Origin of the sequence: Pararhizobium gei (genome assembly GCF_029223885.1) — a bacterium.
Classification (GTDB): domain Bacteria; phylum Pseudomonadota; class Alphaproteobacteria; order Rhizobiales; family Rhizobiaceae; genus Pararhizobium; species Pararhizobium gei.
The window spans coordinates 1917112-2141470 of record NZ_CP119409.1; the positions used below are offsets into that span (position 1 = coordinate 1917112).

The window sequence follows — 224359 nt, forward strand, 5'->3', positions numbered from 1 at the left end:
AGATGCAGGACGACGGGCATTCCGGAGTGATCGAAGGATGGTCACCGGATGACCAGGCCGTGAAGGAATACGCCGCTTTCCGCTTTCTTCGAGGGGGTGAAACCGTCATGGCCGCGCGGCTGTCCGGCCGGCAGCCGATCGTCGTCACCGTCTACGACAATGCGCAGACGCGCCAGATCGATGAGACCTGGCGGATGCGCAATGCCCGGAACGGCGGCTTTGACGGGGATGGAAACTGGACCGGAACCGAGTTCAATATCAGGGCCATCGTCCCAACCGATGATCAGCAGTTTCTTGAGATAACCGTTGAAGGGGGCGTTGCCGTATGAGCGTTTCTCTCGCGCTCCATGACTTCGTCGGCGTGCTTCTCAAGGGTAGCGCGAAGGTGACCTCCATCGTCGGGCAGGCGATCTATGACGGCGTTCCAAAAACAGCACCGAAAAAATACATTTCGTTCGGACCTTCCGACAGCATTCGCGCCGACGCGGATTGCATACCGGGGCGAGTGGAAACGCTTCAGATTGATTGCTGGGTGGAAGATCAGGGAAAGCTCTGGCCCTGCAAGCGTCTGGTCGATGCGGTGATTGACGCTGTCCACGAGAAAGAGGGCAACCTGTCCGTTGGCGCATTGGTTTCGCTGGGGGTAACGCTCACACAGACATTCATCGACCGCGACGGCATCACGGCCCACGGTGTCGTGCAGGTCACCGCCGAACTGGAAGATCCTCGCCCCTGAAAGGAATGGTCATGGCGCATGTCCGCTTTACCGGTGATTTCGATTATCGACCGACAAAAAACACCGTTATTGGCTATCTGGAAGGCATGGCATTGAATGTGCGGCGCGAATGCGCAGAGCAGGCAATTGCGGCTGGAAAGGCCGTCGAGACCAAGCCGAAGGGCAGGGCCTCCACCTCTGCCGACAGCGATACGCCGCCGATCGAATGACCAAGCTCCTTAATCTGGCGCGTCTCGACCGAAAGCTCAAGCGACTGCCAGAAGCTGCAAAGCAGCGGATCCGGCCGGCCATGGAACGCGCCGCCGCCGAGATCGTCGCGATGATGAAAAGTCTCGTGAGGGTCGATGATGGTGACCTGAAGGACAGCATCGGCTGGACATGGGGCAAGGCTCCGAGGGGGTCCATGGTCATCGCCACCGTTCGGGCCAGTCTGGGCGGGGATATGACGCTGACGATCTATGCCGGCAACTCGGACGCCTACTATGCCCGATGGGTTGAGTTCGGAACAAAGCCCCACATCAACCAGGGCTTGTTCCCTGGCACGAAACATCCGGGAACTGAAGCCAAGCCGTTTTTCTACGTGAGCTACCGCGCTAACCGGAAGGGCGCCAAGGCTCAAATCCGTCAAGCAGTCCGCCAGTCGGCACGACAGGTCGCGTCAGGCGGCTGAAACCCAGCCTAAACCGCATCCACCAAACCCCGCAGACCTGCGGGCGATTTTCGCTGCCATCAAAGGAGATACCACTATGGCCGAACCGACAACCACCAAGGGCGGGAAAATCAAAATCCTGCTGGGCAACGATGCCACGCCGATCGTCTACGGCGCCCCCTGCGGCCTTACGCAGCGATCCATGACGATCAGCAAAGGGCTCGAAGAATTCCAGCTTCCCGATTGCGACGATCCGGATGCAATATCGTGGCTCGGCCGTGACGCCACGTCGCTCTCCATGAGTGTCGAAGGCGAAACGCTGCTGGCGGAAGAAAGCGTCGAGACTTGGGTTGATGCTGCGGAAGCGGAAGACTCTATCCCGGCCAAGGTTATCTGGGAATTCCCGGCCAAGACGCTGACATGGACCGGGAACATGCACGTCGAGAACTTCAATGCGACCGGCATTAATAATCGCCGGGCTACCGCGACCGTCAGCATGCAGAGCGACGGCAAGATGACGCGGGTGGTCACGCCGTAATGCGGGACGCGCAGGTAAGTTTCGCCTGGGCGGATGGCGATTACACCTTCCGCCTCGGCTGGGGCGAGTTGGAATTGCTGCAGGAGGCCTGCGATGCCGGCCCTTACGCGATCCTCAACCGCCTGCATGATGAGACGTGGCGGATCAGGGACATTTCACACGTCATCCGCCTTGGCCTGATCGGCGGCGGAATGGTGCCAACGGCGGCGCTGAAAAAGGTTCGCGACTACGTCGAAGCGCGCGTGCCCAATGAAAATCTGCTGTTTGCCCAGATCATCCTTTCCGCCGGCATCGTGGGGGCGCCGGAGGAAAAATTGGGGGAGGGCGACGCGCCAAATCCGGGGGGAAGCAACTCGACGACCTCCCCAATGGAAAACTGAGGTTTGGCGCGATCTACGGAAATGGTGCGGCTATGGGCTTTTCGCCGCAACAGGTCAGGGCAATGTCGATGTTCCAGTTCTTCGCTGCTCTGGACGGTTTCGAAGCGTTCCACAATCCCGACGACAAGGGGCTGACGGCGAAAGAGGCCGATGAGCTTTGGGAGTTCATCCATCAGGATTGACGGGCCGTTTCAAGTTTCGATAATCGCCTTCAAACGACCGTACCAAGGCATCAGGTCCTTACTGAGCTGCTTATACACAATGCCATCTTTTGGCGTTGGCGCGCTTTCGAAGACTTTGACCGTTACATACGGATTGTCTCGGTCGGCGGTGACAAGATTGATGGTTGAAAGTGATACGGTTTGCTGGTTCTGAGAAGAGCCCGACAGTCCGCCGATCACCGCGCCGACGCCGCCAAACGTTGCCGCTCCTAAAGCGGCTCCGAGCGCCTGGCTACCCCTGTTGGTCTTGGAGACAGTGGTGCCGTTTTCGGAATATTCAACGGATACGACATCGTCGAACTTCAGTATCTTGTTGAGCCCTGCAGAAGAGATGGCGACCAGACGACGGTCATAATCGACGCCCAGCGCATCGCCAGTGTCGAAGATGACCGAATAGGTTTTGAATTGGTTTTCGTCCAGCCAGTCTCGAGCGGATGTCCGCAGCGATTTCCGAGCGCCTGCGCCAGCCAACGTGATGAACAACGTAATAGCTACCGTGATGCCGGCGCTCCATAAAATAATTGTGAAGAAATCCATTACATTCTCGTGAGGCTAAATGGCAACTGATCTTGAAAAGCTGCTCGTGCAGCTGTCCATGGACATCAAGCAATATCAGCGGGAATCCCTGAAAGCGCAAGGTGTCACCAATGGCACAGCGCGTGCGATCGAGGCCCGCTATCGGCAGATGGACAGCCGGCTGGGCTCGATCGGAAAGAGTGCGGCCCGAAGCCTTGTCGTCCCCTTGACTGGCGTTGCTGCGGCGTTGTCCGTGCAGGATGTTGCGAAATATGCCGATGCCTGGACCGGTGCGAAAAACAGCCTGGCGGTGGCTGGTGTCGTCGGCGCCAATCAGGCCGATGTGCTGGACCGGATTTATAAGTCGGCACAACGCAACGCGGCTCCAATCGGCGCATTGGCCGGGCTTTTCGGCAAGGCAGCGCAGGCGAACGACAATCTGAATGCCTCGCAGGAAAGGCTGCTTCAGTTTACCGATGGCGTCGGGACGGCGCTGCGGATCGAAGGCAAGTCTGCGGCAGAAGCTTCGGGCGCACTGACCCAGCTCGGTCAGCTTCTCGGGTCTACCCGTGTGCAGGCGGAAGAGTTCAATTCCGTCAATGAGGGCGCGCGGCCGATCCTGATTGCTGTCGCGGCCGGGCTCGATGCGGCGGGCGGTTCGGTCAACAAGTTGAAGAAACTGGTGAATGACGGCGAGGTTTCCGGCAAGCAGTTCTTCGATGCGTTCCTCAAAGGCCTGCCGAAGATCGAAGCCATGGCAGCCAATTCGACGCAGACGATCGAACAGGGCGTCACGAAGGTCACGAACGCCTTCACCAAGTATATCGGTGAGACGGACTCAAGCCTTGGTGCCAGCCAGCGGTTGACGCAGGGCCTGAATGCGCTTGCGGATAATTTCGACGAGACGGCGGATGTCGCGCTGCAGCTGGCGTCTGTTCTCGCGGGCGCCCTTGTCGGGCGGGCTTTGTCAGGTGTCATCGTCAAGGGCGCTCTCGCCACGAAGGTTCTAAAACAGTTCTTCATCGCCTTGCGCGGTACGGCGACGGTTGGTCAGGTTGCGACGGCGATCGGCGGACTATCGGCTGCGGCCGGGCCGTTGGGCGTGATCCTGGGAGCGGTGGCAACCGGAACATTCGTTCATTTTTCGGCCAATGCGGCAGAGGCATCGGAACGTTCGAAGCGCCTGGCGGAAGAGATGCGGTCGCTCGGCCTGCTTGGGCCGGAGGCAGCCACCGGCGTCGATAGTGTTGCCAAGGCTGTGGACAGTCTTGCCGATGAAAAACGCGTCAAGAAATTGCGCGACATCAATGCCGAACTCGACCGAATGCGCGGCGGCGGAGATCCGTTCGGCGGCGGCAACGAGGTGGCTGTTCCATTGGGTGCCATTCAGAGCCGTGCCTATATCACCCAATCACAGTACGCGACGCCGGCAGATGCCGATGCGCTTAATCAGATCGCAGAGATTGCAGGCGAAGCGCAAGAGGTCGATTTCAGTGTCAGCGCGGCGCTGGAAAAACTTAAAAAGATCGCGCTACTCGATGTCAGCAAGGGCGTTATTGATCTCAATAATCAGCTGGAAAATTCGATCAGGCATTTCAGAAAAACCGAACTTTTTGGCGCCGTGAACGGCAATACCAAGCCGATTGACGATGCTGTCGCGGCAGTGCGCGAACTCGATAGCGAACTTGATAACCTGCAATCCGGCGGTGCCATTTCCGCCGATCTACGAAAACAGGTTGATGTGATCGTGGGGAAGCTGGAACAAGGCGCTGCCACGGCAGATCAGACGAGCGAAGCTCTTGAACGGGTGGCGTCGGTGGAGCCGAACGTTCAGGGGTATGTCTCACGCCTACAGCCGTTGCTTTTCGCTTTCGAGAAGATCCGGAAGGCGGCAAAGGACACCGCCGAAGAGGTTGCCCGTGTCACGGGCAAGGGCACATATGCGGAGGGCTATCGCTCGCAGGGTTACACTTTCAAATCCGAAAGCGAAAAAAGCCTGAAGGCAACCGGCGCGTTTCTGGATCAGCGCACGATTGACGCGCAGCGTTCGGAACTCGAAAAGCAGGTCAACGACCGGACGGATGCCATTCTTGAAGCCGCAAAGAAAATCAGTGTGGCTCTCGACAAAAGCGCGGCGGAAATACAGGCGCGGAAAGAGATTGCTGCGGAAGCCGCGGTCCGCTCCAGTGAACGTTCGGTGTCCTCAGCTGCAGAACTGATCAAGGGCTACGAAGGATTCCGTACAAAGCCCTATTGGGACGTCAATGCAATGCGCGCCGGCTTCGGTTCGGACACAGTCACACTCGACGATGGTTCCGTGCGCAAAGTCACGGATGGGATCACGGTATCGCTCGAAAGTGCCAACCGTGACCTCGACCGCCGCATTGGTGAGTTTCAGAAGGGCATCGAAGGCAAGATCGGCCGCGATACGTTCCGGTCCATGGATGACGGGCAGCAAGCCGCGCTGACATCGATCGCCTATAACTACGGTAGCCTGCCGGATCGGATCGTTGCCGCCATCAAGTCGGGCGACGCCGGGACCGTCTACAACGCCATAAAGGGGCTTGGCGAGGATAATGGCGGCATCAATCGAGGGCGCCGGAACAGCGAGGCGGACCTCTATCTGAAGGGTGCGCCGGCTGGCGTGCAAGACCGTGTTCAGGTCGTCAACGATTTCCAGCAAACGCTGAAAGAACAGCATGCCTATATTGACGGGCTGAAAGCTGAAGCTGGCATCCGGACAACGCTTAATCCGCTCGTCAATGACTATGGACTGAAGCTTTCTACTCTACAGGCCGCGCAACAGCTTTTGACCGAAGCGCAGCGCCAGGGGACAGAGGCCGGCCGTGAACTGAAGGACGTCCAGCAGCTGTTGAACGGCGATCTGTCCGGTCTGTCGCCTGTCGCGCGTGACCAGGCTATGGCAATGCGGACGCTTGCCGAGGAGACCGGCAAGGCGGAAGCCGCCGGCGAACAGCTCACCGAAAGTCAGGACCAGCTACGCGAGCGGCTTTCTGAGTCTGCGGCCCTCGGCAAGGACGTGTTAGGCGGCTTCATCAGCGATCTACGTAAAGGCAAGTCCGCAACGGAAGCGCTCGGCAGTGCGCTGGAGAAACTTGGCGAGAAGATGCTCGACAATGCTTTGAACATGCTGTTCGACGGATCGGTGGCCGGCTCCGGTGGCGGATTGCTGGGCGGCCTCTTCTCGATGTTCACCGGCGGGCCGCTGCGGCTTGCTGGCGGCGGACATGCGACGCGAGGCCGTGTGCGCGGGCCGGGCGGTCCCAAGGGCGACAAAATCCCGGCTTTCCTTTCGGATGGAGAGCATGTGACACGTGCGGCGATGGCAAAGAAATACGGGCCGTTGCTCGATGCCATCAATGCCGATCGTGTCTCTCTTCTCGCAAACGGCACGCCGATGCGGGCGCCGACCATGCCGAACCTGTCGAGGGGCGCGCGCAGCCGGGACGGCATGACCTATGCGCCCGTCCATCACATCGATGCGCGCGGGGCCGACCAGGCGGCGATTGCCCGGCTGGAACGCGCCATGGCCGAAAACAACCGGACGGAAGCCAAGCGCTTTGCATCCTTCAGCAGAAATTCGCGTCTTCGTGGGATTTACCCCTGATGGCGCGCCTGTTGCAATGGCCGCTGGGCGTGCGCTGGAACCGATGGAAAGCCCTGAACGGGCCGCAAAGCATCGGCTCCTCTGCCTCGACGTCCATCGGTGACGTGACGCAGTCGATTGCATCGCCATTTGGCGCGCGGCATCTGCAGTTCTCGTTTCCGCCGATGCGGGGCGTCAAGGCGCGCCGGATGCGCGGCACGCTAACGGCGCTGCACATGGGCGCCAATGCGGTTCGGGTCAGTATCTGCGACTTCGACGGTATGAGCCGTGCAGACGCCGGGATGGCCTTGACGGCAGACCAGCAGAACAACGGCCTTCCGTTCGGAAACGGACTGTCCTGGTCGAATGGGCAGAACTGGAACCTCACCAAACCCCATGTCAAGGTTTCGGAATTCGCGGCGTTCGACAGCACGATCATCCGCCTTTCCGATACGTTCTGGGGGCGACAGCTCGGCATGGGCGATATGCTGGGTTTCTTCCCTTTTCACTTCGGGCTTTACGAGGTCACTAAGGTGTTCGGGAACGGGCGCTATCGGATCTGGCCGCCGCTGCGCAAGGCTGTCACCAATACGGACTATGCCACCCTCCGGCCAGTGCTCGCCATGCGTCTGCTGTCGTCCAACCTTCCGGATGCGGATCGGGGACCGGTATTTCTGGAAGGGCTGACGGTCTCGCTCTTCGAGGTCTTCGATTACGACCTTCGCGACTATTTCAAGGATTGATGATGGCGCTCCTGTTTTCGGATGCGGAGCGCAAATTCCTGCGCCGGCCGCATATTGCACGCGCCTGGTTCTTCGACCTCGACCTGCCCGATGGCCGCTGGCAACTGCACAACGGCGTGGGCAAGAAAGTCGTCGGCGGTATCGAATGGCGGGGAATTTCCGACCCGGCCGGGCGGCAGATCGTGTCGATCAGCTCCGTTGAAGATCCACGCTTCGGACAGGCGGCGAGCGTCGCTGTTGCGATTTCAGGCGTGAACGTCGCCTTTCTGCGGCAAGTCAAGGATAAGGGCCGGGAGATAGAGGGACGGCAGGCGGATGTCTATTGGTGCGCCTTCGATCAAGAAACGCAGGAGGTCTGGCCTTACGGGCTGAAGGCTCTCTTTCCCGGCTATCTCTCAGCCGCGTCCATCCAATGGGAAGGCGTCGGCTCGCGTGTCGTTTCCGTCACCATAGAAAGCCTCTGGCATACGCAGAATTTTCCGTTTGGCGGCAAGTGGACGCCGGCCGGGCAGCGCCGCCGTTTTCCCGGCGACAAGGGCTTCGACTTCGTCGGGGTCAAGGTGCAGGAGGTCATCAAGCCATGACGATCGAAGAGCAGCTGAAAGCCCATATCGAGGGCGCCTATGCCGTTGATGCGGAGTGGGGCAAGAGCGACTGCACGCCCTGGGCCGGGGAGTGGCTGGAATTGCGCACCGGCCGAAAAATCGAGTGGCCGGTTCAATGGTCAACGCAGGATGAGGCGATGTCGATCATCGGCAGGGCGGGTTCTCTCGTCAGTCTCTGGGACGACTACCTTTTCGGGTTCGGCCTATCGCAGACCGGCTTTCCGGCTCTGGGCGATATCGGCGTGGTCGATACAGGGCGCATCGGTCAAGTCGGCGGCATCTTTCTTGCCGGCGGCTACTTCGTGTGGCGGATCAAGCGCGGGGTCATGATGATCCAGCCGCGCGAGATCGCTGGGGCTTGGTCGATCCCACGATGAAATTCTATCGAATCCTGTTTTTGAGCGGCGCATCCTATGTTGTCGCAACGCCGGCCCATGCCGGAATTGAGACCTTGATCGCCGGCGCGATCCAAGGGTTTCTGCTGTCCAGCACGGCGATTGCTGCCACGGCGACCGGGGCGATCGCCACCATTGCTGCCAATGTGATCGTCGGCGGAGCGTTGCTTGGCCTGTCGATGCTGGCACAACCGAAAATGCCGGGTGCCGTCAAGCCGGCAGAAGCGAAATCGACCTTCGAAACGGGCGAAAGCTCTGTCATCGAAGGATTGGGCCGGGTCCGCGTCGGCGGGCTTAAGGTTTTCGGCAATACCGATGGCGACACGCGTTGGCGACTGGTCGTGCGGCTGCATGGCCCGATAGACGCGGTCGAACAGTATTTCGTCGGCGGGCGCGAGGTCACGCTCGATCCGAATGGCGATGTCGTGACACCGCCCTGGTCGCGCAAGGGAAGCAGCTGGCTCAACTGGCAAGACAAGCGGGGCTTTGGCGATGAAACGGCATGGCCCGATCTGATTGAAGCGTTCCCTTCCTTGTGGACTGCAGATCATCAGGTTCGAGGCGTGGCACAGTCGCTTCTGACCTACCGCAACCCCGGCATGGCGAAACCCAAATATCTCTCCCTGTACCAAGGCGGTGTTCCCGATACAGAGCAGATCCAGCGCGCATCTGTGATTTACGATCCTCGTATCGGCATGGCGGCATGGACCGAGAACGGAATTCTGTGTGCAGCGCATGTTCTTCGCCGCGACCCGGCCTTTACTTTCGAGCGGTTCGACTGGGACAAAATCGCCGCACAGGCGGACAAGGCCGACGTTCTGGTCGCGACCCTGACCGGCACGGAAAAGCGGGCGCGCATCGGCGGCATGTGGGCATGGGAAGGCGCACGCGCAGAAACCATGAAAAGCATGCTCGACAGCATCGGCGTAGAAATCCGTCTGAGCGATGCTGGTAAAATCTGGTTCGAACTGATCGATGACGAGCCGGAACCGGAAATCGCCTTCCATGTCGAGGATGGCTACAAGATTGCCTGGGCGAGCGGGCCGGAGGCTGTCGAGCGGCCGAATGTCTGCCGGCTGAAATATTATTCGTCGGAACGCAATTACGATATTGCCGAGATCGACCTGACGGGTATCGCCTGGGCCAACATCGAAAGCGAAATCGACCGATATGGCGAAAAGGTGCTCGACCTTGAGCTACCTTTCTGCCCGTCCGCAAGTCAGGCACAGCGCATCGCGCGTCGGCTCTTTGCCAAGGCGCGTGGTGAAACCGGGTCTCTGGTCACCAACATGGTAGGTCTGGCCGCATGGGGCGCCCTGTACGGCACGGTAGAGCTTCCTGACCTTGGGGATATCGAGCTGGTTCGGCTCTCATCACCGCGCTGTGACGACGCCAATGGTTCAGTTGAAATTCCGTTCGCTGTCTGCCCGGTCCTCGATCCGTGGAACCCGGCAACCGACGAGGCGCCAGCACCGGACGCCATCCCTGATCTCGACTACGAGACGGACCTCGATGCGCCGGCCGCGCCGTCTTCTGCGGTGCAGCTGACCAATGAAGACGGCTCGAAAACATTCCGGGTCAACTATGTCATCACCGGCGACGACCACGACGATATCGAGGCGAATTATCGGGTCTACTATGACGGCAATCCATCGGCATGGTTTCCGATGTCCGAAGAAGAAGACCACGCGCGGGCGTCGGTCGATCTCTCCGGCGCGATCTACGACGCGCGGGTACGCATCTTCGATGAAGATGACGAAGCCAGCCTGTTTTCTGATCTGCTGCATGGAGCAATCGCCGCCTCGACCGATCCGTGCCGCGCGCCGGAGCTGGACGAAGATACAATCGTGAACGGTGCGTTCGCGGCCGGGACGCCAGCGACGATCATCATCAGTGCCGTACCGCGTGAGTATCGCGTCCACAGCATGCGGTTCCAGCGGCGCATTCAACCTGCCGGTGGCGCCTGGTCTGCCTGGTCAACGCTCGCAACGAATACGGCGGCGATGAACGAAATCAATCTGTTTGCCGATAGCGTTCCTGCGGCGACCGGCGTCGGGGCGTTGATCGAATGGCAGCTGCAATCACTGCTTCTCGACGGGACACCCGGAACCGCTCTCGTTTCGACGGCCACTATCCTCGCTTAAAATATGGAGACCTCAATGGCTTATACACAGACAGCCGTGGACGTATTTGCGCCCACGGATGCCAGCGGCGTTGCCCGCCGGGTTGATAATGACGAGGTCCAGATTTGGGGTACCGAAATCGAGGCGGCGATCAGTGAGATCGTTCACACGGTCATCAACGGCATTGTGGTCGGAAATTCCGTCGTTTATTCCCTGAAGTCAGGCCTTCTTGCGAACACGACACGGCCGGATGGTTCGCTTGGCATCGTATTCGCCGACCCTGTGCCCGACAATAACGGGGTCTTTGTCGAAAGCGGCGCGGGTATCTGGACGAAAACGAACCTCGCTCTCCCATCGACGTTTGCGGCCGACCTGGCTACTGCAATCGCGGGGATCGATGATCTGGAGAGCAGCAAGCTCAATGCGACGCTGTCCGCCGTGTCCACACTGTTTGGGACCGCCCTGGGGAAGGCATCGCCTGCCGATACGGATAAAATCGCTTTGTTTGACAGCGACGCTTCTGGCGCGCTGAAACTGCCGACATGGGCGGATTTCAAAGCTGCACTCAAGACACATTTCGACACTTTTTACCCCAGCGGTTCGGACGTTGAAACTGCCATCTCGGATGCGATTGCCTCCCTCGTCACAAGTTCCCAGGTGTCGGACGCAATCGAAGATGCATTCGGCTCAATTTCGGAGGCTGCATCTGCTGCTGCCGCCCAGGCGACTGTTCTGATCGGGCAGGCATACGAGCGGCCGGGTGACGCAAAGTTGCTCTACAGCTCGACATTGACCGGTGCTGCAGCGACGCGACCGCCTCTTAGCATCGGGACGATCGTCAACGATACCGAGTTGGGTTCGGTGCTGCAGATTTCCAGCGCCGACGTAACTGGAGCCTCTGTCGATATTGCTCCGAGAATTGATTTCGCAATCAACCCTGATCGGAGCTACCTGGTCCTGTGCGTTCTGAAGCGCACCACGGACGCCCTCGACCCCCTCGGCAACGGCGTGGAAACTCGCTGGCAGAGCCTAAATTACAACAAAAACCACGTCGGCAATGGTGTCCTCGGAACACCATTGAACCCGACGATCGCCGCCGGCACGATCAGGGTCTCTTACCTGATCGGACAAGCCGGAGCGCCTGGCGATCTTGACTATGTCATTCCGCCATCGGCGGTTTACGGGCTGCCGCTTCTGCGCATATTTGGCTCAGACCACGTCACCGTTGTGGCGACAATCGACATCCGGGATGTCACCGATCAGATCAACGGCGGTGCGGACATCACTCAAATCACGGATGATCTCGCGGCTGAAATAGCGGCACGGGAGGCGCTGGACGCCGGACTGGCCGCAGAGGTTGAGGCGCGGGAAAGCCTCGAAGAGGTCGTCACCATCGGCTTTGAGCAAACGACGCTGGCGATCGACAACATCGAGGACGCACTCGACGAGCGTGCCTTGGGCGCAACGATTGATAGCCAGCCTGCAAACATCCCTCTGATTGTCAGTAACGATAGGGTTGTAGCTTGGCTTGACGGTGGAAATTTTGCTGCGAAGGGCTTGTCAGAGTTTCTACAGATGTCAATTGTCGATCGCATGACAACCACATCGAATTCCGACATCGCAATACCTCTCATCACAGCTGATGGACAGGTCATCCTTTGGCTGACGCCGGAGGGGGATCTGGCTTCAAAGGGGCTGTCAAGGCCGCTCGCAAAGAGTGCCGTCGATCTAGTCACGACCGAGGTGAAAGCCGCCACGTATGTGCCGCTCATCACGGCTAACGGAAAGGTCATCCTTTGGCTGACGCCGAACGGAAGCCTATCGGGGCCAGGGCTTTCCGCAAACGAGCCTAGGCCTTCGCGTTTAGCCAGCGACGGAAGAACGTTGCACCGCGCAAAGGCAAAAACCGCACTGATAAAAACAAATCCTGGCGGGTCAGACCGGCTGCGGATTGCCTTGATGGGCGATAGCTGGTCGGACCTGAGGACCATACCCAACGCGCTACGCGATCTCATGACTGGAACGATTGGTCTGGCCGGCCACGGATGGCAGGATGTAGAGGGCATTACGCAGATTGGCGGAGTAACCTTTGCGAAAAACGGGTGGACGTTTGTCGATGCAACCACCAACGTCCCGATTTGGCCAAACGGCGTCGGTATTGATGGAAAACTCATCACGGCAACATCGACAACCGCGACAATCTCTATTGGCAACCTCGTTGCGACCGAGGTGCGGATCTACAGTTTTGCACACGGTGGCACCTGGCGCTATCAGGTCGATGGCGGCGCTTGGACGACGGTCAATGAGGCGTCAGACGGCGCCTTGCGGGTGACGACCATTTCAGGTCTCGTGAACAACGCACACGCACTCGCAATCGACACGACAGGCAATACCGGGACCGTCTCTATCGGAGGGTTCTACTCGACGGGTTCTGGCGCCGGGGCGGAAATACTTAAAGCGGGCAATGCCTCAATCGACGGCTCCCAGATGCTGACCTATCTCGGCCAGATCGGCCCGCAGTTGGCAGACCTCGCTCCTGATGTCCTCATCTGCATCCTCGGCACAAACGATAGTCACCGGCCACTTTCTCCACCGGATGTTTTTATCGAGGCGATTGCCGCGCTTGCTGCTGCTGCCCGATCAGCTGTCTCGGATATCGGGCTGATCATGATTGCGCCCTCCTTGTCGTCACCTATCGGGCTCATCACGCCGATTGAGGAATATTCCGATGCTCTAGACACATGGTGCGCGGCCAACGATGTCGAATTTTTAAGCCTCACCCGACAAATGGGGACCTGGGCGGAAACTCAACCGCTGGGGATGTGGAACGATTTGGCACATCACAGCGCGGTCGGAGCGAGAGCGATCACAGACATCATCAACGAAAACTTCTTCAAGCTGAGGTAAAAATTATGGCTATACGCGCACTGAATATCGGCTCAATCGCACTCCCAGGAACCGGGTATCCGCCGATCGAGGCATTCGACATTCCCGTGACCGCTAATTTGACAGGGGCGTTTTTTTTCGGGGATGGCCCAGATGTAGCGACCATCAATTTTGCAGGCGGCGACCGAACCGCGACTGTGGTCGGCAACCCTGTATGGGAGGACGGTTACGCCTCTCTCGGGCCAAATGGTCGGATAGATACTAACATCCCCGAGACATTGGCGATGAGCATGGTGGTTATTGCCCGGCGCACGGACTCTGCGGTAAATACCGGGCTCCTCGGGAATTTCATCGCGGCGACCGATTTTGGCGTCTCGCTTTACGCCCAAACCGGGGCGACATCCATCATCGGTGGCGCTGGTCGCGTTGGCGATCCTGCGGGCACGACTGCTCAGGGCACGGGTAGTATCGGCACTTGGACGCTGGGCATCCTCAGCGTCCCAACGATTGGCGTGCTCACGATCTACAACAAGACCAGTGGGATAACCGCCTCGTCCCTTGCAACGGCAAACCGAGAAATAAATGGCGGCGGCCCGATGCGGATCGGCGCTGACTATAACCGGTCGGGCGCGAACGATATTGCCCTTGCGATGTTTTACGACCGGGCGATTACATTGAGCGAGGCCAGCACAATCACGACATGGGCACGTGCCTATGCCACCCGACGCGGCATCACCGTTTAGTCTCGACGCGGCATCGCCGCATTGGCCCGGCGCAATGGCGCGATAGGCTCATTCTTCAAAGGACATCGTTGTGAAAACTACCTTGGATATCCAATCCGAGTTGCATCGCCGTGGCTATTACAAAGGAAAGCTGGACGGCATTGCCGGGCCGCAGACGCGCTATGCCATCGAACAGTTCCAGTCTGCGAACGATCTGGTGCGTGATGGAAAAGTCGGGCCAAAGACTTTGGCGAAGCTGTTCCCGGCAGTGGCGGTTCCTTCGGACGAAGGCTTGACGACAAGCGCAGCGGGGCGGGCGGCAATCACACTTCGCGAGGATAACAGGCTGACAGCCTATCGCGATAGCGTCGGCGTCCTCACGATCGGCGTCGGTCACACCAGCGAGGCCGGGCCACCAACCGTCACGCCGGGCATGGTCATCACGGCGGCAGAGTCCGATGCCATCCTGTCACGGGATCTGAAGACATTCGAGAAGGCAGTGCTCGACGCGGTGAAAGTGCCGCTCTCCCAGCATGAATTCGACGCCCTCGTTTCGCTGGCATTCAATATCGGCGGCGGTGCCTTTTCGAAATCCACGCTCGTCAAAAAGCTGAATGCAGGCGACCGGGTAGGGGCGGCAGACGCGTTCATGTCTTGGGTAAAAGCCGGAGGCAAGACGGTGAAAGGCCTCGGTAATCGCCGCAAGTCGGAACGCCTGCAGTTCCTGGGCGACTGACCATGCCCACCATCCAAATCATCATCCTCTCTGTCCTCGGCATCATCATCGCCGGGGCAGGGTTCACAATTCTGTTTTCCTGAAAGGATCGACCATGAACAGCAATCTCTTTCACAACATCCTCAACCTGGTGGCCGGCATCATCGGCGTCCTGATCCTGACCGATTGGACCGCCCTTGGTTTCAGCACCACGACGGCGGCACAGATCGCCGCGGGAACGCTGATCGCTCAGAATGTCATCAAGCTGACGATCAATGTCACGCGCGACGGGCTGACGGGGCTCATCAAGGCCCAACCGCCTGTCAAGGAATGACATCGGACCAACCGATAAAGACGCATAGCATCGCATCGATATGAGAGACCGACAATGAGCAACAGGAGTACCGACATGGCCAACGGAACCTTCGATCCGGAAGCGAAGTATGCCCAGCTTGGGGAACGGGTCGATAATCAGGGCTCCCGCATTAGCAACCTCGAGACGGTCGTTTCGCGTGGCTTTGCCGAGGTAGGCTCTCAAATCCGGGGCCTCTCCGATGAATTTCGGGGGGGCCAGAAAACCCAGTGGCCTGTCATCTGGTCGGCGCTTGGCGTCTGCTTTGCCGTGTTTCTTGGTATTGGTGGCGCACTCTATTACCCTGTCAGGGAAACGATGGCGGAAACCAAGGCCGATATTCGCCTGATTACGGAGCGAGCTTTGTCTGTTGCTGCATTTCAGGACTTCAAATCGACCTATGAGAATAACCGGGTCGTCTCGCGAAACGAGTACATCGATAAGTTCGGTGCGGTGAATATCGCTATCGGCAAAATCAATGAACAGATGGTGCCACGCGCCGAACTGGAGCGCGCATGGACGTCTGAAGATCAACAGCGCGCCCAGATGCAAAAGCAGATCGATGAACTCAAGCAGGGGCAGGCATCCACCTACAGCGCTCGGGACGTGATTTTGGATCTGAGGGAAAGGCTTGATCGCGTCGAGCGACAGCGATTCGATGGCCCTCAACGATCGCAATGACCAATGTATATTCCACAGATTGCTACCGCAATTGCTTCATTAGTAGACAACCCTGAAGCCCACACCGACCACGTTTTGTTTATCATAAGATTAGTGAAATAGTTGAAACTCAATATCTCCTTGTATTCTGTCATTAATTTTGCACTCTTGAGTTGTTGTTAATTAGAGGAAAAATTTATGACTGATTTTGCGGATATTACAGGTGATATTGGTGTGGTTTCGTTTACTCCGACGGGTGGCGTTGCGACAACGGTGCAGGTTGGATTGGATAGAGCCGTTGGTGCCGTACAGCGCGTGCCATCTTTTGCTAACGCTAACACGACCTTCATTCCAGCAGATGTTCACCGTGTATTTGTTGAATATTATAGTCCGGTGTATAACGACGCTTCGACCCTAATAGGCGGAGCGCACTACAAAGAAGTCCCGACCGAGCCCACTCACGCCATGAAATTCCTGAATGGGGCCCGCTGGTTCGAAATTGACGAGGCGGAAATCTCGGTTGAAATGGCCGGCGCGAAGGCCAACGCGACAAGCGGTACTAACGCGACCCTGTGCGCTGACCGCATCCAAATCGCTTATGACGCTGCGGCAGTGATTGGCTCTAGGCTTTACATTCCGCCAAAGACCTTCGTAGTGCATTTGCTGCTTGCTAATCGCTCCGAAAACCCTGCCACGTATCGCATGTACGCTCTAATGTTCGGGCTTCCGAATGTTGAAGTATTTGGAGTGCAGGGGCGATCAACAATCAAGTGTTTCGAAACCCTAGGGCGTTATGGAACGGTGCAGCATTTTCGCCCACCATTGACGAACGGCACGGTTGAGTATTCTGGAGGATCTTGCCGGGGCATCACATTTGACGCCAATTGCGCGGACACTCTCACCTTCGTCGGCCATATGTCAAACAGCGGTTGGGAGGGCGCGAGGGACTACATTGTTGACTCATGCACCTTCCTGAACAGCGGTCACTATCACTGCGGATTCCAGAGCGGGGCCTATCAAAGCATCGTCATAAGCCGGTGCTTTTTCGAGAACTCTGCGAAAGACGCCATCGATTTCAAGAATAACATTCCCGCTGCGCTGCCGCCCGGCAATACTGAGCCTGAGCCGTTGCCCGGCTCAATATTCGGCATTTTCGTGTCGGAATGCACTTTCCGCAATTGCTGCCGCTCCGAAGATACCATCGCTAGCGCTATTGTGGACTTAATGGGTTTTGGCTGCATCGCGGAAAATTTATTCTTTGATGAGTTGCCCTCCGACCCCACATCTGAGTGGGCCTCAGTCGTGCGCTTTAAAGAAGGTCTAGATTCATCCCTAGGGCTGCACGGCGTAGGCGCTCAAGGTGGCCGCGCAACGAACATCATGGTGAAATTCACCGGAGGTGAAAAAGCACCGGCAGTCGCGCTTATCGAAGTCCGTGCGCCTTATTGCACGGTGACTGACTTGATGGTGTACGGCACTTGCCCCGCCGGAACGGTCGGTATCGAGTTCAGTCAGCCATTTGGTTTAGTTCGCGGCGGCAGGATAAAGGGGGCCGAAATAGGTGTTTATACCCGCCTCATCCGCAACGACGATGATTTGAACCCTTTTCCCGGTGGCGACGACGTAACAATTATGGACTTTGTTTTTGAAGGGTGCGCAACAGCGATTCTGGCAAATTTTTCGGCCGCGAAAATTCTCGCCAACCGATTTGTTGATTGCACGATAGGCATCGCGGGTACCGCAACGACTGCCAAGAATCACTTAATCATGGGAAACTCATATGACAGAGTGTTGACACCCTACAATCTCTCTTTTTTGTCGGGACACATGATCTTGAACGAAAAGGGGGTCCCGGGGCTTGCTACGTACTCTCTCAGCTTCGCACCAGATGGTGGGGTACAGACCGCCGCCCTTCTGGCAGCCCGGGACAGCGTGCGGCTGGGTATCGGTAATAACGGTGATCCGGCTAACGTAAGAGAAGTACTGCGTCTGCAAAGTGCTGCGTCCGCCGCATCGACTGTGAACTATCTCACGATTTTAGCAGGCGGTGCGAATGTCGGCCCGCATTTCCAAGCAGCCGGAGCAGACACGAACATTGATATTCAATTCTCACCAAAAGGAGCTGGATTGATGCGATTTGGCACTCTCTCCGCCAATGCTGACGCTCCCATCAACGGATACATCACCGTCAAAACTGCGGCGGGAACAACGATTAAACTCGCCACTATCGCTTGACGACTTTTTAAGTTCAATTCTGAGTTAGTGCAAAGTGCTATCAGCTGGCCTTGGCGTCCACCCACACAGTAGGACACAAGGCCAGCGCTTCTACTCATTCCGTTCGATGTACCCGTGTCTTAGCATCAAGTTCGACCCTGAGAGTGCGGATCATATCGGCAGCCACAAGCAGCCCGTGCGATACGACCTGATCGGGAACACCTGCCACTTCCTTTGCCAGCAATGCGATTTCCGAAAGCAGGCCTTTGTCACTCGGGCCGTCTGTCTTGCCTGATTGCTCTCGCAAATCCCGCACCGTCGCCACAGCCCGCTCAATCAACCGACGGCGTTCGAAGGGCGTGAGCTTCCTGACCTCATTGGCCGCACGGTAAAGTTCCGCAACGAAGTCTGTCGTGGCGCTCATTCCCTCTCCGGACATACTAATACCAACCGTCAGTGAGCATGACTCTGAAGGGGATTCCCAGCAGCCAACGAATCTGAATCTGTGATGCAAACTGGAGGTTTGTGATGGGTTCAGCGATTTCTTTGCGATCGGACTTCGACGGAGCCAGGTTGCGGCTTCTGGCTCGGCAGACACGCGATGCCGATCAGGCACGGCGGCTTCTGGCACTTGCATCGATCTATGATGGCGGCTCACGCGCCGATGCCGCCCGGCTTGGCAGTGTGACGGTTCAGATCGTGCGCGACTGGGTGGTGCGCTTCAATGAACGCGGTCCCGCCGGCCTTATCAACGGCAAGGCCCCGGGCAAACCTTCTCTCCTGAACGATGAACAGCGAACGGCTTTGGCGCAAGCCATAGAGCGCGGACCGACCCCGTATCTGGATGGAGTCGTTCGCTGGCGTCTGTGTGATCTGGCGCAATGGATTTGGGAAGAGTTCCGCATCTCGGTGAGCGAGGAGACCCTGGGCCGCGAAGTGCGTGCCATGGGCTATCGCAAGCTCTCGGCTCGCCCAAGACATCATGCGCAGGATGCCGAGGCGGCCGAGGCATTTAAAAAAACTTCCCCGCCGCTGTGGCAGAAATCGCCGCAGGTCCCGCCAAGGGCAAAGTAATCGAAATCTGGTTCCAGGACGAAGCCCGGATAGGCCAGAAGAACAAGATCACGCGTCGTTGGGCCAAGCGGGGCTCAAGGCCGTCCGCGCCGCACGACCAGCGAACCCGATCGGCCTATATCTTCGGTGCCATCTGTCCCAAGCACGGCAAGGCCGCCGCTCTCGTCATGCCGTGGTGCGACACCCATGCCATGAACCAGCACCTGATCGAGATATCCCGCAACGTCGCCGTTCATGCACACGCCGTCCTCATCATGGATCAGGCCGGATGGCACATGTCCAACAATCTCGTCGTTCCAGAAAACATCACCATCCTGCCACTGCCGCCCAAATCGCCCGAGTTGAACCCGGTCGAAAACATCTGGCAGTTCATGAGGGACAACTGGCTCTCAAACCGAGTCTTCAAATCCTACGAGGATATCGTCGACCACTGCTGCTACGCTTGGAGAACCCTCCAGCAACGACCATGGAAGATCATGTCAATCGGCCGACGCAAATGGGCGCAAGGGTTCTAATCAGTGACGGTTGGTATAAATCGTCTGCCCAAGTCTACCCAAACCGCGCTGCGGTTCAACTCCTCAGGCGCCGCCAGCTTCCGAATTGTCCGCTGGCAGGAACGAAGAACATTCTTCTCACTTTCGGTGCCAGCGGGGGTCGGAGCGCCGCTGTTCTCGACTACAATGCGGGTGACCGTCAGTGTTGGGCACCTGAAAATAGGCGTCTAACGCAAACGAAAAGAATCCTTCCTAAGGTTCATAATATTGATGTAGGCTTCCCGGATATTGGGAGGCTTATTGGACAATATTTCAGCAGACAGGTTTCAAAACGTAATAAGCCGCCGATGAACCCCGGCGGCTTTTTTCGTTTTGGTCACCCGACGGGCAATTTTGAAACGAAGAAGTCCCGCCATTTAATGATCCCGGCGTTCTTTATCCTGCCCGAGCCGCATAGCCCTGAGAACATCGGTTTTCCGTTTACGCTCCTTTTCGCGTGCTTCTTCGTGTTTAAGCGTTGCCGCTTTAGACGCTTCGAAATCACCTCTTGGGGACGATCCTCTAGGCCTGCGCTTTGCGTGTTCCTGATCGCTCATACCGCTTTCTCCATACTGTCGTAGAATTCCCGTTCCAACATCAACTCGTTGACCAACTCGCACAACCGCCGTTCATCAAATGGCTTGTTCAGCCACGCAACGCCGCCGAAGGATGCCGAAACACTTTCCTGAGAAGAGGCGGTGCAGATAATAATTGGAACACCTCGGGCCCGTAGAACCGCCATAACGTCGGAACAGTCGCCATCTTTCAACTGGAAGTCCAAAACAGCCAGGGACGGAATGTTGGACGTGAGCCACTTGATTGCGTCGCCCCGCGAGTGACAAGCCTCGACCTTGAACCCCGCTGTCTGGAGACTCTGCTCCACGTCGAGCGCGATAAACGGCTCGTCTTCCAGCACCAGTATCCTTCCCACACAAACAGGCACGGCATTCACCGCCATTTCCCGGGTGAGCGCGATGAAAAGATCTGGTCCACCGTAATCGGCCGACTTCGCCAGTCTGACCGCAATGCCAATGGCCATTTTTCCGTCATCGCCTGAAATCGCGCGTTGATGCTCCGCGCACCATCGGTGGACGGCGGCAACTACGGCGTCAGCTCGGGGCTCTTCAAGGTAAAGTAAATCTAAGAGAGACACTGTGCTCTGCTCCACTAATTGGGCAAGAGCGGATCGTCTCTCAAACAGTCACGGCCGGGGTCGAATGGGCGTAGTGGGACTGGTGTCGTTATAATACACCTCTGCAGGCATCTGACCATCAATTAATTTAATATCGATGTTGCTAAGTGCGGGGTGGGGCTTGGCAGGGGACCATCATTCCATCTCCGGCACTTCGCCATGCCGGCCTCAGCTTCAGATCCGGTCATCGGCGGCGCCAGGCAGTTCTCGCCCGATTTGCTCTATCAATGCCGTTACAACCTGATGTTTGGTGGAGATGCCCGCCTTATCTCTCGACATCAATAGCGCGGCATATCGCGTCTGCACCTCTTTGATGGTGATATTGCCAGCAATCCATTCCTCGATCCAACTCAAAAACGCCGGGTCGGTCTCTACGTGAAAGCCGTGCGCAATTTTGTGGTCAGCGGACCTTTGCCATCGTTCCCGTCGCGCATCCGGTGTCGTCATTTCAATTCCCAACCAAAAGACAGATATATCCTGCCTAAAGTCCGAATACGGGCGACGGTGCCAATAGGTTCCCCTCGTCGTCCTTGTCGAATGCTGCCAGAACGATCAGTTTTCCTTTAGCGCTCATCGTCCTCTTTGCCTCCTTTTACGATTGAGAAAGCCGGGGCAGTCGGTGTCTTCACGACTGTAAAAATCGACTGTAAGCATTCCTTGGCCCCATTAACAAAACGATCATCTTCTGCCAGAGGCGGTTCTCTCGATGTGCGAAACTCTTCAATCTTCTCCAGAGCCATTCCAAGGAATTTTATTTTGGTCTCGTCGTTAATCAGATCGGAAAGCATGCTGCAGGCGATCCGCTGTGCCAACACTTCACCCTCCAGCCGTTGCATGCGCTTTTGAAAATCGTCAATTAAGAAATTCACTGCGTCGATGGGATCAGTAAAGGACGGCATCTGCATCTTCCTTATCGCAATCGCGCTTGTGTCTTTTAGGTCCTGACGGCACAGTCTCATCTCTTGGAGTAGTTTCTCATTTCCCCGATCAAAGTCGAGACTTGCTGGAAGGTCATGTGATCCGCCGACCATACAACTTTGGAAGATTGGCGGGCAGATAAGGGCTTGTGAGTTTTCCCACTGAAAGTTTCCCATCCAGTCGTCTCGCCTGTATCCAGATCCATTACAGCGTCAATTGTGTAGTGCGGAGGTTCGATATCGGCATTGAGGCAAACGCGCACTTGGGCGTCACCAAGTGACCTTTCGCAGTCGTGGACTTGCGCCAGGACCAAGCGAACGTACTCCACTGGCAAAGTGTCCTTTAGGGTGCGCAACGTCGTGCCATTTGGGCGCCAGGCCATTTCCGTTTCCTGATTTCCCGCAAGCTTATAGGAAAGGTCGGTGCCGCGCGACAGGCAGGCTGTCAAAATTCAAACTGAGACAACACCCAAATCCGGGAGACAGGGTGAGGGAACCGTTTCGGGTTACTCAATATAATCAAGGGTGGTTTGGGGAGGCTAGGTGAGGGGTTTTCGAGATCGTCAAAAACGGCTGAAAGCCTTATGGCGCAAGGCATTGCGGCGAGTTTAGAAAGGGAGTATTTGGTGGGCGATGACGGACTCGAACCGCCGACATCCTCGGTGTAAACGAGGCGCTCTACCAACTGAGCTAATCGCCCTTCGCAAAGCAGGACGTAATGTCTGCCGCGTCGGTGGCCGTGATCTATGCGTATCGGTGAAAAACCGCAAGGGTGTTTCGCAAGTTTTTTTGCTTTTTTGCGCCGCGCTGGTCCGGCGCGTGGGGCGGGCGGAGACAGTGTCCTGTGGAAAAACAAGTGCCGGCGGAAAGTTGCACGGTGCCTTGCCCATGACGTGACGGGAGGCGAAGACCCGCTGGAAGGCGCGGTCTCCTGTTCCTGTGGAAACAATTCCACAGCTGTCATTGTTTTGTCTCCAAACCTGCTTGACACTAAAAGACGAACCCCGTAGTTAGCCGCTCATCGAAGCGGCAACACCGGTTCGATGAGGATGCGAAAGCATCCGGATCACTTGAAATGACTGCGGGTGTAGCTCAGTTGGTTAGAGTGCCGGCCTGTCACGCCGGAGGTCGCGGGTTCGAGCCCCGTCACTCGCGCCATTTCAAGACAGCAGATTTGCTTGGTCCGGATTTTTCCATGAAAATGCGCGGGTGTAGCTCAGTTGGTTAGAGTGCCGGCCTGTCACGCCGGAGGTCGCGGGTTCGAGCCCCGTCACTCGCGCCATTTTCACCAGGAACGACCTTCAAACGCTCAGGCGCCGATGGATTGTGACCGCACATAAATATGTGCCTCGATCGCTGCGGCGATGAGATCCAGGCGGGCCAGTTCGGCCGGCTGGCGTCCACGGAAACTTTCCAGGCAGGTCATGACCGCAAGCTTGTAGCAGGGCCCGCGTTTCTGCGGCCATTGATTGAGAAGCAGGTCCGCCGCTTCCCGGCTGCTGGAAATGCTCAGCACATCATATCGGCCATTCAGTTCGAGTTGAACGGTTTCAGGCCAGACAATATCGTCCATGGGTTCCTCCATACTGACGCAGATTGTAAATTTTCAAACTTGCGCGGCGATGATGCGCGAACTGACATCCGTGCAGATGCGACAGAAAGTGATCCATGCAAATCAGCGATAGCCGCTATGCATCCTGCGTGGGTCGGTGCTGCGAAAGGCCGGCCGGGATTGGTCGAGGATGCCTCGCGCCTGCCGGTCGGTTCGCGGCAGGCCTTGTAGCGCAGGGCTTTCGAGCAGTTCTCCCCTGGTACGGCTCTCACTTCCTGTGGGGTTTGACGGCTTTCCGTGAAGATGGTGGCCAGGCCGGGTGTCGCGGCAGGCAGCCTGTCCGGTGAAGTCGCGAGTGAAAACCGCTTTGAAGGCTTGCACCGCGGCGCTGGCTGCGCTAACCACGGTGGCGTTGCAACATATATTCGGCCTGTGATCCTTTGTTTTTCGCGCCCATCCAGCGCGCTCACAGGCAGGGACGGATACCATGACAGACCTTCTCGGCTCCTATATTCCGATCGCCATCTTCATCGGCATTTCGCTGGTCATCGGCCTCGCGCTGCTGATCGCGCCCTTTGCCGTGGCGTTCAAAGCGCCTGACGATGAAAAGCTTTCGGCCTATGAGTGCGGCTTCAATGCGTTCGACGATGCCCGCATGAAGTTCGACATCCGATTCTACCTTGTGTCGATCCTCTTCATCATCTTCGACCTTGAAGTGGCATTTCTGTTTCCCTGGGCTGTTTCATTCCGTGAAATGGGATGGTTCGGTTTCTGGTCGATGATGGCGTTTCTCGGCGTGCTCACCATCGGCTTTATCTATGAATGGAAAAAGGGAGCGCTGGAATGGAACTGACATCCGGCACGACTATGGTTGCTCAGAAGCCGAAGGGCATCATCGATCCTTCCACAGGCAAGCCGATCGGTAGCAACGACAAATATTTCGGCGAAATCAACAACGAGCTCGCCGACAAGGGTTTTCTGGTTACTTCCACGGACGAGCTGATCAACTGGGCCCGCACGGGCTCGCTGATGTGGATGACCTTCGGCTTGGCTTGTTGCGCTGTGGAGATGATGCAGATGTCCATGCCGCGCTATGATGCCGAACGATTCGGCTTTGCGCCCCGTGCGTCACCGCGCCAGTCCGACGTCATGATCGTCGCCGGTACGCTGACCAACAAGATGGCGCCTGCCTTGCGCAAGGTCTATGACCAGATGCCCGAGCCGCGCTACGTCATCTCGATGGGTTCCTGCGCCAATGGCGGCGGTTACTATCATTATTCCTATTCGGTGGTGCGTGGCTGCGACCGCGTCGTGCCTGTGGATATCTATGTGCCGGGCTGTCCTCCCACGGCAGAGGCTCTCCTTTACGGGGTGCTCCTGCTGCAGAAGAAGATCCGCCGCACAGGCACGATCGAACGGTAAGGGCAGGGGATCTGAACATGAGTGAAGCCCTGAACGGACTGGCGGCCTATATCCGCGAAACGCGTGGCGCGCTGATTTCCGACGCGACGATCGCATTCGGTGATCTGACGCTGAACGCCACGCCTGCCAATCTGATCGAACTGCTGACCTTTTTGCGCGATGATGCGCGCTGCGGTTTCATCAGCTTTATCGACATCTGTGGTGTCGACTGGCCGCAGCGCCCGGAACGGTTCGACGTTGTCTACCATCTCCTGTCGCCCAAGCAGAACCTGCGAATCCGGGTGAAGATTGTCATCGGCGAAGACCAGCCCGTGCCATCAGCATGCGACGTCTATCCGGGAGCCGACTGGTTCGAGCGGGAAGCCTACGACATGTACGGCATCCTCTTCACCGGCCATCCGGATTTGCGCCGCATTTTGACCGACTACGGTTTTGAAGGCTATCCTTTGCGCAAGGACTTCCCGACAACCGGTTATGTCGAGGTTCGCTATAACGACGAGGCCAAGCGGGTTGTCTATGAGCCGGTGGCGCTGAAACAGGAATTCCGCAACTTTGATTTTATGTCACCCTGGGAGGGAACGGATTACGTTCTGCCAGGGGATGAGAAAGCAAACGCGAAGTGACATGGAAGGCCACGGGCTTGCATCGATGCGAGTTTGCCAGGCTTGGAGCAGGCGCCAATGAACGAACATAACGTCCGGAATTTTAATATCAATTTCGGTCCACAGCATCCGGCAGCGCACGGCGTGCTGCGTCTCGTACTGGAACTCGACGGTGAAATCGTCGAACGGGTGGACCCTCATATCGGACTGTTGCATCGCGGCACAGAGAAGCTGATAGAGACAAAGACGTATCTGCAGGCGGTGCCTTATTTCGATCGGCTGGATTATGTCGCGCCGATGAATCAGGAGCATGCCTTCGCACTGGCAGTTGAAAAATTGACCGGAACCGAGGTTCCGATCCGCGGCCAGCTGATCCGCGTGCTCTATTCCGAAATCGGGCGCATCCTGTCGCATCTGCTCAACGTGACGACCCAGGCCATGGATGTGGGCGCGCTCACGCCGCCGCTTTGGGGGTTCGAAGAGCGCGAGAAGTTGATGGTGTTCTACGAACGCGCATCCGGCTCGCGTATGCATGCCGCCTATTTCCGGCCGGGCGGCGTTCACCAGGATCTGCCGAGCGAACTGGTCGAGGATATCGGCAAATGGATCGATCCGTTTCTCAAGACCGTCGATGACATCGATGAGCTTCTGACGGAAAATCGCATCTTCAAGCAGCGCAATGTCGATATCGGCGTGGTGACGCTGGCCGATGCCTGGGCATGGGGTTTCTCCGGCGTCATGGTGCGCGGCTCCGGCGCTGCCTGGGATCTGCGTAAATCGCAGCCTTATGAATGTTACGCCGACATGGATTTCGATATTCCGATCGGCAAGAACGGCGATTGTTACGACCGTTACGTGATCCGCATGATCGAAATGCGCGAATCGGCAAAGATCATGCGCCAATGCGTCGATCGCCTGCTGGACGACGCCAAGATCGGGCCGCACTCGTCGCTCGACGGCAAGGTGGTTCCGCCGAAGCGTGGCGAGATGAAGCGCTCGATGGAGGCGCTGATTCACCACTTCAAGCTCTACACTGAAGGCTATCATGTGCCGGAGGGCGAGGTTTACGCCGCTGTGGAAGCACCCAAAGGTGAATTCGGCGTCTATGTCGTGTCCGACGGAACCAACAAGCCTTACCGGTGCAAGATCAGGGCGCCGGGTTACGCCCATCTGCAGGCCATGGATTATATCTGTCGCGGGCACCAGCTGGCCGATGTTTCAGCCATTCTCGGTTCGCTGGACATCGTCTTCGGCGAGGTGGATCGCTGATGCTCGAACGCTCCGTCGCTGCCCGTCGTTTCGTTATCCAGACGCTGGACCGCCTGATGGCGCAGTCGTCGTCCGGCGCCTCGTTTTCCGCCGCGGCCGATCGCCGCGATCTACATTCCTCCGGTGTCGACCTGCTGTTCAGCAGCATGCGAACCGGCTCGAAAAACTGAATAAGGTGCGGGAAGAATGTCCGTTCGTCGACTAGCCGAGGAAAATGTCCAGCCGCAGCGCTTTGCCTTTAACGAGGGCAATGCCAGTTGGGCGCAGGCAACGATCAATAAATATCCCAAAGGCCGCGAGCAGTCCGCGGTTATTCCGCTGTTGATGCGGGCGCAGGAGCAGGACGGCTGGGTCACCAAGGCGGCGATCGAAAGCATTGCCGACATGCTGAGCATGCCGTATATCCGCGTGCTGGAGGTTGCGACCTTCTACACGCAGTTCCAGCTGAAACCGGTTGGCACCCGCGCCCATGTGCAGGTCTGCGGAACCACGCCTTGCATGCTGCGCGGCTCCGAGGAACTGATCAGCCTCTGCAAGCAGCGCATCCATTCACAGCCGCTGACGCCCAATGCGGCAGGCACGCTGTCCTGGGAAGAGGTCGAGTGTCAGGGCGCCTGCGTCAATGCACCGATGGTCATGATCTTCAAGGATACGTTCGAGGATCTGACGGTAGAGCGGCTCGAACAGATTATCGACAGCTTCGAAGCAGGCAAGGGTGTGGACATCGTGCCAGGCCCGCAGATCGAGCGTGTGTTTTCGGCGCCAATCGGCGGCTTGACGACATTGACGGAAGAGCCGAAGCCGCAGCGCAACCAGGTGACGGAAGCGCCGGTACCGGTTGCAGAGGCAGATGGCGCAAGCGTTCCGCCGACCAATGCCGGTCGTGCGAAACCGGATGCGCCCGAAGCCGATCCGACCGTCAAAACGCCTGTGACGGCCAAGGGCGAGGCGGCAGCCAACACGAAGAAGACCGGCGCGGAAACCAAGGATGCAGGACCGGTCGATACGCCGGAGGGCGGCCCGAAGACGGACCTGACGGCGGGCGCGAAGACGCCGTCACCGGAGACGAAATAAAGACGAAGGTCGGAGCTTCGGGGAGCGGTTCCCTGTGCAGATGCTCTGGCCAGTGGCTGTGAAGCCGGGTACATCATGGTCTTTGGGCGCGAAGCGCGCGAAGGCTGACGGACTGATACAGGACTGACCCGTTCAAGATCGGGTTTACATTCTCGAAGAACCGGCGGAATAAGCCATGCTAGACGATAAAGATCGCATTTTTACCAACATCTACGGCATCCATGACAAGTCGCTGAAAGGCGCCATGGGCCGTGGCCATTGGGACGGGACGAAGCAGATCCTGGAAAAGGGACGCGACTGGATCATCAACGAGATGAAGGCGTCCGGTCTGCGCGGTCGCGGCGGCGCCGGCTTCCCGACAGGCCTCAAATGGTCCTTCATGCCGAAGGAAAGCGACGGTCGGCCGCATTATCTGGTGGTCAATGCCGACGAGTCCGAGCCCGGCACCTGCAAGGACCGCGACATTATGCGCCACGATCCGCATACGCTGATCGAAGGCTGTGTGATTGCAAGCTTTGCGATGGGCGCACATGCCGCCTATATTTACGTTCGCGGCGAATATATCCGCGAGCGCGAAGCGCTGCAGGCCGCGATCGACGAATGCTATGATGCAGGCCTTCTTGGGGTCGGCAACAAGCTTGGCTGGGACATGGATATTTACGTCCACCACGGCGCCGGCGCATATATCTGCGGCGAGGAAACAGCGCTGCTCGAAAGCCTCGAAGGCAAGAAGGGCCAGCCGCGTCTGAAGCCGCCATTCCCGGCGAATATGGGCCTCTACGGTTGCCCGACGACGGTCAACAATGTCGAGTCGATTGCGGTGGCCCCGACGATCCTCCGGCGTGGCGCAGGCTGGTTTTCGGCTATCGGCCGGCCAAACAACGTCGGGACCAAGCTCTTCATGGTCTCCGGCCATGTCAACAAGCCTTGCACGGTCGAGGAAGCCATGGGAATCCCGTTCCGCGAATTGATCGAGCGCCACTGCGGCGGTGTGCGCGGCGGCTGGGATAATCTGCTGGCGGTCATTCCGGGCGGATCCTCCTGTCCTGTGGTCAAGGGCGAGCACATCCTCGATGCGCCGATGGATTTCGACGGCATGCGGGACGTGAAATCATCCTTCGGAACGGCGGCTGTCATCGTCATGGATCGCTCGACCGATATCATCAAGGCGATCTGGCGTCTGGCGGCCTTCTACAAACATGAGAGCTGCGGCCAGTGCACACCATGCCGCGAGGGCACGGGCTGGATGATGCGCGTCATGGAGCGCATGGTGCAGGGCAGGGCGCAGAAGCGCGAGATCGACATGTTGTTCGACGTGAGCAAGCAGGTCGAGGGGCATACGATCTGCGCGCTCGGCGATGCGGCGGCCTGGCCCATACAGGGCCTCATCCGCAACTTCCGTCCGGAAATGGAAAAGCGTATCGACGATTATACGCGCAACGCGACAACGCATGGGGCAGTCCTGCAAGCAGCGGAGTGAGAGACATGGCAACGCCGGAAAAGGAAGCGGGCAAAGGAGCAGGGGCAGGTCATGCCGATCCTTTGGCTGACGCCCCGGCCGGTGGAGGCGCGTCGGGAACGAATCCTTTCGGGATGTCGGAGTGGCTGAGAACCATGCCGAACGGGCAAATCCATCCGCTGATGCAACATCCGGTGGCGGCCATGGCGGCGGCGACCGCGATCGGTCTGGACATTACCGGCCGGATCGCCGGCTTCATGCTCGAGGCTATGCAGGGTTTGTCGCGGCCGCAGCAAAAGGCCGATGAGGCCGAGGACGGACATCTATCCGGCGAAGTTTCTGAAACCGTTGAGGAAACAAAGCCTGTTCAGGTTTTAGAGGCTGAAAAGGCTTCCGAACCCGCGGCGGAACTGGTCGAAGCTGCTCCTGTGCCGGCTTATGTTGTAAAGACCGAAAAGCCGGTGCGCGGTAAGGCGACAACGAGAACGGCGGGCTCGAAGAAACCGAAAGTCGACGATTTGAAAAAGATCGGCGGCATCGGCCCCAAGCTCGAGCAGGTGCTGAATGGCAAGGGGGTAAGGTCCTACCGGGACATCGCAGCCTGGACTGAAGCTGATGTTCAGCGGTTTGACGGCGAACTCGGTTTCGGCGGGCGGATCGTCCGGGACAACTGGGTCGAGCAGGCGAAAGTCCTGCTGAAGGGCTGAAAGTGAGTTTCGAGCGGGGACCCGGCGGTTCTCGTTCAACAGGTGAGCGTGCCTTTATAATATCTGTTTGCCGCTTTGGCTGGCGAATGAACGACAGGATTGAGTACGAAGATGGCAAAGCTGAAAGTCGACGGAAAAGAGATCGAGGTCCCGGACCATTTCACGCTGCTGCAGGCATGCGAGGAAGCCGGCGCCGAGGTTCCGCGCTTCTGTTTCCACGAGCGGCTTTCGGTCGCGGGAAACTGCCGCATGTGTCTGATCGAGGTGAAGGGCGGGCCGCCGAAGCCGGCAGCGTCCTGCGCCATGGGCGTGCGCGACCTGCGTCCCGGCCCGAACGGCGAGACCCCTGAAGTCTTCACGACAACGCCGATGGTCAAGAAGGCGCGCGAAGGCGTCATGGAGTTCCTTCTGATCAACCATCCGCTCGATTGTCCGATCTGCGACCAGGGCGGCGAATGCGACCTGCAGGACCAGGCCATGGCCTTCGGTGTCGATTCGACCCGCTATAACGAGAACAAGCGCGCCGTCGAGGACAAATATATCGGCCCGCTGGTCAAGACGGTGATGAACCGCTGCATCCACTGCACGCGCTGCGTTCGCTTTACCACCGAGGTCGCCGGCATCGCCGAACTCGGCCTGATCGGTCGCGGAGAAGACGCCGAGATTACGACCTATCTCGAACAGGCCATGACCTCAGAGCTTCAGGGCAATGTCGTCGATCTCTGCCCCGTTGGCGCCTTGACCTCCAAGCCCTACGCCTTCCATGCCCGTCCCTGGGAACTTGGCAAGACCGAATCGATCGATGTGATGGACGCTGTGGGATCGGCGATCCGCGTCGATACGCGCGGTCGCGAAGTCATGCGCGTCATGCCGCGCGTCAATGAGGAAATCAACGAAGAGTGGATCTCCGACAAGACCCGCTTTATCTGGGATGGCCTGAAGACCCAGCGGCTCGATCGTCCCTATGTCAAGAAGGACGGCCGGCTGCAGCCGGCCAGTTGGAACGAAGCCTTCGCGGCCATCAAGGCTGCGGTTTCGCGGACGAGCGGCGACCGGATCGGCGCTATTGCCGGCGATCTCGCTTCTGTCGAGGAAATCTACGCGCTGAAGGAATTGATGCTGTCGCTCGGTTCGGCGAACATCGATTGCCGTCAGGATGGTGCAGCGCTCGATCCCGCCCTCGGCCGTTCCAGCTACATTTTCAACCCGACGATCCAGGGCATCGAAAATGCCGATGCGCTGTTAATCATCGGCTCGAACCCGCGCTTCGAGGCATCTGTTCTCAACGCCCGCATCCGCAAGCGTTTCCGGATGGCCAAATTCCCGATCGGCGTCATCGGGGAGCAGACGGAACTGCGTTACACCTATGACTATATCGGGGCGGGCACCGACTCGCTCGCCGAACTGGTTGCGGGCCGCGGCGCGTTCCTGGATGTGCTCACCAAGGCCGAACGTCCGATGATCATCATCGGGCAGGGGGCCATCTCCGGCGGGACCGGCGCCTCCGTGCTCGCCGCCGCTGCAAAGCTTGCCGACGCTGTTGGTGCCGTAACTGCAGACTGGAACGGCTTTGCCGTTCTGCACACGGCGGCCTCGCGCGTCGGCGGCCTCGATCTCGGCTTCGTGCCGGGCGAGGGGGGCAGAACCGCGGCGGAAATGCTGACTGCGATGGATGTGCTTTTCCTGCTCGGTGCCGACGAGATGGATTTCTCAGTCAAGACCGCAGGCTTCACCGTCTATATCGGCTCGCATGGCGACGAAGGCGCGCATGGCGCGGACGTCATCCTGCCGGCTGCGACCTACACGGAAAAGTCGGGCACCTGGGTCAATACCGAAGGCCGGGTTCAGATGGGCAACCGGGCCGGCTTCGCTCCAGGCGATGCGCGGGAGGACTGGGCGATCCTGCGGGCGCTTTCGGATGTGCTTGGCAAGCGCCTGCCGTTCGATTCGCTGACGCAATTGCGCGCCAAACTCTACGCAGCCTATCCGCATTTCGCGGAAATCGACGCCATTGCGCCGGGCGTAAGCGGTGAAATTGCCGCACTTGCACAAAAAGCCGGTGAGATGGGCAAATCGGTATTTGCGTCGCCGGTCAAAGACTTCTATTTGACGAACCCGATAGCACGCGCATCTGCGGTCATGGCCGAATGTTCAGCCTTGGCACGCAACAACTTCAAAGCTGCGGCGGAATGAGCGCGAAGGAATAAGACGACAATGGACGCTTTCGTTTCGACCTATGTCTGGCCAACAGCCATCATGATCGGCCAGTCGCTGCTGCTGCTGGTCGCGCTCCTGATATTCATCGCATATATCCTGCTGGCCGACCGCAAGGTCTGGGCGGCGGTGCAACTGCGGCGTGGACCGAATGTGGTAGGCCCCTGGGGACTTTTCCAGTCCTTCGCCGATCTGTTGAAATTCGTGTTCAAGGAGCCTGTCATTCCGGCTGGCGCCAACAAGGGCCTGTTCCTGCTGGCGCCGCTGGTGTCCGTCACGCTGGCTCTGGCTGCATGGGCCGTCATCCCGCTGAATGCAAACTGGGTCATGGCGAACATCAATGTCGGCATCCTCTATGTCTTTGCCATATCTTCACTCGAAGTTTATGGCGTCATCATGGGCGGCTGGGCGTCGAACTCGAAATACCCCTTTCTGAGCGCCCTTCGCTCGGCCGCCCAGATGGTGTCCTACGAAGTCTCGATCGGTTTCGTTATCGTCACCGTGCTGCTCTGTGCCGGGTCGCTGAACCTGACCGATATCGTCAACTCGCAGCGCGACGGTCTCGGCACAATGGTGGGTCTGCCTGGTTCCTTCCTAGACTGGTACTGGCTGCCGCTGTTTCCGATGTTCATCATCTTCTTCATCTCGGCGCTGGCGGAGACCAACCGTCCGCCCTTCGATCTGGTCGAAGCGGAATCGGAACTGGTTGCCGGCTTCATGGTCGAGTATGGCTCTACCCCCTATATGATGTTCATGCTCGGGGAATATGCGGCCATCTGCCTGATGTGCGCGCTGACGACGATCCTGTTTCTCGGCGGCTGGCTGCCGCCGGTCGATGTCTGGTTCCTGAACTGGGTTCCCGGCATCATATGGTTCGTTCTGAAAGCATCGATGGTGTTCTTCATGTTCGCCATGGTAAAGGCCTTCGTGCCGCGCTACCGCTACGACCAGTTGATGCGACTTGGGTGGAAGGTTTTTCTGCCGCTGTCGCTCGCCATGGTCTTCATTGTTGCAGTCACGTTGAAGCTGGTTGTATGGGCCTGATGTCCGTACGCCGTTTCACAAAATTCGCCGGCGCCTTCCAGGCCGGCATGTTTGGAGGTTGATGATGGCCAGTCTGTCGCAAGCCGTCAGTTCACTGTTCCTCAAGGAATTCTTTGGCGCGTTTCTTCTATCGATGCGCTATTTCTTCGCGCCCAAGGCGACACTGAACTATCCCTTTGAGAAGGGGCCGATCAGCCCGCGTTTTCGCGGCGAGCATGCGCTGCGCCGTTACCCGAACGGCGAAGAACGTTGCATCGCCTGCAAGCTGTGCGAGGCGATCTGTCCTGCCCAGGCGATCACCATCGAGGCAGGCCCGCGCCGCAACGACGGCACCCGCCGCACGGTCCGCTACGACATCGATATGGTAAAGTGCATCTATTGCGGGTTTTGCCAGGAAGCCTGTCCGGTGGACGCGATTGTCGAGGGGCCCAACTTCGAATTCGCCACGGAAACGCGTGAAGAGCTCTACTACGACAAGGACCGGCTGCTTTCGAACGGCGACCGCTGGGAGCGGGAAATTGCCCGCAACATCGCAATCGACTCGCCGTATCGCTAAGGCGTTGGAAAGACTGCGCCAGCCGTGATGGGCCGGGGCAAACACTGATTAAGGCGCGACCGGCACCCCGGGGCGCCGACGGCAGGAATGGCGCAACGCTCTCCTTGCCGGGGGATGACGAAAAGGCACCGATCATGGGTCTGCAGGCTCTTTTTTTCTATCTGTTTTCATTCGTCGCGATCGCGTCGGCGTTTATGGTCATTTCGGCGCGCAACCCGGTGTATTCCGTGCTGTTCCTGATCCTGACCTTCTTCAATGCCGCCGGCTTGTTTCTTCTCACCGGCGCCGAATTTCTGGCGATGATCCTTCTCGTCGTCTATATCGGCGCGGTGGCAGTTCTCTTCCTGTTCGTCGTCATGATGCTCGACATCGATTTCACCCAGTTGCGCTCCGGCGTGCTGGAATATGCGCCTGTCGGAGCCTTGATCGGTCTGATCCTCGCGGCGGAACTGATCGTCGTCGTCGGCGGATCGACGCTGTCGCCGGAAATCGCCAAAACGATCTCGATGCCAATTCCCGCGATTGCCGACCGGACCAACACCGCGGCACTCGGGGATGTGCTCTACACGCACTATGTATACTTCTTCCAGATCGCCGGCCTCGTCCTGCTGGTCGCCATGATCGGCGCCATCGTGCTGACGCTGCGGCATCGTGAAAATATCAAGCGCCAGGATATCAGCCAACAGGTTGCCCGTTCGCCGAAGACCGCTGTCGAAGTGGTCAAGGTGAAGTCGGGGCAGGGCCTTTAAGACGGACGGGTTCAAGGAACAATCATCATGGAAATCGGTATTTCCCACTATCTGACCGTCAGCGCCATCCTGTTTACGCTCGGCGTCTTCGGCATCTTCCTCAACCGGAAGAACGTCATCATCATCCTGATGTCGGTCGAGCTTATCCTGCTTGCTGTGAACATCAACATGGTCGCCTTCTCGTCGTTCCTTGGCGACATCACCGGTCAGGTGTTTGCGCTTTTCATTCTGACTGTCGCCGCTGCGGAAGCCGCCATCGGTCTTGCAATTCTCGTTGTCTTCTACCGAAACCGCGGCTCGATCGCGGTTGAAGACATCAACATGATGAAGGGCTGAGCGGGCAATGAACACGCTTATTCAAGCCATTGTTTTCCTGCCGCTGATCGGCTTCCTGATCGTCGGCCTGTTCGGCACCTCGATCGGCGCCAAGGCGTCGGAATATGTCACCACCGGCTTCATGATCATCGTCGCCATCCTGTCCTGGATTGTCTTCTTCAATATTGCGCTCGGCGAGACGGAGATGGTCAAGGTCACCGTCATGCGCTGGATCCAGTCCGGCAGCTTCGATGCGGAATGGGCCTTCAGGGTCGATACGCTGACAGCTGTGATGTTCGTGGTCGTCAATACGGTATCCTGCCTCGTTCACCTCTACTCGATCGGCTACATGCACCACGATCCGCATCGGCCGCGCTTCTTTGCCTATCTCTCGCTCTTCACCTTCGCCATGCTGATGCTGGTGACGTCGGATAACCTGCTGCAGATGTTCTTCGGCTGGGAAGGCGTCGGTCTCGCCTCCTATCTGCTGATCGGCTTCTGGTACAAGAAGCCGTCGGCCTCGGCTGCCGCGATGAAAGCGTTCATCGTCAACCGCGTCGGCGACTTCGGCTTCGCGCTCGGCATCTTTGGCGTTTTCGTGCTGTTCGGTTCCATCAGCTTCGAGACGATCTTTGCTGCCGCGGCAAGCTATCTGCCGGCTGAGGGCGCTGCCGAAGGCGGGGAAGCGGTCATCAATCTGTTCGGCATGCATCTCGACAAGGCGGACGCGATTACCGGCATCTGCCTGCTGCTCTTCATGGGCGCCATGGGCAAGTCGGCGCAGTTTCTGCTGCACACCTGGCTGCCGGACGCCATGGAAGGCCCGACGCCCGTGTCGGCGCTGATCCATGCCGCGACAATGGTCACCGCCGGCGTGTTCCTCGTCGCCCGCATGTCGCCGCTGTTCGAATTGTCGCCGACCGCCTTGACCGTCGTTACCCTGGTCGGCGCCATCACGGCCTTCTTTGCAGCCACCGTCGGTCTCGTCCAGAACGACATCAAGCGCGTCATCGCCTATTCGACTTGCTCCCAGCTCGGCTACATGTTCGTGGCGCTCGGCGTCGGTGCCTACGGCGCTGCCATTTTCCACCTCTTCACGCATGCCTTCTTCAAGGCGCTGCTGTTCCTATGCGCCGGCTCGGTCATCCACGCCGTCGATGGCGAGCAGGACATGCGCCACATGGGCGGTCTGCGGCCGCACATCAAGGTGACGTACTGGATGATGATGATTGGAACGCTCGCCATCACCGGCGTCGGCATTCCCTTCAGCGGCATCGGTTTTGCCGGCTTCATCTCCAAGGACGTGATCATCGAAGCGGCCTATGCGTCGCACTCGCCACTGTCCGGCTTTGCCTTCACCATGCTGGTTGTTGGCGCCTGCTTCACGAGCTTCTATTCGTGGCGCCTCATCTTCATGACGTTCTACGGCAAGCCGCGGGCCTCCCACGAGGTCATGCACCATGTGCATGAATCGCCGCAGGTCATGCTTGTGCCGCTCTACATCCTCGCCTTTGGCGCAGTCGTTGCCGGCATGGTATTCGAAGGCTATTTCTATGGCCACCACTATGCCGAATTCTGGCAGGGGGCGCTCTTCACTTCTGCAGAGAACGAACTGCTGGAGGAATTCCATCACGTTCCGGTCATGGTGGCGTTGAGCCCGTTCATCGCTATGGTTCTGGGTTTTGCCACAGCCTGGTATATGTATATCCGCTCGCCAGAGACCCCGAAATATCTGGCTGAGCAGCATCGCGGCCTCTACCAGTTCCTGCTGAACAAATGGTACTTCGACGAGCTGTACGACTTCCTGTTCGTCCGTCCGGCCAAACGCATCGGCACTTTCCTCTGGAAGGAAGGCGACGGCCGCGTCATTGACGGCTATGGCCCCAACGGCATCGCCGCCCGCGTCATGGATGTGACCGACCGCGTCGTTCGCCTGCAGACCGGCTACCTCTACCACTACGCCTTCGTCATGCTGATCGGCATCGCGGCGCTTATTACCTGGATGATGCTCGGGAGTTCCTTCTGATGACCGATTGGCCCATTCTTTCCGCGGTCACCTTCCTGCCGCTGGCCGGTGTCGTCCTCCTGCTTTTGACGCGGGAAGACAGCGCTGCCGGCCGCCGCAACATCCTCAATATCTCCCTTCTGACAACGATCGTCACCTTCATCGTGTCGCTCTGGGTCTGGTGGAATTTCGACTACGCCAATCCGGGCTTCCAGATGGTGGAAAAACACGCCTGGCTCGGAACAGGGATCTCCTATCATCTCGGTGTGGACGGTATCTCCATCCTCTTCGTCGTGCTGTCGGCTTTCCTGATGCCGTTCTGCATCGCCGCAAGCTGGTTGACGATCGAGAAGCGCCTGAAACAGTACATGATCTGTTTCCTGCTTCTGGAAATCTTCATGATCGGCGTCTTCGTGTCGCTCGATATCGTGCTGTTCTATGTCTTTTTCGAAGCCGGCCTCATTCCGATGTTCATCATCATCGGCGTCTGGGGCGGCAAGGACCGGGTCTACGCATCCTACAAGTTCTTCCTCTACACGCTTCTCGGCTCGGTCCTGATGCTGCTCGCCATCATGGCGATGTACTGGCAGGCCGGTACGACGGACATTCCGGAACTTCTGGCCTATAATTTCCCGCACCAGATGCAGACCTGGCTGTGGCTAGCCTTCTTCGCCTCTTTTGCGGTGAAGATGCCCATGTGGCCGGTCCACACCTGGCTTCCGGACGCACACGTGCAGGCGCCGACGGCTGGTTCCGTCATTCTGGCGGGTGTTCTGCTGAAGCTCGGCGGCTACGGCTTCCTGCGTTTCTCGCTCGCCATGTTCCCGCTCGCGTCGGACTATTTCGCGCCCTTCGTCTTCACACTGTCGGTGGTCGCCATCATCTACACATCGCTGGTGGCGATGATGCAGACCGACATCAAGAAGCTGATCGCCTATTCATCGGTGGCCCATATGGGCTATGTCACGATGGGGATCTTTGCCGCCAATACGCAAGGCGTGCAGGGGGCGATCTTCCAGATGCTGTCGCACGGCATCGTCTCCGGCGCGCTGTTCCTTTGCGTCGGCGTTGTCTACGACCGGACCCATACCCGCGAGATCAGCGCCTATGGCGGCCTTGTGAGCAACATGCCGAAATATGCGGTCATCTTCATGGTGCTGACCATGGCCAATGTCGGACTGCCCGGAACGTCTGGTTTCGTTGGTGAAATCACCACGCTGCTGGGCGCCTTCCGCGCCAATACCTGGGTCGCCTTCTTTGCGACAACCGGTGTGATCCTGTCGGCCTGCTATGCGCTCTGGCTCTATCGCCGGGTCATTTTCGGCACGCTCGACAAGGAAAACCTGAAATCTCTTCTTGACCTCTCCGGCCGGGAAAAGGCGCTTCTTTATCCGCTTGTCGTGCTGACTATCTTCTTCGGCGTGTATCCGGCGCCGGTGTTCGATGTGACGGCAGCCTCGGTGGATGTGCTTGTGAACAATTATACTGCTGCTCTGCAGGCCGCGCAGAACGTTGCGCTTTTGCCGAAATGACGACGGGACGGAATTGAGATGACCACTGAAACATTCCTTCTGAGCCTGCACCTGTCGATGCCGGAGCTGATTCTTGCGATCGGCGCCATGGCTCTCCTGATGGTCGGCGTCTTCACAGGCGAAAAGTCCTTCGGGCTGGTCACCGGTCTTGCCGTGGCGGTGCTCGTAATTTCCGGCGGCTGGCTTGTCTTGCAGACTGGCGACGGGCAGGCCTATGGCGGCGTTTTCGTCTCGGACCCTTTTGCAAAATTCATGAAAGTGCTGACGCTTGCGGGCTCCGGCGTCGCTTTGGCCATGTCGTTCGGCGAAGCGCGGGCGTCGGGTATCGACCGGTTCGAATTTCCGGTGCTGGTGCTTCTGGCGACGCTCGGCATGCTGCTGATGATCTCGGCAAACGATCTCATCTCGGTCTATCTCGCGCTTGAGCTTCAGTCTCTCGCACTTTACGTCGTTGCCGCCATGAACCGCGACAATGTCCGCTCGACCGAGGCAGGGCTTAAATATTTCGTTCTCGGCGCCCTGTCGTCCGGCATGCTGCTCTACGGTATGTCGCTGGTCTACGGCTTTACCGGCCATACCGGCTTCCAGGCCATCGCAACCGCCTTGTCGGCGGAAGGCCGCTCACTGGGACTGGTCTTCGGCCTGGTCTTCATCCTTGCCGGCGTTGCCTTCAAAATCTCGGCGGTTCCCTTTCACATGTGGACGCCAGACGTTTACGAAGGCGCCCCGACTCCTGTGACGGCATTCTTTGCCGCTGCGCCGAAAATTGCGGCCATGGCAATGCTCATTCGCGTCGTCATCACGCCTTTCGAGCCGATCGTTGCGGATTGGCGCCAGATCGTCGTCTTCGTGTCGATAGCGTCCATGCTTCTCGGCTCCTTTGCGGCCATCGGCCAGCGCAACATCAAACGGCTGATGGCCTATTCGTCGATCGGTCACATGGGCTATGCGCTGGTCGGTCTCGCCAGCGGTTCGATGGCCGGCGTACGCGGCGTGCTGATCTACATGCTTGTCTACATGGTGATGACGCTTGGCACCTTTGCCTGCATTATGGCGATGAAGCGCAAGGACGGCGAACATGTTGAAAGTGTCGACGATCTGGCCGGCCTGTCCCAGACCAACCCTTTCATGGCGACGGTGCTCACGGTCCTGATGTTCTCACTTGCCGGCATCCCGCCACTCGCCGGTTTCTTCGCCAAGTATTTCGTGTTCATGGCCGCCATCGAGGCGCAACTCTATGCGCTCGCCATCATCGGTGTCCTCTCCTCGGTCGTGGGCGCCTATTACTATCTGCGTGTCATCAAGCTGATGTGGTTCGACGAAGCCAAAAGCGATTTCGCCCGGCCGTCCGGCATGTTGCGGCTGGTTTACGGTCTTTCCGGCCTGTTCATTACTGCCTACGTGCTGATCGGTGGACCAATCGGAACCGCGGCCGAAGTTGCCGCGCGGACCTTCTTTTGATCAGCCGGGCACGGCGTGGTGGAATTTCGCTCGATGATTTCCGCCACACGGCTCTCGGCGACGTCGGCTCGACAAACACCGAATGTCTGCTTCGGGCAAGAGCCGGTGACGAGGGACTGCACTGGATAACAGCCTTGCGGCAGATCGAGGGGCGCGGTCGCCGCGGTCGTGCCTGGACTTCCGAGCCGGGCAATCTCTACGCATCCTTGCTTTTGATCGATCCCGCTCCGCTTGCCAAGCTGCATTCGCTGCCCTTGGCCGTCGCTGTCGCGCTTCATCAGGCCGTTCAGGAGGTCATGCCGCTGGCATCGAACCCGGTCACGATCAAATGGCCTAACGATATTCTGATCGGCGGCAAGAAATGCTCTGGGATTCTGCTGGAGGGCGAAACATTGCCGGGCGGCCAGCAAGCGCTGGTGATCGGTTGCGGCGTCAACATTGCGCATGCGCCCGACCACGCGCTATACCCCGTTACCTGCCTTCACGCAGAAGGCGCCAGCGTTTCGACGGACGAGTTTTTTGCCCGCTTCTTTAAGACGATGGGCGAGGCATTAAATGACTGGGACAGGGGTGAAGGTGTGAGCAGCATCATCGCCCAATGGCGTGCCGCGGCGGGTGGCATCGGCCAGAAAATCACGGTCAACCTGCAGGACCGCTCGCTTTCCGGGCGGTTCGAGGGCATAGATGAAGACGGCCGGCTGGTCCTCGATACGGGGTCAGACACTGTACACCGCATTGCCGCCGGCGATGTGTTTTTTGGATGAGACAAGGCGCAAGCAACGAATGAGCAAAAAAGACGAACTCGTCTTCCTGCCCCTGGGCGGGGTTGGAGAAATCGGCATGAACCTGGCCTTGTACGGCTATGGCGAGCCGGCCAACCGCCAATGGATCATGGTCGATTGCGGCGTGACTTTTCCGGGGCTCGATCTGCCCGGTGTCGATCTCGTGCTGCCGGATATCCGCTTCCTTGCAAAAGAGCGCAAGAACCTGAAAGGCATCATCATCACGCATGCCCATGAGGATCATTACGGCGCGCTTGCCGATCTTTGGCCGGGTCTCAATGTTCCGGTCTACGCTTCACCCTTTACCGCAGGCATGCTCGAAGCCAAGCGCAGCTATGAGCGCAGCCGCGCGGAAGTGCCGATCACGATCTTCAAGGAAGGCGACCGCATCACTGTCGGGCCTTTTGAAATTGAGGCCATCGGCGTCAACCATTCGATCCCCGAGCCAATGTCTCTGGTAATCCGCACGCCGCTTGGCAATCTTGTCCATACCGGCGACTGGAAGATCGATCACGCGCCGTCGCTTGGGCCGTTTACCGATGAGGCCCGTTTCCGTGCCGTCGGCGACGAAGGCGTGCTGGCGCTGATGTGCGACAGCACCAATGCTGTGCGAGACGGCGTATCTCCTTCGGAAGAGGAAGTCTCCGCGAGCCTCACGAAAATCATCCAGAGCGCCCAGGGCCGGGTTGCGATCACCACCTTTTCCTCCAATGTCGGGCGCATTCGCTCCATCGCCAAGGCGTCTGCCGCCGCCGGGCGCGAAGTGCTTCTGCTTGGAAGTTCGATGAAGCGCGTGGTGCAGGTTGCCCGCGATGTCGGCCTGATGGAAGGGCTCAATCCCTTCATCGCCGAGGACGAGTTCGGCTATATCCCGCGCGACAAGGTGGTCGTCATCCTGACGGGAAGCCAGGGCGAATCCCGCGCGGCGCTTGCCAAGATCGCCCGCGACGAGATGCGAAATGTTGCTTTCACGGCCGGCGACACGGTGGTGTTTTCGTCGCGCGCCATTCCCGGAAACGAGAAGGCGATCAACGACATCAAGAACGGCCTCGTCGAGCAGGGCATTTATATCGTCACGGATAACGAAGCGTTGGTGCATGTTTCCGGCCACCCGCGCCGCAACGAATTGCAGCAGATGTACCAGTGGACGCGGCCACAGATTCTTGTGCCGGTTCACGGCGAGGCAGTGCATCTGTCCGCGCAGACGGAACTAGGCCTGCAGGCGGGCATCAAGACCGTGCCGCGGGTGCGAAACGGTGATATCCTGCGCCTTGCGCCAGGTCCGGCAACGGTCATTGGCACGGCGCCGCATGGCCGCATCTACAAGGATGGCAGCCTGATCGGCGATTTCGAGGAGATGGGGATCGGCGAACGCCGCAAGCTTTCCTTTGCCGGACATGTCTGCGTCAATGTCGTGCTGGACGAGCGTTACGACTTCAATGCCGATCCGGATGTCGTGACCATCGGCCTGCCGGAGTTCGACGACGAAGGCGAGGACATGAACGACACGCTCTATGATGCCGTGCTCGGCGCTGTCGAGAGCATACCCCGCGGCAAACGCAAGGATCTCGCCATGGTGCAGGAAGCTGTGCGTCGTGCCGTTCGCGGGACGACCAACGAGATATGGGGCAAGAAGCCGGTCGTAACCGTTTTCATCAACAAGCTGTAACCACGGCGGGGCGGCGATAGCTATGCTGGGACGGGTCAACCACATTGCTCTTGCCGTGCCGAACCTGGCCGAGGCAATCGAAACCTATACCTCTACACTCGGCGCATCCGTTTCCGAGCCTGAACTGTTGCCTGAGCATGGCGTCCGTGTGGTGTTCGTGACGCTGGAAAACACCAAGGTGGAACTGCTGGAGCCGCTCGGCGAGACTTCACCGATCGCGGCTTTCCTCGCAAGGAACCCGGGTGGCGGCATGCATCACATCTGTTATGAGGTCGATGACATCATATCGGCTCGCGACCGGCTCGTCGCTGCCGGCTGCAGAGTGTTGGGCGATGGCGAGCCGAAGTTCGGCGCCCACGGCAAGCCCGTCCTTTTTCTGCATCCCAAGGATTTCTTCGGGACGCTGATCGAGCTGGAGCAGGTGTGACAGAAAGGCGCGAACTACCGGTTTGTCCATCGCCGCACATCGCGGTATAAGCAGACGATAATCATACGAAGCCGGTCATGGGCTTCGTGCCGGGCAGCGAGAGACCGACATGCCGTTGTTTTCGACATTTGCGATTTACTTCATTATCTGGTGGCTGACGCTTTTCATGGTTCTGCCAATCGGCTTGAGAACGCAGGCGGAAGAAAAGAGCGTCGTGCCGGGAAGCGTCGAGAGCGCACCGTTGCGGTTTCGGGGATGGCGGGTCTTCGTCATGACCTCGGTGCTGGCAGCAGTCATTCATTTGACCTGGTACATCCTGTCCGTTCGCCTTGGTTATGGACTTGACGCCATCCCGCAATTTGCACCGAAGTTCTACTGACGATGACGCTCCGCAAAGAGTGGGCGTCCAAGCGATAGCAGAGCCTTACCGGCTGGCTCCGCAAATGAAATGATTTGCTGACTGAAAAATGCCATGATCGTGGCGACGGGATGAATTCGAATTGTTTGCAGGTTGGGATAAAGTCAAAAAAAAACAAGGCTAAAAGCCTTGTTCTTAAAGTATCGCGTGATCTATAATCCGTTTCCGGTGGCTGCGTATAACCGCGCCTAAGATCTTATCCTCCCAAGACTTGACCGCGAAATCGACAAGAATTTAATCTCCCTGCCTCTTTTCTGAGCCGAAACTAGCTCAAACATTATGCGTTGTCATCATATTTTTTTGCATTTTTGTTACACTTGAGCAAAATTTTCCGATTGACATCGACCATCACTTTCCGGTTATTAGTCCGCTTTTTTCCCGTCTTTAGATCCCGGCATATATCCTGCCGTCCATTGCCGGATTACCTTGCAACATGACGGGTTTTCTTCCTTCCGCGAAGCGTTTATGAACGCGGGGCACGGTTCTGAAGTTGCCCGCCGCCAGCCGGATCGACGATGTTCCCTGCAGTCCAGATTGACGATCCCGATGCGCTCAACGCGCGACGGGCTTTGCAAGTTCAACCTTATTTCGCCCGAATCCATCGATAGTGCGAAGTGCATCAAGTCCCGGAACCCGTCCATGCGCCTGTCCCGCTTTTTCATGCCTATCTTAAAAGAAAATCCGAAGGAAGCGGAGATCGTTTCCCATCGGCTGATGCTGCGCGCGGGCATGATCCGCCAGCAGTCCGCGGGGATTTATAGCTGGCTGCCGCTCGGCAAGCGGGTTCTCGACAAGGTGAACGGCATCATTCGGGAAGAACAGAACCGGGCCGGTGCCGTCGAGCTTCTGATGCCGACCCTGCAGTCGGCCGAGCTATGGCAGGAAAGCGGTCGCTATGACGCTTACGGCAAGGAAATGTTGCGCATCAAGGACCGGCAGGACCGGCCAATGCTCTATGGACCTACCAATGAGGAAATGATCACAGACGTGTTCCGTTCGACGATCAAGTCCTACAAGGATCTGCCGCTCAATCTCTATCATATCCAGCTGAAATTCCGTGACGAGATCAGGCCGCGTTTCGGCACCATGCGCTCGCGCGAGTTCCTGATGAAGGATGCCTATTCCTTCGATCTCGACCGGGAAGGGGCCGTCCAGTCCTACAACCGGATGTTCGCCGCCTATCTCAGGACCTTCTCGCGGCTTGGCCTGCGCGCCATTCCGATGCGCGCCGACACCGGCCCCATCGGCGGTGATCTCAGCCATGAGTTCATCATTCTCGCCGATACCGGCGAATCGGAAGTCTTCTGCCACAAAAACTTCCTCGATTTCGATATCCCGGCTGAAGATACAGATTTCTGGGATGCCGATGCGATGAAGGCGGTTTTCGACCGGTGGACTTCGGTTTATGCCGCGACATCCGAGATGCACGACGAAGCAGCCTTCGGCGCGATCGATGAGCAGTCGAAGATCTCTGCCCGGGGCATAGAAGTGGGCCACATCTTCTATTTCGGAACGAAATATTCCGAGGCCATGGGCGCCAAGGTGCAGGGCCCCGATGGCAAGGAACACACGGTCCATATGGGCTCCTACGGCATCGGCCCGACCCGCCTCGTACCGGCCATCATCGAAGCGTCCCATGACGAGAACGGCATCATCTGGCCGGCCTCCGTCGCGCCCTTTGGTGCTGTCGTCATCAATATGAAGTCCGGCGACGCGGCCTGTGACGCAGCGTGCGAAACACTCTACAGCGCTTTGAACACGGCGGGTCTCGATCCGCTTTACGACGACAAGGAAGATCGCGCCGGCACGAAGTTCGCGACCGCCGATCTGATCGGCATTCCCGTGCAGATCATCGCGGGCCCACGCTCCGTCGCAAGCGGCGAGGTCGAGCTCAAGGATCGCAAGACAGGCGCACGCGAAACATTGACCGTCGAGGCGGCGATCAACAAACTGACCGCTTCGAATTAAGGGGCACGGCATGAGCGCGACCACGCTAGACGAGGACAAGCCGGCGGTAGCGGCCAAGCCGCCCGGCCGGGCCTTTTCGACCTTCGAGCGCATGGTGGCGTGGCGGTACCTGCGCTCGCGGCGCAAGGAAGCCTTCATCTCGGTGATCGCCGGATTTTCCTTCATCGGCATCATGCTCGGCGTTGCGACGCTGATCATCGTAATGGCCGTGATGAACGGATTTCGCACGGAGCTGATCTCGCGCATCCTCGGTATCAACGGCCACATGATCGTGCAGCCGCTTGATGGGCCGCTCAACAACTACGCTGAGCTTGCGACGAAATTTTCCGGCGTCACGGGCGTGACCATGGCGATCCCGATGATCGAGGGGCAGACGCTGGCGTCAGGCCCCGGCGGCGCCGGCACGGGCGCGCTGGTGCGGGGCGTGCGTGCCGACGATCTTGCAAAGATGAGGTCGATCTCGGACCATCTCGTCTCCGGCGATCTCGTCGGGTTTGCGGCGGGCACCGGCGTTGCCATCGGATCGCGCATGGCCGAGCAGCTCGGCATTACCGCCGGGGGCACGATCACGCTTGTCGCGCCAGAGGGCGACATCACGCCAATGGGCGTCAATCCGCGCGTCAAGTCCTATACGGTTTCGGCCATCTTCGAGATCGGCATGTCGGAATATGATGCGTCGATCATCTTCATGCCGCTCGAAGAAGCGCAACTCTATTTCAATGCCGAAGGGATCGTGCAGTCGATCGAACTCTTCGTCACCAATCCCGACCTCGTCGATGATCTCCGCCAGCCCATTGAAGACGCCGCCGGCCGCCAGGTGCTGATCAGCGACTGGCGCGACCGCAACAAGACATTCTTTTCAGCACTTCAGGTGGAGCGCAATGTCATGTTCATGATCCTGACGCTGATCGTTCTGGTGGCGGCGCTGAATATCGTGTCGGGGCTGATCATGCTGGTCAAGGACAAGGGCAGCGACATCGCCATCCTGCGCACCATGGGCGCGTCCTCCGGGTCGATTATGCGCATCTTTTTCATGACGGGGGCCGCCATCGGCATTGTCGGAACTTTCGCCGGCGTGCTTCTCGGCGTGGTGGTCTGCCTGAATGTCGAATCGATCCGCCAGTTCTTTTCCTGGATCTCCGGAACGACATTGTTCAATCCGGAGCTTTATTTCCTCAGCCAGCTTCCGGCCGACATGAATCCGGGGGAGACGATTTCGGTCGTCCTCATGGCCGTCGGGCTGTCCTTCCTTGCCACGATCTTTCCGGCCTGGCGCGCCTCGCGCCTCGATCCGGTTCAAGCTCTGCGCTACGAATAACAAGGGTAAAAAGAAAATGACTGCGCGCGTGGCACTGCAGCTTACCGGCGTCGAGCGCCATTATTCTCAGGGTGAAGAGAGGCTTTCGATCCTGAAGGGCGCTGATTTCTCGCTTCATGGCGGCCAGACTGTGGCGCTTGTCGCGCCATCCGGCACGGGCAAGTCGACGCTTCTGCACCTCGCCGGGCTGCTGGAGCGCCCGGACGCCGGCGAGGTCCTGATCAACGGTCAATCCTGTGGTGCGCTCGGCGACGAGCAGCGCACGGCCATACGCCGCAACGATATCGGCTTCGTCTACCAGTTTCATCATCTGTTGCCGGAATTCACGGCAATCGAAAACATCATGATGCCGCAGCTGATCGCCGGCCTCAACAAGGCCGAGGCCCGAGAGCGCGCTGCCGCCCTGCTGGACTATATGCGCATCGGTCACCGCGCCGAGCATCGGCCTTCGGAGCTCTCGGGCGGCGAGCAGCAGCGCGTCGCAATCGCGCGTGCCGTGGCCAACGCGCCTCTGGTGCTGCTGGCCGACGAACCGACGGGCAATCTCGATCCGGAAACGGCGGGCTATGTCTTCGAAGCGCTGGAGGCTCTGGTGCGCCAGTCGGGCCTGGCGGCGATGATCGCGACCCACAACTACGATCTTGCCTCTCGCATGGACCGGCGGGTCACGATCGAGGACGGCAAGGTGGTCGAGCTTTAGAGCCGTCCGGATTTACGGACGACCGCAGGCGGACTGGCCCCGCTCGTCCGACCAGTCCGTAAGGAGCACGATCTCGCCGGTGGTGGCGACAGGGTTGCCGTTGCTTTCGCCCTTGCCGGTCAACACGTTCAGATCGCAGTCAAAGCTATTGTCCGGATCCAGTGTATCGTAGGACGTATAGGTATAGCCCGCGACGACGAAATCGAAGTTGCGGTAGGCGATGGTGAGTTTCTGCTCCCATCGATCCCGGCCGATCGCGTCATTGTGAGAGGTGATCAGGATCGAGCCGTTCGGCAAGGCGGCGATGGACGGTTCCTGGCCAAATGTTTCCAGATTGCCCCAGATCTTGTTCGGAGCGACTGTCTTCACGTGCAGCCGGTTTGTCTCGCCTTTCAAGAAAATATAGACCGCATGGTCTTCCTCGTTGTTGCTGGCTGCCGGTTCGACCAGCATTGCAAGGTCCGGGCTTCCATCCTTGTCCCAGTCACCTGTTGCCGCCGAAATGATCCTGCCGGGATCGAGTGTCTCCGCCTGCACACTGAACGCAGTCAGGCAAAATAAGATAGTCGCGGCGGTCTTCGGCAGCGTCATGATCGATCCCTTTGGCTTCATTGCTGCCAAACTAATCGGCGGAACGCTTGACGTCCAGAGATCCGGATATACCCATCGATGTTTTAGAGCGGCACCCGATCTGACTGAATCGCGCCGGCTATTCAAATCGTGATTTGTCTGATTCAAAAGGAGCCGCCGGATGGAGGCGGCGGATATGTCGAAGGCTTTATCGATGGATTTGCGGGTGCGTGCTCTTGCTGCGGTTTCGCAGGGCCTGTCGCATCGGGCGGCGGCTGAACGTTTTGAGGGGAGCGCCGCCAGCATCAGCCGCTGGCGCAAGCTTGAGCGTGACCAAGGCGATGCCCGGCCTCGTGCCCTGGGCGGAGATCGGCGCTCCGCCCGCATCGATGCGCATATGAATGCCATCCTCGAAGCCTTGGGGCCGCACAAGGATGCGACCATCGAAGAGGTGCGGCGTAGCCTTGCCGAACAAGGACTGTTCTTCGGCTTCGGCACGATCCAGCGTTTCTTTGCCCGTCACACCATCACGCGTAAAAAAAGAGCGCGCACGCCTCGGAGCAAGACCGTCCCGACATCCTGAAGCGGCGGCAGGAATGGTTCGATGGCCAGATCGACCTCGACCCCGCGCGCCTCGTCTTCATCGGAGAGACCTGGGCTTCGACAAACATGGCGCGACGCCATGGCCGATGTGCAAGAGGCGAGCGCCTGCGCATCAGCGTTCCTCATGGTCATTGGAAAACCACAACCTTCATCGGAGCGCTGACGTTACGCGGCTTCATTGCGCCTTTCGTCATCGACAGACCGGTTAACCGCATCATTTTCGAAACATATGTCGAGAAGGTATTGCTGCCCGAGCTTCGGCCCGGTGACATCATCGTCATGGACAACCTGTCCAGCCACAAGGGGCCAAGGGTGCGGGAAATGATCGAGAGCGTCGGCGCGAGGCTCGAATACCTCCCGCCATACAGTCCGGATTTCAATCCCATCGAAAACGCGTTCTCAAAACTCAAGGCTCTGCTACGCAAGGCAGCCAAGCGATCCATCGGCGGCCTCTGGACAACCATCGGCCAATTGCTCAACCTTTTCACCCCAAACGAATGCCAGAACTATTTCGCCGCCGCTGGATACGATGCAACATGATCGGATTCCGCTCTAGCGAGACGGCCTCTGAATATCACATAAAATTGCTTGACGATGGAACAAATATAGAACATAAAAAGAACATTACGGAACAGGAGACATGCAATGACCGATTTTATTCGTGACCTCGCCGCGTTTGCCTCGATCGCCATGTTCGTCGCCAGTTTCTCCATCATTGTGATGGGAATGTAATGCCTTCGGCTTGTTCACGACGGTGGCTGTGGACAAGCCGCCGTTTACCGTCAGAAATTTCGGTTTTGGCCGGATGAGATGACACTCAGACGAGAAAACCGGTTATTCTGGAGCCCGGCTGGAATCGGGGTGTGGAATGGCGGATCTGGGAAACGGCAAGCGGCAGGATCATTTGGTCGCTGATGGCGGATCGCCGCAATTCGTGCATCTCCGTGTCCACTCTGCCTTCTCGCTGCTCGAAGGCGCATTGCCGATCAAGAAGATCATTGGCAAGGCAGTTGCGGACAGTCAGCCGGCGATCGGAATTGCGGATACCAACAATCTGTTTGCCGCACTCGAATTTTCGCAGAAATGCATGGACGACGGCCTTCAGCCCCTGATCGGCTGCCAATTGTCGATCGATATGGAGGACGAGGCCGAGGGTGAGAAGCGCGGCCATGCGCAACATCTGGCCAAGCTTCCTGCGGTCGTGCTGATCGCGGCAACGGATGCTGGCTATGTCCGCCTGGTCGATATCGTCAGCCGCGCCTATCTGGGCGGCGAAGCAAACCAGTCGGTCCGTATCGCGCTGTCATGGCTGACCGAGGGCGGGACGGATGGCCTGATCGCGCTCACGGGTGCTGTTGGCGGACCCGTCGATATGGCTTTGAAGGCTGGCCATGTAGGATTGGCCGAGGCGCGTCTGAAGACGCTCGCATCCCTGTTCGGCGACCGGCTTTATGTCGAGCTGCAGCGTCATGGAAAGTTCGACCGTCGCCATGAGGGACGGATCATCGATCTCGCCTACAAGCTTGAGCTGCCGCTGGTGGCGACGAACGAACCGTTCTTTCCGTCACCGGCCGAATTCGATGCCCATGATGCGCTGATGGCCGTCGCCCACAATGCCATGGTCTCGGACGACAGCCGCTTCCGCCTGACGCCGGATCATCACATGAAGAGCCGCAGGGAGATGGCGGCCTTGTTTGCCGACCTTCCGGAAGCGCTCGAAAACACGATCGAGATCGCCCGGCGTTGCTCGTTCGTTTTGAAAACACGGGCGCCGATCCTGCCACGTTTTACAGGCGGATCGGACGATCCGGCCGAGGCCGAGCGGGAGGAAGCGCTGGAATTGCGCCGGCAGGCCATCGAGGGACTGGACGAAAGGCTGGTGAAGCTTGGCATGTCGCCGGGCTATACCGAGGCAGAGTATCGCGAGCGTCTGGACTTCGAACTCAGCGTCATCGAGAAGATGAAGTTTCCCGGCTACTTCCTGATTGTCGCCGACTTCATCAAATGGGCCAAGAATCAGGATATTCCTGTCGGTCCCGGTCGCGGGTCGGGTGCCGGCTCGCTGGTTGCCTATGCGCTGACCATCACCGATGTCGATCCCTTGCGCTTCTCCCTGCTGTTCGAACGTTTCCTCAACCCCGACCGCGTTTCGATGCCCGACTTCGACATCGACTTCTGCCAGGACCGGCGCGAAGAGGTGATCCGTTACGTGCAGCGCAAATACGGGCGCGAACAGGTGGCGCAGATCATCACCTTCGGCTCGCTGCAGGCGCGCGCGGCACTTCGCGACGTCGGCCGCGTTCTTGAAATGCCCTATGGTCAGGTCGACAAGATCTGCAAGATGGTACCCAACAATCCCGCCAATCCGACGACGCTGGCCAAGGCGATCGAGGAGGAGCCGCGCTTCCAGGAAGAGGTCGACAAGGAGCCGGTCATCGGCCGTCTGCTCGATATCGCCCAGAAGATCGAAGGGCTTTACCGCCATGCCTCGACTCACGCCGCCGGCATCGTCATCGGCGACCGGCCGCTGTCGCAGCTTGTGCCGATGTACCGAGATCCGCGCTCCGACATGCCGGTCACCCAGTTCAACATGAAATGGGTGGAGCAGGCGGGTCTGGTCAAGTTCGACTTCCTGGGTCTGAAGACGCTGACGGTGCTGAAGGTCGCAGTCGATTTCATCAGGAAACGCAATATTTCCGTGGCGCTTGAAGCGCTGCCGCTCGATGATCAGCCGACCTATGACATGCTCTCGAAGGGCGATACCGTCGGCGTGTTCCAAGTCGAAAGTGCGGGCATGCGCAAGGCCCTGATCGGCATGCGGCCGGACTGCATCGAGGACATCATCGCGCTGGTGGCGCTGTATCGTCCGGGGCCGATGGAAAACATCCCGGTTTACAACGCCCGCAAACATGGCGACGAGGAAATCGAATCGATCCATCCGAAGATCGATTACCTGCTCAAGGAGACCCAGGGCGTCATTGTTTATCAGGAGCAGGTGATGCAGATCGCCCAGGTCCTGTCGGGCTATTCGCTCGGCGAAGCCGATCTTCTGCGCCGCGCCATGGGCAAGAAGATCAAGGCGGAAATGGACATGCAGCGTGCCCGTTTCGTCACCGGCGCCGTGGCAAACGGCGTTTCCAAACCGCAGTCGGACATGATCTTCGATCTTCTGGCCAAGTTCGCCAATTATGGCTTCAACAAGTCACATGCTGCAGCCTACGCCATCGTTTCCTACCAGACGGCCTATCTCAAGGCCCATTTCCCGGTCGAGTTCCTCGCCGCGTCGATGACGCTCGACATGTCGAACACCGACAAGATCAATGATTTCCGTCAGGACGCGATGCGCCTGGGCATTGCTGTCATCCCGCCGTCCGTCCAGACATCGTTCCGTCGTTTCGAGCCCGGCGACCAGCGCATCTACTATTCGCTTTCGGCAATCAAGGGCGTCGGCGAAGCGGCTGTGGATCATATCGTCGAGGTCCGGGGCGATGTGCCCTTCGCCAATCTGGAGGACTTCTGCCTCCGGATCGATCCGAAGCTGCTCAACCGCCGTGTTTTCGAAAGCCTGATCTGCGCCGGTGCCTTCGATTGTTTCGGTTACGACCGGGCCGAGTTGGCCGGCGGCCTGGACCGCATTCTGGGCTTTGCGCAGATCGCCCAGGCCAACAAGGTGAGCGGCCAGAGCGACATGTTCGGGGCAGGGGCTGCCACGGGGCCGGAAAAGATCAGCCTGCCTGCCTATTCCCCCTGGCTGGCATCGGAAAAGCTGCACCGCGAGTTTCAGGTGCTGGGCTTCTATCTCTCCGCCCACCCGCTCGACACCTACAACGATCTTCTTGCCAAGATCCGCGTACAGACCTTCGCCGATTTTTCGGCTGCGGTGAAGAAGGGGGCGACCGCCGGCCGCCTTGCCGGCACCGTCACGTCGAAGCAGGAGCGCAAGACCCGTACCGGCAACAAGATGGGCATTGTTGCCTTTTCAGATTCGACCGGCCAGTTTGAAGCGGTGCTGTTTTCGGAAGCGCTCAACCAGTATCGCGACCTGCTGGAGCCCGGCAAGTCTCTGGTCATGACGGTCCAGGCGGAGGAGCGGCCGGAGGGAATCGGGCTGCGCATCCAAACCCTACAGTCGCTGGAGGAGCGCTCCTTGCAGATGCAGAAGGCCTTGCGCGTCTATGTCCGTGATTCCGGGCCGTTGCGCTCTGTCGCGACGCATCTCAACACGCGCGGCGATGGCCTTGTTTCTTTCATCGTCATCAAGGACAACGGACAGCGCGAGATCGAGGTCGAACTCAACGAGAAATACAGGATTTCTCCCGAGATCGCCGCGGCTCTCCGTTCGGCACCCGGCGTTATCGATGTCGAGCTTGTCTGAACGGGGCCGGAGACCTTTCAGCTCTTGGATTTTGCGCGGGTAATGGTCACGAAGTCGGTGCCATCGCCGGTTTCCTGACCAAGGCCCATGTCGGAGATGGTCAGCGACGAACCTTCGGTGAGCAGTTCGCCGATCCGTTGGCGTGCATCGTCGGCAATCGAAATGCGTGCCAGGGTTCGCTGGAGAACATTGAAGGCCGTCGCATCTTCTTCCACCGTGATGCCAAGCCTCTTCTTCATCGGCCCGGGAAGATGATTATCCATCGTTGTGGCGAACCATTCGCCCTTGCCGGTCGCGGGATTTATATCCTGGAACTGGAGAAAGTGTGTGCCGAGTGCGATCTCCGGCTGGGTGATTGTGACGGGGATTTCAAACAAGGGTTCGAAGTTCCGGCGGACCAGAAGCTGGCCGTTCGGCGGTTTGCCCTTGCCGGCCTTTGCATAAAGAGCGTCCACCAAAGCGTCCGTTACCCGGCCGTCGATGGCAATGTTTTCGGCAGTTTGAAACGCCTTGATCGCTTCGAAGGTCAGAGCCCCGGCATAGCCGTCCGGGACGCCTGCGGCATAGCCCAACTGATTGAGCAATGCCTGGATGTCCAGCATCTGTTCGCGCTGGCCGCGATGGGTGATCAGCATCCGAAGCGGCGGTTCGTCCTTCTTCTCGGCCACGGGAGCGGCCAGCGGATTTGGATCGATGGTTGCGACCTCGATGCTGCCCTGATGGATCTGCGAGACGCTCGGCCGAAGCATTGCGTCCGAGAGCAGCGCCGGTTGGGCCGCCACGGGCTGGAAGAGAAAGGCATTGGCGATCGGTGACGGGGCCACCTGCCTGTCGGAGATGAGCACATGCAAACCCCGGTCCGTCATCTTGAACAATTGCTTGGCAAAGCTGTTCGGCAGTCGGACGCAGCCATGCGAGGCGGGATAGCCAGGTACATGCCCCGAGGCATGCAGGGCAATGCCGGACCAGGTCAGGCGCTGCATGAAGGGCATCGGCGCATTCGAGTAGATGTTGGATTTGTGATGCCGCCGCTTTTCCAGAATGGAGAAGACCCCGGTGGGCGTAGCATGCCCCTTCTTTCCCGTCGAGACATTGGAAGTCGCGATCACCGTGTCGCCATCGTAGACGACCAGCGTTTGCTGATCCTTCGACACGACGATCTGCAGCGGTGGCTGGCCGCCGGCAAGAGCGGTGCTGGCACCGAGAACGAAAGCGAAACCGAAGCCAAATGCGAAACGCAGAACCATGGACACACCCGGACGAGAAGAACGACGATGAGTTTAGACTGAGAGATTTAAGGAAGATTTGCTGTTCCACCCGGAACAGTGGCGGCGCCATCACGATTTCGTGCGGCGCCCCTTGCCAAAGGTGTAGCCCGTCTCGACCGTGTCCTTGCCGAATTTGTCGCGCAAAGCGTTCATCGCAGCCTCGGCGGCTGCCCGACGGCTTGCCTGTGCATCGACAAGGTCGGGCGGGTCGGCAAGACCGGGCTCTGAAAGATCGGAAACGCCAATGCCGATCAAACGGAATTTGGTACCATCGGTTTCGCGGTCGAGCAGTTGCATGCCGGTTCGGAAAATCCTGTCGGCAAGCTGCGTCGGGCTATCCAGCCGACGGTTGCGGGTTCTGATCTTGAAGTCGGCGGTCTTCAGCTTGAGCACGACGGTCTGGCCGGCGGTTTCCGACTTGCGCAGCCGGTGTGCCACCTTTTCGCTGAGCCGCCGCAGATGCGACACGAGGTCGCCGTAGTCGCAGAGATCGTCATTGAAGGTCGTCTCGGAAGAAACGCTCTTTGCCTCGCCGTTGATTTCGACGGCGCGCTCGTCCTGTCCGCGCGACAGCCGGTAGAGCCGCTGCCCCATCGTGCCGTAGCGCTTCATCAGATCGGTTTCATCCATCCGCTGCAATTGGCCGATGGTCCTGATGCCGTCGCGCTCGAGCGTCGAGGCAAACGCCTTTCCGACACCCCAGATCAGCGTTACCGGCTTGTCCTTGAGAAAACCCAGGGCATCGGCCGCGCCGATGACGGAAAAGCCGCGGGGTTTTTGCAGATCGGATGCGACTTTTGCCAAGAATTTGCAGTAGGACAGACCGACCGATACGGTAATGCCGATCTCCTGTTCAATGCGCCTGGCAAGTTTCGCAAGCGTGCGGGCAGGCGGGTCGTGATGCAGCCGTTCCGTTCCATCAAGCTCCAGAAAGGCTTCGTCGATCGACAGCGGCTGGACCAGCGGCGTCAGATCCTGCATCAGCATCCGAACTTCACGGCCGACCCGGACATATTTCTCCATGTCCGGCTTGATGACGACGGCCTGCGGGCAGGCTTCCAGCGCCTTGAACATCGGCATGGCCGAGCGCACGCCGTGAATACGCGCAATGTAGCAGGCCGTGGAGACGACACCGCGTTTTCCGCCGCCGATGATCACCGGTTTGTCGGCCAGTTCCGGATTGTCCCGTTTCTCGACGGAGGCGTAAAAGGCGTCGCAGTCGATATGGGCGAGCGTGAGCGTATAGAGTTCCGCATGATAGACCAGACGTGGGCTGCCGCAGGCGCGACAGCGACGCAAGCCTCCAGGCTCTTCCGTCATGCAATCGCGGCAAAAGCCGGGAACTTGTAACTTATCTGCCATTGCCCGGAACAAACATTGAACGTTTCCACGATACGCTCTAAGCTCCCGACTCTCAAGAGACGGGGCAGGCAATCAGATGACGATTCTGCGCAGGGACCATCCAGCAAAATCGCCAAACAGCCGGCGTCTTTCTCCTGGAAATCTATGTGGCGAGGTGGCGTCTGATGATGGCAGCCGCTTCCGGCCAGCTGGCGGCCTTTATAATGCCTTTGCCGGGTTCGGGGGCGAGCGCCCGGAAATCGGCATTCGCCATCATATTGATCAGCAGACATCCGGGAGCATGGTCGCGTGCCGAATGCAGATTGCGAAGAATGTCGTCGATGAAGACAAGCCGGTGGCATCGCCCGTCATGCAGACATCGAATGATCGGCCCCTTGTGGTCTGTGCTCGCCAGCAAAGGGTAGCAGAGCCCGTGACGGTCGAGCAGCGACCTGCGGACGGCGCTGTGCCGTGGAGCCATTTTTGTGAGAAAGACGATATCGGCATCCGCGGAGAGGGCCGCCAATGTCTCTACGACCTGATCCGCCGGCGTCTGCCATTCGTCCTGCTGGGCATAGAACGCATCGAGCAGTTCCGTCACCAGAGTGTCGGCTATCTCGATGCCGCTGGCAAGATCGATGATGTTGCCATGCAGCCGGAACGAGCGAGGCAGCAGTTCGCGACCCGAGGCAAGCAGGAAATTGCGGAACGGGGTCAGGAACTCCAGCACCACCTCGTCAATATCGCAGACGACAAGAGGCCGCTCGGACAGGTGCACATGGTCCAACGACACTATTTCGGACAAAGTCAGAAATCCCCGGCTTCCGGACCGGACAGCGCGGTATGGGCACGCACCACCATGTCCGGGCTGATGCCGCTGGCGGCAGAAAAGGCGAGCAGCGTCGGTTCGTGGCCCATCAGGAAATCGATGACGCCTGCCAGGAAGCCTGGATCGGCCGCGGCATGACGCAGGTTCGACGGATCGGTGCCGGTGAGAGCGAGGAAACGACCGAGCAGTTCTGGTTCATTTGCCAGCCAGGCAAGAGCGACGATTGCGGTTTCTTCTGCCGGTGTCAAAATAATGCGTCCTCGTTAGCTTCAGGTGATTTCTCCGGGAAATATTACCTGTTTTTCAACCAAATAGCTTTACCGTGCAGTTTCCGGGAACTGGGCAGGACACTGGTGTGTACCTTATAGGCGCGCATAGGGCTTGCAAGCCGGAGCTTCAGAACAAGGGACCGAAATGCCCAAGCAGGTGATGATTGTTGAAGACAACGAGCTGAATATGAAGCTCTTTCGCGACCTGATCGAGGCATCCGGTTATACGACCATCCAAACCCGCAACGGAATGGAAGCTCTTGATCTGGCGCGCAAACATCGGCCGGATCTGATTCTCATGGACATCCAACTTCCTGAAGTGTCGGGGCTCGAGGTGACAAAATGGCTGAAGGAGGACGACGAATTGCACGTCATCCCGGTCATCGCCGTCACGGCTTTCGCCATGAAGGGGGACGAGGAGCGAATCAGGCAAGGGGGCTGCGAGGCCTATGTCTCAAAGCCGATTTCGGTGCCGAAATTCATCGAGACGATCAAAACATATTTGGGCGATGCGTAAACTATCATACGGCGCCGCACTGGGCGCAATGGATGCCCGGCATAATAGCGGGCGCATATTGACGGGAAAAATTGCATGACAGCACGTATTCTTGTCGTCGATGATATACCGGCAAATGTCAAACTTCTGGAAGCACGGCTCGTGGCCGAGTATTTCGATGTCCTCACCGCTGCCGATGGTTACGAGGCGCTGGCGATTTGCGAGCGGCAGCCGCTGGATCTCATTCTGCTCGATATCATGATGCCGGGGATAGACGGGTTTGAAGTTTGCGAGCGTCTGAAGGCTAATCCCCGCACGGCGCATATTCCGGTCGTCATGGTAACCGCTCTCGATCAGCCTTCCGACCGCGTCCGCGGCCTGAAGGCCGGTGCCGACGACTTTCTCACCAAGCCGGTCAACGATCTGCAACTGATGTCGCGTGTCAAAAGCCTGGTACGGCTGAAGAATGTCAGCGACGAACTGCGTCTTCGTGCGGAAACGGCACACAGCGTCGGGCTGCAAGATCTCTCCTCGAGCGATCGCCCGGACGAATTCGGCAACATCCTCCTGGTAGACGGCCGTGGCAGCTCTCAGGAGCGCATTGCGCGGGCTTTGAAGCCTGTAGGGGCCGTCACCGCAATGTCGGATCCCCAGGGGGCTTTGTTCGAGGCGGCGGAAAATAGTTTCGACCTGGTTATCGTCAATTCAAATTTCGAAGATTATGACCCCTTGAGGCTCTGCTCGCAGCTTCGTTCGCTGGAGCGCACGCGCTTTATACCCGTGCTTCTGATTGCCGAGCAGGGCGACGACGACATGATCGTGCGCGCGCTCGATCTCGGTGTCACGGACTATCTGATGCGGCCGGTCGATCCGAACGAACTGGTAGCCCGCAGCCTGACGCAGATCCGCAGGAAGCATTGCAACGACCGTCTGCGCGCCAGTGTCAAACACACGATCGAACTCGCCGTCACCGATGGCCTGACGGGTCTGCATAATCGCCGCTATCTCGACAATCATCTGAGAATCCTGATCGACCGTGCTGCCGCCCGCGGCAGGCCTTTGTCGATCTGCATGACGGATATCGACCGGTTCAAGAGCGTCAACGACACGTACGGACATGATGCCGGCGATGAGATCCTGCGGCAGTTCGCCCAGCGCGTTCGGTCCACCGTGCGCGGTGCGGATCTGGCCTGCCGGTTCGGCGGAGAAGAGTTTGTCGTGGTGATGCCGGACACGCCGGCCGATGCGGCCGTGGTCATTGCGGAGCGGCTTCGGCGTATCATCGAAGACAGGCCGTTCTCGCTCCAGAACGGGGAGAAGATTCTGTCCATAACCGCGTCCCTTGGCATAGCCACACTCAACACGGGCGGCGACTCGCCGGAGGCCTTGGTGAAGCGGGCCGATACGGCTTTGTATCAGGCAAAGAACAATGGCCGTAACCGGGTGGTCGCCGCCGCGGCGTAAGTGCCGTAACGCGAGGCAGTCGTCCACAGGAAAGCGAAAAAGCGAATAGGAGTTCTCGAAACTCGCTTCCCGTGGCCTGCTAGGTTAGATGCGAATCATAAATATAAAATAAAATCAATGGATTGTCAAGTAATCTGAAAGTCATGAACTCGATCGCTCTTTGCTGTCAGGTGTTTTTTTGTCGAGAAAATAACGATACCTCTGCTTGAGCACGTGCGGTGTCTGCGTCCCGTCTTCGCAAGAAGATGTTAAAATTAACCATTCCTAAGATAAGTCACGGCTTGTGGTTAAGAATTCATTGATTTTTTTCCGTTTTTAGACAATTCTGTCGTCAAGGAAGATAAACTTCCGCCCAGTTACCCCATGATGTCAGGTCCGCCGCATCTCCTGGGTCGTGGGGTTTGCCGGCTGGTTGGTTCCAATGCGGTTCCTCGTGCCGCGGTTTTGATCAGCCGGCAGCCATTCGAGCGCCGTCCCTTTCGGGGCGGCGTTTTTGATTCGAGGCGCCGGCTGCTCATGACAATCCAGTCAAAAGAAAAGGCGCCTAACTCCTGAGAGTTGGCGCCTTTTGAAGGGGATAACCCGATCTTACTTGATCTTGGTTTCCTTGAATTCGACGTGCTTGCGTACGACCGGATCATATTTGGTCATGGACATTTTGTCCGTCTTGGTGCGGCTGTTCTTGGAGGTCACGTAGAAGAAACCCGTGTCGGCCGTCGACAGAAGCTTGATCTTGATTTTTGCAGCTTTCGCCATGGTCGTCCTGCCTTTATAAAAAACGAAGCCGCAAACACCAAAAAGGGTTCCGGCAAACTTGGCGCGAAACTACAAATCGCGCCCGAAAAGTCAAGTCCGTTTTGGGTAGAAACCAATCCGGACCACGGAAAGTATCACGTAAAGGCCGAAAAATCCGGCAATCGCCCATGCAAAGCCGTCATTGCCGGCAACGTCCATCGTTGCGCCGATGACCTGGGGCCCGGCCACTGTACCCACTGCATAGGAGAAGATGAAAGCGGCATTGGCGGCGGCCAGGTCCGCTCCATGAAGCCGCGATCCCAGATGGCTGAGGCCTACGGTATAAAGCCCGGAAACACTGCCGCCCCAGAACAGCAGCACGACCGCCATCAACATCCAGTTGCCCTGCAGCAACGGCAGACACAGCGCGCCGACGAGGCCGACGACGGTCATAAGCGCAAGCAGGTTTCTCCGGTCCTTGATCCGATCGGACAGCATGCCCAGTGGAATCTGAAAAATCACATTGCCGATGCCCATGACCGTCAAAAGCAGCGCTGCCTGCGATTCGGTGAAGCCGCTGCGCGTCCCGTAGATCGGAAACAGCGATAGACCACCCGATTCCACCGCGCCGAAGATGAAGACCGCAGCCGTCGCCGTCGGCACGAGGAACACATAGCGCATGAAATGGAGTTCGGGCTTCTCGTTGAGGTCCGGGCTTTCATTGCGCGCCAGAAAGATGGGAATGGCCGCGAGCAGGATGACACCGGCACCGACAGCGAAGGGAAGGATGCCGTCGCTGCCGAGAATCGAGAAGAGCAGGGGACCGGTGGCAAAACCGAGCGACAGCACGGTGCCGTAGATGCCAAGAACGAGTCCGCGGCGGCTCGGAGGTGCCGTTGCATTGATCCAGAATTCCGACAGCACGAACAGGACGGTAATTGCGCCGTGAAAGACGACCCGAAGGGGAAACCAGAGCCAGAAATTCTCGATGTAGTAAAAACCGAGAGCACTCATAGCAGCCATGCCGACCGCCATCAGCATGGTATTGGCAACGCCGTAGGCATGGGCGATCTTTGCCGTCACCACTGCCGCGGCCATGGAGGCAAGCCCCGCCATGGCCGAGTTCAGGCCGATCAGGGTCGAGGAGATACCGCGCTTTTCCATGATGATGCTGAGCAGGGGCAGGCCAAGGCCGATCGCGATGCCGACCGCGCTGATCGCGGCGATTGCGGCGATCAGCGATGGCCAGTGTATCTCCTCAACCGGCGCAGACGTGCCGGACGGCGGCTGTGACATCGGATGAAATTCCTTACAGAAGGTCGCGGATCAGACGTCCATGACGTGTATGGTAGAAAGGTACGGGCCTTCCAAAGGGCAGGGAAGCGTCGAATTCAAGGCTCGTTCTCAACTCGGATAAAATAAGTGCTGTGATATCTGGCATTTGCACCGCCGATATGTCGTTGACGTCTATCCATGTCAAATCCTCGAGTTCCCGGCTGTCACGGATATCCGCGGGATCGACACCGACCTCATCGGCAAAGAGCGCGAAGAAATGCGTGTCGAACCGGCGCGGATAGCCCGGAGGTGTAATGGCTCGCGCTATATAGCGCAGGTTTGTCAGGTCGGGAAGGAAGGGAAGCGTGCGCGTGTCCGCGCTGGGGACGCCAACGGCGATACTGGCTTCTTCGTGGAGTTCGCGCAAAGCCGCAAGCAGAAGGGCCCGCAAGCGGCTTTCAGGGGCACGACGACGGTAAGCCACAAGCAGACTTTCGCGAACTGTCGGATGTATGTTCCCCGCCCACTGCGCCCGATTGTCCGCGCTGTCCCTGCGACCGCCGGGAAAGACATAGAGATCCGGCATGAAGACATGAGCCTTGCTGCGCTTGCCCATGAGAACGCGCACAGCGCCCCGGGATCTGTCGAGCAGCATCACGGAAGCCGCATCGCGTGGCCTGATGGCTTTCGATTTGACACTTCCCGAAGCCATGCCCAAGCCGGAATGCTTGGCACCCCCCATCGTCACGCGGACCGGTCCACCACAGGCAGACTGTCGGCAGGAAGGTCGGGACGATCGCCGAAACCATGCATTCTCAGGGCCCATTGCAACCCGACGACGGCGCCCTTGACGGGTTGCAGGAGGGCAAGCGAGCCGAGGATGGTCACGGGCACCCAGATCGCCAGGTGCCCCCAACTGGAAAGCGGCAGCAAAAGTTCGGTGGCCATATAGCCCGCCAGCACGATATGGCCCATGATCGTAACAACGATATAGGGCGGGAAGTCGTCGGCGCTGTGCGTGTCCAGCCGTTCGCCGCAGGCGGCACAGGCATGGACCGTCTTCAGGTAGCCGCCGAACAGTTTGCCGCTGCCGCAGGAGGGGCAACTGTTGAGAAGCCCGCGTTTGATCGAGCGCCAGACGGGGCGATCTGTCTTCGGCGTCTGTGCGAAGCGCACGGTTTCCGTTGATCCGGCGGCAGGCATGTCCATATCCTCAAGTTGTGGATGCGGCTTTGACCTCGCATCCCTTATCGTTTGCCGCGGGGCGGTCTCGTTCCCGGCATGGTCCGTGCACCGCCGCGGTCCCGGCGGCCGGATTTGTGGAACGAGCGCGTTGCCGTCGGCATCTTGCGTCCGTCGCTGATCATCTCGAAGCGAAGAGCGCCGGCAAGCGGCACGGCTTCCACCAGTTTGACACGCACGGGATCGCCGAGCCGATAGCCGAGCCCGGTTTTTTCGCCGGACAGAGCCTGATGCGCCTCGTCATAAATGAAATAGTCGCGTCCAAGCGTTGATATAGGTACGAACCCATCTGCGCCATAGGCCGGAAGGGTGACAAATAGTCCCGATTTCGTCACGCCAGATATGCGTCCATCGAATTCCTCGTTGACGCGGCCGCTCAAATGATGGGCGATCAGGCGATCGACGGTGTCCCGCTCGGCCGCCATGGCACGTCGTTCGAAGGTCGAGATTTCAGCCGCGATGTCGGCCAGCGCCGCTTCCTCGGCAGGCGTTATGCCGCCATCGCCCAGCCCCAGTGTTCCCACAAGGGCGCGATGCACGATGAGGTCGGCGTAACGCCGGATCGGCGACGTGAAATGCGCGTACTTCATGAGGTTCAGGCCGAAGTGGCCAATATTTTCAGGGCTGTAGATGGCTTGGCTCTGGGAGCGCAGCACCATTTCGTTGACCATGGTTTCGTAGGGCTGCCCCTCCGCCTTCGACAGGATGCCGTTGAAGTGATTGGACCGGAGATTGCCGCCCTTGACCAGCGAAAGGTCGAGTGTCGCCAGGAATGTGCGCAGGCTTTCCTGTTTGGCGAGTGAGGGCGCGTCGTGAATGCGGTAGACAAGCGGCTGACGCTTGATCTCGAGTGTTTCGGCCGCCGCGACATTGGCCTGGATCATCATCTCCTCGATCAGCTTATGCGCATCGAGGCGGTCCGGCACCAGGACGCGATCCACCGTCCCGTCGGATTTCAGGATGATCTTGCGCTCGGGCATGTTGAGTTCGAGCGGTTGGCGCCGCTCGCGGCCCGTGGTGAGGATACGGTAAGCGTCCCATAGCGGCTTCAGGATGGGCTCAAGCAAGGGGCCTGTCCGATCGTCCGGATTGCCGTCGATTGCCGCCTGGGCTTGGCTGTAGGAGAGCTTGGCTGCACTTTTCATCATGATGCGATGGAAGGTATGGCCGGCCTTGCGGCCTTCCTTTGAAAACCGCATGCGCACGGCGAGCGCCGGACGATCGACCCCCTGTTTCAAAGAGCAAAGCTCGTTTGAAATCCGCTCCGGCAGCATAGGCACGACGCGGTCCGGGAAATAGACCGAGTTTCCGCGCTTCAAAGCCTCGTGATCGAGTGCGGATTTCGGCCGGACATACCAGGAGACATCTGCGATCGCCACCGTCACCACCACACCGCCCGGATTGTCGGGAGATGGATCCGGCTCGGCATGCACTGCGTCGTCGTGGTCCTTGGCATCGGCGGGGTCGATGGTGATCAATGGCAGCGAACGCCAGTCCTCGCGGTGCGACATGCTCGCGGGGCCAGCTGCGTCGGCCTCTTTGACGACGCTGTCCGGGAAGATATAGGGAATGCCATGCGCGTGAATTGCGATCATCGAGATCGCCTTCTCGGTCGCCACCGAGCCGATGACGGACTTCACCTGCGCCCGCGGCAGGCCGAAGCGGCCAAGGCGCGCGATTTCGACTTCGACCAGATCCCCGTCCTTGGCGTCACCTTCCTGGCCGGCATCGACCTGCAGCTCCTCGCCGCGTCTTTCGATCGGCAGGATGCGACCGCCGCCATCGGGCGAGGCCCGGAACACGCCCATGGCTGCATTGTTGTTGCGCTTGCGGTCGAGAACCTTGACGATCCGTGCGGTATAGGCCGGTCCTCCGCGATCCTTCGACGGAAAGATCTTGGCCAGAACCCTGTCCCCCAGACCGCCGACAGGCATCTTGCCCTTAGCTTTGCTGACGGTGGATTGCCGGATGGAAACGGCAGGTGCGACCCCCGCGTCCTCGGGCCATTCGGCAGGCCGGCCGATAAGATCGCCGTCCTTGTCGCGGGTGGTTATGTCAAGCACCGCCACAGGAGGCAGCGCGCCGGGACGAACCAGCGACTTGCGCTTTTTCTCCAGCATGCCTTCCTCTTCGAGGTCGCGAAGAAGCGCCTTAAGCTCGATGCGTGTCTCGCCTTTGAGGCCGAATGCCTTGGATATCTCGCGCTTCGACGCCTTGTCCGGATTGTCGGTGATGAACCGCATCAGGATATCGCGTGGCGGCACGGCACCATGAATGATAACAGGGTCGTCGGCCGGCGCAAGCGGCTTTTTGGCACCCCGCCCGAGCCGGATTGAGGGCTTTGCAGGCCGTTCGGTTCGTTCGCGCGGGGGCTTGCTCACATTCAGGCCTTCTTGGATTTCGCTATCGCTTTGGGCTTGGCGGCCGCCTTCGGTTTGGCAGCGGCCGTCGTCTTCGTCGCGGCTTTGGGTTTCGCCGATCGGGCAGTGGAGGCACCCTTGGCTTTCGCGGCCGGCTTGGCCGCTTTCGTCGCTTTGCCCTTGGCGGGTTTGATGCCGCCCTTGGCAATGCGCTCTGCAATCAGAAGCAGCGATTCGTCCAGCGTCACCGATGCGGGATCTTTCCCTTTCGGCAGCGTCGCATTGACCTTGCCCCAGTTGACGTAGGGACCGTATTTGCCGTCCTTGACGGTGATCGCGCCACCATCAGGATGGTCGCCGATTTCCTTCAGCGGCGCGGCGGACGCACCGCGACCGCCGGGACCCTTCGACGCCTTGTCGGCAAGGACAGAGACCGCGCGGTTGAGACCTATGGAAAACACATCCTCGATGCTCTCGACATTGGCATATTTCCCGTCATGCAGGATGAACGGGCCATAGCGGCCAAGACCGGACGAGATCATCTTGCCCGTTTCCGGATGGGCACCGATATCGCGCGGCAGGGAGAGAAGCGCCAAGGCCTTTTCGTGATCGATGATGGCCGGCGTCCAGCCTTTCGGAAGGCTCGAACGCTTGGCTTCCTTGCCATCGCCGCGCTGGACATAGGGACCAAACCGGCCGGAGCGCAGCGTGATCTCCTCGCCGGTATGCGGATCCTTGCCGAGCGACTGTGGCTCGTTCGAAACCGATGCTTCGTCGCCACCATTGCTGTCCGATGAGAGCTGGCGGGTAAAATTGCACTCCGGATAATTCGAGCAACCGACGAAGGCGCCGTATTTGCCGAGCTTCAGCGACAGCTTGCCGGTGCCGCAGACCTGGCAGATGCGCGGATCGCTGCCGTCCTCGCGCTTGGGGAAAACCAGCGGCGCCAGTTCTTCATTCAGTGCGTCGAGCACATTGGTGACGCGAAGTTCCTTGGTGTCTTCGATCTGGGCGAAAAAGTCCTTCCAGAAATCGCGAAGCACGTCCTTCCAGTTCAGTTCGCCAGCGGAAATCCGGTCAAGCTTTTCTTCCAGCGATGCCGTGAAATCATATTCGACATAACGGGTGAAAAAGCTTTCGAGGAAGGCGGTGACCAGACGGCCCTTCGCCTCGGGAATCAGCTTGCGCTTGTCGATGACGACATATTCCCGGTCGCTGAGCGTCTTCAGCGTCGCAGCATAGGTCGAGGGACGGCCGATGCCGAGCTCTTCCATTTTCTTGATCAGCGTCGCTTCCGAATAACGCGGCGGCGGTTCGGTGAAATGCTGAGTGGAATTGACCTTCTGTTTGGCCAGAGCCTCGCGCGCATTGATCTCCGGCAGACGGCCGTCGTCGTCACCGTCGTCGCTTTGCTCGCCGTCTTCCTTGGCGTCGGTGTACGCGGCGATGAAGCCGTCGAAACGGATGACGGAGCCAACGGCGCGCAGGCCAGCTTTCTGGCCATTGTTGTCCGCGATGATTTCAGCCGTGGTGCGCTCGATCTCGGCCGAGGCCATCTGGCTGGCGATGCCGCGCTTCCAGACAAGATCGTACAGCCGCAGCTGGTCCGCGTCGAGAAAGCGCTTTACCTGCTCGGGCGTCCGGGTGAAGTCCGTGGGACGGATAGCCTCATGGGCCTCCTGCGCATTCTTCGCCTTTGTCGAATAGAGTCTGGCCTTGTCGGGAACGTAGCGGCTGCCGAACTGATCGCCGATGGCGCTGCGCGCGGCGTCGATCGCTTCTGCAGCCATCTGGACACCGTCGGTACGCATATAGGTGATCAGACCCACCGTCTCGCCGCCGAGATCGACGCCCTCGTAGAGCTTCTGGGCCACCTGCATCGTGCGCGATGCCGAGAAACCCAGCTTGGAAGAGGCCGCCTGCTGCAGAGTCGACGTCGTGAAGGGCGGCGACGGGTGGCGCTTGACCGGCTTGGCCTCGATGCTGTCGACAACATAGGTGGCGCCCTCGAGAAGGGATTTCAGCCTGCCGGCATCTTCGCCATTGGAGACGGAACGCGGGGAAAGGCGCTTGCCGTCCGACGATACGAGACGCGCCTCGAATTCGTCGCCGCGCGGCGTTTTCAACAGTGCGGAGATATTCCAGTATTCCTCGGAGACAAAGCGCTCGATCTCGCTTTCGCGGTCGCAGACGAGGCGCAAGGCAACCGATTGAACCCGGCCGGCGGAACGGGCGCCCGGCAGCTTGCGCCACAGCACCGGCGACAGGTTGAACCCGACCAGATAATCCAGCGCGCGGCGTGCCAGATAGGCATCCACGAGCGGCACGTCGATATCGCGCGGATTGGCCATTGCATCAAGCACGGCCTTTTTGGTGATCGCATTGAAAACAACGCGGCTGACCGGCTTGTCGCCAATCAGCTTCTTCTTTTTCAGCAGGTCCAGCACATGCCAGGATATCGCTTCGCCCTCGCGATCCGGGTCGGTTGCTAGAATGAGCCCGTCTGCGGATTTCAGAGCGTCGCCAATATCCTTGACGCGCTTGGCCGAGGCGCTGTCCACTTCCCAGAGCATGGCAAAATCGTCGTCGGGGAGGACGGAGCCGTCCTTGGCCGGCAGGTCGCGAACATGGCCGAAAGAGGCAAGCACCTTGTAGCCTGGACCGAGATACTTGTTGATGGTCTTCGCCTTTGCAGGCGATTCCACGACGACGACATTCGTAGCCATATTCTTAAAGCAACCGTTCAAACCTGCGCCAAGCCGGGAAGAGGCGGCACAATGGGAATTATCGAAGCCCCGACATGGACAGGGATTCGCCTGCGGTCAAGTGCCGGGCCAAAAATAAGGGATACAACGTTATGCAACCTAAGAGAGATTACGTTTATATTGCAATTATAGATAAATGCGCTATCGTCTTCGAATTGCAACGCCAGCGCAGGCGGCGACAGAAATAAACAGGACGATGCGATGATTCCCAATTCCACCGGCGCAAGCAGAAAAGACGTTAAAGAACAGGAAAATATTGCCTATATCCGGCAGATGCTGGGCGAGTTGCGCGGCGTGGCCAGCCATCAGGGAGCAGATATGTTGTGCTACCTTCTGGAAATGGCGTTTGTTGAGGCAGGCGATATCCTGTCGGGAAAGCGCGAGCTGTCATTCGCCGATGCTGAGCGAAACAAGGCCGCCGGGATGGCGATGAAGCCGTCCGGCAAGATCCAGTTCTAGCAGAACGAGATAAACGGCCGAGGCTGAAAACCCGGTATGGCGGATGATGTCGTCAATCTCCACCGGTGACGGGCCAAGCGCATCGGTGATCGTTGCACGGTCGTCTTTGTTCGGCGGCGCGGCCATGGGTCCAACCTCCCGGTGGTCGGGTTCTTCGGCTTGCGTCAGGGTGAACAGATCGACCCGGCTGATCGGCGCGAGCGCCTGCAATATGTCCTGCGCCTCCGTTGTGACGATTGCTCCGTCCTTCAGAAGGGCATCGGTGCCCTGGCAGCGCGGGTCGAGCGGCGATCCCGGCACGGCGAAAACCAGCCGTCCGAAATCGGCGGCGTAGCGTGCGGTGATTAGGGAACCGGATCGTGTTGCCGCCTCCACCACGGCAAGTCCCAGACTGACGCCGGCGATCAGCCGGTTGCGGCGAGGGAAGTCCCGCGCCCGGGGCTCCCATCCGAAGGGCATTTCACTGATCGCCAGCCCGTTGCCGTCGGTGATCTCCTCCAGAAGGCCGATATTCTCCGGCGGGTAGGGCTGGTCGAGACCTCCGGCCAGTGCCGCGATCGTGCCGGTGTCGAGGCTGGCGCGATGGGCGGCTGTATCGATACCACGGGCAAGGCCGGAAATAATGGAATAGCCGGCGCGTCCGACATCGCGAGAAATCATGGCGGCGAATTTTGCGCCGCTGATCGACGCATTGCGCGAGCCGACGACGCCCAGCGACGGAAGTGTCGCGACGGAAAGCTTGCCCTTGACGGCCAGCAGCGGCGGGGCGCCGTCGATCTGGCGCAGGGCAGGGGGATAGTCCGGTTCGCCAATGCCGAGAAACCGGGCGCCGAAGCGGTGGGCGGCGGCAAGTTCCTTTTCCGCTTCTGCAAGAGATGCGACGCGGATCGCCCGGGTGGAACCACCGCGGCGAGACAATTCCGGCAGCATTTCCAAAGCGGTTTCTGCCGAACCGAAATGGTTGATGAGATCGCGGAAGGTGACGGGACCCACATTGTCGCTGCGGATCAGCCGGAGCCACGCGATCCTTTGTCTTTCCGTCAGCGCAATCCCGTTCCGTCCTGCGCCGCCGTTCGACATTGCCTTATCCTTTTTCCCCGATCCGGCCTTCAGTCCCGCTCAGCAAGCGTTGAATATTGGCCCTGTGCTTGATCCATGTAATAATACTCATCACCACGAACAGCACGCCGATTTTTCCATATCCCGTGGCCAAGAGTACAACTGGAACGACAAGCGTTGCAACCAGCGCCGAAAGGGATGAATACTTGGTGAGCTTGGCCATGCCGAGCCAGATTGCGGCAAACAGCAGAACCATGGCGGGCGCGAGCCCGAGCAGTACGCCGATATAGGTCGCAATGCCCTTGCCGCCTTTGAAACCCAGCCAGACGGGATAGAGATGGCCGAGGAAAGCTGCAAAACCGGCAGCGATTCCCGCCTCTATCCCCCAGCGTGAGGCAATTGCCGCGGCGGCCGCTCCCTTCAACGCGTCGAGCAGCAGGGTGGCTGCGGCGAGTTTCTTGTTTCCGGTGCGCAGCACGTTGGTGGCGCCGATATTGCCGGATCCGATCTTGCGGACATCGCCAAGCCCGGCCATGCGGGTGAGGATCAGGCCGAAGGGGATGGAGCCGAGCAGATAGCCGAAGATGATGCTTATGGCCGCCGGTGCCGGTCCGAGCGACCAGGAAAATATGTCGGGCACTTTTGTCTCCCCCTCAATCCGTCCCGCCGGACGCTTGTCCTTATCTTGACCCTCTTCCCGCAGGCGGGGAGAGGTTAGCCACCTTTTGCCTTCTGCCGTGTAAGGAAGAAGGCGACCGCCCTTTGGTACAGCTGGCTGACGCGGGGCAAATTATGCCGTCAATCAGAGCGAATGAACCAGTTTTCCCGCAACATAGGTACGAACTGCACGGCCGGTAAAGCGGGCATTTTCGAAGGGCGTGTTTTTCGATCGCGAAACGATGGCCTCCTTCGAGCAAAGCCACGGCTCATCGAGATCGATCAGGGTGATGTCGGCCCGGGCACCGGGCTTCAGCGTGCCGGCTTCGAGCCCGAAAATCTGCGCCGGGCGCGTCGAGAGCGCATCGATCAGCCGCATCAGCGGCACCTGGCCGCTGTGATGGAGGCGCAGGGCCGCTGCGAGCATTGTCTCCAGGCCAATCGCGCCGTCGGCGGCATCGGCAAAGGGCAGGCGCTTGGTATCGACATCCTGCGGATCATGCGAGGACACGATGATGTCGATTGCGCCGTCTGCCAGAGCCTGGACCATGGCGACCCGGTCGTCCTCGCCACGCAGCGGCGGCGAGAGCTTGAAGAAGGTGCGGTATTCGCCGATATCGTTTTCGTTCAGTGCCAGATGGTTGATGGAAATACCGCAGGTCACGTTGGCGCCGCGTCTGCGGGCGGTCGCGACGGCTTCGACGGATTCCGGCAGGGAAATCTTGGCAGCATGGTATGCGGCCCCGGTCAGGCCGGCGATCCTAAGGTCCCGTTCGAGCGGAATGATCTCCGCCTCTCTTGGTACGCCGGACAGGCCAAGCCAGCTAGCAAGCAGCCCTTCGTTCATGACGCCGCCCGCGCCCAGATATTTATCGCGGGTTTCGAGTGAAATGACGGTCCCGAATTCGCGGGCATAGGTCATGGCGCGACGCAGAACGAGCGTATCGTGCACGGGCTGGCGGCCATTGGTGAAGCACACGGAGCCCGCTTCCCGCAAAAGGCCGAACTCGGTCATTTCCTCGCCACCCAGATGCTTGGTCAGAGCCGCTGCCGGATAGACGTGGACAAGCGCCTTGTCCCGCGCAGTCTTCTGGACGAATTGAACAAGCGCGATGTCATCGATGACAGGATCGGTATCCGGCATGGTGATGATCGACGTCACGCCACCGGCCGCGGCGGCACGGGATGCCGATTCGATGGTTTCGCGATACTCGCCGCCAGGCTCGCCGACAAAGACGCGAGCATCGACGAGACCGGGCACGGCGACGAGGCCATTGCAGTCGCGGACCTCGGCCCCCTCGGGATTGCCCTGATTTCGAGCACTGCTGCCCGCTGCCAGAATCACGCCGTTCTCGACGATGATCGTGCCTGTTTCATCGAGATTGCGGGACGGGTCGATGATGCGCAGGTTTTTCAGAACGAGGCTGGTGGTCATGCCTGTGCTCCCTCACGGTTGGAAAGCAGCAGCGTTTCCATCACAGCCATGCGCACAGCGACCCCCATTTCCACCTGTTGCTCGATGACGCTCTGCGGCCCGTCGGCAATTTCAGAGGCGATCTCCACACCGCGGTTCATCGGACCGGGATGCATGACGAGCGCGTCCTCCCTGGCGACTTTCAGCTTCTCGGCGTCGAGCCCGTAATAGCGGAAATATTCCCGCACGGAGGGAACGAAGGAGCCCGCCATGCGCTCGCGCTGCAGACGCAGCATCATCACCACGTCGGCATCTTTCAGGCCCTCTTCCATCGAATGATAGACTTCGGCACCCATCGAGGCGATGCCGGACGGCAGAAGCGTGGCCGGGGCGACGACGCGGACGCGGGCGCCCATCTGGTTGAGAAGCAGGATATTGGAGCGCGCAACCCGCGAATGCAGCACATCGCCGCAGATGGCGACGATGATTCGCGACAGCTTGCCCTTGGCGCGGCGGATGGTGAGGGCATCGAGCAGCGCCTGTGTCGGATGCTCATGCTGGCCGTCGCCTGCATTGACGACCGAGCAGGAGACTTTCTGCGCCAGAAGAGCGGCGGCACCGGCTGATGAATGGCGAACCACGAGGACATCGGGGTGCATGGCATTCAGCGTCATCGCTGTGTCGATCAGCGTCTCGCCCTTCTTGACGGAGGAGTTGCTCACCGACATGTTCATCACGTCCGCCCCGAGCCGCTTTCCGGCCAGTTCGAACGACGATTGCGTCCGCGTCGATGCTTCGAAGAACAGATTGATCTGCGTCAGGCCGCGAAGCGTCGAGGTTTTCTTTTCCCTCTGGCGGGAAATCTTCACCGCCTCATCCGCCCGGTCCAGCAGGAGCGTGATGTCCTGTTCCGTCAGCCCCTTGATGCCGAGCAGGTGGCGATGCGGAAAGAAATCCATGGGAAGCCGCCTCATGATGTGAAGTTTGGTGGTCTATAATGACTGATGCGCGGGCGAGCAAGGCAGCGACACCGGAACGGAACGTCTGAGCGCCGGTTTTCCGGTGTTTTTCGCGGGGGCGCATAAATTGTTCCGGACGCCGCCTTTATACGCCGCACGTCCTGTTCCTATGCACCCGGACTTGGGCTAGAAACGCCCGATGACGATAAGCCGACATGAACAGAAACTCGCCGAACTCAACCAGCCCAAACCCTGGTCGGGGATCAATGCTTTCAGCTCCGATCCCTTGGTGGTCGATATCGCGGCGTCGATGCCGCGGCCGTTGCGCGATGAGTTCGAGACACTCGGCCGCTATGTCACCTCGCCTGAGGCGCAGGATCTCGCGCGCATGGCCAATGAGGGCGTGCCGAAGCTGAGGACCCATGGTCCCCGCGGCGAGCGCCTCGACATGGTCGAATTCCACCCCGCCTGGCATGCGCTCATGCGCCGCTCCATGACGTCGGGGCTGCATGCCTCCGCCTGGGAAAACATTGCCGACGAGCGTGGCCGCTCGCACAAGGTGCGCGCCATCCGCTTTTACCTGACGGCCCAGCTCGAATGCGGCCATCTTTGCCCGCTGACGATGACGAGCGCGTCCGTTGCTGCCATTTCCGCATCATCCGCCGTCCAGAAGGAATGGGCCCCGAAAATCCTGTCGCGCAAATATGATTCGTCGAATCGCGCCTGGATGCAGAAGTCGTCGGTCACAATTGGTATGGGCATGACGGAAAAGCAGGGTGGAACGGACCTGCGTGCCAACACCTCGACGGCGGAGCGTGTCGGCGAGGGCATTTACCGGCTGTCCGGCCACAAATGGTTCATGTCGGCACCGATGAGCGATGCCTTCGTCATGCTGGCCCAGACCCGCGAGGGGCTTGGATGTTTTCTGGTGCCGCGCCTGCTGGAGGATGGATCGGCCAACGGGCTGCGGTTCCAGCGGCTGAAGGACAAGCTCGGCAATCGCTCCAACGCATCGGCCGAGGTCGAGTTTTCCGACACGTTCGGCTTTCTCCTGGGCACGCCGGACGGAGGGCTGCGCACGACCCTCGACATGGTGACGCTGACGCGCCTCGACTGCGCGCTCGCATCCGCCGGCATGATGCGGGCTTCGCTGGCCGAGGCCGTTCACCACGTGCGTGGCCGCCAGATGTCCGGGCAGGCGCTCATCGACCAGCCGATGATGACGCGGGTGATCGCCGACATGGCACTGGATGTCGCTGCCGCCAGTGCGCTCTCCTTCCGGGTGGCCGAGGCTTTCGACAAAGCCCGCGACAGCGCGGAAGATGCGGCCTATGCCCGGATCATGACCCCGGTCGTCAAGTACTGGGCCTGCAAGATTGCCCCTGCGCTGATCTCCGAGGCGATGGAATGCATCGGCGGCAGCGGCTATGTGGAGGAACGGCCCATCGCCAGGCACTATCGGGAAGCGCCCGTTAATGCCATATGGGAAGGCTCGGGCAATGTCATGGCGCTCGATGTGCTCAGGGTGTTGAGGCGCGGCAAGGATCTGTTCGAGCTGCTTTTCCAGGTGATCAGCCGAGATCTCGGCCCCTCTGCCAAAAAGACCGTCGATGTGCTGAGGGCGGCCATGCTGCTCTGCGAGCGCGACGAAGGGGCGGCGCGCATGCTGGTCGAGCAACTGGCGCTGGCTGCCGCTGCCGCGGAACTCTACAGGATCGGGGCCGGGCGTGTTGCAGATGCCTTCCTGGAATCACGGCTCGCCGCGGGCTGGCGCTCGACTTACGGCATGCTCGATTCGCGCTTCGACGCCGCCTACATCGTGGATCTTCTCTATCCTGCCGCGACATAGGCGGTGACGATCAGGACCAGGGGAATGGTGAAGAACGAAGCCGCCGTCTGCACTGTCGCGACCGCTGCATAAAGCGGGGCGTCGCCGCCCATCTGTTTGGCAAGCAGGTAACCGTTCATGGCAGTCGGTACGCTGGCCCCGAGCGCGATGACCAGCAGGCTGTCGCCGCGGATGCCGAGCAGGTAGGCCGCACCCACCATGAAGAGCGGCATGACGATGAGCTTCAGACCAACAGCGAGAAGGACGACGCGGCTTGGCCGCAAGGCATCCACAACCTTTAACCCTGCGCCGACCATGACAAGGCCGAGGCTGAGAGATGCGGCGGCCAGCATATCAACAGCGCTCATGATTGGCCCGTAAACCGTAAGCCCAAGGAGGTTGAGCACGATGCCGAGTGCCGATGCAACAATCAAAGGGTTGGTTGTGATCTTGTAGGCGAAGAAGCGCAGTCCCTTTTTACCGCCGTTGAAGGTAATGAGCACCCCGATATTGTAGAAATTAATCGGGATGATGACGAGCGCCATGATCAGAGCTGTCAAGCTGAGGCCGAGCGGGCCATAAAGTTTCTGCGCAATTGCAAGTGCCATGAAACCGTTCCAGCGGGTGGCCGTCTGGAAGATCGAGGTGAAGGCGGCCGCGGAAACGTGCCGGTTTCGAAGGAAGGGCCAAAGCATCAGCATCGCCGCAGACATGAGGGTGATGCTGCCGATTGTCGCCAAAGCGGTGACACTGCTTTTCATTCCGGCGAAGTCCGCCCTCGCCAGCGTCGAGAAGAGCAGGGCGGGAAACAGGACGAAGTAACCGAGTTGCTCGAGGCCTTCCCAGAGGCTGAGGTCGATCAGGGGCGAGCGTTTCAGCCATATGCCCAGCGACACGAGCAAAAAGACCGGAAGGATGTTTTCGAATATGACAATCATGGGACCCGCATGAAACAACGCCTTTGATAGACACGGGCGCATCCAGCGGCAACCGCGCATGTGGAAATTAACCTTAACTAATGGTTTACGTTGCGGCCGTCGCGTTAACGGACGATTGTCGAACCGGAAGAGTTAACGACATGCAATGGAGCGGTTCGATGAGAGCTGGCTTGACGATTATCATGATGCTGTTTTTTTCAGGCCTGACACTCGATCTGTCGGTTCCGGCGGCTATCTTACTGGGTATGGTTGCTCTCGACCGGGCGGCTCTGCACATTAAGAGTGGCTGGACGATGGAGGTAGAACGGGCATGAAATGGTTCCTCATCCTATGGGCTTTCCCTGTCATTCTGCTGGCCAGCTGGTACGGCCTCTCCTATTATGACATGAGCTTCGGCTTTTTCATGCTGACCCGGCAGACGCATGATCTCGTCTTTTCGATTTATGGAAACGTGCTCGGCCTGCCGCCGGAAGCCATACCCCCGCTCGTTGCCCGTGCCATCGCCTTCGACAGCCTGATCGTCTTTGCAATCGTCGCCTATCGAAAGCGTCGCGAGTTGCGCGCCTGGTACAAAAGGCGCTTCGGCGGCATCGCTCCGACTCAGTCTCAGGAGGCACCCTTTGCCAAAGACGCCAACCTGTCCAGCGCCCCCTGAAGGATAAAGGAGGCAGCGGCCGAATCGATCCGGCCGGCCCGCTTCTTGCGCGACACGTCCATCTCGATCAGAATCCGTTCCGCTGCGACTGTCGAAAGCCGTTCATCCCAGAAGACGAAAGGGATGCCTGTCTTTGCTTCCATGTTGCGCACGAAGGCGCGCGTCGCCTGCACACGCGGTCCCTCCGAACCATCCATATTAATGGGCAGACCGATGACAAACGCGGCAATTTTTTCTTTTGCCGCCATGGCAAGCAAGGCTTCGGCATCCAGACCGAATTTCACGCGCCTGATCACCTCACGAGGCGTCGCAAAGCGCCGGCCGAGATCGGACACCGAAACGCCGATCGTCTTTGTGCCGAGGTCCAGTCCTCCGATGGCCTGGCCGGGGAGGAGGGATGACGCAAGTTCATCTATGGTGAAGACAGTCATGATTGCCGATTCGCCTTTTCAGGGTTGACCGGCTGATCCATAACCGCATCCAACCGACAAATCATCACGGAGTCCGTTCATGAAAATCAAATGGCTTGGTCATTCCGCCTTTCATCTCGAAACCGCTCAGGCGAAAATTCTCATCGATCCGTTTTTCACCGGAAATCCGTCCTTCGACGAATCGACACGCAAGGATGCCGCTGCGGGTCTGACGCACATTCTTTTGACGCACGGACATGGAGACCATGTCGGTGATACGATCGCGCTGGCGAAGGAAACGGGCGCCACCGTGGTTGCCAATGCCGATCTCGCCGCGTGGCTCGGGTCGCGCGGTGTCGCAAACGTCGAAATGGGCAATACCGGCGGCACGATCCATCTCGGCGGCTTCTCCACGACTTTCGTCAATGCCCTGCATTCATCGGCGCAGATCACGGAAGACGGCGTTTCCCATTCGCTCGGCAGCGCCAACGGGCTGGTGCTGCATTTCGAAGACGAACCGACGCTCTATCATATGGGCGACACCGACATCTTTTCCGACATGGCGCTGGTGCAGGAACTGCATCAGCCGGAAATCGGCCTCGTGCCGATCGGCGATCGTTTCACCATGGGCGGCGCGGTGGCGGCGCTTGCCTGCCAGCGCTTCTTCACGTTCGGCACGGTGCTGCCCTGTCATTACGGCTCCTTCGGCATCATCGACCAGACTGCCGATACATTTGTTGCGGCAATGGATGGCGGCAAGGCGAAGGTCGCGGTTCCTGCCGTCGGCGGCGTCGTTGCGATTTAGGGCCTGATGCGCTCGTGAATCCAACGGAGCCGGCCGCGCAAATGATTCCACCGTTGCGCGGTCGGTGCTGGGTGATTATAGCGATAGGAAAATTCCTACCGGAGATATCCATGTCAGTCGATCTCGCCACCGTGAAGCGCGTTGCGCGTCTTGCCCGCATTGCCGTTACCGAAGAGGATGCGCAGCGCATGACCGGCGAGTTGAACGGTATCCTCGGCTTCGTCGAGCAACTGTCCGAGGTCAATGTCGATGGCGTCGAGCCGATGACCTCGGTGATGCCGATGGCGATGAAGCAGCGGGCGGACGTCGTCACCGACGGCGACAAGGCCGACGATATCGTCGCCAATGCGCCCAACGAGGACCGTAATTTTTTCCTCGTTCCGAAGGTTGTCGAATAAGCCTTCTTTGCCGCCGCCCGAACGCATCCGATTGTTGAAAGCCTGCCATGACCGACCTGACCCGCCTGACCATTGCCGAAGCGCGCACGAAGCTGAGCGCCAGGGAAATCTCCGCCGTCGAACTGACGGAAGCTTATATTGGCGCGATCGATGCGGCCAATGGCGCGCTGAATGCCTATGTCGTTACCACGCCGGACAAGGCGCGCGACATGGCGAAGGCGTCAGACGCCCGCATCGCTGCCGGAAAGGCCGGTGCGCTTGAAGGCATTCCGCTCGGGATCAAGGATCTGTTCGGGACCGAGGGTGTCCATACCCAGGCGGCAAGCCATATTCTCGACGGCTTCAAGCCGAAGTACGAATCCACCGTCACCCAGAACCTGTGGAACGATGGCGCCGTCATGCTCGGCAAGCTCAACATGGATGAGTTCGCCATGGGTTCGTCTAACGAGTCGTCTTACTACGGTCCGGTGATCAACCCGTGGAAAGCAACCGGATCGAACCTCGATCTCGTGCCGGGCGGCTCTTCCGGCGGTTCGGCCGCCGCCGTCGCGGCCTTTCTCTGCGCCGGTGCGACCGCAACCGACACGGGCGGCTCGATTCGCCAGCCGGCCGCCTTTACGGGCACCGTCGGTTTCAAGCCGACCTACGGCCGCTGCTCGCGCTGGGGCATCGTCGCCTTTGCCTCCTCGCTCGACCAGGCCGGGCCAATTGCCCGCGACGTGCGCGACGCTGCAATCCTGCTGAAATCCATGGCGAGCGTCGATGCCAAGGATACGACCTCCGTCGATCTGCCGGTTCCGGATTACGAGGCCTCGCTCGGCCAGTCGCTGAAGGGAATGAAGATCGGCATCCCGAAGGAATACCGCGTCGAGGGCATGCCGGACGAAATAGAGACGCTCTGGACTCAGGGCATCGCCTGGCTGAAGGATGCCGGCGCCGAGATCGTTGATATCAGCCTGCCGCACACGAAATATGCGCTGCCGGCCTATTATATCGTCGCGCCGGCCGAGGCCTCGTCCAATCTTGCCCGCTATGACGGCGTTCGCTACGGCCTGCGCATCGACGGCAAGGACATCGCCGACATGTATGAAAAGACCCGCGCCGCCGGCTTCGGCACCGAGGTCAAGCGCCGCATCATGATCGGCACCTACGTGCTGTCGGCCGGGTATTACGACGCCTATTATTTGCAGGCCCAGAAGGTCCGCACCTTGATCAAGCGGGACTTCGAACTGGCCTTCCATGCCGGTGTCGACGCCATCCTGACGCCAGCCACCCCATCTTCGGCCTTCGGCATCGCCGACGAGGATCTGGCCTCCGATCCGGTGAAAATGTATCTCAACGACATCTTCACGGTGACGGTCAACATGGCGGGCCTGCCCGGCATCGCCGTTCCCGCCGGTCTCGACCACAAGGGTCTGCCGCTTGGTCTCCAATTGATCGGCAAGCCTTTCGAGGAAGAAACGCTGTTCAGGACGGCGCATGTCATCGAGCAGGCAGCCGGAAAGTTCTCGCCGCAGAAGTGGTGGTAATCCCGTTGGTGCTGCTGGCCAAAAGGCGGCGCTGATGCTTAACTGAGGCTGAAAGGATCCGCCGTATGGTCAGCGTTCGCCTTGCGCATGAAGAGGAGATTGTCTGTCTGGCGGCCATCGGCCTCGCGGCCTGGGAAAGGGCGGTGTCTGGTCTTGCCGACGCTCAGGGTATGCGCCGCGTCGCGGAATTGTCGTTCCTGTCCTTTCTAAGATCGAACTGGTTTTCCGTCAGCGTCATCGGGACTGATGGCACCGTTGCCGGATGGGCGGCACGCGAAGACCGCGATGGCAATATCTCCGATCTCTGGATAGAGCCCGCGGTCCAGCGAAGCGGTCTCGGCTCTGCACTGCTTGCAGATCTCGAAAGCAGGATACTGGCCGAGGGTTTTGGCGCCGCCATCGTCAAGACGCATGCGCAGAACGCGCAGGCGATCGGCTTCTTTCGCAAACATGGATATTCGGTCAGTTCGCTCTCAACGGCCTATGCGCCCAAACTCGACAGGGACGTGGAATCGATCGGCATGACAAAAATGCTGGAAGAGCCGGTCGCCCAGCAGAATCTGCAGTGGTTCTAAGCGGAACGGCAGGCCCCCGACGAACATGTGCCGAAATTCGGGCGAGCGCGTTCATCCGCTGGGCAAGCGGCATCTCTGCCGTGTTGGCACGACCTCAAGCGCGACAAGCCTTGCACCTCCCGCCCAATTGTTCTACCGAGAAGTCATCATCCGAGCCTGCAGAAGAGCATTCCATGACCCTTGTCGATGTCCGCATTTCCGAACCGAAACGCTATATTCCCGGCGCGACCGGCGACTGGGAAGTGATCGTCGGGATGGAAGTGCACGCTCAGGTAACAAGCAATTCGAAGCTGTTTTCCGGTGCGTCCACGACCTTTGGCAATGCGCCGAATTCCAACGTGTCGCTTGTCGATGCGGCAATGCCCGGCATGCTGCCCGTGATCAACGAGGAATGTGTGAAGCAGGCAGTCCGCACCGGCCTCGGCCTGAAGGCCCAGATCAACAAGCGGTCGATCTTCGATCGTAAAAACTATTTCTATCCCGATCTGCCGCAAGGCTACCAGATCTCGCAGTTCAAGGATCCGATCGTCGGAGAGGGCCAGATCGTCATCTCCGTCGGTCCGGATCGTCAGGGGCAGTTCGAGGATGTGGAGATCGGCATCGAGCGGCTGCATCTGGAGCAGGATGCCGGCAAGTCGATGCACGACCAGAGCCCAACCCTGTCCTATGTCGATCTCAACCGGTCCGGTGTCGCGCTGATGGAGATCGTTTCCAAGCCCGACATGCGCTCGTCGGATGAAGCCAAGGCCTATATGACCAAGCTGCGCTCGATCGTGCGCTATCTCGGCACCTGCGACGGCAATATGGACGAAGGCTCGATGCGTGCCGACGTCAACGTCTCCGTGCGCCGTCCGGGCGAGGGTTTCGGCACGCGCTGCGAAATCAAGAACGTCAACTCGATCCGGTTCATCGGTCAGGCGATCGAATACGAGGCCCGCCGCCAGATCGCCATTCTCGAGGATGGCGGCTCGATCGATCAGGAAACCCGGTTGTTCGATCCGGGCAAGGGCGAGACCCGGTCGATGCGCTCGAAGGAAGATGCGCATGACTATCGCTACTTCCCCGATCCGGACCTTCTGCCGCTTGAATTCGACGATGCCTTCATCGAGGCTCTGAAGGCGGATCTGCCGGAACTTCCCGACGACAAGAAGGAGCGCTTCGTGCGCGATCTCGGCCTGTCGATCTACGACGCCTCCGTGCTCGTATCGGAAAAGGCGATCGCCGACTATTTCGAGGCCGTCGCAGCCGGTCGTGACGGCAAGATTGCCGCAAACTGGGTTATCAACGACTTGCTGGGCGCCTTGAACAAGGCCGGCAAAGGCATTGAAGAGACTCCCGTTTCGCCCGTTCAGCTGGGTGGCATTCTTGACCTCATCAAATCGGAAGTCATTTCCGGCAAGATCGCCAAGGACCTTTTCGAGATCGTCTGGAACGAAGGCGGAGACCCTGCGGAAATCGTTGAAGCCCGCGGTATGAAGCAGGTCACCGATACCGGCGCCATCGAAAAAGCCGTGGACGAAATCATCGCCGCCAACCCTGATCAGGTCGAGAAGGTCAAGGCCAAGCCGTCGCTTGCCGGCTGGTTCGTGGGACAGGTGATGAAGGCGACCGGAGGCAAGGCCAATCCGCAGGCCGTGCAGGCGCTGGTCAAGGCCAAGCTCGGGATCGAGGACTGATGTTCTTCGTCCGCACCGCCTCCGAACGCGATCTTGCCAAGGTGAGCGCGCTGCTCGGTGAAACCTGGCACGCGACCTACGACGTGCTCTATGGTGTCGACAAGGTCACGGAGTTGACCGAAAAATGGCATTCCCTGCCTGCGCTGAAGGCCCGGCTTGCCCGGAAGAACGCCGAATTCGTGGTGGCGGATAGCGGCAAGGACATCGGCGGCATGGGTTATGCCGCCATGTCGGAAACACGGACAAAAACTGCCGTGCTGCACCAGCTCTACGTGTTGCCGAAATTCCAGCGCCAGGGCATCGGGCGTGAGATGTTCGCGGAACTTGAAACCTGCTTTCCGGACGCAGAGATCATGCAGTTGGAAGTCGAGCCGCAGAACCGGCAGGCGATCGATTTCTATCAAGCCCACGGCTTTGTGAAAACCGGAGAGACGGCCAGTTGCGGGGATGCGCAATCGGGCATTCCGGCAATCGTGATGGAGAAGCCGCTGAACAGATGAGCAGCGGGATTTACCGGCATCGCCTGCCATGGCAGGTCTGGAATCGCTGGACAAGCGACGGGCTGCGCGGCATAAGCAGGGTTATATTTGTGTAACCGGTTGCCCTTCCGGGCGCGGTCAAGGACGGACATGATGAAGTCTCTGCTGCAGATCTTTACCTGGTGGAACGGACAGACGATGGGCACCCGTTTCCACACCTGGCGTTTTGGCACGCGCGTCGGTTCGGACGAGGCGGGCAACGTCTACTATCAGGGCGGCAAGGATTCCGAAGGCCGCACGCGCCGCTGGGTGATCTACAACGGCTATGCCGACGCCTCGGCGATTCCGCCGGGCTGGCATGGCTGGATGCACCATCGCACGGATGTGTCGCCGGCCGATGAAGCCTATGAGGCGCGCGAATGGCAGAAGCCGCATCGCCCGAACGGTACCGGCACCGCCGAGGCCTACCGTCCCCCGGGCTCGATGAACGCTGCCGGCGAACGTCCGCGGGTCACTGGTGACTACGACGCCTGGACGCCGCGTTCCTGAACCGTCATAGGCGGGGTAGCGATGGTCGTGTCTGCAGGACATCACGCCTCGGCCACATTTCATGTTTAGCGCGTGATCGCTGAGTTTTATCGGTATCATGCGGGAGACCGGCTTTTATGGTAGTTTCACATCAGCGAACTGAAACGCGCGGGCGCCTTGCAGCGACAGCGCTGTTCGCGGTTGCGGGCTGTGTGTTTCTCTGCACTGCCGGTGCAACGAAGGCCGCCCGCATCGACAACCCGGTCGCTGTCTTCTCCGGAATCGACAAGATCACCGGCCGCATCACCACCTTCGACGTCTATATCGGCGAAACCGTGCAGTTCGGCGCGTTGCAGGTGACGCCGCGTGTCTGCTACAGCCGTGACGATACAGAGGCGCCAAAGACAGACACCTTCGTCGAGGTGGACGAGATCACCCTCGACCGCAAGATCCGACGCATCTTTACAGGCTGGATGTTTGCCGACAGTCCGGGCCTCAACGCCGTCGAACATCCCGTCTACGATGTCTGGCTTACGAGTTGCAAGGCGAAGTCCGATCTTCCGCCGCCGGACGCTGCAGCATCGCAACAGTGAGGGATCTCGGTCTCAAAACGAGATATGAGGCCCCGCCACTGCCTGCTCCAGCAGCCGTGCATATCTGGCCTTTGGAATATCGATGGCGCCGAAATTTTTCAAGTGATCCGTGGTGAACTGAGTGTCGAGCAGGGTGAAACCCCGCTTGCGCAGGCGCTCAACGAGATAGACGAGGCATATCTTCGAAGCATCCGTGCGGCGCGAAAACATGCTTTCGCCAAAAAAGGCCGCGCCGAGCGACACACCGTAGAGCCCACCCGCCAATTCACCGCCATCCCAGGCTTCGACGGAGTGCGCATGCCCCATCCTATGCAGGGTTGTGTAGAGGGAGCGGATTTTCCGGTTGATCCAGGTGGTCGGGCGATCCGGGGCAGGGGCGGCGCAGCCTTCCATGACCTGCTCGAAAGCAGTGTCGTATCGAATATCGAAGGGTGCGCGCCGGATGGTCTTCGCCAGGCTTTTCGGGACGTGGAAATCATCGAGCGGGATGACGCCCCGCAGTTCAGGCTCGACCCAGAAAAGGTCGGGGTCGTCGGCACTGTCGGCCATTGGAAAAAGACCGATGGAATAGGCCCGCAACAGCAAATCCGGTGTGATCTCCGGCTGCCTGCTGCGGGTCCCCTTCATTCAAAACCTCATTCGGCCGGTTGGGCCAGATAGTTTTCCAGCCAAAGGATGTCGTAGTCGCCATTGGCGATATCCTGATTGTTGATCAGGTCCTGGAACAGCGGCAAGGTCGTCTTGATGCCATCGATCACGAACTCATCGAGCACGCGGCGCAGACGCATCATACATTCGACCCGGGTACGGCCATGGACGATCAGCTTGCCGATCAGGCTGTCGTAATAGGGCGGGATCTTGTAGCCCTGATAGGCGCCAGAATCGACGCGAACGCCAAGACCGCCAGGGGCGTGAAAATGCGTGATCGTACCGGGCGACGGCACGAAGGTGCGCGGATCCTCGGCATTGATGCGGCATTCGATGGCGTGGCCGGAAAACACGATCTCGTCCTGCGTCACGGAAAGTCCGCCGCCGGAGGCGACACGGATTTGTTCGTGCACGAGGTCGATGCCGGTGATCGCTTCGGTGATCGGGTGTTCGACCTGCAGGCGCGTGTTCATTTCGATGAAAAAGAACTCGCCGTTTTCGTAGAGGAACTCGATCGTCCCGGCGCCGCGATATTTCAGCTTGCGCATGGCATCGGCGCAGATTTCGCCGATCTTCATTCGCTGCTCGACATTCAAGGCGGGCGAATTCGCCTCCTCCCAAACCTTCTGGTGACGACGCTGAAGCGAGCAGTCGCGTTCCCCGAGATGGATGGCATTGCCTTCGCCGTCGCCGACGACCTGGATTTCAATGTGGCGCGGTTTGGAGAGGTATTTTTCCATGTAGACGGCGTCGTTGCCGAAGGCGGCAAGCGCCTCGGAACGCGCAGTAGAAACTGCTTCCGAGAGTTCTTCCTCGTTCTTTGCCACCTTCATGCCGCGGCCGCCGCCGCCGGCCGTTGCCTTGATCAGCACCGGGAAGCCGATCTCGCGGGCAATTTCCAGCGCGTTCTCAGGCTTGACCTCGCCGGCGGAGCCCGGAACGACCGGAATGCCGAGCGACTTGGCGGTTTCCTTGGCGGTGATCTTGTCGCCCATGATACGGATGTGATCGGCGGTCGGCCCAATAAAGGTGATGCCGTGCGCGTCGAGAATATCGGCGAACTTGGCGTTCTCCGACAAAAACCCGTAGCCGGGATGCACCGCATCGGCGCCGGTGATTTCACAGGCGGCGACGATCTGGTGAATGTTCAGATAACTGTCGCGTGAGGGCGGCGGGCCGATGCAGACGCTTTCGTCGGCAAGCCGCACATGCATGGCATTGGCGTCCGCCGTGGAGTGAACGGCAACTGTCGCAATGCCGAGTTCCTTACAGGCGCGCAGCACACGAAGGGCGATTTCGCCGCGATTGGCGATGAGGATCTTGGAAATCATGTGCTGTGGCCTATTCGATGATGACAAGCGCTTCGCCGTACTCGACAGGTGCGCCGTCTTCAACGAGAATTTCTGTCACCTTGCCGGCGCGGGGCGCCGGAATCTGGTTCATCGTCTTCATGGCTTCGATGATCAGGATGGTCTGGCCTTCCTTGACCGTGGCGCCGACTTCAACGAAGGCACGCGAACCCGGGGCCGGGGACAGATAGGCCGTGCCGACCATCGGTGCGGTCAGCGCGTTCTTGGATGTCTTGGCAGCCTCCGCCGCCGAGACGCCTGCCGCTACGGCCTGTACCGGCGCTGCTGCCGGAACCGGTGCGGTCACATATTGCGGCGTGCCGGCTCTGGAAACGCGGATGCGCAGGTCTTCCTGCTCCACTTCGATCTCGGTCAGATCGGTTTCATTCAGGATATTGGCGAGATCGCGGATAAGAGCCTGGTCGATCGCGGGTTTCTTGTCAGCCATGGATATGAGCCTCTTGTTCTTTTTATTTCGTGTGTTGTGTGAGTGTCTTTAGCGCATTGAGCGCCAGAATGTAACTGTCGGCGCCAAAGCCGCAGATGACGCCCTTTGCAGCCGGCGCAAGCATCGATCTGTGCCGGAATTCCTCGCGGGCATGGACGTTGGACAGATGCACCTCGATCACCGGAATCCCGATCGCCTTGGCAGCGTCATGGAGCGCGATCGATGTATGCGTATAGGCACCGGCATTGACGGCAATACCTTTGGCGACAGCGCCGGCTTCATGGAACCAGTCGATGAGATCGCCCTCGTGGTTGCTCTGGCGGCACACGACATCGAGATCGAGCGATTTTCCGTGTTCGACACACATGGCTTCCAAGTCGGCCAAAGTCTGCCCGCCATAAATTCCCGGCTCGCGTTTGCCGAGCGCATTGAGGTTGGGGCCGTTCAGCACGAAAATTGTCGATGGCATAAGGGATCGGTCCGATAATCGAGGAATACCTATAGCCGGATGGCCTACCGAGGAAAAGCCCTATGCTTCCTCGAAATGTCCTCTCCGCGGCCCACCGCTTGAGCAAGGATGATACTTAGCAGATCGTCTTGCCACAGGAGCGGACATTGGCAACTTTTTGCGCGAGTTCGTCAGCGCCGACGGCACCAAACAGGGTTTCCTGACCGATCACGTAGGATGGAGTGCCGGTAACACCCAGACTGTTTGCCAGCGTATAGGCCTCCTTGACGCCTTCGTCGCTTCCGTTTTCTTCCATTTTTTTCCGAAGGTCCGCCTCTTTTACATCAAGGCGCACGGCAACGGCGATGGCTGTTTCTTCCGTGGCGCGATCTTCTCCACCGAGAAGGGCCCGGTGGAATTCGCCGTATTTTTCCGGTGCGATCTCTCGGAATGCAGCACTCACCTTGTGGGCGGCCAGCGAATCGGGACCGAGTATCGGCAATTCCTTCAGCACGAAACGGACATTCTTGTCCGTTTCGAGAATGGCATCCATGTCGGACAGCGCACGTTTGCAGTAACCGCAATTGTAGTCGTAGAATTCCACAATCGTGACGTCGCCCTGTGGGTTGCCAAGAGTTACATCGAATTTCGACTGAAAAATCGCCTTTTCATTGTCCTTTATGGCGGACTGAGCCTGCTTCAACTGTTCGTCAGCCTGCTTTTTCTTCAAGGCCTGCTGGGCCTCCAGAAGAATTTCAGGATTGGCGACAAGGTATTCGCGGATGAACTCGCCCATTTCCTGCTTTTGCTTGTCATCGAGCGCATGGGCGGTCTGTGGTACGATGGCGGTTGCCGTCAAAAGTGCGAAGGTCGAAGCGAAAGCGGTGCGGACGTTCAATCTCATATCTTCCTCATAGCCTTTAGGAGCAACTGCCGGTCAACTGCAAAGACCCTGGGCCTGCTGAAAGACAACGCATTGCTGCCGTAACCATAGGGGGCCGGCACGTCAAACGAAACCGTAAAGTCGGCGGAAATGCGGCATTCGCGCACTTGTGAAGGTTCTTGCGATCTGGCACATCGCCATGTACCAGAAGCCTATCGAGGATGTGCCGTTGACGCCGCTTTCCAGCCGCAGTTCCGTTGAGCCTTTCCACGCGATGGACGTTCTTGCCGAAGCGACGAAGCGGCGGGAGGCTGGGCATCCGGTAATCTCCATGGCGGTGGGTCAACCGAGCCATCCAGCGCCGAAGGCAGCACTTGATGCAGCCCGTGCGGCGCTTGCTCATGGACGCTTCGGCTATACCGATGCCCTGGGCATGTCGTCGCTGAGATCGGCGATCGCAAGCCATTATGCCGCTCGCTATGGAATCGAGATAGACCCGCAACGCGTAGCCGTCACGACCGGATCGTCGGCGGCTTTCAATCTTGCCTTTCTGGCGCTTTTCGATCCGGGTGACAGCGTTGCAATCGCGCGCCCGGGCTATCCCGCCTATCGCAACATTCTGACTGCCCTGGGTTTGACCGTGGTGGAAGTCGAAGCGGACGCCGAAAACGGTTTTACGCTGACGCCCGCCAATCTGGCAGCCGCGGAAGCAAAATCAGGCAAACGGCTGAAGGGCGTCCTTCTCGCCAGCCCGGCCAATCCCACAGGCACAGTGACCGGAAAGGCCGGTCTTGCGGCATTGGCCGGCTATTGCCGCGAGCGCGACATCGCCTTCATTTCGGATGAAATCTACCATGGCCTGACATTTGCAGGCGAGGAAACGACGGCGCTCAGCGTCACTGACGACGCCGTCATTATCAACTCCTTCTCCAAATATTACTGCATGACCGGCTGGCGCATCGGCTGGATGATCCTGCCCGGATCCCTCGTGCGGGCCTTCGAGCGGATCGCGCAAAGCCTCTATATTTCGCCGCCGGAACTATCCCAGATTGCAGCGGAAGCCGCACTCGGGGCGGCAGCGGAACTCGATCTCCACAGGGCCTCCTATGCCGCAAACCGCGCTTTATTGCTTAAACGTCTACCGGAAATAGGACTAGGCATTGCATCGCCCATGGATGGCGCCTTCTACGCCTATGCGGATGTCAGCCGGTTCACCAATGACAGCATGGATTTTGCGAAAAAGATGCTTGCAGAAATTAACGTCGCTGCCACGCCCGGCCTGGATTTCGATCCGCTCGAAGGTCACCGGACCATGCGTTTTTCCTATGCTGGGGACGGCAAGGATATGGCCGAAGCCATGGATCGCATCGGCCGGTGGTTGGCGTAAAAATAAGGTAAATCAACTGACTAGGCTTGATTTCGGAATCACCCTGCGAGGGCGATGATTCAGAAGATGAGCCTGCTGTTTCCCGATTTTGCCGTGCCGAAACGACTAGGGCTTAATATTGCAGTCAAAAAGAGAGAGTAGATGTCGAGCACGGCAGAGCCGGAATTTTCATCGCCTCCTCGGAAATGTGCCTATTTATTTTGCATAACGTTATCGGCCTAAAAATGGGGCACGAAGCTATTGAATTTTCGATGTTTCGCGATAAACTATAAATTCAATGATCTATATTTTAGAGGTGTCGATAATGCTTGACTTATTTCAGGGAAAGAGAAAGTCGGAAACTGGAGGCGCCTCCGGATTGAGTGGCATCGTCCGGGCCTTCATACTGTTTGACGAAAAAGAATATCTGGATGCAAACCCGGATGTTCGAGGTGCCGTGAGAGCGGGCTTGTTCCCGTCAGGGTTGGCCCACTTTCAGGCGAACGGGCATAAGGAAGGCCGTTTTCCGGGATATGCGGGGTTCAACTGGGACGATTATATTCGTGCCAATGCTGATTTGGCCCCGCTGCGAAACTCAACGGATCCCGAAGCTGCTGCGCGGACCCATTTCCGCGAGGCTGGCTACCGGGAAGGGCGACAGACTACGCCTTAAATTTTCCGTCGTTAAATTTTTGTATCATCAAGGGGATAAACAGGTCTTGAGGCTGAAGTCACAGTCTCCAGCGCCACGAGCAGTGAACCGGCTCAGCGGCAAACACGGACTTTCTTCACAGTTACCGTTCCATCGGCATTTTTCATGCGGATATTGCGATCAATGCAAACGGGCTGGAAAGCTGTGTCATAGCTTGCGTAGTAGTAGTCATTGTGCCGCTGACGACCGCCATCGATCGTTTCGGCAAGGGTAGCACTGGAAGCCGCCGACGTGGCGGCAATGACTGCGGCGGCTAAGAAACCTTGCATGATTGTCTCCTCGGATTGGCGTGAACAGCCATTTCGTTCATTGGCGGATAATGCCATCTGAGGCCGTGCTTCGCTGTTCCGGATGGAACAACGAAAAAGGGCGGCCTAAAAAGACCGCCCTCCCAAAAACATCAAATCCGACAAGGCTTAAAAGAAGCCACGCTTCTGCCACCAGCCGCCCTTCTTGGGCTTTGACGCATCATCTCCCTGCGACGATGTGGACGATTTGACCACTGGCTCGCTGGCGACCATATCAATATTCCGATTGGTGCGCTCGGGTTTTGCTTCGTCCAGATCGGCCGCAGCCTCTTCGATAGCGGCATCCTCAACGGTTGGTTCTTCGACGTCAACAACCGCGTTCGGCTCCTCCTGTGACTCTACGGCGGAACGGGCGTCCGCATCAGCCGTCGATGTGTCAGCCGACACCGCCGCCTGATCGACATCGATGGCAGCGACTTTCTTGCCGCGGCCCCGCTTCGGTTTGGCAGGTTTGGCGTCCTCGTCGATTGCCACGTTCAGGTCCGGCAGATCCTCGTTTACCGCCTCCGGCTCAGCGGCTTCGGCAGGAACCTCGACAGGTGCGTCGTCCACGAACTCAACAGTGTCGCCTACGACCGTTTCGAATGATTCTTCTGCACCCTCAGCGAGGATTTCGCCTTCAGCCTCATCCGGACGGTTGCGGCGGCCACCGCGCTTGCCGCGGCGGCGGCGGCGGCGCTTCTGGCGCTCTTCCTCGGTCAGTCCGGCATTTTGAAGGTCATCGGATGCCGCTTGTACAGCGTCGTCACCCTCGTCCTCATCGCCGTCTTCCTCGGATGTGCCTTCGATAGTGTCGGCAGCGAGCAATTCGCCATTCGAATCGCCGCCCCGTCCGCCCCGCCGGCGCCGGCGGCGCTTGCGCTTGCGGTTGGCCTGATCGTCGCCATTTGCGGCGGGCTCGCGTTCGCCGCGCTCGATCTTTTCAACGCGCTCCGCCTTGGCCTCGACGGCCACCTCCAGTTCGTCCTCTTCCTCGATATCCTCTTCGATGACGATATCGTCTTCTTCGTCGATTTCGGGCTCGAATTGAATGATCTGGTCGATTTTGACAGGGTTCTCGACTGCTTCGCCGCGGTCGATGGCAAAATGTTGCACGCCGACATGGGCATCGGCTTCGATGATGATCTGAACGCCGAAACGTTCCTCATAATCGATAATCGTTCCGCGCTTGTGGTTGAGGAGGTAGAGCGCGATATCCGGCGTCGTGCGTACGGTGATGTTGTGCGTCGTGTTCTTCAAAAGATATTCTTCGATCCCACGCAACACATGCAGTGCGACAGAGGACTGCGAACGGACGTGACCCGTGCCGTTGCAGTGCGAGCATATCTGCATGGTCGATTCCAGCACGGACGCCCGAATACGCTGGCGCGACATTTCAAGCAGGCCGAAATGCGAGATCCGGCCGACCTGAATACGGGCACGGTCGTTTTTCAGATGGTCCTTGAGGCGTTTCTCGACGGCGCGGTTGTTGCGCTTTTCCTCCATGTCGATGAAGTCGACGACCACGAGACCGGCAAGGTCACGCAGGCGCAACTGGCGCGCGACTTCCTCGGCGGCTTCCAGGTTCGTCTGGAGCGCCGTGTCTTCGATCGAATGCTCGCGCGTGGAGCGGCCCGAGTTGACGTCGATCGCCACCAGAGCTTCGGTCTGGTTGATGATGATGTAGCCGCCGGACTTCAGCGTCACCTGCGGCACGAGCATACGGTCCAGCTGGGCTTCGATGCCCGAGCGCGAGAAGATCGGATGAACGTCGCGATACGGCTGAACCACCTTGGCATGGCTGGGCATCAGCATTTTCATGAAAGCTTTCGCTTCCTTGTAGCCTTCCTCTCCGGCCACGATGATCTCGTTGATATCCTTGTTGTAGAGATCGCGGATCGAGCGCTTGATCAGCGATCCTTCCTCGTAAACGAGGCAGGGAGCTGTAGAAGCCAACGTAAGCGTGCGGACGTTTTCCCACAGGCGCATCAAATATTCGAAGTCGCGCTTGACCTCCACCTTTGTCCGGTTTGCGCCGGCGGTGCGCAGGATGACACCCATGCCCTGCGGCACGTCGAGCATTCTTGCGATTTCCTTCAGGCGCTTGCGATCCTGCAGATTGGTGATCTTGCGGGAAATACCGCCCCCGCGGGCAGTGTTGGGCATCAGCACCGAATAGCGCCCGGCCAGCGAAAGATAGGTGGTCAGCGCCGCGCCTTTGTTGCCGCGCTCTTCCTTGGCAACCTGCACCAGGAGAATCTGCCGACGCTTGATGACTTCCTGGATGCGATATTGCTTGCGCGGACGGCGGCTTGCCTGACGATCCGGAACTTCCTCCATGGCGTCTTCGGCGCCGACGGATTCGATGATTTCCTTTTCTTCAGGATGATCGTCATCGTCTTCGTCGTCGGCATTACGGCGGCCGCGGGTATCTTCCGAGATGCTGTCGGTATCGACCATGGCGGCAATCTCGCCGCTCTGCCCGTCTTCATCGTCCGTATCTGTCGATACATCGGCGGCAGCTTCCGCCTCGGCGGCGAGCGCCTTTTTGCTGCGGCGCGGGCGCTTGGCCTTGGCTTTGGGCTTGTCTTCGATCTCAACGGCCTCAGCGGAGGCGTCTTCCACCGGGACAACAGCCTCAACTGCGGTCGCGTCTGCAGCGACGGCCTCATCGTCAGTTGCCTGAGCCGTTTCTTCTTCCGCCTCGGAGCCCAGATTGGTACCGGTCTCGACATGCTCGATGTCGTCGTCGCGGCGCGCCTCTTCCGCTTCGGCTCGCAGCAGGGCCTGCCTGTCGGCAAGCGGGATCTGATAATAATCGGGATGAATTTCCGCGAAGGCGAGAAATCCGTGGCGGTTGCCGCCGTAATCGACGAAAGCGGCCTGCAGCGAAGGCTCGACGCGGGTCACTTTTGCAAGATAGATATTGCCGCGGATCTGTTTCTTGTGTTCGGATTCGAAGTCGAATTCTTCTATGCGGTTTCCGCGAACGACGACGACGCGCGTCTCTTCAGCGTGAGACGCATCGATAAGCATTTTCTCTGCCATGTAAGGGGTGCTCCTCGGCGCAACCACGAAATGGCGGGAAAATCATGCCCGGAGGAAGATCTTCCACACAGATCGGGCTTATCGCCGGATGTGAATGATCCTGTATGGCCGGGGAGATGGTTCAACAGCCAGACGGCAGCCGGAAGGTGTTCGTTCCGGGGCCCGTTTACTTCTGACCGATACTGCTGAGACAACGTCGATGACCAAACAAGAAAGCCAATATACTGGGCCTTTGAGCCCGATGAATGTGCCCGGTGACGGGCTTTCGGTGATTGCCACCATTAATGCACCGGCCACCGCCGGAACTCACGATTCGACATACAAGGAGACTGTGGAACGACGGCGGATGAAACATGACTGCCTGTCCGAGATATGATCTATACGGAACGGATCTAAACCGTTCTGATCATACTCTGGCGCCGGGGCTTTAATACCCTTCGGCTGCCGGTCATTGATTCTATCCCGTCAACACTTTCTCCGCATGAAGCTTTTATGTTTTCTATGTCACAATGGCAAGGGAAAAGCCGGGAGCGCCTTAATATTGATTGATTCGCTTGAAGGGTTGTGATGAGCCGCGAGGTAGGGCGGGGCACTTCGCTTTCTTTCTGCCGGTAAGCTGTGGTTAACCATATCGGGTCATGAATCAGTGGTTTCCACCAGCTGCGACACAACCAGAGTTTTGATGAAGCGCTGTTCTTTATAACCGACAGGCAACAGGAAATACACGTTTGTTCCTCTCGAAAATAATCCGGCCTTGCCTTTTCCTCGCTTTGCTCTTTGGACTAGCTGCCGGAGCGCGGGCTGAAGAGGCGCCGTTGCTCGCCTATGGCGCGCGTATCGCGGGAGACGATGCCCGCACACGGGTGGTCATCGAATTCGACAGGAAGCCTGAATTTTTCGTCCACTATGTCGGCAATCCCGCGCGCGTGATCGTCGACCTGCCGGAGACCGCCTTCGGTTTGAAGCCGGAGGACCTGAGGGCGCGTGGCGTCTTCACGGAGATCCGCTATGGCGCGATGGGTGCGGGCAGTTCGCGGATCGTCCTCACGGCGAAAAAACCGGTTGCAATCTCCGGCGCAAGCGTCAGGGAAGATGAGGGGAGCAAGGGCTTCCGGCTGGTCCTCGATGCGGAGAGAGTGACCGACGCCCGGTTTGCCGAATTGCTTGGCGAACAGAAATGGACGGGGTCCGTCGCCGCGACCAAGACGGCCCGCAGCGTCGAGCCGGCTTCGAACGGCGAATTCGTGATCGCCGTCGATGCAGGGCATGGCGGCATCGATACCGGCGCGATCGGCGCAGACACGAAAATCGAGGAGAAGAGCGTAACGCTGGCCTTTGCTCAGGAGTTGGCAAAAACCTTGAACGAGGAGGCCGGCATCGAGGCCTTTCTGACGCGCGACAAGGACGAATTCCTGTCGCTGCCGGAGCGGGTCCATATCGCCCGCCAACGCGGCGCCAATCTTTTCATTTCGCTCCACGCAGATACGCTCAAACAACATGATATCCGGGGCGCAACCGTCTATACCATTTCCGACAAGGCGTCAGACCATCTCGCCGCGAACTTGGCCGAGCGCGAAAACCTTTCCGATGAAATCGCCGGCGTGGCCTTGACGAGCGAACCGGCCGAGGTTGCCGATATTCTCATCGATCTTACCCGCCGCGAAACCCAGGCCTTTGCCATCAATCTCGCCCGCTCGGTCGTGACGTCGTTTCAGGGACAAATCAACCTGATCAACAATCCGCATCGCCACGCAGGCTTTCGTGTCCTGCAGGCTCCCGACGTTCCGTCGATCCTTCTCGAATTGGGTTTCATGTCAAACAAGGACGACGAAAAGCTTCTGACCGATCCGGCATGGCGCAAAAAAGTGTCGGGCTTGCTGGTGGAAGCGGTCAGAACCTATCGTAGCGGCAAGACTGCCGACGGGGGCTGAGTGAGCCCAACACCATATCTTCAGAGATCAACACCGATGTGATTTGTGTCGCAGGGGTAACAGCAGTATGCTTTTCAAAGCGGTGGCCTGCCTTAAATAGCGCTAAGCCCTATTATGCTCACAATCCCGTCGTTATCGGGTGCTTGCACTGTATGCGTGAAAGCGTCGATTCCAAACGAGCGATTGCTGGACTGCAGCGGCGTCGGTAGGGTTTGATCGAGGCTTGGTTTGTCGCTTGATCGCAATGGAACAATCTGCGCGATAGTCACCGCGTCGCATGCGTGGCACAGAAGACGACGATAACAGGGTACCGGTATCTGCTGATGATCAGACTGATTGGATATTTCTTCGGGATTGGCGCATTCATGGTGCTTGGCATCGCTGCTGCGGCTGCCATTTATCTCGGGCATGTAACCAAGGACCTGCCTGATTACGAGGTGCTCAACAGCTACGCGCCGCCCGTCACCACCCGCGTTCACGCCGGCAACGGCGCTCTGATGGCCGAATATGCGCGCGAGCGACGGCTTTATCTGCCGATCCAGGCGATTCCGGACCGCGTCAAGGCCGCTTTCATTTCTGCGGAAGACAAGAATTTCTATCAGCATCCCGGCGTCGATATCACCGGCCTTGCCCGCGCCATCGCCGTCAATCTTCAGAATTTCGGTTCTGGCCGCCGCCCTGTCGGCGCATCGACGATTACCCAGCAGGTCGCGAAGAACTTCCTTCTCACGGCCGACCAGACGATCGACCGCAAGGTCAAGGAAGCCATCCTTTCGTTCCGTATCGAACAGGCCTACAGCAAGGACCGCATTCTCGAACTTTACCTCAACGAGATTTTTTTCGGGTTGAATTCCTACGGCATCGCCGGTGCGGCTCTGACTTATTTCGACAAGTCGGTTACCGAACTGACTGTGGCTGAAGCCGCCTATCTCGCGGCTTTGCCCAAGGGACCTGCAAATTACCACCCGTTCCGCAAGGAAGCCGCGGCCATCGAGCGCCGCGACTGGGTGGTCGATCGCATGGTCGAAAACGGCTACGTCACCAAGAGCGACGGCGAAGAGGCCAAGAAACAGCCGCTCGGTGTGACATTGAGGCGCGGCGGATCGCATCTTTTCGCCTCCGAATATTTTGCCGAGGAAGTCCGCCGCCAGATTATCCAGCGCTACGGCGATAATGCGCTCTACGAGGGCGGTCTCTCGGTGCGCACCTCGCTCGATCCGCGCATGCAGGTCGAGGCCCGCCGCGCCCTGCAGAACGCTCTTGTCTCCTATGACGAACGCCGTGGTTTCCACGGCCCGATGAAGGCGATCGAGATCGGCGGGGATTGGGGCGAGCCGCTGGGCAAGCTTCCGGCGCTGTCGGATATCCCGGAGTGGAAGCTCGCTGTCGTCCTTGCCGTCGATGATCGGGGCGTGGATATCGGCATTCAGCCGGAAAAGGATACGGCGGGAAAAATCGGTCCCGACCGTGTGACCGGCCATATCGCCGCCAAGGCAATGCAGTGGGCCTATCGCTCATCGACCGGCGACCGCCGTTCGGCCCGCTCGCCTGAAGGCGTTCTCGGTCCGGGCGACGTCGTCTATGTCGAGCCGACGGATGTGGAGGGCGACTATCGCCTGCGCCAGCCGCCAAAGGTTCAGGGCGGTCTCGTGGCTATGGACCCCCAGACGGGCCGTGTGCTGGCCATGGCTGGTGGCTTCTCCTACGGTCAGTCCGAGTTCAACCGGGCGACGCAGGCCATGCGGCAGCCGGGATCGTCTTTCAAGCCTTTCGTCTATGCCGCAGCCCTCGACAATGGCTATACGCCCGCTTCCGTCATTCTGGACGCGCCGTTCGAGCTCGTTACAGGCGGACAGGTGTGGCGGCCTGAAAATTACGGCGGCGGCTCTGCCGGCCCGTCCACCTTGCGCCTCGGCATCGAGAAATCGCGCAATCTGATGACGGTTCGGCTTGCCAACGACATGGGCATGAACCTTGTCGCGGAATATGCCGAGCGCTTCGGTATTTATGACAAGATGCTGCCGGTGTTGGCGATGTCGCTCGGGTCGGGCGAGACCACGGTGCTGCGCATGGTCTCGGCCTATGCCGTTCTTGCCAATGGCGGCAAGCAGATCAAGCCATCGATGATCGACCGTATCCAGGATCGCTATGGCAAAACCATCTTCCGGCATGAAGAGCGCACCTGCGACAATTGCAATGCCGCAGAATGGGAAAGCCAGGAGGAGCCGGTTCTTACCGACAATCGCGAGCAGGTTCTCGATCCGATGACGGCCTATCAGATCACCTCCATGATGGAAGGCGTCGTGACCCGCGGCACGGCCGCCGGAAAGATCAAGCTCGATCGTCCGGTGGCCGGCAAGACGGGCACCACCAATGACGAAAAGGACGCCTGGTTCGTGGGCTATACGCCTGACCTCGTAGCAGGGCTCTATCTCGGGTTCGACGACCCGGCCCCTCTCGGCCGCGGTGCAACAGGCGGCGGCCTTGCGGCTCCCGTGTTCAATGATTTCATGCAGGCGGCCCTTCAGGGGACCCGGCCCGTCAAGTTCGTGGTCCCGGAGGGCATGAGTCTCATTCCGGTCAACCGCAAGACTGGCATGGCGGCCGGTGAGGGCGATCCGGATACGATCATCGAAGCCTTCAAGCCCGGCACTGGCCCTGCCGACAGTTTCTCCGTTATCGGCGGCGCTGACCAGTATGTCCCGCCGGAAGAAATTCTAAAAGCGTCGCCGCAGGCCAACGAGGCCATCAATAGCGGCGGCAGCGGCCTGTTTTAACGAACTCACGTCTTTCGCAGCGCCCGCCGCCTTTACAGACGCGGCGGGCGTCGCTATTGACGGCCGACTTTCACAGCGATTGCAAGAAGCGGAATTATGCGCAACGAAATCGAAAACATCGTCGACGAAATCAAGCAGGCCATAAGCCTGCTGAGGAGGCATCTTTGACTGGGATCAGGCGGTAAGACGGCTGGACTGGTTGAACAACAAGGCCGAGGATCCTAACCTCTGGAACGATGCGGCCGAAGCGCAGAAACTCATGCGCGAACGCCAGCAACTCGATGATGGCATCCGAAGTGTGCGTGATTTCGAGCAGCAGATGCAGGATGCGATCGACCTTATCGAACTGGGTGAGGAAGAGGGCGATGCCGACATCATCAAGGATGCAGAAGACCTCTTGAAGCGGCTGCGCGGCGAGGCCGCCCGCCGGCAGGTCGAGGCCATGCTGTCGGGCGAAGCCGATGGTAACGACACCTATCTGGAAGTTCATTCAGGCGCCGGCGGCACCGAAAGCCAGGACTGGGCGAATATCCTGTTGCGCATGTATACGCGCTGGGCCGAGCGCCAGGGCTACAAAGTCGAGCTTATGGAAGTTCACGACGGCGAAGAGGCCGGCATCAAGTCGGCGACGCTTCTCGTCAAGGGGCATAACGCTTATGGCTGGCTGAAAACCGAATCGGGCGTGCACCGCCTCGTACGCATTTCGCCCTTCGACAGCAATGCCCGCCGTCACACCTCGTTCTCGTCCATCTGGGTCTATCCGGTCATCGACGATTCCATCCAGATCGACATCAACGAGAGCGACTGCCGCATCGATACCTATCGGTCCTCGGGCGCCGGCGGTCAGCATGTCAACACCACCGATTCTGCCGTGCGCATCACGCATATGCCGTCCGGCATCGTCGTCCAGTGCCAACAGGAACGCTCGCAGCACAAGAACAAGGCCAAGGCCTGGGATATGCTCCGCGCCCGTCTCTATGAAGCCGAACTCAAGAAGCGCGAAGAGGCCGCCAATGCCGAAGCTGCGTCGAAGAGCGAAATCGGCTGGGGGCATCAGATCCGGTCCTATGTCATGCAGCCCTATCAGCTGGTGAAGGATCTGCGCACCGGCGTCGAAAGCTCGGCTCCCTCGGACGTTCTGGACGGGGATCTCAACGGCTTCATGGAAGCAGCGCTCGCGCATCGCATCAACGGTGCCGCGGATGCCGCGATGGACGACATCGCGTGATTGCCTGGTAACACGGAAAGCTGATTGGCCGGGCATGCGAGTGTCCGGCTTTTCTGATTTTAGAGCGGCACCCGATCTGACTGAATCGCGCCGGCTATTCAAATCGTGATTTGTCTGATTCAAAAGGAGCCGCCGGATGGAGGCGGCGGATATGTCGAAGGCTTTATCGATGGATTTGCGGGTGCGTGCTCTTGCTGCGGTTTCGCAGGGCCTGTCGCATCGGGCGGCGGCTGAACGTTTTGAGGTGAGCGCCGCCAGCATCAGCCGCTGGCGCAAGCTTGAGCGTGACCAAGGCGATGCCCGGCCTCGTGCCCTGGGCGGAGATCGGCGCTCCGCCCGCATCGATGCGCATATGAATGCCATCCTCGAAGCCTTGGGGCCGCACAAGGATGCGACCATCGAAGAGGTGCGGCGTAGCCTTGCCGAACAAGGACTGTTCTTCGGCTTCGGCACGATCCAGCGTTTCTTTGCCCGTCACACCATCACGCGTAAAAAAAGAGTGCGCACGCCTCGGAGCAAGACCGTCCCGACATCCTGAAGCGGCGGCAGGAATGGTTCGATGGCCAGATCGACCTCGACCCCGCGCGCCTCGTCTTCATCGACGAGACCTGGGCTTCGACAAACATGGCGCGACGCCATGGCCGATGTGCAAGAGGCGAGCGCCTGCGCATCAGCGTTCCTCATGGTCATTGGAAAACCACAACCTTCATCGGAGCGCTGACGTTACGCGGCTTCATTGCGCCTTTCGTCATCGACAGACCGGTTAACCGCATCATTTTCGAAACATATGTCGAGAAGGTATTGCTGCCCGAGCTTCGGCCCGGCGACATCATCGTCATGGACAATCTGTCCAGCCACAAGGGGCCAAGGGTGCGGGAAATGATCGAGAGCGTCGGCGCGAGGCTCGAATACCTCCCGCCATACAGTCCGGATTTCACCCCATCGAAAACGCATTCTCAAAACTCAAGGCTCTCTTACGCAAGGCAGCCCAGCGCTCCATCGGCGGCCTCTGGACAACCATCGGTCGGTTGCTCAACCTCTTCACCCCAAACGAATGCCAGAACTATTTCGCCGCCGCTGGATACGATGCAACATGATCGGATTCCGCTCTAGTTCGTGGCGCGTTCGACTTTTATATCGCCGATATCGTCGACTAGCACGGTCCAGCTTTCCGGCTCAGCCGTGGCCGGATCTGTCTTCAGATAGACGGTGGCAAACAGACCCGGCTGGCGGGAAATGCCGTTTGAACTTTCGGGGCGTATGTCAGTGATGTAAGCCTTGATTTCAGAGAATTCCTCAAGTTCGGCGGAGGATAAAATTTCTGGCCCTTCCGGTCCGAGCGCAATCTGCTGCAGAAAAACATGCATGTTGCCTTCCGGCTGGCGTACGGCGATGAGCTTGTAATAGCCACGCTGTCCGGCTTGACGGTCAACCTCTTTGTTGGCTGGCGTGTCGTCGATTGCTTGAGGCAATGCGCCGCTTTCCTCCCAGTATCCAGTGCTCATCACGAAAATGATATTGTCCGGCAAAAGCTTGCTCTCTTCGGCCTTGGCGAGACCGGAAAAGGCGGACAACCAGAGAAGAAGGCCTGTCAGGAATACCAGGCAGGAAAGCCGCGACGGCGCGGTTGACGTCCAGGCAGGGCGATGCGGTTGGAAATAATGAAAACCGAGCATCATTTTGCTTTCCGTTTGCGCCGTCGCAGCTGTAATTCAAATCGGCGACCATAGTTTGTGCCGGAAATGATCACGAATCAAGGCGCGTTGATCCGCCGTCAATTGGAAAACTGCTCAGCAAGAATGCGATCGGACCAGGAGTAGTCCGGGTCGGAGAGAATATGCGCGGTGATATTCTCCGACTCAGCAATCCTTACATTGATAACGGATTTGACCTCCACATGATCGGCAACGGCATTGACCGGCCGCTTGTCCGCCTCCAGAATCGCGATATCGACCGTCACCTTGTTCGGAAGGAGCGCGCCACGCCACCGCCGGGGCCGGAAGGGGCTGACGGGTGTCAACGCCAGAAGCGGCGCTTCAAGCGGAAGAATCGGCCCGTGGGCGGAGAGATTGTAGGCGGTGGAACCGGCGGGCGTGGATAGCAACACGCCATCACAGATCAACTCCTCCAACCGCACCCGGCCATCGACCACTACACGCAATTTGGCTGCCTGGTAGGATTGTCGAAACAGGTAGACCTCATTGATGGCGAGTGCACGGAAGCGGTTTCCGTGCACGTCGATCGTCCGCATCTCCAGCGGCCGGAACGCATTTTCCACAGCTTCGGCAAGGCGTTCATGCAAGTTTTCGGTGTTGTAGCGATTCATCAGGAAACCGATTGACCCCCGGTTCATGCCATAGACCAGTTTTCCGGAATTCATCGTTTTGTGTAACGTGTGCAGCATAAAGCCATCGCCGCCCAGCGCCACGATCACATCAGCCTCTTCAGGATCGGTCTGTCCGTAAAGGGCGATCAGTTCGTCCGCCGCCTTCTGCGCTTCGTCGGTGGGTGAGGCCGAGAAAGCGATGGTTTTAAATGTGCGAGCCATAAAACGCCTGTACGACCTGAATGAACTAACCAAGACCGCTCAGCGGCTCGAGACTTGCGGCATCATGCACAAAACATGGTGCCGGGAAAGGAAAACACAGCTGAGAACGGGAATAACGTCCAGAACAGCCGCAAGCCTCATTGCGCCATCATCCCAAGACCGAGAAAATCACCCGAAACGACTGAAGAGCTATACCAATTTAAGATTGGCTTCCCGGGCAGCGGCGATCAATGCTTCCCGCGATTCCTCGATCGGGATAACGCCGGCGTCGGCTTCCATGCATGCGGTTTTTGCAGCTTGAAACATCTCGCCATCCGAGAGGGGCCACATGGAAAGCAGGTAATCCAGCGCGTCTCGCGGCCCCTCAATCGTAACCGCTTCTCCCCGCCCGAAGGAGAGCCGGACCGGGTTCGTCCAGGAAATCGGCGTCATAGGTTTCACCTCTTAGTTGCTTATCGTGTAACAACCGGTGCGGGCGGCTATGGTTCCACCCGACGGGATGAGCTTATCTGTTATCATCCCGCCAGCAAAGTGCACGATCAGGCAGACCTGCTGTTCTGTCGTTCCTGACATTCTCCACTTCGACAGCCCTTCATGTGCCGGGCACCGCTGCTCCAACTCGCTAACTGTCCACTTGCGTTGATCGCGTTCGCTCCGGCAACACCTGATGCACCGTCTGGTTCGGCATGGGTCCGATGCAGGACTACCGGCCTATGGGAACTTTTCCGTGGGAACCGGGTTTCGCCGACATTCAATCTACATGAGGCAACGGCCTTGTCTGCGAAAGCCGGAGGAAAGTTGATGTCTTCAACCTTGTCACACAATGACCGGCCGTTGGGAGAGCCATTCCCCTTAGGCGTCATCGATACGGTGCAACGGACTGTTGGCGTACCAGAACAGAAAGCGCCGGATCGCGGTACTGAAAATCTCGGAGAGGAGCTTTCGACCTTGCGCAGTGAATTGGCGACACTGCGGCAACGCCTGTCCCGAATCGGAGAAAAAACCGGCACCAGCGTCAGAAAAGGCGGTCGACAGGTTACCGCAACGGTCAATTCACGACCGCTTACGTCTTTGGCCATGGCATTCCTGTCGGCTGTGGCGGCCGGCTTCATCGTAAGGGCACTTCGCGATTCCCCGCCGCCCCGGGGACGGTATGACTTCATCGAGGATTGGCGTCGGCACCTGAGAGACAGGTTTTGATTAAACGCATCGTACGATGGAGGTGCATCTTGACGGCTTCAGGTGATCGGCTGTGGCTCATTGAGCAGGCCCGCCATTCGCACCATCCTTCACTTTCTCACGAGCATCCATGACACGAATGCGCAAACCAGCGCCGCTGGCCAAAAGTCAGTCATCTGGTCCCAGGACCAGCGCCACATGAAATATCCTTCGAGATGCGGCGGCGCCATATGGACGGACACCTCGTAGTCCCGTTTTTCTCGACCATGGAAGTGACCGGCGGCAAACGCCAGGGCGGCGATGCCGGCTACACGCCATGGCAATGTCAGCCTGAAGACGAAAGTGAGGATCACGGCCATGATCAAGGCTTCGACAATATGCCCCGCCCAGTCCCAGTTTCTCTGAATATCGTTCCAGTCCAATTCCATCGTTAGCCACTTTCAGCCACCGGCCATTATCAAACTTTGAAGCAGCCATGCAAAAGCTTGCGTCGTAAAACTCCAGCTGCAGCAAGAACAAATATGAACGCGAATCAATGATTCGCTTTGGCATGAACAGTTGAACGCACGGATCGACAGCCGCACTCCGCATCGGGTGCGAAAGGCAATATTCGTTTGGAGGCTTTAAGGAAAAATGGTGCCCCCACCAGGACTCGAACCCGGGACCCCCTGATTACAAATCAGGTGCTCTACCAACTGAGCTATAAGGGCAGCACGGGCAGGGAGTTAGCATATTCTCGATCGGTGTAAAGCGAAAATGCGCCCTCGGGTTGGGTTTTTCCGTTCGTATCTAGGTTTTAAGCGGGCGAACAGGGGATGGTGCGGCATCTGGCAGCTACGTTTTCGGTCTTTTCGTGATCAGCCGAGGCGCCGGACGTCCGAGGCGCTTTTGAAAGCGCGACGGAATGAAGCGGGCGATGACGGCGAGAAGGGCGGATAGTCCGCAAGGCAGCCAGATAACCGCCGGCCCAAGCATCCAGGCCAGACCTGCGCCGCAGAGCGCGCCGGCTGCCATGCCCAGCCAGGGAAGGATCTGAACGACCCAGTCGCGCTGCGGATCACCAACGATCATGCCGCCAAGGCCACGGCCGAAGCGGGAGAGGGCACCTGTGACGTAGGTCAGGCCGATCGGCCGCCCCTCGATCTGCTCGACGGCGGCATTGATCATCCCCATAGCCAGAACCATTGCATAGAATTGCAGTACAGGGGCGGTTGCCGGTGAAAGCATCGCTGCGCCAAGGAGAGCGACGGTTACCCCAACCATGACATTGAAGGTTCGCCGGACGGCCTTGTGAGCAACCACCGTCCCCATCGCATTTCCGGCAACGAAAATGAGGAGGGCTCCGAATAGGACCAAGGCGTGGCCGAGCCGCCAATCGGCGACCGCGACTGCCGCCCGCGTGGTATTGCCGCTCATGAAGGAGACGAAATTGCCGGCAATCAGCAGACCCACGGCGTCCGTCATGCCTGCGAGGAAGGAGATGGCGGCGACGAGTGCCGTTCCGATTGCGGTTCTGCGCCTGCTGATGAAACGTCTTCGCTGCTCAATCGTCATGATGCTCTGGCCCCGACCCGATAATCGCCGTGCAGCCGATTGCGCGCTTCACTGCCGCGCGAACAGGGTTGAATTCCATCCTGTCACTCCGCCGCATGCAGCATGGCACCGGGCGGATCGACTTCCTTGCATTTGGAAAATGCTCCGGGAAGATTGTTCGCGAGGTAATCGATCAGCGCGCGCACGCCCGGGAGGATGCCAAGGCGGGAGGTAAAGACCAGATGAACGATGGCGTCGTTCGACGACCAGTCCGCAAGCACCGGCGCCAGAACGCCGTTGCGAATGCCGCGCTCGCAATAATAATCCGGCAGAAGAGCAATTCCGACACCGGCAATCGCTGCTTGCTCCAGGATCCCGAAATCGCCACAGCCTATGATCGGCTGATGAACCACATCTTTCTTCGTGCCACCGGCGTGATTGAGTTGCCATGTATCGGTGACGTGCTGCTCGTTCATCGACAGCGTCGGCAAGGTGCCAAGGTTCTCGATGGAAACGGGGCCGATCCGCCTCAGCAATCCCGGACTTGCAACCATGCGCCGCCGGGAGTCGCCGAGCTTGCGGACGATCAGATTGTTGTCCGTGTCGAGCTGGTCGCGGACGCGCAGCGCCACATCGATCCGTTCCTCGATCAGATCGATGCGCCGGTTCGTGGTGGTGATCAGGATGCGCAGCCCTGGATAGCGCCGATGAAATTCCGGCAAGATATGGCCGACCACCGGCGTGAATCCGAGCGGGCAGGCAAGGCGTACCACCCCGGAAGGCTCGCTTTTCGCTGCGGCGACAACCGCCTCAGCCGCTTCTACTCCCGACAGGATGCTTTCGCACCGCTCGTAGAACGCCTGACCGATCTCTGTGACGCGCAGTTTTCGCGTCGAGCGTTCCATGAGCCGGACATCGAGCTGCTGTTCAAGGCGGGCGACGTGCTTGCTGAGCTTCGACTTGGGAATATTCAGCGCGCGTGCTGCGGAAGAAAAGCCGTTGTTCTTTACCACTGCGGCAAAAAGCACGAGATCATTGAGGTCCTGCATGCGGTGTTCCCTGGCGTTGGTCTAGGCCTGGATTGTTTCTAACAGGAAACGGCCTGTCGAAAAAGAGGTGGCTTCTCACTCGATTGTTTTAAAATCATATGTTTGGCACGCCATAAACACATGAACCAAAGGTGCTGTCATGAACATTCTCCATATCGATTCCGGTATTCTCGGCGAACACTCCGTTTCGCGTCAACTGACGGCCGCCATCGTCGCCGGCATCAAGGCGGAGCGTCCGGAGGATGCGATCGTCTATCGGGACCTTGCGGCCAATCCTCTCGCGCATCTCAACGGCGCGCAACTTATGGCGGGGAGCGCCAATCCCGAGGGTTTGGATGCCGCCCTTGTTTCGGATCTCGAGGCTGCACGCCTGTCGCTCGAGGATTTCCTTGCGGCCGATGTGGTGGTCATAGGGGCGCCCATGTATAATTTCACCGTCCCCAGCCAACTCAAAGCCTGGCTTGACCGCATCCTGGTCGCCGGCCGGACGTTTCGCTATACGGAATCCGGCGTGGAGGGCCTTGCCAAGGGCAAGAAAGTGATCGTCGCCTCGACCCGTGGCGGTCATTATTCCGGCGCGTCGCCGATCAGCGCGTGGGATCATCAGGAAACCTATCTTCAGACGGTTTTCGGCTTTATCGGGATCACGGATATCGAGATCGTCCGCGCGGAAGGCCTGGCAATCAGCCCGGATTCGAAGGAAGCGGCGATCAGGGACGCGCAAGCGGCGATTGCCGGCCGCCGTCATTTCGATATCGCCGCCTGATTTCACTGGGCACTCGCGGGAATCTGATAGCCGGAGGGCATGACCGTCCGGCTTTTCCATGTCCGGATTTCGCATGTCCGGGGTGCGACTGGACAGGCGACGGTGGAAGCGTTAGAGGCGGGACGGGGGCTATTCCTCGGTATCCGAACAGGAATTCGACATGGACGTCAGGGACAGCAACGGCACCATCCTGGTCGAAGGCGACACTGTCACCTTGATCAAGGATCTCAAGGTCAAGGGCACCTCAGAGACGCTGAAGCGGGGCACCACGATCAAGGGCATTCACCTGACAGACGATCCGGCGGAGGTCGAATGCCGTCATGCCAAAATCAGAGGCCTTGTCCTGCGCACGGAATTTCTCAAGAAGGCCTGACGCGAAAGCGCGGCAGGTTTGCTGCGGGCGGCCTCCCGGGCGGCGCGGGCCGATCCTCCGAAGCTCAACGTTTCGTCAGGTGCTGCCGTGCCGCATACATCGCGATGGCCGCCGCGTTCGAGACGTTAAGCGACTTGATGGCGCCCGGCATATCCAGACGGGCGAGGCTCGTAACCGTGTCGCGGGTCTTCTGGCGCAGGCCCTTGCCTTCGGCGCCCAGAACCAGAGCGATCCTGTCGCCGGACACTGTCTCCTCGAGCGGCGCCGGTCCCTCCGAATCGAGACCGATCGACACAAATCCGAGCTTATGGAGTTCCTCCAGCGCATCGGCCAGATTGGTGATCTGGATATAGGGGATCATTTCCAGCGCGCCGGAGGCGGACTTGGCCATGACGCCGGATTCGGTCGGGCTGTGGCGCTGGGTTGTGATCACAGCGCCGGCGTTGAAGGCGACCGCCGAGCGCATGATGGCGCCGACATTGTGCGGATCTGTAACTTGGTCGAGGACCAGAATGAGCGGGCTGTCCTTCAGCGCCGAAAGACGGCGCACGGGCAGGGGCGCGGTTTCCAGCATGGCGCCCTGGTGAATGGCGTCCGGCCCGAGAATCTTGTCCAGATCCTGCGGCGTGACGATATCGACGGGAAAACCGAGATCTCCGACCGGTCCGGTTTCCAGACGCACGAGTGCATTCTGGGTCACCGACAGCCGGACGATCCTGCGCTCCTTGTTATCGAGTGCGGCGCGCACGGTATGGATACCGTAGAGCAGCACCTGATCGGGCGTAAGTTTTGGTGCCGTCCAGTCGGCGGCCCCAGCCTTCTTGCGGCGGTCCTGAACAGGCGTCGGGATTTCGCCGCGCTCGCGCCGCGCATCGCGGTGGGCGCGGCGAAGGGTTGCGTAATGGGTGTCTTTGGCGGGCCTGTCGCCCGGATCATCTTTGCTCATAGGCGCCTTATACTGAGGTTGAGCCGCGCGGGGAACCGCTTTTTGCGAAACTTCCGATCCGCGACCTTTCTCGCTCATATCGCTATTTTTTCGCACCGGTCGTGTTGACACGAGGAAACGGGCCGGTCATATACCCGGCGCAGATCGAAGGGGCGCATTGCTCCGGCAACGGCGCTTCGATTGAAATGCTTGGTCGCTTGATCCCGACAGAATAATGGAGGGATGCCCGAGTGGTTAAAGGGGACGGACTGTAAATCCGTTGGCTCAGCCTACGTTGGTTCAAATCCAACTCCCTCCACCATTCTGTCACACGGATCTTGACCCCGCGGGTATAGCTCAATGGTAGAGCAGCAGCCTTCCAAGCTGAATACGCGGGTTCGATTCCCGCTACCCGCTCCACGTCATCCTGCTTCTCAAATCGAAGTTTAGCACCTCGGTTCAATTCCTTGGTTGGCAATGGCTTTGACCATTGTCGGGAAGAGCTCTGGAATTCGCCGCCCGGTTGCCCATATATGCGCTATCCCAAAGGGCTGGAATGCCGTCGGGCAGTAAATAATTATGTCTTGCGCAATTCTTCCTAAACCCTTAAACGCCTCCCCAAACCGGCGCCGCCGGTATGAGCCATTCTCATTGATCACAGGAAACGTACCCCATGGCAAAGAGCAAATTTGAGCGCAACAAGCCGCATGTCAACATTGGCACGATCGGCCACGTGGACCATGGCAAGACGTCGCTGACGGCGGCGATTACGAAGTATTTCGGCGAATACAAGGCCTATGACCAGATCGACGCCGCTCCGGAAGAAAAGGCCCGTGGCATCACCATCTCGACGGCACACGTCGAATACGAGACGCCGGCCCGCCACTATGCCCACGTCGATTGCCCCGGCCACGCCGACTACGTCAAGAACATGATCACCGGTGCTGCGCAGATGGATGGCGCGATCCTGGTCTGCTCGGCCGCCGACGGCCCGATGCCGCAGACCCGCGAGCACATCCTGCTCGCCCGCCAGGTCGGCGTTCCGGCGATCGTCGTGTTTTTGAACAAGGTCGACCAGGTTGACGACGCCGAGCTTCTCGAGCTCGTCGAACTGGAAGTGCGCGAACTTCTGTCGTCCTACGACTTCCCGGGCGACGACATCCCGATCATCAAGGGTTCGGCTCTGGCCGCGCTCGAAGATTCGGACAAGAAGATCGGCGAAGATTCGATCCGCGAGCTGATGGCCGCCGTCGACGCTTATATCCCGACGCCTGAGCGTCCGATCAACCTGCCGTTCCTGCTTCCGATCGAAGACGTGTTCTCGATCTCGGGCCGTGGTACGGTCGTGACCGGCCGCGTCGAGCGCGGCATCGTCAAGGTCGGCGAAGAAGTCGAGATCGTCGGCATCCGCGCCACGACCAAGACGACGGTGACCGGCGTTGAAATGTTCCGCAAGCTGCTTGACCAGGGCCAGGCCGGCGACAACATCGGCGCGCTGATCCGCGGCGTCACCCGTGACGGCGTCGAGCGTGGCCAGATCCTGTGCAAGCCGGGTTCGGTCAAGCCGCACAAGAAGTTCATGGCAGAAGCCTACATCCTGACGAAGGAAGAGGGCGGCCGTCATACACCGTTCTTCACCAACTACCGTCCGCAGTTCTACTTCCGCACGACGGACGTGACCGGCATCGTGTCGCTTCCGGAAGGCACGGAAATGGTCATGCCCGGCGACAACGTCACGGTATCGGTCGAGCTGATCGTTCCGATCGCCATGGAAGAAAAGCTGCGCTTCGCGATCCGCGAAGGCGGCCGCACCGTCGGCGCCGGCATCGTTGCAAGCATCGTCGAGTAATCGAACGAAATTTGGCTGCGAAAAGCTGGTCGCTAAAGAGATGCATATGGCGCTTCGGTGCCGTATGCTGTGATTTTCAAGTTGATTTTATTGTTAAGCGATGGCGGCTCGGCCTGATGAGAGGCTGATTTTGACAATGGCGGTGCGTTTCACGTCGCATCTTCCGCCCTGTTCACTCCAAAACATGTCTTAGGTGATCTGGCCTTCGCCTCGGTATCGCCCGGCGCCACAAGAGGGGTCCCATGCTGATTGCCTGCGCAACGGACCGATATTACGTCGAAATGACCGGCGTACTCATTCGCTCTGTTTGCGCCCAGCCGCATTCAGACCGGTTGCGTTTCTACGTCTTCTGTGCAGGCGTTCCGCAAAAGGACAAGGACAAGCTCGCTGCCTGCGCTTTCGGTGATGCTGAGATCAATATTGTCGATATCGATGACGTGCTTTATGAGCAAGTGCGCGATTTGCCGGTCAGAAAGCATATTTCGGTCGTTGCGTATGTCAGTATTTTTATTCCCAAATTACTGGAGGGCGAGGGTGACCGCCTACTGTATGTCGATTGCGACGTAGTGGTAAACACATCACTGGATCCCCTATTTGCACTTGATCTCGGCAATCGCGCCGTTGGTGCTGCACCAGATACGACGCTGCCGGACAGAATGAAAATGTATAATGAAGCGATCGGTCACAGTGCCGAAGCGCCCTATTTCAATTCCGGAATCTTCATCGTCGATATCAAGACCTGGAACGCGCACCGGGTAACGGAGAGAGGTGCCGCCTATGCACGCTCAAGGCTCCCTCCAATTACGCAGCATGATCAAGCCGTGCTTAACAAGGTCCTTAAGGATGACTGGCTGCCGCTTGACCCGAGTTGGAACGCGAAGCCGACGGACTTTACCCCGGCGACGGTGCAAACCATGCCGATCTTGCACTATCGCGGACGCAGCAAGCCGTTTCACGCGGATTTTCCAAAAAAATACCGCACCGTGTATGATATGCACCGCATGCACACACCCTGGGCGAAAACGCGTCGCTTGAGCAAGATGGAGCGCAGTCTATCGAAGCGCCGTCGCGGTCTTATGGAACGACTTGCCGCCGTGCGCGGTGCGCTCGTGCGTTATTTCCAAGGGGCTTAACTGACAAGTTTGTGAGGCTGTCTCACTGTCGGCACTGGCATCGTGCCGTCTATCGTCCAGTAAAAAGTATTGGCTGAATGTGAAGTCGAGAGCCTCGCAGGTAACGTCGGGGCTTTGCATGCTGAACTCTCTGTTTACTCATATCTCACGAGCCGCATTGAATGGCCGTGCACTGGTCTCGAACCTGCAGCTGTCGCGGAAGCATCGGCAATAATCAGCCTGTCAGCCCTTGCGGAAGCGGTTACCAACTTTATGTATCGCCGCAGATATTCCGAGGAGATTTCATGAAAAAGCGAATCCTGTTTACCGGCGGCTCAGGCAAGGCGGGACGCCATGCGGTGCCTTATCTGATCGAAGCCGGCTATGAGGTTCACAATATCGATCTTGTGCCGCTGGACAGCCCGGGCGTCACCAACCTGATCGCCGACATCACCGATAGCGGCCAGGTTTTCAACGCGCTGTCGATGCACCGCGATTTCCCGGATCTCGAACACGGGCAGGGGCCTCGACCCTTCGATGCCGTGGTTCATTTTGCCGCGATTCCACGCATCCTGATCAAGCCCGACAATGAGACGTTCCGCATCAATACGATGGGGACCTATAACGTCATCGAGGCGGCGGTGAAGCTTGGGATTCGCAAGATCGTCGTTGCGTCCAGCGAAACGACCTACGGCGTATGTTTTGCCGAAGGACACCGGGATTTCCATCAGTTCCCCCTCGACGAAGACTATGACGTCAATCCGATGGATAGCTACGGCCTGTCCAAGGTGGTCAATGAAAAGACGGCCCGCGCCTTTGCCGATCGCTCGGGTTTCGATATCTACGCATTGCGGATCGGCAATGTCATCGAGCCCCATGAATACGGGAACTTCCCCACCTATTTCAGCAATCCCGAAATGCGCAAGCGTATAGCCTGGAGCTATATCGACGCCCGTGACCTCGGTCAGATCGTCAAGCTCTGCGTCGAAAAGGACGGGCTTGGTTTTCAGGTGTTCAATGCGGCGAACGATACCGTTTCCGCCGACACACCGTCGCGTGAACTTGCTGCGCGGTTCTTTCCTAACGTCCCGTTTAGCCGCGAGATCGGAGAGTTCGAAGGGCTTTTATCGAACAGGAAGATTCGCGAGGTGCTCGGTTTCAATGAGGAGCATGATTGGCGGAAATACGTCAAGGTGTGACGGTAGTCTTGCGCAGGGGGCGAGAAGGCGGGCTTTCCCCGATTCTTTCGTTTTTTCCGCGAAAGTCGCTTGTCATCCTCCGGCAAACTGAATAATAAGCCGCAGACTTCATCGCGGCGCTTCGGCTTCAGGCAGACAGTGTAGCGGGTCAAGGGGTATAGCTCAGTTGGTAGAGCGGCGGTCTCCAAAACCGCAGGTCGTAAGTTCGAGCCTTACTGCCCCTGCCATTCGATTACGCGCCGCAGCATAGTGGCGCAGTATACACGGAAAAGATTTGTCTTTTCCGGCTAATTTCGTAAAAAGACCGTTGACCTCTTGTGATTTTTAGAATCGGTCTTTATGTAGGGTTCAAACAGACACGCGGCGCGTGGGGCTGATCGTCAGCTTTACGGGCCGTTAAGGCGTGAGCATTCCATGGCATCCAAGACAAATCCATTTACGTTTCTGCAGCAGGTGCGCTCCGAGACGTCGAAAGTGACGTGGCCGTCGCGGCGCGAGACCATGATTTCGACTCTGATGGTGTTCATCATGGTGTTTTTCGCAGCCGCTTTCTTTTTTGCTGCGGACCAATTGATGGGCTGGCTGATCGGCCTCGTCCTGAATGCAGGCATTTAAACGGGTGAAATGACTATGGCAGCGCGTTGGTACATCGTTCACGCCTACTCGAATTTCGAGAAGAAGGTCGCTGAGGACATCGAGAACAAGGCTCGCCAGAAGGGGCTTGAGCATTTGTTCGAGAAGATTCTCGTGCCTACGGAAAAGGTCGTCGAGGTCCGCCGGGGTCGCAAGGTCGATGCGGAACGTAAGTTCTTTCCGGGTTACGTGATGGTTCGCGCCGATCTGACGGACGAGGCTTACCATCTTATCAAGAATACACCGAAGGTAACGGGTTTCCTCGGCTCCGACAACAAGCCGGTTCCGATTCCCGACTTCGAAGCCGAGCGCATTCTCGGCCAGGTTCAGGACGGTGTCGACCGCCCGAAGCCTTCGATTTCGTTCGAGATCGGCGAGCAGGTCCGCGTCTCCGATGGCCCGTTCGCATCCTTCAACGGCATTGTGCAGGACGTTGATGAGGAACGGTCGCGCCTCAAGGTCGAAGTTTCGATCTTCGGCCGTGCGACACCGGTGGACCTCGAATATGCCCAGGTCGAAAAAGTCTGATCTGGGGTGCCGCAGCGCCGGATTTCCCGGCTGCGCGGCTCTCTTTTAGTTTTCCGGGTTCTTGATCCGGTAAAGGCAGGGAAACCTGCAAAGCGCGTGGAAGGAGCCCGGTCTTAGCCGGACCGGCAGTTACCGCACCACGCAACCGCAGCCGCCATGTTTAAAGAAGCATGGCATGAAAGGCCGGGAAACCGGTTTGAACATTTCCGGTATCGACCGCTCCGGCGGACGCGATCCGGGAAAACACAAAGGCAGAGAGAATGGCTAAGAAAGTTGCAGGCCAGCTCAAGCTTCAGGTCAAGGCAGGATCGGCGAACCCGTCCCCGCCAATCGGCCCGGCGCTTGGTCAGCGTGGCGTAAACATCATGGAATTCTGCAAGGCGTTCAATGCCGCCACGCAGGAACTTGAAAAGGGTATGCCGATTCCGGTCGTCATCACCTATTACCAGGACAAGTCCTTCACCTTCATCATGAAGCAGCCGCCGGTCAGCTACTTCCTGAAGAAGGAAGCAAAGCTGACCTCGGGTTCGAAGACCCCGGGCAAGGGCGCGGTTGCAGGCAAGCTCACCAAGGCTCAGATCAAGTCGATCGCCGAAGCCAAGATGAAGGACCTGAACGCAGCCGATATCGAAGGCGCAATGACCATGATCGAGGGCTCCGCCCGCGCCATGGGTCTGGAAGTGGTGGCTTAAGATCATGGCAAAGCTAGCAAAGCGTGTACAGAAGACCCGCGAAGGCGTCGATCCGACGAAGCTCGTCGGTCTGACCGAAGCCATTTCGATGGTCAAGGAACGGGCGATCGCCAAGTTCGACGAAACCATCGAAGTTGCGATGAACCTCGGCGTCGATCCGCGTCATGCCGACCAGATGGTCCGTGGCGTCGTCAATCTGCCGAACGGCACCGGCCGTGACGTTCGCGTTGCCGTGTTCGCACGGGGTGCCAAGGCTGATGAAGCCAAGGCTGCCGGTGCGGACATCGTCGGCGCAGAGGATCTGGTCGAAATCGTTCAGGGCGGCAAGATCGACTTCGATCGTTGCATCGCAACACCGGACATGATGCCGCTCGTCGGTCGTCTCGGCAAGGTTCTCGGTCCCCGCGGCATGATGCCGAACCCGAAGGTCGGGACCGTCACCATGGACGTCGCCGGTGCTGTCAAGGCATCGAAGGGCGGCGCTGTCGAGTTCCGGGTCGAGAAGGCTGGTATCGTCCATGCCGGTATCGGCAAGGCTTCGTTCACGGCGGAAGCCATCGAACAGAACATTCGCGCCTTCGCCGATGCAGTCATCAAGGCAAAGCCGTCGGGTGCCAAGGGCAACTACGTCAAGCGCGTGGCGATTTCCTCGACCATGGGCCCAGGCGTCAAGATCGACCCGTCGACCGTCAACGTCGCTTAACAGTTCATCCGGACTTCGGTCCGGTCCAAGATTTCCGGCCTTTCGGGGCCGGGAATTCCGGGATCAAACCCGGAACTCCTGTCCGAGATTGCAGGTGGTTATCCCTTAATCACTTCAGCCTGCATGAGATGGGTGAGTCCCGAATTTCATTTGACGCGCTTTAAGCGTGGGAATTCGGTTCGAACCTCGGCTTGCCTTGTGCCGGACCCGCTCATGCGGGAACGCGCAGGGGACAGGATCCTCGAGCGTTGCTTGGGATCATCTCAGATCCCTTGTGGCAAAGGTAAACCGACTGGTTCCACATTTTGTGGTCCAGTCAACTGGAGATAGGCAGTGGAAAGAGCGGAAAAACGCGAATTCGTCACGGAGCTGAACGATGCCTTCAAGGGCGCCGGTTCGGTTGTCGTGGCCCACTATGCTGGTGTCACAGTCGCACAGATGAACGATTTTCGTTCAAAGATGCGCGCTGCTGGCGGCACCGTCAAAGTCGCGAAGAACCGCCTGGCCAAGATCGCCCTTCAGGGTACGGAAGCCGAAGGGATGTCCAATCTCTTCAAGGGTCAGACGCTGGTTGCATTCAGCGCCGACCCGGTAACGGCTCCAAAGGTTGTCATGGATTTCGCCAAGACCAACGACAAGATCGTTGTGCTGGGCGGCGCCATGGGAGCAACGACGCTCAACGCGGACGCAGTCAAGTCGCTTGCGACCCTGCCTTCGCTGGATGAGCTGCGCGCGAAGCTGCTGGGCATGATCCAGACACCGGCTACCCGCATCGCAAGCGTTGTTGCAGCACCGGCAAGCCAGCTTGCCCGCGTGTTCGCAGCCTATGCCAAGAAGGACGAAGAAGCCGCATAAGGCGGTTTTTCGTTGTTTATATCTAACCAAGTTCGAACCGAACAAAAGGAACTATCAAAATGGCTGATCTCGCAAAGATCGTAGACGACCTGTCCTCGCTGACCGTTCTGGAAGCTGCAGAACTGTCGAAGCTTCTCGAAGAAAAGTGGGGCGTTTCGGCTGCTGCTCCGGTTGCTGCCGCTGCTGGCGGCGCTGCTGTTGCTGCCGTCGTTGAAGAAGAAAAGACCGAGTTCGACGTTATCCTCGCTGATATCGGCGCGAACAAGATCAACGTCATCAAGGAAGTCCGCGCAATCACAGGCCTCGGCCTGAAGGAAGCCAAGGACCTCGTTGAAGCTGCTCCGAAGGCCGTCAAGGAAGGCGTCACCAAGGCTGAAGCTGCTGATCTCAAGAAGAAGCTCGAAGACGCTGGCGCCAAGGTTGACGTCAAGTAATCGTGCCTGTTTCGAAGGAGGGGTAGCCTGAAAAGGCTGCCTCTCTTTCATCGCTTTTCGGACGTATTACCCAAAAGCCCGTTGAAACGGCTTTTGGGTAATGGGTTCTTCAAGAGGATGGTCTCGAACCGAACTGCCAGGCGAACCGGCCGGCTGCTTCGGGAAGTGAGACGAGTTTGAACGATCCATTAATTGACGGAACCGCCTGGCCAGCGGTGGCCGTCTGTTGCAGGCCCGGGTGCAATTTTAAAGGAGCGACGATGGCTCAGACCCTTTCGTTTAACGGTCGCAGGCGCGTACGCAAGTTTTTCGGTAAAATTCCAGAAGTCGCAGAAATGCCGAACCTCATCGAGGTTCAGAAGGCATCCTACGACCAGTTCCTCATGGTCGACGAGCCACAGGGCGGTCGTCCGGACGAGGGGCTCCAGTCCGTTTTCAAGTCCGTCTTCCCGATCACGGATTTCTCCGGCGCTTCGATGCTCGAATTCGTATCCTACGAGTTCGAACAGCCGAAGTTCGACGTCGAGGAATGCCGTCAGCGCGATCTGACCTATGCTGCGCCGCTCAAGGTGACGCTGCGCCTCATCGTGTTCGATATCGACGAGGATACGGGCGCAAAGTCCATCAAGGACATCAAGGAACAGAACGTCTACATGGGCGACATGCCGCTCATGACCAACAACGGTACGTTCATCGTCAACGGCACCGAGCGCGTCATCGTCTCCCAGATGCACCGTTCGCCAGGCGTGTTCTTCGACCATGACAAGGGCAAGAGCCATTCGTCGGGCAAGCTTCTGTTTGCGGCCCGCGTCATTCCGTATCGCGGCTCCTGGCTGGACATCGAGTTCGATGCCAAGGACGTTGTCCATGCACGTATCGACCGCCGCCGCAAGATTCCCGTCACATCGCTTTTGATGGCGCTCGGCATGGATGGCGAATCCATTCTCGAGACATTCTATACCAAGTCGCTCTACGCCCGTGACGGCAAGGGCTGGCGGATTCCTTTCCAGCCGGAAACCTTGAAGGGCCAGAAGGCTTTGTCCGACCTGATCGACGCCGATACCGGCGAAGTGGTCGTTGAGTCCGGCAAGAAGCTGACGCCGCGCCTGTTGAAGACGCTGACGGAAAAGGGCCTCAAGGCCATCAAGGCGACCGACGACGAACTTTATGGCAACTTCCTCGCCGAAGATCTCGTCAACATGCAGACGGGCGAGATTTTCCTCGAAGCCGGCGACGAGATCGACGAGAAGACGCTCGGCGTCATCCTGGCATCAGGGTTCGATGAGATCCCCGTTCTGGATATCGACCATATCAATGTGGGTGCCTATATCCGCAACACGCTGGCCGTGGACAAGAACGAGAATCGTCAGGATGCTCTGTTCGATATCTACCGCGTCATGCGTCCGGGTGAGCCGCCGACAATGGATTCGGCCGAAGCCATGTTCAATACGCTGTTCTTCGATGCCGAGCGCTACGATCTTTCGGCCGTCGGCCGCGTAAAGATGAACATGCGTCTCGATCTCGACGCTGCAGACACCGTTCGCACGCTTCGCAAGGAAGACATCTTGGCCGTGGTCAAGATGCTGGTCGATCTCCGCGACGGCAAGGGTGAAATCGACGACATCGACAATCTCGGCAACCGCCGTGTGCGTTCGGTCGGCGAATTGATGGAAAACCAGTACCGTCTCGGCCTGCTCCGCATGGAGCGCGCGATCAAGGAACGTATGTCCTCGATCGAAATCGATACGGTCATGCCGCAGGATCTGATCAACGCCAAGCCGGCGGCTGCGGCCGTTCGCGAATTCTTCGGCTCTTCGCAGCTGTCGCAGTTCATGGACCAGGTCAATCCGCTGTCGGAAATCACCCACAAGCGCCGCCTTTCGGCTCTTGGACCGGGCGGTCTGACGCGCGAACGTGCGGGCTTCGAAGTCCGCGACGTTCATCCGACCCATTACGGCCGTATCTGCCCGATCGAAACGCCGGAAGGTCCGAACATCGGTCTGATCAACTCGCTGGCGACCTTTGCCCGCGTCAACAAGTACGGCTTTATCGAAAGCCCTTACCGCAAGATCATCGACGGCAAGGTTACAAAGGACGTCGTCTATCTCTCGGCGATGGAAGAAGCCAAGTATCACGTGGCCCAGGCCAACTCCGAGCTGAATGCGGATCAGTCCTTCGTCGAAGAGTTTGTCGTTTGCCGTCATGCCGGCGACGTCATGCTTGCGCCGCGCGATATCGTCAACCTGATGGATGTGTCGCCGAAGCAGCTCGTTTCGGTCGCCGCAGCGCTTATCCCGTTCCTGGAAAACGACGACGCCAACCGTGCTTTGATGGGCTCCAACATGCAGCGCCAGGCCGTGCCTCTGCTGCGTGCCGAAGCGCCTTTTGTCGGCACCGGCATGGAACCGATCGTTGCCCGGGACTCCGGTGCAGCGATTGCAGCCCGTCGCGGCGGTGTGGTTGACCAGGTCGATGCGACCCGTATCGTTATCCGGGCAACGGAAGATCTCGAGTCGGGCAAGTCCGGCGTCGATATCTACCGTCTGCAGAAATTCCAGCGCTCCAACCAGAACACCTGCGTCAACCAGCGTCCGCTGGTCACCGTCGGTGACATCCTGAACAAGGGTGACATCATCGCGGACGGTCCTTCGACCGATCTCGGCGATCTGGCGCTCGGCCGCAATGCGCTCGTCGCGTTTATGCCGTGGAACGGCTACAACTACGAAGACTCGATCCTGCTTTCCGAGCGGATCGTCCGCGACGACGTGTTCACGTCCATCCACATCGAGGAATTCGAAGTGATGGCACGCGACACCAAGCTGGGTCCGGAAGAAATCACGCGTGACATTCCGAACGTTTCGGAAGAGGCGCTGAAGAACCTCGACGAAGCCGGCATCGTTTATATCGGTGCGGAAGTCCAGCCCGGCGATATCCTTGTCGGCAAAATCACGCCGAAGGGCGAAAGCCCGATGACGCCGGAAGAAAAGCTTCTGCGCGCCATCTTCGGCGAAAAGGCGTCCGACGTTCGCGACACCTCCATGCGCATGCCTCCGGGCACCTTCGGCACCATCGTCGAAGTCCGTGTCTTCAACCGCCACGGTGTGGAAAAAGACGAGCGTGCGATGGCGATCGAGCGGGAAGAGATCGAGCGTCTTGCCAAGGACCGCGACGACGAACAGGCGATCCTTGACCGCAACGTCTACTCCCGTCTCCTCGACATGCTGCGCGGCCACGTCGCTGTTGCAGGTCCGAAGGGCTTCAAGAAGGGCACTGAGCTCTCCAACGCCGTCATTTCTGAATATCCTCGCTCGCAGTGGTGGATGTTCGCGACGGAAGACGAAAAGGCTCAGGGCGAAGTCGAAGCGTTGCGTGGGCAGTACGACGAATCCAAGTCGCTGCTTGAGCATCGCTTCATGGACAAGGTCGAGAAGGTCCAGCGCGGCGATGAAATGCCTCCGGGCGTCATGAAGATGGTCAAGGTCTTTGTCGCTGTGAAGCGCAAGATCCAGCCGGGCGACAAGATGGCCGGCCGTCATGGCAACAAGGGTGTCGTGTCGCGGATTGTTCCGGTCGAGGACATGCCGTTCCTCGAAGACGGCACGCATGTCGACGTGGTGCTGAACCCGCTCGGCGTTCCCTCCCGCATGAATGTCGGCCAGATTTTGGAGACGCATCTGGGCTGGGCCTGCGCCGGCATGGGCAAGAAGATCGGCGCCATGCTCGACGCCTACAAGGCTGGGTCTGAAATTCAGCCGCTCCGCGACGTGATCGATAGCGTTATCGGTTCCGGTCCAAAGGGTGAGCCGATCAAGGACTATGACGACGAATCGATCGTTCGTCTGGCCGAGCAGACCCGTCGCGGCGTATCCATCGCCACCCCGGTGTTCGACGGCGCGGTGGAAGCCGATGTCAACGAGATGCTGGAACAGGCGGGGCTGAAGGTTTCGGGCCAGTCGACGCTGTATGATGGCCGGACCGGCGACCAGTTCGACCGTCAGGTAACTGTCGGCTACATCTACATGCTGAAGCTGAACCACCTTGTCGATGACAAGATCCACGCCCGTTCGATCGGTCCTTACTCGCTCGTGACCCAGCAGCCATTGGGCGGCAAGGCGCAGTTCGGCGGTCAGCGTTTCGGGGAAATGGAGGTCTGGGCTCTGGAAGCTTACGGCGCCGCCTACACCCTGCAGGAAATGCTGACGGTGAAGTCCGACGACGTGGCCGGTCGTACCAAGGTCTATGAGGCGATCGTCCGAGGCGACGACACCTTCGAGGCGGGTATTCCCGAGAGCTTCAACGTTCTTGTCAAGGAAATGCGCTCACTGGGCCTTTCCGTCGAACTGGAGAATTCCAAGCTCGACGAGCTCAACGCCGCGAACCAGCAATTGCCGGACGCAGCCGAGTAGAAAATCGAGGTGCGTGCCGCCGTAGCGGCGGCGCGCACCATTTCCGCCCGCGTTTCGCGTTGATGAAACCGGGTAGGAAATGCGGCCGCATTGACTGCGGTTTTATCCATTTCAGGGCTGCGGTCCGGCTCCCGGGATTTGCCGGAACCGTCCAGCCAAGATGAGGGCGATACGCCCACGAAGGAGATAGGCATGAACCAAGAGGTCATGAACCTTTTCAATCCGCAGGTGCCTGCACAGACATTCGATTCCATCCGGATCTCGATTGCGTCGCCGGAGAAGATTCTCTCCTGGTCCTATGGCGAGATCAAGAAGCCGGAAACGATCAACTATCGCACGTTCAAGCCGGAACGCGATGGCTTGTTCTGCGCGCGCATCTTCGGCCCCATCAAGGATTACGAATGCTTGTGCGGCAAGTACAAGCGCATGAAGTACAAGGGCATTATCTGCGAAAAGTGCGGCGTCGAAGTGACGTTGTCGCGCGTTCGTCGCGAGCGCATGGGCCATATCGAGCTTGCCGCTCCCGTTGCCCATATCTGGTTCCTGAAGTCCCTGCCGAGCCGCATCGCGACGCTGCTCGACATGACGCTGAAGGATATCGAACGTGTTCTCTACTTCGAGAACTACATCGTCACCGAGCCTGGCCTGACGTCGCTGAAAGAAAATCAGCTTCTGTCGGAAGAGGAATACATGATTGCCGTCGACGAGTTCGGCGAAGATCAGTTCACGGCGATGATCGGTGCGGAAGCCATCTACGAGATGCTTGCCTCGATGAATCTCGAGAAGATTGCCGGTGACCTGCGTCAGGACATGGCCGACACCACGTCGGAACTGAAGCAGAAGAAACTGATGAAGCGCCTGAAGATCGTTGAGAACTTCATGGAGTCAGGCAATCGCCCGGAATGGATGATCATGAAGGTCGTTCCCGTGATCCCGCCGGACCTGCGTCCGCTGGTGCCGCTGGATGGTGGCCGTTTCGCGACGTCCGACCTGAACGATCTCTATCGCCGCGTCATCAACCGTAACAACCGTCTGAAGCGCCTGATCGAACTCCGCGCTCCGGGCATCATCATACGCAACGAAAAGCGCATGCTGCAGGAATCTGTGGACGCGCTGTTCGACAACGGCCGTCGTGGCCGTGTCATTACCGGCGCCAACAAGCGTCCGCTGAAGTCGCTGTCCGACATGCTCAAGGGCAAGCAGGGCCGCTTCCGCCAGAACCTTCTCGGCAAGCGCGTCGACTATTCAGGCCGTTCGGTCATCGTGACCGGTCCGGAACTGAAGCTGCACCAGTGCGGCCTGCCGAAGAAGATGGCGCTCGAACTGTTCAAGCCGTTCATCTATGCCCGCCTCGACGCCAAGGGTTATTCCTCGACCGTCAAGCAGGCCAAGAAGCTGGTCGAGAAGGAAAAGCCGGAGGTCTGGGATATCCTCGACGAGGTCATCCGCGAGCACCCGGTTCTCCTGAACCGTGCGCCGACGCTTCACCGTCTGGGCATCCAGGCGTTTGAGCCGATCCTGGTCGAAGGCAAGGCTATCCAGCTGCATCCGCTCGTCTGCACGGCCTTCAACGCCGACTTCGACGGCGACCAGATGGCCGTCCACGTGCCGCTGTCGCTCGAAGCCCAGCTTGAAGCCCGCGTTCTGATGATGTCGACCAACAACATCCTCCACCCGGCAAACGGCGCGCCGATCATCGTTCCCTCGCAGGACATGGTTCTCGGTCTCTATTATCTGTCGATCATGAACCAGAACGAGCCTGGCGAAGGCATGGCCTTCTCCGATCTGGGCGAACTGCATCACGCGCTTGAAACCAAGTCGGTGACGCTGCACGCCAAGATCCGTGGCCGTTTCAAGACCGTGGATGCCGACGGCAAGCCCGTTTCGAAGATTTTCGAAACGACGCCGGGCCGTATGCTCATCGGCGAACTTCTGCCGAAGAACGTCAATGTGCCGTTCGACGTCTGCAATCAGGAACTGACCAAGAAGAACATCTCCAAGATGATCGATACGGTCTACCGCCACTGCGGCCAGAAGGACACGGTCATTTTCTGCGACCGCATCATGCAGCTCGGCTTCGCCCATGCCTGCCGCGCCGGTATTTCGTTCGGCAAGGATGACATGGTCATTCCGGAAACCAAGGCCAAGATCGTCGGTGATACCGAAAGCCTGGTGAAGGAATACGAACAACAGTACAATGACGGCCTGATCACGCAGGGCGAAAAGTACAACAAGGTCGTCGATGCCTGGGGCAAGGCCACCGAGAAGGTCGCCGAAGACATGATGGCCCGCATTAAGGCTGTCGAATTCGACGAAAAGACCGGTCGCCAGAAGCCGATGAACGCGATCTACATGATGAGCCACTCCGGTGCCCGCGGTTCTCCGAACCAGATGCGTCAGCTGGGCGGCATGCGTGGCCTGATGGCCAAGCCGTCGGGCGAAATCATCGAGACGCCGATCATCTCGAACTTCAAGGAAGGCCTGACCGTTAACGAGTACTTCAACTCGACCCACGGCGCCCGTAAGGGTCTTGCAGACACCGCCCTGAAGACCGCGAACTCCGGTTACCTGACCCGCCGTCTCGTTGACGTCGCGCAGGATTGCATTGTCAATTCGGTGGATTGCGGAACTGAGACCGGCCTCACCATGACCGCCATCGTCGATGCCGGTCAGGTCGTTGCCTCCATCGGTGCCCGCGTTCTCGGCCGTACCGCACTCGATAACATCGATCATCCGGTGACGGGCGAACGCATTGTCGATGCTGGCCGCATGATCCTCGAAGCCGATGTTGTCGAGATCGAAAAGGCCGGCATCCAGTCGATCCGGATCAGGTCGGCTCTGACCTGCGAAATCCAGACCGGCGTTTGCGGCGTCTGCTATGGGCGCGACCTTGCCCGTGGAACACCAGTCAACATGGGTGAGGCCGTCGGCGTCATCGCGGCGCAGTCGATCGGCGAGCCGGGCACGCAGCTCACCATGCGCACGTTCCACCTTGGTGGCACGGCAACGGTGGTCGACCAGTCGTTCCTGGAAGCGTCCTACGAAGGAACGATCCAGATCAAGAACCGCAACATGCTGCGCAACTCGGACAACGTTCTCGTTGCCATGGGCCGTAACATGGCTGTCCAGATTCTGGACGAACGTGGCGTGGAGCGCTCATCGCAGCGTGTCGCCTATGGTTCGAAGATCTATGTCGACGATGGTGACAAGGTGAAGCGAGGCCAGCGTCTTGCCGAGTGGGATCCCTACACCCGTCCGATGATGACGGAAGTGGAAGGAACGGTCCATTTCGAAGATATCGTCGATGGTATTTCCGTTCTGGAAGCGACCGACGAGGCAACCGGTATCACCAAGCGTCAGGTTATCGACTGGCGTTCGACGCCGCGCGGTATCGATCTGAAGCCGGCGATCGTCATCAAGGACAAGAACGGTGCGGTTCTGAAGCTGGCGCGAGGCGGCGACGCCCGTTTCATGCTTTCGGTCGATGCCATTCTTTCGGTGGAGCCGGGCAACAAGGTCTCCCAGGGTGATGTGCTCGCACGTTCGCCGCTGGAAAGCGCCAAGACGAAGGACATCACCGGCGGTCTGCCGCGTGTTGCCGAACTCTTTGAAGCGCGCCGCCCGAAGGATCACGCCGTCATCGCCGAAATCGACGGTACGGTCCGCTTTGGCCGCGACTATAAGAACAAGCGTCGCGTGCTGATCGAGCCTGCGGAAGACGGTGTCGAGCCTGTCGAATACCTGATCCCGAAGGGCAAGCCCTTCCATCTTCAGGATGGCGACTACATTGAAAAGGGCGACTACATCCTCGACGGCAACCCGGCGCCGCATGACATCCTGGCGATCAAGGGCGTGGAGGCACTCGCTTCCTATCTCGTGAACGAAATTCAGGAAGTCTATCGTCTGCAGGGCGTTGTGATCAACGACAAGCACATCGAAGTGATCGTTCGCCAGATGCTGCAGAAGGTGGAAGTGACCGATGCCGGTGACTCGATGTATATCGTCGGCGACAGCGTCGATCGCATCGAGCTTGACGATGTCAATGATCAGTTGATCGAACAGGGCAAGAAGCCGGCCTATGGCGACCCGGTCCTGCTCGGCATCACCAAGGCATCGCTGCAGACCCCGTCCTTCATCTCGGCCGCTTCCTTCCAGGAAACGACCAAGGTGCTGACGGAAGCCGCGATCGCCGGCAAGACGGATGGCCTGCAGGGTCTGAAGGAAAATGTCATCGTCGGCCGTCTCATCCCGGCCGGTACCGGTGGCACCATGACCCAGATCCGCCGCATTGCGACCGCGCGCGACGAGATGATCCTTGAAGAGCGCCGCAAGGGTACGGGTGCAGAGATTGCGACCCCGATGCTGACCGACATGGCAAAGGCGGACGCCGCAGCCGAGTAAGGTTTGAAAGGCGAGGGCGGTTCTGCCGCCCTCAGAACGACGATCGAAAAAGCCGCTCGGAGCGATCCGGGCGGCTTTTGTTTGCGATAATAGACAATGGAGAGGGGCTGCTGACCTATTGTTCGGGACGATCAACATACCTTGCATAGTCGCAGATAGACGTAAAATAGAACGTCTGTCCCGCAAACTCCGTTTTCATCACACCAAGTTCGATCAATCCAAATTTATCATTGTTGTAATAGAAGGCGGCGTTGAGGAAGTCCCCCAGCCTCCCGCAGTCTCCGAAACCAGAACCTGTGTAGATAGGCAGGGTTTTCTGGTCGAAATCGCCTTTCACGATGTGCTCGATTTCGAAATCGCCGCGGGTGACTCGTGTGGCCTCGTCCGTTGATGCCGGATCCCGTATCTCTACGCCGTAGGTGACCGTCCGCATGCGTCCTTTCAGAACGAGGTGGGCGTCAGAAAACTTTTGCTTATCCGAACTCTCTTCGCAACTGCAGGCATATGCTTCCGAGGCCGTCGCGACCCAAAGAACGAGAGCGGCGAGAAAGACGGCTTGCAGGATTTTCATTATCGATTTCTCTGTTGCTCGGCCGCTTTATTGTAGACCGCCACTGTCAAAATTCTTATCCAAACCGGATGATCGCCACTTCTCCCGTCAGCGCGCCCTGATAGGCCGAGGCATGCGGCTCGTCTTCCGGCACGTCGGTCAATGTGCCGATCTGGTCGAGATCGGCTTCAAGAAAGCCTTCTTCCGACAGTGCGTTCAGGGCCTCGCGGACGGCGGTGTCGTCGTCGGGCGCGCGTAGCATGACGTGAATCTCGACACCATCATTATCTCCGTCCCGTTCATAGGCTTTGCCGATGATGATGAAGACCATCGGTTCGTCGAGATTGTTGTCGTTGTCTGGCGTGGCCGTCATCGCGATGTCCTCTTTCGTCAATGTTGGTGAAGACACTACCCCATCGCCTTGCTGTGCGCTGCAAAAAATCGCGTTGGCCGGTGGATCTTGCGGGCCGACCGATTCTTCGAAACACTGGGCTGCGAATCTGTTTCATGATTCTTTACGGCAGGTCTCGACTTGTTTGATTCATCGGTTTGGAACGTTCGCAATACGCCTCAGCCTCCCTCAAAAGCCTTGTTTTGCAGGCATGTCAGGCCCATGCAGCCAAGATTCTTTGTTAACTCCTCTTGACGGCACACCCTTAAATCAGTACACCCCGCCGCATCGGAGCCCATGTGAGGCTGGCTGTTTCGGAACGTCGCGTTCTGGAGTTCGCCTCAAACAAGACTCCCAAACGCACGCGAGACTGAAAATGCTGCACGCACGACGCCGGAAAGCTGGCGTCCTCTGCTTTTTTGCGGGCCATCTGCCGAAAGGCGGATTGGTCCTCGTTTTGCGCATTTGTACGGTCGAAACGTTCGACGCCGCCGGTAACGGCACCGATCCGCCCGCAAGGGTAAAGAGACAGAATTTGTAAGGGATGGTTATATGCCTACCGTAAACCAGCTGATCCGCAAGCCGCGTCAGGCACAGGTAAAGCGCAACAAGGTTCCTGCCCTGCAGGAAAACCCGCAGAAGCGTGGCGTTTGCACGCGCGTTTACACGACGACCCCGAAGAAGCCGAACTCGGCTCTGCGTAAGGTTGCCAAGATCCGCCTGACCAATGGCTTTGAAGTCATCGGCTATATTCCGGGTGAAGGCCACAACCTTCAGGAACACTCCGTTGTCATGATCCGCGGCGGCCGCGTCAAGGACTTGCCGGGCGTTCGTTACCACATCATCCGCGGTGTTCTCGATACCCAGGGCGTCAAGAACCGCAAGCAGCGCCGTTCGAAGTACGGTGCCAAGCGTCCGAAGTAAGTCGTGTCCGAAGTCCTTCGGGTTCCGCAATTTTAAGGTGCTGCGCGAGGTTCTCCGCGTGTTAAGGCATCCGTTCAAGTTTGAGAGACAAAACTATGTCACGTCGTCACAGTGCAGAAAAGCGCGAGATCAACCCGGATCCCAAGTTCGGCGATCTGGTGGTCACCAAGTTCATGAACGCCATCATGCTTCATGGTAAGAAGTCGGTTGCTGAAAACATCGTTTACGGTGCGTTCGATCTGGTCCAGGGCAAGCTGAAGCAGGAGCCGGTCACCGTGTTCCATTCCGCTCTCGACAACATCGCACCGCATGTCGAAGTGCGTTCGCGCCGCGTCGGTGGTGCAACCTACCAGGTTCCGGTCGATGTCCGTCCCGAGCGCCGTCAGGCTCTCGCCATCCGCTGGCTGATCGCTGCCGCCCGCAAGCGCAACGAAACCACCATGATCGATCGCCTCTGCGGCGAACTCATGGATGCTGCGAATGGCCGTGGTTCCGCTGTCAAGAAGCGCGAAGACACCCACAAGATGGCAGACGCCAACCGTGCATTCTCGCATTATCGCTGGTAATCGACGTACAATTTCGAAAGGCAGTCATTATGGCTCGCGAATATAAGATCGAAGACTACCGCAATTTTGGGATCATGGCGCATATCGACGCCGGCAAGACCACGACCACCGAGCGGATTCTGTATTACACCGGCAAGTCCCACAAGATCGGCGAAGTCCATGACGGCGCTGCTACCATGGACTGGATGGAGCAGGAGCAGGAACGCGGCATCACCATCACGTCTGCTGCGACCACGACCTTCTGGAAGGGTCGTGACGGCAAGATGCGCCGCTTCAACATCATCGACACCCCCGGCCACGTCGACTTTACCATCGAAGTCGAGCGTTCGCTGCGCGTTCTCGACGGTGCCATCGCTCTGCTGGACGCCAACGCAGGTGTGGAGCCGCAGACGGAAACCGTCTGGCGCCAGGCCGAGAAGTACCATGTCCCGCGGATGATCTTCTGCAACAAGATGGACAAGACCGGCGCGGATTTCTACCGTTCGGTTGAGATGATCAAGACTCGACTCGGTGCCATTGCCGTTGTCATGCAGCTGCCGATCGGCGCTGAAAGCGACTTCAAGGGCGTTATCGACCTGATCGAGATGAATGCCCTCATCTGGCGCGACGAGTCGCTCGGCGCCCAGTGGGATGTCGTCGAGATTCCGGACGACATGAAGGAAAAGGCCGCGCAATATCGCGAACTGCTCATCGAGACTGTCGTCGACATCGACGAAACCGCGATGGAAAACTACCTGAACGGCATCATGCCGGACAATGAGCAGATCCGTGCCCTGGTTCGCCGCGGCACCATCGACGTGAAGTTCCACCCGATGTTCTGCGGTACTGCGTTCAAGAACAAGGGCGTACAGCCTCTGCTCGACGCCGTTGTCGAATACCTGCCGTCGCCGCTCGACATTCCGTCGATCAAGGGCATCGACGTCAAGACCGAAGCCGAAATCGCCCGTCATCCGTCGGATGAAGAGCCTTTGTCGATGCTCGCCTTCAAGATCATGAACGACCCCTTCGTTGGTTCGCTCACCTTTGCCCGTATCTATTCCGGCAAGCTCTCCAAGGGCACGTCGGTCATGAACACGGTCAAGGAAAAGCGCGAGCGCGTCGGCCGCATGCTGCAGATGCATTCCAATTCGCGTGAAGACATCGAAGAAGCCTTTGCCGGCGACATCGTTGCTCTCGCAGGCCTCAAGGAAACCACGACCGGCGACACGCTCTGCGATCCGCTGCATCAGGTTATCCTCGAGCGCATGGAATTCCCCGAGCCGGTCATCCAGATCGCCATCGAGCCGAAGACCAAGGGCGACCAGGAAAAGATGGGCCTCGCGCTCAACCGCCTTGCAGCTGAAGATCCCTCGTTCCGCGTAAAGACGGATGAAGAATCCGGCCAGACGATCATCGCCGGCATGGGTGAACTTCACCTCGACATCCTTGTCGACCGCATGCGCCGCGAATTCAAGGTAGAAGCCACCGTCGGCGCGCCGCAGGTTGCCTACCGTGAATCGATCACGCGCAAGCACGAGGAAGACTACACGCACAAGAAGCAGTCTGGTGGTACCGGTCAGTTCGCGCGCGTCAAGATCATCTTCGAACCAAATCCCGATGGCGACGATTTCAAGTTCGAATCGAAGATTGTCGGCGGCACGATCCCGAAGGAATACATCCCCGGGGTTCAGAAGGGTATCGAAAGCGTTCTGTCGTCCGGACCGCTGGCTGGCTTCCCGATGCTCGGCGTCAAGGCGACGCTCATCGACGGTGCCTTCCATGACGTTGACTCCTCGGTCCTCGCCTTCGAAATTGCCTCCCGCGCCTGCTTCCGTGAAGCGGCAAAGAAGGCTGGCGCCCAGCTGCTTGAGCCGATGATGAAGGTCGAAGTTGTGACGCCGGAGGATTATGTCGGTGACGTCATCGGCGATCTGAACTCGCGTCGCGGTCAGATCCAGGGCCAGGAATCGCGCGGTATCGCCGTCGTGATCAACGCCAATGTGCCGCTGGCCAACATGTTCAAGTACGTGGACAACCTGCGCTCGATGAGCCAGGGCCGTGCACAGTACACCATGACATTCGATCATTATGCGCCGGTTCCATCGAACGTGTCGCAGGAAATCCAGGCAAAGTATTCCGGTCAGAAGTGATCGGGCTTAAAGCCAGCTGACAGAAACAAGCGAATTAACCCCTCACGGGGTCAGAAAATGGAGAGCCGGAAATGGCAAAGAGCAAATTTGAGCGCAACAAGCCGCATGTCAACATTGGCACGATCGGCCACGTGGACCATGGCAAGACGTCGCTGACGGCGGCGATTACGAAGTATTTCGGCGAATACAAGGCCTATGACCAGATCGACGCCGCTCCGGAAGAGAAGGCCCGTGGCATCACCATCTCGACGGCACACGTCGAATACGAGACGCCGGCCCGCCACTATGCCCACGTCGATTGCCCCGGCCACGCCGACTACGTCAAGAACATGATCACCGGTGCTGCCCAGATGGATGGCGCGATCCTGGTCTGCTCGGCCGCCGATGGCCCGATGCCGCAGACCCGCGAGCACATCCTGCTCGCCCGCCAGGTCGGCGTTCCGGCGATCGTGGTGTTTTTGAACAAGGTCGACCAGGTTGACGACGCCGAGCTTCTCGAGCTCGTCGAACTGGAAGTGCGCGAACTTCTGTCGTCCTACGACTTCCCGGGCGACGACATCCCGATCATCAAGGGTTCGGCTCTGGCCGCGCTCGAAGATTCGGACAAGAAGATCGGCGAAGATTCGATCCGCGAGCTGATGGCCGCCGTCGACGCCTATATCCCGACGCCTGAGCGTCCGATCAACCTGCCGTTCCTGCTGCCGATCGAAGACGTGTTCTCGATCTCGGGCCGTGGTACGGTCGTGACCGGCCGCGTCGAGCGCGGCATCGTCAAGGTCGGCGAAGAAGTCGAGATCGTCGGCATCCGCGCCACGACCAAGACGACGGTGACCGGCGTTGAAATGTTCCGCAAGCTGCTTGACCAGGGCCAGGCCGGCGACAACATCGGCGCGCTGATCCGCGGCGTCACCCGTGACGGCGTCGAGCGTGGCCAGATCCTGTGCAAGCCGGGTTCGGTCAAGCCGCACAAGAAGTTCATGGCAGAAGCCTACATCCTGACGAAGGAAGAGGGCGGCCGTCATACACCGTTCTTCACCAACTACCGTCCGCAGTTCTACTTCCGCACGACGGACGTGACCGGCATCGTGTCGCTTCCGGAAGGCACGGAAATGGTCATGCCGGGCGACAACGTCACGGTTTCGGTCGAGCTGATCGTTCCGATCGCGATGGAAGAAAAGCTGCGCTTCGCGATCCGCGAAGGCGGCCGCACCGTCGGCGCCGGCATCGTTGCCTCGATTGTTGAATAACAATCGATAGGAAGCGGCGCGTAAAAGCGCCGTTTCGTCGATCATTTTGTTGGTCGAAGCATGCGATTGCATCGTATGCCTCTCGAATTGACGGAAGCGCGAAAAAAACGCGCTTCCGTGGGCGTTCGATCATTGTGTCGGACGTCATTTCCGTATATGTGGCGGGTCGAATTGCAGAAACGGACAGAGAGCGATTTGCTCTTTGCGCTCTTTGAAGCATCAGCACCCGGAAACGAACGACGAACTGCCTCATCTGGGGTATTCGCTTAACAACAAGGATAACTCGAATGAACGGCCAGAATATCCGTATCCGCCTCAAGGCGTTTGATCACCGGATTCTTGATGCCTCCACGCGGGAAATCGTTTCGACGGCCAAGCGCACAGGCGCTTCGGTCCGTGGTCCGGTGCCGCTTCCCACTCGGATTGAGAAATTTACGGTCAACCGTTCGCCCCACGTCGACAAGAAAAGCCGTGAACAGTTCGAGATGCGCACCCATAAGCGCCTTCTCGATATCGTTGATCCGACACCGCAGACAGTTGACGCGCTGATGAAGCTCGATCTTGCTGCGGGCGTAGACGTCGAAATCAAGCTTTAAAAACAAGGAAGGTACGTGGATCTCGGTCCAACGGCTTCCAAAAACGGGCGACCCGATGATCTCGCAAGGATACTAGGGAGACCTTAAACCAGAGGTGCAACGGGGTTCGCTCCGGTGCTAACTCTCAAGAGGAATGAACCATGCGTTCAGGTGTGATTGCACAGAAAGTTGGGATGACCCGCGTCTATAACGACGCCGGTGAGCATATCCCGGTTACAGTATTGCAGATGGAAAATTGCCAGGTCGTGGCCCATCGCACAGACGAAAAGAATGGCTACACCGCAGTTCAGCTCGGTGCCGGCCTCGCCAAGGTCAAGAACACAAGCAAGCCGTTGCGCGGCCAGTTTGCCGCCGCGAATGTGGAGCCGAAGGCGAAAGTCGTCGAGTTCCGCGTGACGTCGGACAATCTGATCGACGTCGGCGCCGAACTCACCGCAAGCCATTTCGTTACGGGCCAACTCGTCGACGTGACCGGCACCTCGTCGGGTAAGGGTTTTGCTGGTGCCATGAAGCGCCACAACTTCGGCGGTCTTCGTGCAACGCACGGCGTTTCCGTATCACACCGCTCGCACGGTTCGACGGGTTCCAACCAGGATCCGGGCCGCGTCTGGAAGGGCAAGCGCATGGCTGGTCACATGGGCCAGACGCGCATCACCACTCAGAACCTTGAAGTGGTGTCCACCGATGAAGACCGCGGTCTGATCCTCGTCAAGGGCGCCGTACCCGGCTCCAAGGGCACCTGGATCGTCGTTCGCGACGCCATCAAGTCCGGCACCCCGGCTGACGCTCCGCGTCCCGCCGCCGTGCGCGCAGCCAAGTAAGGGGGCCAGATCATGGATCTCAACGTCACCACACTCGAAGGCAAAGAAGCCGGCCAGGTCTCCCTGTCCGATGCGATTTTCGGCCTCGAGCCCCGTGAAGATATCATTGCCCGCGTCATTCGCTGGCAGCTTGCCAAGAAGCAGCAGGGCACGCACAAGGCCAAGGGTCGCGCGGAAGTCGCTCGCACCGGCGCCAAGATGTTCAAGCAGAAGGGGACCGGCCGCGCCCGTCACCATTCGGCTCGCGCTCCGCAGTTTCGCGGCGGTGGTAAGGCGCATGGCCCGGTTGTTCGCAGCCATGCCCATGACCTGCCAAAGAAGGTTCGCGCGCTTGGCTTGCGTCATGCGCTGTCAGCCAAGCTCCGTGCCGAAGAACTGATCATCGTCGACAACTTGGTTGCTACCGAAGCCAAGACGAAGACTCTGACCGGCGCTTTCGCAACGCTGGGTCTGACCAACGCCCTCTTCATTGGCGGCGCAGAACTGGACAACAATTTCAAGCTCGCAGCCCAGAACATCCCGAATGTGGACGTTCTGCCGGTTCAGGGCATCAATGTTTACGATATTCTGCGCCGTGGCACGCTCGTGCTGTCCAAGGCTGCAGTTGAAGCTCTCGAGGAGCGGTTCAAATGACTGACCTTCGCCACTACGATGTGATCCTCGCTCCGTCGATCACCGAAAAGTCGACGCTGGTTTCTGAACAGAACCAGATCATCTTCAACGTCGCCAAGGGTGCGTCGAAGCCGGAAATCAAGGCTGCGATCGAAGCGCTGTTCGGCGTCAAGGTCACGGCTGTGAACACGCTGATCCGCAAGGGCAAGCTGAAGCGTTTCCGCGGTTTCGCCGGCCGGCAAAAAGACGTCAAGAAGGCCATCGTCACACTTGCTGACGGTCAGTCCATCGACGTCTCCACCGGACTCTGAGGAATAGAAAAATGGCATTGAAAAGTTTCAATCCGACCACCCCGAGCCAGCGTCAGCTGGTCATCGTCGATCGGTCCGGCCTCCACAAGGGCAAGCCGGTCAAGTCGCTGACCGAGGGCCTGTCTTCCAAGGGCGGTCGCAACAATACCGGTCGCATCACGGTGCGCTACCAGGGCGGCGGTCACAAGCGGACCTATCGACTGGTCGACTTCAAGCGTCGCAAGTTCGACGTCGAAGGCACGGTCGAGCGTCTCGAATACGACCCGAACCGCACCGCGTTCATCGCCCTGATCAGCTATGCGGACGGCCAGCAGGCCTACATCATCGCTCCGCAGCGTCTTGCCGCAGGCGACAAGGTGATCGCTTCGGAAAAGCAGGTTGACGTGAAGCCGGGCAACACCATGCCGCTTCAGTTCATGCCGGTTGGTTCGATCGTTCACAACGTCGAGATGAAGCCGGGCAAGGGCGGTCAGATCGCCCGTTCCGCCGGTGCTTACGTTCAGCTGGTCGGTCGCGACCAGGGCATGGCGATCCTTCGTCTGTCGTCTGGCGAACAGCGCCTGGTGCATGGCTCCTGCCTCGCAACGGTCGGTGCAGTCTCCAATCCGGACCACGGCAACATCAACGACGGCAAGGCCGGCCGTTCGGTGTGGCGTGGCAAGCGTCCGCACGTTCGCGGCGTCGTCATGAACCCTGTTGACCATCCGCACGGCGGTGGTGAAGGCCGCACCTCGGGTGGCCGTCATCCGGTTTCGCCTTGGGGCAAGCCCACCAAGGGCAAGCGTACGCGCTCGAACAAGTCCACCGACAAGTTCATCATGCGCTCGCGTCATCAGCGTAAGAAGTAAGAGAGGAAGTCTCCAATGACTCGTTCAGTATGGAAAGGTCCGTTTGTTGACGGCTATCTTCTCAAGAAGGCTGAGAAGGTTCGTGAAGGCGGTCGTAACGAAGTGATCAAGATGTGGAGCCGTCGCTCCACCATCCTGCCGCAGTTCGTCGGTCTGACCTTTGGTGTTTACAACGGCAGCAAGCATATCCCGGTCAGCGTCAACGAAGACATGATCGGACATAAGTTTGGCGAATTCTCTCCGACCCGGACCTATTACGGTCACGGTGCGGACAAGAAGGCAAAGAGGAAGTAATTATGGGCAAGGCAAAAGCCGAACGCCGGCTGAAGGATAATGAAGCGCAGGCAATTGCGCGCACGATCCGCGTCAGCCCCCAGAAGCTCAACCTGGTTGCTGCGATGATCCGCGGCAAGAAGGTCGACCGGGCTCTGGCCGAACTCGAGTTTTCGCGCAAGCGGATCTCGGACACCGTCAAGAAGACACTGGAATCCGCAATCGCAAATGCGGAGAACAACCACGACCTCGACGTCGACAGCCTGATCGTCGCGGAAGCCTACGTCGGCAAGTCCATCGTCATGAAGCGTTTCCACGCTCGTGGCCGCGGTCGTGCATCGCGTATCGAAAAGCCTTTCGCGCATCTGACGATCGTTGTTCGCGAAGTCGAAGCCAAAGGGGAGGCCGCATAATGGGTCAGAAGATCAATCCAGTCGGTTTCCGCCTCGGCATCAACCGTACCTGGGATAGCCGCTGGTTCGCGGATAATGCCGAGTACGGTCAGCTTCTTCACGAAGACCTGAAGATCCGTGCCTATGTCATGGAAGAACTGAAGCAGGCCGGCATCGCCAAGGTCGTCATCGAGCGTCCGCACAAGAAGTGCCGCGTCACGATCCACTCGGCTCGCCCTGGCCTGATCATCGGCAAGAAGGGCGCGGACATCGAAAAGCTGCGCAAGAAGATCGGCGAGATGACCAAGTCGGAAACGCATCTCAACATCGTTGAAGTGCGTAAGCCGGAAGTCGATTCGACGCTGGTCGCCCAGTCGATCGCCCAGCAGCTTGAACGCCGCGTGGCTTTCCGCCGTGCAATGAAGCGCGCCGTTCAGTCTGCCATGCGTCTTGGCGCCGAAGGCATCAAGATCACTTGCGGCGGCCGTCTCGGTGGCGCTGAAATCGCTCGTACCGAATGGTACCGCGAAGGCCGCGTTCCCTTGCACACGCTTCGCGCCGACATCGATTACGGTGTGGCTGAAGCCAAGACTGCCTTCGGCATCTGCGGCATCAAGGTCTGGATCTTCAAGGGAGAAATCCTTGAGCATGATCCGATGGCTTCCGAGCGTCGCGCGTCCGAAAGTGACGCACAGGGTCCGAGCAGCAACAACCGTCGCCGCGAAAACGCGTAACAGTCGTTCCTGGCAGCTAATATCGGAGAATTAAAAAAATGTTGCAGCCAAAGCGCACTAAGTACCGCAAGCAGTTCAAGGGACGCATCAAGGGCGTTGCCAAGGGCGGTTCCGACCTTGCTTTCGGTGAATTCGGCCTGAAGTCTCAGGAGCCGAACCGCGTCAACGCACGCGAAATCGAAGCGGCTCGCCGCGCGATCACCCGTCACATGAAGCGTGCCGGCCGTGTGTGGATCCGCGTATTCCCGGACGTTCCGGTCACGGCGAAGCCGACCGAAGTTCGTATGGGTAAAGGTAAAGGTTCGGTCGAATATTGGGCTTGCAAGGTCAAGCCCGGCCGAATGATGTTCGAAATCGACGGCGTCAGCGAAGAACTCGCCCGTGAGGCGCTTCGCCTTGGTGCTGCGAAACTCTCTGTCAAGACGCGCTTCGTTCAGCGCATTGCAGAGTAAGGAGTAAAGCCCATGAAAGCCACCGAAGTTCGCGGCCTCAGCGCCGACCAGCTCAACGAACAGCTTGCCAACCTGAAGAAGGAGCAGTTCAACCTGCGCTTCCAGAAGGCGACCGGCCAGCTCGAAAAGTCGTCGCGCATCAATGAAGTCCGCAAGGACATTGCGCGCGTCAAAACCATTGCCCGCCAGAAGGCGGCAGAAGCCAAGGCTTAAGGATCTAAGAATATGCCAAAACGCATTCTGCAGGGCACCGTCGTCAGCGACAAAAACGAAAAGACCGTCGTGGTCCGTGTCGAGCGTCGCTTCGCGCACCCTATCTTCCAGAAGACCGTTCGCCGGTCCAAGAAGTACAAGGCGCATGACGAGAACAACCAGTACAAGGTCGGCGATCAGGTTTCCATTCAGGAATGCGCGCCGATTTCCAAGGACAAGACCTGGACGGTTGTTTCCGTTCAGTCCTAATTCCTGAGGAGTTTCGCATCCGGCTCTTGCGCTGGCTGCGAAAATCTGTATGAAACAGCGCAAGGACGCTCGGCTACGAGCGTTCTTTTGCTTTGAGCGCACGGAAGGTCCGTTTTCGGAAACCACCCTGGCAACGATCGATCCCGCGCGAGAACAGAAATTCAGAAGCTGGAACAGGGGGCCCTCAATCTGATGAGGTTGGCCCAACCGGTTCGGTCACAACAAGAAGGCGACCTGACATGATTCAGATGCAAACAAACCTCGACGTGGCGGATAATTCCGGCGCACGTCGTGTCATGTGCATCAAGGTGCTGGGCGGCTCCAAGCGTAAATATGCTTCGGTCGGCGACATTATCGTCGTTTCGATCAAGGAAGCTATTCCGCGCGGCCGCGTCAAGAAGGGTGATGTGATGAAGGCGGTTGTCGTGCGCACCGCGAAAGACATCCGTCGTCCGGACGGCAGCGTCATCCGGTTCGATAACAACGCAGCCGTTCTTATCGACAACAAGAAAGAGCCGATCGGCACCCGTATCTTCGGACCGGTTCCGCGCGAACTTCGCGCCAAGAACCACATGAAGATCATCTCGCTGGCTCCAGAAGTGCTGTAAGGAGCGACAAGAGATGCAAAAGATTCGTAAAGGCGACAAGGTCGTCGTATTGACCGGCAAGGACAAGGGCCGCACCGGAGAAGTTCTCCAGGTCATGCCTAAGGAAGACCGGGCTGTTGTGCGTGGCGTCAACATGGTGAAGCGTCACCAGCGCCAGACCCAGAGCCAGGAAGCCGGCATCATCAACAAAGAAGCCTCGATCCACCTGTCCAACATTGCTGTTGCCGACAAGGATGGTAAGCCGACCCGTGTTGGTTTCAGTGTCGTCGAAGGCAAGAAGGTCCGCGTGGCCAAGCGTTCGGGAGAAGTGGTCGATGGCTGACACCAAGAATTATGAGCCCCGTCTGAAGACGGAATATGCTGAACGCATCACCAAGGTGATGCAGGAAAAGTTCAACTATTCGAACGTCATGCAGATCCCGCGGCTCGACAAGATCGTGATCAATATGGGCGTTGGTGAATCCACCGGCGATTCGAAGAAGCCGACCGTTGCTGCAGCCGATCTTGCAGCGATTGCCGGCCAGAAGCCTGTTATCACGAAGGCCCGTACCTCCATCGCCGGCTTCAAGCTGCGCGAAGGCATGCCCATCGGCGCGAAGGTAACCCTGCGCGGCGTTCGCATGTATGAATTTCTGGATCGCCTGATCAACATCGCGCTTCCGCGCGTTCGAGATTTCCGCGGTCTCAATCCGAAGTCCTTCGATGGCCGTGGCAATTTCGCCATGGGCGTCAAGGAACACATTGTGTTCCCGGAGATCAACTACGACAAGGTTGATCAGATGTGGGGCATGGACATCATCGTTTGCACGACGGCAAGGAACGACGACGAGGCACGGGCTCTGCTCACAGAGTTCAACTTCCCGTTTCGCCAATAAGCCGTAACGACAAGCAGAAGGATTAAGTTGAATGGCGAAGACGAGCGCAATTGAAAAAAACAATCGCCGCCGTAAGTCGGTTGCTCAGGAGGCCGGAAAGCGGGCTGCCCTGAAGGCCACTATCATGAACCAGTCTCTTCCGATCGAAGAGCGCTTCAAGGCTACTTTGAAGTTGGCGAGCCTGCCGCGTGACGGTTCCAAGACCCGCGTTCGCAACCGTTGCGAAGTGACAGGTCGTCCGCGCGCCTATTATCGCAAACTGAAGATGTCGCGTATTGCGCTTCGTGAACTTGGCAATTTCGGCAAGGTGCCGGGCATTGTTAAGTCGAGCTGGTAAGGAGACGGGCACATGGCAATGACAGATCCGCTGGGCGATATGCTCACCCGTATCCGCAATGGCGCCGCACGCCGCAAGTCGAGTGTTTCCACTCCGGCTTCCAAGCTGCGCGCACGCGTTCTGGATGTCCTTCAGGCTGAAGGCTACATCCGTGGATACTCCGAAGTCGAATTTGGTAACGGCAAGGCCGAGATCAATATCGAACTGAAATACTATGAAGGTGCGTCGGTGATCCGTGAGATCGGCCGCGTATCGAAGCCGGGCCGCCGGGTTTATGTCTCGGTCAAGTCCATTCCGCAGGTCGCGAACGGTCTCGGTATCACTATCCTTTCGACTCCGAAGGGTGTGATGGCCGATCACCAGGCACGTGAACAGAACGTTGGCGGTGAGGTTCTCTGCTCCGTATTCTAATACGGTGCAGTGATCTCCATAACGGACAGACAGGTTGAACAATGTCTCGTATCGGTAAGAAACCCGTTCCGGTTCCTGCAGGTGTCACGGCCACGGTAAGTGGCCAGACGGTGACTGCAAAGGGCCCGAAAGGTGAACTCTTCTTCGTTGCTAACGACGAAGTCGTCGTAAAGCTGGAAGACAACAACGCGGTGTCGGTGACCCCGGTTGACCAGTCCAAGGATGCTCGGTCCAAGTGGGGCATGTCCCGCACGATGATCGAAAACATCTTCAAGGGCGTCAAGGACGGCTACGAGCGCAAGCTCGAAATCAACGGCGTCGGCTATCGCGCGTCGCTGCAGGGCAAGAACCTGCAGCTGGCACTCGGCTTCAGCCACGACGTGGTCTATCAGACTCCGGAAGGCATTTCGATTGCTGTGCCCAAGCCGACGGAAATCGTCGTCACCGGCATCAACAAGCAGCAGGTCGGCCAGGTTGCCGCGGAAATCCGCGAATACCGTGGCCCCGAGCCCTACAAGGGCAAGGGCGTCAAGTATGCCGGCGAGCGGATTGTCCGCAAAGAAGGCAAGAAGAAGTAAGGATCACGCGAAATGGCTACAAGGAAAGATACACTTGTGCGCCGCGCCAGCCGCGTGCGCCGTCAAGTCAAGGCAGTCGCCAATGGCCGCCTGCGCCTGTCCGTTCATCGCTCGTCGAAGAACATCTACGCACAGGTTATCGATGATGTTGCAGGCAAGACCGTTGCGTCCGCCTCGACACTCGACACAGATCTGCGTTCGTCGCTTAAGACGGGCGCCGACACGGCAGCTGCTGCTGCCGTAGGCAAGCTCCTTGCGGAGCGCGCCTCGAAGGCTGGTGTCAAGGACGTCGTCTTTGATCGTGGCGCCTTCATCTATCACGGCCGCGTCAAGGCGCTCGCCGAGGCAGCCCGCGAGGGTGGCCTGAACTTCTAAAGATGATATCCGTCCGGGCTTGCCTGGGCGGATCATCGAACCGCTTTTGAAAAAGCGCGTCGCTACCGCTCCCTCGAAGGCGCGGAGCGACTTTTTGTCAATCTGCCGATTGCACCCGGAAAAGAAAAAGGAAAAGGACAATGGCACAAGAAAAAAGAGGTTCTCGCGACGATCGCCAGAACCGCGAGGAGCGCGACAGCGAATTCGTCGATAAGCTCGTGGCAATCAACCGCGTCGCGAAAGTCGTCAAGGGCGGCCGTCGTTTCGGCTTTGCTGCTCTCGTCGTCGTCGGCGACCAGAAGGGCCGCGTCGGCTTCGGTCATGGCAAGGCGCGCGAAGTACCGGAAGCGATCCGCAAGGCGACTGAAGCCGCCAAGCGCGAACTGATCTTCGTTCCGCTGCGCTCGGGCCGCACGCTTCACCACGACGTCCATGGCCGTCACGGCGCCGGCAAGGTTTTGCTGCGCTCCGCCAAGGCTGGTACCGGCATCATCGCCGGTGGTCCGATGCGCGCTGTTTTCGAAACGCTCGGCATGCACGACGTCGTTGCGAAGTCGACCGGTTCGTCGAACCCCTACAACATGATTCGCGCCACGTTTGACGCCCTGAAGAATCAGGCGCATCCGAAGGACGTCGCGGCTCAGCGCGGCCTGAAATATGCCACGCTGCAGGCCCGTCGTGCGTCCGCCGGCGTTGCTTCCGAAGAATAAGGGAGGCTGAACAATGGCCACTAAAGAAGTCGCAGGAAAGACGGTTACCGTCGAACAGATCGGTAGCCCCATCCGCCGCCCGGCCGTACAGCGCGCTACGCTGATCGGTCTCGGTCTTAACAAGATGCACCGGGTACGCACGCTGGAAGATACCCCTTCCGTTCGTGGCATGATCCGGGCCGTCCAGCACCTCGTTCGCGTCGTCGACGAAAAGTGAGGGGGATACCATCATGAAACTGAATGAAATCAAAGACAACGAAGGTTCGACCAAGAACCGCAAGCGTCTCGGCCGTGGTATCGGTTCCGGGTCCGGCAAGACGGCCGGCCGCGGTGTGAAGGGTCAGAAGGCGCGCTCCGGCGTTGCCATCAATGGCTTCGAAGGCGGCCAGATGCCCATCTACCGTCGCCTGCCGAAGCGCGGCTTCAACAACATCTTCCGTTCGGACTTTGTTGTCGTGTCGCTCGGCCGCATCCAGACTGCAATCGACGCGAAGAAGCTTGATGCTTCCAAGACCGTCGATGCTGCCGCTCTCCAGGCCGCCGGTGTCATCCGTCGCGCCAAGGACGGTGTTCGCGTTCTGGCCGATGGCGAACTGACGGCTAAGGTGACGATCGAAGTTGCCGGAGCCTCCAAGCCTGCGATCGAAAAGATCGAAAAGGCCGGTGGTTCGATCAAGCTGCTCTCGGGCGCTGCTGAATAATTGTTGACGATTGATCGCCCGGGGTGCTTCACACCGGGCGATTTTGCTCCCATATGTGAGCCTCACGCCGGAGACGGATTCTTGTCCGCGACGGTTTCTGGATGAAAAGCCACGGTGAGGCCAAGATTGCTTGACAATCCGCGTTTCAACCGGTTTAGGCTCTTCTTAGTCGCCGTGCCACGGGGCAGGGGGACGTAAGTTTCTAGCATGGTCTTCCTCAAGGGCGCTTGCGCCTCTGAGAAAGATTATGCCAACGGATTGACCGTCGCCGCAGGCCGGGCTCCCGCCGCCGGAGATGGTCACGCGGAGAATTGCATGGCTTCGGCAGCGGAACAACTTGCCTCTAATCTCAATTTCTCAACTTTCGCAAAGGCGGAAGATCTGAAGAAGCGCCTCTGGTTTACGCTTGGCGCGCTTCTCGTTTATCGTCTCGGCACCTATATCCCGCTTCCCGGGCTCAACCCGGAAGCCTTTGCCCAGGCATTTGCGGGGCAGAGCGGCGGCATTCTTGGCCTGTTCAACATGTTTTCCGGCGGCGCCGTCGAGCGCATGGCGATTTTCGCCCTTGGGATCATGCCTTATATTTCCGCTTCCATCATCGTTCAGCTAATGACCTCCGTGGTTCCCTCTCTGGAGCAGCTGAAGAAGGAAGGCGAGCAGGGCCGCAAGGTCATCAACCAGTATACCCGGTACGGCACGGTGCTGCTGGGTGTGTTGCAGGCCTACGGCATCGCGGTCGGCCTTGAAAGCGGCAACGGTCTTGTTGCCGATCCGGGCTGGTTCTTCAAGATTTCCACGGTCATCTCGCTGCTCGGCGGCACGATGTTTCTGATGTGGCTTGGCGAACAGATCACGTCACGCGGTATTGGCAACGGCATCTCTCTGATCATCTTCGCCGGTATTGTCGCCGCTCTGCCGAGCGCGCTTGCCGGGACGTTGGAACTGGGCCGCACAGGCGCTTTGTCGACCCCGCTGATTCTTGCGATCATCGTGATGGTCGTCGGCGTTATCGCGCTGATCGTTTTTGTCGAACGTGCGCAGCGCCGGCTTTTGATTCAGTATCCAAAGCGTCAGGTCGGCAACAAGATGTTCCAGGGGGATACGTCGCATCTGCCGCTCAAACTGAACACGGCAGGCGTCATTCCGGCGATTTTCGCGTCTTCCCTTCTGCTTTTGCCCGCAACGCTTGCCGGCTTCGCCAACAGCGCGTCCGTCCCGTCCTGGGCAACGACCATCGTGGCGGCGCTGGGGCACGGGCAGCCGCTCTACATGGTGCTCTATGGCGCGATGATTGCATTCTTTGCCTTCTTCTACACGGCGATCGTCTTCAATCCGAAGGACACCGCCGACAACTTGAAAAAGCATGGCGGCTTCATCCTCGGCATTCGTCCAGGTGAGCGGACCGCCGAATATATCGACTATGTGTTGACGCGCATTACGGTGATCGGCGCTCTCTACCTGATGTTCGTCTGCATTCTGCCGGAAGTTCTCATCGCGCAGACCGGTGTACCATTCTACCTTGGTGGTACGTCGCTTTTGATTGTTGTCAGCGTGACCCTGGATACTGTAGCACAGGTGCAGGGTCACCTTATTGCTCAGCAGTATGAGGGGCTGATCAAGAAGTCGAAGCTGCGTGGAGGCAAGAGGGGCCGATGAGACTTATATTTTTGGGACCGCCGGGGGCAGGCAAGGGGACACAGGCCAAGCTCCTGACAGAGAAATATGGTATTCCTCAACTTTCGACGGGAGACATGCTGCGCGCCGCGGTTGCTGAACAGAGCGATGTCGGCAAGCGCGCCAAGGCGGTCATGGATGCCGGGCATCTGGTTTCCGACGAAATCGTCAATGAGATCGTTTCGGAGCGGATCGATTCGGCGGATTGCGTCAGGGGGTTCATTCTCGATGGTTACCCCCGTACCGTCCCTCAGGCGATCGCTCTTGGTAAAATGCTGGAAGGTAAGGGACTTCGTCTCGATTCTGTCATAGAACTGAAGGTTGACGAAGAAGCGCTTGTACAACGCATCGAGAATCGCGTAGCCGAGACCTTGGCCGCTGGCGGGAAGGTTCGATCGGATGATAATCCGGAAGCCTTCAAGAAGCGTCTGGTCGAATACCGGGAGAAAACAGCGCCCTTGTCGCAGCATTATGCAACGACGGGTGAGTTGCGAACGGTAGACGGAATGGCGCCGGTTGAAACGGTGACCAAAGAGATCGACAGGATTCTGGCTTTGGCATCTGCCGACGCTTAAAAAGAACTGCCGGGGAGTTGACTTTTGCGGTCAATTCCTCCAAAGACCGCGCTAACTCGCAGCATGCTAGGGATCGGCGCGGATTTCGAACAAGGAAGTCCGGGCGCGATTCTTTTGACGTGTTCCGAACACCACTTTCACAATCGGTCCTTTTGGGGGCCGAATAACGAATCACCTATTGCCGGATGGCAACTGGAAGCAAGGAGAACAGGCGTGGCTCGTATCGCTGGCGTCAACATCCCGACGGCAAAGCGCGTGGTAATCGCGCTCCGTTACATTCACGGGATCGGTCCGAAATTCGCACAGGAAATCGTCGACAAGGTCGGTATTCCGGCTGAGCGTCGCGTTCACCAGCTGACGGACGCCGAAGTCCTTCAGATCCGCGAGGCGATCGATCGTGACTATCAGGTCGAAGGCGACCTGCGTCGCGAAAACTCGATGAACATCAAGCGTCTGATGGACCTCGGCTGCTACCGCGGCCTGCGCCATCGTCGCTCGCTGCCGGTTCGCGGCCAGCGCACGCATACCAACGCCCGTACCCGCAAGGGTCCGGCAAAGGCGATTGCAGGCAAGAAGAAGTAATTTCCCTCGATTGGGAAATACAGGGGCTGGCGCTCGACGCCGGCCTCTTTTGTGGTTTCGGAAGGGCGTCCTCAGGCGTCCCTCCGGTGGAGCTGCTGGAACTACGGCAGTGACGATATCGCCGCGCGGACAGGGTTATTCCTCCACGCATGATTTGAAATTCAGGGCAGGGGTTTTTCTCCGCCCGGTGGAGCCGCTGGCACTACGGCGGTGCAGAGATCAACGAAAGGGTTACCATGGCCAAGGAAGCCACACGCGTTCGCCGTCGCGAACGGAAAAACATTTCTACGGGCGTCGCGCACGTCAACTCGTCGTTCAACAACACGATGATCACCATCACCGATGCGCAGGGCAACGCGATTGCTTGGTCGTCGGCTGGTTCGAAGGGCTTTAAGGGTTCGCGCAAGTCGACCCCGTTCGCGGCCCAGATGGCTGCCGAAGACGCCGCCAAGAAGGCGCAGGAACACGGCATGAAGACGCTCGAAGTCGAAGTCTGCGGCCCGGGTTCCGGCCGTGAATCGGCTTTGCGCGCCTTGCAGGCTGCCGGCTTCATGATCACCTCGATCCGTGACGTGACGCCGATCCCGCACAATGGTTGCCGTCCGCGCAAGAAGCGCCGCGTTTAATTTTACGCATTCATCTGCCGGTGAGGGGGCGACTTCTCCCCGGCGCTTCAAGGCTCGGTTGCCACGATTGGATGGTGGCAACGAACGGAAGGCAAAACATATGATTCAGAAAAACTGGCAGGAACTGATCAAGCCGAACAAGGTCGAGTTCTCCTCGACCGGCCGCACCAAGGTCAGCCTTGTTGCCGAGCCGCTCGAGCGTGGCTTTGGCCTGACGCTCGGCAACGCGCTTCGCCGCGTTCTTTTGTCGTCGCTTCGCGGCGCTGCGGTCACCGCAGTGCAGATCGACGGCGTCCTGCACGAGTTCTCCTCGATCCCGGGTGTCCGGGAAGACGTGACGGACATCGTGCTTAACATCAAGGAAATCGCCATCAAGATGGATGGCGACGACGCAAAGCGCATGGTTGTGCGCAAGCAGGGTCCGGGCGTTGTAACCGCCGGTGACATCCAGACGGTTGGCGATATCGAAATCCTCAACCCGAACCATGTGATCTGCACCCTCGACGAGGGCGCCGAGATCCGCATGGAATTCACCGTCAACAACGGCAAGGGCTACGTTCCTGCCGACCGCAACCGTTCGGAAGACGCACCGATCGGCCTCATCCCGGTTGACAGCCTGTATTCGCCTGTCAAGAAAGTGTCCTACAAGGTGGAAAACACCCGCGAAGGCCAGGTTCTCGACTACGACAAGCTGTCGATGCAGATCGAGACCGATGGTTCAGTGACCGGTGAAGATGCAGTCGCTTTCGCAGCCCGCATCCTTCAGGACCAGCTCGGCGTTTTCGTCAACTTCGACGAACCACAGAAGGAAGCCGAAGAAGAAGCCGTTACCGAACTGGCGTTCAATCCGGCCCTTCTCAAGAAGGTCGACGAACTGGAACTTTCCGTCCGTTCGGCCAACTGCCTGAAGAACGACAACATCGTCTATATCGGCGACCTCATTCAGAAGACCGAAGCCGAAATGCTTCGCACTCCGAACTTTGGCCGCAAGTCGCTGAACGAAATCAAGGAAGTTCTCGCTTCCATGGGCCTGCATCTCGGCATGGAAGTGCCCGCATGGCCGCCCGAGAACATCGAAGATCTCGCCAAGCGGTACGAAGACCAGTATTAAGCAACAAAAAGGCAGGTTAACCCTCTGCCTTTCCCCGTCAAACAGCAGGCTCCGCAAGGAAGCCTGTATGTGCCAGGAAACGGCAGGCCCAGACAATAAGAAGGGCACCTGCATTTAAAGGAGAATAGCAATGCGCCATGGTGTAGCCGGCCGCAAGCTGAATAGAACTGCAAGCCATCGCAAGGCAATGTTTGCCAATATGGCCGCTTCGCTCATCGAACATGAGCAGATCATCACGACCTTGCCGAAGGCGAAGGAAATCCGCCCGATCGTCGAGAAGCTCGTGACGCTCGGCAAAAAGGGTGACCTTCATGCCCGCCGTCAGGCCATCTCGCAGATCCGCGACGTTGCCGTCGTCGGCAAGCTGTTCGATGCCATCGCAACGCGCTACGCGACCCGCAACGGTGGTTACCTGCGCATCATGAAGGCCGGCTATCGTCACGGCGACAATGCGGCGCTCGCCGTCATTGAGTTCGTCGATCGCGATCCGTCGGCCAAGGGCGCCAAGGACATCGTTCGCGTTGCCGCCGAAGCTGAGGCTGCCGACGCAGCGTAACACGTCGACGTTTTGCAGCGTTTGAGACAGCCGGGCCACAAGCCCGGCTGTTTTGTGTTTCAGGACGAAAGTGATTTCGACGCCGAGCGGCTTTGCTTTTTCATGTCGCTCATTCTATTTCTCCTGTCTCCCAAAGATTTTCCAGGATGCCCGTATGACCCTTTTGCCTCGCAGATTCATCCTGACCACCTCCATGGGCCTGGCGCTCGTTGCAGGCATGCTCTATCTCGGTTCTTCTCGTTCCGAAGTGCCGGATGGCGTCGAGACCATCACCACCGGAGCGGTGGTGTCCCAAGCGCAGGCGCAGACGCAAAAGACAGTGCCGCAGAGCCGCACCGAAATGCAGCTCTCCTTTGCGCCGCTGGTCAAACAGACGGCAAACGCCGTGGTCAATGTCTATGCCGAAAAGACGGTCCAGAAACGGTCGCCCTTTGCCGAGGATCCCTTCTTCGAGCAGTTCTTCGGCCAGCGCATGCCCAACAGGTCGGAAAAGCAATCGTCGCTCGGGTCCGGCGTGATCGTCGGCAAGAACGGCATCGTCGTCACCAATAATCACGTGATTGCCGATGCCGACGACATCAAGGTCGCGCTCGCGGATGGCCGGGAATTCGAAAGCACGGTTATCCTCAAGGACGACAGGCTTGACCTTGCTGTGCTGAAGATCAAGTCGGACGGTCCTTTCGAGGTTGTCCCATTCGGAGATTCCGATGCGGTCGAGGTGGGCGACATCGTACTTGCGATCGGCAATCCGTTCGGCGTCGGCCAGACGGTCACCAGCGGCATCGTCTCCGCGCTGGCCCGCAACCAGGTCGTATCGGGAGATTTCGGATTTTTCATCCAGACGGATGCCGCCATCAATCCCGGCAATTCCGGCGGTGGCCTTATCGACATGGAGGGACGGCTGATCGGCATCAACACGGCGATCTTTTCGCGCGGCGGCGGCTCGAACGGGGTCGGTTTTGCCATTCCTGCCAACCTGGTCAAGGTGTTCGTCGCGTCGGCCGAGGGCGGCAATGGCAGCTTCACCCGCCCGTTCATCGGCGCGCGTTTCGATCCGGTCACCTCGGAAGTCGCTGATGCACTGGGGCTGAGCCGCGCCCGCGGCGCGCTCGTCAGTTCGGTCGTGGAAGGTGGCCCGGCGGAAAAGGCCGGCATGCGGCCCGGCCAGGTTGTCATAGCGGTGAATGGCATTCCGGTCGAACACCCGGATGCGCTCGGCTATCGTTTGACGACGGTCGGCGTTGGGCATGAGGCCAAGGTCACCGTCAGCGAAAGCGGCAAGACACGCGATCTCACGCTGTCGCTGACCGAAGCGCCGGAGACACCGGCTCGCGACGAGCGGCTGATTGAGGGCCGCAACCCATTCGCAGGCGCCGTCGTCGGCAATCTCTCGCCGCGTCTGGCAGACGAGTTGCACATGCCGACCTCGACGCAAGGGGTGGTCATCACGCAGATCAATCGCGGCTCGCCCGCCGCCCGCGTTGGGTTTCAGCCAAAGGACATTGTGATCGCCGTCAACGGTGAGCCGATCGACAAGACGGCGACTCTCGAAGCGATTGTCGGCGACGATCCCTCGCTGTGGCGGGTGGAAATCGAGCGCAATGGCCAGCGCATTCGCCAGTTCTTCCGATGAGCGACCTGTTCTCGCCCTTGGAACCGGCTGGGATGAGCGAGAAACGTCCGCTTGCGGACCGCTTGCGACCGGAAAGCCTGGCAGAAGTGACGGGGCAGGAGCATTTGACGGGCAAGGATGGCGTGCTGGCGCGCATGATCGCGTCCGGGTCTCTCGGCTCGATGATCTTCTGGGGACCTCCGGGCACCGGCAAGACGACGGTCGCCCGGCTGTTATCGGGAGAGACCGGCCTTGCCTTCGAGCAGATATCGGCGATTTTTTCAGGCGTCGCCGATCTGAAGCGGGTCTTCGAGGCTGCCCGTGTCCGGCGCATGTCCGGCCGTCAAACGCTGCTTTTCGTTGACGAGATCCATCGGTTCAACCGCGCCCAACAGGACAGTTTTCTTCCCGTTATGGAAGACGGCACAGTGATTCTGGTCGGGGCGACGACGGAAAACCCCTCCTTTGAACTCAACGCGGCGCTTCTGTCGCGTGCCCGCGTGATGACCTTCAAGCCCCATGACGAGGCGAGCCTTGCGGAACTCCTCGAACGCGCCGAGATGATCGAGGGGCGGCCGCTCCCGCTGGATACCGATGCGCGGGCGAGCCTTCTGCGAATGGCCGATGGCGACGGCCGCGCCGTGCTGACGCTGGCCGAAGAGGTCTGGAGGGCGGCGCGCAAGGGCGAGGTTTTCGACGCGGACGCCGTCCAGCAGATCGTCCAGCGTCGCGCCCCGGTCTATGACAAGGGGCAGGACGGCCATTACAATCTGATTTCCGCCCTGCACAAATCGGTGCGCGGCTCGGACCCGGACGCAGCGCTCTATTACCTCTGCCGCATGTTCGACGCCGGTGAGGACCCACTCTACCTTGGCCGCCGCCTGGTGCGCATGGCGGTCGAGGATATCGGTCTGGCCGATCCGCAGGCGCTGGTGATCTGCAATGCCGCCAAGGATGCCTATGACTATCTCGGATCGCCGGAGGGAGAGCTGGCACTGGCGCAAGCCTGTGTCTATCTCGCGACAGCTCCAAAATCGAATGCCGTCTACACGGCCTATAAGGCCGCCATGCGGGCCGCCAAGGAAAACGGCTCTTTGCTGCCGCCCAAGCATATCCTGAATGCGCCGACGAAGCTGATGAAGGGCGAGGGTTACGGCGACGGATATCGCTATGATCACGACGAGCCGGACGCCTTTTCCGGCCAGGATTATTTTCCCGAGAAGATGGGCCGCAGGACCTTCTACGACCCGCCGGAGCGCGGCTTCGAGCGAGACATCCGCAAGCGGCTGGACTGGTGGGCCAAGCTGAGAACCGAGCGCGGCGGGTAAACGCTGTCATTGCGTGCTCCGTCAGCACCTCGTGCGATCGTCGGCGGGCAGCAGCATATCAGAAATGCGTTTGCCGCACTTGCTCCTCGGTCCTCCATTTGCCATAACGGGGTCTGCAGACGGCTGCACGGGATACCCTGACATCCGCGAGGACGGCCTCGCTCCAAGAGATGGAGTTGACGATGGCCTGGATCATTCTTTTCCTTGCGGGGCTTCTTGAAATCGGCTGGGCGATTGGCCTGAAGTTTACAGATGGGTTCACACGGCTTGTCCCGACTTTGCTGACCGCAGGCTCGATGGTGGCCAGTGTCGTTCTGTTGGGGATAGCGATGCGGACGTTGCCGCTCGGCACGGCCTACGCCGTATGGACCGGAATCGGCACGGTCGGCACCGTCATTCTCGGCATCGTGCTGTTTGCCGAACCGGCCACAGCCATCCGCATCGGCTGCATCGGCTTGATCATCGCCGGGATCGCAGGCCTGAAAATGACGGCCTGAGCGTCATCCCTGGAGGCGGCGCTTATCGCAGCGCGTCGAGGGTCGCTGTGGCCGCCTGCATGTCCTGCCACCGGTGTTCGCGGCGTTGAAAGGCCTCGTCATCCGTTCCCCAGTGTTCGATCTGCCAGTCTTCGTCGAGATGGGCGAGAGTCCAGGCTTGCTCGGCCGAAAGCTGCTTTTCTGCGAAGGCAAGCGCGAGGAGGGCGGAGCCTGTCAAGGTCGTGATCGTGTGCAAACAGGCAAGGCCGAGTGGTGTCGCGTAGCTTCGCAATCCCTCCGCATAGGCGCTGATCGCAGCGGCCGGCTGCGCCTGGTGGATAACGCCTTCCGCGAGGATGAAACGGGCGCCCAGCTTGTCGGCTGCCCAGGCGAGAACAGGGTCCCAATGCGCAGACTGGCGGGCAATCAGCCCCTCTGGCTCGCTTGCGCGATAGCAGAGCAGATCGGTGCCCGCGAATTGCAGGATGTCCTCGAAGACGCTGCGCTGGTCCTTTGCAACCCCGTCGATTGCGGTATTGACGAGCCGGGTGACCGGCATGGTGGCGGGGTCGATATGCTCCTTCTGGACATCCCATTCCGCTACCAGCAAATCGGCGACGGCCCTTGTCGGCACGGACATCGCATTGCGGGCAGGGGTGCGCACCGGCCGGCCGTCCAGGAGGACATTGTGCCGCCCTCCATCCAGGGCGCCCACGCTGGCCGCCGTGTAAAATCGTTTCGGCAGTGGCTTGGCCATCTGGATCTGCGCGCGGCGAACCGGATCGGGATCGCTCAACGCATTGGTCAGGTCATCGCGAAAATCAGGCATGATGTGTGTCCATCCATTCCAGAATGTCATCGGCGGTGCGGGCGATATGATCGGCGCCGGCCTCTACAAGTTCGGGGACCGTCGCATAGCCCCAGGCGACGCCGATCGCGGCGGCACCGGCGCTTTTTGCCATCTGCATGTCGTAGATCGCATCGCCGACGACGATCGTGTCCCGCGCATCGATACCCGCTTCGGCGCAACACTCCGTCACCATCGCCGGATGGGGCTTGGAAGGACAATCATCCGCCGTTCGGGAAACGAAAAACGTCTTTTCATACCCATGACTTGTGCAGATCTGCTCAAGTCCACGTCGTGACTTTCCTGTGACCGCGCCCAGCAGCAGATCGTCCCGTGCCGAGAGCGTTTCAAGCAGCACTGCAATACCGGGAAACAGCGGTTCTCCGAACTTCATTTCCTCGCGCATGCCACCATAAATCTTTTTGTAGTGGCTGGTCATGGCAAGAGCCCGATCGTCGACATGCGGCTGGTTCAGCAACCGGGCAATGGCGATATCCAGTGTCAGGCCGATGATGCTCTTGGTGGCGTCGAGCGAGACACGCGCCAAGCCAAAATCCTCGAAGGTGCGGGCCATGACCGCATGGATGAGGCTGGCGCTGTCAACCAGCGTGCCGTCGCAATCGAACAGAACAAGCTTCATCAGTCGTCTTCTTCCTCGGCGCTGGCCATGTCGAAGCCGATGAGGTTCCAACTCTGGACCATGTGCTGCGGCATGGGGGCCGTGACGCGCAGCCGGCCACCATCCGGATGGGGCACGTCGATGCGTCGTGCATGCAGGTGCAGCTTGTTCTGCATGCCGCCGGGAAAGGACCAGCTTTGCTCCGCCTCGAAATATTTCGGATCGCCGATGATCGGATGGCCGATATGGGCAGCGTGGACGCGCAACTGGTGCGTACGGCCTGTATAAGGCTCCATCTCGAGCCAGGTGAAATTCTGGCCCGCCTGCTCTATGGTCCTGTAATAGGAAATGGCGTGATCGGCGCCGTCGTCGCCATGCTTGCCGATCCGCATCCGGTCGCCATCCGGGGTCTGCTCTTTCACCAGCCAGCTCGAAATCTTTTCCTCGCGCTTGCGCGGCACGCCTTTCACCAGCGCCCAATAGGTTTTCTTGGTGTCACGCTCCCGGAACGCGGCCGTCAGTTTCTGCGCAGCCCCGCGGGTGCGGGCGATAACGAGGACGCCCGACGTATCGCGGTCGAGCCGATGCACGAGCCGGGGCTTTTCGCCCTTCGGACTGGTCCAGGCCTCCAGCATCTCGTCAATATGCCGGTTTATGCCCGAACCGCCTTGCACAGCGATCCCGGGCGGCTTGTTCAGAACGATGACCTTGGCATCCTCATGCAGCAGCATCCGCGACAGAAGCTCGTGGTCGGAGGCATGGCGCAGGTCGCGCCCGGCGATCGGACCGGTCTTCAGCTTGGCATCGACATCCATCGGCGGCACGCGGATCACCTGGCCGGGCTGGATGCGGGCGTCGGATTTGACACGGCCGCCGTCGATACGGACCTGGCCGGACCGCAGCAGTTTCTGCAAGGGGCCGAATCCAAGGCCTGGAAAATGAACCTTGAACCAACGGTCGAGCCGCATGCCCGCTTCGTCGGCTTCCACCTGTCTGTGTTCAATGCCCGCCATGGTCTCTACTTACCTGCATAACAACTGCGATCCCGCGTCGGCAACTTCCAAGGAGATCCGCGAAAACTCTAGGGCAGAACAAACAATGCCGGATCGGCATGCAGCGCCCTGAAACGCACGCTTTAGACCATTGTGCGGATCAGGGCCAGCCCGACAAACACGGCTGCAATCGAAACTCCGACGCTTGTGAAGACATAAACCAGGGCCGTGACCACTTCGCCGCGCTCGACCAGACTGACAGCATCCAGCGAGAACGTGGAAAAGGTCGTATATCCCCCGAGGATTCCCGTCATTGCAAAGAGCCGGAACTCCGTCGATGCTCCGAGTTTGCCCGCAATTGCTTCGGCGCAAATGGCGATCAGGAAGGAGCCTGTAATATTGACAAAGAGGGTACCCCAGGGGAACGACGGCCCAAAAAGCCGCAGCGTCGAAAGGCCGATGAGGTAGCGGCAGACGGACCCGAATGCTCCGCCGGCGGCAACGAGGATAAGATGTGTCATGGAGCGGGAACAGCCACTTGAATTGGTGATAGACACAGAAGGCCATGCCGGCCGGACCACGTCAAGCATTCACATCTTTGAAACTCCGGCGGCACCGCGGTTTCCAATCCGCCTTCAAAAACCGCGCCCGCCGGAGTTCCGGTCAGGCCAGCCGGTTGGCATGCCATTTCAGGTGGTCGTCCATGAAGGACGAAATGAAGTAATAGGAATGGTCGTAGCGCTCGTGCATTCTGAGCGTCAGTCCGATCTCGGTTCCCTCAATGACGTCTTCGAACAGCCATGGACGCAGGCCGGTCTCAAGAAATCCGTCCGCCTTGCCCTGGTCGATCAAGAATTCGGGGAAGCGGGCGCCATCCTCAACCAGCGCACAGGCATCATAGGCGCGCCAGGCTGCCGTGTCGGCACCGAGATATTTCTCGAAAGCGCCGATCGACCAATCGGCCGTTGACGGTTGGACAATCGGTGCGAAGGCCGAGCAACTTTTGAAGCGGTCGGGATGTTTCAGTGCGATCGTCATTGCGCCATGACCGCCCATGGAATGACCGAAGATGCCCTGCCGCCCCATGTCGACGCGAAAATGCTGGCTAAGGAAGGCCGGCAGTTCCTCAGTGACATAGCTGTACATCTGGTAATGGTCCGCCCAAGGCGTCTGCGTTGCATCCAGGTAGAAGCCGGCACCCTTTCCCATCTGCCAGTTCGTCAGTTCATCGGGGACGTCATTGCCGCGCGGGCTGGTGTCCGGACAGACGACGATGAGGCCAAGTTCGGATGCCATGCGACGGTATTCGCCCTTTTCCATGACATTCGCATGGGTGCAGGTGAGACCTGACAGATACCAGACCACGGGGCAGGGCATCGTCAGGGCTTGCGGTGGGACATAGACCGCGAAGGTCATTTCCGTTTTACAGGCGAGCGAACCATGGGAATAGACGCCCTGCATGCCGCCGAACGCGGTGTTCTGCGAAAGAACTTTCAATATTTGCTCCTCAGATGATGAACGGTCATTGTGCCAGCGCCACCGCCGCGTTGACGACGGCGGCGACCAGCACTGTGTTGAAGAAGAAGGAAACGATGCCATGCGCGAGATTGATGACGCGCATTTCCGTGGTGGTGACCGCCACATCGGATGTCTGCGCGGTCATCCCGACGACGAAGGCGAAATAGAGGAAATCATAGCCGCTCGGATGCTCGCTGCCAGGGAATTCCAAGCCGCGTTTTACCGCCGCATCCTTTTTATGGAAGCTCCAGTAGTGGTGGGCATAATGCATCGCCGCCATGGTGTGGATCGTCAGCCATCCGAGCGCCACGGAGCTGAATGCCAGAATGATGCCGGGGTCTGCGCGCGTTCCATGCCGGGCAATTACCAGAAACAGGGATAGGAGAGAAACAGCGGCCGCCAGCACGGTGACGGTGAGAATGACGATAGCCGGCTCGTCGGTACCGGCGGCATTGTCCCGCAGGTAGGTGGCCGTCAGGGAGGGAAGCCGGCGGGCGATCAGCGCCAGATAGACGGAGAAGAACGCCACAGCCGCCAAGCTGACCGAGAGCGTCGGCTGCACCAACAGGCCGGCCGTCAGTGCGGCGAGCCCGGCACCCATGCCGGCATAGAAAGGGAGGTGGCGCCGATAGATGATTGTCTTTTCCCGCATTGCCATCATCTACGGCCCCGACCGCTCATTGCTGTTTGACGCGGCGGCAGAGCCTGTCCAGCGTCTCAAGGAAGGCTGAACGGTCTCGCGGCGAAAAGGCGGCGTTGTAACCTTTGCTTTCACCGGTTTCCCGGAGATGAGCGCCGAGATCGCGCATCGCGGTGGCCATGCCGATATTGGTCTTGTCGAAGACGCGCCCTGTCGGGCCGGTCACCTGTGCGCCCGCTGCCACACAGCGACCGGCAAGCGGCACATCGGCAGTCACGACGATATCCATATGCCCGGCACGCTCCGCGATCCAGTCGTCGGCGGCATCGAAACCCGCAGACACGATGACGTTGTGCACCATCGGATCCCGCGAAGGCCTCAAGCCCGAATTGGCGACGAAGGTCACCTCGAAGCCGTGGCGTTCGGCCACTCGCAGAATTTCCGGTTTGACCGGGCAGGCATCCGCATCGACGTAGATCATTGCCACCCCTATGCCGCATACGGCGTTACATGCCGGATCATATCGACATGAGGAATATCGTCCTCCAGATATTCCTCCGAGATCGCTTCGAAGCCGAAGGATGCATAGAATCGCTGCAGATGGCTCTGTGCAGAAAGGGCGATGGGGCTTTCCGGAAAAAGCCGCTCGCACGCCAACAGGGCTTCCTGCATCAGAATATGGCCGAGCCGCTTTCCGCGATGGCCCGGCGAGACAAGGACGCGGCCGATCCGCGCTGCTTGCCCAGCCTGTCCTGGTGGCAGAAGCCGGGCTGCCGCAAGAAGCGCCTGGCCCTCGATCAGACGCAGATGCAGGGCATCCGCGTCCTTTCCGTCCAGTTCGGCGTAGGCGCAGCGCTGCTCCACGACGAAAACATCGACGCGCATTTTCAGGAGATCATAAAGTTCCCCTGCGGAAAGCGCATCCATGCTGCGAATGTCGACGGAGCGGGGCGACATCGGTATCAATAGATCACGACGCTGCGAATGCTCTCGCCGGCATGCATCAGGTCGAAGCCCTTGTTGATGTCGTCGAGCGGCATCGTATGGGTGATCATCGGGTCGATCTGGATCTTGCCTTCCATGTACCATTCGACGATCTTCGGCACGTCGGTGCGGCCGCGCGCGCCGCCGAAGGCGGTGCCCATCCAGTTGCGGCCGGTGACCAGCTGGAACGGGCGCGTGGAAATTTCCTGCCCGGCACCGGCAACGCCGATGATCACCGACTTGCCCCAGCCGCGGTGCGAGCTTTCCAGTGCCTGCCGCATGACCTTGGTATTGCCGGTGCAGTCGAACGTATAGTCGGCACCGCCGATCGTGTCGCCGTTGCGCTTGGTCAGATTGACGAGATAGGGCACGATATCGTCGCCGACCTCTTTCGGATTGACGAAATGCGTCATGCCGAACTTTTCGCCCCAGGCCTTGCGGTCGTTGTTGATATCGACGCCGATGATCATGTCGGCGCCGGCAAGCCGCAGGCCCTGCAGCACGTTGAGGCCGATGCCGCCGAGACCGAAGACGATTGCGGTGGAGCCGACTTCCACCTTGGCCGTATTGATGACGGCGCCGATGCCGGTGGTGACGCCGCAGCCGATATAGCAGATCTTGTCGAACGGCGCGTCCGGGTTCACCTTGGCCAGTGCGATCTCTGGCAGGACCGTGAAGTTCGCAAAGGTCGAGCAGCCCATGTAATGGAAGATCTTGTCCTTGCCGATGGAAAAGCGGCTCGTGCCATCAGGCATCAGGCCCTGGCCCTGGGTGGAGCGGATCGAGGTGCACAGGTTGGTCTTGCGGCTGAGGCAGGAATAGCATTCGCGGCATTCCGGGGTGTACAGCGGAATGACATGGTCGCCCTTCTTCAACGAGGTGACGCCCGGTCCGACATCGACGACGATACCCGCACCCTCATGGCCGAGGATGGCAGGAAACAGGCCTTCCGGATCGGCGCCGGACAGCGTGAACTCGTCCGTGTGGCAGATGCCTGTCGCCTTGACCTCGACCAGCACTTCGCCGGCGCGTGGCCCATCCAGTTGGACGGTCATGATTTCAAGCGGCTTTCCAGCCTGAACGGCTACAGCGGCACGTACGTCCATGTCTTTCACTCCTTGGATCGGTTTTCGGCACAATTGCAGACTGGTTCGGGCCGCTCAAGGCCGAATCTGCCAGCCTTCGCCGTTTATGGCATCTCCTGTAGGACGCGGTTGATCTCCGCTTCAAGAGCGAGGATGGCTTTTCCGGTCTGGTCGTGAAGCTTCTTCACCTGGGCGAGCTGATCCCGCAGGGCGCCGGCAGCGTCGTTGCTCAAATCGTCCTTCGGTGCCTCGCCGACGCCGGCGATCAGCCATGCCGGGCTGACCCCCAGAATTCCTGCCAGCATGATGAGCCGGCTTGTGCGTGGTTCCGAGCGGTCCCTTTCCCAGGCCGCGATGGTATCGGGCCGCACCCCGAGCCGGTCGGCAAGATCCTTCGACGACAAATTTGAGGCGTCACGGGCACGCCAGATGCGGCCGCCCAGCGTATCGTTGTCACGAGGCTGGCGAATCATCGCTAAAACTGTATCGGTCGAAAGACGCATCGGGCTCTCCTTGTGCCTTGCGGCGGGGGTGGTCGAGGACCGGGGCGGCCGCATATCTGCGGTCGGATCGGGACAGACTACCGGAATTGACAGCGGTCCGGTCCTGTTATCCCGTCAAAAATGCAGCAAAAAGCGCCCCGGCGCCAAATGTGGAGTATTGCAGTGAAAGCAGCATCGCGGCCTGAAACTGGTGCGGCAAGCCCGGTGATGAGGGGGCTCGGGATCATGCTGTTTGCCATGATGATCCTGCCATGCATGGATGCCATCGCCAAATATATGGCCGTCTATCAGGGGATGTCGCCGGCGCAAGTGACGTTCTACAGGTTTTTCTTCCAGCTCGTTTCCGTTCTGCCGCTGCTTTTGTCGCGTGGCGGCCTGCGGGCGTTGAAGCCGAAGCGGCTCTGGTTCAACCTGTTGCGCGGCTGGCTGCTGGCCGCGGCGGCGCTGTTTTTCTTCGTCTCGGTCAAATACATGCCGCTCGCCGATGTCTTCGCCATTTATTTTGTCGAGCCGTTCATTCTGACCTGCCTCTCGGCCCTGATCCTGCGAGAGACGGTCGGCTGGCGTCGCTGGCTGGCCATCGTCATCGGTTTCGGCGGCGCGATGATCGTCATCCAGCCGAGCTTTGAAATATTCGGGCTGATCTCGCTCCTGCCGATATTCTGCGCCTTCCTGTTTGCCTGCTATCTCCTGTTGAATCGCCTGGCCGGTGACGCGGACTCACCCTTGACGATGCAGACGATAGCGGGGATCGGCGGCTCGCTGTTCATGGTCGGCGTGATTGCAGTCGGCCACGGTGTCGGCGCTGCGGATTTCGCGCCGTCCTTGCCGCATTCCACGCTGGGCTGGGTCCTTGTCATCGTGCTCGGGGTGATCTCCGGCTATGGCCATCTGCTCGTCGTCAAGGCGTTTCAGGCCGCTCCGGTGTCGCTGCTCGCACCGTTTCATTATTTCGAGATCATCACGGGAACCGCGCTCGGCTTCCTCGTCTTCGGAGATTTCCCCACGCCCTCGAAATGGCTGGGCATAGCGATCATCGTCGGGTCCGGGCTGTTCATGATCTGGCGCGAGCGTCGGTCGGAGCTGATGATGAGGATGGAACAACAGCCATAAAGCTCTGCCGCGACTCATTTTTCGCCAAGATGCATCATGCGACGGAGCGGCTGTCTTCCTGTGAACAAGGAGCGTCGCTGACGGTCGGTCCGAAAATTTCTTCGAAGGACTGCCGCAGCCTGACATCCACATCAGTCATCATGACGGGTAGGCCAAGATCGACAAGGCTGGTAACGCCGTAGCCGCGGATGCCGCAGGGCACTATGCCGCCGAAATGGTCCAGCTCCGGATCGACATTCAGCGACAGCCCGTGAAAGCTCACCCATTTGCGCAGGCGTATGCCGATGGCGGCGATCTTGTCTTCGGCCATGGAGCCATCGGCAAGTGGGGGCCGCTCAGGGCGTCGTACCCAGACGCCGACCCGGTCTTCCCTGCGTTCGCCCGTCACATTCATGCGGGCAAGCGTATCGATGACAAGGCTTTCGAGTGCTGCGACAAAGGCGCGGACGTCCTGTCTGCGGCGCTTGAGATCGAGCATCACGTAGACAACGCGCTGTCCCGGCCCATGATAGGTATATTCGCCGCCGCGGCCTGTCTGGAAAACCGGAAAGCGGCCCGGCATCACCAGATCGGCAGCATCGGCGCTGGTGCCGGCGGTGTAGAGCGGCGGATGTTCGATCAGCCAGGCAAGCTCATCGGCTTCGCCAGCCGCGATCGCTGCCGCCTCGCGTTCCATGGTCTCGATCGCATCCTCGTAGGCCACTAGCGCCGGCGCGATTCTCCATCGCACAGGCGGCGAACCTGCATGGGAGAAGAACGTCTTTTCAAGGCTTTCGCGCTGCATCGTTTTGAAGATCCACTGAGAACTCGATTTTAAATGGTATGTATTGGCGGCAGAGTCCAGCATTCTCAAGCTGTCCCGTGCCGGGCGATCCAAATAGTTGCCCTTCCCGTCAACTTTCTGTCATGGCAGCCTTGTGCACCTCAAATGCTTTTGCTACATGCAGCCGCGCCGGAGCAATCCGGCCCTACCACGGATGCGGTCGTGGCGGAATTGGTAGACGCGCAGCGTTGAGGTCGCTGTGGGGCAACCCGTGGAAGTTCGAGTCTTCTCGACCGCACCATTGGCTTAAGGCCAAATCAAAGAGCCCGCTTTCAAGCGGGTTTTTTTGTGTCTTTTGATCTGGTTAAATGCCTCTGTTCAGCTTTGCATAGCGCTTGACGGCACGGTCGCGTTTGAGCCGGGAGAGACGCTGCAGCCAGAAGATGCCGTCGAGCTGGTCGATTTCGTGTTGCAGGCATACGGCCAGCAGGCCATCGGCGTCCTCCTCCGCCCTGTCGCCCGTAATCGTGCGATAGACGACGCGGACCGTGCTGGGCCGCACAACGTCTTCGGTGACGCCCGGCATCGACACGCTGCCCTCGGCATGGGACGAAGTCTCGGAAGATGCCGCGACAATCCGGGGATTGACGTAGATCTTCGGCGCTGTCGTCGCATCGATGCCGATGACTGTCAGTCGCTGCGCAACGCCGATATGCGGGGCGGTGATACCAATTCCCGGCGCTGCACGCATGGTGTCGAGGAGGTCGGCTGCAAGCACTGCGAGTTCGGCCCCGAATGTTTCTACGGCTGCAGCGGGCAGAGATAGCCGCGGATCTGGAAAACGCAGGATCGATCGCAAGGGCAAGGCTTAACGCTCCGTTGGTTGATCAAGAGCTAAACGAACTCCATGAATTTGCAACAGCTTGGTCAAAAGTGGCGCCTGGGGGCGGGCGAGCGAGCTTAGCCTGTGGACCTTGTGTTCCTGTTGGGCTAGCAAAAAGAGCGGTCCTTTTGTCGAGGGTCCAGCGACCACCAGCTATGATACTGCTTTCCGATTGCGCCGCCATGCGTGCCCGCGTTTCGGACGGCTGCACTTTTTTCGGAGCGGGCCTATGAGCAATACCGGCGATCATGAGAAGGAGCGGGTTGCGCTGGGCGAGGATGTCTATGACGGCTCGGACATCTATGCCGAGGACGGCTCGGTACGATCCGACTATCTCATGCATATCGGCGCTGCCATCGCGGACCGCGATCTTCTCTATCTGCGCCAGCATGTCGCGCGCCTGCACGCATCGGAAATGGGCGATCTTCTCGAGGCGATCCAGGCGGATCAGCGCCTGGCGCTCGTCTCGTTGCTCGGGGACGACTTTGATCTATCGGCGCTGACGGAGGTCGACGAGGCGATCCGCCTGGATATCGTCGAGCATCTGCCGAACGAGCGAATTGCGGCTGCGCTGGGCGAGATGGATTCGGACGATGCCGTCTACATTCTGGAAGACCTCGATCAGGAGGACCAGGAAGAGATCCTGTCGAAACTGCCATTCACCGAACGGGTGCGGCTGCGCCGGTCGCTGGACTATCCTGAAAGCACGGCCGGCCGCCGCATGCAGACGGAGTTTGTCGCGGTACCGCCGTTCTGGACCGTCGGACAGACGATCGATTACATGCGCGAGGACGACAATCTTCCGGAAAGCTTCACCCAGATCTTCGTGATCGACCCGACCTTCAAGCTGCTCGGCGCGCTTGATCTTGACCGCGTGCTCCGCACCAAACGGTCCGTCAAGATCGAAACCATCATGCGTGAGACCAACCACCCCGTTCCAGCAGAGATGGACCAGGAGGAGGCGGCGCAGCTTTTCGAGCAATATGATCTTCTGTCGGCGGCTGTCGTGGACGAAAACAACCGGCTTGTCGGCGTACTGACCATCGATGACGTCGTCGATGTCATTCAGGAAGAAGCGGAAGAAGATCTGATGCGCCTTGGCGGTGTCGGTGACGAAGAACTCTCCGATTCGATCATCAGCGCATCGCGGTCGCGCATCGTCTGGCTGCTGGTCAATCTGGTTACGGCATTCCTTGCTGCTTCGGTGATCAGTCTTTTCGAGGCGACGATCGAGCAGATCGTGGCGCTCGCCGTTTTGATGCCGATCGTGGCTGGTATGGGCGGCAATGCCGGGTCCCAAACCATGACCGTGACCGTGCGGGCGCTTGCAACCCGCAATCTCGATATTCACAACGCTTTCCGGGTCATCCGGCGCGAGGCCGGTGTCGGCCTGTTGAATGGCGTCTTGTTCGGGCTGCTCATCGGTTTGACGGCCGGCGCCTGGTTTCAAGACCCAAATATCGGCGGCATTATTGCAGTCGCCATGCTGATCAACATGATCGCCGCTGCTCTCGCCGGCATCATGATCCCGCTGCTGCTGGACCGGTATGGCGCCGATCCGGCCGTCTCGTCGGCGGTTTTCGTCACTGCCGTAACCGATGTAACCGGCTTTTTCGCCTTTCTCGGCCTTGCGACCTGGTGGTTCAGCATCGGCTGACAGCCGGGAAAAGTTTTGACTTTTACGTCAAGGTCACTCAGTATGCTTTGGCGCGATCTGGTGGTTTCGGCACAGCGGAGCCGCAGGCGCGGGACTTGAGCTGAACACGGGAGCGCCCAAGCGGACGTCCTGTCACAGCTTGAAGCGAGGGCAGGCGTGAACAAATATTATAGCATTACGGAGCTCACCCGCGAATTCGGTATTTCGACCCGGACCTTGCGATTCTATGAAGACGAGGGGCTGATTCATCCCGAGCGCCGGGGAAGAACCCGCCTGTTCCGCGCCGCAGACCGCAGGCTGATCATGGAAATCCTGCGCGGACGCCGGATCGGTTTCACCATTGCCGAAATTCGCGAAATCATTCAGGTCTACAAGGATCCGCCCGGTGAGGCCGGACAACTGCGCCTGCTGATGAAAAAGGTCGAGGAAAAACGCGACGAACTGATCCAGAAGCGCCGCGACATCGATGAAACCTTGGAAGAATTGGGCAATGTCGAGGAAGCCTGCCTGACCCGTCTCGCCGAAATTCGCGTGGGAACGTGACGCTGAACTTTACGAGGCCAATGGCACCACCGGCTGGCGACCATCTGTTTTTCTAATCATTGATCGGGTTTATTGCGGCGTTTGTGCCTCGATCGTGCACTGGCTGGCAATCGCAGCGACACGGGCGTCGGTGCCGATATCGAGCTTGCCGGCATTCAGCGGCTCGAAGAGATTTTCCTCCATCAGTTTGTCGAGCGTGCAGCCGCAGAATCGCGTGCACAGCGCCGCCGTCTCCTGTTTCTGGCAGGTCATTTCGCAATTCGTTCGAAAAGACTGCACCGGATCGGGTTTTGCCGCAGGAAATGCCAGGGCAAAGATATAAACCAGGCCGAACAGCAGGGGCTGGTGGATCAGATAGATGCCCAGGCTATGGCGTCCCGAGAGGCTCAGCGCACGCTTCCAGCGTGCATTCGCCACGCCGCGTAGACGGCTGAACGCGCCACGGCTCAAAGCGATTCGCGCGGTCGCTATGCCGGCAAGGAACGGCGCCAGCCAGGGAAGCAGCGGCACGTAATCGTTCGAGCGCGGCAGCGTTTCCGACAAGCCCACCCACCACAGGGCGGGCAGATCGAAAAGCGCCGAGCGCAGGTAGAACGGGGCAGCAAAAGCTGCGGCTGCCACAAGGAGAGTGAGGACTGGTGGCAAACGCAGGAAGACCAGGCCGATAAGGCTTGCCGTCGCTATGGCATGCAGGATGCCGAAGAAGATGAAACTTTCGGGGAAGGCGATCAGGGTCGCAGCGGTGATGATACCGGCTGCGGCTGCGATCTTTGCCAGCCGAATGAGAAACACGCGCCAGCGGATTGCCGGGTCGTGTCCGAGGACCAGGCCGACACCGGCCAGAAACAGAAAACTGCTGGCGATCGCCCGCGCATAGATTTTGAAACCGCCGGTGCCGACCGTGCCGGGGTCGAGATAACCGAAAAATTCCAGATCCCAGGAAAAATGATAACTGGCCATGGCGATAATCGCGATGCCGCGCAGCGCGTCGATCTCCCATAGCCGGCCCCGTCGTTCGCGAGCCGGTCCACCGGCCTGTTGGTCATCTTCTCTTACAGGATCGGCAATCTGCATGGCGCTCTTCCGTTGAAGCACGAGGCGTCGCCGAGCGGTCGTTGCGCTTCGACGGTGCTGGTGACGAATTTAGGGTTTTACGTCTTCAAGAAGGGCGTCGCGTGCCTCCGAGAAGAACTGCCGCCGCGTCAGAACGAAGGTGACGAAGATCGTCAAGGCGATAAAGACATAGGGACTGATAAACCATCCGAGATAGCCGATCGAGAGGAAGATGCTTCGCAGCCCGGCATTGAAATGTTTTGCGGCGAGGATGTTCACCTTGATGGCGCGCTCCGCGGCGCGTTCCGCCCTACCGCGGTCGAGCTGCATCTCCGCCATCATCGGAATGCCGCCGATCAGGATGGAGCAATAGTTAAAGAGGCGATAGGACCAGGCGAATTTGAAGAATGCATAGGCAAACAGGCAGGCAAGCCCGCCCACCTTCAGCTCGAAAGCGCTACGGCCGCCATTGAACACGTAGGGCAGATCGCTCATGATTGCCTGGACCTGATCCGTGGCACCAAGCAGGGCGAAACAGCCACCGAGGGCAAAAATCGTGGTCGAAGCGAAAAAAGCAGTGCCTGCCTGCAGTCCGGCGACGATCTGGGTGTCGATCATCTTCAGGTCGCGGTTGAGGGAGTTCAGGATCCAGCGGCGGCGATTGTCCATCATCAGCCGGGTCAGGCTGACGCGCTGCAATTTCATCTTGCCGTCCGTCGCCCAGTTATAGCCGATCCACAGGAGGGCGAAGACTGCCAGGGCTATATAGTCCGAAATCGTCATGCCCCCGTTTTGGCATGGCTGGCCAAAATTGCAAGACTTCGCCAACTCTGTGATACGTTTGCACGGTCGCTGGCAACCATGCAGTATGCAGACTGACGCGTGCTGCGCTTCGCATGTCGCTGGCGCGGAAGCAGATTTCGGTCGGTCGCCGCAAGGTTCAGGCGGGATGACCTAGCTTCCGAAAATGAAAAATGGTCCGGCGAGGCTAGAGAGCCGTCAGGACGACCATACGGGGTTCGAATGTTTCTTTCGGTGTTTGACGTCTTCAAGATCGGTATCGGGCCATCGAGTTCGCACACGATGGGGCCTATGTCGGCTGCCAACCGTTTCCTCGATCTCATCCTGTCGAGCGACTGGCCGCGCCCGGCCAATTCGGCGGTCGCGGCGATCAAGTCCAGTCTGCACGGATCGCTCGCCTTTACCGGCATCGGCCACGGGACGGGCAGGGCAGTTATTCTCGGTCTGATGGGAGAGCGGCCGGATCGGGTCGATCCCGACAGAATGGACGAGATCATCGGCACCGTCGAGCGCTCCGGTCGCGTTACGCCGCCCGGTCATCCCGCTTATGAATTCCAACCGAAAACCGATCTGGTGTTCGACAAGAAAGTGCCTTTGCCCGGCCATGCCAATGGCATGAGCTTTTCGGCCTTCGACCGGGATGGCCGGCTGTTGCTGAAGCGCGTCTATTATTCGATCGGCGGCGGCTTCGTCGTCACCGACACGGAGCTCGAAGCCATCAAGGCGAGTACGACGAAGCCCGGCGGCGTCAAGGTTCCCTATCCCTTTGCGACGGCCAAGCAGATGCTCGACATGGCGGCGCGCTCCGGATTGTCGATCGCCCAGATGAAGCGGGCGAACGAGGAATGCTCGATGTCCGCAGATGCGCTGGACGAGGGGCTCGACCGGATCTGGGCAGCCATGAAGGCCTGTATCGATCGTGGGCTGACGGGATCCGGAATCCTGCCTGGCGGCCTCAAGGTGCGCCGCCGCGCTGCCATGATCCATGACAAACTGCAGGACGAGTGGCGGTCAAACAAGATCAACCCGCTGCTCGCCAACGACTGGCTCAGCGTCTATGCCATGGCGGTGAACGAGGAGAATGCGGCCGGCGGCCGTGTGGTGACCTCGCCGACGAATGGTGCGGCCGGCGTCGTTCCCGCCACGATCCGCTACTATCTGCATTTTCACGAGGACGCCGACCAGCACGGCATCCGCGACTATCTTCTGACGGCCGCCGCGATCGGCGGCATCATCAAGTTCAACGCCTCCATCTCCGGCGCCGAAGTCGGCTGTCAGGGCGAGGTCGGCTCCGCCTCCGCCATGGCGGCTGCAGGTCTGGCGGCAGTGATGGGTGGAACCCCCGAGCAGATCGAGAATGCGGCCGAGATTGCACTCGAGCATCATCTCGGCATGACCTGCGACCCGATTGCCGGCCTGGTGCAGGTGCCCTGTATCGAGCGGAACGCCCTGGGCGCAGTAAAAGCCGTGACGGCTGCATCTTTGGCGATCAAGGGTGATGGGCAGCATTTCGTGCCGTTGGATGCCTGTATCGAAACCATGCGCCAGACAGGCGTCGACATGCTCGACAAATACAAGGAGACCTCGACAGGGGGCCTTGCCGTCAATGTCGTGGAATGTTGACTGCGCCTGTGGACGGTTGAAAACGGGCTTGACCGGAACGGCCTGACGGGTGTTCAACACCGGCCATGGCCTTGCATCTCATCAAGCTCTGCGTCGGCGCGGACTCCATAGAAGACCTTCGCGACTGGGTTGCCCACCGGGCGATGACGGCAATCGCGGCCGGTCTTGAGCCGCACTCCGTGCACACAACGAGAATGGTGCCAAAACGGACGGAAGACCTGCTTGCCGGCGGCTCGCTCTATTGGGTCATCAAGGGGCAGGTGCAGGCGCGCCAGAAACTCAATGCCATCGAGACCTTCACGGATGCCGAGGGCATCGGCCGCTGCAATCTCGTTCTCGCGCCGGAGGTTGTCGAAACCGCCTGCCAGCCGCGCCGCGCCTTCCAGGGATGGCGCTATCTTGATGAGAAGGATGTGCCGCGCGATCTGAGTTCACTCGGCGGCGGTTCTTCCGAGATGCCGGTCGAACTGAAGCGGGAACTTGCCGAACTCGGGCTTCTTTAGATCAAATGAAAAAGCCCGGACGAACCGGGCTTTTTGTGTGCGATCTGTTCTATCTGATTTTCATTCTGATTGGCTTGCGACCCGACTGCGATGTCACGTGAAGATGAATCTTCACCTCCGGCTGGGTCGAGCGCCAGGCGCGGGCGCCGTGCGTCAGAAGCAGGGTCACCAGATCCTTCGTTCTCGATTTTGGCCGGCTGCCGAGTTCGGCGATCCGCATGGCAGCCTCATGGAGAGGGTGCAGACCGTATCGTGCAGGCTTGCGCTTCTTGTCTGCGGGGGGCGTCATGCCCTGACCGTTTTCGTTCATTCCCATAACTGACCTCGTTACGCAAAACCAAATCCGAGGAGGGTCACCGACAATACGCGCCGGCGGCCGAAACTTTGATATGTATTACTGCTGGCTCGCCCAGCAGGCAAAACCCTGACGCTTCAACGTCTTGCAGGCATTCAGGGCATTGTTCTGGTTGGCAAAGCCGCCAAACCGCGCCCGATACAGATTGCCATTGCCGCTTGCCACTGCCACGGTGAAGGGGCTGGCGCCACGCAGGGCCTTGCCACCCTTGTCCTTGGCAGTTTCGAGCATGGTCATCGCCTGTCCCTTGTCCGGGGTCGCGCCGATCTGGATGACCCAGCCGGCCGGCATGGGCTGGCTCAGGGTTTCCTCCGCAGCGGCCTTTGCGACCGAATTGGTAATCTGGTTATCAACATCGACGGTAGAGGCTTTTGCAAGCTTGCGGCTCTGGGCCTGCAGCGTATTCGGCAGGATCTTCTCGGAGAGGACCGGGTTTGCCCTGACCTTCGCAGGTTCGGCATAGGCAACTTCGATGCTTTCGGTGGTCTCGCCGGTATAGCGGAAATCCGGGACGGGGCCGTTGTTCGGCAGGTTGAAGCTTCCACCGGTCGCAGCGGTCAGGGTTTCCTGGGCCTGCTCTGTCACCTGCGCCTGCAGGGTCGGTGCATCGGCTGTTTCTGCCACAAGGTTGCCATTGCCACGGCGCGAGGCGCCAGGCAGATATTTGGCGACCAGGGTGCGCATCTGCGCATCGCGGGCGCCGCCGGACTTGCCGCCCATCACGACGCCGACGATGCTGCGTCCATCTGCCTGCGCCGATGTCACGAGATTGAACCCGGCGGCCCGGGTATACCCCGTCTTGATGCCGTCAACGCCGCGGACATTGCCGAGCAAGCGGTTGTGATTCCCGATCGTCTGCTTGCCGAAGCGGAAGCTGCGCGTCGAGAAATAGGAGTAATATTGCGGGAAATGCTGGCGGAGGGCGATGCCAAGGCGAGCCTGATCGCGTGCCGTGGTCATCTGCGCGGTGTTCGGCAGGCCATGCGCATTCCTATATGTGGTGCGGGTCATGCCAAGCGCGCGTGCCTTGCTGGTCATGATCCGTCCGAAACGCTCTTCGGAGCCGCCGAGAAGTTCGCCCAGCGCGCTGGCTGCATCATTGGCGGAGCGGGTGACCAGCGCAAGAATAGCCTGTTCGACGGTGATCGACTTGCCGGCGCGTACCCCGAGTTTCGAAGGCGGTTCTGCCGACGCCCTCTTGGAGAAGACGACCGGCGTGTTCTTGCCGATCTTTCCAGCTTCCAAAGCTTCGAAAGTGAGATAGAGCGTCATCATCTTCGTCAGCGACGCCGGATAGCGCAGACTGTCGGCATCCTCGCTATACAGGACCTTGCCGGTTTTGGCGTCGACGACGATACCGGCATATTCGGCGGCCGAAGCGACCGATACGGTGGCAACCGAAGCTGCCATCGAAACCAGCAACACCCGGCAGGCCTTCTGAAGGAACGGCGCGATGGCGCCAAGGGAAGCGTTGATTGTGGATTTGAACACTGCACTACTCTTCATTTTTCACAGATGGCATCCGGGCGTAGCCCCCGATAACGACCGTTCTGAAAACATTATCGGGATAGCGTTACCAATCGGTTTATGATGAATGATTGGTTTCCGTAATTTCGCATGCTGTTTGACGAGGCCGTTTGAATGTGTTGTTGCGGGGCGGTGCTGAAATGGCGCGTCGCGTATCTGTGCCTTACCGGACCAGTTTGCCATTGATGTAGTCGAGCACTGCAGCGTCGATGGCCTGCCATTGTGGCAGCAATTGGCTGGAGAAACGGTAAAGCACAACAAGATCGGAACCGGCGTGAATATCTCGCTGGCAATCGGCGCTTGTGGACGCATCCGCAATGTCCGGGATTAGGCAACGGACGGCGTAGAGAGCCTTGGTGGCGCCCGGTGCGGTGAAAAAGACTTCCGCGCCATAGCCCGAATTGGCTTTCATCGAGTGACGGGTCAGTCCGGCGGGGCCTGGTGATGGTGCGCCGTCGAAAAGATGCCGATAGATCGGTTCCAGTCGGCCGGACATGTCGCGGGACATCGTGCTTTGGGAAACTTCCAGAAAGATCAGAGAATCCGGCTTGCTGACGTCGTTGAACAGCGCACGGGTTTCGTCTGTATAGCCGTTCATGTCCGGCCATGTGAGGTAAAGATCGACGCGCTCCGACAGGCCTGTCGCCCGCTGCCCCTCGAACCTGATCGCGTTGGAGGGCAGTCGCAGATGATCCTGCCCGATGAAGATGTCATTCTCTGCGACGCTCGTGGTATGCCCTGCCAGTGCCAGGTTTTCGCCGTACCAGCGGCCTGCCACGCTGAGCCCGGCGGTCGAAACTGCAAGACCGACCACGATGGCGGTCAGCGTGCAGATGAAGCGCGCTGAAATCAGCGGCCCGTGGTTCTCGACAGTTCCGGTATCCGTCATGGCTGCCTGTCTCGCTATCGTTAACGAAAAGATACCGCTGTTTGCCGCAAGTCCCGGAACGATACAGAAAAATGGCTTGGAACTTGCATTGCGGTGGCAGAAGAAAGCTGCGTGAACATGGTTAATTTTCAATGAATGTCGCGACGTGTCTGGTGTTGCTTGTTACGGGTTTCGGCGTGCCATTCGCCGTGCTCGATCTCAGTTGGTTGGCGGCCGGCCGCCGCTGGCCGGTCGCGTCCGAAAGGCATGCCGAGAATTTCCGGCCGTTTGCCGTGTTTCTTGCTCTGCTCGCCGGCCCCGCATTGTTCATCTCAGCGCTTTGGCGCTCGGTGAGAGCAGGGCAGGCTAGCATGACGGACTGTGTCGCGGGCATGGTAATCGCCGGCGCTTGGGCGCTCTGCTATGGCGTGGTCTTGCTCGAATGCTTAGCATTCGCGGGTCTGCGTCTGGTGTGATAGCCGATCCGGAAAAAGGCCGGTTCCGGGGACAGCGGAACCGGCCTGGAGAAGCCTGGTCTGGCACGGGGATGGGCCGACAAGGCTCTTTTCATGCGCGTCCCGGACATCCTGGGCCGGGGCGCGTATGATCTCTGAAACGCGTTACTGGCTGACGCTGCCGACGGCGACCGCACGACCGTCCTGCAGCTTGACCCATCGGCCGGCGTTCTGTTCGGACTGCCGCTTGAGATAGGTATATTCGGTATCCGACCAGAGCAGCACCTTGTCGCGCATATTGTCGAGGACGAAGTCACCACGATCCGTGCGCACGGTCAGAACCGCGTGACCGTCACCGTTCGGTTGCAAAACCACGGTTATCAGGAGATTTGCGGGGGAAAATCCGGCTTGCATCAGACGCTTGCGCTTGAGCAGCACATAGTCCTCGCAATCGCCGACATTTTCCGGATAGGCCCAGTGCTCCTCGACGCCGTAAATTTCCTTGTCCGTCATCGGCGTCACCGACTGATTGACGTCATAGTTGATCTCGAGAATGTTCGTCCATCCGGCACGCGTGAGGACTGCTGGCGTTGTTCCACCGGGATTTGCCCGGCATTCCTGCGGGAGGCTGCGGCAGAATTCATAATGTCCGACGGGCGGATTGGTCGCGCCGGCAGTCGTCATGTTGGCGGGCAGGGCCATTGCGCCCTGTATGCCCGCGGCCAGGATAATGGCGCTGGCGGCCACCGCTTTCAGGAAATTCTTCGCTGTCATGTTCGTCTCCCCGTTATGGTTTGACAATGACACCGAGTTTTTGATTGCTCGCGAAAATCCGAAGTACAATTAAGTACAAAATAGAAGCGTATTTGAATAAAATTCCAATATTACTTTAGTAAAATTCGATTTGTATTTAGTTCAATTTTGCATAAAATTTTACGAGTTTGATCGCTTCGAAGACGGTTTTACTCTTGCGTTAAACATATAAGGCACTGTTTTGAGAATGATTTTTGCGGCTTGCACGACGGCATTCGAATATGGGCCAATGCAATGCGGCCTCGCAACGTGCCATTTCGTGACGGCGAAAGCGAAAGTACAGTTTTCGTTAACGCTATAAATGGCGGGATTTCGGCGGAACTGTGATTTCAGCCAGCAAAAATAAATTTGCCCAATTCGGATTTTTTTGTGGAATTGCCGCCCGTCCTGCGGGGCGATGGCAGCAGCGCAGGACTGGAGCAAGCCAAGTCTGCGGCAGCTAAGCCGAAACGGAATGTTGCAACTATGGGGTCGTTTGTTCCCTAGAGAAACTCTCTCAAGGCATCACGTGACTGGATGCCGAGGAACTCGATGGCCATGCCTTCCTGGAAATAGCGGACGACCCGGCCCCTCATGCTTCCCAGCAGAACGGAGGTGCCGATCGGCAGGCGGCTTTCGATATCGACGGCAGCCCCGGACAGGGAAAGGTCGATAATGCGGCAGGCAAGTTTGCTGCCGTCCTCGAGGGTGATGTCGGTGCGCGTCTTGCGCGGGGCCAGGCGATCATGACGGCGATCTTCCGGCAGACCCAGTTCGTGCCTGTTTGCGATCCAGGTCAATTGTGCCGCAAGCTTCTCGCGCTTGCGGTCCGTCGCATTGATCTTGATCACGAAAGCATTTTCGGCAAGCCGTGAAACGGTGCCCTCAATTCGTCCGACATGATCGACATATGCGATGATGCGTTCACCGGCCCGCGGGCGCGCATCGCACGAAAAAACGACATCGCCAGGCGACATGTCGACAGCCAGACAGGCAAATTCGTCGTGGTTCGGCAACATGAGACGACCGGTCAGGTTCACGGAAACGCGCTGGAAAGCGCCTTCGTCGTGCTGCTTGGTTGCAGTCGCCTGATTTTGTTGAAACGAATACATGTCCACACTTATGCGATGTCCAACCGGATCACATCTTTACCGCTACCCGGTTAACAGAAGGTTTTTTCGGTTGCTAGGAATGTCATGATTCGCGCTTTAGTCGCGTCTGCCGCCTTCCAGCAAACGCAGGTGGAGGACCCGGCGCAGCACACCTGCCAAGCTGTGCTCCTGGACGGGTGCAATTTTGTGCTCCGTCAAGTCCTTTACCTGGTGTGACCTGAGAAGGTTTACGCTTGGTGCGTCCAGAGCACGTAGATTTTTCAGTTCAAGGAAATTGACGGGTGTCGCTTCCAGCCAGACCGGCCGCGACAGGGGCGTGAGCGAGCCGATGATGCGGTCTATCGCGCCGTTGGGGGAGCGCAGTGGAAGCAAGACAATTTCCGCCGTCAGCAGATCACCGGTACTGTTTTTAGTGGAAGCGGACAGGACGACAGGTGTCGCATTCGCCATGACCTGAAAAGCGATCCCGGCCAGTTGCACCATCTGCTCACCGAGCCAGAGACTGTCAAACCGCGATCCCCGTAGTTCCCGTGCGAAGAGACCACAGATGCGGGTGCCGGCAAGCCTGAACCGTATATCTCCGCGGGCCGTCCGCTCCAGGATGAACAGGTCTGGAAGGATGTGCCTGACTTGAGACGGATCGATTTCGCTGCGGTTCGGAGCGTCGCGGTTGCGGCGCAATCCGTCCCAGTAGGCGTAAATCTCGATCGTGGTCCTGCTGCGCATTCCGGTTATTCCATTTGGCACATCATGTGCCGGTTCGGTACAGTTGGCGGCGCAAAAACCGCCTTCCACGACTCCAAGCGAATTGCGTGCCACGCGCTTGTTAAGGTTAATGATTCGTTTCGATTGAAACGGCCGGCGGGCAGTGGCATGTAGGCTCGTTACTTCACGAAGGTTGTCTTCGGCACTTTATTTCCGGGTTCTGTTTTGACCTGGTGGCCGCTCGGTTTGCCGAGTGGCCTTTTTCTGTTTCGGGTGAACGCCAAGACGGCCTTTCCTGCCTTGCGGGTCTCCGCTTTTGCATCGCCGGCGATTGGTATACAGGCAAGGCGACATACGGAATGAAGGAAGCGACGCGATATGACGAATGACACGGGCGGTGTGGCAAACCCCGATGGCGGCAGCGACGAAGAACGACAGCCCGTTCACGAGCCGGCTTTCAATCTGCCGTCAGCACTCGTCTCCATCCTGATCGGGCTGTTCGTGATCCACGCAACGCGCACCTATCTGCTTTCCTCGACCGTGGACGACGAGGTTCTGTTCAATTTTGCCTTCCTGCCGGCCCGCTATGATCATGCCCTCGCAGATCAGGGCCTTGCCTGGCTCTGGAGCCCGGTAACCTATTCATTCCTGCACGGATCCTGGGAACACGTCATCTTCAATGGCTTCTGGCTCGTAGCCTTTGGCGCGCCGGTGGTTCGCAGGATCGGCGTCGTTCGCCTCGCGGTCTTTTGGTGTCTGTCTGCTGTTGCCGCCGTTGCCCTGCACGTGGTTTTTCATTGGGGCGACATGACCGTCGTCATCGGTGCCTCAGGTGTCGTTGCCGGGCTTATGGGGGCGGCTGCGCGTTTCGTGTTTTCACCGAGCGGACGCATCAGCCGGCAGTTCGCCCATCTCAACCGCCGTCTCTCCATGTCCGAAGCTTTGTCGAATCGCTCTGTGCTGGTCTTCACAGGCATCTGGTTCCTGACGAACTTTTTGATCGGTCTCGGCGTCTTCGCCTTCGGCGGCGCGGCAAGCATTGCCTGGGAAGCCCATATCGGCGGCTTCCTGTTCGGCTTTTTCCTCTTTGGCCTCTTCGATCCGCAGGACGGGCATCCGGCCACCGACCGCGCTTGATTTTCACTCCATCGTAGCGCACCCTGTCGGTGAAGGCAGCGATCGTGAGGAGTTCGATCGAAGCCCGGGTGCGGAGAAACGCGACAGAATATCTGTCTTGCGGATTGGTCTGAATAGCAGGCGCTGGACGGGTGCTGACGCGGACCAAAGCTGTCGGCAGATGAACGGCGCTGAATGGGAGGTTCACATGTCAGTTACTGCAATACTCAATGAAAAAGGCCGTCAGGTCACAACCATCGATCCAGGCGCCGTTGTGAGAGACGCCGTGCGCCTGCTTCACGAAAATCGCATCGGCGCCGTGGTCATCGTCGATGCCGACGACAGCATTGCCGGTATCCTCACCGAGCGCGATGTCGTGGCGGCCATGGACCGGTTCGGCGCCGATTGCCTGAATATGCCGATCTCCGCGGTAATGTGGTCCAAGGTTCACAGCTGTACGGAAAACATGTCGATCAACGATATCATGGAAATCATGAACAACATGCGGGCGCGCCATCTTCCCGTCGAGAAGAACGGACGTCTGGTTGGCATCGTCTCGATCGGCGACGCGGTCCGCCATCACATCCGTGCGATCGAGAACGAGGCGGAGCAGATCAAGGCCTATATTTCCGGTCATGACGGGGCGGTGGTCCATCTCTAGGGCGCAAGCAGGGGGTCGGCGAAGCCGGTCAGTTTCGCCAGCCTCGGTCAGGCGCGCAGGATGATGTCCTGGAGCCGCTTCAGTTCGCTGAGCTTGGCTCTGGTCTCGTGATAGCCACGGTCGATCGCTTCGCCGGCGCGATGGAATTCGGACAATCCGATATCGTTGAGCTTGGGATGCAGTGCAAGATCCGGCGGGTCTCCGGCAAGCCGGGCTCGTGAAATGCGGTCCTGAATGATATTGAAGGACTGGACCATCACGCGGGTCATGCCAAGGCGTGTTTCCTGCACTGCGGGTTTCGGCCGAGGGTCAATCTCCTGGCTGCTGGCCCGGTGCTTGATGACGGCGGAGCGGCCATAGAGATCGTAGTTGAGATTGACGGCAACGACGAGTTGCTGCTCGTAAGCGCGACAGACCGAGACCGGGACAGGATTGACGAGCGCGCCATCGACCAGCGTGCGGTTGTTGCATTTGACCGGCTCGAAAATGCCGGGCAGGGCATAGGAGGCCCGGATCGCCGTGATCAGCGATCCCTCGCCGATCCAGACTTCATGGCCCGAATTGACTTCCGTAGCGACGGCGACGAAGGGGCGGTCGAGGTTCTCGATCGACAGATCCTTCAGATGCTCCTGCATCCGTTTCGTCAGCCGGAGGCCGCTGAAAAGCCCGCCGCCACCGATTGCAAAGTCGAGCAGCCCGGCAATGCGCCGCATCGTCAACGACCTGGCAAAGGTTTCCAGTTCCTCCAGCTTGCCGGCCAGATAGCAGCCGCCCACGAGAGCGCCGATCGATGTGCCGGCAATCATTCCGACCTCGATGCCTTCCTCGTCCAGAGCCTTGAGCACACCCATATGGGCCCAGCCGCGGGCAGCGCCGCCGCCGAGCGCCAGCGCGATCTTCGACTTGGCGGGCTTGGGTTCTTCCTTGAACGGGGGGATCAAGGCGTGGGACGGTCCACCCGGTGACGATGCGTCTGCCGCCATGCCGTTGCGCGTAAATGTCCAGTTCACCACTCGGCCTCCATGCCGCAGAACGCCTATCGGGAACTTGCGTCCTGCAGCCTTGCAAGCGCCCTGCAATCCCGTTCTAACGCGGAATTGTCTTCCCGTGCTGTTTCCGGCGAAACAAATCCGCAACCAGATTACGCGCGCCATGTGGTTGCGAATTGGTGAATCCGCGCTGAAACTGATCCAAAAAGCGTCAGATGCTTAATTATTGCCGTAGATTTCGTCCGGATGAAAATGAATTTCGGCATCGACGCTGCGCAGTGCCGTCTCTCCGTCCTTCAGTTCGACGGCGCGGTAGAAACAGGATCGGCGGCCCGTGTGGCATGTTGCATCGTGGCCGGCGACATGGACTTTCAACCAAACAGCATCCTGGTCGCAGTCGGTGCGAAGCTCTACCACGGTCTGCAGATTGCCCGAGGTCTCGCCTTTTTTCCAGAGTTTTTGACGCGAACGGCTATAGTAATGGGCAATTCCGGTTTCGACGGTCAGCGCCAGCGCCTGCGCATTCATATGGGCGACCATCAACAGCATCCCGTCCGTCGCATCGGTAACGACGGCGGTAATCAGCCCGTTGCTGTCGAACTGGGGCGTAAAACGAGACCCCGATTCCAGGTCCGCCTTATGGCTGGAAGGAGGTGAAAAATCGATCGTCATGGAAAGCTCCGTTGGCCGGAGCTTAACTGAAGCCCCGGAGCATAGTCATGAACCGTGCCTGTTCGGCAGGCTCACTCTTGAACACACCGGTAAAGGTGGTGGTCAGCGTTGTCGAGCCCTGCTTCTGAACGCCGCGCATGGCCATGCACATATGTTCTGCCTCGATCATAACGGCGACGCCCCGCGGTCTCAGCGTATCGTCGATCGACCTTGCGATCTGCGCCGTCATGGTTTCCTGCGTCTGAAGGCGCCGGCCGTAGATGTCCACGACACGGGCCAGCTTCGAAAGTCCGAGAACCTTGCCGTCGGGGAGATAGGCGATATGCGCCTTGCCGATGATCGGCACCATATGATGTTCGCAATGGGAGAAAAACGGGATATCCTTGACCAGCACCATGTCTTCGTAGCCGCCGACCTCTTCGAAGGTGCGGCCGAGTACGTCCTCGGCATCGAGATCATACCCGGAAAACAGCTCCTTGTAGGCCCTCGCGACGCGCGCCGGCGTGTCCAGCAAGCCCTCTCTCTGCGGGTCGTCGCCTGCCCAGCGCAAGAGAACGCGCACAGCGTCCTCGGCCTCTTTCTGGCTCGGACGTCCATCCGCGGGAAGGACTGGAAAATTCTTGACTACAGCGTCCATAATGGCCCCTTGTACGAGACGGGTTACTTGACGTTTATCTTTATCGGACAACTCGCCACTGGCCATTCACCTGACGCTGTCAGGTCTGGTATCCGCCGGCGGGCTCCGGAGCTTTCAGATTTGCAGAGGTTAAGGGCTCTGGATCGTCCGGCACGGTTTCCCAAACAACAGGCGGCTTTTCGCTCTTGCGAACCTGCCGCCTGCACACGACATAGCATATAATACGCGACAAGACATCGGAAAGAGGCGCAGGTGGAGACAGTGTGTTTTTTTCCGGGATACGATAGAAAATCATGCGCGCATCCTTTGAAAACGCGCAAAATACATCGGGCCACAGGCAATGATGGACGAAATCTACAATAGCCGCATCCTCGAATTCGCCGGAAATATCCCCCGTGCCGGAAGACTTGACGATGCGGATGCGCAGGCCGCGGCCCATTCCAGACTCTGCGGCTCCAAGGTGCGGATATACCTGAAAATGCAAGATGACGTGGTGACCGACTTTGCGCATGAGGTCAAAGCCTGCGCCCTGGGGCAGGCGTCGTCTTCCGTCATGGCGCAAAACATTGTTGGCGCGCATGCCGATGAAATCCGTAAGGCGCGTGAAGACATGCTCGCCATGCTGAAGGCGGACGGCGAGGGGCCTTCCGGCCGCTTTGAGGACATGCGGTTCCTGAAACCCGTCAAGGACTACAAGGCCCGCCATGCCTCGACCATGCTGACCTTCGACGCGGTGGTCGACGCGGTCAGCCAGATCGAGGCTGCCCGCCGCGTGAAAGCCGAAGCCTGAAATGTGCGACGAGCCCGGATGCCGGGGGCATGACAGTCAGGCCGCTACCTACACCGGCCGCAACTACGCCGGCCCCTTCCGCAAGACCCCCGGCCGCCTCTTCGGCATGGCCTTCATCCGGCTCTACCAGCTGACCCTCTCCGGCTTCATCGGCAATTCCTGCCGCCACATCCCCACCTGTTCCGAATACGGCTATGAAGCCATCGCCCGCCACGGCCTCTGGCCCGGCGGCTGGATGGTACTGTTCCGGGTGATGCGCTGCGGCCCGGGGGGCACGAGCGGGCTGGATCCGGTGCCGGACAGGCTTGGCGATGAGAAGCGGTGGTGGATGCCGTGGCGGTATTGGCGGGTGCGGTGAGGGTGGCCAACTGCCTTTCCGGGATAGCATTTCGGACAGTGGAGTTTACCGGGCGTTGAAAGCCACTCCGCGTTCAAGTGCGGCCATCGCACAAATTCATGCGACTGTCAGGGAGGGCTGTTGCCGTGCTGCGGGATTATGCCTGATAAGAAATGCGTTGAGCAAACTTGCTCGATGGCATCTTTTCTCCAGCATAGGCCCAACGCTGCCTCACCTTCTTTTTCCGGTATGCGCCCGCTATAAATTCCTATGAACTCCGTTGCTTCCGACCCAAAAATGTTCACATCATCTCGGTTCCAGAAGCCCGGTTCGGCAGGGTCTACGGGCTTGTAAGGATCTTTCGCGTCCCACATTCCACGATACCGTGCAAATACGGGAGAGCCTGACATGCCCTCACGAGTATAGCCGTCTAGGAAGAACGCAGGGAGGCTCATTTCCCCGACCTCTACATTGTAGTGAGGTTCAGATGCAATGAATGTCGATTTCCAGATCGGAAGGCCAAATCCCGTATGAAGACCACGTGGATAGCCAATGACGAAGGCGAGTTCGCCTGGTAAGATTGGCACCCGGGCATCACTGATTAAGTTGACGCAAGTGTGCATGAACTCCGGCTCCCGGTCCGTTTTCGGATCTAGGATTGCGACAATGTCGCAACCCCTACCACCTAGCTGGGGATGCTCAAGCCACAAACGGTCAAGCTGCGCACTTGGATCGCCGTAAATTTGAATTTTCCGGCCAACTATCCCAAAGTTTCGAATCGTAGCCGTTGGAGGAGATAGCCATAAGGCGGTGTGGACTTCGATCCACAGAGGCGTCCGCGCTTGTTTGTTTAAATTCCTTCCACTGAAGAATTCCCGGCCAGTTAAGTTGTGCCAGTTCGTCACTACGAAACGCTTCCCGTTGTGGAGATAATGGAAGGCCGTTCCTGTCGCAATCTGACCGCCATGGTCGTGTGTCGAAATCCTAAACGGGGCTTGAGAGTAAGTCGATCTTACTCCTCTTTCTGGCATTCAAGTCCTTCCTTGGTAAGATATTTGATGAGGACCTTTACGTTATACCTTGAGCCTTTGGAAAAAGTTAGAAAAATCGAGCTGCTACTCAGTATGCAATGCCAGCCTCATGCAATGCCCGCTTCGGACTGAAGGCTGTCATAACCCTCACCACCCCTTCCAATCCCCCCGATTTCCCATTATACCGCGCACCGCACGTGGCCGCCTGCCGGCCTTCCACCCATACCACCCGCATTCGTTGGCGGGACTGGATAGGAGAATTTTATGTCTGATGCCGTTTCCCTTACATTTCCAGATGGTTCAGTCCGCGAATATGCTGCGGGCGCGACGGGGCGTGATGTTGCCGAATCGATTTCCAAATCGCTGGCGAAGAAGGCCATTGCGATTGCGCTGGATGGCGAATTGCGCGACCTGTCCGATCCGGTTGTTTCCGGCAGGCTCGAGATCGTCACCCGCGAGGATGCGCGTGCGCTGGAACTGATCCGCCACGACACGGCCCATGTGATGGCCGAGGCCGTGCAGGAATTGTGGCCGGGCGCGCAGGTGACCATCGGTCCGGTGATCGAGAACGGTTTCTACTACGATTTTGCCAAGAACGAACCCTTCACGCCCGACGATCTGCCGAAGATCGAAAAGCGGATGAAGGAGATCATCCAGCGCAACAGGCCCTTTACCAAGGAAGTCTGGTCGCGCGACAAGGCGCGCCAGGTGTTTGCCGACAAGGGCGAGAATTACAAGGTCGAACTGGTCGATGCGATTTCGGCCGATCAGGATCTGAAAATCTACTATCAGGGCGACTGGTTCGATCTCTGCCGCGGGCCGCATATGGCCTCCACCGGCCAGATCGGCAATGCCTTCAAGCTGATGCGGGTGGCCGGCGCCTATTGGCGTGGCGACAGCAACAATCCGATGCTGACGCGCATCTACGGCACGGCCTGGCGCACGCAGGAAGAGCTGGACCAGTATCTGCACATTCTGGCCGAGGCCGAAAAGCGCGACCATCGCCGTCTCGGACGCGAGATGGACCTGTTCCATTTCCAGGAGGAGGGCCCCGGCGTCGTCTTCTGGCACGGCAAGGGCTGGCGCGTCTTCCAGACGCTGGTCGCCTACATGCGGCGTCGTCTGGCCGGCACATACCAGGAGGTCAACGCGCCGCAGGTGCTCGACAAGGGCCTTTGGGAAACCTCCGGCCACTGGGGCTGGTACCGCGACAACATGTTCAAGGTGACGGTCGCCGGCGACGAGACGGACGATGAGCGCGTCTTTGCCCTGAAGCCGATGAACTGCCCCGGCCATATCCAGATCTTCAAGCATGGCCTGAAATCCTATCGCGAACTGCCGGTTCGCCTGGCCGAGTTCGGCAATGTCCACCGCTACGAACCCTCCGGCGCGCTGCACGGTCTGATGCGTGTGCGGGGGTTCACGCAGGACGACGCGCATGTGTTCTGCACGGATGAACAGATGGCAACTGAGTGCCTGCGCATCAACGACCTGATCCTGTCGGTCTATCAGGATTTCGGGTTCAAGGACGTCGTCGTCAAGCTGTCGACCCGCCCGGAAAAGCGCGTCGGTAACGATGCGCTCTGGGATCGCGCCGAAAGCGTCATGATGGATGTGCTGAAGACGATCGAGGAACAGTCGGAAGGCCGCATCAAGACCGGCATCCTGCCGGGTGAGGGCGCTTTCTACGGACCGAAATTCGAATACACCCTGAAGGACGCCATCGGCCGCGAATGGCAGTGCGGCACGACGCAGGTCGATTTCAACCTGCCGGAACGGTTTGGCGCCTTCTATATCGATAGCAATTCCGAAAAGACGCAGCCGGTGATGATCCACCGCGCCATCTGCGGCTCGATGGAACGCTTCCTCGGCATCCTGATCGAGAATTTCGCCGGCCATATGCCGCTGTGGATCTCGCCGCTGCAGGTGGTGGTCGCCACTATCACGTCGGAAGCCGACGATTATGGGCGCGAGGTTGCCGAACTTTTGCGTGATGCCGGGCTTGAGGTCGAGACCGACTTCCGCAACGAGAAGATCAACTACAAGGTCCGGGAACATTCGGTCACCAAGGTGCCGGTCATCATCGTCTGCGGCATGCGCGAGGCGGAGGAGCGCACGGTCAATATCCGCCGCCTGGGTTCGCAGGCGCAAACGCCGATGACATTGGACGATGCGATTGCCTCGCTGGTTTCGGAAGCAACGCCGCCGGATGTCAAGCGCAAGCTGGCCCAGCGAAAAAAGGTTGCGGCCTGACTTTGTGACGCAAGGGGAATAGTCTCCTTGCGTGACACTTCGCGGCGATGGCGCTCGTCAGTCCTGAGCGTCCACCGCACCGCTGGCCGAAGCCTGCGATCCCGCGTCGTTCAGAAGAACCTCGACATCGGCATTGACGCCTGCCGTGACGGTAAAGTCACGCTGGAAAATTCTCTCCTTGTTGCGGGCAATCGCGGTGTAGCCGCCTTCCGCCAGAACCAGCGTCGGAAACGCCCCGACGCTTTCGCTGACGACGTCGCCGGATGAGGTGAGGATCGACCACGCCGTATCGGCAATAGCCTCGCCACCCGGTTCTGAGACGAGCTTCAACGTCAGTTTGGCGGCACGGTGCTGGATTGTCGCCTCCGTCAATTTGCCGGCTTCAACCTGGATATCAGCACGGATGACGGCATTGACGGAGCCGTAGTTGGAGACGACATGGTATGTGCCGGTGTTCAGCCGGACCACGGTGTTCGGCTTGACATCGGCCATGACCAGCGCCCGCTCGCCGTCTTCCTTCTCGTCGGCGGAAAAGATCGAGAAACTCAGTTCCCCCGGCGGAATGCGCATGTCGCTTCCGGAGACCGCGTTCAACATGACACCGCCTGCGTCGAGAACGAGAACCTGCTTTTGGGCAGGCTCGCCTTCGGTAATCTTGATCTTGCGCGTCGCACCGGCCCGTCCGAAGGCGACGTTGACGAAATATTCGCCGGGTACCAGCTGAAACTCGGTCGATCCTCCCTCCGATGTCGCGAGAAGCGGCAGTTTTCCATCGGAGGCGGGAATGGGGCTGAAAACCCGCCATCTCAACCCTTGCTCGACCGGATTTCCCTTCTCGGTCAGAACCGCCTCGAGGCGGATATCCTTTGCCGTAACCCCCGCGGTTGCCGATTCCGGCGTTATGGGATTGAAACTGTTAAGCTTCTGCGTCTTCTGCGGCGCGCCAAGCGATGGAAAGCTTTTGAAGGGATCATCCGCTTGCTGCGCGTGCAGCAGAGAACTGGATAGTCCCTGCAATGCGAGCGTCGACAGGAAAAGGAGACGGCTGGCTGTGATGACCATGAAGCAGTTGACTTCCTGAATGTGTCACTCCACTTGAGGCGCGGATACGGCAATTTCGTGGCCGATCGGCATCCCGGGGTGCGATGGCAAACTAGTGGAAACGAAAGACAATGAAAACAGAATTCAGCCTGCGAGATTATCTGGCAACCCGGCGCTCGATCCCCGCCTTTCAGATGACCGGTCCTGGGCCGCATGCTGGCGAGATCGAAGACATGCTGCGGCTTGCATCCCGTGTTCCGGACCATGGCAAGCTGGCGCCCTGGCGCTTTATCGTTTACCGGGGCGAGGAGCGTGCCCGCATCAGCGCCAAGTTGGCAAAGCTTGCACTGGCCGCCAAGCCGGATCTTTCGGACGAAATGATCAAGGTGGAAAACACGCGCCTGACCCGCGCGCCCGTCGTGGTTGCGGTTGTCAGCAAGGCTGCTCCGCATTTCAAGGTTCCGGAATGGGAGCAGGTAATGTCGGCAGGCGCCGTCTGCCTCAATCTTCTGATGGCGGCCAATGCCTATGGCTTCGCGTCCAACTGGCTGACGGAATGGTACGCATTCGACGAAAGCGCCTACCCGCTGCTGGGCGTCCAGCCCGGTGAAAAAATAGCCGGCTTTATCCATATCGGTACCCCGCAAGTGCCGCCGACGGATCGGCCCCGGCCGGAGCTCCAGGATATCGTCACCTGGATCGGTGAGGGCGCCTGATGTTCTACGAGACGACAAGCAATGCCCACGGGCTCGCCCATGATCCGTTCAAGGCCATCGTTTCGCCGCGGCCGATCGGCTGGATCGGAACACAGGCAGGGAACGGAACCCTGAATCTTGCGCCCTATTCCTTCTTCAACGCGATCAGCGACAAGCCGAAGCTGATGATGTTTTCGTCGTCAGGGCGAAAGGATTCGGTGCGCAACATCGAAGAGACCGGTGAATTCACGGCCAATTTCGTCAGCCACGATCTGAAGGACGCCATGAACGCCACTTCTGCGCCGGTGCCGCATGGCGAGAGCGAATTCGATCTTGCCGGGCTGACCCCCGTGGCCGGACGGCTGGTGAGGGCACCCTTCGTCGCCGAGGCCTATGCCGTGCTGGAATGCCGGCAAACCGAGATGTTTCGTCCGAAAGGGCTGGATGGTGAGCTGTCCGAAAACTACGTGGTGATCGGTCAGGTCGTGGGCATCCATATCCGCGAGGAAGCGATCCGTGCCGGACGCTTCGATATGGCGAAAGTCAGGCCGATCGCCCGTCTCGGCTATTTGGATTATTGCGATGGCGGCGATGTCTTCGAAATGACCCGGCCGCGGCGGTAAAGGTCAGCCGGCTGCAAGCATCGAGAGCTGAGCTGCATCCCGGACGATGAAGTTCGAGAAGCCGTCGGCCCGGCTCGCCGCCTGCGCTGTCTGAAGCGCGTCGACCGTTGCAAGGTCTTCGCCCAGAATCTCGTAACACGCAACACCGGCGTCAGCTGCGCGAAGGATCACGGTGGCGCGGGCGAACAACAAGGGCGCGCCCGGTCTACCTGCGGCGTCATTGTGCATGTCGCTGGCTGTGGTTTGCGCAAGCGCGCGGGCATCGAGAATAATGCCCTCCAGCCGGCGGGACAGATTGCGCAGCGACGATGGGGCGAGGAAAAAGGATGGCGTTTCGCCTGTTTCCGCGAGAATGCCCAGCGATCCCTCGATGGTTCCGCTCTCAACTTCCCCCACGCGCAGCATCACGTCCAGCTTCTGGATATCGGCGCCGCCTCCGCAACCGGCAAGGACAAAACCAGCCGGACGCAGCCCCGCCATCCGCGTCAACCAATCCTGAAACGGCGCATCATCGCCGAGCCGAACACGCAGATAGGTCGCAACGCCAAGGGTTTTGCGGCGAAGCAGTATATTCCGGACAGCGTCGTGGTCGGCAAAAGACTGCGGGCTCCCGACATCCAGAATCACGGGCGAGGCGGGGCCGTCTGTGCCAAAATGCTCCGGCGGCACGATGAGCATCGGCAATAGGCTTTTGCACTGGTTAAGAGACATGGTGAACCAATCTTAAACCTTTGATCGCTAAAGTAACTGGCACCGTCATGAGTGTGGTTGGTGTGTAGTGGGGCGTCGGTGATCATTCAAGCATTTCTTCGGTGGGTCGAAACCGCAAAGACAAGCGACCGGGCAAGGGCCGCCGCAGCTCTGGGCAAGGCTTATGTCACGGCGCGGATGAGTGTCCTCGACCGCCATGCCGCCGAAATGGCGATGACCTTCCTGCTTGACGATCCATCGCCGAAAGTTCGGCTGGCTCTGGCCGAAACGCTTGTCGATTCCGATAGCGTGCCGCGCTCCATCATCCTGTCTCTGGCCGAGGATCAGCCGGAAACCGCCTTTGCCGTCATTTCCCGTTCGCCGGTTCTGAACGATGCGGACCTGATCGACCTCGCGGCAAGAGGGACGCCGGAGACGCGGGCTGTAATTGCTGCGCGTTGCTCCATATCGCCTCCGCTCGCAGCGGCGATCGCCGAGATCGGGGGCGAGGAGGAGGTGCTTATTCTGCTCGAGAATCCAGAGGCGCACTTTTCGCTCCGGACGCTGAAGCGCCTGAGCGAGCGGCTCGGTCATCTCTGGTCGGTTCGAAATCAGCTTCTGGAACGGAACGACCTGCCTGCCGATGCCCGTCATGTCCTGATGGAAAAGGTGGGAGCAGCGCTTGCCGGGGCAAGCCTCATACAGGCAGCAATCGGCGAACGCCGGGTCGATCGCATCACGCGCGAAGCCTGTGACAGGGCGGCCGTTGGCATGGCTGGCGCCGTGCAGGCGGATGAACTTTCGAGACTCGTCGAGCATCTGCGTGAAAACGCGCGTCTGAACCCTGCCTTTCTGCTGCATGCCCTGTGTTCTGGCAAAATTGATTTCTTCGCTGCGGCCATCGTCAATCTTTCCGGCCTGACCGAGAAACGGGTTCGTTCGATCCTCTCCGACGGCCGCCTGCCTGCAATCCGAGCGCTGTTTGAAAGTGCCGGGCTCGGCCGCGACATCAGCATGGTCTTTGCGGATGCGACCCTTATCTGGCGGAGAGAGAATAGATCGGTCGCGATTGGAATGACGGAAACCATTTCGTCCGCGCTGCTTTCCCGCTTGCGCGGCAAAAGCACTCCGGAGGCATCCAATGGGCTAGCCGGCATTCTCGAAAAACTGTCGATTGCGGAGCAGCGGCAGACGGCGCGGGACTACGCTCTCGCTGCCGCGAGGGAAGCCGCCTGATAGAATGACGACTATTGGAATGCGGCATAAAAATCATTTGAGAACAGACGGTTGCGGAGCAATGTTCGACTATTAACAAAGGACCTTGAATCGATTTCCTAGCAACGGGATCTATATGTCGAGGTTTTCGGCAAAGACCGCACGCTCCTGAATGAAGCGGAAACGGGCATCGGCCTTGGTGCCCATCAGATTATCCACGGCTTCGCGGGTTCCTTCGAAATCGATCTCGTCTATGGCAACCTTCAACAATGTGCGCTTGGCCGGATCCATTGTTGTTTCCTTGAGTTGCGCCGGCATCATTTCCCCAAGCCCCTTGAAGCGGCCGATCTCGACCTTGCCGCGGCCGTTGAATTCCGTGTCCATCAGTTCCATCCGATGGGCGTCGTCGCGGGCATAAAGTGTCTTCGCACCCTGCGTGATTCGATACAGCGGCGGCACCGCGAGAAAGAGATGGCCGCCACGAATCAGTTCCGGCATCTCCTGATAGAAAAAGGTAATCAGCAGCGATGCGATATGCGCGCCGTCCACGTCGGCGTCGGTCATGACGACAACGCGCTCGTAGCGGAGATCTTCCTCGCGATATTTGCTGCGCGTTCCGCAGCCGAGCGCCTGGATCAGATCGGAAATCTGCTGGTTGGCCCCGAGTTTTTCGCGGCCGGCGCTGGCAACGTTGAGGATCTTGCCGCGCAGCGGCAGAATTGCCTGGTTGGACCGGTTTCGAGCCTGCTTGGCGGAGCCGCCAGCCGAATCGCCTTCGACAATGAAAAGCTCGGCGCCCTCGGCCGAGTTTTGCGAGCAGTCGGCCAGCTTGCCTGGCAGCCGCAGTTTGCGCACCGCCGATTTGCGGGTGACTTCCTTTTCCTTGCGGCGGCGCACGCGTTCGTCGGCACGCTCGATGACCCATTCCAGCAGTTTATGCGCTTCCTGCGGATTATCGGCCAAAAAATGGTCGAAGGGATCACGCAGAGCGTTCTCGACGATGCGCTGGGCCTCGACGGTTGCCAGCTTGTCCTTGGTCTGGCCGACGAATTCCGGCTCGCGGATGAAGACCGAGAGCATGCCGGCCGCCGAGATCATCACGTCGTCGGTGGTGATTATCGATGCGCGCTTGTTCTGCGTCAGCTCTGCATAGGCCTTCAGGCCCTTGGTCAGCGCGATGCGGAAACCCGCCTCATGCGTGCCGCCCTCGGGTGTCGGAATGGTGTTGCAGTACGAATGCACGACGCTGTCGCCGCCATACCATGTAACGGCCCATTCCATGGCGCCGTGGCCGCCAGTCTTTTCGGTGCGGCCTGCGAAAATCTCGCGCGTGACCGTGAATTCCTTGCCCATCGTTGCCTGGAGATAGTCCTTCAGGCCGCCGGGAAAGTGAAACACCGCTTTTTCCGGCGTATCGGTCCCCTCAACCAGCGTGGGGTCGCAGGACCAGCGGATTTCGACGCCGCCGAACAGATAGGCCTTGGACCGCGCCATGCGGAAAAGCCGGGCCGGATCAAATTTGGCATGCGGCCCGAAAATCTCCGGATCCGGATGAAACCTGACCTTTGTGCCGCGCCGGTTCTGGACATCGCCCAGTTCTTCCAGGCCGCCTTGCGGCACGCCGCGTGAAAAACGCTGCCGATAGAGCTTGCGGTTGCGGGCAACCTCGACTTCGAGAAGATCGGACAGGGCATTGACGACCGAAACACCAACGCCATGAAGACCGCCCGAGGTCTCGTAGACCTTGCTGTCGAACTTGCCGCCGGCATGGAGGATCGTCATGATGACTTCGAGCGTCGATTTTCCGGGAAATTTCGGGTGGTTCTCAACCGGGATGCCGCGGCCGTTGTCGGTGACCGAGAGGCAGCCTTCGGCGTCGAGACTGACATCGATGAAGTTGGCATGGCCTGCGACCGCTTCGTCCATCGAATTGTCGATGACCTCGGCAAAGAGATGGTGTAGCGCCTTTTCGTCCGTGCCGCCGATATACATGCCTGGACGCCGGCGCACCGGTTCGAGCCCTTCCAGGACCTCGATCGCTGAGGCGTCATAGTCGCCCGTATCCGCCTTGAGGGAAGGGACGGACGAAGAGCGGGCCTCGGAAACCGTCACTGACGAGGGGGCCGGTTTGGCAGGGGCTTTCTCGGCTTTCGCTACCGGCACAAGAGGCAAGGCGGAAAAGAGATCTTTACTGTCGGTCATATTCTGTCAGATGTCTTTCCATTGTGATCGCCGCACGGCATATCGACAAACGAGCATGCGTCTCGAATTTATGCCGCAATTGCCCGCCCTGTGAAAATCCGGGAACGCCAGTGGTTGGGAAATCACGGCTTGCACCTTGCATAACCCCAACTGTTGCGTTCCGGAAGACGGAATGGCAAGGCTTGGATCAAAAGAGGAACATCGGGAATGCGTCTGTCCACAGTTCATTTGGCTTTCCCCGTCTTGCTTGCGCTCGCGATAATCGCCGGCCATGTGTCTCCCGCGTCGTCGGCGCCGCTGAAACCCTTCAAGGACGACCTGTTTTCCTATGGCCAAGTCCTCGAAACCGCCGATGGCGGCGATTACCGGGTGGTCGAATACGAAGAGATGCGCGATATCAATGGTCGCGACCAGGTGCCGGAACGGCGTGTGAAGCGGGCCTATGTCTCGCTTGGCGTCAAGGGGCGGCAGGCCAACGAGACGATCGACTTTGCCGGACGGCGAATCGACGTCACCCGTGTGGGAGACGCGGAAGGCGCAAGATTTTCGGTGGTTTTCATCCACGGCCGTGGCGGAGACCGGCGTCTGGGCGCCAACGACTGGTCCTTCGGCGGCAATTTCAACCGTGTGAAAAACCTGGCCGTTGCCAATGACGGCGTCTATTATGCCGTGAGCGCCCGGTCCTTCGACACGGCCGGTGTGGCGGACCTTGCAGCACTGGTTTCCTATGCTCAAAGCCGCTCCCCTCAAAAGCCGGTGATTGTTGCCTGTGCTTCGATGGGTAGTTTTCTGTGCTGGGGATTGACCCGCGACGCGCAAGCTGTGGCGATGCTCAAGGGGATGATCATCATGGGCGGGGCCGCCGACCCCAGCTTTCCCAGGAGTGCCGCCTATCGAAGCAGGCTGCCGATCTACTTCACGCATGGGAGTGCAGACAGCGTCTATCCAGCCGCAGACCAGATCGGCCTTTACCGTTCGCTGAAATCGGCGCGGTATCCCTCGCGGTTTGTCCTGTTCCAGACCGGATCACATGGCACACCGGTTCGTATGACAGACTGGAAAGATGCCCTGAACTGGATCGGACTGGATTGAATTTATTGAAGTATGTCGGCCATTCGTTAACCAGTCCGTGAGTTTTCAGGTCTTCCGAAGGCGGCAGTTCGCGATTTTGAAAGCATATCATGGGACCGTCCGCGCACGTATTTCCGGGGACTGATCTTATGGATGCTCGCACTGAAACTCGCCATATTCCTCTGTGTGTCGATCTGGACGGCACTTTGGTCGCTGCCGACACCCTTTGGGAGGGAGCGGCGATCATTATTCTGCGCAATCCCCTGCTGCTGTTTTCCATCGTCTACTGGATGTTCAAGGGAAAAGCGCGGCTGAAATACGAGATCGCGGCGCGAACGGGCCGCGAGGCTGCGGACTGGCCCTATCGCGAAGCGGTTCTGAACCGCTTGAAACTGGAACGCGCGAGCGGCCGCGATGTCATCCTGGTGACTGGAGCCGCGGAAACCGTAGCTCTCGGTGTCGCCGAACATGCGGGTGTCTTTTCCTCCGTGCTGCACAGTACCCGCGAGATCAACCTGACCAACCGGAAAAAGCGCGAAAGGCTGATCGAGCAGTTCGGCGAGGGCGGTTTCGACTATATGGGCAACAGCCGGGATGATATTCCGGCGTTTGAGGCTGCCCGCAAGGCGATCGTCGTCGCACCGGATGCCGCCGCGGAAAACTGGCGGCGTATGCATGACGCGGAGCGGCTGGATATTGGCAAATTCGACCGGCTTGCCCCGTTGAAGTCCATTCGCGTACATCAATGGGCAAAGAATGTCTTGATCGGCGTGCCCATGGTGCTCAACCACGACATTCTGCAGGTGCAGGCTCTGGTCAATGTCGTTTTCGCCTTCTTTGCCTTCAGCTTTCTGGCCTCCGCCGTTTACGTGATCAACGATCTGTCGGACCTCACCAACGACCGGCGCCATCCGAAAAAGCGCAACCGGCCGCTGGCGAGCGGCCAGGTCTCGGTGCCCGTCGGACTGGCGACGGTGCTTGCCCTGATCCTCGCATCCCTTTCGCTGACGGCAGCTCTGCCTTTGAATTTTGCCTTGGTGCTCGGCTTTTATGCCATCGCCACGACCGCCTACACCTTTGTCTTGAAGCGCAAGCTTCTGGTGGACGTCTTCACCCTGGCCGGCCTCTACACCGTCCGGATCGTCGCCGGCGCGGCTGCCACGGGGACGGAGCTTTCCTTCTGGCTCCTGTCCTTCTCGATCTTCTTCTTCCTCAGCCTTGCGCTCGTCAAACGCTATGTCGAGCTTGACGAGTATGATGGACGCAGCGGCAGCCAGGTGCCAGGACGCGGTTATCTGTCTGTGGATTTCGAAATGGTCGGGCAGGCGGGCGTTGCCTCCGCCTTTACCGCAGCCCTGGTTCTGGCCCTCTATATCCACAGCAAGGAAATGCAGGAAATGTACCAGCAGCCCTGGGCGCTTTGGCCGCTCTGCCCGCTGGTGCTCTACATGCTCCTGCGGATATGGATGCTGGCCCGCCGGCGCATGCTGCACGAAGATCCGGTTGTCTTCATCATGCGCGACTGGCGAAGCCTGCTGACCATGGCGATCGGCGCCGTCCTGGTGCTTGCCGGAGCGCTCGGCCCGCAATGAACATTGTTGATTTCGATAGCTGGGGGCGGATCGATCTGCGCCCCCGCCAAGGCATGTCGCCGGATGCCTACGAGGGTCTCGCCGACAAGGCGCCGGCCGCCTTCCTGCCTTTCGGCAACGGCCGATCCTACGGTGACAGTTGCCACAACGACGGCGGGCGGCTGGTCGACAATCGCTCCCGCACCCGCATTCTCGCTTTCGATCCCGGCACGGGCATTATCTCCTGCGACGCGGGCGTGACGCTCCGTTCCATTCTCGAAGCTGCGATACCGCACCGCTTCTTCCTGCCGGTGACGCCGGGAACGGCCTCGGTCACCATCGCAGGCGCCGTTGCCAATGACGTGCATGGAAAAAACCATCACATTCGCGGGACATTCGGCAGGCATGTGCGCCGGCTGACTTTGCTGCGCTCAAACGGTGAGACGTTCAAGTGTTCGGCCACCGAAAACGCCGAGCTTTTCTTCGCCACGATCGGCGGCATGGGGCTCACCGGATTGATCCTGTCCGTCGATCTGCAATTGATGAAAGTGCCCTCCGCCCATATTCAACAGCACACCATTCGTTTCGACCGGCTGGAAGACTATTTCGCCATGGTGGCGCAGGTCGACGGCGAGCACGAATATTCGGTCGCCTGGATCGATCAGCTGGCAACCGGCAGAAACGCGGGCAGGGGCGTGCTTCTTGCCGGCGATCACGCCGACGCATCCTGCGAATTTCCCGATCTGCCGCGCGGCATGAAACTCTCCATTCCCGTGGCACCGCCGTTCAACCTTCTGAACCGGCTGACATTGAAGATGTTCAACGAGCTTTATTACCGCAAGGAAAAGCGCGGCGAAGTGGTGAAGACCGTCAAGTGGCCGGGCTATTTCCATCCGCTGGACGCAATTGGCGGATGGAACCGCCTCTATGGTCCCCGAGGCCTTTACCAGCACCAGAGCGTCTATCCGGCAAGGAACGCACTTGAGGTTACCGCTCGCCTGATGGAGACCGCCCGGCAGGCGGGACATGCATCGTTCCTGACCGTTCTCAAGCAGTTCGGCGCGCAGGCCTCGCCGGCGCTGTTTTCCTTCCCGCGCGAAGGCTTCACCCTGACGTTGGATTTCGCCAATCAGGGTGAACGCACCCTTAAGCTTCTCGACCGGCTCGACGCGATCGTCATCGAAGCCGGTGGCGCGATCAATCCGTACAAGGATGCGAGGATGAGCCCGCAAGTCTTTGATTCTTCTTACCCTCAGTGGCGAAAGCTGGAAGCGTTGCGCGATCCGGCCATCGTTTCGAACTTCTGGAAGCGAACGGCGCTGGCTTTGCCAAAATGAGAATGCAGACAATTTGAATTAAATAAACGCCGCGATTTCACGAAATATACGGCTCTTGTCTGTAGTTGTTTCGATAGAACATGGAGCGCAGATATGAAGTATATCCTTTTCATTCTTTTCACGGTGGCGACGAACGCCGCAGCGCAGCTCATGCTGAAACAAGGGATGCTTTCTCTTGGTCCGTTAAGCTTCACGGCCGATACCTTTATCGCCCGTATTTTTCAGGTCGTTTTCAACCCTTGGGTTTTTGCGGGCCTTGCAACCTTCGTCATCTCCATGGCCTCGCACCTCTTCGTCCTTTCAAAGGTCGAACTATCCTTCGCCTATCCGTTTCTCAGCCTCGCCTATGTGGCCGTGGCCGCCTTTGCCTATTTCTTCTTCCACGAAGACCTCAATGCCTGGCGCATTGCCGGCATCGGCTTCATCTGCGTTGGAACCATCCTCATCGCCCAGTCAGGCATGTCCTCTCACGACGGCGAAATGCCGCTTGAGGCAGCCGGCGCAAAAACAGCTAAAATCGGGAGCGCATCATGAAACATATTATCTTCGGCGGTGACGGTTTCGTCGGCCGGCATCTGGCCGAACGTCTGGTCCACGATGGCGAAGAGGTTCTCGTCGCCGATATCGTCAAGTCCGATCTTCCCCACTATTCCCGGGCGCGCTTCGTGCAATGCGATGTGACCAAGCAGGATGAGGTCTTCGCCGTCGAGATCGGCCCGGACGACATGGTCTACAACATGGCCGCCAAGATGCTGTCGCCGCTGCAGGTTCGGGCAAAACGCTGGGAGTTTTTCTGGCCGGTCAATTATTACGGCGCGGAAAACATCATGAAGGCGACCGCGAAAGCCGGTGCCAGCCGCATGGTGCAGTTCACCACCGACATGATCTACGGCCACACCGTGATGTCGCCGCAAACGGAAGACCATCCGGCCAAGCCGCTTGGAGAATACGGAAAGTCGAAATGGGCGACCGAGCAGCTTGCCGGCGAATGGCGCAAGCAGGGTCTCAACATTTCCATCTTTCGCCCACGCCTGATCATCGGCCCCGGCCGGCTCGGCATCCTGGAAAAACTCTTCAAGCTCATCGACGCCAATCTGCCGGTGCCGATGATCGGTTCGGGCAAAAACCCCTACCAGTTCATCTCCGTCTTCGATTGCGCGGAAGCGGCGCGTCTTGCCTGGAAGGGCGGCGTTCCGAACGAGGCCTACAATCTCGGTTCCGACAATCCGCCGAGCGTGAAGAAGCTGCTCGGAGACCTCATCGTGCATGCTGGTTCGAAATCCTTCCTGCTGCCAACGCCGGCCTTTGCGGTCAAGGCAACGCTTGCTGCGTTTGACGCGATCAACCTGCCGATCATGGACCCGGAACAATATCTGATTGCCGATGAAATGTGCATCCGCGAGACCGGAAAGCTCAAGGCGGAGCTCGGGTGGAAGCCTCAATATAACGACGGCGCGATGCTGATCGCCGCCTATGACGAATACCGCGCCAAAAAGGCCGGCAAGACTTTCACACAGACATCGGCCGTACCGGCGGAATGAACGAGGGGAATACAACGATGCTCGATAAACCTGCCCGCGTCGCCGTTGACGCCCCCGCCCTGGACGGCGGCACGAAAAAGCCTGACCTGATCACCGTCGAACAGGCGAAAGCCATGTCCGTCGCCGATATGACCAGCTATTTCAAGGATCATATCAACCCCGGTCAGTTGCACTTCATGAAGCTTCTCGGCTTCAACAAGGTGAAGGTCGAAACTGCAGAAGGCATGTATTATACCGACCAGAACGGTCGCAAGATCCTCGATTTCTTCGGCGGCTTCGGCTCGCTCGCCTTCGGCCACAACCATCCCCGCATCCTGACCGCCCGCAAGAAATTCCAGGACGAAAACCGCCACGAGATCGCGATCGCTTTCATGTCGCAATATGCGTCGGCCCTTGCCAAGAACCTGGCGGCAATTGCCCCCGGTGATCTCGACATGGTTTTCCTCGGCTCTTCCGGTTCGGAAGCGATGGAAGCCGCGCTGAAGGTCGCCGAACGGGCCGCCGGCCCGAAGCGTCCGCGCATGGTCTATGCGGAAAATTCGTTTCACGGAAAGACCAAGGGCGTTCTATCGATCACCGACGGTCCGCTGTACCGCGGTGAGTTCCGCCTGCTGGACAACAATGTCAAGGTTCCTTTCGGCGATATCGATGCGATCCGCAATGCCTTCGAGCGCGATCCGCAGATCGGCGTCCTCGTTCTGGAGACGATCCAGGGTGGCGGCGGCATCATCACCGCACCGCCGGAATTCTGGCAGCAAGTGCGCGCCCTTTGCGACAAGCACGGGGTCATCTGGGTTGCTGACGAAGTACAGTGCGGCATGGGCCGCTCCGGCCGCTTCTTCGCCTTCGAGCATGCCGGCGTCGTGCCGGATGTGACGGCGCTTGCCAAATCGCTTGGCGGCGGCAAGACGGCCATGGCAGCGATGATCGCCAGGCGCGACGTCTACATGAAAGCCTACGGCACGAAGAACACCGCTATGATCCACGCCCAGGCCACGTTCGGCGGCATCGGCGAGGCCTGCATCACGGCGATCGAAGGCCTTCACATCATGTATGACGAAGACCTGATCGACAATTCGGCCGTCCAGGGCGAATATCTGCTGCAGCGGCTGAACGGTCTTAAGGACAAATATCCGAAGATCATCAAGGACGTCCGCGGCCAGGGGCTGATGGTCGGGCTGGAGTTCCAGGATTTCAGCCAGACCTTGCCAATGGTTCTGCGGCCGGTGGTGGGCGTACTCGACGACAAGCTGAAGGGCTCGCTGTCCGGCTTCATCGGCGCGCTGCTTTTGAAGGACTATGACACGCTTGTCGCCTTCACCGAATATAACCGCAATGTTATCCGGCTGGAGCCGCCGCTGATTTGCGAACGCCAGCATGTCGATCAGTTCGTCGACGCGCTCGATGATCTGCTTGGCCGCGGCATCATCCGCATCGTCAAGGATTTCGTCGGCAGTCAGTTCTAGGTTAAAACTGCAAGTTGTTTTTGAAAGAAGCCCGGCAAGAGATTGACCGGGCTCCTTTTTATTTGAATATACAGATCTCGATAATGCGGTTTCGGCTGTCTTCCGTAGCATCTGGAACCGGAAACGCCGCCCCCGGTAAGCCCTGACCACGCGCCGCTCCGGCGCGATGCTGTCATGCTAAACGTCGTATTGCGGCGCGCGGCCCGCTGAGAGAGATGACCCGTCGGGAACTGCACTCTCCTCGCTCCGCTTTCCTTTGTCCTGCTTATTTGCTAGGGCCGTTGGCGGAAGAGGATCAATGCCGTGAGGAGTTCGCATGACGCCCGAGATACGACCGCTTGTTGCCGGAAACTGGAAAATGAATGGTCTGCGGGCATCGCTCGATCAGATCAAGATAATGGCGGAGGGCGTCAAGGGCGGGCTTTCTGAAAAGGTGGATGCCCTCATCTGCCCACCGGCGACGCTGCTTTATGTTGCGACCGCGCTGTGCGACGACAGCCCGCTTCTCATCGGCGCGCAGGATTGCCATGAAAAACCGTCGGGAGCCCATACCGGCGATCTCTCGGCCGAGATGATAGCCGATTGCTTCGGCACCCATGTCATCGTCGGTCATTCCGAGCGCCGGACAGACCATGCCGAAACCGATGCGCTTGTCCGGGCCAAGGCCGAGGCCGCCTTCAGTGCCGATCTGGTGGCTATCATCTGCATTGGAGAGACTGGCGACCAGCGCAAGGCAGGCCAGACACTGGACGTGCTGAAGCGCCAGCTGGCGGGCTCCATTCCCGATAGTGCCACCTCGGAAAATACCGTCATCGCCTATGAGCCGGTCTGGGCGATCGGCACGGGCCTGACGCCGACGGCGACTGACGTCGAAGAGGCGCATGCCTTCCAGCGCTCCGAGCTTGTTGCGCGATTCGGCCCTGAGGGTGCCAAGATGCGGATTCTCTATGGCGGTTCAGTCAAGCCTGGCAATGCCGGCGAGTTGATGAATATCGCCAATGTCGACGGCGCATTGATCGGCGGCGCAAGCTTGAAAGCCGACGACTTCCTCGCCATCTACCGGGCGTATGAAGAATTGACGGCTTGAGTCCGCCGAACCGCGGGCAGGGGCTTTTAATGGGCGGTGGCTTGGTATATGCAGCCGCCAACACAATTTATCCCGCGCGGAGCGGGCGTTGAGACTTGCCTTGAGCGTCCGGCGTCCACCACAGGGGCCATAACCCGATTGCGCGTCTGTCACGAGGCTTACTAAAGCCGCAAGACGCGCGATCCAAGGCAGGACTGGACAAAATGCAGACCGTATTGCTTGTCATCTATCTCATGGTTGTGCTGGCGCTGATCGGCGTCGTGCTCATTCAGCGTTCCGAAGGCGGCGGTCTCGGCGTGGGCGGTGGCTCCGGCTTTATGTCGGCCCGCGGCACGGCCAATGCGCTGACCCGCACGACGGCCATCCTTGCTGCTCTGTTCTTCGTTCTGGCTCTCGGCATGGGCATCCTTGCCCGTTACGAACCGGGTGCGACCGATGTACTCGACCGCATCCCCGGCACGACGAACAACGGCAATGGTGTATTGGACGATCTGGGTGGCGGCACGACCCCGCCGGCAGGCCAGACCCAGACGCCGGCTCAGTCCGGCACCAACACCCAGACGCCTGCCACGCAGACACCGGCGACCCAAACACCGGCCACGCAGAATTCCACGACACAAGGTAACACCCCGGCGACCCAGACGCCGGCGACGACGCAAACAAATCCGGCTGCATCCTCCTCGGACGTTCCGACCGGCCAGTAAGTCGAACCACAGTTTGAACCGCCGGCGGAGGCCAGTCTTCCGCCGGTTTTCTTTTGCTTGAATTTCGCACACCAGTCCTTTTGATCGGAATAATTCGGGAAAACGAATTTTTCGGTGGCGGAATCATTTTTGAAACGGTAACCGGTGAAGCCCATGGCGCGATATGTATTCATCACTGGCGGCGTGGTCTCTTCCCTTGGAAAAGGGATTGCCGCAGCCGCTCTCGGAGCATTGCTGCAGGCGCGGGGCTACCGGGTCCGCCTTCGCAAACTCGACCCTTACCTCAATGTTGATCCGGGCACGATGAGCCCGACCCAGCACGGCGAGGTCTTCGTGACTGACGACGGCGCTGAAACGGATCTCGATCTCGGTCACTACGAGCGCTTTACCGGCCGCTCGGCGACCAAGACCGACAACATCACCACCGGCCGCATCTACAAGAACATCATCGACAAGGAACGCCGCGGCGATTACCTCGGCGCGACCGTCCAGGTCATCCCGCACGTCACCAACGAGATCAAGAATTTCGTCACCGAAGGCAATGACGAGTTCGATTTCGTTATCTGCGAAATCGGCGGCACGGTCGGCGATATTGAGGCGATGCCGTTCATGGAGGCGATCCGTCAGCTGAAGAACGACCTGCCGCGCGGCATGGCGATCTATGTCCACCTGACACTGATGCCCTATATCGCGGCGGCTGGTGAACTGAAGACCAAGCCCACGCAGCATTCCGTCAAGGAACTGCAGGCGCTCGGCATCCATCCGGACATCCTGCTTGTCCGCGCCGATCGCGAAATTCCCGAAGCCGAACGCCGCAAACTGTCCCTGTTCTGCAATGTGCGCCCGTCCGCGGTCATCCAGGCGCTCGATGTCGCGTCGATTTACGATGTGCCGATCGCCTATCACAGGGAAGGCCTCGACAACGAGGTTCTGGCCGCCTTCGGTATCGAGCCGGCGCCGAAGCCGCGCATCGAAAACTGGATGGATGTGTCCAACCGCATCCAGACGCCGGAAGGCGAGGTGACCATCGCCATTGTCGGCAAATATACGGGCCTCAAGGATGCATATAAATCGCTGATAGAGGCGCTTTATCACGGCGGGATCGCCAACCGTATCAAGGTGAAGCTCGAGTGGATCGAATCGGAGGTCTTCGAAAAGGAGGATCCGTCACCCTATCTTGAAAAGGTCCACGGCATTCTCGTTCCCGGCGGTTTTGGCGAACGCGGCTCCGAGGGAAAAATTCAGGCGGTCCGCTTCGCCCGCGAGCGCAAGGTCCCCTATTTCGGCATCTGCTTCGGCATGCAGATGGCGGTCGTTGAGGCTGCCCGCAACCTGGCCGGCATAGACAAGGCATCGTCCACCGAATTTGGAAAAACCGAAGAACCGGTCGTCGGTCTGATGACCGAATGGGTCAAGGGGAATGCGCTGGAGAAGCGCGCTGCCTCGGGCGATCTTGGCGGCACGATGCGGCTTGGCGCCTACAAGGCCAGCCTGAAAAAGGGCACGAAGATCGCGGAGATCTACGGTTCGACGGACATTTCCGAGCGCCATCGCCACCGCTATGAGGTCAATGTCGACTACAAGGATCGCCTTGAAGCCTGCGGCCTGGATTTTTCCGGTATGTCTCCGGATGGCATACTGCCGGAAACCGTCGAATATCCGGATCACCCGTGGTTCATTGGCGTGCAGTATCACCCCGAGCTCAAGAGCCGCCCGCTCGACCCGCACCCGCTTTTCGCGAGCTTCATCGAGGCCGCCGTCGAGCAGAGTCGGCTTGTTTAATCATGGCAAACGGAGCTCCTTGCATGAGGATCTCCGTTGGCGCTGAATTGTGTAAAAACCTCTCTTTAACGTTTACCGGTTAGTAATCTCTCCAAGACTGAGAGAACCGAGCGATGCGTATTGCGTTTATCGTCGCCCTTCTGCTTCTGGCCGGCTGTGCGACCGCCCCGAGAGAAACAAGAAATGCCTGCGCCATTTTCGAACAGCGAGACGGCTGGTTCGACAATTGGGAACGGGCGACCCGGCACGCCGAGCGCAAATACGGCATTCCCGCGCCGATTCTGCTGGCGACGATCTATACCGAATCCAGTTTCCGCCCGAACGCTCGGCCTCCGCGAACCAAGCTCCTCGGTTTCATCCCCTGGAAGCGGCAGTCGACGGCCTATGGTTTCTCCCAGGCGTTGAACGGCACCTGGGCGGAATACAAGCGATCGACAGGCGACTGGTCGGCACGCCGGACGAATTACTCGGACGCGGTTCATTTCGTGGCCTGGTACCACAACAAGAGCAGCAGAAAGAACGGCATCGCGCCAAGCGATGCCTATAGCCTCTATCTCGCCTATTACCTCGGCGATGGCGGTTATGCGCGCGGAGCGTGGCGCGGAAACGCAAAACTGCAAGGTGCTGCACGGCGCTCGGCCAATATTGCGGGCACCTATGCAAAACAGCTGCGCAACTGCGACTGATCCGGTGGTTCAAGCGGGAAAGGCTGGATCCCAGTAAGGTGGTGTCCCGAAGGCGGCGCGAAGATGATCTGCAAGCGCCCGCAGCTTGAAGGACGGTTGCCGCCCTTGAGAATGAGCGATGTGGATGTATTCGAGTTCCGGCTGGACGCCGATATCGATGATTTCGAGCTTGCCCGCCTCGATCGCAGCGCCGACGGCGAATGTCGGCAGCAGCGCGATCCCAAGACCGGCCATCGCCGCATCCCTCAGCATGTCGCCGTTGTTAACACCAAACCCCATCTGACCCCGCACCAGAACAGCACCGCCGGAACTTGGAAAGCGCCAGTCGGCAACGCCGCGATTGGTGTAGAACACGCCGCGATGCCGTTCCAGTTCCTCGATGGAACGCGGCTTTCCGCTTTCCTTGATATAGGCCGGAGAGGCAACGAGCACGCGCCGGCTGGGTGCCAGCCGCCAGGCCATCAGTCTCGAATCGGAAATCGCTCCGTTGCGGATGACAGCATCGTAGCCATCGGCGGCCGCATCGACCCGTCTGTCGTCCAGATCGAGCGTCAGCTGCAGCTTTGGATGAGCGGCAAGAAACGGATAGAGAGCAGGCCCCAGATGCATGCGTCCGAACGTTACCGGGGCGGACAGCCGCAAGGGACCGGAAATCGTGCCGCGGCGTTCGGCAATGTCTGCGGTGCCTTGCTCGATCTCCTGCAGGATGCGATGGGCGCGTTCGAGGAAGATGATGCCATCCTCGGTAAGCGACAGTTTGCGTGTCGTGCGGTGCAGGAGCTTTGAGCTCAGGCCACGTTCCAGTTCCGCCAGCCGTTCGCTGACCACGGATTTCGACAGCCGCAGCCGGCGCGCGGCCTCACTGATCGAACCGCTTTCTGCGACGGCAACGAAACCGGAAATGCCATCAAGTTTGATCATTGTTCGAATTTTCCGGAATTGAGATCCATTATTTGCGGGCTAATCAGAACGATAAAACAAAGCCATATTCAGCTCAAGATAAGAGTTTGACGGCGGCCAGCATGGCGGCCGGCTCTTTGAAGAGGATAAGATCATGGGACGCCTTTCTGACAAGGTTGCAATCATCACCGGTGCGAGCGCCGGCATCGGCCGCGCCACCGCAACGCTCTTTGCTGCCGAAGGGGCAAGACTGGTTGTCGGCGCCCGCCGGCAGGCCGAACTGAACGACCTGATCGCGGAAATCAACGCAAAGGGTGGTCAAGCGGTCGCTCTCGCCGGGGATGTCCGTTCTGAAGATTATGCCAGGGCGCTGGTCGCGCTGGCCGTCGAAAAATACGGGCGACTCGATATCGCATTCAACAATGCCGGAACGATCGGTGAAGCCGGTCCTTCCACCGGAGTCTCCGAAGAAGGCTGGAACGACGCAATCGCTATCAATCTCACCGGTTCGTTTCTAGGCGCCAAGCATCAGATTGCCGAGATGGTGAAACACGGCGCCGGTTCCGTAATTTTCACCTCGACTTTCGTTGGCTACAGCTTCGCCTTTCCTGGTGTCGCTGCCTATGCCGCGTCCAAGGCCGGTTTGATTGGATTGACACAGGCGCTCGCGGCCGAATTCGGCCCGCAGGGCATCCGTGTCAACGCAATCTTGCCGGGCGCCGTCGATACAGCCATGTACCGGGAAATGAACAATACAGCAGAATCGCAGTCGTTCATCACCAACCTGCATGCCCTGAAGCGCGTTGCCACCCCGGAGGAGCTTGCGAAGTCGGTTCTTTTTCTTGCCTCGGACGATTCAACCTTCGTAACGGGAACCGCCTCTCTCGTAGACGGCGGCGTTTCCATCACGAGAAGCTGACATTACTGAAATCTTGGTCATTGACCCGGCGCGGACAACGCCGGGTTTGCCCGCCAACCAGCGGACATCAACATTTTCTTGAAATCATTTTCCAGAAAGGGCAAAGCAGCGGCAACGTCTCGTCAGGAAGCTCCATGTCCGCAGCTCATCGATCAGCCCGCATGCTCGACCACCTAGTTTTGCCGGTTGTCGACCTGTCTGTTGCGCGGGCTCGTCTGGAAGCCCTCGGCTTTACGGTCGCTGCCGACGCGCTTCATCCGTTCGGAACGGTGAATGCCTGCGTCTTCCTGGCCGACAAAACCTATCTTGAACCTCTGGCCGTCGCCGACAGCGAGCACTGCGAAGCGGCGGCAAAGGGTGGCAACGTTTTTGTCGCGCGCGACCAGGCTTTCCGGTTTCGCCGCGGACAGGACGGGCTGTCGGCCATTGTCGTCAGCTCCGGCGACGCCGTCGCCGATCACGAGCGATTTCGCAAGGCCGGCATGTCGGCGGGCGACGTTCTGGAGTTTTCCCGTGCCATGGTGCTGCCCGATGGCAGGGAGGCCGTGGGGAGCTTCCGTCTGGCTTTCGCGGCTGACCTGCGGTCGCCGGATTTCTTCCTGTTCAGCTGCGAAAGGGTCGCGCCTCTTCCGAGCGACCGCTCGGCCCTGGAGACACATGCGAACGGCGTGATCGGCATGGCTGAGGTGGTGCTGTCCGAGCCCAATCCGCGTGACTTCCAATATCTCCTGCAGGAGGTCATTGTTGAAGCCGAAATTTCGGCTCATTCTTTCGGGATGGATATCGAAACTGCGAACGGTGTGAAGATTTCCGTGCTCAACCCGGGAGGCATGGCTGGTTTCTTCGACAGGAAGACACCATCTCACGCCCGCGGGCTTCGGGGCCGCGTCATCGTTTTCAAGGTAACCGACCTTTCCGCAACCGAACAGCTTTTCGCCGCCAATGCGGTATCCTTTATCAGAAGAGACAAGCGGCTCATCGTTCCGGAAGCACCGGGACAGGGCGTGATCTTCGCCTTTGGAGAATGATATGCAAGCCAATGCAAACGTCGTGGCCGGCAGCGGTACAGCTCAGGTCGTGTTCTCCAACACACAGAAACTGTCGCTGATCGCCGGTCCCTGCCAGATGGAGAGCCGCGATCACGCCTTCATGATCGCCGGCACCATGGTAGAGCTGTGCCAGTCGCTCGGGATCGGTCTCGTCTACAAATCATCCTTCGACAAGGCCAACCGCACCTCGATATCAGGCAAGCGCGGTATCGGCCTGGAAAAGGCCATGGAGATTTTTGCCGATCTCAAGACGGAATACGGATTTCCTGTTCTGACCGACATCCACACCGAAGAGCAGTGCGCTTTGGTGGCGCCGGTGATCGACATCCTGCAGATCCCCGCTTTTCTCTGCCGGCAGACGGATTTGCTGATCGCTGCTGCCAAGACCGGCCGTGTCGTCAACGTCAAGAAGGGCCAGTTCCTGGCGCCTTGGGACATGAAGAATGTGCTGGCGAAGTTTACCGAGAGCGGCAATCCGAACGTGCTTTTGTGCGAGCGTGGCGCCTCTTTTGGCTACAATACCTTGGTCTCCGACATGCGCTCGCTGCCGATCATGGCGGGTCTGGGGGCTCCGGTCGTCTTTGATGCCACGCATTCTGTTCAGCAGCCGGGCGGGCAGGGCTCGTCCTCGGGCGGACAGCGCGAATTCGTGGAAACGCTGGCGCGCGCCGCCGTTGCGGTCGGGGTCGCCGGTGTCTTCATCGAAACCCATGAGGATCCGGACAATGCACCGTCCGATGGTCCCAACATGGTGCATCTGAAGGATATGCCGCGTCTCCTTGAGACGCTGCTGGCCTTCGATGCGATCGCGAAGCGTTGAAAGCCGCCTTTGTGAATTTTTCTTGAATGCCGGGTGCCGGGCGACAAATGCCCGGTGCCCGGCATTGTAATTTTTCGGCCATGAATTATGACAGGCCATCCGTCCACCACCATGTCTGAAGCGGGCAGGTTTGAAGCAGGGAAGAGATCATGACTGCAATCATCGACATTATCGGCCGCGAAATTCTCGACAGCCGGGGCAATCCCACCGTTGAAGTCGACGTCTATCTCGAAGACGGTAGTTTTGGTCGGGCGGCCGTGCCCTCGGGCGCTTCCACGGGCGCGCATGAAGCCGTCGAACTGCGGGATGGCGGAACGCGCTACCTCGGCAAGGGCGTTGAAAAGGCCGTCGAAGCCATCAATGGCGAAATCTTCGAAGCCGTCGGCGGTCTTGAGGCCGAGGACCAGATCTTCATCGACAACACGATGATCGAACTGGATGACACGCCGAATAAGTCGCGCATCGGCGCCAATGCCATTCTCGGTGTTTCGCTTGCCGTCTCCAAGGCCGCCGCTGCTGCCTCGGGCCTGCCACTCTATCGCTACCTCGGCGGACCGAATGCCCGGCTTCTGCCGGTTCCGATGATGAACATCATCAATGGTGGCGCTCATGCCGACAATCCGATCGACTTCCAGGAGTTCATGATTGTTCCGGTCGGCGCGGACACGATCCGTGACGCTGTTCGCATGGGCTCGGAGGTGTTTCACACCCTGAAGAAGCAGCTTTCGGCCGATGGTCACAACACCAATGTCGGCGACGAGGGTGGTTTCGCTCCGGGGCTGGCATCGGCCCCGGCCGCGCTCGACTTCATCATGTCGTCGATCGAAAAGGCCGGCTACAAGCCCGGCGAAGACATGTTCATCGCACTCGATTGCGCCTCGACCGAATTCTTCAAGGATGGCAAGTACCACCTGGAAGGCGAGGGCCGCGTGCTGGAGCCGGAAGCCATGGCCGACTATCTGGCCGAGCTTGCCGGAAAATATCCGATCTTCTCCATCGAGGACGGCATGGGTGAAGACGACTGGGACGGTTGGAAATACCTGACCGACAAGATCGGTGCGACGACCCAGCTGGTCGGCGACGACCTGTTCGTCACCAACTCGGCCCGACTGCGCGACGGCATCAAGATGGGCGTTGCCAACTCCATCCTCGTCAAGGTCAACCAGATCGGCTCTCTCTCGGAAACGCTCGACGCCGTCGAGACCGCGCACAAGGCACGCTATTCAGCGGTCATGTCGCACCGCTCGGGCGAAACGGAAGATTCGACCATCGCCGATCTCGCCGTCGCCACCAATTGCGGACAGATCAAGACCGGCTCGCTCGCCCGCTCGGACCGGACCGCGAAGTACAATCAGTTGATCCGCATCGAAGAGCAACTCGGCCCGCAAGCAAAGTATGCCGGCCGGTCGATCCTCAAGGGTTGAGGTCAGGCCGAGGCCGTCATCCTCGGGCTTGACCCGAGGATCTGCCTGAGCTTCCGATCATCTCCTGTTGACTTGAGCGGGATGTAGATCCTTGGAACAAGCCCAAGGATGACGGCAGCAAACGAGAAAACCCGCATCCGGAAACGGATGCGGGTTTTCTCGTTTGCGAGCGTATGGTCAACGCTCGGTTAATCAATGGCTGCTAGCTTCATTCTGGTATTGCGTATCAGGGCATGAACCATGTGGACCAAACATCACAAGAAACGGAAGCTGGGACGGTTTGTCATGCCGCTCCTCACCGTCGCCTTCCTTTCCTATTTTGGCTATCACTCGGTCCACGGCGAGTTCGGCCTGAAAGCAACGGAGAGACTCGACCGTCAACGCACAGAGCGACAGGCGCGTCTCAATGAACTGACCCGGCAGCGCGTCACCCTGGAAAAGGAAGTTGCACTGTTGAGCGACGGATCTCTGGAAAGAGACATGCTGGACGAGAAAGCCCGCTTCGGGCTGAATATGTCCCGCACCGACGAGATCGTAATTTTTCATTGAATAGTCGTATTAACCGAAATCCAGTTAATCAAATTATTTTGTTAATTTACAATAACTTGTAGTGAATACAAGCCATGCAAATATGGCATTGCTGCGGCGGCATTCTTTGCCTATGGTACCCTCAAAAGGAAACCAAGGGAGGAATGAATGGCACCGCGAAATAACGCGCCCGTTTCCAGCCGCAAGATTGCGGCAAAGCCCGCCAAACAGGACTATGTCAACGGCGCCGTTGCAGAGTTCGATCGTGACGCCGATCTCAAGGCCTATCGCGAAATGCTCCTGATTCGCCGTTTCGAGGAAAAGGCCGGACAGCTCTACGGTATGGGCTTCATCGGCGGTTTCTGTCATCTTTACATCGGCCAGGAAGCCGTCGTCGTCGGTATGCAGATGGCGCTGAAGGATGGCGACCAGGTCATCACGGCCTATCGCGATCATGGTCACATGCTGGCCTGTGGTATGAGTGCGCGCGGCGTCATGGCCGAGCTTACCGGACGGCGCAGCGGTCTTTCCAAGGGGAAGGGCGGCTCGATGCACATGTTCTCCAAGGAAAAGAATTTCTACGGCGGCCATGGCATTGTCGGTGCGCAGGTTTCGCTTGGAACCGGCCTTGCCTTTGCCAACCGCTATCGCGGCAACGACAATGTCTCGCTCGCCTATTTCGGCGACGGCGCGGCCAACCAGGGCCAGGTTTACGAGAGCTTCAACATGGCTGCGCTCTGGAAACTGCCCGTCATTTATATCGTCGAAAACAACCGCTACGCCATGGGCACCTCGGTGTCGCGCGCGTCCGCGGGGCATGATTTCTCGCAGCGCGGCGTGGCGCTCGGTATCCCCGGTTTCCAGGTCAACGGCATGGATGTCCGTGCCGTAAAGGCTGCCGGCGACGAGGCCGTGGCGCATTGCCGCGAAGGCAATGGTCCGATCATCTTGGAAATGCAGACCTATCGCTACCGCGGCCACTCCATGTCCGACCCGGCGAAATATCGCTCCAAGGACGAAGTGCAGAAGATGCGCTCTGAATCCGATCCGATCGAGCAGGTCAAGACGCGCATCCTTGAAAAGGGATGGGCAAGCGAGGACGAGTTGAAGCAGATCGACAAGGACGTCCGCGACATCGTCGCCGACAGCGCCGATTTCGCACAGGCCGACCCGGAGCCGGATGCGTCCGAGCTCTACACCGATATCCTGCTGTAATCCGGGGAGGACAACCATGCCCATCGAAATTCTCATGCCTGCCCTTTCTCCGACCATGGAGGAAGGCACCCTCAGCAAGTGGCTGAAGAATGAAGGCGACAAGGTCGTCTCCGGCGATGTGATCGCCGAAATCGAAACCGACAAGGCGACCATGGAAGTGGAGGCCGTCGATGAAGGCGTGATCGGCAAGCTGCTGATTGCAGCCGGAACCGAGGGCGTCAAAGTCAACACCGCGATCGCCATTCTGCTGCAGGACGGCGAAAGCGCCGATGCGGTGGCCGAACCGAAGGCGGCGGCACCCAAGGCCGATGCGGAAACGCCGGCAGCCACATCCGGCGAAGCAGGCGGCAAGGCGCGAGAATCAAGCGACGAACCGAGCGCAAAAGCCGATTCGAAGGTGCCTGCCGCACCGAAGGCCGAGGCGGCCGCCGATCCGGATATTCCCGCGGGCACGGAGATGGTCTCCACCACGGTGCGCGAAGCACTGCGCGATGCCATGGCCGAGGAAATGCGCCGCGACGAAAACGTGTTCGTCATGGGCGAGGAAGTTGCGGAATATCAAGGCGCCTACAAGATCACGCAAGGCCTGCTTCAGGAGTTCGGCGCCCGCCGCGTTGTCGATACGCCGATCACCGAGCACGGCTTTGCCGGCGTCGGCGTCGGCGCGGCGATGGCCGGGTTGAAGCCGATCGTCGAATTCATGACCTTCAACTTCGCCATGCAGGCGATCGACCAGATCATCAATTCGGCCGCCAAGACCCTCTACATGTCCGGCGGCCAGATGGGTGCGCCGATCGTCTTCCGCGGTCCGAACGGCGCCGCAGCCCGCGTCGGTGCGCAGCACAGCCAGGATTATGCAGCCTGGTATAGCCAGATCCCAGGTCTCAAGGTCGTCATGCCCTATACGGCTGCCGACGCCAAGGGCTTGCTGAAGGCGGCAATCCGCGATCCGAACCCGGTCATCTTTCTGGAGAACGAGATCCTTTACGGCCACTCCTTCGACGTGCCGAAACTGGACGATTTCGTGCTTCCGATCGGCAAGGCGCGCATCCACAAGGCAGGCAAGGACGTGACGATCGTCTCCTTCGGCATCGGTATGACCTACGCACTGAAAGCCATCGCCGAACTGGAGAAGGACGGCATCGACGTCGAACTGATCGATCTGCGCACCATCCGTCCGATGGACCTGCCGACCATCATCGAATCGGTCAAGAAGACCGGCCGTCTGGTCACCGTCGAGGAAGGCTATCCGCAGTCCTCCGTCGGCACCGAGATCGCCACCCGCGTCATGCAGCAGGCCTTCGACTATCTCGACGCGCCGATCCTGACGATCGCCGGCAAGGACGTGCCAATGCCCTATGCCGCCAATCTCGAAAAACTGGCTTTGCCGAATGTCGGCGAAGTCGTCCAGGCGGTGAAGACCGTCTGCTACAGGTGAGGGTTGCGAGCGGGGATTTCGTGGTGAAAAACGACAAGGTGCAAATTTTTATTGATGCGTCGTTGTCGAAGGCCGCCGCTGAACTCGCATGTGCAAGTTTCCAGTTCGAAAAAGGGATCACTCTTTCCAGCTGGGCAAGGCAAGAGGTTGCGGAAATCAGTGTCCGACGTCGGATATTGGAAGCAGCTGTTGTTCGGCGTGACGTCCTCGACCCTCATGAAGATTACTGGAAAAATTTCGGACTGTTTGCCTTTATCATGATCAAATGCGGGCTGGGAAAACATCCGGGAAATTTGGGAGAGAAGCACAATGCCCATTAATATCACCATGCCCGCCCTTTCGCCGACCATGGAAGAGGGAAACCTCTCCAAGTGGCTGGTCAAGGAAGGCGATAAGGTTTCCTCCGGGGACGTTCTCTGCGAGATCGAAACCGACAAGGCGACGATGGAAGTCGAATCGGTCGACGAGGGCATTGTCGCCAAGCTCGTCGTTGCCGCCGGCACCGAAGGCGTCAAGGTCAATGCCTTGATCGCAATTCTGGCTGCTGAAGGCGAAGACGTTGCCGCGGCCGCCTCCGGTGGTGGAGCTGCACCCGCTGCGAAGACTGAAGCTGCGAAGGCCGAGGCTGCGCCGGCGAAGACCGAGGCAGTGCCTTTCGCTGCACCGGAAACCGCTACAGTATCGGAATCGACGGGCGCCCGGACTTTTTCCTCGCCGCTCGCACGCCGCCTGGCCAAGGATGCTGGTCTGGACGTATCGGCGATTTCCGGCACAGGCCCGCATGGCCGTGTCGTCAAGAAGGACGTGGAAGCCGCAGTTGCCGGTGGCGGCGCAAAGCCTGCAGCAGCAGCACCGGCTCCTTCTGCCACTCCGGCGCCGGCCGCCGCGCCTTTGCCAAAAGGCGCATCCGAGGAAGCCGTTCTCAAGAATTTCGCCGAAGGTTCCTACGAACTCGTGCCGCATGACGGCATGCGCAAGACGATCGCCAAGCGGCTCCAGGAAAGCAAGCAGACCATTCCGCATTTCTACGTCTCCGTGGATTGCGAACTGGATGCGCTTCTGGCCCTGCGTGCCCAGATCAACGCCTCTGCACCGGAAAAAGACGGCAAGCCGGGCTACAAGATCTCCGTCAACGACATGGTCATCAAGGCGCTCGCTCTTGCTCTGCGCGACGTTCCGGATGCCAATGTCTCCTGGACGGACACCAATATGGTCAAGCACAAGCATGCCGATGTCGGCGTGGCGGTGTCGATCCCGGGTGGCCTGATCACCCCGATCATCCGCAGTGCCGAATTGAAGAGCCTGTCGGCGATTTCCAACGAGATGAAGGACCTCGGCGCCCGCGCCAAGGCCCGCAAGCTGAAGCCCGAAGAGTATCAGGGCGGCACCACCGCCGTGTCAAACATGGGCATGATGGGCGTCAAGAACTTCGCCGCCGTCGTCAATCCGCCGCATGCGACGATCCTTGCGATCGGGGCAGGCGAGGAACGCGTTGTCGTCAAGAAGGGCCAGATGGTCGTCGCCAATGTCATGACCGTGACGCTCTCCACGGACCATCGGGCCGTCGATGGCGCGCTTGGGGCTGAACTGCTCGGGGCCTTCAAGCGCTACATCGAGAACCCGATGGGCATGCTGGTGTGATAAAGTTTCCCTCCCACTTGCGGTGAGGGGGACTGCTTTTCATGTTTTGATGCAGTGGCCGTGACACTTGGCTTCTGCATCGCCATATCAGATTTCCTGGCAACGATGGAAAGCTGTGAAGGAGATATCCAATGGCGAAAGAACCGGAGAGCATGATTGTCCCCTTGCTGCGGGAGATGCGCAACGAGATGAACGAGCAATTCGCCGAGGTGCGACAACGTTTGGACAAGCTGGAAAGCGGCCAGAAAACCATTCGTCACGCACTCACGGCAATAAGATGATGTCGAAATTCGTCACTGGTGATTTCGAGGAGCGCATCTTTGAACTGGAGCGCAAGATTGAAGATCTGATCAAGAGCAAGTGACGGGGTCAACGGGCGCCGTTGATTTGATCGATAGGAAATGACGAGCCCATGAGCAATATGAAGACAGTCCTTTGCTACGGAGACAGTCTGACCTGGGGGTATGATGCGGAAACCGGCGGGCGTCATGCGCTGAATGATCGCTGGCCGAGCGCGCTTCAGGCGTCGCTGGGAAAGGATGTCCATGTCATTGCCGAAGGGCTGAACGGCCGCACCACCGCCTATGACGACTATCTGGCCGATTGCGATCGCAACGGCGCGCGTGTGCTGCCGACCATCCTGCAAAGCCATGCGCCGATCGATCTGGTGATTATCCTGCTCGGCGCGAATGACATGAAGCCGACAGTCCACGGGACCGCTGTTGGTGCGCTCAAAGGCATTCAGCGGCTGGTCAAGCTTGTCTGGCATCACGACTGGCCGAACGTGCAGGCCGAGGCGCCGGAAATCCTGATCGTTGCACCGCCGGCAATCTGCGAGACGGCGAATGCGGATTTTGCGGGCATGTTTTCCGGGGCGATCGAGCAATCCTCGATGCTTGCCTCGCTCTATGCCGATCTGGCCGATGAAATGGGCTGCGGCTTCTTCGATGCCGGTTCCGTCGCGAAAACGACGCCGCTCGACGGGGTTCACATGGATGCCGAAAATACGCGTGCGGTTGGACGCGGCCTGGAACCGTTGGCGCGGATGATGCTTGGGCTATGACCTTGCCGGTACTGCGCGCAGCGCGACGGAGCGATGCGGCGGAACTGGCGGTGCTCGTCGAGATCGCGTCGCACGGTTTTGCGACATGGCTCTGGCACACAGCGGTGAGGCGGGGCGAAAGGGATACCGCCCTGGAGCAGGGCCGGGCGCGCATGCGAATGGATGACGAGCCGGGCGCCTGGAGGGATGCCATGCTGGCGGAATGGAGTGGCGAGATCGCCGGCGTTGCAATCGGTTATGACCTGGACGACGGCGTGCGCGAGATCGCAGCATCCCATCCGGTGATCAAGCCGCTGCTGGATTTGCAGGTCAGAGTGATCGGCAGCCGGTTCATTGACAGCCTGGCTGTGTACCGGGATCATCGCGGGAAGGGTATAGGTCGGGCGTTGATCGCCGACCAGATCGGCAAGGCGGGCGGCAGGCAGGTGAGCCTGATCACCGAAAGCCATAATCATACGGCGCTGGCGCTCTATGCGGCGAGCGGATTTGCGGAGAAGGCGAGGCTTCCGGCCGTGCCGCTCTTTGAAGATTTAAAAAGGCATGACTGGGTCTTGCTGGCCCGGGACAGAACCTAAGAAAGAGGCAGGAAACAAGAATGGCAAATTCCTACGACGTCATCGTTATCGGTTCCGGCCCCGGCGGCTATATTGCAGCCATCCGTGCGTCACAGCTCGGCCTGAAGACGGCCGTGGTCGAGCGCGAGCATCTGGCGGGCATCTGCTCCAATTGGGGCTGCATTCCGACCAAGGCGCTGCTGCGCTCGGCGGAAGTGCTGCATCTGGCCGAGCATGCCAAGAATTACGGCTTGACGCTCGAAGGCAAGATTTCGCCGGACCTTCAGGCGATCGTCAAGCGGTCGCGCGGCATTGCCGAGCGCATGAACGGCGGCGTCGGCTTTCTGATGAAGAAGAACAAGGTCGACATTATCTGGGGTGAGGCGAAACTCACCAAACCGAACGAAATCGTCGTTTCCAAAACCACCAAGCCGATCGTGCAGCCGCAGGGACCGATTCCGAAGAACACGCTGGGCGAGGGCACCTACACCGCCAAGCACATCATCGTCGCCACCGGTGCACGCCCACGTGCGCTTCCGGGCATCGAGCCGGATGGCAAGCTGATCTGGACCTATTTCGAGGCAATGAAGCCCGAGGAAATGCCGAAATCGCTGCTCGTCATGGGCTCCGGCGCCATTGGTATCGAGTTTGCCTCCTTCTATCGAACCATGGGCGTCGATGTGACGGTCGTCGAAGTGATGAAGACGGTCATGCCGGTCGAGGATGCCGAGATCTCCGCCTTCGCCAAGAAGCAGTTCGACAAGCAGGGCATGAAGATCATCCTCGAGGCCAAGGTGACGAAGGTCGAGAAATCAGCCAATTCGATCACCGCCCACGTCGAGAAGAAGGACGGCTCGGTCGAGAAGGTCACCGCCGACCGGATGATTTCGGCCGTGGGCGTACAGGGCAATATCGAAAACCTGGGCCTTGAGGCGCTCGGCATCAAGACAGACCGCGGCTGCATCGTCATCGACGGCTATGGCAAGACCAATGTACCGGGGGTCTATGCCATCGGCGACGTCGCCGGCCCGCCGATGCTGGCGCACAAGGCCGAGCATGAGGCCGTCATCTGCGTCGAAAAGATCGCCGGCCTGCCGAATGTGCATCCGATGGACAAGCTGAAGATCCCCGGCTGCACCTATTGCAACCCGCAGGTCGCCTCCGTTGGCCTGACCGAAGCCAAAGCGAAGGAGCAGGGCCGCGACATCTGCGTCGGTCGCTTCCCCTTTGTCGCCAATGGCAAGGCGATCGCGCTCGGCGAAGACCAGGGTCTGGTCAAGACGATCTTCGACAAGAAGACGGGTGAACTTCTCGGCGCGCATCTGGTCGGCGCGGAAGTGACCGAACTCATCCAAGGCTTCGTCGTCGCCATGAACCTCGAAACGACAGAGGAAGACCTGATGCACACGATCTTCCCGCATCCGACGATCTCGGAAACGCTGAAGGAAAGCGTGCTCGACGCCTATGGGCGTGCACTGAACGCTTGATTATGGTAGGGCTCGCCTCCATCTGAAGGCGGGCCGTTTATCCGGTCTGAAGGCCTGGATTGCTCCAAGAAAGTTGAAGTCACGATGGTCACCATTCTCGACCGCACAACGATCGATCCGAATGCTCCGCGCGTCCGGCATCCGGAAAAGGCCCACAGGCCCGACACCGAGATGCTGCGCAAACCGGAATGGATCCGTGTCAAGGCGCCGACATCGAAGGGTTATGCCGAAACCCGGTCGATCGTGAAGGAGCACAAGCTCGTCACGGTCTGCGAGGAGGCCGGCTGCCCGAATATCGGCGAGTGCTGGGACAAGAAGCACGCGACCTTCATGATCATGGGCGAGATCTGTACCCGCGCCTGCGCCTTCTGCAATGTCGCCACGGGCAAGCCGAACGCGCTCGACATGGCCGAGCCGGAAAACGTCGCCAAGGCCGTCAGGCAGATGGGCCTGTCCCACGTCGTGATCACCTCCGTCGACCGCGACGACCTGGCCGATGGCGGCGCCGAGCATTTCGAAAAGGTGATCCGAGCGATCCGTGCCGCGTCGCCGCTGACGACTATCGAGATCCTGACACCGGACTTTTTGAAGAAGCCCGGTGCCCTGGAGCGTGTCGTCGCCGCCAAGCCCGACGTCTTCAACCACAATATGGAAACCGTGCCCGGCAATTATCTGACGGTTCGCCCAGGTGCACGCTATTTCCACTCGGTCCGGCTCTTGCAGCGGGTCAAGGAACTCGATCCGACGATGTTCACCAAGTCCGGCATCATGGTGGGCCTCGGCGAAGAGCGCAATGAAGTGCTGCAGTTGATGGACGACCTGCGCACCGCCGATGTCGATTTCCTGACGATCGGCCAGTATCTGCAGCCGACCCGCAAGCATCACCAGGTCATGAGCTTCGTGACGCCGGAGGAGTTCAAGTCCTACGAGACCGTCGCCTACACCAAGGGCTTCCTGATGGTCGCCTCCAGCCCGCTCACCCGCTCGTCGCACCATGCCGGCGACGATTTTGCAAGGCTCAAGGCGGCTCGAGAGCGAAGGACCGTAATGCCGGCATGACCAGCATGAAGGTTGCAGGCTTTAACCGCCGCTTGACTGCCATATAGCAGTTGAAGCCCGGCACGCAGAATCAGGTTCGAGTCCACAGAGGTAAGTCATCTTGGCAGACGATCTAATGAGCAGGGTTAAGGCGGCAGTTCTGTTTCCGTTCGGCCTCCTGCAAGTCGTGACAGGCAAAAAGGATTTCCGCGGCCCGGTGCTCGGCAGCGAGCGACTTAACCGGAAAGGCCTGCATGTGTGGCGCGTCAAGACGACAGCCAGGATCACCGACTGGCGCCGCGGTAAGCTCAAGCACTTGGTCTCCGACGTGGAGAGGGCGTTTTTCGCGGAAAACGGCTATATGGAGCGCCGTAATCTGTTACCCGATGCGGAATTCAAGGCATTGGTCGCCGAGGTGGAGGCCCTGAAAGCGCCTGCCCGCGAAATGCGGGAGGGCCGCGCCGTGACACGCCGCATTCCGCTGACGCCAGATGTACTTGCCAACTCCCCTGTGCTCCGGTCCTTTCTGAAAAGCGAAAAATGGACGGGGCCGATCCGGTATGCGGGTGGCTTCAACGTGGAACCCGTGCTCAGCATCCAGACAATCTTCGGTGAGCCGACGGCCAAGCCAGGCGAAAAGGATCCGCAAACCGATCTGCATATGGATACATTTCACTCGACGGCCAAGGCCTGGTTTTTCCTCTACGACGTGCCAGAGGACGAGGGGCCGTTTACCTATGTCGCCGGATCGCAAAAGTTGACACCGCGGCGGCTCGCATGGCAGAAGCGCATGAGCGTTCTGGCGTCGCAGCGGCGTGGCGGTGGCGCCTTCCGTATTCCGGCCGCATCGTTGAAGCGGCTTCATCTTCCCGAGCCGACGAAATTCGCGGTGTCGGCCAATACGCTTGTCGTCGGCGATACGTTCGGGTTTCATGCACGGGGTCTTTCCGTCCGCAAATCGGTGCGGGTCGAGCTTTACGCTTCCCAGCGGCCGAACCCGTTCCTGCCTTTCATCAATCTCGATAGCGCATGGCTGCCCTTTGTCAGTGGTCGCAAGGAGGTGATTGGTTGGTACTTTGAGGATTGGCTGGTGCGGCTCGGGCTTCAGCGGCTGATCTGGCGACCCGTCGGCAAGGTTTCGGCCCGCATGGCATTGATCGATCAGACCTGACGGCCGGGGTGCGGGCGCCGGAGCATTCCCCATCTTGTTTTTCCGAAAATCATTGAATATTTGACATTCATGCCCAAATTCGAAACCCGCCGGCCCGTCAAGCACTCGCCAGACCAGATGTTCGCTCTGATTGCCGACGTTGAGAAATATCCCGAATTCCTGCCTTTGTGCGACGCTTTGACGGTTCGCTCGCGCAAAGAGCGCGACGGCAAGGAACTCCTCGTGGCGGATATGACCATCGGCTACAAGGCAATCCGCGAGACATTCACGACCCAGGTGCTCCTGAACAAGACCGACCGCGCCATCGATGTGAAATATATCGATGGACCGTTCAAATATCTCGACAACCGCTGGCGCTTCGAGCCACTTGCGGATGGCGGTTGCACGATCCATTTCTTCATCGACTACGAGTTCAAAAGCCGCATTCTCGGCGCCCTGATGGGCTCGATGTTCGATCGCGCCTTCCGCATGTTTACGGAAGCCTTCGAGAAGCGCGCCGACGCGGTCTACGCGAAAATCTGATTTATAGGTCTTCGCCGGCTGCTTCCCCCAGCATCTCCAGGGCCGTGCGGACTGTCGATAGTCGCACGGCGTCGCGGCCGATATTGCCGTAGCGCATTTCACGGTGTTGCAGAAGTCCCGCGCGTCCAGCCGTCGCCAGATGCACGAGTCCCACAGGCTTTTCCTCCGAACCGCCGCCCGGTCCGGCAATCCCCGTAACGGCGATGGCAAGTTGTGCCTTCGATTGCAGGATCGCCCCTCGCGCCATCTCAATGGCCGTCTGGCGGGAGACGGCTCCATGCACTGCGAGCGTTGCCGGATCGACGCCGAGCATCTGCATCTTCGCGTCGTTGGAATAGGTCACGAAGCCGCGATCCACGACCGCGGAGGATCCCGGCACCTCTGTCAGGGCGCCGGCGATCAGGCCGCCGGTGCAGGATTCTGCCGTCACCACCATCAGACTGCGTTTCGCCAGAAACGCGATCAGTCTACGCGCTTCGTGCTCTATATTGTCCGGCCAGCCGCTCATCGTCCGCGAGCCCTAAAGACCACGGTGGACGTCGCAAGCGCCGCAATGCCTTCCCTGCGGCCGACGAAGCCGATCTTTTCATTGGTCGTCGCCTTCACCGAGCAGCGCTCCAGCGAAATTCCGAGCATGGTTGCCAAACGTTCGCGCATGGCCTGGCGGTGCGGTCCGATTTTTGGCGCCTCGGCGATCAGGGATATATCCGCGTTCATGATTGTGCCGCCATGCTCGCGCACGATTTTCACGGCATGTTCCACGAACAGATGCGAGGCAGCACCTTTCCATTGCGGATCTGAGGGCGGGAAATGGTCACCGATATCGCCGGCGCCGCAGGTTGCCAGAAGGGCGTCGGTGAGCGCATGCAGCGGCACGTCGGCATCTGAATGGCCAAGCAGCGCCTGATCATGCGGAATGAAAACGCCGCAGAGCGTTACCCCGTCGCCGGGAACGAGCTGGTGAACATCATACCCGTTGCCGGTGCGCACGTCCGGCATCAGGTCGCGGCTCAGCTTCTCGTCTGCCATGGCAATATCCCGTTTCAGAGTGAGTTTGACATTATCGACGGAGCCCTCGACGAGGGCAACGGTCATTCCCGCCCATTCGGCAAGAGCGGCATCATCGGTGAAGTCGCTTCTGGCGGAATCCGCAGCTCGCTGATGGGCCGCAAGGATCGCTTCGAAGCGAAAACATTGCGGCGTCTGCGCGGCGAAAAGACCGGCTCTCGCGACCGTTTCGATCACGGTCCCGTCGGAGGCTGCCCGCTTCAGCGTATCCGCGACGGCCAGGCCGGGAAGCACTGCTTCGTGGCCCTCGGCAAAAGCCGAGGCGCAGCGATCCAGAAGCGCGTGATCGACAAAGGGCCGCACCGCATCCTGGATCATCACATGCGTCACGCCGGAGCTTTCCAGCGCCTTTAGCCCTGCCAGGACCGATTGCTGGCGCGTCGCGCCGCCATGAACGATGGAGACTGTGAGATTCTTGTCAGTCAGATGCCTGGCCGCCTCGGCGAACAGGGTTTCGTCGTCCGGGTGAATGACGACGATGATGGTTTTTTGTGCCGGCCATGCCGCAAAAACGTCGAGCGTATGGACGATAACCGGCCGTCCGCCGATAAGCCTGTACTGCTTGGGGCCGTCCTGCAGCGATCCGGCCCGCTCACCGCGGCCAGCCGCAACAACAATGATCCCATAGGAAAGCTGGTCATTTTTCGTCATTTTAGATATGGCATTCCCACAAATGGCATGCCGAAGGGTGTGTCGGCCTGCGGAGTTGTTCCAAACTGATGGAGCCAGGTGTTAAAGGCGAGCGACGCCAAGCCATGGTGATTTATCCCGCTGGCGGATGCTTTACCAGTTATCGAGCGAATTTTGCCGATAACGCGCAAAATCGCTTGGCAAGCCTGCGAGTTGTGTCTAAAAATAGTGCAGATTGACCGTGTGCCCGAAAGATAATCATTTGTCCAATCCCGATTTGTCATCACCGCTGCAGGTCGGGCGGATTTCTTTTCGAAACCGCGTTGTGCTCGCGCCTATGTCCGGCGTCACGGATCTGCCGTTCCGGCAGCTTGCGTGGCGGTATGGCGCTGGCCTCGTTGTCACCGAGATGGTCGCGAGCCGCGAGCTTGTCGGCAACGCCGCGGAAAGCTGGGCGCGTCTTCGCAACTCCGGCATTCGGCCGCACATGGTCCAATTGGCCGGACGCGAGGCCCAGTGGATGGCGCAGGCGGCAAGAATCGCGGCCGATAACGGCGCGGATGTCATCGATATCAACATGGGCTGCCCCGCCAAGAAGGTGACAGGCGGCTATTCCGGGTCTGCGTTGATGCGCGACCCCGATCACGCGCTGTCCCTGATAGAGGCGACCGTCAAAGCCGTGGATATCCCCGTCACATTGAAGATGCGCCTCGGCTGGGACGAGACCTCTATCAACGCGCCGCTGATTGCCCGGCGGGCGCAGGAAGCGGGAGTTCAGCTGATAACGGTGCACGGCCGGACGCGGATGCAGTTCTACACGGGCAGGGCGGACTGGGATGCCATCCGCGCGGTGCGCGATGTCATCTCCGTGCCTCTCATTGCGAATGGCGATGTGGCAACGCGAGCCGACGCACTGGACATCCTGAACCGTTCCGGGGCGGATGCGGTGATGATTGGACGCTCCAGCCAGGGTCGGCCGTGGCATTCCGGGGTACTAGCGGGTGCGATCTGCCATCCTGAAGTGTCTGAAATCCAGGAGATCGTTGCGGAACACTATGGCATGATGCTCGAATTTTACGGAGAAGCAGCCGGTTTGCGGCATGCGCGCAAACATATCGGCTGGTATCTCGACCGGTTTGCCGCGCATTTGCCGCCAGCGGAAAAGGCGGCGATTCTCACCTCCACCGATGCAGACAGCGTTCAGTCCCGAACCCGCGCAGCAATTGCGGCCGGAGCGGGTTTCGCAGAACAGAAGGACGCGGCATGACCGGCAAGAAACATGAGGATGCGGCAAAGCCAGGCGATAGCCTGCCGATGGCCGTGCTCAACGCGATCCAGAACCCGGTCATCCTCGTGAACGAAAAGGGGCTGGTCGTCTTCGCCAATTGGGAGGCCGAGGTTTTCTTCGGCGCCAGCGCCAATTATCTCTCACGCCATGACATCAGTGCCTTCATTCCGTTCGGAAGCCCGCTTCTGACGCTGATCGAGCAGGTGCGCGAGCGCCGGGCTGCCGTCAACGAATACAGGGTTGATCTCAGTTCGCCGCGGCTGGGCGCCGACAAACTTGTCGATCTTTATGTTGCGCCGGTCCTGTCGGAGCCGGGCTCTGTGGTGGTCGTCTTTCAGGAGCGGTCCATGGCCGACAAGATCGATCGCCAGTTGACCCACCGTGCAGCCGCACGATCCGTCACCGGGCTGGCTTCGATGCTGGCGCACGAAATCAAGAATCCGCTGTCAGGTATTCGCGGCGCCGCCCAGCTTCTCGAAACTTCCGTCAACGATGAGGACCGGGCGCTGACGCGGCTGATCTGCGACGAGACCGACCGGATCGTGTCGCTTGTCGATCGGATGGAAGTGTTTTCAGACGAGCGGCCCGTCGATCGCCATCCGGTCAACATCCATTCGGTTCTCGACCATGTGAAGGCCGTGGCGAAAGCCGGCTTTGCAAGAAAAATCCGGATTACCGAAAATTACGATCCGTCGCTGCCGCCGGTCTACGCCAATCGCGATCAGTTGATTCAGGTTTTTCTCAATCTTATCAAGAACGCGGCAGAGGCTGTGGCAGACAGACCGGAAGGCGAGATCATGCTGACAACAGCCTACCGGCCGGGAATTCGGCTATCGGTTGCAGGAACGCGCGAAAAGATATCGCTGCCGCTGGAATTCTGCGTTCACGACAACGGGCCGGGTGTTCCTGCCGATCTCGTGCCGCATCTCTTCGATCCCTTCATCACCACCAAGACGAACGGCTCGGGCCTTGGCCTTGCGCTCGTTGCCAAGATCATCGGCGGACATGGCGGTATTGTCGAATGCGACAGCCAGTCGAGCCGCACCACATTTCGCGTCCTGATGCCGGCTTCAAAAGGGCCGACAGCTGAAGACAGCGAACCCCTGACAGTAAAAGGACAATCCCGATGACTGGCGCCACCATTCTCGTCGCCGACGACGACGCTGCCATCCGCACGGTGCTCAATCAGGCGCTCAGCCGCGCCGGATACGACGTGCGCATCACGTCTAACGCCGCCACCTTGTGGCGCTGGATTTCGGCTGGCGATGGTGATCTGGTGGTCACCGACGTCGTCATGCCGGACGAAAACGCGTTTGATCTCCTTCCGAGAATCAAGAAGGCGAGACCGGACCTGCCGGTTCTGGTTATGAGCGCCCAGAACACCTTCATGACGGCGATCAAGGCATCGGAGAAGGGGGCTTACGACTATCTTCCCAAGCCTTTCGACCTGACGGAGCTCGTCGCCATCATCGGCCGTGCGCTGGCCGAGCCGAAACGCAAGCCGGTGAAAGTCGAAGACGATACGCAGGACGGCATGCCGCTGGTCGGACGTTCCGCCGCCATGCAGGAGATATACCGTGTACTTGCCCGTCTGATGCAGACGGATCTTACCCTGATGATCACGGGCGAATCGGGCACGGGCAAGGAACTTGTCGCCAAAGCGCTGCATGACTATGGCAAGCGCCGCAACGGTCCCTTCGTTGCCATCAATATGGCCGCCATCCCGCGTGATCTGATCGAATCGGAGCTTTTCGGACACGAAAAGGGAGCGTTCACCGGCGCGCAAAACCGATCAACCGGCAGGTTCGAGCAGGCCGAGGGGGGGACGCTTTTCCTCGACGAAATCGGCGACATGCCCATGGACGCGCAGACGCGCCTTCTGCGAGTCCTTCAGCAGGGAGAGTATACGACAGTCGGCGGACGGACGCCGATCCGGTCGGACGTGCGCATCGTCGCCGCCACCAACAAGGATCTGAAGCAGTCGATCAATCAGGGGCTCTTTCGCGAAGATCTTTATTATCGCCTGAACGTCGTGCCTTTGCGGCTTCCGCCGCTGCGCGACAGGGCCGAGGATATTCCAGATCTGGTGCGCCATTTCGTCCAGCAGGCCGAAAAGGAAGGGTTGGATGTCAAGCGCTTCGATCAGGAGGCGTTGGAACTGATGAAAGCGCATCCCTGGCCGGGCAATGTTCGGGAATTGGAAAATGTCGTCCGCCGCCTGACAGCGCTTTATCCTCAGGATGTGATAACACGGGAAATCATCGAAGCCGAACTGCGCGCCGACATTCCCGACAGCCCCATCGAAAAGGCCTCGAGCCGGTCCGGTTCGATGACGATTTCACAGGCTGTCGAGGAGAATATGCGGCAGTATTTCGCAGGCTTTGGCGATGGATTGCCCCCGTCCGGCCTTTACGATCGGGTGCTCGCGGAAATGGAGTATCCGCTCATTCTCGCGGCCCTCACGGCGACCAGAGGCAACCAGATCAAGGCCGCCGACCTGCTGGGGTTGAACAGGAACACCCTGCGCAAGAAAATCCGGGAACTCGGAGTTTCGGTCTATCGCAGCGCGCGTGCTTGAGGCACAACGGCAGCCGTTGCATTTCCGCCACAATATGTTGCTTGAAAAGCACATTGGCCGAACACGATTCTTGCTGTGGGTTGCAGGCGGCAATGATCGCGAACCGATCCGCGAAGATCGTTGACTGGTCGTAAAGCGAAGTACCTGCACCGTCGAACGGTGACGGGCGGAGGATGAATGTCTGAAGTGCTTGCGGTGCCGGTGCCGAACGATGAGATAGGGGCGGTCGTCCACGATCGCCGCGCATCCTTTGCTTTTCCCGGCCTTGTTCTTGCCATCGGCGCGCTGGGCTGCGCGATTGCTTCACTGCTCATTCTTCTCGGCCTGACGCCTATCCGTCCGGAAACCAACATCATCATCGGCTCCGCAGCGGTCAATGCGTTGTTTGTTGTTGGCCTGATGTTCCTTATTGGCCGTGAAATCCTGCGCCTGCTGCGGGCGCGCAGCCGCGGACGGGCTGCTGCGCGTTTGCACGTGCGGATCGTCGCCCTGTTTTCCATTGTCGCGATCACCCCTGCCATTCTCGTCGCGATTTTCGCCAGCATCACACTCGACGTCGGTCTCGACCGCTGGTTTTCGCTTAGGACTCAGTCGATTGTAAATTCCTCGCTTGAGGTCGCGCAGGCCTATGTCTTGGAAAATGCGAGCTATCTTCAGGGGCAGACCGTCTCCATGGCCAATGACCTGGAGCGCAACCGCCAGCTTTACAGTCTCGACAGGACCGGCTTCATCGATCTGATGACACGGCAGGCACGCGGTCGTGGCATGCTGGGCGCCTTTCTGATCCGTGCCAACGGGTCGCCTATTCTCCAGGCCAATATTCCAACGGACCGTCCCTTGCCGGCCATCCCGAGGGATGCGCTTTTGAACACCGCCTCCGGCCAGCCTACGTTGATCCCGCCCGGAATCACCAATTTGGTCGGCGTGATCATCCCGGTCGATAATATCGACGGCGCCTATCTCTATACTGTTCGAAGCGTCGATCCGAAGGTCATGCGCTCGATGAGGCTGATGGAGGAAAACACGGCGGAGTACAGAAATCTCGAGTCCGGCCGCACATCCCTGCAATTGGCATTCGGCGTTCTTTATCTCGGTTTCGCGCTGATTGTCCTGCTCGCGGCCATCTGGACGGCGATTGCGGTCGCAGACCGGATCGTCCGCCCGATCCGGCTGCTGATCGGCGCCGCGGACAGTGTGGCGGGCGGAAACCTCAATATTGCGGTGCCGGTGCATGCGGTGGATGGCGACGTCGGCAGCTTGTCGCGCACTTTCAACAAGATGATCACCGAGATCAAGACGCAGCGCGACCAGATCATCGAGGCCAAGGATGAAATGGACGATCGGCGACGGTTCATTGAGGCTGTGCTGTCCGGCGTTACCGCAGCGGTCATCGGCGTCGAGGACGAACGGCGCATTACCATCGCCAACTCCTCGACAGAGCATTTTTTGGCGCGCCCAATTCCTGAACTGATCGGAAAGAGGCTTGGCGACGTCGCACCCGAGATCGACCATGTCCTGTCCGAGGCCGCCAGCCGGCACCGCAACGATTACCGCAAGCAAATCAACATTCTGCGCTCGGGTACGGAACGGACCCTCAATGTGCAGGTGACGCGTGAGGAATCACACGACGTCAAGGAATCCTATGTCATCACCATCGACGACATTACAGATCTGGTGATTGCGCAAAGATCGACGGCCTGGGCCGACGTCGCCCGGCGCATCGCCCACGAAATCAAGAACCCGCTGACTCCGATCCAACTGTCGGCCGAGCGACTGAAACGACGCTACGGCAAGCAGATTAACCAGGACGACCGTACCGTCTTTGATCAATGCACCGACACGATTGTCCGGCAGGTCGAAGATATCGGCCGCATGGTCGATGAATTCTCCGGTTTCGCGCGTATGCCGAAGCCTGCCAAGGAGCGGGGCGACCTCAGGGATATTCTGAAGGATGCCGTCTTCCTGCGCGAGATCGGCAACACGCATGTGGCTTTTGTCCGAGACTTTGGAGACGAGCCGCTCGAAGGCACGTTGGACAGCCGCATGCTGGGTCAGGCCTTCGGCAATATCATCAAGAACGCCGTTGAATCGATCGAATCGCTGCCGGCGGACGCCGTGCGCGGTGATCTCCGCGTTATGATCCGGGCCCGGTCCGACGAGACGACAGGCCAGTTCGTCATCGACATCGTCGACAACGGCAAAGGCCTTCCATCGGAGAATCGCCATCGGATTCTTGAGCCCTATATGACGATGCGGGAAAAAGGCACAGGTCTTGGTCTGGCGATCGTCAAAAAGATCATCGAGGACCATGGCGGGCAGCTGGAACTGCATGATGCGCCTGCGGACTTCGACAATGGCCATGGCGCCATGATTAAAATCATCTTGCCGCCAGCCGGACAGGGCGGCGGCAGCGAAGACAGGCAGAGTAAGGATATGTCCCATGGCGGCTGAAATTCTTGTGGTGGATGACGAAGAGGACATCCGCGAGATCGTCTCCGGTATTTTGTCCGACGAGGGCCACGAAACCCGCACAGCGTTCGACAGCGACAGTGCGCTTCAGGCGATCAGCGACCGCCTGCCGCGCCTGGTCTTTCTCGACATCTGGATGCAGGGCAGCCGGTTGGATGGTCTGGCGCTGCTGGACGAGATCAAAAGCCGTTATCCGGACTTGCCGGTGGTAATGATTTCCGGACATGGCAACATCGAGACCGCTGTATCGGCCATCCGGCGCGGCGCCTATGATTTCATCGAAAAACCCTTCAAGGCCGATCGCCTGATCCTGATCGCCGAGAGGGCATTGGAGAACTCGAAGCTGAAGCGGGAGGTGTTCGAACTGAAGAAGCGGTCCGGCGACCCCGTCGAACTGATCGGAACCTCCGTCGCCGTCTCGCAATTGCGCCAGACTATCGAAAAGGTGGCCCCGACGAACAGCCGTATCATGATCCATGGTCCGTCGGGTTCCGGCAAGGAATTGGTGGCGCGGATGATCCATCGCAAATCGACCCGGGTCGGCGGGCCTTTCGTTGCGCTGAATGCCGCGGCGATTACCCCGGACAGGATGGAGATCGCTTTGTTCGGCACGGAGGGAACGCCCGGGCAGGCGCGAAAGACCGGCGCGTTGGAAGAGGCGCATGGCGGTATTCTCTATCTCGACGAAGTCGGCGAAATGCCGCGCGAAACGCAAAACAAGATCCTGCGTGTACTGGTGGATCAACAGTTCGAACGTGTCGGCGGATCCAAGCGCGTCAAGGTCGATGTCCGGATCATTTCCTCGACGGCCTACAATCTTGAAAGCCAGATCGCCGAGGGGGCCTTCCGCGAAGATCTTTACCACCGCCTCGCGGTTATCCCGGTTCGCGTGCCGGCGCTTGCCGAACGGCGTGAGGATATTCCTTTTCTGGTGGATATGTTCATGCGTCAGATCAGCGAACAGGCGGGAATCAGGGCCCGCAAGATCGGCGACGATGCGCTTGCCGTGCTGCAGTCGCACGGTTGGCCGGGCAATATCCGCCAGTTGCGCAACAACATCGAACGGCTGATGATTCTCGCCCGAAGTGACGGACCCGACACCGCGATCTCTGCAGATATGTTGCCGAGCGAAGTCGGAGACAGCTTGCCGAAGATTTCCACGCAGGGAGACCAGCACATCATGACGCTGCCATTGCGGGAAGCGCGAGAGATGTTCGAGCGCGACTATCTGATCGCGCAGATCAACCGGTTCGGCGGCAACATATCCCGCACAGCCGAATTTGTCGGAATGGAGCGCTCGGCGCTGCATCGAAAACTGAAGTCGCTTGGCGTTTGAATGGATCGAGCGTGACGACATGAGGTCATCTGCGCGCTGCAGAAGGCATCCTGTCACAGAAAATTCACGAAGACTTTTTCGAGATTGCGGAAAAGACTGCGATTTGGTACCAAATCCGGGGGACGCGCGTAAGGGAACTTTTTGCTGCGTTCGGGGTATTCAGATCAAATAATCAACCGGTTAAATCGAGCCGGACAATAAGAAAGAATCGGCGCTATGGCGGAACGTTCTCAGAACTTGCAGGATCTTTTTCTCAACACGGTTCGCAAGCAGAAGATCTCTCTCACCATTTTCCTTATCAACGGTGTGAAACTGACGGGCGTTGTGACGTCCTTCGACAATTTTTGCGTGCTCCTGCGACGTGACGGTCACTCGCAGCTTGTTTACAAGCACGCCATCTCGACCATCATGCCCGGCCAGCCGATGCAGATGTTCGAAAGCGAAGAATCCGCATCCTGACAGGATATAAAGCACATTACCAAACGTGATTCCAAATCGGCGTCCATCATCCCGGAGCTCGAAAAGCTCCGCGATGACATGCGTGCCGTCGTTCTTGTCCCGGTTCTCAAGAAAACCGGCAAACAGAACGCAGATATCATCGCCGCAACCTCGACCCGCAGCGACGAAAGCCGGCTGGAGGAAACCATTGGCCTCGCGCTGGCTATCGATCTCACGGTCGTGCATGGCATGATCGTACCGCTGGCGCAGCCGAAGCCCGGAACATTGCTCGGAACCGGGAAGATCGAGGAAATCGGTCATCTGCTGGTCGAGCACGATGCGGGGCTCGTGATCGTCGATCATCCGCTGACGCCCGTTCAGCAGCGCAATCTCGAAAAGGAATGGAACTGCAAGGTCATCGACCGGACAGGTCTGATCCTGGAGATTTTCGGTCGTCGCGCCTCCACGCGGGAAGGCACGCTGCAGGTCGATCTTGCCCATCTGAACTACCAGAAGGGCCGGCTGGTGCGCAGCTGGACCCACCTTGAACGCCAGCGCGGTGGCGCGGGCTTCATGGGCGGTCCTGGTGAAACGCAGATCGAGGCTGACCGTCGATTGCTGCAGGAAAAGATCGTCAAGCTGGAAAAAGAGCTGGAGCAGGTCCGCCGGACCCGGCAGTTGCATCGCGCCAAGCGCAAGAAGGTGCCGCACCCGATCGTGGCGCTGGTCGGCTATACCAATGCCGGAAAATCCACACTCTTCAACCGCATCACCGGCGCCGGCGTTCTGGCTGAAGACATGCTGTTTGCCACGCTCGATCCGACCTTGCGCCGCATGAAACTGCCGCAGGGGCGCATGGTGATCCTCTCCGACACGGTGGGCTTCATTTCGGACCTGCCGACGCATCTTGTCGCGGCCTTCCGCGCCACGCTGGAAGAGGTTCTGGAAGCAGACCTGATTCTGCATGTCCGCGATCTTGCCGATCCGGATAACCAGGTACAGGCGCAGGACGTTTTGCGCATTCTCACCGATCTCGGCATCGACGAGAAGGCGCGGGCCGAACGCATCATCGAGGTCTGGAACAAGATCGATCTTCTGGACGCCGAAGCGCGGGACGTGCTGGTTCACAAGGCAGCGAACACCGACAATACCGTGGCCGTCTCCGCCGTGACCGGTGAAGGGGTGGATCGCCTGCTCGAGGAGATCGGCGGCCGGCTGTCCGGCGTCGTGACGGAGTGCACGGTGGTTTTGCCGGTAGACAAGCTGCAACTGCTCTCCTGGGTCTACGAACATACCGTCGTCGATGGACGGGAGGATATGGAGGACGGTTCGGTCAGTCTCGATCTTCGATTGACGGCAACCGAAGCGGAAGAGCTTGAGCGCAGGCTGGGTCACGGGCCGAAGGCCGCTGCGCAGGATTGGTAAACATCTTCGCAGGGTGGGGCGGCGTCCGGAACGAAATTACGTCAGTTGCCGTTCAATCGCTTTCGCCGCCTGCCACAGTTCTTCCATCCGCTCCAGCGTCGCCTCCTGCAGGCTCTCTCCCGATGATTCGAGTTCGGTTTCGATATGGCCGAACCGGCGCCGGAATTTCGTGTTGGTGCCGCGCAGCGCCATTTCCGGATCGGCTCCGACATGGCGTCCTATATTGACCACGGCAAAGATCAGATCACCCAGTTCGTCGGCCACTTTTGCTGTGTCCTTCGCGGCAAGCGCCTCCCGCAGTTCGGCGATCTCCTCCTCGATCTTGTCGAGGATAGGCTCCGGCGAGGACCAGTCGAAGCCCACTTTGGCGGCACGTTGCTGAAGCTTCAGTGCCTCGACCAACGCCGGAAAACTGCGCTGTACAGGCCCGAGATGGCCTTTGTCCGCATCTTCGGGCAAGCCGCGCGCGGCGCGTCGCAGAAGACGCTCGGCTTTCTCCGCCTGCTTGATCTCGTTCCATTGCAGCTTGACCGCCTGCGGCGTATCGGCGTCGGAGCGTGCAAAGACATGCGGATGACGACGGATCATCTTGGTGGTGATCGCCATCACCACGTCGCCAAAGGAAAAGCTGCCGGCTTCCTGCGCCATGCGGGCGTGGAAGATCACCTGCAACAGCAGGTCGCCCAGTTCTTCGCAAAGATCGTCCATATCGTTGCGCTCTATCGCGTCGGCAACCTCGTAGGCCTCTTCGAGCGTATAGGGTTTGATGGTCTCGAAGGTCTGGACGATGTCCCAGGGGCATCCCGTCTGCGGATCCCGCAGTGCTTCCATGATTTCGACAAGGCGTGAAATATCGTTTGAGGGCTGCATTGTCGTCAGCTCAGCGGGATTGCGTTGTCGCCCTTGCCGGACTGGTAGCTTTCCGACAGAGCCGTGTATTTTTCCCGGATTCGGTTCTCCTTCGCACGCAGCGCGGCCTTCGTTTTGTCATCGAGGCCTGAAACAAGATCGCCGATCGCCATTGAGCGCCAGAAGGTGTTGTTTCTGGCATAACCGCCCGGTTCGAGCCGGAAAACTTGCTTCAGGATTTGCAGGTCGTGAGGAATGGAGAAACTGTCGCGGGAGTCTTCATGGCTGAAGAAATAATAGAAATTGTCGAAGCCGGCCCAGGTGATAGCCGACAGGCACATGGAGCAGGGTTCGTGCGTCGACAGGAAGATCAGATCTTTCGTATCCGGTTTTTCTGACCGCTCGTAAAATCGCTTCAGCGTATGAACTTCGCCATGCCAGAGCGGGTTTTCGATCTCGTTGTTCGTTTCGGCGATCACCAGCGACAGATCCGACTTGCGCAAGATAGCGGCGCCGAAGACTTTATTGCCGGCCTTCACACCCATTTCTGTCAGCGGCAGGATATCCCCTTCAATCACGGAGAGCAGGCGCTCTGCAAGGTCGGTGGTGGTCATGTCTGTACTCCGGGAGGGCATTCTGCAGGCAGAGGGGAAGGACGTCAGCACTATGCAAAGGCCGCGAGCCACGTCAAGGTCACAGCCGCCCGGAGATATTTGCTCAATTAACCGCGATGTCGAGCAAAACAATACGTCCTGGCAAAAAGGCGGGAATTTCTGTTTCTTCAATTTTCGTGCAATAAAGGAGATATTCCAGCAAACCTGCAGCAGGATCAGATTTCGACCGCCATGACCGAACAACTGACCGTCTTCCCGGCCTTTTTTCGCGTTGCCCAAAAAACCGTCGCCGTCTTCGGCAACGGTGAAGAGGCTTTCGCTAAAGTTCGGTTGCTTCTGAACACGCAGGCGAACATCATTGCCTACGCCACGGCGCCTGAACCGCATTTCGCAGATTATCTTTCGGCGAATGGTGTTTCGGCTGTATCGGCCCCGTTTGATCCTGCCCAGATGGACGGAGCGACGCTGGTATTTGCCGCAACGGGCGATGCTGCGGAGGATCGCCGCATCGTCTTGGCGGCCCGCGCGCTGAAAATTCCGGCCAATGCGGTCGATCAGCCTGATTATTGCGACTTTCTGACGCCGGCGCTGGTCAACCGTGCACCGGTCGCGGTCGCCATCGGCACCGAGGGTGCCGGTCCTGTGCTGGCTCAGATGATCCGGTCACAGATCGACCAGTTGCTGTCGCCGTCGCTCGGCAAGCTTGCTTCGCTGGCGCAGGCCTATCGTGACGCTGTCGAGCATGCGCTGCCGCGGGGAGTTTCCAGGCGCGTTTTCTGGCGGCGCTTTTTTTCCGGAGCCGTGGCCGATCGCGTGGCGCAAGGCGACGTCGCCGAGGCTCGCCGCGAGGCGTCCCGCCTGCTGCAATCCTCCGGCCGCGTCCCGGGTCATGTCTGGCTTGTCGGGGCCGGTCCGGGCGCCGAAGATCTGCTGACGCTGCGCGCCCAGCGAGTCATGATGGAAGCCGACGTGATCGTTTATGACGCACTGGTGCCGCAGGCGATCGTCGATATGGGACGGCGCGATGCCGAGCGTTTGTCCGTCGGCAAGCGCAAGGGATGCCATTCGAAGTCGCAGGACGAGATCAATCAACTGCTTGTGCAGCTCGGGCAGGACGGCAAGCGCGTGGTTCGCCTGAAGTCCGGCGACCCGCTCGTCTATGGCCGGGCCGGCGAAGAGATGGCGGCGTTGCGCGATGCGGGCGTGACGTATGAGATCGTGCCCGGCATCACGTCGGCGCTTGCGGCAGCCGCCGATTTCGAACTGCCGCTGACATTGCGCGGCGTGGCATCGTCGCTGATCTTCACCACGGGGCACGATCTGGCCGGTGACGTTCTGCCCGATTGGGCCCGTCTGGCGATTTCCGGTGCAACCATTTCCGTCTATATGGGCCGCACTGTCGCCGCGTCCGTGGCTGAACGTCTTATGC

232 protein-coding genes, 8 tRNA genes and 1 pseudogene (2 of these 241 running past the window's edge) are annotated in these 224359 nt (G+C 59.1%); 167 read left to right on the plus strand and 74 right to left on the minus strand.

What is annotated here, in order from left to right; all coding sequences use genetic code 11:
* The 7 genes from PY308_RS09360 to PY308_RS09390 all read left to right on the plus strand — a co-directional run.
* On the plus strand, window positions 1-329 hold the 3' portion of the coding sequence (locus PY308_RS09360; RefSeq protein WP_275790549.1) for a phage head completion protein. The gene continues 49 nt to the left of window position 1, outside the view; only the last 329 of its 378 coding nucleotides appear in the window; its start codon lies off the left edge, out of view; its stop codon occupies window positions 327-329.
* Window positions 326-736, plus strand: coding sequence for a DUF3168 domain-containing protein (locus PY308_RS09365; RefSeq protein WP_275790551.1), 411 nt, complete (start codon window positions 326-328; stop codon window positions 734-736). Before PY308_RS09360 ends, PY308_RS09365 begins: the two co-directional genes overlap by 4 nt.
* 11 nt (window positions 737-747) lie before the next feature.
* A complete protein-coding gene (locus PY308_RS09370; RefSeq protein WP_275790552.1) occupies window positions 748-945 on the plus strand; it encodes a hypothetical protein in 198 nt (65 codons plus the stop codon).
* Window positions 942-1406 carry an HK97 gp10 family phage protein gene (locus PY308_RS09375; RefSeq protein ID WP_275790555.1) on the plus strand — a complete coding sequence of 155 codons (465 nt, stop codon included), beginning with the start codon at window positions 942-944 and terminating at the stop codon, window positions 1404-1406. Before PY308_RS09370 ends, PY308_RS09375 begins: the two co-directional genes overlap by 4 nt.
* A 76-nt stretch (window positions 1407-1482) precedes the next feature.
* A complete protein-coding gene (locus PY308_RS09380) occupies window positions 1483-1923 on the plus strand; it encodes a phage tail tube protein (RefSeq protein WP_275790557.1) in 441 nt (146 codons plus the stop codon).
* Entirely contained in the window at window positions 1923-2303 is a 381-nt protein-coding gene (locus tag PY308_RS09385; protein WP_275790559.1) for a gene transfer agent family protein, read from the plus strand. Before PY308_RS09380 ends, PY308_RS09385 begins: the two co-directional genes overlap by 1 nt.
* Window positions 2304-2335: 32 nt before the next feature.
* On the plus strand, window positions 2336-2485 hold the full coding sequence (locus PY308_RS09390) for a hypothetical protein (RefSeq protein WP_275790562.1): 150 nt from the start codon (window positions 2336-2338) through the stop codon (window positions 2483-2485).
* 9 nt (window positions 2486-2494) lie between these two features.
* On the opposite strand, the gene PY308_RS09395 is transcribed toward PY308_RS09390, so the two are convergent.
* Complete coding sequence (locus PY308_RS09395) at window positions 2495-3061, minus strand: hypothetical protein (RefSeq protein ID WP_275790564.1); 567 nt, start codon at window positions 3059-3061, stop codon at window positions 2495-2497.
* Between the two features lie 19 nt (window positions 3062-3080).
* On the opposite strand from PY308_RS09395, the gene PY308_RS09400 reads away from it, so the two are divergent.
* The 11 genes from PY308_RS09400 (at window position 3081) to PY308_RS09450 (ending at window position 18083) form a co-directional block, all read left to right on the plus strand.
* Window positions 3081-6668 (plus strand): tape measure protein, encoded by a 3588-nt coding sequence (locus PY308_RS09400; protein WP_275790565.1) that lies wholly within the window; start codon window positions 3081-3083, stop codon window positions 6666-6668.
* Window positions 6668-7390: a hypothetical protein gene (locus PY308_RS09405; RefSeq protein ID WP_275790567.1), complete on the plus strand. Its 723-nt coding sequence runs from the start codon at window positions 6668-6670 to the stop codon at window positions 7388-7390. The genes PY308_RS09400 and PY308_RS09405 overlap by 1 nt, the downstream gene beginning before the upstream one ends.
* A gap of 2 nt (window positions 7391-7392) precedes the next feature.
* Window positions 7393-7974 (plus strand): transcriptional regulator, encoded by a 582-nt coding sequence (locus PY308_RS09410; RefSeq protein ID WP_275790569.1) that lies wholly within the window; start codon window positions 7393-7395, stop codon window positions 7972-7974.
* On the plus strand, window positions 7971-8372 hold the full coding sequence (locus PY308_RS09415) for a DUF6950 family protein (protein WP_275790572.1): 402 nt from the start codon (window positions 7971-7973) through the stop codon (window positions 8370-8372). Before PY308_RS09410 ends, PY308_RS09415 begins: the two co-directional genes overlap by 4 nt.
* Complete coding sequence (locus tag PY308_RS09420) at window positions 8369-10534, plus strand: phage tail protein (RefSeq protein ID WP_275790574.1); 2166 nt, start codon at window positions 8369-8371, stop codon at window positions 10532-10534. The genes PY308_RS09415 and PY308_RS09420 overlap by 4 nt, the downstream gene beginning before the upstream one ends.
* A gap of 15 nt (window positions 10535-10549) precedes the next feature.
* Window positions 10550-13420, plus strand: coding sequence for a GDSL-type esterase/lipase family protein (locus PY308_RS09425; protein ID WP_275790576.1), 2871 nt, complete (start codon window positions 10550-10552; stop codon window positions 13418-13420).
* Window positions 13421-13683: 263 nt separating this feature from the next.
* Window positions 13684-14142, plus strand: a complete 459-nt coding sequence (locus tag PY308_RS09430) for a hypothetical protein (protein ID WP_275790578.1) — start codon at window positions 13684-13686, stop codon at window positions 14140-14142.
* Between the two features lie 70 nt (window positions 14143-14212).
* A complete protein-coding gene (locus PY308_RS09435) occupies window positions 14213-14857 on the plus strand; it encodes a glycoside hydrolase family protein (RefSeq protein ID WP_275790580.1) in 645 nt (214 codons plus the stop codon).
* A 94-nt stretch (window positions 14858-14951) separates the two neighbouring features.
* Window positions 14952-15170 carry a hypothetical protein gene (locus tag PY308_RS09440; protein ID WP_275790582.1) on the plus strand — a complete coding sequence of 73 codons (219 nt, stop codon included), beginning with the start codon at window positions 14952-14954 and terminating at the stop codon, window positions 15168-15170.
* 75 nt (window positions 15171-15245) lie between these two features.
* Window positions 15246-15869: a hypothetical protein gene (locus PY308_RS09445; protein WP_275790584.1), complete on the plus strand. Its 624-nt coding sequence runs from the start codon at window positions 15246-15248 to the stop codon at window positions 15867-15869.
* 177 nt (window positions 15870-16046) lie between these two features.
* Entirely contained in the window at window positions 16047-18083 is a 2037-nt protein-coding gene (locus tag PY308_RS09450) for a hypothetical protein (RefSeq protein ID WP_275790586.1), read from the plus strand.
* 94 nt (window positions 18084-18177) lie between these two features.
* Here the strand turns inward: PY308_RS09450 and PY308_RS09455 are convergent, their stop codons facing one another.
* Entirely contained in the window at window positions 18178-18486 is a 309-nt protein-coding gene (locus PY308_RS09455) for a hypothetical protein (RefSeq protein WP_275790588.1), read from the minus strand.
* Between the two features lie 104 nt (window positions 18487-18590).
* Here PY308_RS09455 and PY308_RS09460 point away from each other — a divergent pair.
* A protein-coding gene (locus tag PY308_RS09460) for an IS630 family transposase (RefSeq protein ID WP_275782665.1) occupies window positions 18591-19651 on the plus strand; the annotation gives its coding sequence in 2 pieces (ribosomal slippage) (window positions 18591-19083 and window positions 19083-19651; 1062 coding nt in all).
* Window positions 19603-20250, plus strand: a complete 648-nt coding sequence (locus PY308_RS09465) for a hypothetical protein (RefSeq protein WP_275790590.1) — start codon at window positions 19603-19605, stop codon at window positions 20248-20250. Before PY308_RS09460 ends, PY308_RS09465 begins: the two co-directional genes overlap by 49 nt.
* Here PY308_RS09465 and PY308_RS09470 read toward each other — a convergent pair.
* The 4 genes from PY308_RS09470 to PY308_RS09485 all read right to left on the minus strand — a co-directional run bounded on the left by PY308_RS09470 (window position 20223) and on the right by PY308_RS09485 (window position 22478).
* On the minus strand, window positions 20223-20708 hold the full coding sequence (locus PY308_RS09470) for a response regulator (protein WP_275790592.1): 486 nt from the start codon (window positions 20706-20708) through the stop codon (window positions 20223-20225). The two genes, PY308_RS09465 and PY308_RS09470, sit on opposite strands and share 28 nt — an antisense overlap.
* A 327-nt stretch (window positions 20709-21035) precedes the next feature.
* Window positions 21036-21308 carry a hypothetical protein gene (locus PY308_RS09475; protein ID WP_275790594.1) on the minus strand — a complete coding sequence of 91 codons (273 nt, stop codon included), beginning with the start codon at window positions 21306-21308 and terminating at the stop codon, window positions 21036-21038.
* Window positions 21309-21424: 116 nt separating this feature from the next.
* Window positions 21425-21955, minus strand: a complete 531-nt coding sequence (locus tag PY308_RS09480) for a hypothetical protein (protein ID WP_275790596.1) — start codon at window positions 21953-21955, stop codon at window positions 21425-21427.
* A 447-nt stretch (window positions 21956-22402) separates the two neighbouring features.
* A tRNA-Val gene (locus PY308_RS09485) sits at window positions 22403-22478 on the minus strand.
* 381 nt (window positions 22479-22859) lie between these two features.
* Between PY308_RS09485 and PY308_RS09490 the strand changes: the two genes are divergently transcribed.
* Together PY308_RS09490 and PY308_RS09495 are read left to right on the plus strand one after the other, a co-directional pair.
* A tRNA-Asp gene (locus PY308_RS09490) sits at window positions 22860-22936 on the plus strand.
* A 47-nt stretch (window positions 22937-22983) separates the two neighbouring features.
* Window positions 22984-23060, plus strand: a tRNA-Asp gene (locus PY308_RS09495).
* A 27-nt stretch (window positions 23061-23087) separates the two neighbouring features.
* Here the strand turns inward: PY308_RS09495 and PY308_RS09500 are convergent.
* Window positions 23088-23351: a DUF982 domain-containing protein gene (locus PY308_RS09500; protein WP_275790598.1), complete on the minus strand. Its 264-nt coding sequence runs from the start codon at window positions 23349-23351 to the stop codon at window positions 23088-23090.
* Window positions 23352-23817: 466 nt separating this feature from the next.
* On the opposite strand from PY308_RS09500, the gene PY308_RS09505 reads away from it, so the two are divergent.
* The 23 genes from PY308_RS09505 (at window position 23818) to PY308_RS09615 (ending at window position 47021) form a co-directional block, all read left to right on the plus strand.
* The gene (locus tag PY308_RS09505) at window positions 23818-24183 is read left to right on the plus strand and encodes an NADH-quinone oxidoreductase subunit A (protein WP_275790600.1); all 366 of its coding nucleotides are present in this window, start codon (window positions 23818-23820) and stop codon (window positions 24181-24183) included.
* Complete coding sequence (locus PY308_RS09510; protein WP_275790602.1) at window positions 24174-24752, plus strand: NuoB/complex I 20 kDa subunit family protein; 579 nt, start codon at window positions 24174-24176, stop codon at window positions 24750-24752. Before PY308_RS09505 ends, PY308_RS09510 begins: the two co-directional genes overlap by 10 nt.
* A 17-nt stretch (window positions 24753-24769) precedes the next feature.
* Entirely contained in the window at window positions 24770-25375 is a 606-nt protein-coding gene (locus PY308_RS09515) for an NADH-quinone oxidoreductase subunit C (RefSeq protein ID WP_275790604.1), read from the plus strand.
* A 57-nt stretch (window positions 25376-25432) separates the two neighbouring features.
* Window positions 25433-26623, plus strand: a complete 1191-nt coding sequence (locus PY308_RS09520; protein WP_275790605.1) for an NADH-quinone oxidoreductase subunit D — start codon at window positions 25433-25435, stop codon at window positions 26621-26623.
* Entirely contained in the window at window positions 26623-26793 is a 171-nt protein-coding gene (locus PY308_RS09525; protein WP_275790607.1) for a hypothetical protein, read from the plus strand. The genes PY308_RS09520 and PY308_RS09525 overlap by 1 nt, the downstream gene beginning before the upstream one ends.
* 16 nt (window positions 26794-26809) lie before the next feature.
* Window positions 26810-27697, plus strand: coding sequence for an NADH-quinone oxidoreductase subunit NuoE (gene nuoE / locus PY308_RS09530; protein WP_434064220.1), 888 nt, complete (start codon window positions 26810-26812; stop codon window positions 27695-27697).
* 175 nt (window positions 27698-27872) lie between these two features.
* Window positions 27873-29177, plus strand: coding sequence for an NADH-quinone oxidoreductase subunit NuoF (gene nuoF / locus PY308_RS09535; RefSeq protein WP_275790609.1), 1305 nt, complete (start codon window positions 27873-27875; stop codon window positions 29175-29177).
* Window positions 29178-29182: 5 nt separating this feature from the next.
* Window positions 29183-29863, plus strand: a complete 681-nt coding sequence (locus PY308_RS09540) for a helix-hairpin-helix domain-containing protein (RefSeq protein WP_275790611.1) — start codon at window positions 29183-29185, stop codon at window positions 29861-29863.
* 111 nt (window positions 29864-29974) lie between these two features.
* On the plus strand, window positions 29975-32056 hold the full coding sequence (gene nuoG / locus PY308_RS09545; RefSeq protein WP_275790612.1) for an NADH-quinone oxidoreductase subunit NuoG: 2082 nt from the start codon (window positions 29975-29977) through the stop codon (window positions 32054-32056).
* Window positions 32057-32077: 21 nt separating this feature from the next.
* Window positions 32078-33121 (plus strand): NADH-quinone oxidoreductase subunit NuoH, encoded by a 1044-nt coding sequence (nuoH, locus tag PY308_RS09550; RefSeq protein WP_275790613.1) that lies wholly within the window; start codon window positions 32078-32080, stop codon window positions 33119-33121.
* Between the two features lie 64 nt (window positions 33122-33185).
* Window positions 33186-33677: an NADH-quinone oxidoreductase subunit NuoI gene (nuoI, locus tag PY308_RS09555; RefSeq protein ID WP_275791072.1), complete on the plus strand. Its 492-nt coding sequence runs from the start codon at window positions 33186-33188 to the stop codon at window positions 33675-33677.
* A gap of 134 nt (window positions 33678-33811) precedes the next feature.
* Complete coding sequence (locus PY308_RS09560; RefSeq protein ID WP_275790615.1) at window positions 33812-34426, plus strand: NADH-quinone oxidoreductase subunit J; 615 nt, start codon at window positions 33812-33814, stop codon at window positions 34424-34426.
* Window positions 34427-34453: 27 nt separating this feature from the next.
* Window positions 34454-34762, plus strand: a complete 309-nt coding sequence (nuoK, locus tag PY308_RS09565; protein ID WP_275790617.1) for an NADH-quinone oxidoreductase subunit NuoK — start codon at window positions 34454-34456, stop codon at window positions 34760-34762.
* A 7-nt stretch (window positions 34763-34769) separates the two neighbouring features.
* A complete protein-coding gene (gene nuoL, locus PY308_RS09570; protein WP_275790619.1) occupies window positions 34770-36767 on the plus strand; it encodes an NADH-quinone oxidoreductase subunit L in 1998 nt (665 codons plus the stop codon).
* Window positions 36767-38278 carry an NADH-quinone oxidoreductase subunit M gene (locus PY308_RS09575; RefSeq protein ID WP_275790620.1) on the plus strand — a complete coding sequence of 504 codons (1512 nt, stop codon included), beginning with the start codon at window positions 36767-36769 and terminating at the stop codon, window positions 38276-38278. The genes nuoL and PY308_RS09575 overlap by 1 nt, the downstream gene beginning before the upstream one ends.
* An 18-nt stretch (window positions 38279-38296) precedes the next feature.
* Entirely contained in the window at window positions 38297-39739 is a 1443-nt protein-coding gene (gene nuoN, locus PY308_RS09580) for an NADH-quinone oxidoreductase subunit NuoN (protein WP_275790622.1), read from the plus strand.
* A complete protein-coding gene (locus tag PY308_RS09585) occupies window positions 39739-40503 on the plus strand; it encodes a biotin--[acetyl-CoA-carboxylase] ligase (RefSeq protein ID WP_434064251.1) in 765 nt (254 codons plus the stop codon). The genes nuoN and PY308_RS09585 overlap by 1 nt, the downstream gene beginning before the upstream one ends.
* A gap of 19 nt (window positions 40504-40522) precedes the next feature.
* Window positions 40523-42190 carry a ribonuclease J gene (locus PY308_RS09590; protein WP_275790626.1) on the plus strand — a complete coding sequence of 556 codons (1668 nt, stop codon included), beginning with the start codon at window positions 40523-40525 and terminating at the stop codon, window positions 42188-42190.
* A gap of 22 nt (window positions 42191-42212) precedes the next feature.
* Complete coding sequence (gene mce, locus PY308_RS09595) at window positions 42213-42617, plus strand: methylmalonyl-CoA epimerase (RefSeq protein WP_275790627.1); 405 nt, start codon at window positions 42213-42215, stop codon at window positions 42615-42617.
* A gap of 109 nt (window positions 42618-42726) precedes the next feature.
* Window positions 42727-42996, plus strand: coding sequence for a DUF1467 family protein (locus PY308_RS09600; RefSeq protein ID WP_275790629.1), 270 nt, complete (start codon window positions 42727-42729; stop codon window positions 42994-42996).
* Window positions 42997-43674: 678 nt separating this feature from the next.
* Window positions 43675-45003, plus strand: a complete 1329-nt coding sequence (gene proS, locus PY308_RS09605; protein ID WP_275790631.1) for a proline--tRNA ligase — start codon at window positions 43675-43677, stop codon at window positions 45001-45003.
* Window positions 45004-45013: 10 nt separating this feature from the next.
* Window positions 45014-46321, plus strand: a complete 1308-nt coding sequence (locus PY308_RS09610; protein ID WP_275790634.1) for a lipoprotein-releasing ABC transporter permease subunit — start codon at window positions 45014-45016, stop codon at window positions 46319-46321.
* A 16-nt stretch (window positions 46322-46337) separates the two neighbouring features.
* Window positions 46338-47021, plus strand: a complete 684-nt coding sequence (locus PY308_RS09615) for an ABC transporter ATP-binding protein (protein WP_275790636.1) — start codon at window positions 46338-46340, stop codon at window positions 47019-47021.
* Between the two features lie 12 nt (window positions 47022-47033).
* Here PY308_RS09615 and PY308_RS09620 read toward each other — a convergent pair whose 3' ends face one another.
* Entirely contained in the window at window positions 47034-47612 is a 579-nt protein-coding gene (locus PY308_RS09620; protein WP_275790638.1) for a hypothetical protein, read from the minus strand.
* A gap of 175 nt (window positions 47613-47787) precedes the next feature.
* Between PY308_RS09620 and PY308_RS09625 the strand changes: the two genes are divergently transcribed.
* Together PY308_RS09625 and dnaE are read left to right on the plus strand one after the other, a co-directional pair.
* Window positions 47788-48734 (plus strand): IS630 family transposase gene (locus tag PY308_RS09625; protein ID WP_275788518.1). Its coding sequence is split into 2 segments (ribosomal slippage): window positions 47788-48136 and window positions 48136-48734, totalling 948 coding nucleotides; the frame shifts between segments, so codons are not numbered across the junction.
* Window positions 48735-49062: 328 nt separating this feature from the next.
* Entirely contained in the window at window positions 49063-52569 is a 3507-nt protein-coding gene (dnaE, locus tag PY308_RS09630) for a DNA polymerase III subunit alpha (RefSeq protein ID WP_275790640.1), read from the plus strand.
* Between the two features lie 17 nt (window positions 52570-52586).
* Here the strand turns inward: dnaE and PY308_RS09635 are convergent, their stop codons facing one another.
* The 4 genes from PY308_RS09635 to PY308_RS09650 form a co-directional block, all read right to left on the minus strand.
* Entirely contained in the window at window positions 52587-53810 is a 1224-nt protein-coding gene (locus tag PY308_RS09635; RefSeq protein WP_275791073.1) for a L,D-transpeptidase family protein, read from the minus strand.
* A 96-nt stretch (window positions 53811-53906) separates the two neighbouring features.
* Window positions 53907-55199 carry a DNA polymerase IV gene (locus PY308_RS09640; protein ID WP_275790643.1) on the minus strand — a complete coding sequence of 431 codons (1293 nt, stop codon included), beginning with the start codon at window positions 55197-55199 and terminating at the stop codon, window positions 53907-53909.
* A 142-nt stretch (window positions 55200-55341) separates the two neighbouring features.
* Window positions 55342-55983, minus strand: coding sequence for a hypothetical protein (locus PY308_RS09645; protein ID WP_275790645.1), 642 nt, complete (start codon window positions 55981-55983; stop codon window positions 55342-55344).
* Between the two features lie 2 nt (window positions 55984-55985).
* Window positions 55986-56255 carry a DUF3572 domain-containing protein gene (locus PY308_RS09650; protein ID WP_275790647.1) on the minus strand — a complete coding sequence of 90 codons (270 nt, stop codon included), beginning with the start codon at window positions 56253-56255 and terminating at the stop codon, window positions 55986-55988.
* 166 nt (window positions 56256-56421) lie between these two features.
* Between PY308_RS09650 and PY308_RS09655 the strand changes: the two genes are divergently transcribed.
* Complete coding sequence (locus PY308_RS09655; protein WP_003547430.1) at window positions 56422-56793, plus strand: response regulator; 372 nt, start codon at window positions 56422-56424, stop codon at window positions 56791-56793.
* A 75-nt stretch (window positions 56794-56868) separates the two neighbouring features.
* Complete coding sequence (locus PY308_RS09660) at window positions 56869-58236, plus strand: PleD family two-component system response regulator (RefSeq protein WP_275790686.1); 1368 nt, start codon at window positions 56869-56871, stop codon at window positions 58234-58236.
* 588 nt (window positions 58237-58824) lie between these two features.
* Here PY308_RS09660 and rpmG read toward each other — a convergent pair.
* From rpmG to topA, 6 genes are all read right to left on the minus strand, one after another.
* Window positions 58825-58992 (minus strand): 50S ribosomal protein L33, encoded by a 168-nt coding sequence (gene rpmG / locus PY308_RS09665; RefSeq protein ID WP_056331777.1) that lies wholly within the window; start codon window positions 58990-58992, stop codon window positions 58825-58827.
* Between the two features lie 90 nt (window positions 58993-59082).
* The gene (locus tag PY308_RS09670) at window positions 59083-60267 is read right to left on the minus strand and encodes an MFS transporter (RefSeq protein ID WP_275790689.1); all 1185 of its coding nucleotides are present in this window, start codon (window positions 60265-60267) and stop codon (window positions 59083-59085) included.
* A gap of 13 nt (window positions 60268-60280) precedes the next feature.
* Window positions 60281-60958: an NUDIX hydrolase gene (locus PY308_RS09675; RefSeq protein WP_275790690.1), complete on the minus strand. Its 678-nt coding sequence runs from the start codon at window positions 60956-60958 to the stop codon at window positions 60281-60283.
* A 32-nt stretch (window positions 60959-60990) separates the two neighbouring features.
* On the minus strand, window positions 60991-61449 hold the full coding sequence (locus PY308_RS09680; RefSeq protein ID WP_275790692.1) for a DUF983 domain-containing protein: 459 nt from the start codon (window positions 61447-61449) through the stop codon (window positions 60991-60993).
* A gap of 44 nt (window positions 61450-61493) precedes the next feature.
* The gene (gene rnr / locus PY308_RS09685; protein WP_275790694.1) at window positions 61494-63869 is read right to left on the minus strand and encodes a ribonuclease R; all 2376 of its coding nucleotides are present in this window, start codon (window positions 63867-63869) and stop codon (window positions 61494-61496) included.
* Between the two features lie 2 nt (window positions 63870-63871).
* Complete coding sequence (gene topA, locus PY308_RS09690; protein ID WP_275790696.1) at window positions 63872-66574, minus strand: type I DNA topoisomerase; 2703 nt, start codon at window positions 66572-66574, stop codon at window positions 63872-63874.
* A 240-nt stretch (window positions 66575-66814) separates the two neighbouring features.
* Here topA and PY308_RS09695 point away from each other — a divergent pair, with 240 nt between their 5' ends.
* Window positions 66815-67072 (plus strand): hypothetical protein, encoded by a 258-nt coding sequence (locus PY308_RS09695; protein WP_275790698.1) that lies wholly within the window; start codon window positions 66815-66817, stop codon window positions 67070-67072.
* Here PY308_RS09695 and dprA read toward each other — a convergent pair.
* From dprA to PY308_RS09715, 4 genes are all read right to left on the minus strand, one after another.
* Window positions 67001-68152 carry a DNA-processing protein DprA gene (gene dprA, locus PY308_RS09700; RefSeq protein ID WP_275790700.1) on the minus strand — a complete coding sequence of 384 codons (1152 nt, stop codon included), beginning with the start codon at window positions 68150-68152 and terminating at the stop codon, window positions 67001-67003. The genes PY308_RS09695 and dprA overlap by 72 nt on opposite strands.
* A gap of 4 nt (window positions 68153-68156) precedes the next feature.
* A complete protein-coding gene (plsY, locus tag PY308_RS09705) occupies window positions 68157-68771 on the minus strand; it encodes a glycerol-3-phosphate 1-O-acyltransferase PlsY (RefSeq protein WP_434064221.1) in 615 nt (204 codons plus the stop codon).
* Between the two features lie 162 nt (window positions 68772-68933).
* Entirely contained in the window at window positions 68934-70223 is a 1290-nt protein-coding gene (locus tag PY308_RS09710) for a dihydroorotase (RefSeq protein WP_275790703.1), read from the minus strand.
* On the minus strand, window positions 70220-71161 hold the full coding sequence (locus tag PY308_RS09715; RefSeq protein ID WP_275790704.1) for an aspartate carbamoyltransferase catalytic subunit: 942 nt from the start codon (window positions 71159-71161) through the stop codon (window positions 70220-70222). The genes PY308_RS09710 and PY308_RS09715 overlap by 4 nt, the downstream gene beginning before the upstream one ends.
* 199 nt (window positions 71162-71360) lie before the next feature.
* Between PY308_RS09715 and PY308_RS09720 the strand changes: the two genes are divergently transcribed.
* Complete coding sequence (locus PY308_RS09720) at window positions 71361-73010, plus strand: acyl-CoA dehydrogenase family protein (RefSeq protein ID WP_275790707.1); 1650 nt, start codon at window positions 71361-71363, stop codon at window positions 73008-73010.
* Here the strand turns inward: PY308_RS09720 and PY308_RS09725 are convergent.
* Window positions 72992-73927, minus strand: coding sequence for an AEC family transporter (locus tag PY308_RS09725; protein WP_275790709.1), 936 nt, complete (start codon window positions 73925-73927; stop codon window positions 72992-72994). The genes PY308_RS09720 and PY308_RS09725 overlap by 19 nt on opposite strands.
* Before the next feature lie 170 nt (window positions 73928-74097).
* Between PY308_RS09725 and PY308_RS09730 the strand changes: the two genes are divergently transcribed.
* Both PY308_RS09730 and PY308_RS09735 read left to right on the plus strand, forming a co-directional pair.
* Window positions 74098-74241: a hypothetical protein gene (locus PY308_RS09730; RefSeq protein WP_275790711.1), complete on the plus strand. Its 144-nt coding sequence runs from the start codon at window positions 74098-74100 to the stop codon at window positions 74239-74241.
* Window positions 74238-74582, plus strand: coding sequence for a DUF6105 family protein (locus PY308_RS09735; RefSeq protein WP_275790713.1), 345 nt, complete (start codon window positions 74238-74240; stop codon window positions 74580-74582). The genes PY308_RS09730 and PY308_RS09735 overlap by 4 nt, the downstream gene beginning before the upstream one ends.
* Here PY308_RS09735 and ruvX read toward each other — a convergent pair.
* A complete protein-coding gene (gene ruvX / locus PY308_RS09740) occupies window positions 74534-75013 on the minus strand; it encodes a Holliday junction resolvase RuvX (RefSeq protein WP_275790714.1) in 480 nt (159 codons plus the stop codon). The two genes, PY308_RS09735 and ruvX, sit on opposite strands and share 49 nt — an antisense overlap.
* 79 nt (window positions 75014-75092) lie before the next feature.
* Here ruvX and PY308_RS09745 point away from each other — a divergent pair, with 79 nt between their 5' ends.
* The 8 genes from PY308_RS09745 to PY308_RS09780 all read left to right on the plus strand — a co-directional run bounded on the left by PY308_RS09745 (window position 75093) and on the right by PY308_RS09780 (window position 81575).
* Complete coding sequence (locus tag PY308_RS09745; protein ID WP_275790715.1) at window positions 75093-75797, plus strand: metal-dependent hydrolase; 705 nt, start codon at window positions 75093-75095, stop codon at window positions 75795-75797.
* Window positions 75798-75907: 110 nt separating this feature from the next.
* Window positions 75908-76195: an Asp-tRNA(Asn)/Glu-tRNA(Gln) amidotransferase subunit GatC gene (gene gatC, locus PY308_RS09750; RefSeq protein WP_275790717.1), complete on the plus strand. Its 288-nt coding sequence runs from the start codon at window positions 75908-75910 to the stop codon at window positions 76193-76195.
* Window positions 76196-76242: 47 nt separating this feature from the next.
* A complete protein-coding gene (gene gatA, locus PY308_RS09755) occupies window positions 76243-77724 on the plus strand; it encodes an Asp-tRNA(Asn)/Glu-tRNA(Gln) amidotransferase subunit GatA (protein ID WP_275790719.1) in 1482 nt (493 codons plus the stop codon).
* Window positions 77725-77789: 65 nt separating this feature from the next.
* The gene (locus PY308_RS09760) at window positions 77790-78299 is read left to right on the plus strand and encodes a GNAT family N-acetyltransferase (RefSeq protein WP_275790721.1); all 510 of its coding nucleotides are present in this window, start codon (window positions 77790-77792) and stop codon (window positions 78297-78299) included.
* A gap of 173 nt (window positions 78300-78472) precedes the next feature.
* On the plus strand, window positions 78473-79975 hold the full coding sequence (gatB, locus tag PY308_RS09765; RefSeq protein WP_275790723.1) for an Asp-tRNA(Asn)/Glu-tRNA(Gln) amidotransferase subunit GatB: 1503 nt from the start codon (window positions 78473-78475) through the stop codon (window positions 79973-79975).
* Entirely contained in the window at window positions 79975-80475 is a 501-nt protein-coding gene (locus PY308_RS09770) for a GNAT family N-acetyltransferase (protein WP_275790726.1), read from the plus strand. The genes gatB and PY308_RS09770 overlap by 1 nt, the downstream gene beginning before the upstream one ends.
* A 132-nt stretch (window positions 80476-80607) precedes the next feature.
* The gene (locus tag PY308_RS09775; protein WP_275791075.1) at window positions 80608-81003 is read left to right on the plus strand and encodes an NADH:ubiquinone oxidoreductase subunit NDUFA12; all 396 of its coding nucleotides are present in this window, start codon (window positions 80608-80610) and stop codon (window positions 81001-81003) included.
* A gap of 116 nt (window positions 81004-81119) precedes the next feature.
* Complete coding sequence (locus tag PY308_RS09780) at window positions 81120-81575, plus strand: DUF2155 domain-containing protein (protein ID WP_275790728.1); 456 nt, start codon at window positions 81120-81122, stop codon at window positions 81573-81575.
* A 12-nt stretch (window positions 81576-81587) separates the two neighbouring features.
* Here PY308_RS09780 and aat read toward each other — a convergent pair whose 3' ends face one another.
* The 5 genes from aat to PY308_RS09805 form a co-directional block, all read right to left on the minus strand.
* Window positions 81588-82202, minus strand: a complete 615-nt coding sequence (aat, locus tag PY308_RS09785; protein ID WP_275790730.1) for a leucyl/phenylalanyl-tRNA--protein transferase — start codon at window positions 82200-82202, stop codon at window positions 81588-81590.
* 8 nt (window positions 82203-82210) lie between these two features.
* Complete coding sequence (gene accC / locus PY308_RS09790) at window positions 82211-83554, minus strand: acetyl-CoA carboxylase biotin carboxylase subunit (protein WP_275790732.1); 1344 nt, start codon at window positions 83552-83554, stop codon at window positions 82211-82213.
* Between the two features lie 10 nt (window positions 83555-83564).
* Window positions 83565-84020 (minus strand): acetyl-CoA carboxylase biotin carboxyl carrier protein, encoded by a 456-nt coding sequence (accB, locus tag PY308_RS09795; RefSeq protein ID WP_275790734.1) that lies wholly within the window; start codon window positions 84018-84020, stop codon window positions 83565-83567.
* A 22-nt stretch (window positions 84021-84042) separates the two neighbouring features.
* Window positions 84043-84489: a type II 3-dehydroquinate dehydratase gene (gene aroQ, locus PY308_RS09800; protein WP_275790735.1), complete on the minus strand. Its 447-nt coding sequence runs from the start codon at window positions 84487-84489 to the stop codon at window positions 84043-84045.
* Window positions 84490-84604: 115 nt separating this feature from the next.
* Complete coding sequence (locus PY308_RS09805; protein ID WP_275790737.1) at window positions 84605-85372, minus strand: DsbA family protein; 768 nt, start codon at window positions 85370-85372, stop codon at window positions 84605-84607.
* Window positions 85373-85550: 178 nt separating this feature from the next.
* Between PY308_RS09805 and PY308_RS09810 the strand changes: the two genes are divergently transcribed.
* Window positions 85551-86738, plus strand: a complete 1188-nt coding sequence (locus PY308_RS09810; RefSeq protein ID WP_434064222.1) for a pyridoxal phosphate-dependent aminotransferase — start codon at window positions 85551-85553, stop codon at window positions 86736-86738.
* A 304-nt stretch (window positions 86739-87042) separates the two neighbouring features.
* On the plus strand, window positions 87043-87390 hold the full coding sequence (locus PY308_RS09815) for a hypothetical protein (protein WP_275790739.1): 348 nt from the start codon (window positions 87043-87045) through the stop codon (window positions 87388-87390).
* A 92-nt stretch (window positions 87391-87482) separates the two neighbouring features.
* On the opposite strand, the gene PY308_RS09820 is transcribed toward PY308_RS09815, so the two are convergent.
* Window positions 87483-87698 carry a hypothetical protein gene (locus PY308_RS09820; protein ID WP_275790741.1) on the minus strand — a complete coding sequence of 72 codons (216 nt, stop codon included), beginning with the start codon at window positions 87696-87698 and terminating at the stop codon, window positions 87483-87485.
* Window positions 87699-87845: 147 nt separating this feature from the next.
* A complete protein-coding gene (locus tag PY308_RS09825) occupies window positions 87846-90764 on the minus strand; it encodes an Rne/Rng family ribonuclease (protein ID WP_275790742.1) in 2919 nt (972 codons plus the stop codon).
* Between the two features lie 94 nt (window positions 90765-90858).
* On the opposite strand from PY308_RS09825, the gene PY308_RS09830 reads away from it, so the two are divergent.
* The 5 genes and pseudogenes from PY308_RS09830 to PY308_RS09850 all read left to right on the plus strand — a co-directional run bounded on the left by PY308_RS09830 (window position 90859) and on the right by PY308_RS09850 (window position 97797).
* On the plus strand, window positions 90859-91140 hold the full coding sequence (locus PY308_RS09830) for a hypothetical protein (protein WP_275790744.1): 282 nt from the start codon (window positions 90859-90861) through the stop codon (window positions 91138-91140).
* Window positions 91141-91492: 352 nt separating this feature from the next.
* Window positions 91493-92695: an N-acetylmuramoyl-L-alanine amidase gene (locus PY308_RS09835; RefSeq protein WP_434064223.1), complete on the plus strand. Its 1203-nt coding sequence runs from the start codon at window positions 91493-91495 to the stop codon at window positions 92693-92695.
* A 323-nt stretch (window positions 92696-93018) separates the two neighbouring features.
* Window positions 93019-95472, plus strand: coding sequence for a penicillin-binding protein 1A (locus tag PY308_RS09840; protein WP_275790746.1), 2454 nt, complete (start codon window positions 93019-93021; stop codon window positions 95470-95472).
* 96 nt (window positions 95473-95568) lie between these two features.
* A protein-coding gene (gene prfB / locus PY308_RS09845; RefSeq protein ID WP_275790748.1) for a peptide chain release factor 2 occupies window positions 95569-96700 on the plus strand; the annotation gives its coding sequence in 2 pieces (ribosomal slippage) (window positions 95569-95637 and window positions 95639-96700; 1131 coding nt in all).
* Between the two features lie 151 nt (window positions 96701-96851).
* A pseudogene (locus PY308_RS09850) lies at window positions 96852-97797 on the plus strand (IS630 family transposase).
* Window positions 97798-97809: 12 nt separating this feature from the next.
* Here PY308_RS09850 and PY308_RS09855 read toward each other — a convergent pair.
* The 7 genes from PY308_RS09855 to PY308_RS09885 form a co-directional block, all read right to left on the minus strand.
* The gene (locus tag PY308_RS09855; RefSeq protein WP_434064224.1) at window positions 97810-98229 is read right to left on the minus strand and encodes a hypothetical protein; all 420 of its coding nucleotides are present in this window, start codon (window positions 98227-98229) and stop codon (window positions 97810-97812) included.
* Between the two features lie 245 nt (window positions 98230-98474).
* A complete protein-coding gene (locus PY308_RS09860; RefSeq protein ID WP_275790750.1) occupies window positions 98475-99248 on the minus strand; it encodes an NAD kinase in 774 nt (257 codons plus the stop codon).
* Between the two features lie 189 nt (window positions 99249-99437).
* Entirely contained in the window at window positions 99438-99680 is a 243-nt protein-coding gene (locus PY308_RS09865; RefSeq protein WP_275790751.1) for a DUF982 domain-containing protein, read from the minus strand.
* 857 nt (window positions 99681-100537) lie between these two features.
* Window positions 100538-100855 (minus strand): hypothetical protein, encoded by a 318-nt coding sequence (locus PY308_RS09870; RefSeq protein WP_275790753.1) that lies wholly within the window; start codon window positions 100853-100855, stop codon window positions 100538-100540.
* 206 nt (window positions 100856-101061) lie between these two features.
* Window positions 101062-101137 (minus strand) — tRNA-Thr (locus tag PY308_RS09875).
* Window positions 101138-101261: 124 nt separating this feature from the next.
* Entirely contained in the window at window positions 101262-101981 is a 720-nt protein-coding gene (locus PY308_RS09880; protein WP_275790755.1) for a YoaK family protein, read from the minus strand.
* Window positions 101982-102064: 83 nt separating this feature from the next.
* Window positions 102065-103009: a LysR family transcriptional regulator gene (locus PY308_RS09885; protein ID WP_275790757.1), complete on the minus strand. Its 945-nt coding sequence runs from the start codon at window positions 103007-103009 to the stop codon at window positions 102065-102067.
* Between the two features lie 139 nt (window positions 103010-103148).
* Here PY308_RS09885 and PY308_RS09890 point away from each other — a divergent pair, with 139 nt between their 5' ends.
* Both PY308_RS09890 and PY308_RS09895 read left to right on the plus strand, forming a co-directional pair.
* A complete protein-coding gene (locus tag PY308_RS09890; RefSeq protein WP_275790759.1) occupies window positions 103149-103775 on the plus strand; it encodes an FMN-dependent NADH-azoreductase in 627 nt (208 codons plus the stop codon).
* 160 nt (window positions 103776-103935) lie between these two features.
* Window positions 103936-104148, plus strand: a complete 213-nt coding sequence (locus tag PY308_RS09895; RefSeq protein ID WP_275790760.1) for an alkylphosphonate utilization protein — start codon at window positions 103936-103938, stop codon at window positions 104146-104148.
* Between the two features lie 64 nt (window positions 104149-104212).
* On the opposite strand, the gene PY308_RS09900 is transcribed toward PY308_RS09895, so the two are convergent.
* On the minus strand, window positions 104213-105094 hold the full coding sequence (locus PY308_RS09900) for a TrmH family RNA methyltransferase (RefSeq protein WP_275790762.1): 882 nt from the start codon (window positions 105092-105094) through the stop codon (window positions 104213-104215).
* A 216-nt stretch (window positions 105095-105310) separates the two neighbouring features.
* On the opposite strand from PY308_RS09900, the gene PY308_RS09905 reads away from it, so the two are divergent.
* The 14 genes from PY308_RS09905 to rpoC all read left to right on the plus strand — a co-directional run bounded on the left by PY308_RS09905 (window position 105311) and on the right by rpoC (window position 121885).
* Window positions 105311-105395, plus strand: a tRNA-Tyr gene (locus tag PY308_RS09905).
* Window positions 105396-105419: 24 nt separating this feature from the next.
* Window positions 105420-105493, plus strand: a tRNA-Gly gene (locus PY308_RS09910).
* Between the two features lie 253 nt (window positions 105494-105746).
* A complete protein-coding gene (gene tuf, locus PY308_RS09915; protein WP_275790763.1) occupies window positions 105747-106922 on the plus strand; it encodes an elongation factor Tu in 1176 nt (391 codons plus the stop codon).
* A gap of 242 nt (window positions 106923-107164) precedes the next feature.
* Complete coding sequence (locus PY308_RS09920; protein ID WP_275790765.1) at window positions 107165-108055, plus strand: glycosyltransferase family 8 protein; 891 nt, start codon at window positions 107165-107167, stop codon at window positions 108053-108055.
* 284 nt (window positions 108056-108339) lie between these two features.
* Window positions 108340-109233, plus strand: a complete 894-nt coding sequence (locus tag PY308_RS09925) for an NAD-dependent epimerase/dehydratase family protein (protein WP_275790766.1) — start codon at window positions 108340-108342, stop codon at window positions 109231-109233.
* Between the two features lie 151 nt (window positions 109234-109384).
* Window positions 109385-109460: transfer RNA gene (locus PY308_RS09930), tRNA-Trp, on the plus strand.
* A gap of 187 nt (window positions 109461-109647) precedes the next feature.
* Complete coding sequence (gene secE / locus PY308_RS09935; protein WP_275790767.1) at window positions 109648-109848, plus strand: preprotein translocase subunit SecE; 201 nt, start codon at window positions 109648-109650, stop codon at window positions 109846-109848.
* A 15-nt stretch (window positions 109849-109863) separates the two neighbouring features.
* Window positions 109864-110394, plus strand: a complete 531-nt coding sequence (gene nusG, locus PY308_RS09940) for a transcription termination/antitermination protein NusG (protein ID WP_275790768.1) — start codon at window positions 109864-109866, stop codon at window positions 110392-110394.
* Between the two features lie 260 nt (window positions 110395-110654).
* Window positions 110655-111086 (plus strand): 50S ribosomal protein L11, encoded by a 432-nt coding sequence (gene rplK / locus PY308_RS09945; protein ID WP_275790770.1) that lies wholly within the window; start codon window positions 110655-110657, stop codon window positions 111084-111086.
* Between the two features lie 4 nt (window positions 111087-111090).
* Window positions 111091-111789, plus strand: coding sequence for a 50S ribosomal protein L1 (rplA, locus tag PY308_RS09950; RefSeq protein ID WP_275790773.1), 699 nt, complete (start codon window positions 111091-111093; stop codon window positions 111787-111789).
* Window positions 111790-112122: 333 nt separating this feature from the next.
* The gene (rplJ, locus tag PY308_RS09955; RefSeq protein ID WP_037170474.1) at window positions 112123-112644 is read left to right on the plus strand and encodes a 50S ribosomal protein L10; all 522 of its coding nucleotides are present in this window, start codon (window positions 112123-112125) and stop codon (window positions 112642-112644) included.
* A gap of 59 nt (window positions 112645-112703) precedes the next feature.
* On the plus strand, window positions 112704-113078 hold the full coding sequence (rplL, locus tag PY308_RS09960) for a 50S ribosomal protein L7/L12 (protein WP_275790775.1): 375 nt from the start codon (window positions 112704-112706) through the stop codon (window positions 113076-113078).
* 260 nt (window positions 113079-113338) lie between these two features.
* Window positions 113339-117484 carry a DNA-directed RNA polymerase subunit beta gene (gene rpoB / locus PY308_RS09965; RefSeq protein ID WP_275790778.1) on the plus strand — a complete coding sequence of 1382 codons (4146 nt, stop codon included), beginning with the start codon at window positions 113339-113341 and terminating at the stop codon, window positions 117482-117484.
* 192 nt (window positions 117485-117676) lie between these two features.
* Window positions 117677-121885, plus strand: a complete 4209-nt coding sequence (rpoC, locus tag PY308_RS09970) for a DNA-directed RNA polymerase subunit beta' (RefSeq protein WP_275790780.1) — start codon at window positions 117677-117679, stop codon at window positions 121883-121885.
* Window positions 121886-122000: 115 nt separating this feature from the next.
* On the opposite strand, the gene PY308_RS09975 is transcribed toward rpoC, so the two are convergent.
* Window positions 122001-122456, minus strand: coding sequence for a hypothetical protein (locus PY308_RS09975; protein ID WP_275790782.1), 456 nt, complete (start codon window positions 122454-122456; stop codon window positions 122001-122003).
* Between the two features lie 55 nt (window positions 122457-122511).
* Entirely contained in the window at window positions 122512-122808 is a 297-nt protein-coding gene (locus tag PY308_RS09980; protein ID WP_275790784.1) for a transcriptional regulator, read from the minus strand.
* A 570-nt stretch (window positions 122809-123378) separates the two neighbouring features.
* Between PY308_RS09980 and rpsL the strand changes: the two genes are divergently transcribed.
* From rpsL to sugE, 34 genes are all read left to right on the plus strand, one after another.
* Window positions 123379-123750: a 30S ribosomal protein S12 gene (gene rpsL, locus PY308_RS09985; protein WP_003507760.1), complete on the plus strand. Its 372-nt coding sequence runs from the start codon at window positions 123379-123381 to the stop codon at window positions 123748-123750.
* A 95-nt stretch (window positions 123751-123845) separates the two neighbouring features.
* Complete coding sequence (rpsG, locus tag PY308_RS09990) at window positions 123846-124316, plus strand: 30S ribosomal protein S7 (protein ID WP_113247978.1); 471 nt, start codon at window positions 123846-123848, stop codon at window positions 124314-124316.
* A 29-nt stretch (window positions 124317-124345) separates the two neighbouring features.
* Entirely contained in the window at window positions 124346-126445 is a 2100-nt protein-coding gene (gene fusA, locus PY308_RS09995) for an elongation factor G (RefSeq protein WP_275790789.1), read from the plus strand.
* Window positions 126446-126516: 71 nt separating this feature from the next.
* Window positions 126517-127692 (plus strand): elongation factor Tu, encoded by a 1176-nt coding sequence (gene tuf / locus PY308_RS10000; RefSeq protein ID WP_275790763.1) that lies wholly within the window; start codon window positions 126517-126519, stop codon window positions 127690-127692.
* A gap of 287 nt (window positions 127693-127979) precedes the next feature.
* On the plus strand, window positions 127980-128288 hold the full coding sequence (rpsJ, locus tag PY308_RS10005) for a 30S ribosomal protein S10 (RefSeq protein ID WP_003507767.1): 309 nt from the start codon (window positions 127980-127982) through the stop codon (window positions 128286-128288).
* Between the two features lie 140 nt (window positions 128289-128428).
* Window positions 128429-129109, plus strand: a complete 681-nt coding sequence (rplC, locus tag PY308_RS10010) for a 50S ribosomal protein L3 (RefSeq protein ID WP_275790834.1) — start codon at window positions 128429-128431, stop codon at window positions 129107-129109.
* Window positions 129110-129121: 12 nt separating this feature from the next.
* A complete protein-coding gene (gene rplD / locus PY308_RS10015) occupies window positions 129122-129742 on the plus strand; it encodes a 50S ribosomal protein L4 (protein WP_275790835.1) in 621 nt (206 codons plus the stop codon).
* Window positions 129739-130032 (plus strand): 50S ribosomal protein L23, encoded by a 294-nt coding sequence (locus PY308_RS10020; RefSeq protein WP_275790836.1) that lies wholly within the window; start codon window positions 129739-129741, stop codon window positions 130030-130032. Before rplD ends, PY308_RS10020 begins: the two co-directional genes overlap by 4 nt.
* A gap of 11 nt (window positions 130033-130043) precedes the next feature.
* Window positions 130044-130880, plus strand: a complete 837-nt coding sequence (gene rplB / locus PY308_RS10025) for a 50S ribosomal protein L2 (RefSeq protein WP_275790837.1) — start codon at window positions 130044-130046, stop codon at window positions 130878-130880.
* Window positions 130881-130895: 15 nt separating this feature from the next.
* Window positions 130896-131174 (plus strand): 30S ribosomal protein S19, encoded by a 279-nt coding sequence (gene rpsS / locus PY308_RS10030; protein ID WP_275790838.1) that lies wholly within the window; start codon window positions 130896-130898, stop codon window positions 131172-131174.
* A gap of 2 nt (window positions 131175-131176) precedes the next feature.
* Entirely contained in the window at window positions 131177-131566 is a 390-nt protein-coding gene (rplV, locus tag PY308_RS10035) for a 50S ribosomal protein L22 (protein WP_018328280.1), read from the plus strand.
* Window positions 131566-132279 (plus strand): 30S ribosomal protein S3, encoded by a 714-nt coding sequence (gene rpsC / locus PY308_RS10040; protein WP_275790839.1) that lies wholly within the window; start codon window positions 131566-131568, stop codon window positions 132277-132279. The genes rplV and rpsC overlap by 1 nt, the downstream gene beginning before the upstream one ends.
* A 38-nt stretch (window positions 132280-132317) precedes the next feature.
* The gene (rplP, locus tag PY308_RS10045) at window positions 132318-132731 is read left to right on the plus strand and encodes a 50S ribosomal protein L16 (RefSeq protein WP_018239489.1); all 414 of its coding nucleotides are present in this window, start codon (window positions 132318-132320) and stop codon (window positions 132729-132731) included.
* A gap of 12 nt (window positions 132732-132743) precedes the next feature.
* A complete protein-coding gene (rpmC, locus tag PY308_RS10050) occupies window positions 132744-132944 on the plus strand; it encodes a 50S ribosomal protein L29 (RefSeq protein ID WP_275790840.1) in 201 nt (66 codons plus the stop codon).
* 12 nt (window positions 132945-132956) lie between these two features.
* Window positions 132957-133193 carry a 30S ribosomal protein S17 gene (gene rpsQ, locus PY308_RS10055; protein ID WP_275790841.1) on the plus strand — a complete coding sequence of 79 codons (237 nt, stop codon included), beginning with the start codon at window positions 132957-132959 and terminating at the stop codon, window positions 133191-133193.
* A gap of 239 nt (window positions 133194-133432) precedes the next feature.
* Window positions 133433-133801 carry a 50S ribosomal protein L14 gene (rplN, locus tag PY308_RS10060; RefSeq protein WP_018328276.1) on the plus strand — a complete coding sequence of 123 codons (369 nt, stop codon included), beginning with the start codon at window positions 133433-133435 and terminating at the stop codon, window positions 133799-133801.
* A gap of 13 nt (window positions 133802-133814) precedes the next feature.
* Window positions 133815-134123: a 50S ribosomal protein L24 gene (gene rplX, locus PY308_RS10065; RefSeq protein WP_275790842.1), complete on the plus strand. Its 309-nt coding sequence runs from the start codon at window positions 133815-133817 to the stop codon at window positions 134121-134123.
* Window positions 134116-134676, plus strand: coding sequence for a 50S ribosomal protein L5 (gene rplE / locus PY308_RS10070; protein ID WP_275790843.1), 561 nt, complete (start codon window positions 134116-134118; stop codon window positions 134674-134676). Before rplX ends, rplE begins: the two co-directional genes overlap by 8 nt.
* 31 nt (window positions 134677-134707) lie before the next feature.
* On the plus strand, window positions 134708-135013 hold the full coding sequence (rpsN, locus tag PY308_RS10075) for a 30S ribosomal protein S14 (RefSeq protein ID WP_275790844.1): 306 nt from the start codon (window positions 134708-134710) through the stop codon (window positions 135011-135013).
* A gap of 12 nt (window positions 135014-135025) precedes the next feature.
* The gene (gene rpsH / locus PY308_RS10080) at window positions 135026-135424 is read left to right on the plus strand and encodes a 30S ribosomal protein S8 (RefSeq protein WP_113005480.1); all 399 of its coding nucleotides are present in this window, start codon (window positions 135026-135028) and stop codon (window positions 135422-135424) included.
* A gap of 41 nt (window positions 135425-135465) precedes the next feature.
* Window positions 135466-136002, plus strand: coding sequence for a 50S ribosomal protein L6 (gene rplF / locus PY308_RS10085; protein ID WP_037169468.1), 537 nt, complete (start codon window positions 135466-135468; stop codon window positions 136000-136002).
* Window positions 136003-136014: 12 nt separating this feature from the next.
* Window positions 136015-136377, plus strand: a complete 363-nt coding sequence (gene rplR / locus PY308_RS10090; protein ID WP_037169470.1) for a 50S ribosomal protein L18 — start codon at window positions 136015-136017, stop codon at window positions 136375-136377.
* 140 nt (window positions 136378-136517) lie between these two features.
* Window positions 136518-137087: a 30S ribosomal protein S5 gene (gene rpsE / locus PY308_RS10095; RefSeq protein WP_037133560.1), complete on the plus strand. Its 570-nt coding sequence runs from the start codon at window positions 136518-136520 to the stop codon at window positions 137085-137087.
* A gap of 13 nt (window positions 137088-137100) precedes the next feature.
* The gene (gene rpmD, locus PY308_RS10100) at window positions 137101-137304 is read left to right on the plus strand and encodes a 50S ribosomal protein L30 (RefSeq protein ID WP_275790845.1); all 204 of its coding nucleotides are present in this window, start codon (window positions 137101-137103) and stop codon (window positions 137302-137304) included.
* 13 nt (window positions 137305-137317) lie between these two features.
* Window positions 137318-137788, plus strand: coding sequence for a 50S ribosomal protein L15 (rplO, locus tag PY308_RS10105; protein WP_275790846.1), 471 nt, complete (start codon window positions 137318-137320; stop codon window positions 137786-137788).
* A 315-nt stretch (window positions 137789-138103) separates the two neighbouring features.
* Window positions 138104-139444: a preprotein translocase subunit SecY gene (gene secY / locus PY308_RS10110; RefSeq protein WP_275790847.1), complete on the plus strand. Its 1341-nt coding sequence runs from the start codon at window positions 138104-138106 to the stop codon at window positions 139442-139444.
* Window positions 139441-140037 carry an adenylate kinase gene (locus tag PY308_RS10115; RefSeq protein ID WP_275790848.1) on the plus strand — a complete coding sequence of 199 codons (597 nt, stop codon included), beginning with the start codon at window positions 139441-139443 and terminating at the stop codon, window positions 140035-140037. The genes secY and PY308_RS10115 overlap by 4 nt, the downstream gene beginning before the upstream one ends.
* A 213-nt stretch (window positions 140038-140250) precedes the next feature.
* Entirely contained in the window at window positions 140251-140619 is a 369-nt protein-coding gene (gene rpsM / locus PY308_RS10120) for a 30S ribosomal protein S13 (RefSeq protein WP_275790849.1), read from the plus strand.
* A gap of 236 nt (window positions 140620-140855) precedes the next feature.
* Window positions 140856-141245, plus strand: coding sequence for a 30S ribosomal protein S11 (rpsK, locus tag PY308_RS10125; RefSeq protein ID WP_018328263.1), 390 nt, complete (start codon window positions 140856-140858; stop codon window positions 141243-141245).
* 100 nt (window positions 141246-141345) lie between these two features.
* Window positions 141346-142356 (plus strand): DNA-directed RNA polymerase subunit alpha, encoded by a 1011-nt coding sequence (locus PY308_RS10130; RefSeq protein ID WP_060638418.1) that lies wholly within the window; start codon window positions 141346-141348, stop codon window positions 142354-142356.
* A gap of 130 nt (window positions 142357-142486) precedes the next feature.
* Window positions 142487-142912 carry a 50S ribosomal protein L17 gene (gene rplQ, locus PY308_RS10135; RefSeq protein WP_275790850.1) on the plus strand — a complete coding sequence of 142 codons (426 nt, stop codon included), beginning with the start codon at window positions 142487-142489 and terminating at the stop codon, window positions 142910-142912.
* A 340-nt stretch (window positions 142913-143252) separates the two neighbouring features.
* Window positions 143253-144545, plus strand: a complete 1293-nt coding sequence (locus PY308_RS10140; RefSeq protein ID WP_275791079.1) for a DegQ family serine endoprotease — start codon at window positions 143253-143255, stop codon at window positions 144543-144545.
* Window positions 144542-145852, plus strand: coding sequence for a replication-associated recombination protein A (locus PY308_RS10145; RefSeq protein WP_275790851.1), 1311 nt, complete (start codon window positions 144542-144544; stop codon window positions 145850-145852). Before PY308_RS10140 ends, PY308_RS10145 begins: the two co-directional genes overlap by 4 nt.
* Before the next feature lie 182 nt (window positions 145853-146034).
* Window positions 146035-146349 carry a quaternary ammonium compound efflux SMR transporter SugE gene (gene sugE, locus PY308_RS10150; RefSeq protein WP_275790852.1) on the plus strand — a complete coding sequence of 105 codons (315 nt, stop codon included), beginning with the start codon at window positions 146035-146037 and terminating at the stop codon, window positions 146347-146349.
* Between the two features lie 22 nt (window positions 146350-146371).
* Here sugE and PY308_RS10155 read toward each other — a convergent pair whose 3' ends face one another.
* From PY308_RS10155 to PY308_RS10200, 10 genes are all read right to left on the minus strand, one after another.
* On the minus strand, window positions 146372-147157 hold the full coding sequence (locus PY308_RS10155) for an ATP12 family chaperone protein (RefSeq protein ID WP_275790853.1): 786 nt from the start codon (window positions 147155-147157) through the stop codon (window positions 146372-146374).
* On the minus strand, window positions 147150-147815 hold the full coding sequence (locus PY308_RS10160) for an HAD-IA family hydrolase (RefSeq protein ID WP_275790854.1): 666 nt from the start codon (window positions 147813-147815) through the stop codon (window positions 147150-147152). Before PY308_RS10160 ends, PY308_RS10155 begins: the two co-directional genes overlap by 8 nt.
* Entirely contained in the window at window positions 147815-148807 is a 993-nt protein-coding gene (locus tag PY308_RS10165; RefSeq protein WP_275790855.1) for an RluA family pseudouridine synthase, read from the minus strand. The genes PY308_RS10160 and PY308_RS10165 overlap by 1 nt, the downstream gene beginning before the upstream one ends.
* 122 nt (window positions 148808-148929) lie before the next feature.
* Window positions 148930-149307: a fluoride efflux transporter CrcB gene (gene crcB, locus PY308_RS10170; protein WP_275790856.1), complete on the minus strand. Its 378-nt coding sequence runs from the start codon at window positions 149305-149307 to the stop codon at window positions 148930-148932.
* 142 nt (window positions 149308-149449) lie between these two features.
* Window positions 149450-150283 (minus strand): S-formylglutathione hydrolase, encoded by an 834-nt coding sequence (fghA, locus tag PY308_RS10175; protein WP_275790857.1) that lies wholly within the window; start codon window positions 150281-150283, stop codon window positions 149450-149452.
* A gap of 25 nt (window positions 150284-150308) precedes the next feature.
* Window positions 150309-150965: a DUF1345 domain-containing protein gene (locus PY308_RS10180; RefSeq protein WP_275790858.1), complete on the minus strand. Its 657-nt coding sequence runs from the start codon at window positions 150963-150965 to the stop codon at window positions 150309-150311.
* Between the two features lie 16 nt (window positions 150966-150981).
* Window positions 150982-151425 (minus strand): YaiI/YqxD family protein, encoded by a 444-nt coding sequence (locus PY308_RS10185; RefSeq protein ID WP_275790859.1) that lies wholly within the window; start codon window positions 151423-151425, stop codon window positions 150982-150984.
* A gap of 8 nt (window positions 151426-151433) precedes the next feature.
* Window positions 151434-151901 (minus strand): GNAT family N-acetyltransferase, encoded by a 468-nt coding sequence (locus tag PY308_RS10190; RefSeq protein ID WP_275790860.1) that lies wholly within the window; start codon window positions 151899-151901, stop codon window positions 151434-151436.
* Window positions 151902-151906: 5 nt separating this feature from the next.
* A complete protein-coding gene (locus PY308_RS10195) occupies window positions 151907-153034 on the minus strand; it encodes an S-(hydroxymethyl)glutathione dehydrogenase/class III alcohol dehydrogenase (protein ID WP_275790861.1) in 1128 nt (375 codons plus the stop codon).
* A gap of 83 nt (window positions 153035-153117) precedes the next feature.
* Window positions 153118-153516: a helix-turn-helix domain-containing protein gene (locus PY308_RS10200; protein ID WP_275790862.1), complete on the minus strand. Its 399-nt coding sequence runs from the start codon at window positions 153514-153516 to the stop codon at window positions 153118-153120.
* A 207-nt stretch (window positions 153517-153723) separates the two neighbouring features.
* Between PY308_RS10200 and PY308_RS10205 the strand changes: the two genes are divergently transcribed.
* Entirely contained in the window at window positions 153724-154629 is a 906-nt protein-coding gene (locus tag PY308_RS10205; protein WP_275791080.1) for a DMT family transporter, read from the plus strand.
* Between the two features lie 34 nt (window positions 154630-154663).
* Here the strand turns inward: PY308_RS10205 and lipB are convergent, their stop codons facing one another.
* The gene (gene lipB / locus PY308_RS10210; protein WP_275790863.1) at window positions 154664-155413 is read right to left on the minus strand and encodes a lipoyl(octanoyl) transferase LipB; all 750 of its coding nucleotides are present in this window, start codon (window positions 155411-155413) and stop codon (window positions 154664-154666) included.
* Window positions 155414-155608: 195 nt separating this feature from the next.
* Here lipB and PY308_RS10215 point away from each other — a divergent pair.
* Window positions 155609-155693: transfer RNA gene (locus tag PY308_RS10215), tRNA-Leu, on the plus strand.
* 63 nt (window positions 155694-155756) lie between these two features.
* Here the strand turns inward: PY308_RS10215 and PY308_RS10220 are convergent.
* Window positions 155757-156257, minus strand: a complete 501-nt coding sequence (locus PY308_RS10220) for a peptide deformylase (RefSeq protein WP_275790864.1) — start codon at window positions 156255-156257, stop codon at window positions 155757-155759.
* 247 nt (window positions 156258-156504) lie between these two features.
* Between PY308_RS10220 and mgtE the strand changes: the two genes are divergently transcribed.
* Both mgtE and PY308_RS10230 read left to right on the plus strand, forming a co-directional pair.
* Window positions 156505-157932 (plus strand): magnesium transporter, encoded by a 1428-nt coding sequence (gene mgtE / locus PY308_RS10225; protein ID WP_275790865.1) that lies wholly within the window; start codon window positions 156505-156507, stop codon window positions 157930-157932.
* 156 nt (window positions 157933-158088) lie between these two features.
* The gene (locus PY308_RS10230) at window positions 158089-158475 is read left to right on the plus strand and encodes a MerR family transcriptional regulator (protein WP_275790866.1); all 387 of its coding nucleotides are present in this window, start codon (window positions 158089-158091) and stop codon (window positions 158473-158475) included.
* 69 nt (window positions 158476-158544) lie between these two features.
* Here PY308_RS10230 and PY308_RS10235 read toward each other — a convergent pair whose 3' ends face one another.
* Window positions 158545-159549 carry a heparan-alpha-glucosaminide N-acetyltransferase gene (locus tag PY308_RS10235; protein WP_275790867.1) on the minus strand — a complete coding sequence of 335 codons (1005 nt, stop codon included), beginning with the start codon at window positions 159547-159549 and terminating at the stop codon, window positions 158545-158547.
* Window positions 159550-159618: 69 nt separating this feature from the next.
* Window positions 159619-160311, minus strand: a complete 693-nt coding sequence (locus PY308_RS10240) for a DUF599 domain-containing protein (RefSeq protein ID WP_275790868.1) — start codon at window positions 160309-160311, stop codon at window positions 159619-159621.
* A gap of 240 nt (window positions 160312-160551) precedes the next feature.
* On the opposite strand from PY308_RS10240, the gene PY308_RS10245 reads away from it, so the two are divergent.
* A complete protein-coding gene (locus tag PY308_RS10245) occupies window positions 160552-161952 on the plus strand; it encodes an L-serine ammonia-lyase (protein WP_275790869.1) in 1401 nt (466 codons plus the stop codon).
* A gap of 65 nt (window positions 161953-162017) precedes the next feature.
* Window positions 162018-162455, plus strand: coding sequence for a DUF1489 family protein (locus PY308_RS10250; RefSeq protein WP_275790870.1), 438 nt, complete (start codon window positions 162018-162020; stop codon window positions 162453-162455).
* Between the two features lie 49 nt (window positions 162456-162504).
* Here the strand turns inward: PY308_RS10250 and PY308_RS10255 are convergent, their stop codons facing one another.
* From PY308_RS10255 to PY308_RS10265, 3 genes are all read right to left on the minus strand, one after another.
* Window positions 162505-162771, minus strand: a complete 267-nt coding sequence (locus tag PY308_RS10255; protein ID WP_275790871.1) for a hypothetical protein — start codon at window positions 162769-162771, stop codon at window positions 162505-162507.
* Between the two features lie 78 nt (window positions 162772-162849).
* Complete coding sequence (locus PY308_RS10260) at window positions 162850-164316, minus strand: SPOR domain-containing protein (protein WP_434064225.1); 1467 nt, start codon at window positions 164314-164316, stop codon at window positions 162850-162852.
* Between the two features lie 184 nt (window positions 164317-164500).
* Window positions 164501-165226 (minus strand): hypothetical protein, encoded by a 726-nt coding sequence (locus tag PY308_RS10265; protein WP_275790872.1) that lies wholly within the window; start codon window positions 165224-165226, stop codon window positions 164501-164503.
* A 131-nt stretch (window positions 165227-165357) separates the two neighbouring features.
* Between PY308_RS10265 and PY308_RS10270 the strand changes: the two genes are divergently transcribed.
* Entirely contained in the window at window positions 165358-165681 is a 324-nt protein-coding gene (locus tag PY308_RS10270) for a DUF6949 family protein (protein WP_275790873.1), read from the plus strand.
* A 144-nt stretch (window positions 165682-165825) separates the two neighbouring features.
* Here the strand turns inward: PY308_RS10270 and PY308_RS10275 are convergent, their stop codons facing one another.
* The 3 genes from PY308_RS10275 to PY308_RS10285 all read right to left on the minus strand — a co-directional run bounded on the left by PY308_RS10275 (window position 165826) and on the right by PY308_RS10285 (window position 168290).
* Window positions 165826-166434 (minus strand): transglutaminase-like cysteine peptidase, encoded by a 609-nt coding sequence (locus PY308_RS10275; RefSeq protein WP_275790874.1) that lies wholly within the window; start codon window positions 166432-166434, stop codon window positions 165826-165828.
* Between the two features lie 521 nt (window positions 166435-166955).
* Complete coding sequence (locus tag PY308_RS10280; RefSeq protein ID WP_275790875.1) at window positions 166956-167564, minus strand: PilZ domain-containing protein; 609 nt, start codon at window positions 167562-167564, stop codon at window positions 166956-166958.
* Window positions 167565-167660: 96 nt separating this feature from the next.
* Window positions 167661-168290 (minus strand): PAS domain-containing protein, encoded by a 630-nt coding sequence (locus PY308_RS10285; protein ID WP_275790876.1) that lies wholly within the window; start codon window positions 168288-168290, stop codon window positions 167661-167663.
* Window positions 168291-168647: 357 nt separating this feature from the next.
* On the opposite strand from PY308_RS10285, the gene PY308_RS10290 reads away from it, so the two are divergent.
* Window positions 168648-169406 carry a rhomboid family intramembrane serine protease gene (locus PY308_RS10290; protein WP_275790877.1) on the plus strand — a complete coding sequence of 253 codons (759 nt, stop codon included), beginning with the start codon at window positions 168648-168650 and terminating at the stop codon, window positions 169404-169406.
* A gap of 187 nt (window positions 169407-169593) precedes the next feature.
* Window positions 169594-170046 (plus strand): CBS domain-containing protein, encoded by a 453-nt coding sequence (locus PY308_RS10295; RefSeq protein ID WP_275790878.1) that lies wholly within the window; start codon window positions 169594-169596, stop codon window positions 170044-170046.
* Window positions 170047-170093: 47 nt separating this feature from the next.
* Here the strand turns inward: PY308_RS10295 and PY308_RS10300 are convergent, their stop codons facing one another.
* The 4 genes from PY308_RS10300 to PY308_RS10315 form a co-directional block, all read right to left on the minus strand.
* Window positions 170094-171059 (minus strand): patatin-like phospholipase family protein, encoded by a 966-nt coding sequence (locus tag PY308_RS10300; RefSeq protein ID WP_275790879.1) that lies wholly within the window; start codon window positions 171057-171059, stop codon window positions 170094-170096.
* A 195-nt stretch (window positions 171060-171254) separates the two neighbouring features.
* Window positions 171255-171707 (minus strand): phosphoribosyl-AMP cyclohydrolase, encoded by a 453-nt coding sequence (hisI, locus tag PY308_RS10305; RefSeq protein ID WP_275790880.1) that lies wholly within the window; start codon window positions 171705-171707, stop codon window positions 171255-171257.
* Between the two features lie 22 nt (window positions 171708-171729).
* Complete coding sequence (folE, locus tag PY308_RS10310; RefSeq protein WP_275790881.1) at window positions 171730-172344, minus strand: GTP cyclohydrolase I FolE; 615 nt, start codon at window positions 172342-172344, stop codon at window positions 171730-171732.
* A gap of 79 nt (window positions 172345-172423) precedes the next feature.
* Window positions 172424-172783, minus strand: coding sequence for a hypothetical protein (locus tag PY308_RS10315; RefSeq protein WP_275791248.1), 360 nt, complete (start codon window positions 172781-172783; stop codon window positions 172424-172426).
* On the opposite strand from PY308_RS10315, the gene PY308_RS10320 reads away from it, so the two are divergent.
* A complete protein-coding gene (locus PY308_RS10320; protein WP_275790882.1) occupies window positions 172685-173134 on the plus strand; it encodes an iron-sulfur cluster assembly scaffold protein in 450 nt (149 codons plus the stop codon). The genes PY308_RS10315 and PY308_RS10320 overlap by 99 nt on opposite strands.
* Before the next feature lies 1 nt (window position 173135).
* The gene (gene yidD / locus PY308_RS10325) at window positions 173136-173492 is read left to right on the plus strand and encodes a membrane protein insertion efficiency factor YidD (protein ID WP_275790883.1); all 357 of its coding nucleotides are present in this window, start codon (window positions 173136-173138) and stop codon (window positions 173490-173492) included.
* A gap of 107 nt (window positions 173493-173599) precedes the next feature.
* Here the strand turns inward: yidD and PY308_RS10330 are convergent, their stop codons facing one another.
* Window positions 173600-174376 (minus strand): S1 family serine peptidase, encoded by a 777-nt coding sequence (locus tag PY308_RS10330; protein ID WP_275790884.1) that lies wholly within the window; start codon window positions 174374-174376, stop codon window positions 173600-173602.
* Window positions 174377-174766: 390 nt separating this feature from the next.
* On the opposite strand from PY308_RS10330, the gene thrS reads away from it, so the two are divergent.
* Window positions 174767-176755 carry a threonine--tRNA ligase gene (gene thrS, locus PY308_RS10335; RefSeq protein ID WP_275790885.1) on the plus strand — a complete coding sequence of 663 codons (1989 nt, stop codon included), beginning with the start codon at window positions 174767-174769 and terminating at the stop codon, window positions 176753-176755.
* A gap of 57 nt (window positions 176756-176812) precedes the next feature.
* Here thrS and PY308_RS10340 read toward each other — a convergent pair whose 3' ends face one another.
* Entirely contained in the window at window positions 176813-177817 is a 1005-nt protein-coding gene (locus PY308_RS10340) for an RgsD C-terminal domain-containing protein (RefSeq protein WP_275790886.1), read from the minus strand.
* Between the two features lie 110 nt (window positions 177818-177927).
* On the opposite strand from PY308_RS10340, the gene PY308_RS10345 reads away from it, so the two are divergent.
* Together PY308_RS10345 and PY308_RS10350 are read left to right on the plus strand one after the other, a co-directional pair.
* On the plus strand, window positions 177928-178512 hold the full coding sequence (locus PY308_RS10345; protein WP_275790887.1) for a nitroreductase family protein: 585 nt from the start codon (window positions 177928-177930) through the stop codon (window positions 178510-178512).
* The gene (locus PY308_RS10350; RefSeq protein ID WP_275790888.1) at window positions 178512-179114 is read left to right on the plus strand and encodes a flavin reductase family protein; all 603 of its coding nucleotides are present in this window, start codon (window positions 178512-178514) and stop codon (window positions 179112-179114) included. The genes PY308_RS10345 and PY308_RS10350 overlap by 1 nt, the downstream gene beginning before the upstream one ends.
* Before the next feature lie 3 nt (window positions 179115-179117).
* On the opposite strand, the gene PY308_RS10355 is transcribed toward PY308_RS10350, so the two are convergent.
* Window positions 179118-179825 carry a hypothetical protein gene (locus PY308_RS10355; RefSeq protein WP_275790889.1) on the minus strand — a complete coding sequence of 236 codons (708 nt, stop codon included), beginning with the start codon at window positions 179823-179825 and terminating at the stop codon, window positions 179118-179120.
* A 78-nt stretch (window positions 179826-179903) separates the two neighbouring features.
* Between PY308_RS10355 and PY308_RS10360 the strand changes: the two genes are divergently transcribed.
* Window positions 179904-181040: a DUF2336 domain-containing protein gene (locus tag PY308_RS10360; RefSeq protein ID WP_275790890.1), complete on the plus strand. Its 1137-nt coding sequence runs from the start codon at window positions 179904-179906 to the stop codon at window positions 181038-181040.
* Between the two features lie 111 nt (window positions 181041-181151).
* Here the strand turns inward: PY308_RS10360 and parE are convergent, their stop codons facing one another.
* The gene (parE, locus tag PY308_RS10365; protein WP_275790891.1) at window positions 181152-183221 is read right to left on the minus strand and encodes a DNA topoisomerase IV subunit B; all 2070 of its coding nucleotides are present in this window, start codon (window positions 183219-183221) and stop codon (window positions 181152-181154) included.
* A gap of 207 nt (window positions 183222-183428) precedes the next feature.
* Between parE and PY308_RS10370 the strand changes: the two genes are divergently transcribed.
* The 10 genes from PY308_RS10370 (at window position 183429) to PY308_RS10415 (ending at window position 194466) form a co-directional block, all read left to right on the plus strand.
* On the plus strand, window positions 183429-184313 hold the full coding sequence (locus PY308_RS10370; protein WP_275790892.1) for an alpha/beta fold hydrolase: 885 nt from the start codon (window positions 183429-183431) through the stop codon (window positions 184311-184313).
* Between the two features lie 128 nt (window positions 184314-184441).
* Window positions 184442-185884, plus strand: coding sequence for a UbiA family prenyltransferase (locus PY308_RS10375; RefSeq protein WP_275790893.1), 1443 nt, complete (start codon window positions 184442-184444; stop codon window positions 185882-185884).
* Window positions 185881-187200, plus strand: a complete 1320-nt coding sequence (locus PY308_RS10380; RefSeq protein ID WP_275790894.1) for an FAD-binding oxidoreductase — start codon at window positions 185881-185883, stop codon at window positions 187198-187200. Before PY308_RS10375 ends, PY308_RS10380 begins: the two co-directional genes overlap by 4 nt.
* A gap of 93 nt (window positions 187201-187293) precedes the next feature.
* On the plus strand, window positions 187294-187734 hold the full coding sequence (locus PY308_RS10385; RefSeq protein WP_275790895.1) for a DMT family transporter: 441 nt from the start codon (window positions 187294-187296) through the stop codon (window positions 187732-187734).
* Window positions 187731-188741 (plus strand): NAD-dependent epimerase/dehydratase family protein, encoded by a 1011-nt coding sequence (locus PY308_RS10390; RefSeq protein ID WP_275790896.1) that lies wholly within the window; start codon window positions 187731-187733, stop codon window positions 188739-188741. The genes PY308_RS10385 and PY308_RS10390 overlap by 4 nt, the downstream gene beginning before the upstream one ends.
* Before the next feature lie 17 nt (window positions 188742-188758).
* Window positions 188759-190207, plus strand: a complete 1449-nt coding sequence (locus tag PY308_RS10395; protein WP_275790897.1) for an aspartate aminotransferase family protein — start codon at window positions 188759-188761, stop codon at window positions 190205-190207.
* Window positions 190208-190523: 316 nt separating this feature from the next.
* Complete coding sequence (gene tpiA, locus PY308_RS10400; RefSeq protein ID WP_275790898.1) at window positions 190524-191294, plus strand: triose-phosphate isomerase; 771 nt, start codon at window positions 190524-190526, stop codon at window positions 191292-191294.
* 203 nt (window positions 191295-191497) lie between these two features.
* Complete coding sequence (gene secG, locus PY308_RS10405; protein ID WP_275790899.1) at window positions 191498-191998, plus strand: preprotein translocase subunit SecG; 501 nt, start codon at window positions 191498-191500, stop codon at window positions 191996-191998.
* Window positions 191999-192151: 153 nt separating this feature from the next.
* The gene (gene pyrG, locus PY308_RS10410) at window positions 192152-193780 is read left to right on the plus strand and encodes a CTP synthase (protein ID WP_275790900.1); all 1629 of its coding nucleotides are present in this window, start codon (window positions 192152-192154) and stop codon (window positions 193778-193780) included.
* Between the two features lie 113 nt (window positions 193781-193893).
* On the plus strand, window positions 193894-194466 hold the full coding sequence (locus PY308_RS10415) for a transglycosylase SLT domain-containing protein (protein ID WP_275790901.1): 573 nt from the start codon (window positions 193894-193896) through the stop codon (window positions 194464-194466).
* A gap of 9 nt (window positions 194467-194475) precedes the next feature.
* Here PY308_RS10415 and PY308_RS10420 read toward each other — a convergent pair whose 3' ends face one another.
* Window positions 194476-195387 (minus strand): LysR family transcriptional regulator, encoded by a 912-nt coding sequence (locus PY308_RS10420; RefSeq protein ID WP_275790902.1) that lies wholly within the window; start codon window positions 195385-195387, stop codon window positions 194476-194478.
* Window positions 195388-195520: 133 nt separating this feature from the next.
* On the opposite strand from PY308_RS10420, the gene PY308_RS10425 reads away from it, so the two are divergent.
* From PY308_RS10425 to PY308_RS10500, 16 genes are all read left to right on the plus strand, one after another.
* Window positions 195521-196285, plus strand: a complete 765-nt coding sequence (locus PY308_RS10425) for an SDR family oxidoreductase (protein ID WP_275790903.1) — start codon at window positions 195521-195523, stop codon at window positions 196283-196285.
* Window positions 196286-196419: 134 nt separating this feature from the next.
* Window positions 196420-197313 (plus strand): VOC family protein, encoded by an 894-nt coding sequence (locus PY308_RS10430; RefSeq protein ID WP_275790904.1) that lies wholly within the window; start codon window positions 196420-196422, stop codon window positions 197311-197313.
* A 1-nt stretch (window position 197314) separates the two neighbouring features.
* The gene (gene kdsA, locus PY308_RS10435; RefSeq protein ID WP_275790905.1) at window positions 197315-198154 is read left to right on the plus strand and encodes a 3-deoxy-8-phosphooctulonate synthase; all 840 of its coding nucleotides are present in this window, start codon (window positions 197315-197317) and stop codon (window positions 198152-198154) included.
* 149 nt (window positions 198155-198303) lie between these two features.
* Window positions 198304-199578: a phosphopyruvate hydratase gene (eno, locus tag PY308_RS10440; RefSeq protein ID WP_275790906.1), complete on the plus strand. Its 1275-nt coding sequence runs from the start codon at window positions 198304-198306 to the stop codon at window positions 199576-199578.
* A 240-nt stretch (window positions 199579-199818) separates the two neighbouring features.
* Window positions 199819-200127 carry an FtsB family cell division protein gene (locus PY308_RS10445; RefSeq protein WP_275790907.1) on the plus strand — a complete coding sequence of 103 codons (309 nt, stop codon included), beginning with the start codon at window positions 199819-199821 and terminating at the stop codon, window positions 200125-200127.
* Between the two features lie 147 nt (window positions 200128-200274).
* Window positions 200275-201321, plus strand: coding sequence for a pyruvate dehydrogenase (acetyl-transferring) E1 component subunit alpha (gene pdhA / locus PY308_RS10450; RefSeq protein WP_275790908.1), 1047 nt, complete (start codon window positions 200275-200277; stop codon window positions 201319-201321).
* 16 nt (window positions 201322-201337) lie between these two features.
* Entirely contained in the window at window positions 201338-202759 is a 1422-nt protein-coding gene (locus PY308_RS10455; protein WP_275790909.1) for a pyruvate dehydrogenase complex E1 component subunit beta, read from the plus strand.
* 23 nt (window positions 202760-202782) lie between these two features.
* Complete coding sequence (locus PY308_RS10460) at window positions 202783-203079, plus strand: hypothetical protein (RefSeq protein WP_275790910.1); 297 nt, start codon at window positions 202783-202785, stop codon at window positions 203077-203079.
* Entirely contained in the window at window positions 203069-204400 is a 1332-nt protein-coding gene (locus PY308_RS10465; protein WP_275790911.1) for a pyruvate dehydrogenase complex dihydrolipoamide acetyltransferase, read from the plus strand. Before PY308_RS10460 ends, PY308_RS10465 begins: the two co-directional genes overlap by 11 nt.
* A 131-nt stretch (window positions 204401-204531) precedes the next feature.
* The gene (locus PY308_RS10470) at window positions 204532-204681 is read left to right on the plus strand and encodes a hypothetical protein (protein ID WP_275790912.1); all 150 of its coding nucleotides are present in this window, start codon (window positions 204532-204534) and stop codon (window positions 204679-204681) included.
* Between the two features lie 140 nt (window positions 204682-204821).
* Complete coding sequence (locus tag PY308_RS10475) at window positions 204822-205463, plus strand: SGNH/GDSL hydrolase family protein (RefSeq protein WP_275791082.1); 642 nt, start codon at window positions 204822-204824, stop codon at window positions 205461-205463.
* Window positions 205460-206038, plus strand: a complete 579-nt coding sequence (locus PY308_RS10480; protein ID WP_275790913.1) for a GNAT family N-acetyltransferase — start codon at window positions 205460-205462, stop codon at window positions 206036-206038. Before PY308_RS10475 ends, PY308_RS10480 begins: the two co-directional genes overlap by 4 nt.
* Before the next feature lie 20 nt (window positions 206039-206058).
* On the plus strand, window positions 206059-207504 hold the full coding sequence (gene lpdA / locus PY308_RS10485; RefSeq protein ID WP_275790914.1) for a dihydrolipoyl dehydrogenase: 1446 nt from the start codon (window positions 206059-206061) through the stop codon (window positions 207502-207504).
* An 84-nt stretch (window positions 207505-207588) separates the two neighbouring features.
* Window positions 207589-208563, plus strand: a complete 975-nt coding sequence (lipA, locus tag PY308_RS10490) for a lipoyl synthase (RefSeq protein ID WP_275790915.1) — start codon at window positions 207589-207591, stop codon at window positions 208561-208563.
* Window positions 208564-208663: 100 nt separating this feature from the next.
* Complete coding sequence (locus tag PY308_RS10495; RefSeq protein WP_275790916.1) at window positions 208664-209713, plus strand: phytanoyl-CoA dioxygenase family protein; 1050 nt, start codon at window positions 208664-208666, stop codon at window positions 209711-209713.
* Window positions 209714-209782: 69 nt separating this feature from the next.
* On the plus strand, window positions 209783-210235 hold the full coding sequence (locus tag PY308_RS10500; protein WP_275790917.1) for a type II toxin-antitoxin system RatA family toxin: 453 nt from the start codon (window positions 209783-209785) through the stop codon (window positions 210233-210235).
* Window position 210236: 1 nt separating this feature from the next.
* Here PY308_RS10500 and PY308_RS10505 read toward each other — a convergent pair whose 3' ends face one another.
* Window positions 210237-210743 (minus strand): CinA family protein, encoded by a 507-nt coding sequence (locus PY308_RS10505; protein ID WP_275790918.1) that lies wholly within the window; start codon window positions 210741-210743, stop codon window positions 210237-210239.
* Window positions 210740-211954, minus strand: a complete 1215-nt coding sequence (locus PY308_RS10510; RefSeq protein ID WP_275790919.1) for a bifunctional 2-C-methyl-D-erythritol 4-phosphate cytidylyltransferase/2-C-methyl-D-erythritol 2,4-cyclodiphosphate synthase — start codon at window positions 211952-211954, stop codon at window positions 210740-210742. The genes PY308_RS10505 and PY308_RS10510 overlap by 4 nt, the downstream gene beginning before the upstream one ends.
* A gap of 220 nt (window positions 211955-212174) precedes the next feature.
* On the opposite strand from PY308_RS10510, the gene dusB reads away from it, so the two are divergent.
* The 7 genes from dusB (at window position 212175) to hflX (ending at window position 221467) form a co-directional block, all read left to right on the plus strand.
* Entirely contained in the window at window positions 212175-213200 is a 1026-nt protein-coding gene (gene dusB / locus PY308_RS10515) for a tRNA dihydrouridine synthase DusB (RefSeq protein WP_275790920.1), read from the plus strand.
* Window positions 213197-214351, plus strand: a complete 1155-nt coding sequence (locus PY308_RS10520; RefSeq protein ID WP_275790921.1) for a two-component system sensor histidine kinase NtrB — start codon at window positions 213197-213199, stop codon at window positions 214349-214351. The genes dusB and PY308_RS10520 overlap by 4 nt, the downstream gene beginning before the upstream one ends.
* Window positions 214348-215799: a nitrogen regulation protein NR(I) gene (gene ntrC / locus PY308_RS10525; protein ID WP_275790922.1), complete on the plus strand. Its 1452-nt coding sequence runs from the start codon at window positions 214348-214350 to the stop codon at window positions 215797-215799. Before PY308_RS10520 ends, ntrC begins: the two co-directional genes overlap by 4 nt.
* Before the next feature lie 177 nt (window positions 215800-215976).
* Complete coding sequence (locus tag PY308_RS10530) at window positions 215977-218250, plus strand: sensor histidine kinase NtrY-like (RefSeq protein WP_275790923.1); 2274 nt, start codon at window positions 215977-215979, stop codon at window positions 218248-218250.
* The gene (gene ntrX, locus PY308_RS10535; protein ID WP_275790924.1) at window positions 218240-219604 is read left to right on the plus strand and encodes a nitrogen assimilation response regulator NtrX; all 1365 of its coding nucleotides are present in this window, start codon (window positions 218240-218242) and stop codon (window positions 219602-219604) included. The genes PY308_RS10530 and ntrX overlap by 11 nt, the downstream gene beginning before the upstream one ends.
* Before the next feature lie 216 nt (window positions 219605-219820).
* Window positions 219821-220063: an RNA chaperone Hfq gene (gene hfq / locus PY308_RS10540; RefSeq protein ID WP_018325164.1), complete on the plus strand. Its 243-nt coding sequence runs from the start codon at window positions 219821-219823 to the stop codon at window positions 220061-220063.
* 6 nt (window positions 220064-220069) lie between these two features.
* Entirely contained in the window at window positions 220070-221467 is a 1398-nt protein-coding gene (gene hflX / locus PY308_RS10545) for a GTPase HflX (RefSeq protein ID WP_275791083.1), read from the plus strand.
* A 36-nt stretch (window positions 221468-221503) separates the two neighbouring features.
* Here the strand turns inward: hflX and mazG are convergent, their stop codons facing one another.
* Together mazG and PY308_RS10555 are read right to left on the minus strand one after the other, a co-directional pair.
* Entirely contained in the window at window positions 221504-222337 is an 834-nt protein-coding gene (gene mazG, locus PY308_RS10550; RefSeq protein WP_275790925.1) for a nucleoside triphosphate pyrophosphohydrolase, read from the minus strand.
* A gap of 5 nt (window positions 222338-222342) precedes the next feature.
* The gene (locus PY308_RS10555) at window positions 222343-222930 is read right to left on the minus strand and encodes a deaminase (protein ID WP_275791084.1); all 588 of its coding nucleotides are present in this window, start codon (window positions 222928-222930) and stop codon (window positions 222343-222345) included.
* A 231-nt stretch (window positions 222931-223161) separates the two neighbouring features.
* Between PY308_RS10555 and cysG the strand changes: the two genes are divergently transcribed.
* Window positions 223162-224359: the 5' portion of a siroheme synthase CysG gene (gene cysG, locus PY308_RS10560; protein WP_275790926.1), read on the plus strand. Its footprint extends 248 nt past the window's final position; 1198 of the gene's 1446 nt are visible here — the first part of the coding sequence; it begins with the start codon at window positions 223162-223164; its stop codon lies off the right edge, out of view.

Excerpts from the sequence above, each read along its gene's own strand:
- PY308_RS10505 (WP_275790918.1), bottom strand. The coding sequence starts at position 210,743 with ATGAGCGGCTGGCCGGACAATATAGAGCACGAAGCGCGTAGACTGATC.
- PY308_RS10470 (WP_275790912.1), top strand. The coding sequence starts at position 204,532 with ATGGCGAAAGAACCGGAGAGCATGATTGTCCCCTTGCTGCGGGAGATG.
- PY308_RS10245 (WP_275790869.1), top strand. The coding sequence starts at position 160,552 with ATGTTTCTTTCGGTGTTTGACGTCTTCAAGATCGGTATCGGGCCATCG.
- PY308_RS09900 (WP_275790762.1), bottom strand. The coding sequence starts at position 105,094 with ATGAGCAAAGATGATCCGGGCGACAGGCCCGCCAAAGACACCCATTAC.
- rpsN (WP_275790844.1), top strand. The coding sequence starts at position 134,708 with ATGGCGAAGACGAGCGCAATTGAAAAAAACAATCGCCGCCGTAAGTCG.
- PY308_RS09840 (WP_275790746.1), top strand. The coding sequence starts at position 93,019 with ATGATCAGACTGATTGGATATTTCTTCGGGATTGGCGCATTCATGGTG.
- fusA (WP_275790789.1), top strand. The coding sequence starts at position 124,346 with ATGGCTCGCGAATATAAGATCGAAGACTACCGCAATTTTGGGATCATG.
- PY308_RS09670 (WP_275790689.1), bottom strand. The coding sequence starts at position 60,267 with ATGTCACAGCCGCCGTCCGGCACGTCTGCGCCGGTTGAGGAGATACAC.
- hisI (WP_275790880.1), bottom strand. The coding sequence starts at position 171,707 with ATGACGATCGATTTTTCACCTCCTTCCAGCCATAAGGCGGACCTGGAA.
- PY308_RS09675 (WP_275790690.1), bottom strand. The coding sequence starts at position 60,958 with ATGGCTTCGGGAAGTGTCAAATCGAAAGCCATCAGGCCACGCGATGCG.
- PY308_RS09890 (WP_275790759.1), top strand. The coding sequence starts at position 103,149 with ATGAACATTCTCCATATCGATTCCGGTATTCTCGGCGAACACTCCGTT.
- eno (WP_275790906.1), top strand. The coding sequence starts at position 198,304 with ATGACTGCAATCATCGACATTATCGGCCGCGAAATTCTCGACAGCCGG.
- nuoG (WP_275790612.1), top strand. The coding sequence starts at position 29,975 with ATGGCAAAGCTGAAAGTCGACGGAAAAGAGATCGAGGTCCCGGACCAT.
- nuoK (WP_275790617.1), top strand. The coding sequence starts at position 34,454 with ATGGAAATCGGTATTTCCCACTATCTGACCGTCAGCGCCATCCTGTTT.
- lipB (WP_275790863.1), bottom strand. The coding sequence starts at position 155,413 with ATGCAGCGCGAAAGCCTTGAAAAGACGTTCTTCTCCCATGCAGGTTCG.
- PY308_RS09455 (WP_275790588.1), bottom strand. The coding sequence starts at position 18,486 with ATGAGCGCCACGACAGACTTCGTTGCGGAACTTTACCGTGCGGCCAAT.
- PY308_RS09810 (WP_434064222.1), top strand. The coding sequence starts at position 85,551 with ATGTACCAGAAGCCTATCGAGGATGTGCCGTTGACGCCGCTTTCCAGC.
- rpmG (WP_056331777.1), bottom strand. The coding sequence starts at position 58,992 with ATGGCGAAAGCTGCAAAAATCAAGATCAAGCTTCTGTCGACGGCCGAC.
- PY308_RS09780 (WP_275790728.1), top strand. The coding sequence starts at position 81,120 with ATGGTAGTTTCACATCAGCGAACTGAAACGCGCGGGCGCCTTGCAGCG.
- PY308_RS10280 (WP_275790875.1), bottom strand. The coding sequence starts at position 167,564 with ATGTATTCGTTTCAACAAAATCAGGCGACTGCAACCAAGCAGCACGAC.
- PY308_RS09500 (WP_275790598.1), bottom strand. The coding sequence starts at position 23,351 with ATGGACGATATTGTCTGGCCTGAAACCGTTCAACTCGAACTGAATGGC.
- PY308_RS09880 (WP_275790755.1), bottom strand. The coding sequence starts at position 101,981 with ATGACGATTGAGCAGCGAAGACGTTTCATCAGCAGGCGCAGAACCGCA.
- rpsE (WP_037133560.1), top strand. The coding sequence starts at position 136,518 with ATGGCACAAGAAAAAAGAGGTTCTCGCGACGATCGCCAGAACCGCGAG.
- PY308_RS10480 (WP_275790913.1), top strand. The coding sequence starts at position 205,460 with ATGACCTTGCCGGTACTGCGCGCAGCGCGACGGAGCGATGCGGCGGAA.
- rplC (WP_275790834.1), top strand. The coding sequence starts at position 128,429 with ATGCGTTCAGGTGTGATTGCACAGAAAGTTGGGATGACCCGCGTCTAT.
- PY308_RS10510 (WP_275790919.1), bottom strand. The coding sequence starts at position 211,954 with ATGACGAAAAATGACCAGCTTTCCTATGGGATCATTGTTGTTGCGGCT.
- PY308_RS10465 (WP_275790911.1), top strand. The coding sequence starts at position 203,069 with ATGCCCATTAATATCACCATGCCCGCCCTTTCGCCGACCATGGAAGAG.
- PY308_RS09415 (WP_275790572.1), top strand. The coding sequence starts at position 7,971 with ATGACGATCGAAGAGCAGCTGAAAGCCCATATCGAGGGCGCCTATGCC.
- secE (WP_275790767.1), top strand. The coding sequence starts at position 109,648 with ATGGCATCCAAGACAAATCCATTTACGTTTCTGCAGCAGGTGCGCTCC.
- PY308_RS10475 (WP_275791082.1), top strand. The coding sequence starts at position 204,822 with ATGAAGACAGTCCTTTGCTACGGAGACAGTCTGACCTGGGGGTATGAT.
- PY308_RS10235 (WP_275790867.1), bottom strand. The coding sequence starts at position 159,549 with ATGCAGATTGCCGATCCTGTAAGAGAAGATGACCAACAGGCCGGTGGA.
- rplA (WP_275790773.1), top strand. The coding sequence starts at position 111,091 with ATGGCAAAGCTAGCAAAGCGTGTACAGAAGACCCGCGAAGGCGTCGAT.
- PY308_RS10115 (WP_275790848.1), top strand. The coding sequence starts at position 139,441 with ATGAGACTTATATTTTTGGGACCGCCGGGGGCAGGCAAGGGGACACAG.
- nuoL (WP_275790619.1), top strand. The coding sequence starts at position 34,770 with ATGAACACGCTTATTCAAGCCATTGTTTTCCTGCCGCTGATCGGCTTC.
- rpoC (WP_275790780.1), top strand. The coding sequence starts at position 117,677 with ATGAACCAAGAGGTCATGAACCTTTTCAATCCGCAGGTGCCTGCACAG.
- PY308_RS09515 (WP_275790604.1), top strand. The coding sequence starts at position 24,770 with ATGAGTGAAGCCCTGAACGGACTGGCGGCCTATATCCGCGAAACGCGT.
- PY308_RS10275 (WP_275790874.1), bottom strand. The coding sequence starts at position 166,434 with ATGACAGCGAAGAATTTCCTGAAAGCGGTGGCCGCCAGCGCCATTATC.
- PY308_RS09470 (WP_275790592.1), bottom strand. The coding sequence starts at position 20,708 with ATGGCCATTGGCATTGCGGTCAGACTGGCGAAGTCGGCCGATTACGGT.
- rplL (WP_275790775.1), top strand. The coding sequence starts at position 112,704 with ATGGCTGATCTCGCAAAGATCGTAGACGACCTGTCCTCGCTGACCGTT.
- rplK (WP_275790770.1), top strand. The coding sequence starts at position 110,655 with ATGGCTAAGAAAGTTGCAGGCCAGCTCAAGCTTCAGGTCAAGGCAGGA.
- mgtE (WP_275790865.1), top strand. The coding sequence starts at position 156,505 with ATGAGCAATACCGGCGATCATGAGAAGGAGCGGGTTGCGCTGGGCGAG.
- PY308_RS09560 (WP_275790615.1), top strand. The coding sequence starts at position 33,812 with ATGGGTCTGCAGGCTCTTTTTTTCTATCTGTTTTCATTCGTCGCGATC.
- PY308_RS10145 (WP_275790851.1), top strand. The coding sequence starts at position 144,542 with ATGAGCGACCTGTTCTCGCCCTTGGAACCGGCTGGGATGAGCGAGAAA.
- PY308_RS09860 (WP_275790750.1), bottom strand. The coding sequence starts at position 99,248 with ATGGCTCGCACATTTAAAACCATCGCTTTCTCGGCCTCACCCACCGAC.
- ntrX (WP_275790924.1), top strand. The coding sequence starts at position 218,240 with ATGGCGGCTGAAATTCTTGTGGTGGATGACGAAGAGGACATCCGCGAG.
- PY308_RS10265 (WP_275790872.1), bottom strand. The coding sequence starts at position 165,226 with ATGACGGATACCGGAACTGTCGAGAACCACGGGCCGCTGATTTCAGCG.
- PY308_RS09895 (WP_275790760.1), top strand. The coding sequence starts at position 103,936 with ATGGACGTCAGGGACAGCAACGGCACCATCCTGGTCGAAGGCGACACT.
- PY308_RS09655 (WP_003547430.1), top strand. The coding sequence starts at position 56,422 with ATGCCCAAGCAGGTGATGATTGTTGAAGACAACGAGCTGAATATGAAG.
- dprA (WP_275790700.1), bottom strand. The coding sequence starts at position 68,152 with ATGTCGAACGGCGGCGCAGGACGGAACGGGATTGCGCTGACGGAAAGA.
- PY308_RS09445 (WP_275790584.1), top strand. The coding sequence starts at position 15,246 with ATGGCCAACGGAACCTTCGATCCGGAAGCGAAGTATGCCCAGCTTGGG.
- nuoF (WP_275790609.1), top strand. The coding sequence starts at position 27,873 with ATGCTAGACGATAAAGATCGCATTTTTACCAACATCTACGGCATCCAT.
- rpsC (WP_275790839.1), top strand. The coding sequence starts at position 131,566 with ATGGGTCAGAAGATCAATCCAGTCGGTTTCCGCCTCGGCATCAACCGT.
- PY308_RS10555 (WP_275791084.1), bottom strand. The coding sequence starts at position 222,930 with ATGACCACCACCGACCTTGCAGAGCGCCTGCTCTCCGTGATTGAAGGG.
- PY308_RS10425 (WP_275790903.1), top strand. The coding sequence starts at position 195,521 with ATGGGACGCCTTTCTGACAAGGTTGCAATCATCACCGGTGCGAGCGCC.
- PY308_RS09745 (WP_275790715.1), top strand. The coding sequence starts at position 75,093 with ATGAAAATCAAATGGCTTGGTCATTCCGCCTTTCATCTCGAAACCGCT.
- PY308_RS10350 (WP_275790888.1), top strand. The coding sequence starts at position 178,512 with ATGTTCTACGAGACGACAAGCAATGCCCACGGGCTCGCCCATGATCCG.
- ruvX (WP_275790714.1), bottom strand. The coding sequence starts at position 75,013 with ATGACTGTCTTCACCATAGATGAACTTGCGTCATCCCTCCTCCCCGGC.
- gatB (WP_275790723.1), top strand. The coding sequence starts at position 78,473 with ATGACCCTTGTCGATGTCCGCATTTCCGAACCGAAACGCTATATTCCC.
- PY308_RS09600 (WP_275790629.1), top strand. The coding sequence starts at position 42,727 with ATGCCGTTGTTTTCGACATTTGCGATTTACTTCATTATCTGGTGGCTG.
- PY308_RS09775 (WP_275791075.1), top strand. The coding sequence starts at position 80,608 with ATGAAGTCTCTGCTGCAGATCTTTACCTGGTGGAACGGACAGACGATG.
- PY308_RS09865 (WP_275790751.1), bottom strand. The coding sequence starts at position 99,680 with ATGACGCCGATTTCCTGGACGAACCCGGTCCGGCTCTCCTTCGGGCGG.
- PY308_RS10320 (WP_275790882.1), top strand. The coding sequence starts at position 172,685 with ATGATGGACGAAATCTACAATAGCCGCATCCTCGAATTCGCCGGAAAT.
- PY308_RS09720 (WP_275790707.1), top strand. The coding sequence starts at position 71,361 with ATGACGATAAGCCGACATGAACAGAAACTCGCCGAACTCAACCAGCCC.
- PY308_RS09870 (WP_275790753.1), bottom strand. The coding sequence starts at position 100,855 with ATGGAATTGGACTGGAACGATATTCAGAGAAACTGGGACTGGGCGGGG.
- PY308_RS09615 (WP_275790636.1), top strand. The coding sequence starts at position 46,338 with ATGACTGCGCGCGTGGCACTGCAGCTTACCGGCGTCGAGCGCCATTAT.
- rpsJ (WP_003507767.1), top strand. The coding sequence starts at position 127,980 with ATGAACGGCCAGAATATCCGTATCCGCCTCAAGGCGTTTGATCACCGG.
- rplN (WP_018328276.1), top strand. The coding sequence starts at position 133,433 with ATGATTCAGATGCAAACAAACCTCGACGTGGCGGATAATTCCGGCGCA.
- PY308_RS09760 (WP_275790721.1), top strand. The coding sequence starts at position 77,790 with ATGGTCAGCGTTCGCCTTGCGCATGAAGAGGAGATTGTCTGTCTGGCG.
- PY308_RS09735 (WP_275790713.1), top strand. The coding sequence starts at position 74,238 with ATGAAATGGTTCCTCATCCTATGGGCTTTCCCTGTCATTCTGCTGGCC.
- PY308_RS09815 (WP_275790739.1), top strand. The coding sequence starts at position 87,043 with ATGCTTGACTTATTTCAGGGAAAGAGAAAGTCGGAAACTGGAGGCGCC.
- PY308_RS10250 (WP_275790870.1), top strand. The coding sequence starts at position 162,018 with ATGGCCTTGCATCTCATCAAGCTCTGCGTCGGCGCGGACTCCATAGAA.
- PY308_RS09885 (WP_275790757.1), bottom strand. The coding sequence starts at position 103,009 with ATGCAGGACCTCAATGATCTCGTGCTTTTTGCCGCAGTGGTAAAGAAC.
- tuf (WP_275790763.1), top strand. The coding sequence starts at position 126,517 with ATGGCAAAGAGCAAATTTGAGCGCAACAAGCCGCATGTCAACATTGGC.
- PY308_RS09695 (WP_275790698.1), top strand. The coding sequence starts at position 66,815 with ATGATTCCCAATTCCACCGGCGCAAGCAGAAAAGACGTTAAAGAACAG.
- PY308_RS10285 (WP_275790876.1), bottom strand. The coding sequence starts at position 168,290 with ATGCGCAGCAGGACCACGATCGAGATTTACGCCTACTGGGACGGATTG.
- PY308_RS10385 (WP_275790895.1), top strand. The coding sequence starts at position 187,294 with ATGAAGTATATCCTTTTCATTCTTTTCACGGTGGCGACGAACGCCGCA.
- PY308_RS09620 (WP_275790638.1), bottom strand. The coding sequence starts at position 47,612 with ATGACGCTGCCGAAGACCGCCGCGACTATCTTATTTTGCCTGACTGCG.
- PY308_RS10180 (WP_275790858.1), bottom strand. The coding sequence starts at position 150,965 with ATGATGGCAATGCGGGAAAAGACAATCATCTATCGGCGCCACCTCCCT.
- nuoE (WP_434064220.1), top strand. The coding sequence starts at position 26,810 with ATGTCCGTTCGTCGACTAGCCGAGGAAAATGTCCAGCCGCAGCGCTTT.
- rplQ (WP_275790850.1), top strand. The coding sequence starts at position 142,487 with ATGCGCCATGGTGTAGCCGGCCGCAAGCTGAATAGAACTGCAAGCCAT.
- PY308_RS10130 (WP_060638418.1), top strand. The coding sequence starts at position 141,346 with ATGATTCAGAAAAACTGGCAGGAACTGATCAAGCCGAACAAGGTCGAG.
- PY308_RS09450 (WP_275790586.1), top strand. The coding sequence starts at position 16,047 with ATGACTGATTTTGCGGATATTACAGGTGATATTGGTGTGGTTTCGTTT.
- PY308_RS10430 (WP_275790904.1), top strand. The coding sequence starts at position 196,420 with ATGTCCGCAGCTCATCGATCAGCCCGCATGCTCGACCACCTAGTTTTG.
- sugE (WP_275790852.1), top strand. The coding sequence starts at position 146,035 with ATGGCCTGGATCATTCTTTTCCTTGCGGGGCTTCTTGAAATCGGCTGG.
- PY308_RS09710 (WP_275790703.1), bottom strand. The coding sequence starts at position 70,223 with ATGACCACCAGCCTCGTTCTGAAAAACCTGCGCATCATCGACCCGTCC.
- PY308_RS09575 (WP_275790620.1), top strand. The coding sequence starts at position 36,767 with ATGACCGATTGGCCCATTCTTTCCGCGGTCACCTTCCTGCCGCTGGCC.
- accC (WP_275790732.1), bottom strand. The coding sequence starts at position 83,554 with ATGATTTCCAAGATCCTCATCGCCAATCGCGGCGAAATCGCCCTTCGT.
- PY308_RS09830 (WP_275790744.1), top strand. The coding sequence starts at position 90,859 with ATGATCCTGTATGGCCGGGGAGATGGTTCAACAGCCAGACGGCAGCCG.
- PY308_RS09370 (WP_275790552.1), top strand. The coding sequence starts at position 748 with ATGGCGCATGTCCGCTTTACCGGTGATTTCGATTATCGACCGACAAAA.
- kdsA (WP_275790905.1), top strand. The coding sequence starts at position 197,315 with ATGCAAGCCAATGCAAACGTCGTGGCCGGCAGCGGTACAGCTCAGGTC.
- PY308_RS10295 (WP_275790878.1), top strand. The coding sequence starts at position 169,594 with ATGTCAGTTACTGCAATACTCAATGAAAAAGGCCGTCAGGTCACAACC.
- PY308_RS09510 (WP_275790602.1), top strand. The coding sequence starts at position 24,174 with ATGGAACTGACATCCGGCACGACTATGGTTGCTCAGAAGCCGAAGGGC.
- PY308_RS09375 (WP_275790555.1), top strand. The coding sequence starts at position 942 with ATGACCAAGCTCCTTAATCTGGCGCGTCTCGACCGAAAGCTCAAGCGA.
- PY308_RS10395 (WP_275790897.1), top strand. The coding sequence starts at position 188,759 with ATGCTCGATAAACCTGCCCGCGTCGCCGTTGACGCCCCCGCCCTGGAC.
- PY308_RS09540 (WP_275790611.1), top strand. The coding sequence starts at position 29,183 with ATGGCAACGCCGGAAAAGGAAGCGGGCAAAGGAGCAGGGGCAGGTCAT.
- PY308_RS09405 (WP_275790567.1), top strand. The coding sequence starts at position 6,668 with ATGGCGCGCCTGTTGCAATGGCCGCTGGGCGTGCGCTGGAACCGATGG.
- PY308_RS10355 (WP_275790889.1), bottom strand. The coding sequence starts at position 179,825 with ATGTCTCTTAACCAGTGCAAAAGCCTATTGCCGATGCTCATCGTGCCG.
- PY308_RS10165 (WP_275790855.1), bottom strand. The coding sequence starts at position 148,807 with ATGGCGGGCATTGAACACAGACAGGTGGAAGCCGACGAAGCGGGCATG.
- PY308_RS09680 (WP_275790692.1), bottom strand. The coding sequence starts at position 61,449 with ATGCCTGCCGCCGGATCAACGGAAACCGTGCGCTTCGCACAGACGCCG.
- folE (WP_275790881.1), bottom strand. The coding sequence starts at position 172,344 with ATGGACGCTGTAGTCAAGAATTTTCCAGTCCTTCCCGCGGATGGACGT.
- yidD (WP_275790883.1), top strand. The coding sequence starts at position 173,136 with ATGTGCGACGAGCCCGGATGCCGGGGGCATGACAGTCAGGCCGCTACC.
- pdhA (WP_275790908.1), top strand. The coding sequence starts at position 200,275 with ATGGCACCGCGAAATAACGCGCCCGTTTCCAGCCGCAAGATTGCGGCA.
- PY308_RS10340 (WP_275790886.1), bottom strand. The coding sequence starts at position 177,817 with ATGGTCATCACAGCCAGCCGTCTCCTTTTCCTGTCGACGCTCGCATTG.
- PY308_RS10315 (WP_275791248.1), bottom strand. The coding sequence starts at position 172,783 with ATGGGCCGCGGCCTGCGCATCCGCATCGTCAAGTCTTCCGGCACGGGG.
- PY308_RS09430 (WP_275790578.1), top strand. The coding sequence starts at position 13,684 with ATGAGCATGGTGGTTATTGCCCGGCGCACGGACTCTGCGGTAAATACC.
- PY308_RS09465 (WP_275790590.1), top strand. The coding sequence starts at position 19,603 with ATGGAAGATCATGTCAATCGGCCGACGCAAATGGGCGCAAGGGTTCTA.
- PY308_RS10190 (WP_275790860.1), bottom strand. The coding sequence starts at position 151,901 with ATGTCGCCCCGCTCCGTCGACATTCGCAGCATGGATGCGCTTTCCGCA.
- PY308_RS09440 (WP_275790582.1), top strand. The coding sequence starts at position 14,952 with ATGAACAGCAATCTCTTTCACAACATCCTCAACCTGGTGGCCGGCATC.
- nusG (WP_275790768.1), top strand. The coding sequence starts at position 109,864 with ATGGCAGCGCGTTGGTACATCGTTCACGCCTACTCGAATTTCGAGAAG.
- PY308_RS09385 (WP_275790559.1), top strand. The coding sequence starts at position 1,923 with ATGCGGGACGCGCAGGTAAGTTTCGCCTGGGCGGATGGCGATTACACC.
- hfq (WP_018325164.1), top strand. The coding sequence starts at position 219,821 with ATGGCGGAACGTTCTCAGAACTTGCAGGATCTTTTTCTCAACACGGTT.
- PY308_RS10420 (WP_275790902.1), bottom strand. The coding sequence starts at position 195,387 with ATGATCAAACTTGATGGCATTTCCGGTTTCGTTGCCGTCGCAGAAAGC.
- aat (WP_275790730.1), bottom strand. The coding sequence starts at position 82,202 with ATGAAGGGGACCCGCAGCAGGCAGCCGGAGATCACACCGGATTTGCTG.
- lipA (WP_275790915.1), top strand. The coding sequence starts at position 207,589 with ATGGTCACCATTCTCGACCGCACAACGATCGATCCGAATGCTCCGCGC.
- rpmD (WP_275790845.1), top strand. The coding sequence starts at position 137,101 with ATGGCCACTAAAGAAGTCGCAGGAAAGACGGTTACCGTCGAACAGATC.
- rplR (WP_037169470.1), top strand. The coding sequence starts at position 136,015 with ATGGCTACAAGGAAAGATACACTTGTGCGCCGCGCCAGCCGCGTGCGC.
- PY308_RS10455 (WP_275790909.1), top strand. The coding sequence starts at position 201,338 with ATGCCCATCGAAATTCTCATGCCTGCCCTTTCTCCGACCATGGAGGAA.
- PY308_RS09980 (WP_275790784.1), bottom strand. The coding sequence starts at position 122,808 with ATGACGGCCACGCCAGACAACGACAACAATCTCGACGAACCGATGGTC.
- PY308_RS09480 (WP_275790596.1), bottom strand. The coding sequence starts at position 21,955 with ATGGGAAACTTTCAGTGGGAAAACTCACAAGCCCTTATCTGCCCGCCA.
- PY308_RS10415 (WP_275790901.1), top strand. The coding sequence starts at position 193,894 with ATGCGTATTGCGTTTATCGTCGCCCTTCTGCTTCTGGCCGGCTGTGCG.
- PY308_RS10155 (WP_275790853.1), bottom strand. The coding sequence starts at position 147,157 with ATGCCTGATTTTCGCGATGACCTGACCAATGCGTTGAGCGATCCCGAT.
- PY308_RS09395 (WP_275790564.1), bottom strand. The coding sequence starts at position 3,061 with ATGGATTTCTTCACAATTATTTTATGGAGCGCCGGCATCACGGTAGCT.
- PY308_RS10345 (WP_275790887.1), top strand. The coding sequence starts at position 177,928 with ATGAAAACAGAATTCAGCCTGCGAGATTATCTGGCAACCCGGCGCTCG.
- rpsK (WP_018328263.1), top strand. The coding sequence starts at position 140,856 with ATGGCCAAGGAAGCCACACGCGTTCGCCGTCGCGAACGGAAAAACATT.
- PY308_RS10255 (WP_275790871.1), bottom strand. The coding sequence starts at position 162,771 with ATGGGAATGAACGAAAACGGTCAGGGCATGACGCCCCCCGCAGACAAG.
- pyrG (WP_275790900.1), top strand. The coding sequence starts at position 192,152 with ATGGCGCGATATGTATTCATCACTGGCGGCGTGGTCTCTTCCCTTGGA.
- PY308_RS10240 (WP_275790868.1), bottom strand. The coding sequence starts at position 160,311 with ATGACGATTTCGGACTATATAGCCCTGGCAGTCTTCGCCCTCCTGTGG.
- PY308_RS09475 (WP_275790594.1), bottom strand. The coding sequence starts at position 21,308 with ATGACGACACCGGATGCGCGACGGGAACGATGGCAAAGGTCCGCTGAC.
- PY308_RS09725 (WP_275790709.1), bottom strand. The coding sequence starts at position 73,927 with ATGATTGTCATATTCGAAAACATCCTTCCGGTCTTTTTGCTCGTGTCG.
- proS (WP_275790631.1), top strand. The coding sequence starts at position 43,675 with ATGCGCCTGTCCCGCTTTTTCATGCCTATCTTAAAAGAAAATCCGAAG.
- rpsG (WP_113247978.1), top strand. The coding sequence starts at position 123,846 with ATGTCACGTCGTCACAGTGCAGAAAAGCGCGAGATCAACCCGGATCCC.
- PY308_RS09715 (WP_275790704.1), bottom strand. The coding sequence starts at position 71,161 with ATGGATTTCTTTCCGCATCGCCACCTGCTCGGCATCAAGGGGCTGACG.
- nuoN (WP_275790622.1), top strand. The coding sequence starts at position 38,297 with ATGACCACTGAAACATTCCTTCTGAGCCTGCACCTGTCGATGCCGGAG.
- PY308_RS10370 (WP_275790892.1), top strand. The coding sequence starts at position 183,429 with ATGCGTCTGTCCACAGTTCATTTGGCTTTCCCCGTCTTGCTTGCGCTC.
- tuf (WP_275790763.1), top strand. The coding sequence starts at position 105,747 with ATGGCAAAGAGCAAATTTGAGCGCAACAAGCCGCATGTCAACATTGGC.
- PY308_RS09820 (WP_275790741.1), bottom strand. The coding sequence starts at position 87,698 with ATGCAAGGTTTCTTAGCCGCCGCAGTCATTGCCGCCACGTCGGCGGCT.
- PY308_RS10380 (WP_275790894.1), top strand. The coding sequence starts at position 185,881 with ATGAACATTGTTGATTTCGATAGCTGGGGGCGGATCGATCTGCGCCCC.
- secG (WP_275790899.1), top strand. The coding sequence starts at position 191,498 with ATGCAGACCGTATTGCTTGTCATCTATCTCATGGTTGTGCTGGCGCTG.
- rplV (WP_018328280.1), top strand. The coding sequence starts at position 131,177 with ATGGGCAAGGCAAAAGCCGAACGCCGGCTGAAGGATAATGAAGCGCAG.
- PY308_RS09400 (WP_275790565.1), top strand. The coding sequence starts at position 3,081 with ATGGCAACTGATCTTGAAAAGCTGCTCGTGCAGCTGTCCATGGACATC.
- PY308_RS10520 (WP_275790921.1), top strand. The coding sequence starts at position 213,197 with ATGACCGGCAAGAAACATGAGGATGCGGCAAAGCCAGGCGATAGCCTG.
- accB (WP_275790734.1), bottom strand. The coding sequence starts at position 84,020 with ATGGCTGACAAGAAACCCGCGATCGACCAGGCTCTTATCCGCGATCTC.
- PY308_RS09505 (WP_275790600.1), top strand. The coding sequence starts at position 23,818 with ATGACAGACCTTCTCGGCTCCTATATTCCGATCGCCATCTTCATCGGC.
- PY308_RS09770 (WP_275790726.1), top strand. The coding sequence starts at position 79,975 with ATGTTCTTCGTCCGCACCGCCTCCGAACGCGATCTTGCCAAGGTGAGC.
- PY308_RS09390 (WP_275790562.1), top strand. The coding sequence starts at position 2,336 with ATGGGCTTTTCGCCGCAACAGGTCAGGGCAATGTCGATGTTCCAGTTC.
- PY308_RS10290 (WP_275790877.1), top strand. The coding sequence starts at position 168,648 with ATGACGAATGACACGGGCGGTGTGGCAAACCCCGATGGCGGCAGCGAC.
- lpdA (WP_275790914.1), top strand. The coding sequence starts at position 206,059 with ATGGCAAATTCCTACGACGTCATCGTTATCGGTTCCGGCCCCGGCGGC.
- PY308_RS10445 (WP_275790907.1), top strand. The coding sequence starts at position 199,819 with ATGTGGACCAAACATCACAAGAAACGGAAGCTGGGACGGTTTGTCATG.
- topA (WP_275790696.1), bottom strand. The coding sequence starts at position 66,574 with ATGGCTACGAATGTCGTCGTCGTGGAATCGCCTGCAAAGGCGAAGACC.
- rpoB (WP_275790778.1), top strand. The coding sequence starts at position 113,339 with ATGGCTCAGACCCTTTCGTTTAACGGTCGCAGGCGCGTACGCAAGTTT.
- PY308_RS10205 (WP_275791080.1), top strand. The coding sequence starts at position 153,724 with ATGAGGGGGCTCGGGATCATGCTGTTTGCCATGATGATCCTGCCATGC.
- rplX (WP_275790842.1), top strand. The coding sequence starts at position 133,815 with ATGCAAAAGATTCGTAAAGGCGACAAGGTCGTCGTATTGACCGGCAAG.
- PY308_RS10500 (WP_275790917.1), top strand. The coding sequence starts at position 209,783 with ATGCCCAAATTCGAAACCCGCCGGCCCGTCAAGCACTCGCCAGACCAG.
- rplB (WP_275790837.1), top strand. The coding sequence starts at position 130,044 with ATGGCATTGAAAAGTTTCAATCCGACCACCCCGAGCCAGCGTCAGCTG.
- PY308_RS09425 (WP_275790576.1), top strand. The coding sequence starts at position 10,550 with ATGGCTTATACACAGACAGCCGTGGACGTATTTGCGCCCACGGATGCC.
- parE (WP_275790891.1), bottom strand. The coding sequence starts at position 183,221 with ATGACCGACAGTAAAGATCTCTTTTCCGCCTTGCCTCTTGTGCCGGTA.
- crcB (WP_275790856.1), bottom strand. The coding sequence starts at position 149,307 with ATGACACATCTTATCCTCGTTGCCGCCGGCGGAGCATTCGGGTCCGTC.
- PY308_RS10195 (WP_275790861.1), bottom strand. The coding sequence starts at position 153,034 with ATGGACGTACGTGCCGCTGTAGCCGTTCAGGCTGGAAAGCCGCTTGAA.
- PY308_RS09410 (WP_275790569.1), top strand. The coding sequence starts at position 7,393 with ATGGCGCTCCTGTTTTCGGATGCGGAGCGCAAATTCCTGCGCCGGCCG.
- PY308_RS09365 (WP_275790551.1), top strand. The coding sequence starts at position 326 with ATGAGCGTTTCTCTCGCGCTCCATGACTTCGTCGGCGTGCTTCTCAAG.
- PY308_RS09610 (WP_275790634.1), top strand. The coding sequence starts at position 45,014 with ATGAGCGCGACCACGCTAGACGAGGACAAGCCGGCGGTAGCGGCCAAG.
- mazG (WP_275790925.1), bottom strand. The coding sequence starts at position 222,337 with ATGCAGCCCTCAAACGATATTTCACGCCTTGTCGAAATCATGGAAGCA.
- PY308_RS09925 (WP_275790766.1), top strand. The coding sequence starts at position 108,340 with ATGAAAAAGCGAATCCTGTTTACCGGCGGCTCAGGCAAGGCGGGACGC.
- PY308_RS09975 (WP_275790782.1), bottom strand. The coding sequence starts at position 122,456 with ATGAAAATCCTGCAAGCCGTCTTTCTCGCCGCTCTCGTTCTTTGGGTC.
- tpiA (WP_275790898.1), top strand. The coding sequence starts at position 190,524 with ATGACGCCCGAGATACGACCGCTTGTTGCCGGAAACTGGAAAATGAAT.
- PY308_RS10390 (WP_275790896.1), top strand. The coding sequence starts at position 187,731 with ATGAAACATATTATCTTCGGCGGTGACGGTTTCGTCGGCCGGCATCTG.
- mce (WP_275790627.1), top strand. The coding sequence starts at position 42,213 with ATGCTGGGACGGGTCAACCACATTGCTCTTGCCGTGCCGAACCTGGCC.
- PY308_RS09920 (WP_275790765.1), top strand. The coding sequence starts at position 107,165 with ATGCTGATTGCCTGCGCAACGGACCGATATTACGTCGAAATGACCGGC.
- PY308_RS09420 (WP_275790574.1), top strand. The coding sequence starts at position 8,369 with ATGAAATTCTATCGAATCCTGTTTTTGAGCGGCGCATCCTATGTTGTC.
- rplO (WP_275790846.1), top strand. The coding sequence starts at position 137,318 with ATGAAACTGAATGAAATCAAAGACAACGAAGGTTCGACCAAGAACCGC.
- rplE (WP_275790843.1), top strand. The coding sequence starts at position 134,116 with ATGGCTGACACCAAGAATTATGAGCCCCGTCTGAAGACGGAATATGCT.
- PY308_RS10260 (WP_434064225.1), bottom strand. The coding sequence starts at position 164,316 with ATGAAGAGTAGTGCAGTGTTCAAATCCACAATCAACGCTTCCCTTGGC.
- rpsQ (WP_275790841.1), top strand. The coding sequence starts at position 132,957 with ATGCCAAAACGCATTCTGCAGGGCACCGTCGTCAGCGACAAAAACGAA.
- PY308_RS10185 (WP_275790859.1), bottom strand. The coding sequence starts at position 151,425 with ATGATCTACGTCGATGCGGATGCCTGCCCGGTCAAACCGGAAATTCTG.
- ntrC (WP_275790922.1), top strand. The coding sequence starts at position 214,348 with ATGACTGGCGCCACCATTCTCGTCGCCGACGACGACGCTGCCATCCGC.
- PY308_RS10375 (WP_275790893.1), top strand. The coding sequence starts at position 184,442 with ATGGATGCTCGCACTGAAACTCGCCATATTCCTCTGTGTGTCGATCTG.
- rplP (WP_018239489.1), top strand. The coding sequence starts at position 132,318 with ATGTTGCAGCCAAAGCGCACTAAGTACCGCAAGCAGTTCAAGGGACGC.
- PY308_RS10270 (WP_275790873.1), top strand. The coding sequence starts at position 165,358 with ATGAATGTCGCGACGTGTCTGGTGTTGCTTGTTACGGGTTTCGGCGTG.
- rplD (WP_275790835.1), top strand. The coding sequence starts at position 129,122 with ATGGATCTCAACGTCACCACACTCGAAGGCAAAGAAGCCGGCCAGGTC.
- PY308_RS09590 (WP_275790626.1), top strand. The coding sequence starts at position 40,523 with ATGAGCAAAAAAGACGAACTCGTCTTCCTGCCCCTGGGCGGGGTTGGA.
- PY308_RS10530 (WP_275790923.1), top strand. The coding sequence starts at position 215,977 with ATGTCTGAAGTGCTTGCGGTGCCGGTGCCGAACGATGAGATAGGGGCG.
- thrS (WP_275790885.1), top strand. The coding sequence starts at position 174,767 with ATGTCTGATGCCGTTTCCCTTACATTTCCAGATGGTTCAGTCCGCGAA.
- PY308_RS09380 (WP_275790557.1), top strand. The coding sequence starts at position 1,483 with ATGGCCGAACCGACAACCACCAAGGGCGGGAAAATCAAAATCCTGCTG.
- PY308_RS09660 (WP_275790686.1), top strand. The coding sequence starts at position 56,869 with ATGACAGCACGTATTCTTGTCGTCGATGATATACCGGCAAATGTCAAA.
- PY308_RS09825 (WP_275790742.1), bottom strand. The coding sequence starts at position 90,764 with ATGGCAGAGAAAATGCTTATCGATGCGTCTCACGCTGAAGAGACGCGC.
- PY308_RS10020 (WP_275790836.1), top strand. The coding sequence starts at position 129,739 with ATGACTGACCTTCGCCACTACGATGTGATCCTCGCTCCGTCGATCACC.
- PY308_RS10200 (WP_275790862.1), bottom strand. The coding sequence starts at position 153,516 with ATGCGTCTTTCGACCGATACAGTTTTAGCGATGATTCGCCAGCCTCGT.
- rplF (WP_037169468.1), top strand. The coding sequence starts at position 135,466 with ATGTCTCGTATCGGTAAGAAACCCGTTCCGGTTCCTGCAGGTGTCACG.
- nuoH (WP_275790613.1), top strand. The coding sequence starts at position 32,078 with ATGGACGCTTTCGTTTCGACCTATGTCTGGCCAACAGCCATCATGATC.
- PY308_RS10140 (WP_275791079.1), top strand. The coding sequence starts at position 143,253 with ATGCAGCTCTCCTTTGCGCCGCTGGTCAAACAGACGGCAAACGCCGTG.
- gatC (WP_275790717.1), top strand. The coding sequence starts at position 75,908 with ATGTCAGTCGATCTCGCCACCGTGAAGCGCGTTGCGCGTCTTGCCCGC.
- gatA (WP_275790719.1), top strand. The coding sequence starts at position 76,243 with ATGACCGACCTGACCCGCCTGACCATTGCCGAAGCGCGCACGAAGCTG.
- PY308_RS09805 (WP_275790737.1), bottom strand. The coding sequence starts at position 85,372 with ATGAGATTGAACGTCCGCACCGCTTTCGCTTCGACCTTCGCACTTTTG.
- PY308_RS10160 (WP_275790854.1), bottom strand. The coding sequence starts at position 147,815 with ATGAAGCTTGTTCTGTTCGATTGCGACGGCACGCTGGTTGACAGCGCC.
- nuoI (WP_275791072.1), top strand. The coding sequence starts at position 33,186 with ATGGCCAGTCTGTCGCAAGCCGTCAGTTCACTGTTCCTCAAGGAATTC.
- aroQ (WP_275790735.1), bottom strand. The coding sequence starts at position 84,489 with ATGCCATCGACAATTTTCGTGCTGAACGGCCCCAACCTCAATGCGCTC.
- PY308_RS09525 (WP_275790607.1), top strand. The coding sequence starts at position 26,623 with ATGCTCGAACGCTCCGTCGCTGCCCGTCGTTTCGTTATCCAGACGCTG.
- rpsH (WP_113005480.1), top strand. The coding sequence starts at position 135,026 with ATGGCAATGACAGATCCGCTGGGCGATATGCTCACCCGTATCCGCAAT.
- dnaE (WP_275790640.1), top strand. The coding sequence starts at position 49,063 with ATGGCGGATCTGGGAAACGGCAAGCGGCAGGATCATTTGGTCGCTGAT.
- secY (WP_275790847.1), top strand. The coding sequence starts at position 138,104 with ATGGCTTCGGCAGCGGAACAACTTGCCTCTAATCTCAATTTCTCAACT.
- rpsL (WP_003507760.1), top strand. The coding sequence starts at position 123,379 with ATGCCTACCGTAAACCAGCTGATCCGCAAGCCGCGTCAGGCACAGGTA.
- PY308_RS09520 (WP_275790605.1), top strand. The coding sequence starts at position 25,433 with ATGAACGAACATAACGTCCGGAATTTTAATATCAATTTCGGTCCACAG.
- rpmC (WP_275790840.1), top strand. The coding sequence starts at position 132,744 with ATGAAAGCCACCGAAGTTCGCGGCCTCAGCGCCGACCAGCTCAACGAA.
- rpsS (WP_275790838.1), top strand. The coding sequence starts at position 130,896 with ATGACTCGTTCAGTATGGAAAGGTCCGTTTGTTGACGGCTATCTTCTC.
- PY308_RS09640 (WP_275790643.1), bottom strand. The coding sequence starts at position 55,199 with ATGGCAGATAAGTTACAAGTTCCCGGCTTTTGCCGCGATTGCATGACG.